General features: G+C 67.2%; 218 protein-coding genes, 2 tRNA genes and 1 pseudogene (2 of these 221 only partly in view). 108 read left to right on the top strand and 113 right to left on the bottom strand.

Going from position 1 to position 223,704, the window contains the following annotated elements; translation table 11 throughout:
- Positions 1–789, top strand: a pseudogene (locus ACE3QC_RS09460) (IS1595 family transposase); it begins 112 nt to the left of the window's first position.
- Positions 790–1,171: 382 nt separating this feature from the next.
- Here ACE3QC_RS09460 and ACE3QC_RS09455 read toward each other — a convergent pair.
- The 6 genes from ACE3QC_RS09455 to glnE all read right to left on the bottom strand — a co-directional run bounded on the left by ACE3QC_RS09455 (position 1,172) and on the right by glnE (position 9,103).
- The gene (locus tag ACE3QC_RS09455) at positions 1,172–2,011 is read right to left on the bottom strand and encodes a hypothetical protein (protein ID WP_374407579.1); all 840 of its coding nucleotides are present in this window, start codon (positions 2,009–2,011) and stop codon (positions 1,172–1,174) included.
- A gap of 573 nt (positions 2,012–2,584) precedes the next feature.
- A complete protein-coding gene (locus ACE3QC_RS09450) occupies positions 2,585–4,117 on the bottom strand; it encodes an acyl-CoA synthetase (protein WP_374407577.1) in 1,533 nt (510 codons plus the stop codon).
- A gap of 161 nt (positions 4,118–4,278) precedes the next feature.
- A complete protein-coding gene (locus ACE3QC_RS09445) occupies positions 4,279–4,989 on the bottom strand; it encodes a M23 family metallopeptidase (RefSeq protein WP_374407575.1) in 711 nt (236 codons plus the stop codon).
- A 108-nt stretch (positions 4,990–5,097) separates the two neighbouring features.
- Entirely contained in the window at positions 5,098–5,943 is an 846-nt protein-coding gene (locus ACE3QC_RS09440) for a ferritin-like domain-containing protein (protein WP_374407573.1), read from the bottom strand.
- The gene (locus ACE3QC_RS09435; protein ID WP_374407571.1) at positions 5,940–6,413 is read right to left on the bottom strand and encodes a peroxiredoxin; all 474 of its coding nucleotides are present in this window, start codon (positions 6,411–6,413) and stop codon (positions 5,940–5,942) included. Before ACE3QC_RS09435 ends, ACE3QC_RS09440 begins: the two co-directional genes overlap by 4 nt.
- Complete coding sequence (gene glnE / locus ACE3QC_RS09430) at positions 6,410–9,103, bottom strand: bifunctional [glutamate--ammonia ligase]-adenylyl-L-tyrosine phosphorylase/[glutamate--ammonia-ligase] adenylyltransferase (protein WP_374407569.1); 2,694 nt, start codon at positions 9,101–9,103, stop codon at positions 6,410–6,412. Before glnE ends, ACE3QC_RS09435 begins: the two co-directional genes overlap by 4 nt.
- A gap of 107 nt (positions 9,104–9,210) precedes the next feature.
- Here glnE and ACE3QC_RS09425 point away from each other — a divergent pair, with 107 nt between their 5' ends.
- Together ACE3QC_RS09425 and ACE3QC_RS09420 are read left to right on the top strand one after the other, a co-directional pair.
- On the top strand, positions 9,211–10,899 hold the full coding sequence (locus ACE3QC_RS09425) for a M28 family metallopeptidase (protein ID WP_374407567.1): 1,689 nt from the start codon (positions 9,211–9,213) through the stop codon (positions 10,897–10,899).
- A 23-nt stretch (positions 10,900–10,922) separates the two neighbouring features.
- Positions 10,923–11,888, top strand: coding sequence for an agmatine deiminase family protein (locus tag ACE3QC_RS09420; RefSeq protein WP_374407565.1), 966 nt, complete (start codon positions 10,923–10,925; stop codon positions 11,886–11,888).
- 158 nt (positions 11,889–12,046) lie between these two features.
- Here ACE3QC_RS09420 and ACE3QC_RS09415 read toward each other — a convergent pair whose 3' ends face one another.
- Genes ACE3QC_RS09415 through thrS form a run of 3 tightly spaced genes read right to left on the bottom strand, consistent with a single transcriptional unit; the run spans position 12,047 to position 15,242 of the window.
- Positions 12,047–12,796: a TSUP family transporter gene (locus tag ACE3QC_RS09415; protein WP_374407563.1), complete on the bottom strand. Its 750-nt coding sequence runs from the start codon at positions 12,794–12,796 to the stop codon at positions 12,047–12,049.
- Positions 12,787–13,236: an acetyltransferase gene (locus ACE3QC_RS09410; protein ID WP_374407561.1), complete on the bottom strand. Its 450-nt coding sequence runs from the start codon at positions 13,234–13,236 to the stop codon at positions 12,787–12,789. The genes ACE3QC_RS09415 and ACE3QC_RS09410 overlap by 10 nt, the downstream gene beginning before the upstream one ends.
- Entirely contained in the window at positions 13,233–15,242 is a 2,010-nt protein-coding gene (thrS, locus tag ACE3QC_RS09405) for a threonine--tRNA ligase (RefSeq protein ID WP_374407559.1), read from the bottom strand. The genes ACE3QC_RS09410 and thrS overlap by 4 nt, the downstream gene beginning before the upstream one ends.
- 333 nt (positions 15,243–15,575) lie before the next feature.
- On the opposite strand from thrS, the gene ACE3QC_RS09400 reads away from it, so the two are divergent.
- The 8 genes from ACE3QC_RS09400 to ACE3QC_RS09365 all read left to right on the top strand — a co-directional run bounded on the left by ACE3QC_RS09400 (position 15,576) and on the right by ACE3QC_RS09365 (position 25,381).
- Positions 15,576–15,740, top strand: a complete 165-nt coding sequence (locus tag ACE3QC_RS09400; protein WP_374407557.1) for a hypothetical protein — start codon at positions 15,576–15,578, stop codon at positions 15,738–15,740.
- A complete protein-coding gene (locus ACE3QC_RS09395) occupies positions 15,737–16,360 on the top strand; it encodes a hypothetical protein (protein ID WP_374407555.1) in 624 nt (207 codons plus the stop codon). The genes ACE3QC_RS09400 and ACE3QC_RS09395 overlap by 4 nt, the downstream gene beginning before the upstream one ends.
- The gene (locus ACE3QC_RS09390; protein WP_374407553.1) at positions 16,357–16,548 is read left to right on the top strand and encodes a helix-turn-helix transcriptional regulator; all 192 of its coding nucleotides are present in this window, start codon (positions 16,357–16,359) and stop codon (positions 16,546–16,548) included. The genes ACE3QC_RS09395 and ACE3QC_RS09390 overlap by 4 nt, the downstream gene beginning before the upstream one ends.
- A 155-nt stretch (positions 16,549–16,703) precedes the next feature.
- Positions 16,704–17,453, top strand: a complete 750-nt coding sequence (locus ACE3QC_RS09385) for an alpha/beta hydrolase (protein ID WP_374407551.1) — start codon at positions 16,704–16,706, stop codon at positions 17,451–17,453.
- Between the two features lie 10 nt (positions 17,454–17,463).
- On the top strand, positions 17,464–18,303 hold the full coding sequence (locus ACE3QC_RS09380; RefSeq protein ID WP_374407549.1) for a hypothetical protein: 840 nt from the start codon (positions 17,464–17,466) through the stop codon (positions 18,301–18,303).
- A complete protein-coding gene (locus ACE3QC_RS09375) occupies positions 18,300–19,280 on the top strand; it encodes an LLM class flavin-dependent oxidoreductase (protein ID WP_374407547.1) in 981 nt (326 codons plus the stop codon). Before ACE3QC_RS09380 ends, ACE3QC_RS09375 begins: the two co-directional genes overlap by 4 nt.
- Before the next feature lie 124 nt (positions 19,281–19,404).
- Positions 19,405–24,099: an NAD-glutamate dehydrogenase gene (locus ACE3QC_RS09370; RefSeq protein ID WP_374407545.1), complete on the top strand. Its 4,695-nt coding sequence runs from the start codon at positions 19,405–19,407 to the stop codon at positions 24,097–24,099.
- Between the two features lie 55 nt (positions 24,100–24,154).
- Positions 24,155–25,381, top strand: coding sequence for an NAD(P)/FAD-dependent oxidoreductase (locus ACE3QC_RS09365; RefSeq protein ID WP_374407543.1), 1,227 nt, complete (start codon positions 24,155–24,157; stop codon positions 25,379–25,381).
- Here ACE3QC_RS09365 and queG read toward each other — a convergent pair.
- Positions 25,365–26,426, bottom strand: coding sequence for a tRNA epoxyqueuosine(34) reductase QueG (queG, locus tag ACE3QC_RS09360; protein WP_374407541.1), 1,062 nt, complete (start codon positions 26,424–26,426; stop codon positions 25,365–25,367). The two genes, ACE3QC_RS09365 and queG, sit on opposite strands and share 17 nt — an antisense overlap.
- Positions 26,427–26,470: 44 nt before the next feature.
- On the opposite strand from queG, the gene ACE3QC_RS09355 reads away from it, so the two are divergent.
- From ACE3QC_RS09355 to msrB, 4 genes are all read left to right on the top strand, one after another.
- Positions 26,471–27,478, top strand: a complete 1,008-nt coding sequence (locus ACE3QC_RS09355) for an ABC transporter ATP-binding protein (protein ID WP_374407539.1) — start codon at positions 26,471–26,473, stop codon at positions 27,476–27,478.
- A complete protein-coding gene (locus tag ACE3QC_RS09350; RefSeq protein ID WP_374407537.1) occupies positions 27,475–28,695 on the top strand; it encodes an ABC transporter permease in 1,221 nt (406 codons plus the stop codon). The genes ACE3QC_RS09355 and ACE3QC_RS09350 overlap by 4 nt, the downstream gene beginning before the upstream one ends.
- A 110-nt stretch (positions 28,696–28,805) precedes the next feature.
- Positions 28,806–30,143, top strand: a complete 1,338-nt coding sequence (locus tag ACE3QC_RS09345; protein ID WP_374407535.1) for a cytochrome P450 — start codon at positions 28,806–28,808, stop codon at positions 30,141–30,143.
- 41 nt (positions 30,144–30,184) lie between these two features.
- Positions 30,185–30,676, top strand: a complete 492-nt coding sequence (gene msrB, locus ACE3QC_RS09340) for a peptide-methionine (R)-S-oxide reductase MsrB (RefSeq protein ID WP_374407533.1) — start codon at positions 30,185–30,187, stop codon at positions 30,674–30,676.
- A 1-nt stretch (position 30,677) separates the two neighbouring features.
- Here the strand turns inward: msrB and ACE3QC_RS09335 are convergent, their stop codons facing one another.
- From ACE3QC_RS09335 to ACE3QC_RS09320, 4 genes are all read right to left on the bottom strand, one after another.
- Positions 30,678–31,313 carry a PilZ domain-containing protein gene (locus ACE3QC_RS09335; RefSeq protein ID WP_374407531.1) on the bottom strand — a complete coding sequence of 212 codons (636 nt, stop codon included), beginning with the start codon at positions 31,311–31,313 and terminating at the stop codon, positions 30,678–30,680.
- A 121-nt stretch (positions 31,314–31,434) separates the two neighbouring features.
- Positions 31,435–31,519 (bottom strand) — tRNA-Leu (locus ACE3QC_RS09330).
- Positions 31,520–31,568: 49 nt separating this feature from the next.
- Positions 31,569–31,850 (bottom strand): integration host factor subunit beta, encoded by a 282-nt coding sequence (locus tag ACE3QC_RS09325; protein ID WP_374407529.1) that lies wholly within the window; start codon positions 31,848–31,850, stop codon positions 31,569–31,571.
- Between the two features lie 179 nt (positions 31,851–32,029).
- Positions 32,030–32,371, bottom strand: a complete 342-nt coding sequence (locus ACE3QC_RS09320) for a GntR family transcriptional regulator (protein WP_374407527.1) — start codon at positions 32,369–32,371, stop codon at positions 32,030–32,032.
- Between the two features lie 281 nt (positions 32,372–32,652).
- On the opposite strand from ACE3QC_RS09320, the gene ACE3QC_RS09315 reads away from it, so the two are divergent.
- From ACE3QC_RS09315 to ACE3QC_RS09295, 5 genes are read left to right on the top strand one after another with little or no spacing between them, the layout of a single operon-like run.
- On the top strand, positions 32,653–34,242 hold the full coding sequence (locus ACE3QC_RS09315) for a peptide MFS transporter (RefSeq protein WP_374408044.1): 1,590 nt from the start codon (positions 32,653–32,655) through the stop codon (positions 34,240–34,242).
- A 59-nt stretch (positions 34,243–34,301) separates the two neighbouring features.
- On the top strand, positions 34,302–35,678 hold the full coding sequence (locus ACE3QC_RS09310) for an amidohydrolase (protein ID WP_374407525.1): 1,377 nt from the start codon (positions 34,302–34,304) through the stop codon (positions 35,676–35,678).
- Entirely contained in the window at positions 35,675–37,060 is a 1,386-nt protein-coding gene (locus tag ACE3QC_RS09305) for an amidohydrolase family protein (protein WP_374407523.1), read from the top strand. Before ACE3QC_RS09310 ends, ACE3QC_RS09305 begins: the two co-directional genes overlap by 4 nt.
- Before the next feature lie 5 nt (positions 37,061–37,065).
- The gene (locus ACE3QC_RS09300) at positions 37,066–37,593 is read left to right on the top strand and encodes an FKBP-type peptidyl-prolyl cis-trans isomerase (RefSeq protein WP_374407521.1); all 528 of its coding nucleotides are present in this window, start codon (positions 37,066–37,068) and stop codon (positions 37,591–37,593) included.
- A 55-nt stretch (positions 37,594–37,648) separates the two neighbouring features.
- Positions 37,649–38,323, top strand: coding sequence for an NnrU family protein (locus tag ACE3QC_RS09295; protein ID WP_374407519.1), 675 nt, complete (start codon positions 37,649–37,651; stop codon positions 38,321–38,323).
- 12 nt (positions 38,324–38,335) lie between these two features.
- On the opposite strand, the gene ACE3QC_RS09290 is transcribed toward ACE3QC_RS09295, so the two are convergent.
- The 7 genes from ACE3QC_RS09290 to rpe all read right to left on the bottom strand — a co-directional run bounded on the left by ACE3QC_RS09290 (position 38,336) and on the right by rpe (position 46,770).
- On the bottom strand, positions 38,336–39,124 hold the full coding sequence (locus tag ACE3QC_RS09290; RefSeq protein WP_374407517.1) for an alpha/beta hydrolase: 789 nt from the start codon (positions 39,122–39,124) through the stop codon (positions 38,336–38,338).
- Between the two features lie 40 nt (positions 39,125–39,164).
- Positions 39,165–41,087: a 1-deoxy-D-xylulose-5-phosphate synthase gene (dxs, locus tag ACE3QC_RS09285; protein ID WP_374407515.1), complete on the bottom strand. Its 1,923-nt coding sequence runs from the start codon at positions 41,085–41,087 to the stop codon at positions 39,165–39,167.
- A gap of 78 nt (positions 41,088–41,165) precedes the next feature.
- Positions 41,166–41,636: a Fur family transcriptional regulator gene (locus tag ACE3QC_RS09280; protein WP_374407513.1), complete on the bottom strand. Its 471-nt coding sequence runs from the start codon at positions 41,634–41,636 to the stop codon at positions 41,166–41,168.
- 35 nt (positions 41,637–41,671) lie between these two features.
- A complete protein-coding gene (gene msrA / locus ACE3QC_RS09275; protein ID WP_374407511.1) occupies positions 41,672–42,343 on the bottom strand; it encodes a peptide-methionine (S)-S-oxide reductase MsrA in 672 nt (223 codons plus the stop codon).
- Between the two features lie 266 nt (positions 42,344–42,609).
- The gene (purH, locus tag ACE3QC_RS09270) at positions 42,610–44,199 is read right to left on the bottom strand and encodes a bifunctional phosphoribosylaminoimidazolecarboxamide formyltransferase/IMP cyclohydrolase (RefSeq protein ID WP_374407509.1); all 1,590 of its coding nucleotides are present in this window, start codon (positions 44,197–44,199) and stop codon (positions 42,610–42,612) included.
- Between the two features lie 7 nt (positions 44,200–44,206).
- Positions 44,207–46,108 (bottom strand): heparinase II/III family protein, encoded by a 1,902-nt coding sequence (locus tag ACE3QC_RS09265; RefSeq protein ID WP_374407507.1) that lies wholly within the window; start codon positions 46,106–46,108, stop codon positions 44,207–44,209.
- Positions 46,108–46,770 carry a ribulose-phosphate 3-epimerase gene (gene rpe, locus ACE3QC_RS09260; protein WP_374407505.1) on the bottom strand — a complete coding sequence of 221 codons (663 nt, stop codon included), beginning with the start codon at positions 46,768–46,770 and terminating at the stop codon, positions 46,108–46,110. The genes ACE3QC_RS09265 and rpe overlap by 1 nt, the downstream gene beginning before the upstream one ends.
- Positions 46,771–46,989: 219 nt before the next feature.
- Between rpe and ACE3QC_RS09255 the strand changes: the two genes are divergently transcribed.
- Positions 46,990–47,487, top strand: coding sequence for a DUF2141 domain-containing protein (locus tag ACE3QC_RS09255; protein ID WP_374407503.1), 498 nt, complete (start codon positions 46,990–46,992; stop codon positions 47,485–47,487).
- Between the two features lie 4 nt (positions 47,488–47,491).
- Here ACE3QC_RS09255 and ACE3QC_RS09250 read toward each other — a convergent pair whose 3' ends face one another.
- Positions 47,492–48,388: a hypothetical protein gene (locus tag ACE3QC_RS09250; RefSeq protein WP_374407501.1), complete on the bottom strand. Its 897-nt coding sequence runs from the start codon at positions 48,386–48,388 to the stop codon at positions 47,492–47,494.
- Entirely contained in the window at positions 48,385–49,377 is a 993-nt protein-coding gene (locus ACE3QC_RS09245) for a diacylglycerol kinase family protein (RefSeq protein WP_374407499.1), read from the bottom strand. Before ACE3QC_RS09245 ends, ACE3QC_RS09250 begins: the two co-directional genes overlap by 4 nt.
- Before the next feature lie 83 nt (positions 49,378–49,460).
- Between ACE3QC_RS09245 and ACE3QC_RS09240 the strand changes: the two genes are divergently transcribed.
- Positions 49,461–50,684, top strand: a complete 1,224-nt coding sequence (locus ACE3QC_RS09240) for a M20 family metallopeptidase (protein WP_374407497.1) — start codon at positions 49,461–49,463, stop codon at positions 50,682–50,684.
- On the opposite strand, the gene ACE3QC_RS09235 is transcribed toward ACE3QC_RS09240, so the two are convergent.
- The 9 genes from ACE3QC_RS09235 to ACE3QC_RS09195 all read right to left on the bottom strand — a co-directional run bounded on the left by ACE3QC_RS09235 (position 50,681) and on the right by ACE3QC_RS09195 (position 67,629).
- Positions 50,681–51,643 carry an ROK family protein gene (locus ACE3QC_RS09235; RefSeq protein ID WP_374407495.1) on the bottom strand — a complete coding sequence of 321 codons (963 nt, stop codon included), beginning with the start codon at positions 51,641–51,643 and terminating at the stop codon, positions 50,681–50,683. The two genes, ACE3QC_RS09240 and ACE3QC_RS09235, sit on opposite strands and share 4 nt — an antisense overlap.
- Before the next feature lie 135 nt (positions 51,644–51,778).
- Positions 51,779–54,115 (bottom strand): GH92 family glycosyl hydrolase, encoded by a 2,337-nt coding sequence (locus ACE3QC_RS09230; protein WP_374407493.1) that lies wholly within the window; start codon positions 54,113–54,115, stop codon positions 51,779–51,781.
- Positions 54,115–55,548: a glycoside hydrolase family 125 protein gene (locus ACE3QC_RS09225; protein WP_374407491.1), complete on the bottom strand. Its 1,434-nt coding sequence runs from the start codon at positions 55,546–55,548 to the stop codon at positions 54,115–54,117. The genes ACE3QC_RS09230 and ACE3QC_RS09225 overlap by 1 nt, the downstream gene beginning before the upstream one ends.
- Positions 55,549–55,562: 14 nt before the next feature.
- Positions 55,563–57,908 (bottom strand): GH92 family glycosyl hydrolase, encoded by a 2,346-nt coding sequence (locus tag ACE3QC_RS09220; RefSeq protein ID WP_374407489.1) that lies wholly within the window; start codon positions 57,906–57,908, stop codon positions 55,563–55,565.
- A 21-nt stretch (positions 57,909–57,929) separates the two neighbouring features.
- Entirely contained in the window at positions 57,930–58,979 is a 1,050-nt protein-coding gene (locus tag ACE3QC_RS09215; protein WP_374407487.1) for a glycoside hydrolase family 43 protein, read from the bottom strand.
- A gap of 112 nt (positions 58,980–59,091) precedes the next feature.
- Entirely contained in the window at positions 59,092–62,091 is a 3,000-nt protein-coding gene (locus tag ACE3QC_RS09210; RefSeq protein WP_374407485.1) for a TonB-dependent receptor, read from the bottom strand.
- Positions 62,092–62,336: 245 nt separating this feature from the next.
- Entirely contained in the window at positions 62,337–64,286 is a 1,950-nt protein-coding gene (locus ACE3QC_RS09205) for a glycoside hydrolase family 2 protein (RefSeq protein ID WP_374407483.1), read from the bottom strand.
- A 131-nt stretch (positions 64,287–64,417) separates the two neighbouring features.
- Positions 64,418–66,772: a GH92 family glycosyl hydrolase gene (locus ACE3QC_RS09200; RefSeq protein ID WP_374407481.1), complete on the bottom strand. Its 2,355-nt coding sequence runs from the start codon at positions 66,770–66,772 to the stop codon at positions 64,418–64,420.
- A 26-nt stretch (positions 66,773–66,798) separates the two neighbouring features.
- On the bottom strand, positions 66,799–67,629 hold the full coding sequence (locus ACE3QC_RS09195; protein ID WP_374407479.1) for a phosphoheptose isomerase: 831 nt from the start codon (positions 67,627–67,629) through the stop codon (positions 66,799–66,801).
- Positions 67,630–67,835: 206 nt separating this feature from the next.
- Here ACE3QC_RS09195 and ACE3QC_RS09190 point away from each other — a divergent pair, with 206 nt between their 5' ends.
- On the top strand, positions 67,836–69,185 hold the full coding sequence (locus tag ACE3QC_RS09190; RefSeq protein ID WP_374407477.1) for a sugar porter family MFS transporter: 1,350 nt from the start codon (positions 67,836–67,838) through the stop codon (positions 69,183–69,185).
- 10 nt (positions 69,186–69,195) lie between these two features.
- Here ACE3QC_RS09190 and ACE3QC_RS09185 read toward each other — a convergent pair whose 3' ends face one another.
- The 10 genes from ACE3QC_RS09185 to ACE3QC_RS09140 form a co-directional block, all read right to left on the bottom strand.
- Positions 69,196–70,434 carry an ROK family protein gene (locus tag ACE3QC_RS09185; RefSeq protein ID WP_374407475.1) on the bottom strand — a complete coding sequence of 413 codons (1,239 nt, stop codon included), beginning with the start codon at positions 70,432–70,434 and terminating at the stop codon, positions 69,196–69,198.
- A gap of 136 nt (positions 70,435–70,570) precedes the next feature.
- Positions 70,571–71,812, bottom strand: a complete 1,242-nt coding sequence (locus ACE3QC_RS09180) for an FG-GAP repeat domain-containing protein (protein WP_374407473.1) — start codon at positions 71,810–71,812, stop codon at positions 70,571–70,573.
- A 12-nt stretch (positions 71,813–71,824) separates the two neighbouring features.
- Positions 71,825–73,507 (bottom strand): GMC oxidoreductase, encoded by a 1,683-nt coding sequence (locus ACE3QC_RS09175; RefSeq protein ID WP_374407471.1) that lies wholly within the window; start codon positions 73,505–73,507, stop codon positions 71,825–71,827.
- A gap of 23 nt (positions 73,508–73,530) precedes the next feature.
- Positions 73,531–74,373 (bottom strand): sugar phosphate isomerase/epimerase family protein, encoded by an 843-nt coding sequence (locus ACE3QC_RS09170; protein ID WP_374407469.1) that lies wholly within the window; start codon positions 74,371–74,373, stop codon positions 73,531–73,533.
- Positions 74,370–74,927, bottom strand: coding sequence for a gluconate 2-dehydrogenase subunit 3 family protein (locus ACE3QC_RS09165; protein WP_374407467.1), 558 nt, complete (start codon positions 74,925–74,927; stop codon positions 74,370–74,372). The genes ACE3QC_RS09170 and ACE3QC_RS09165 overlap by 4 nt, the downstream gene beginning before the upstream one ends.
- Positions 74,924–75,751, bottom strand: a complete 828-nt coding sequence (locus ACE3QC_RS09160) for a DUF1080 domain-containing protein (RefSeq protein WP_374407465.1) — start codon at positions 75,749–75,751, stop codon at positions 74,924–74,926. The genes ACE3QC_RS09165 and ACE3QC_RS09160 overlap by 4 nt, the downstream gene beginning before the upstream one ends.
- 11 nt (positions 75,752–75,762) lie before the next feature.
- Positions 75,763–76,677, bottom strand: coding sequence for a hydroxypyruvate isomerase family protein (locus ACE3QC_RS09155; RefSeq protein ID WP_374407463.1), 915 nt, complete (start codon positions 76,675–76,677; stop codon positions 75,763–75,765).
- Positions 76,674–77,975, bottom strand: coding sequence for a sugar MFS transporter (locus ACE3QC_RS09150; protein WP_374407461.1), 1,302 nt, complete (start codon positions 77,973–77,975; stop codon positions 76,674–76,676). Before ACE3QC_RS09150 ends, ACE3QC_RS09155 begins: the two co-directional genes overlap by 4 nt.
- A 37-nt stretch (positions 77,976–78,012) precedes the next feature.
- On the bottom strand, positions 78,013–79,023 hold the full coding sequence (locus ACE3QC_RS09145; RefSeq protein WP_374408042.1) for a sugar phosphate isomerase/epimerase family protein: 1,011 nt from the start codon (positions 79,021–79,023) through the stop codon (positions 78,013–78,015).
- A 29-nt stretch (positions 79,024–79,052) separates the two neighbouring features.
- Positions 79,053–79,448, bottom strand: a complete 396-nt coding sequence (locus tag ACE3QC_RS09140; protein WP_374407459.1) for a cytochrome c family protein — start codon at positions 79,446–79,448, stop codon at positions 79,053–79,055.
- A 95-nt stretch (positions 79,449–79,543) separates the two neighbouring features.
- On the opposite strand from ACE3QC_RS09140, the gene ACE3QC_RS09135 reads away from it, so the two are divergent.
- The 8 genes from ACE3QC_RS09135 (at position 79,544) to ACE3QC_RS09100 (ending at position 87,108) form a co-directional block, all read left to right on the top strand.
- Positions 79,544–80,677, top strand: coding sequence for a Gfo/Idh/MocA family protein (locus ACE3QC_RS09135; protein WP_374407457.1), 1,134 nt, complete (start codon positions 79,544–79,546; stop codon positions 80,675–80,677).
- Between the two features lie 190 nt (positions 80,678–80,867).
- Complete coding sequence (locus tag ACE3QC_RS09130) at positions 80,868–82,007, top strand: tyrosine-type recombinase/integrase (RefSeq protein WP_374407455.1); 1,140 nt, start codon at positions 80,868–80,870, stop codon at positions 82,005–82,007.
- A complete protein-coding gene (locus ACE3QC_RS09125; RefSeq protein WP_374407453.1) occupies positions 82,004–83,272 on the top strand; it encodes a hypothetical protein in 1,269 nt (422 codons plus the stop codon). Before ACE3QC_RS09130 ends, ACE3QC_RS09125 begins: the two co-directional genes overlap by 4 nt.
- 271 nt (positions 83,273–83,543) lie before the next feature.
- Positions 83,544–83,927 (top strand): hypothetical protein, encoded by a 384-nt coding sequence (locus tag ACE3QC_RS09120; protein WP_374407451.1) that lies wholly within the window; start codon positions 83,544–83,546, stop codon positions 83,925–83,927.
- Positions 83,924–84,187 carry a hypothetical protein gene (locus ACE3QC_RS09115; RefSeq protein ID WP_374407449.1) on the top strand — a complete coding sequence of 88 codons (264 nt, stop codon included), beginning with the start codon at positions 83,924–83,926 and terminating at the stop codon, positions 84,185–84,187. The genes ACE3QC_RS09120 and ACE3QC_RS09115 overlap by 4 nt, the downstream gene beginning before the upstream one ends.
- Positions 84,184–85,125 (top strand): CHC2 zinc finger domain-containing protein, encoded by a 942-nt coding sequence (locus tag ACE3QC_RS09110; protein ID WP_374407447.1) that lies wholly within the window; start codon positions 84,184–84,186, stop codon positions 85,123–85,125. The genes ACE3QC_RS09115 and ACE3QC_RS09110 overlap by 4 nt, the downstream gene beginning before the upstream one ends.
- A complete protein-coding gene (locus ACE3QC_RS09105; RefSeq protein ID WP_374407445.1) occupies positions 85,122–86,639 on the top strand; it encodes a DUF3987 domain-containing protein in 1,518 nt (505 codons plus the stop codon). The genes ACE3QC_RS09110 and ACE3QC_RS09105 overlap by 4 nt, the downstream gene beginning before the upstream one ends.
- Positions 86,632–87,108, top strand: a complete 477-nt coding sequence (locus tag ACE3QC_RS09100; RefSeq protein WP_374407443.1) for a hypothetical protein — start codon at positions 86,632–86,634, stop codon at positions 87,106–87,108. The genes ACE3QC_RS09105 and ACE3QC_RS09100 overlap by 8 nt, the downstream gene beginning before the upstream one ends.
- A 75-nt stretch (positions 87,109–87,183) precedes the next feature.
- On the opposite strand, the gene ACE3QC_RS09095 is transcribed toward ACE3QC_RS09100, so the two are convergent.
- From ACE3QC_RS09095 to ACE3QC_RS09075, 5 genes are all read right to left on the bottom strand, one after another.
- Positions 87,184–87,672: a hypothetical protein gene (locus ACE3QC_RS09095; RefSeq protein ID WP_374407441.1), complete on the bottom strand. Its 489-nt coding sequence runs from the start codon at positions 87,670–87,672 to the stop codon at positions 87,184–87,186.
- Positions 87,673–87,757: 85 nt separating this feature from the next.
- Positions 87,758–88,321 (bottom strand): hypothetical protein, encoded by a 564-nt coding sequence (locus ACE3QC_RS09090; protein WP_374407439.1) that lies wholly within the window; start codon positions 88,319–88,321, stop codon positions 87,758–87,760.
- A gap of 9 nt (positions 88,322–88,330) precedes the next feature.
- Positions 88,331–89,251: a hypothetical protein gene (locus ACE3QC_RS09085; protein WP_374407437.1), complete on the bottom strand. Its 921-nt coding sequence runs from the start codon at positions 89,249–89,251 to the stop codon at positions 88,331–88,333.
- Between the two features lie 74 nt (positions 89,252–89,325).
- Positions 89,326–89,643, bottom strand: a complete 318-nt coding sequence (locus ACE3QC_RS09080) for a hypothetical protein (RefSeq protein ID WP_374407435.1) — start codon at positions 89,641–89,643, stop codon at positions 89,326–89,328.
- A gap of 26 nt (positions 89,644–89,669) precedes the next feature.
- Positions 89,670–90,158 (bottom strand): hypothetical protein, encoded by a 489-nt coding sequence (locus ACE3QC_RS09075; RefSeq protein ID WP_374407433.1) that lies wholly within the window; start codon positions 90,156–90,158, stop codon positions 89,670–89,672.
- 149 nt (positions 90,159–90,307) lie between these two features.
- Here ACE3QC_RS09075 and ACE3QC_RS09070 point away from each other — a divergent pair, with 149 nt between their 5' ends.
- Positions 90,308–90,541 (top strand): helix-turn-helix domain-containing protein, encoded by a 234-nt coding sequence (locus tag ACE3QC_RS09070; protein ID WP_374407431.1) that lies wholly within the window; start codon positions 90,308–90,310, stop codon positions 90,539–90,541.
- 350 nt (positions 90,542–90,891) lie between these two features.
- On the opposite strand, the gene ACE3QC_RS09065 is transcribed toward ACE3QC_RS09070, so the two are convergent.
- Complete coding sequence (locus ACE3QC_RS09065) at positions 90,892–92,025, bottom strand: hypothetical protein (protein WP_374407429.1); 1,134 nt, start codon at positions 92,023–92,025, stop codon at positions 90,892–90,894.
- Positions 92,026–92,557: 532 nt separating this feature from the next.
- On the opposite strand from ACE3QC_RS09065, the gene ACE3QC_RS09060 reads away from it, so the two are divergent.
- The 8 genes from ACE3QC_RS09060 to ACE3QC_RS09025 all read left to right on the top strand — a co-directional run bounded on the left by ACE3QC_RS09060 (position 92,558) and on the right by ACE3QC_RS09025 (position 101,540).
- Positions 92,558–93,025 (top strand): hypothetical protein, encoded by a 468-nt coding sequence (locus ACE3QC_RS09060; protein ID WP_374407427.1) that lies wholly within the window; start codon positions 92,558–92,560, stop codon positions 93,023–93,025.
- A complete protein-coding gene (locus tag ACE3QC_RS09055) occupies positions 93,022–93,753 on the top strand; it encodes a hypothetical protein (RefSeq protein WP_374407425.1) in 732 nt (243 codons plus the stop codon). The genes ACE3QC_RS09060 and ACE3QC_RS09055 overlap by 4 nt, the downstream gene beginning before the upstream one ends.
- A complete protein-coding gene (locus ACE3QC_RS09050) occupies positions 93,744–94,676 on the top strand; it encodes a hypothetical protein (protein ID WP_374407423.1) in 933 nt (310 codons plus the stop codon). Before ACE3QC_RS09055 ends, ACE3QC_RS09050 begins: the two co-directional genes overlap by 10 nt.
- Positions 94,676–95,752 (top strand): hypothetical protein, encoded by a 1,077-nt coding sequence (locus ACE3QC_RS09045; RefSeq protein WP_374407421.1) that lies wholly within the window; start codon positions 94,676–94,678, stop codon positions 95,750–95,752. The genes ACE3QC_RS09050 and ACE3QC_RS09045 overlap by 1 nt, the downstream gene beginning before the upstream one ends.
- A 116-nt stretch (positions 95,753–95,868) precedes the next feature.
- Complete coding sequence (locus ACE3QC_RS09040) at positions 95,869–100,485, top strand: thermonuclease family protein (protein ID WP_374407419.1); 4,617 nt, start codon at positions 95,869–95,871, stop codon at positions 100,483–100,485.
- 2 nt (positions 100,486–100,487) lie between these two features.
- Positions 100,488–100,919, top strand: a complete 432-nt coding sequence (locus ACE3QC_RS09035) for a hypothetical protein (protein ID WP_374407417.1) — start codon at positions 100,488–100,490, stop codon at positions 100,917–100,919.
- Complete coding sequence (locus ACE3QC_RS09030) at positions 100,919–101,131, top strand: hypothetical protein (protein WP_374407415.1); 213 nt, start codon at positions 100,919–100,921, stop codon at positions 101,129–101,131. Before ACE3QC_RS09035 ends, ACE3QC_RS09030 begins: the two co-directional genes overlap by 1 nt.
- A 208-nt stretch (positions 101,132–101,339) precedes the next feature.
- A complete protein-coding gene (locus tag ACE3QC_RS09025) occupies positions 101,340–101,540 on the top strand; it encodes a hypothetical protein (RefSeq protein ID WP_374407413.1) in 201 nt (66 codons plus the stop codon).
- 127 nt (positions 101,541–101,667) lie between these two features.
- Here the strand turns inward: ACE3QC_RS09025 and ACE3QC_RS09020 are convergent, their stop codons facing one another.
- Complete coding sequence (locus tag ACE3QC_RS09020) at positions 101,668–102,036, bottom strand: PH domain-containing protein (RefSeq protein WP_374407411.1); 369 nt, start codon at positions 102,034–102,036, stop codon at positions 101,668–101,670.
- A 149-nt stretch (positions 102,037–102,185) separates the two neighbouring features.
- On the opposite strand from ACE3QC_RS09020, the gene ACE3QC_RS09015 reads away from it, so the two are divergent.
- Complete coding sequence (locus tag ACE3QC_RS09015) at positions 102,186–102,695, top strand: hypothetical protein (protein ID WP_374407409.1); 510 nt, start codon at positions 102,186–102,188, stop codon at positions 102,693–102,695.
- Between the two features lie 21 nt (positions 102,696–102,716).
- On the opposite strand, the gene ACE3QC_RS09010 is transcribed toward ACE3QC_RS09015, so the two are convergent.
- Positions 102,717–103,832, bottom strand: coding sequence for a plasmid recombination protein (locus ACE3QC_RS09010; RefSeq protein ID WP_374407407.1), 1,116 nt, complete (start codon positions 103,830–103,832; stop codon positions 102,717–102,719).
- A gap of 210 nt (positions 103,833–104,042) precedes the next feature.
- On the opposite strand from ACE3QC_RS09010, the gene ACE3QC_RS09005 reads away from it, so the two are divergent.
- The 3 genes from ACE3QC_RS09005 to ACE3QC_RS08995 all read left to right on the top strand — a co-directional run bounded on the left by ACE3QC_RS09005 (position 104,043) and on the right by ACE3QC_RS08995 (position 105,789).
- Positions 104,043–104,417, top strand: coding sequence for a hypothetical protein (locus ACE3QC_RS09005; protein WP_374407405.1), 375 nt, complete (start codon positions 104,043–104,045; stop codon positions 104,415–104,417).
- A gap of 76 nt (positions 104,418–104,493) precedes the next feature.
- A complete protein-coding gene (locus ACE3QC_RS09000; RefSeq protein WP_374407403.1) occupies positions 104,494–105,042 on the top strand; it encodes a hypothetical protein in 549 nt (182 codons plus the stop codon).
- Positions 105,043–105,048: 6 nt separating this feature from the next.
- Positions 105,049–105,789, top strand: a complete 741-nt coding sequence (locus ACE3QC_RS08995; RefSeq protein WP_374407401.1) for a hypothetical protein — start codon at positions 105,049–105,051, stop codon at positions 105,787–105,789.
- On the opposite strand, the gene ACE3QC_RS08990 is transcribed toward ACE3QC_RS08995, so the two are convergent.
- On the bottom strand, positions 105,732–106,637 hold the full coding sequence (locus tag ACE3QC_RS08990) for a nucleotide kinase domain-containing protein (protein ID WP_374407399.1): 906 nt from the start codon (positions 106,635–106,637) through the stop codon (positions 105,732–105,734). The genes ACE3QC_RS08995 and ACE3QC_RS08990 overlap by 58 nt on opposite strands.
- 163 nt (positions 106,638–106,800) lie before the next feature.
- A tRNA-Arg gene (locus ACE3QC_RS08985) sits at positions 106,801–106,877 on the bottom strand.
- 118 nt (positions 106,878–106,995) lie between these two features.
- On the opposite strand from ACE3QC_RS08985, the gene ACE3QC_RS08980 reads away from it, so the two are divergent.
- From ACE3QC_RS08980 to ACE3QC_RS08935, 10 genes are all read left to right on the top strand, one after another.
- Positions 106,996–107,385 (top strand): hypothetical protein, encoded by a 390-nt coding sequence (locus tag ACE3QC_RS08980; protein ID WP_374407397.1) that lies wholly within the window; start codon positions 106,996–106,998, stop codon positions 107,383–107,385.
- A gap of 50 nt (positions 107,386–107,435) precedes the next feature.
- Positions 107,436–107,951, top strand: a complete 516-nt coding sequence (locus tag ACE3QC_RS08975; RefSeq protein ID WP_374407395.1) for an MmcB family DNA repair protein — start codon at positions 107,436–107,438, stop codon at positions 107,949–107,951.
- A 49-nt stretch (positions 107,952–108,000) separates the two neighbouring features.
- Positions 108,001–108,723 carry a sterol desaturase family protein gene (locus ACE3QC_RS08970; RefSeq protein ID WP_374407393.1) on the top strand — a complete coding sequence of 241 codons (723 nt, stop codon included), beginning with the start codon at positions 108,001–108,003 and terminating at the stop codon, positions 108,721–108,723.
- A complete protein-coding gene (locus ACE3QC_RS08965) occupies positions 108,681–109,163 on the top strand; it encodes a DUF2141 domain-containing protein (protein WP_374407391.1) in 483 nt (160 codons plus the stop codon). Before ACE3QC_RS08970 ends, ACE3QC_RS08965 begins: the two co-directional genes overlap by 43 nt.
- Before the next feature lie 106 nt (positions 109,164–109,269).
- Entirely contained in the window at positions 109,270–110,799 is a 1,530-nt protein-coding gene (locus tag ACE3QC_RS08960; RefSeq protein ID WP_374407389.1) for a hypothetical protein, read from the top strand.
- 60 nt (positions 110,800–110,859) lie between these two features.
- Positions 110,860–111,960, top strand: a complete 1,101-nt coding sequence (locus tag ACE3QC_RS08955) for an App1 family protein (protein WP_374407387.1) — start codon at positions 110,860–110,862, stop codon at positions 111,958–111,960.
- Between the two features lie 26 nt (positions 111,961–111,986).
- On the top strand, positions 111,987–112,970 hold the full coding sequence (locus tag ACE3QC_RS08950; RefSeq protein WP_374407385.1) for an alpha/beta hydrolase: 984 nt from the start codon (positions 111,987–111,989) through the stop codon (positions 112,968–112,970).
- Between the two features lie 11 nt (positions 112,971–112,981).
- Positions 112,982–114,337: a M48 family metalloprotease gene (locus ACE3QC_RS08945; RefSeq protein WP_374407383.1), complete on the top strand. Its 1,356-nt coding sequence runs from the start codon at positions 112,982–112,984 to the stop codon at positions 114,335–114,337.
- Positions 114,338–114,347: 10 nt separating this feature from the next.
- The gene (locus tag ACE3QC_RS08940; RefSeq protein WP_374407381.1) at positions 114,348–115,046 is read left to right on the top strand and encodes a DsbA family protein; all 699 of its coding nucleotides are present in this window, start codon (positions 114,348–114,350) and stop codon (positions 115,044–115,046) included.
- Positions 115,043–116,014 (top strand): hypothetical protein, encoded by a 972-nt coding sequence (locus ACE3QC_RS08935; protein ID WP_374407379.1) that lies wholly within the window; start codon positions 115,043–115,045, stop codon positions 116,012–116,014. The genes ACE3QC_RS08940 and ACE3QC_RS08935 overlap by 4 nt, the downstream gene beginning before the upstream one ends.
- Before the next feature lie 4 nt (positions 116,015–116,018).
- On the opposite strand, the gene ACE3QC_RS08930 is transcribed toward ACE3QC_RS08935, so the two are convergent.
- Positions 116,019–116,639, bottom strand: a complete 621-nt coding sequence (locus tag ACE3QC_RS08930) for an HD domain-containing protein (RefSeq protein ID WP_374407377.1) — start codon at positions 116,637–116,639, stop codon at positions 116,019–116,021.
- 137 nt (positions 116,640–116,776) lie between these two features.
- On the opposite strand from ACE3QC_RS08930, the gene ACE3QC_RS08925 reads away from it, so the two are divergent.
- The 5 genes from ACE3QC_RS08925 (at position 116,777) to ACE3QC_RS08905 (ending at position 121,166) form a co-directional block, all read left to right on the top strand.
- Positions 116,777–117,988 (top strand): sensor histidine kinase, encoded by a 1,212-nt coding sequence (locus ACE3QC_RS08925; RefSeq protein ID WP_374407375.1) that lies wholly within the window; start codon positions 116,777–116,779, stop codon positions 117,986–117,988.
- The gene (locus tag ACE3QC_RS08920) at positions 117,985–118,782 is read left to right on the top strand and encodes a LytR/AlgR family response regulator transcription factor (RefSeq protein ID WP_374407373.1); all 798 of its coding nucleotides are present in this window, start codon (positions 117,985–117,987) and stop codon (positions 118,780–118,782) included. The genes ACE3QC_RS08925 and ACE3QC_RS08920 overlap by 4 nt, the downstream gene beginning before the upstream one ends.
- A gap of 317 nt (positions 118,783–119,099) precedes the next feature.
- A complete protein-coding gene (gene nadC, locus ACE3QC_RS08915) occupies positions 119,100–119,975 on the top strand; it encodes a carboxylating nicotinate-nucleotide diphosphorylase (protein WP_374407371.1) in 876 nt (291 codons plus the stop codon).
- 41 nt (positions 119,976–120,016) lie between these two features.
- A complete protein-coding gene (locus tag ACE3QC_RS08910) occupies positions 120,017–120,457 on the top strand; it encodes a hypothetical protein (RefSeq protein WP_374407369.1) in 441 nt (146 codons plus the stop codon).
- A gap of 103 nt (positions 120,458–120,560) precedes the next feature.
- Entirely contained in the window at positions 120,561–121,166 is a 606-nt protein-coding gene (locus ACE3QC_RS08905) for a ribonuclease T (protein ID WP_374407368.1), read from the top strand.
- Here ACE3QC_RS08905 and ACE3QC_RS08900 read toward each other — a convergent pair whose 3' ends face one another.
- Positions 121,167–121,622 carry a nucleoside deaminase gene (locus ACE3QC_RS08900; protein WP_374407366.1) on the bottom strand — a complete coding sequence of 152 codons (456 nt, stop codon included), beginning with the start codon at positions 121,620–121,622 and terminating at the stop codon, positions 121,167–121,169.
- A 131-nt stretch (positions 121,623–121,753) separates the two neighbouring features.
- Here ACE3QC_RS08900 and rpmB point away from each other — a divergent pair, with 131 nt between their 5' ends.
- A complete protein-coding gene (gene rpmB / locus ACE3QC_RS08895; RefSeq protein WP_374407364.1) occupies positions 121,754–122,041 on the top strand; it encodes a 50S ribosomal protein L28 in 288 nt (95 codons plus the stop codon).
- A gap of 57 nt (positions 122,042–122,098) precedes the next feature.
- Here rpmB and ACE3QC_RS08890 read toward each other — a convergent pair whose 3' ends face one another.
- The 4 genes from ACE3QC_RS08890 to xseA are packed head-to-tail and all read right to left on the bottom strand — an operon-like array spanning position 122,099 to position 125,698.
- Positions 122,099–123,040: an esterase-like activity of phytase family protein gene (locus tag ACE3QC_RS08890; RefSeq protein ID WP_374407362.1), complete on the bottom strand. Its 942-nt coding sequence runs from the start codon at positions 123,038–123,040 to the stop codon at positions 122,099–122,101.
- 43 nt (positions 123,041–123,083) lie between these two features.
- Positions 123,084–123,998: a M23 family metallopeptidase gene (locus tag ACE3QC_RS08885; protein ID WP_374407360.1), complete on the bottom strand. Its 915-nt coding sequence runs from the start codon at positions 123,996–123,998 to the stop codon at positions 123,084–123,086.
- Complete coding sequence (locus tag ACE3QC_RS08880) at positions 123,995–124,201, bottom strand: DUF2093 domain-containing protein (RefSeq protein ID WP_374407358.1); 207 nt, start codon at positions 124,199–124,201, stop codon at positions 123,995–123,997. Before ACE3QC_RS08880 ends, ACE3QC_RS08885 begins: the two co-directional genes overlap by 4 nt.
- Positions 124,202–124,219: 18 nt before the next feature.
- Positions 124,220–125,698, bottom strand: coding sequence for an exodeoxyribonuclease VII large subunit (gene xseA, locus ACE3QC_RS08875; RefSeq protein WP_374407356.1), 1,479 nt, complete (start codon positions 125,696–125,698; stop codon positions 124,220–124,222).
- On the opposite strand from xseA, the gene purD reads away from it, so the two are divergent.
- Positions 125,697–126,989, top strand: a complete 1,293-nt coding sequence (gene purD / locus ACE3QC_RS08870; protein WP_374407354.1) for a phosphoribosylamine--glycine ligase — start codon at positions 125,697–125,699, stop codon at positions 126,987–126,989. The two genes, xseA and purD, sit on opposite strands and share 2 nt — an antisense overlap.
- A 143-nt stretch (positions 126,990–127,132) precedes the next feature.
- Positions 127,133–128,848: a M28 family metallopeptidase gene (locus ACE3QC_RS08865; RefSeq protein WP_374407352.1), complete on the top strand. Its 1,716-nt coding sequence runs from the start codon at positions 127,133–127,135 to the stop codon at positions 128,846–128,848.
- A 121-nt stretch (positions 128,849–128,969) separates the two neighbouring features.
- Here the strand turns inward: ACE3QC_RS08865 and ACE3QC_RS08860 are convergent, their stop codons facing one another.
- Positions 128,970–129,377 carry a GFA family protein gene (locus tag ACE3QC_RS08860; protein WP_374407350.1) on the bottom strand — a complete coding sequence of 136 codons (408 nt, stop codon included), beginning with the start codon at positions 129,375–129,377 and terminating at the stop codon, positions 128,970–128,972.
- A gap of 10 nt (positions 129,378–129,387) precedes the next feature.
- Positions 129,388–130,383 carry an adenosine kinase gene (locus ACE3QC_RS08855; protein WP_374407349.1) on the bottom strand — a complete coding sequence of 332 codons (996 nt, stop codon included), beginning with the start codon at positions 130,381–130,383 and terminating at the stop codon, positions 129,388–129,390.
- A gap of 90 nt (positions 130,384–130,473) precedes the next feature.
- Between ACE3QC_RS08855 and ACE3QC_RS08850 the strand changes: the two genes are divergently transcribed.
- From ACE3QC_RS08850 to ACE3QC_RS08840, 3 genes are all read left to right on the top strand, one after another.
- Positions 130,474–131,214, top strand: a complete 741-nt coding sequence (locus ACE3QC_RS08850) for an EI24 domain-containing protein (RefSeq protein ID WP_374407348.1) — start codon at positions 130,474–130,476, stop codon at positions 131,212–131,214.
- Positions 131,204–131,638 (top strand): hypothetical protein, encoded by a 435-nt coding sequence (locus tag ACE3QC_RS08845; protein ID WP_374407347.1) that lies wholly within the window; start codon positions 131,204–131,206, stop codon positions 131,636–131,638. Before ACE3QC_RS08850 ends, ACE3QC_RS08845 begins: the two co-directional genes overlap by 11 nt.
- 84 nt (positions 131,639–131,722) lie before the next feature.
- On the top strand, positions 131,723–132,418 hold the full coding sequence (locus ACE3QC_RS08840; protein ID WP_374407346.1) for a hypothetical protein: 696 nt from the start codon (positions 131,723–131,725) through the stop codon (positions 132,416–132,418).
- Between the two features lie 40 nt (positions 132,419–132,458).
- Here ACE3QC_RS08840 and ACE3QC_RS08835 read toward each other — a convergent pair whose 3' ends face one another.
- The 12 genes from ACE3QC_RS08835 to ACE3QC_RS08780 form a co-directional block, all read right to left on the bottom strand.
- Positions 132,459–132,818, bottom strand: coding sequence for a HesB/IscA family protein (locus ACE3QC_RS08835; RefSeq protein ID WP_374407345.1), 360 nt, complete (start codon positions 132,816–132,818; stop codon positions 132,459–132,461).
- Between the two features lie 153 nt (positions 132,819–132,971).
- Positions 132,972–133,472, bottom strand: coding sequence for an SUF system Fe-S cluster assembly protein (locus tag ACE3QC_RS08830; RefSeq protein ID WP_374407343.1), 501 nt, complete (start codon positions 133,470–133,472; stop codon positions 132,972–132,974).
- Positions 133,469–134,689: an aminotransferase class V-fold PLP-dependent enzyme gene (locus tag ACE3QC_RS08825; protein ID WP_374407341.1), complete on the bottom strand. Its 1,221-nt coding sequence runs from the start codon at positions 134,687–134,689 to the stop codon at positions 133,469–133,471. The genes ACE3QC_RS08830 and ACE3QC_RS08825 overlap by 4 nt, the downstream gene beginning before the upstream one ends.
- Before the next feature lie 110 nt (positions 134,690–134,799).
- Positions 134,800–135,546 carry a SufD family Fe-S cluster assembly protein gene (locus ACE3QC_RS08820; protein ID WP_374407339.1) on the bottom strand — a complete coding sequence of 249 codons (747 nt, stop codon included), beginning with the start codon at positions 135,544–135,546 and terminating at the stop codon, positions 134,800–134,802.
- Entirely contained in the window at positions 135,543–135,935 is a 393-nt protein-coding gene (locus ACE3QC_RS08815; RefSeq protein ID WP_374407337.1) for a hypothetical protein, read from the bottom strand. The genes ACE3QC_RS08820 and ACE3QC_RS08815 overlap by 4 nt, the downstream gene beginning before the upstream one ends.
- Positions 135,932–136,690, bottom strand: a complete 759-nt coding sequence (gene sufC / locus ACE3QC_RS08810; RefSeq protein ID WP_374407335.1) for a Fe-S cluster assembly ATPase SufC — start codon at positions 136,688–136,690, stop codon at positions 135,932–135,934. Before sufC ends, ACE3QC_RS08815 begins: the two co-directional genes overlap by 4 nt.
- Position 136,691: 1 nt before the next feature.
- Complete coding sequence (locus ACE3QC_RS08805; protein ID WP_374407333.1) at positions 136,692–137,057, bottom strand: hypothetical protein; 366 nt, start codon at positions 137,055–137,057, stop codon at positions 136,692–136,694.
- Positions 137,054–137,560 (bottom strand): endonuclease domain-containing protein, encoded by a 507-nt coding sequence (locus ACE3QC_RS08800; protein ID WP_374407331.1) that lies wholly within the window; start codon positions 137,558–137,560, stop codon positions 137,054–137,056. The genes ACE3QC_RS08805 and ACE3QC_RS08800 overlap by 4 nt, the downstream gene beginning before the upstream one ends.
- Complete coding sequence (locus ACE3QC_RS08795) at positions 137,553–137,951, bottom strand: hypothetical protein (RefSeq protein ID WP_374407329.1); 399 nt, start codon at positions 137,949–137,951, stop codon at positions 137,553–137,555. The genes ACE3QC_RS08800 and ACE3QC_RS08795 overlap by 8 nt, the downstream gene beginning before the upstream one ends.
- Complete coding sequence (gene sufB, locus ACE3QC_RS08790; protein WP_374407327.1) at positions 137,948–139,444, bottom strand: Fe-S cluster assembly protein SufB; 1,497 nt, start codon at positions 139,442–139,444, stop codon at positions 137,948–137,950. The genes ACE3QC_RS08795 and sufB overlap by 4 nt, the downstream gene beginning before the upstream one ends.
- On the bottom strand, positions 139,441–139,851 hold the full coding sequence (locus tag ACE3QC_RS08785) for an SUF system Fe-S cluster assembly regulator (RefSeq protein WP_374407325.1): 411 nt from the start codon (positions 139,849–139,851) through the stop codon (positions 139,441–139,443). The genes sufB and ACE3QC_RS08785 overlap by 4 nt, the downstream gene beginning before the upstream one ends.
- A gap of 91 nt (positions 139,852–139,942) precedes the next feature.
- On the bottom strand, positions 139,943–141,754 hold the full coding sequence (locus ACE3QC_RS08780; RefSeq protein WP_374407323.1) for a DUF885 family protein: 1,812 nt from the start codon (positions 141,752–141,754) through the stop codon (positions 139,943–139,945).
- Between the two features lie 291 nt (positions 141,755–142,045).
- Here ACE3QC_RS08780 and ACE3QC_RS08775 point away from each other — a divergent pair, with 291 nt between their 5' ends.
- The 3 genes from ACE3QC_RS08775 to ACE3QC_RS08765 all read left to right on the top strand — a co-directional run bounded on the left by ACE3QC_RS08775 (position 142,046) and on the right by ACE3QC_RS08765 (position 146,675).
- On the top strand, positions 142,046–143,074 hold the full coding sequence (locus tag ACE3QC_RS08775) for a quinone-dependent dihydroorotate dehydrogenase (RefSeq protein WP_374407321.1): 1,029 nt from the start codon (positions 142,046–142,048) through the stop codon (positions 143,072–143,074).
- A gap of 10 nt (positions 143,075–143,084) precedes the next feature.
- Complete coding sequence (ggt, locus tag ACE3QC_RS08770; RefSeq protein WP_374407319.1) at positions 143,085–144,785, top strand: gamma-glutamyltransferase; 1,701 nt, start codon at positions 143,085–143,087, stop codon at positions 144,783–144,785.
- 84 nt (positions 144,786–144,869) lie between these two features.
- Entirely contained in the window at positions 144,870–146,675 is a 1,806-nt protein-coding gene (locus ACE3QC_RS08765; protein ID WP_374407317.1) for a long-chain fatty acid--CoA ligase, read from the top strand.
- Between the two features lie 4 nt (positions 146,676–146,679).
- On the opposite strand, the gene ACE3QC_RS08760 is transcribed toward ACE3QC_RS08765, so the two are convergent.
- From ACE3QC_RS08760 to ACE3QC_RS08735, 6 genes are all read right to left on the bottom strand, one after another.
- Positions 146,680–146,985: a nucleotidyltransferase family protein gene (locus tag ACE3QC_RS08760; protein ID WP_374407315.1), complete on the bottom strand. Its 306-nt coding sequence runs from the start codon at positions 146,983–146,985 to the stop codon at positions 146,680–146,682.
- Entirely contained in the window at positions 146,982–147,389 is a 408-nt protein-coding gene (locus ACE3QC_RS08755) for an HI0074 family nucleotidyltransferase substrate-binding subunit (protein ID WP_374407313.1), read from the bottom strand. The genes ACE3QC_RS08760 and ACE3QC_RS08755 overlap by 4 nt, the downstream gene beginning before the upstream one ends.
- Before the next feature lie 51 nt (positions 147,390–147,440).
- On the bottom strand, positions 147,441–148,553 hold the full coding sequence (locus tag ACE3QC_RS08750; protein ID WP_374407311.1) for a calcium:proton antiporter: 1,113 nt from the start codon (positions 148,551–148,553) through the stop codon (positions 147,441–147,443).
- A gap of 71 nt (positions 148,554–148,624) precedes the next feature.
- Positions 148,625–149,152: a hypothetical protein gene (locus tag ACE3QC_RS08745; protein WP_374407309.1), complete on the bottom strand. Its 528-nt coding sequence runs from the start codon at positions 149,150–149,152 to the stop codon at positions 148,625–148,627.
- 67 nt (positions 149,153–149,219) lie between these two features.
- Positions 149,220–150,200, bottom strand: a complete 981-nt coding sequence (gene thiS / locus ACE3QC_RS08740; protein ID WP_374407308.1) for a sulfur carrier protein ThiS — start codon at positions 150,198–150,200, stop codon at positions 149,220–149,222.
- Between the two features lie 17 nt (positions 150,201–150,217).
- The gene (locus ACE3QC_RS08735; RefSeq protein ID WP_374407306.1) at positions 150,218–150,589 is read right to left on the bottom strand and encodes a MerC domain-containing protein; all 372 of its coding nucleotides are present in this window, start codon (positions 150,587–150,589) and stop codon (positions 150,218–150,220) included.
- A gap of 113 nt (positions 150,590–150,702) precedes the next feature.
- Here ACE3QC_RS08735 and ACE3QC_RS08730 point away from each other — a divergent pair, with 113 nt between their 5' ends.
- The 7 genes from ACE3QC_RS08730 (at position 150,703) to ACE3QC_RS08700 (ending at position 159,455) form a co-directional block, all read left to right on the top strand.
- Complete coding sequence (locus ACE3QC_RS08730) at positions 150,703–151,758, top strand: COX15/CtaA family protein (RefSeq protein WP_374407304.1); 1,056 nt, start codon at positions 150,703–150,705, stop codon at positions 151,756–151,758.
- Between the two features lie 13 nt (positions 151,759–151,771).
- Positions 151,772–152,497: a hypothetical protein gene (locus ACE3QC_RS08725; protein ID WP_374407302.1), complete on the top strand. Its 726-nt coding sequence runs from the start codon at positions 151,772–151,774 to the stop codon at positions 152,495–152,497.
- Between the two features lie 133 nt (positions 152,498–152,630).
- On the top strand, positions 152,631–153,110 hold the full coding sequence (gene rplM / locus ACE3QC_RS08720) for a 50S ribosomal protein L13 (RefSeq protein ID WP_374407300.1): 480 nt from the start codon (positions 152,631–152,633) through the stop codon (positions 153,108–153,110).
- A complete protein-coding gene (gene rpsI / locus ACE3QC_RS08715; protein ID WP_374407298.1) occupies positions 153,110–153,625 on the top strand; it encodes a 30S ribosomal protein S9 in 516 nt (171 codons plus the stop codon). Before rplM ends, rpsI begins: the two co-directional genes overlap by 1 nt.
- Before the next feature lie 152 nt (positions 153,626–153,777).
- Positions 153,778–155,466 (top strand): YbaL family putative K(+) efflux transporter, encoded by a 1,689-nt coding sequence (gene ybaL / locus ACE3QC_RS08710; protein WP_374407296.1) that lies wholly within the window; start codon positions 153,778–153,780, stop codon positions 155,464–155,466.
- A 129-nt stretch (positions 155,467–155,595) separates the two neighbouring features.
- Entirely contained in the window at positions 155,596–158,424 is a 2,829-nt protein-coding gene (locus ACE3QC_RS08705; protein WP_374407294.1) for a TonB-dependent receptor, read from the top strand.
- On the top strand, positions 158,424–159,455 hold the full coding sequence (locus ACE3QC_RS08700) for a phytase (protein ID WP_374407292.1): 1,032 nt from the start codon (positions 158,424–158,426) through the stop codon (positions 159,453–159,455). Before ACE3QC_RS08705 ends, ACE3QC_RS08700 begins: the two co-directional genes overlap by 1 nt.
- A 6-nt stretch (positions 159,456–159,461) precedes the next feature.
- Here ACE3QC_RS08700 and ACE3QC_RS08695 read toward each other — a convergent pair whose 3' ends face one another.
- Genes ACE3QC_RS08695 through ACE3QC_RS08685 form a run of 3 tightly spaced genes read right to left on the bottom strand, consistent with a single transcriptional unit; the run spans position 159,462 to position 161,471 of the window.
- Entirely contained in the window at positions 159,462–160,322 is an 861-nt protein-coding gene (locus ACE3QC_RS08695; protein WP_374407290.1) for a metallophosphoesterase, read from the bottom strand.
- On the bottom strand, positions 160,312–161,166 hold the full coding sequence (locus ACE3QC_RS08690) for a diacylglycerol kinase family protein (RefSeq protein ID WP_374407288.1): 855 nt from the start codon (positions 161,164–161,166) through the stop codon (positions 160,312–160,314). Before ACE3QC_RS08690 ends, ACE3QC_RS08695 begins: the two co-directional genes overlap by 11 nt.
- Before the next feature lie 38 nt (positions 161,167–161,204).
- Complete coding sequence (locus ACE3QC_RS08685) at positions 161,205–161,471, bottom strand: hypothetical protein (RefSeq protein ID WP_374407287.1); 267 nt, start codon at positions 161,469–161,471, stop codon at positions 161,205–161,207.
- 211 nt (positions 161,472–161,682) lie between these two features.
- On the opposite strand from ACE3QC_RS08685, the gene ACE3QC_RS08680 reads away from it, so the two are divergent.
- Positions 161,683–161,976 (top strand): UrcA family protein, encoded by a 294-nt coding sequence (locus tag ACE3QC_RS08680; RefSeq protein ID WP_374407285.1) that lies wholly within the window; start codon positions 161,683–161,685, stop codon positions 161,974–161,976.
- 82 nt (positions 161,977–162,058) lie between these two features.
- Here the strand turns inward: ACE3QC_RS08680 and ACE3QC_RS08675 are convergent, their stop codons facing one another.
- The 3 genes from ACE3QC_RS08675 to ACE3QC_RS08665 form a co-directional block, all read right to left on the bottom strand.
- Positions 162,059–162,799, bottom strand: a complete 741-nt coding sequence (locus ACE3QC_RS08675) for a LytR/AlgR family response regulator transcription factor (RefSeq protein ID WP_374407283.1) — start codon at positions 162,797–162,799, stop codon at positions 162,059–162,061.
- On the bottom strand, positions 162,792–164,036 hold the full coding sequence (locus tag ACE3QC_RS08670) for a sensor histidine kinase (RefSeq protein WP_374407281.1): 1,245 nt from the start codon (positions 164,034–164,036) through the stop codon (positions 162,792–162,794). The genes ACE3QC_RS08675 and ACE3QC_RS08670 overlap by 8 nt, the downstream gene beginning before the upstream one ends.
- Before the next feature lie 100 nt (positions 164,037–164,136).
- On the bottom strand, positions 164,137–165,672 hold the full coding sequence (locus tag ACE3QC_RS08665; protein ID WP_374407279.1) for a fumarate hydratase: 1,536 nt from the start codon (positions 165,670–165,672) through the stop codon (positions 164,137–164,139).
- 151 nt (positions 165,673–165,823) lie between these two features.
- Between ACE3QC_RS08665 and ACE3QC_RS08660 the strand changes: the two genes are divergently transcribed.
- Genes ACE3QC_RS08660 through ACE3QC_RS08640 form a run of 5 tightly spaced genes read left to right on the top strand, consistent with a single transcriptional unit; the run spans position 165,824 to position 171,031 of the window.
- Positions 165,824–166,441: a protein-L-isoaspartate O-methyltransferase gene (locus ACE3QC_RS08660; RefSeq protein WP_374407277.1), complete on the top strand. Its 618-nt coding sequence runs from the start codon at positions 165,824–165,826 to the stop codon at positions 166,439–166,441.
- 2 nt (positions 166,442–166,443) lie between these two features.
- Positions 166,444–167,979 carry a TolC family outer membrane protein gene (locus ACE3QC_RS08655; protein WP_374407276.1) on the top strand — a complete coding sequence of 512 codons (1,536 nt, stop codon included), beginning with the start codon at positions 166,444–166,446 and terminating at the stop codon, positions 167,977–167,979.
- Between the two features lie 29 nt (positions 167,980–168,008).
- Positions 168,009–168,485: a DUF2497 domain-containing protein gene (locus tag ACE3QC_RS08650; protein WP_374408040.1), complete on the top strand. Its 477-nt coding sequence runs from the start codon at positions 168,009–168,011 to the stop codon at positions 168,483–168,485.
- A 54-nt stretch (positions 168,486–168,539) separates the two neighbouring features.
- Positions 168,540–170,669: an LpqB family beta-propeller domain-containing protein gene (locus tag ACE3QC_RS08645; RefSeq protein WP_374407274.1), complete on the top strand. Its 2,130-nt coding sequence runs from the start codon at positions 168,540–168,542 to the stop codon at positions 170,667–170,669.
- A complete protein-coding gene (locus tag ACE3QC_RS08640) occupies positions 170,666–171,031 on the top strand; it encodes a ferredoxin (RefSeq protein ID WP_374407272.1) in 366 nt (121 codons plus the stop codon). The genes ACE3QC_RS08645 and ACE3QC_RS08640 overlap by 4 nt, the downstream gene beginning before the upstream one ends.
- A 1-nt stretch (position 171,032) precedes the next feature.
- Here ACE3QC_RS08640 and ACE3QC_RS08635 read toward each other — a convergent pair whose 3' ends face one another.
- On the bottom strand, positions 171,033–171,329 hold the full coding sequence (locus ACE3QC_RS08635) for a hypothetical protein (protein ID WP_374407270.1): 297 nt from the start codon (positions 171,327–171,329) through the stop codon (positions 171,033–171,035).
- Between the two features lie 83 nt (positions 171,330–171,412).
- Between ACE3QC_RS08635 and ACE3QC_RS08630 the strand changes: the two genes are divergently transcribed.
- From ACE3QC_RS08630 to xth, 3 genes are read left to right on the top strand one after another with little or no spacing between them, the layout of a single operon-like run.
- Positions 171,413–171,844, top strand: a complete 432-nt coding sequence (locus ACE3QC_RS08630; RefSeq protein WP_374407268.1) for a CBS domain-containing protein — start codon at positions 171,413–171,415, stop codon at positions 171,842–171,844.
- Positions 171,845–171,887: 43 nt separating this feature from the next.
- Positions 171,888–172,214 carry a HesB/IscA family protein gene (locus ACE3QC_RS08625; RefSeq protein ID WP_374407266.1) on the top strand — a complete coding sequence of 109 codons (327 nt, stop codon included), beginning with the start codon at positions 171,888–171,890 and terminating at the stop codon, positions 172,212–172,214.
- A 38-nt stretch (positions 172,215–172,252) separates the two neighbouring features.
- Complete coding sequence (gene xth, locus ACE3QC_RS08620; protein ID WP_374407264.1) at positions 172,253–173,026, top strand: exodeoxyribonuclease III; 774 nt, start codon at positions 172,253–172,255, stop codon at positions 173,024–173,026.
- A gap of 29 nt (positions 173,027–173,055) precedes the next feature.
- Here xth and ACE3QC_RS08615 read toward each other — a convergent pair whose 3' ends face one another.
- The 10 genes from ACE3QC_RS08615 to ACE3QC_RS08570 form a co-directional block, all read right to left on the bottom strand.
- Positions 173,056–173,688 carry a cell wall hydrolase gene (locus tag ACE3QC_RS08615; protein WP_374407262.1) on the bottom strand — a complete coding sequence of 211 codons (633 nt, stop codon included), beginning with the start codon at positions 173,686–173,688 and terminating at the stop codon, positions 173,056–173,058.
- Positions 173,689–173,888: 200 nt separating this feature from the next.
- Positions 173,889–174,227, bottom strand: coding sequence for a DUF1491 family protein (locus ACE3QC_RS08610; RefSeq protein ID WP_374407260.1), 339 nt, complete (start codon positions 174,225–174,227; stop codon positions 173,889–173,891).
- Between the two features lie 2 nt (positions 174,228–174,229).
- A complete protein-coding gene (locus ACE3QC_RS08605; RefSeq protein ID WP_374407258.1) occupies positions 174,230–174,715 on the bottom strand; it encodes a PaaI family thioesterase in 486 nt (161 codons plus the stop codon).
- Positions 174,702–175,163, bottom strand: a complete 462-nt coding sequence (locus tag ACE3QC_RS08600; protein WP_374407256.1) for a PTS sugar transporter subunit IIA — start codon at positions 175,161–175,163, stop codon at positions 174,702–174,704. Before ACE3QC_RS08600 ends, ACE3QC_RS08605 begins: the two co-directional genes overlap by 14 nt.
- Before the next feature lie 121 nt (positions 175,164–175,284).
- A complete protein-coding gene (gene hpf / locus ACE3QC_RS08595; protein ID WP_374407254.1) occupies positions 175,285–175,854 on the bottom strand; it encodes a ribosome hibernation-promoting factor, HPF/YfiA family in 570 nt (189 codons plus the stop codon).
- A gap of 43 nt (positions 175,855–175,897) precedes the next feature.
- Positions 175,898–176,584: a DNA polymerase III subunit epsilon gene (gene dnaQ / locus ACE3QC_RS08590; protein ID WP_374407252.1), complete on the bottom strand. Its 687-nt coding sequence runs from the start codon at positions 176,582–176,584 to the stop codon at positions 175,898–175,900.
- 74 nt (positions 176,585–176,658) lie between these two features.
- The gene (gene coaE / locus ACE3QC_RS08585; RefSeq protein ID WP_374407250.1) at positions 176,659–177,252 is read right to left on the bottom strand and encodes a dephospho-CoA kinase; all 594 of its coding nucleotides are present in this window, start codon (positions 177,250–177,252) and stop codon (positions 176,659–176,661) included.
- Positions 177,249–178,100: a shikimate dehydrogenase gene (locus ACE3QC_RS08580; RefSeq protein ID WP_374407248.1), complete on the bottom strand. Its 852-nt coding sequence runs from the start codon at positions 178,098–178,100 to the stop codon at positions 177,249–177,251. The genes coaE and ACE3QC_RS08580 overlap by 4 nt, the downstream gene beginning before the upstream one ends.
- The gene (locus ACE3QC_RS08575) at positions 178,097–178,675 is read right to left on the bottom strand and encodes a Maf family protein (protein ID WP_374407246.1); all 579 of its coding nucleotides are present in this window, start codon (positions 178,673–178,675) and stop codon (positions 178,097–178,099) included. Before ACE3QC_RS08575 ends, ACE3QC_RS08580 begins: the two co-directional genes overlap by 4 nt.
- Complete coding sequence (locus tag ACE3QC_RS08570) at positions 178,672–179,514, bottom strand: pyruvate, water dikinase regulatory protein (protein ID WP_374407244.1); 843 nt, start codon at positions 179,512–179,514, stop codon at positions 178,672–178,674. The genes ACE3QC_RS08575 and ACE3QC_RS08570 overlap by 4 nt, the downstream gene beginning before the upstream one ends.
- 319 nt (positions 179,515–179,833) lie before the next feature.
- Here ACE3QC_RS08570 and hemE point away from each other — a divergent pair, with 319 nt between their 5' ends.
- From hemE to ACE3QC_RS08550, 4 genes are all read left to right on the top strand, one after another.
- Positions 179,834–180,859 (top strand): uroporphyrinogen decarboxylase, encoded by a 1,026-nt coding sequence (hemE, locus tag ACE3QC_RS08565; protein ID WP_374407242.1) that lies wholly within the window; start codon positions 179,834–179,836, stop codon positions 180,857–180,859.
- Positions 180,860–180,890: 31 nt separating this feature from the next.
- A complete protein-coding gene (locus tag ACE3QC_RS08560) occupies positions 180,891–181,334 on the top strand; it encodes a CopD family protein (RefSeq protein ID WP_374407240.1) in 444 nt (147 codons plus the stop codon).
- A 203-nt stretch (positions 181,335–181,537) separates the two neighbouring features.
- A complete protein-coding gene (gene rho, locus ACE3QC_RS08555; protein WP_374407238.1) occupies positions 181,538–182,803 on the top strand; it encodes a transcription termination factor Rho in 1,266 nt (421 codons plus the stop codon).
- A gap of 10 nt (positions 182,804–182,813) precedes the next feature.
- Entirely contained in the window at positions 182,814–183,353 is a 540-nt protein-coding gene (locus tag ACE3QC_RS08550) for an AAA family ATPase (RefSeq protein ID WP_374407236.1), read from the top strand.
- Positions 183,354–183,363: 10 nt separating this feature from the next.
- On the opposite strand, the gene ACE3QC_RS08545 is transcribed toward ACE3QC_RS08550, so the two are convergent.
- Positions 183,364–184,917: an FMN-binding glutamate synthase family protein gene (locus ACE3QC_RS08545; RefSeq protein WP_374408038.1), complete on the bottom strand. Its 1,554-nt coding sequence runs from the start codon at positions 184,915–184,917 to the stop codon at positions 183,364–183,366.
- 73 nt (positions 184,918–184,990) lie between these two features.
- Positions 184,991–185,689 (bottom strand): dienelactone hydrolase family protein, encoded by a 699-nt coding sequence (locus ACE3QC_RS08540; RefSeq protein WP_374407234.1) that lies wholly within the window; start codon positions 185,687–185,689, stop codon positions 184,991–184,993.
- 97 nt (positions 185,690–185,786) lie between these two features.
- On the opposite strand from ACE3QC_RS08540, the gene ACE3QC_RS08535 reads away from it, so the two are divergent.
- The 6 genes from ACE3QC_RS08535 to ACE3QC_RS08510 all read left to right on the top strand — a co-directional run bounded on the left by ACE3QC_RS08535 (position 185,787) and on the right by ACE3QC_RS08510 (position 191,682).
- On the top strand, positions 185,787–186,059 hold the full coding sequence (locus ACE3QC_RS08535) for a DUF6489 family protein (RefSeq protein WP_374407232.1): 273 nt from the start codon (positions 185,787–185,789) through the stop codon (positions 186,057–186,059).
- A 7-nt stretch (positions 186,060–186,066) separates the two neighbouring features.
- Positions 186,067–187,353 carry a tRNA uridine-5-carboxymethylaminomethyl(34) synthesis GTPase MnmE gene (gene mnmE / locus ACE3QC_RS08530; protein WP_374407230.1) on the top strand — a complete coding sequence of 429 codons (1,287 nt, stop codon included), beginning with the start codon at positions 186,067–186,069 and terminating at the stop codon, positions 187,351–187,353.
- 96 nt (positions 187,354–187,449) lie between these two features.
- Positions 187,450–189,306 carry a tRNA uridine-5-carboxymethylaminomethyl(34) synthesis enzyme MnmG gene (gene mnmG / locus ACE3QC_RS08525; protein WP_374407228.1) on the top strand — a complete coding sequence of 619 codons (1,857 nt, stop codon included), beginning with the start codon at positions 187,450–187,452 and terminating at the stop codon, positions 189,304–189,306.
- Complete coding sequence (rsmG, locus tag ACE3QC_RS08520) at positions 189,303–189,932, top strand: 16S rRNA (guanine(527)-N(7))-methyltransferase RsmG (RefSeq protein ID WP_374407226.1); 630 nt, start codon at positions 189,303–189,305, stop codon at positions 189,930–189,932. Before mnmG ends, rsmG begins: the two co-directional genes overlap by 4 nt.
- Positions 189,929–190,705, top strand: coding sequence for a ParA family protein (locus ACE3QC_RS08515; protein ID WP_374407224.1), 777 nt, complete (start codon positions 189,929–189,931; stop codon positions 190,703–190,705). The genes rsmG and ACE3QC_RS08515 overlap by 4 nt, the downstream gene beginning before the upstream one ends.
- The gene (locus ACE3QC_RS08510) at positions 190,702–191,682 is read left to right on the top strand and encodes a ParB/RepB/Spo0J family partition protein (RefSeq protein ID WP_374407222.1); all 981 of its coding nucleotides are present in this window, start codon (positions 190,702–190,704) and stop codon (positions 191,680–191,682) included. Before ACE3QC_RS08515 ends, ACE3QC_RS08510 begins: the two co-directional genes overlap by 4 nt.
- A 67-nt stretch (positions 191,683–191,749) precedes the next feature.
- Here ACE3QC_RS08510 and ACE3QC_RS08505 read toward each other — a convergent pair whose 3' ends face one another.
- Complete coding sequence (locus ACE3QC_RS08505) at positions 191,750–192,760, bottom strand: glycine zipper 2TM domain-containing protein (RefSeq protein WP_374407221.1); 1,011 nt, start codon at positions 192,758–192,760, stop codon at positions 191,750–191,752.
- Between the two features lie 118 nt (positions 192,761–192,878).
- Positions 192,879–193,361 (bottom strand): GAF domain-containing protein, encoded by a 483-nt coding sequence (locus ACE3QC_RS08500; protein ID WP_374407219.1) that lies wholly within the window; start codon positions 193,359–193,361, stop codon positions 192,879–192,881.
- A 62-nt stretch (positions 193,362–193,423) separates the two neighbouring features.
- On the opposite strand from ACE3QC_RS08500, the gene ACE3QC_RS08495 reads away from it, so the two are divergent.
- The gene (locus ACE3QC_RS08495) at positions 193,424–194,881 is read left to right on the top strand and encodes a sorbosone dehydrogenase family protein (protein WP_374407217.1); all 1,458 of its coding nucleotides are present in this window, start codon (positions 193,424–193,426) and stop codon (positions 194,879–194,881) included.
- A gap of 3 nt (positions 194,882–194,884) precedes the next feature.
- Here the strand turns inward: ACE3QC_RS08495 and ACE3QC_RS08490 are convergent, their stop codons facing one another.
- The gene (locus tag ACE3QC_RS08490) at positions 194,885–195,712 is read right to left on the bottom strand and encodes a DUF815 domain-containing protein (RefSeq protein ID WP_374407215.1); all 828 of its coding nucleotides are present in this window, start codon (positions 195,710–195,712) and stop codon (positions 194,885–194,887) included.
- Entirely contained in the window at positions 195,712–197,451 is a 1,740-nt protein-coding gene (locus ACE3QC_RS08485; RefSeq protein ID WP_374407213.1) for an acyl-CoA dehydrogenase, read from the bottom strand. The genes ACE3QC_RS08490 and ACE3QC_RS08485 overlap by 1 nt, the downstream gene beginning before the upstream one ends.
- Before the next feature lie 51 nt (positions 197,452–197,502).
- On the opposite strand from ACE3QC_RS08485, the gene ACE3QC_RS08480 reads away from it, so the two are divergent.
- Entirely contained in the window at positions 197,503–198,456 is a 954-nt protein-coding gene (locus ACE3QC_RS08480) for an L-threonylcarbamoyladenylate synthase (protein WP_374407211.1), read from the top strand.
- A 4-nt stretch (positions 198,457–198,460) separates the two neighbouring features.
- Here the strand turns inward: ACE3QC_RS08480 and ACE3QC_RS08475 are convergent, their stop codons facing one another.
- From ACE3QC_RS08475 to ACE3QC_RS08450, 6 genes are all read right to left on the bottom strand, one after another.
- Positions 198,461–198,790: a hypothetical protein gene (locus ACE3QC_RS08475; protein WP_374407209.1), complete on the bottom strand. Its 330-nt coding sequence runs from the start codon at positions 198,788–198,790 to the stop codon at positions 198,461–198,463.
- Between the two features lie 65 nt (positions 198,791–198,855).
- On the bottom strand, positions 198,856–199,662 hold the full coding sequence (locus ACE3QC_RS08470; protein WP_374407207.1) for a head GIN domain-containing protein: 807 nt from the start codon (positions 199,660–199,662) through the stop codon (positions 198,856–198,858).
- Positions 199,663–199,799: 137 nt separating this feature from the next.
- The gene (locus ACE3QC_RS08465) at positions 199,800–200,333 is read right to left on the bottom strand and encodes a CarD family transcriptional regulator (RefSeq protein WP_374407205.1); all 534 of its coding nucleotides are present in this window, start codon (positions 200,331–200,333) and stop codon (positions 199,800–199,802) included.
- A gap of 247 nt (positions 200,334–200,580) precedes the next feature.
- The gene (gene fdxA / locus ACE3QC_RS08460) at positions 200,581–200,919 is read right to left on the bottom strand and encodes a ferredoxin FdxA (RefSeq protein WP_374407203.1); all 339 of its coding nucleotides are present in this window, start codon (positions 200,917–200,919) and stop codon (positions 200,581–200,583) included.
- The gene (locus ACE3QC_RS08455) at positions 200,916–201,251 is read right to left on the bottom strand and encodes an RNA-binding S4 domain-containing protein (protein WP_374407201.1); all 336 of its coding nucleotides are present in this window, start codon (positions 201,249–201,251) and stop codon (positions 200,916–200,918) included. Before ACE3QC_RS08455 ends, fdxA begins: the two co-directional genes overlap by 4 nt.
- On the bottom strand, positions 201,251–203,713 hold the full coding sequence (locus tag ACE3QC_RS08450; RefSeq protein WP_374408036.1) for a helicase-related protein: 2,463 nt from the start codon (positions 203,711–203,713) through the stop codon (positions 201,251–201,253). The genes ACE3QC_RS08455 and ACE3QC_RS08450 overlap by 1 nt, the downstream gene beginning before the upstream one ends.
- Positions 203,714–203,919: 206 nt before the next feature.
- Between ACE3QC_RS08450 and ACE3QC_RS08445 the strand changes: the two genes are divergently transcribed.
- From ACE3QC_RS08445 to ACE3QC_RS08420, 6 genes are read left to right on the top strand one after another with little or no spacing between them, the layout of a single operon-like run.
- Positions 203,920–205,614, top strand: a complete 1,695-nt coding sequence (locus ACE3QC_RS08445; RefSeq protein ID WP_374407200.1) for a M23 family metallopeptidase — start codon at positions 203,920–203,922, stop codon at positions 205,612–205,614.
- A gap of 35 nt (positions 205,615–205,649) precedes the next feature.
- Positions 205,650–206,645 (top strand): porphobilinogen synthase, encoded by a 996-nt coding sequence (gene hemB / locus ACE3QC_RS08440; protein ID WP_374407198.1) that lies wholly within the window; start codon positions 205,650–205,652, stop codon positions 206,643–206,645.
- Positions 206,638–207,198, top strand: coding sequence for a GNAT family N-acetyltransferase (locus ACE3QC_RS08435; protein WP_374407196.1), 561 nt, complete (start codon positions 206,638–206,640; stop codon positions 207,196–207,198). Before hemB ends, ACE3QC_RS08435 begins: the two co-directional genes overlap by 8 nt.
- Positions 207,191–207,751, top strand: coding sequence for a GNAT family N-acetyltransferase (locus tag ACE3QC_RS08430; RefSeq protein ID WP_374407194.1), 561 nt, complete (start codon positions 207,191–207,193; stop codon positions 207,749–207,751). Before ACE3QC_RS08435 ends, ACE3QC_RS08430 begins: the two co-directional genes overlap by 8 nt.
- Positions 207,748–209,961 carry a fused MFS/spermidine synthase gene (locus ACE3QC_RS08425; RefSeq protein WP_374407192.1) on the top strand — a complete coding sequence of 738 codons (2,214 nt, stop codon included), beginning with the start codon at positions 207,748–207,750 and terminating at the stop codon, positions 209,959–209,961. Before ACE3QC_RS08430 ends, ACE3QC_RS08425 begins: the two co-directional genes overlap by 4 nt.
- Positions 209,958–210,530: a gamma carbonic anhydrase family protein gene (locus tag ACE3QC_RS08420; protein WP_374407190.1), complete on the top strand. Its 573-nt coding sequence runs from the start codon at positions 209,958–209,960 to the stop codon at positions 210,528–210,530. Before ACE3QC_RS08425 ends, ACE3QC_RS08420 begins: the two co-directional genes overlap by 4 nt.
- Positions 210,531–210,558: 28 nt before the next feature.
- On the opposite strand, the gene ACE3QC_RS08415 is transcribed toward ACE3QC_RS08420, so the two are convergent.
- The 4 genes from ACE3QC_RS08415 to ACE3QC_RS08400 all read right to left on the bottom strand — a co-directional run bounded on the left by ACE3QC_RS08415 (position 210,559) and on the right by ACE3QC_RS08400 (position 216,040).
- Complete coding sequence (locus tag ACE3QC_RS08415; protein WP_374408034.1) at positions 210,559–212,151, bottom strand: cisplatin damage response ATP-dependent DNA ligase; 1,593 nt, start codon at positions 212,149–212,151, stop codon at positions 210,559–210,561.
- 2 nt (positions 212,152–212,153) lie between these two features.
- On the bottom strand, positions 212,154–213,158 hold the full coding sequence (locus ACE3QC_RS08410) for a ligase-associated DNA damage response exonuclease (protein WP_374407188.1): 1,005 nt from the start codon (positions 213,156–213,158) through the stop codon (positions 212,154–212,156).
- Between the two features lie 168 nt (positions 213,159–213,326).
- On the bottom strand, positions 213,327–215,687 hold the full coding sequence (gene clpA, locus ACE3QC_RS08405; protein WP_374407186.1) for an ATP-dependent Clp protease ATP-binding subunit ClpA: 2,361 nt from the start codon (positions 215,685–215,687) through the stop codon (positions 213,327–213,329).
- Between the two features lie 110 nt (positions 215,688–215,797).
- On the bottom strand, positions 215,798–216,040 hold the full coding sequence (locus ACE3QC_RS08400; protein ID WP_374407184.1) for a DUF1192 family protein: 243 nt from the start codon (positions 216,038–216,040) through the stop codon (positions 215,798–215,800).
- A 59-nt stretch (positions 216,041–216,099) separates the two neighbouring features.
- Between ACE3QC_RS08400 and ACE3QC_RS08395 the strand changes: the two genes are divergently transcribed.
- The 5 genes from ACE3QC_RS08395 to ACE3QC_RS08375 all read left to right on the top strand — a co-directional run bounded on the left by ACE3QC_RS08395 (position 216,100) and on the right by ACE3QC_RS08375 (position 221,772).
- The gene (locus ACE3QC_RS08395) at positions 216,100–217,110 is read left to right on the top strand and encodes an NAD(P)H-quinone oxidoreductase (RefSeq protein WP_374407182.1); all 1,011 of its coding nucleotides are present in this window, start codon (positions 216,100–216,102) and stop codon (positions 217,108–217,110) included.
- A gap of 108 nt (positions 217,111–217,218) precedes the next feature.
- Positions 217,219–218,118: a UDP-2,3-diacylglucosamine diphosphatase gene (locus ACE3QC_RS08390; RefSeq protein ID WP_374407180.1), complete on the top strand. Its 900-nt coding sequence runs from the start codon at positions 217,219–217,221 to the stop codon at positions 218,116–218,118.
- A complete protein-coding gene (locus ACE3QC_RS08385; RefSeq protein ID WP_374407178.1) occupies positions 218,115–219,191 on the top strand; it encodes a glycosyltransferase family 4 protein in 1,077 nt (358 codons plus the stop codon). Before ACE3QC_RS08390 ends, ACE3QC_RS08385 begins: the two co-directional genes overlap by 4 nt.
- A 91-nt stretch (positions 219,192–219,282) precedes the next feature.
- Positions 219,283–219,987 carry a cell cycle transcriptional regulator TrcR gene (locus ACE3QC_RS08380; RefSeq protein ID WP_374407176.1) on the top strand — a complete coding sequence of 235 codons (705 nt, stop codon included), beginning with the start codon at positions 219,283–219,285 and terminating at the stop codon, positions 219,985–219,987.
- Between the two features lie 114 nt (positions 219,988–220,101).
- The gene (locus ACE3QC_RS08375; protein WP_374407174.1) at positions 220,102–221,772 is read left to right on the top strand and encodes a long-chain fatty acid--CoA ligase; all 1,671 of its coding nucleotides are present in this window, start codon (positions 220,102–220,104) and stop codon (positions 221,770–221,772) included.
- A gap of 6 nt (positions 221,773–221,778) precedes the next feature.
- On the opposite strand, the gene ACE3QC_RS08370 is transcribed toward ACE3QC_RS08375, so the two are convergent.
- Together ACE3QC_RS08370 and ACE3QC_RS08365 are read right to left on the bottom strand one after the other, a co-directional pair.
- Positions 221,779–222,195 carry a polymer-forming cytoskeletal protein gene (locus ACE3QC_RS08370; protein ID WP_374407172.1) on the bottom strand — a complete coding sequence of 139 codons (417 nt, stop codon included), beginning with the start codon at positions 222,193–222,195 and terminating at the stop codon, positions 221,779–221,781.
- Entirely contained in the window at positions 222,188–223,318 is a 1,131-nt protein-coding gene (locus ACE3QC_RS08365; protein WP_374408032.1) for a peptidoglycan DD-metalloendopeptidase family protein, read from the bottom strand. Before ACE3QC_RS08365 ends, ACE3QC_RS08370 begins: the two co-directional genes overlap by 8 nt.
- Before the next feature lie 303 nt (positions 223,319–223,621).
- On the opposite strand from ACE3QC_RS08365, the gene ACE3QC_RS08360 reads away from it, so the two are divergent.
- A protein-coding gene (locus ACE3QC_RS08360; RefSeq protein WP_374408031.1) for a nicotinate-nucleotide adenylyltransferase crosses the window boundary here: on the top strand, positions 223,622–223,704 show its start. 580 nt of this gene lie beyond the right edge of the window; the window shows 83 of its 663 coding nt (coding positions 1–83); it begins with the start codon at positions 223,622–223,624; the stop codon falls past the right edge of the window.

Genomic DNA, 223,704 nt, shown 5'->3' with positions numbered 1-223,704 from the left:
GCACGCGCTTTGAATGTAACGTGTGCGGTAAGGACGCCACGCATCACAAGCTGGCAAAGCGCCGCACCTATGTTTGCGCCCATTGCGGCCATCATGTGAACCCGACCGCCGGGACCATCCTTGAGAACACGCGGACGCCGCTCGTTTCGTGGTTCTACGCGATCTATCTGTTCTGCACGACGCGCCACGGTGTGAGTGGCAAGGAACTCCAGCGTCAGCTTGGGGTGACCTACAAGACCGCCTATCGCATCGGGCAGCAAATCCGCGACTAACAAGGCGCAGGGCTTCGACGTGCTCCTGACTGGCCATATTGAACGCGACGAAGCCTATGTCGGCGGTCGCCGGTCGGGCGGGAAGCGTGGTCGCGGCGCGCCGGGCAAGACCATCATTATGGGCCTTGCCGAGCGCGATGGCCGGAGGAAGGCGGTTGTCATCCCCAACGTCAAGAAGGACACGCTGCGCGGGGTTGTGCTGGCGAACGTGGAGCCCGGCGCGACCGTCGCGACTGACGAACTCTACAGCTACGGCTTACTGACCGGCGACGGCTACAAGCATGGCCGCGTGAAGCACGGCGCGAAGGAATATGCGTTTTACGATTATCGCGAGGGTGAAACCTTCCACGTCAACACGGTCGAGGGCTTCTAGAAGCTGTTCAAGGCGTAGGTGCGGTCAACCCACGTCCAGATCAGCGCCAAGCACATGCAGCGCTATATCGACGAGTTCACTTTCCGCGCTTCGAACCGGCATCGGGTGAACGGGATGTTCGACCTTCTGGTTGGGGCGCCGTAAGCGTCCCGACTAAGGCCTCGAATTTAGGACGATCGGCGGGGCCGATGCCATCGGCCTCGGCTTGGTCGATAAAGTCTTGTAAACGCCCATTTTCCAGCGCTTCCGATAAGGTTAACATCCTGATTCCAGTGCAAGATTCTTGACTATGGCATCGTTATCACATAGCAAAACGCACCGACGACGCACCCCCGGTTGGACTGGAAGCGCGCCGTCGCTCTTACCCCTTGTGGAAGGGGGCAGGATGGGGATCGCCGGAAGGCGTCACCCTATAATGTCCGGGCTATGGACCACATGGCGCACCTCCTTTCCTCCAAGGGCAACCAGCGCGTTTCCGGCCAAGGATTTGGCGCGCTGGGCGTGGATTATTTCGAACGGCCGCATCTTAACCGGTGCGGCCGTTTTCGTGTTCACTGTCGGCGTCGGCCGGGCGCTTAACGTCGCCCGCCTTCTGATAGATCATCGCGAAAATGGATTCCGCCATGGTGAGCCACGCCTTTCGCTCTTCGAGCGACCACGGCTCACCGACCGCTGGCAAGGTTTCAAGCATGCCCTCGATCAGTGGATGATAGACCTTCCCGCCGCCGCCCCCCCCACCAGAGCCGCCAATGCGCCCGCCGCCGCCTTCAAGGCCTTCCGGAGGAACGACCTTCACTTGCTCGCCATGGTCCCCCGGAACACCATCGAAGTGCGGCTTGACCAACCGATCCTCGCCCTTAGCAAAGAACCCTGCTTGACGGGCTGAGCGCTCGAATGCTTGTCGTGCCTTGTCAGTCTGCTTGTTAGAGACGCCAAGCCGCTCCATCTCACGCTCAAGGGCTTTGGGCGGGGGAAGGCGCTGGCCTTTGTAGTTCTCGTAAATCGCTTCGTAGAGCGGCACTGACAGGAACGCTTCAGACCGCGCCTGATGCTCAGTGTCGGGCTCGATAATGCGGAGGCCAATGTCGCTGAGCCGGTTTGCATCCCGGCCCTCCTTTTCAGTGAGTCCGAAAATCCGCGCAGTGCCAGTCTTAAGTCGGAACGCTCCACTCAAGGTCTGATCCATGGTCGCGGCCAGCTCATGCGCCTCCATGGCACTATGCCCGCGCGTCTTATACATCGCGTGAGCCACCTCGATCGCGGTGTCCAGGTCCAGGTAGGGGAACGCAATCGTCGACATCTGGCGCTTCTCAGCCTCCTTGGGCTGAGCCGCTGCACTCTCGAACTGAACCGTTTCGCCTGACATGAGGGAACCTCCCGCCTGTGATGTAGGCGAGAGCGGTATAGCTGTTTGCGGAAAGAGTCAACTCAGCCGCATTATTCCGCAAACACTACCATGTGGAAGGTTTGGAACGTCTAGTGAACATGCCTCCTAAAGGCAAAAATGCGCATACATGCAACTCGGGGATAATCGAGGTTCGTAATGGGCGTCCTTCCACTCCTCGCTGAACGCCTTGGCGCGGCGCGCAATCTCGTCGAAACCCAAACGCATGCGGTGCAGTCCCCCTCTGATCCGCACCTATCGCCCGGCGCGCCCGGTGAACACAAACGATTTTCCTACATCCCCTTGCCCCTGCTAACGAGTGGCCGGCTCTTTCAAAGGTCGAGATCGGAGGGCGGGCGCAACGCCATCAGCGCGTTCCTCGCGCACAAAGCGACACGCGGAGCGCGCAAGGCGACGCTTTGGCGGGCCAAGGCGACGCTTCGCCCCCACAAAGCGACACCTTTCGCGCAAGGCGACATTCTTTGCCCTGGACTGTGTAACATGCGGTCCATGTCTCCCGCTCAGGCACGGCGAGCATGGCCGAATCGGACGGCGTCAGCCTTCGCTCCGCGCCGCGTATTCGTCGCGCAATTCGCGCTTGTAGAGCTTGCCGTTGGCCTCGCGCGGCAGGTCGGGGCGGAAATCGAAGCGGCGGGGCAGCTTGATCCGTGCGAGCTGCGGGGCCAGGTAGGCGCGCAGCTCGGCCTCCAGTGCCTCGCCCGCCTCAGCCATGTCGACCGGCTGGATCACCGCGACGACCCGTTCGCCAAGGTCCGCGTCGGGCGCGCCGATCACCGCGGCATCCATCACCGCCGGATGCGCGACGAGCAGGTTCTCGATCTCCTGCGGGTAGATGTTGACCCCGCCAGAGATGATCATGTGGCTCTGCCGGTCGGTCAGGTAGAGGAAGCCGTCGCCGTCGACATGGCCGATGTCGCCCAGCGTCATCCAGCCTTGCGGGTGCAGCGCCTCGGCGGTCTTGGCGGGATCGTTGTGATAGCTGGGGATCGCGTCGTTCTCGAAATAGATCAGCCCGTCCTCGCCCGCCGGCAGTTCCTCGCCGCCCGGCCCGCAGACGTGGACCTTGCCGTGAATCGCGGGGCCGACCGAGCCGGGGTGCGCGAGCCAGGCGTCGCTGCGGATCAGCGTCATCCCGATGCTCTCGGACCCGGCGTAGTATTCGATCAGGATCGGCCCCCACCAGTCGATCATCGCCGCCTTCACCGCCACCGGGCACGGCGCGGCGGCGTGGATCGCGCGCCGGTGGCTGGAGAGATCGTGGCGGCCGCGAACCGCGGGGTCGAGCTTGAGCATGCGCACGAAATGGGTCGGCACCCACTGACTGTCGGTGACGTGATAGCGCTCGATCGCGGCGAGCGCGGCCTCGGGATCGAACGCCTCCATCACCACCACCGTCCCGCCCAGCCGGTGGACGGTGCAGCACCAGCCGATCGGCGCGGCATGATAGAGCGGCGCGGGCGACAGGTAGACCATCTCGCCGTCCGCCGGCATCCCCGCCCCCATCGTGGCGAGCGCGACCAGCGCGTTGGGCGCGAGCACGTCGGCCGTCGCGGGCGGCGGCGGACGGATGCCCTTGGGCCGGCCGGTCGTCCCCGAGGAATAGAGCATCACGAGGCCGGGGTGCTGGTCGGCACGCGGCGTGGCGGGCTGCGCGGCCAGCGCGGCGGCGAGGTCGTCGCCGTCTTCCCCGCCCAGCACCAGCGTCGGCAGGTCCGGGCATTCGCGGCGGACACCCTCGATCACGTCGGCGAACTTGGCCGAGGTCACTAGCAGCTTCGCCCCGCTGTCCTGCAGGATATAGCCGATCTCGGGCGCGGTCAGCCGGGTGGAGACGGGCACCAGCATCGTGCCCGCGCGCTGCGATCCCCAGACGAGCTGGAGATAGAGCGCGTTGTTCTCCATCAGCAGCGCGAAGGCATCGCCATGCGCGAGGCCATGCGCCCGCAGCAGGTGCGCGAAGCGGTTGGCGGCGTGGTCGAGTTCGGCATAAGTCACCGTCTCGCCCGAACCCGCCATTACGATCGCGGGGCGGTCGGGGCGCGCGGCGGCGTGGGTAATCGGGTGCATCGGCCTCTCTCCACATACGGCGCCGTTCGGGCATCTCGTTGTGGTTCGAAACCTACCTGCGCGATTCGATGCGGCAAGAAAAAAGGCGGCGGGATCGTTCCCGCCGCCTCTTGTCAGGCATCCTCTCCAATGCCTGCCCCGCCGAAGCGAGGCGTGAAACCTTACTCTTCGCCGCCGCCCATGCCGCCTTCGCCGGTCGCCATCGCGAAAGCCTGCTGGGCATCGCTTTCGACCATGTAGGGGATCGGGTTGACCGCCTCGCCGTCGACGCGGACTTCGTAATGCAGGTGCGGCCCGGTCGAGCGGCCGGTCGAACCGACGTAACCGATCAGATCGCCCTTCTTGACCCGCTGGCCGTCGGCGACCGCAAGCTTCGACAGGTGCGCGAAGCGGGTCTGGAGATTGGCACCGTGTTCGATCGAAATGAACAGGCCGTAGCTGCTGAACCGGTCTGCGCGGCTGACGAGGCCGTCGGCCGTGGCGTAGACCGGGGTGCCGGTCGGCGCGGCGAGGTCGATGCCCGTGTGCGCGCGGCGCCCGCCGAGCACCGGATGCGTACGCATGCCGTAGTCGCTCGTCATCCGCGCGCCTTCGAGCGGCATGCGCGAGGGGATGGCGATGCCGGTGGCGACGGCGACCGGCTGTTCCGAACGCGCGCCGTCCAGCGTGCGCCAGCTGGCGAACAGCTCGCGGAACTGCGCGTCGCCGCCGATCGTCGAACCCGCCTGCGCTTCCTGCACCGGCGCCGTCATGTCGGCGGCCGCGGCGGCGCTGGAGTTCGCGATGGCGGGCGTTGCGGCGATGGCCAAAACCGCGGCGCCGGCGGCGGCAGCGGCTTTGGTGATCCGCACGGTGAATGAAGTTGCGACCAAGATCCCGTCCTCTCGTTCGCGGCCCCGAAGACCGCAGCGATCCCTGGCGCACCGGCGAAATCGGCCGGCGCGATGATTTAATGCGAGATTGCGGAACCCCCCGCCGTCTCAATGATTGTTGGGTAACGGGGCTTCCGTCCGGCTGGCAAGCGCGGCGTAGAACTCTCGCGATAAACCGGCTGCCGAACGCGCCGAGTCGTTGAATGGCGGCTTCAGCGCACCGCGAAAGTGCTTTTTCACGAGCATTTTCCAGCTTTTCTCCGCCGCATCTCCAGCAGCTTCGCACCGTTCCACGAAATGTTGCGTGCCAAACCGAACGTGCCTGATCTCATCTTCGAGGATGCGCTGGAGGATTCGCGCGCCGTGTTCGTCCCCTTGCGCGCGCACCCGGTCGCGCGTGGCCGGGGTGACATCAAGCCCGCGCGCTTCCAGCACCATCGGCACCACCGCCAGCCGGGCGCGCACGTCGTGCCGCGTTTCGTGCGCGGCCTCCCACAAGCCACCATGCGCCGGAAGCGCGCCGTAATAGCTCCCGAGGCTCGCCAGCTTGCGATCGAGCAGCGCGAAATGCATCGCCTCGTCGGCCGCGACCGAGAGAAAATCATCCACGAAATCGCGCGCCATCTCCGCGCCGAAGCGCCCGGCCATGTCGAGCGCCAGGTCGATCGCGACGAACTCGATATGCGCGAGCGCGTGCCACAGCGCGATGCGCCCGCGCTCCGATCCCGCCTTGCCGCGCTTGGGCATCTGGCCGGGCGCGAGCAGTTCGGGCCGCGCAGGCCATGCCGGGCGCTCGGGCATCGCCGCGTCGAACCGCCACGCCAGTTCGCCCATGCGCCAGCGCCGCGCCACGTCGCGCGCGGCGAAGACCTTGGCCTTCGGCTCCGCCGTCAGCAGCGCGGCGCGGATCGCCGCCGCGACCGATTCGCCGGGTTTGCTCGAAGAGCCGTTCAAAGCGCCTGGGCCGCCGCGAGAACCTCCTCGGCGTGGCCCTTGACCTTCACCTTGGGCCAGACCCGCGCGACCCGGCCCTCTCCGTCGATCAGGTAGGTGCTGCGGATCATGCCCATGAAGGTCTTGCCGTACATTGTCTTCTCGCCCCACACACCGAGCGCGTCGGACAGGCCGCCGCTTTCCGCATCGGTCGCGAGCGGCACCTTCAATTCGTGCTTGGCGATGAACTTGCGGTGCTTCTGCGGCGAATCCTTGCTCACGCCGAGCAATGCTACGCCCGCCTTTTCGAAATCGGCGACGAGCGCGGTGAAGTCCTTCGCCTCGGTGGTGCAGCCGGGCGTGTTGTCCTTCGGGTAGAAGAACACCACCAGCTTGCGGCCGCGAAAGTCGGACGGCTTCACCGTGCCGCCATCGGGGGTTTCCATCGCAACGTCGGGCATCGTGTCGCCGGTTTGCGGAAAATCGCTCATGCTTGGGTCTCCAGTTTTTCGTCAAATGTCGCCTGCCACGCCTCGGCCACGCAGTGCCGCGCGTCGCTCAAGGAGCGCAGCAAGGCCTCGATATCTTCGGACCCGCAGGCCCCGGCCAGTGCACGCCCGGCGGCGGCGGACGGCGGATCGAGATCTGGCGCTAGGAGGCGCCCGGCCACCAGCAGCCGCGTCATCATCGCTTCGGCTTCCGCCAGCTCCTCCGGAACCAGCCCACGCTCGGCAAGACAGGCGATCGCCTGGCCGAGATCGGGGAAGACGCAAGCCCGCTCGCGCAATTGCAGGTAGTGGAGCAGGAATTCCAGGTCCACCAGCCCGCCGCGCAGCAGCTTGGCGTCGAGTGGCCCGCGCGGCGGCTTGTTCGCCGCCATCTCGCCGCGCATCTTGAGCACGTCGGCGCGCAGCGTGGCGGGATCGCGCGGCTGGCGCAGCACGTCGGCGATGGCACTTTCCAGAGCGGCGCGCGCATCGGGCGAACCGTAGAGCGGCCGCGCGCGAGTCAGCGCCATGTGTTCCCACGTCCACGCATCCTCCCGCTGGTAGCGGGCGAAGCTGTCGAGGCTGACCGCGAGCGGCCCCTGCGCGCCTTGCGGCCGTAGCCGGGTATCGACCTCGTACAACGCGCCCTGCGCGGTCGGCACGCTCAGCGCGCCGCTCACCCGCTGGGCGAGCCGGTTGAAATAGAGCGTGGCGCCGAGCGGGCGCGCGCCATCCGATTCCGCCCCGTGATCGCCGGTGAACAGGTAGACGATATCGAGGTCGGAGGCATGGGTCAGCGCCCCGCCGCCGAGCCGCCCGAGGCCGAGCACGAGCAGTTCACCGCCGGGCACCATGCCGTGCTTGGCGGCGAAATCCTGCTCGGTCGTGCGCGCCGCGATGTCGAGCGCCGCCTCCGCGGTGCGCGACAGCGCGGCGGCGATCGCGAGCGGATCGTGCGCCCCTTCGATCAGTTGCACGCCGAGCGCGAAGCGCGTTTCGCCGGTGACCACACGAATGCGATCGAGCGCGTGTTCGTAATCGTCGCCCGCCTCGCCACGTGCCATTTTCGCGGCAAGTTCGGGCACCTCGCCGGGCAGATCGAGCGCACTGCGATCGATCAGCGCGTCGAGCAGTTCGGGCCGCCGCGCGAGTTCCTCGGCCAGCGGCGGGGCGAGCGTGAGCACGCCGACGAGCTGGTCGAGCAGGCCGGGCCGCGCATCGAGCAGGCGGAACAGGTTGATCGCGCTCGAAGCCTTGGCAATCAGCTCTTCCCACAGGATCAGCGCGCGGCGCGGATCGGGCGCTTCGGCAAAGGCTTCGAGCAGGCGCGGCAGCAATGCGTCGAACGATGCGCGCGCGGCCGCGCTGCGCAGTGCGCGGATATGGCCGTCGCTCCAGCTCGCGATCCGCTCGGCCAGCGCCTCGGGCTCGTCGAAGCCGAGCCGTTCGAGCCGGGCGGGCAGGCTGCCGCCTTCGTTCGCTTTCGCGCCCGGCTCGGCCTGTTCGCCCAGCAGACGGTCGAACCGCGCGGCGACCTCGGCGCACAGCGGGGTCAGCTCCGCCAGCAGCGCCGCGCCGCCGTCCAGCCCGTCGAGCCGCGCCGCGCGATCGAGCGCTTCGCCCGCGGGCAGGCTATGCGTCTGGTGGTCTTCGAGCATCTGCAACCGATGCTCGACGGTGCGCAGCCGATCGTAACTGCGGCCGAGCAGCGCGGCATCCTCCGCCGCGATATGCCCCGCGGCCGCCAGCGCATCGAGCGCCGCGCGCGTGCTGCGCACCCGCAAGGATCGGTCGCGCCCGCCGTGGATCAACTGGTGCGCCTGTGCGAAGAACTCGATCTCGCGGATGCCGCCGCGCCCCTGCTTGAGGTTGAAGCCGGGGCGCGGTTCGGTGGGCCCCGAATACTGCTCGCGAATGCGCGAGGTGAGCCGCCCGATCTCCTCGATCGCGCCGAAATCGAGGCTGCGGCGCCAGACGAACGGGCGGATCGCGGCGAGGAAATCCTCCCCCGGCGCCACGTCGCCCGCCGCCGCCCGCGCGCGGATGAACGCCGCGCGTTCCCACGCCAGCGCCGAGCTTTCGTAATGGCTGAGCGCCGCATCGGTCGAGATCGCCAATGGGCTGACTTCGGACGCGGGGCGCAGCCGCAGGTCGACCCGGAACACGTAGCCCTCGGCGGTCTGGGCCGAGAGCATCTGTACGATCTCGCGCGCATAGCGCTGCGCCGCCTCGCCCGGCTCGTCGCGCTCGCGGCGCGGCAGCGTCTCTGGATCGTAGAGCAGGATCGGGTCGATGTCGGAGCTATAGTTCAGCTCGCCCGCGCCGTGCTTGCCGAGCGCGAGCGCGATCATCCCCGCCGGTTCGGCCCCCTCCACCCGGCGCGCGATGGCCTCGCCGATCGCCCGGTCGAGCGCGCGGTCGGCGAAGACGGAGAGTTCGGCCATCACGCGCGCGACCGGGAACGCACCCGCGAGGTCGCCCACCGCGAGCGCGGCGGCCAGCGCCAGCCGCTCGCGCCGCAGCGCCACCTCGGCGCCCGCTCCGCTACCCGCCTGCCGCGCCCATGCCAGCGCCGCCTCGCCGTCGCCCTCGGCCAGCAGCGCCTCCAGTTCGGGCTGGCGGTCGAGCGCGCGGGCCAGGAAGGGCGCGTTGGCGCGCGCGCGCGCGATCGCTTCGGGCCAGTCGGGCGTCATGCGCGCATCCCTGCCGCCTTGCCGCCGCTTGCACAAGCCGCGGCTTGCAGCGCCGCCCGCGACCTGCCAAGCAGCGCGCCATTGCCGTCTTGCGAGAGAGATTTGCCATGATCCGCCACATCCTGACCGCCGGTGCGCTTGCCGCACTTGCCGCCTGCAACGTCGCCGTCGAGGACCAGCAGGGCGACGCCGCGCTCGACATTCCCGAAGTCCAAGTGCCCGAAATCTCGATCGAGACGATGAAGGAAGTCACGCGCACGCTGTCTTCCGACGAGTTCGAGGGGCGCCTGCCCGGCACCGCTGGCGAGGCGAAGACGGTCGCCTATCTGGTCGAGCAGTTCGCGAAGGCCGGGTTGCAGCCGGGCAACAACGGCAGCTGGTTCCAGGAAGTGCCGCTGGTCGAGATCACCGGGCGCGATTTCGCCCCGCTGACCGTGAAGGCCGATGGCGAGACGATGGACTTCGACTTCGGCGATGACTGGGTCGGCGTATCCTACCGCGAGACGCCGACGACCGATATCGAGAACAGCGAGCTGGTCTTCGTCGGCTACGGCATCAACGCGCCGGAGAAGGGCTGGAACGACTACGAAGGCGTCGACATGACCGGCAAGACCGCGGTCATCCTGATCAACGACCCCGACTACGAGGCCGAGACGCTGGATGGCGACTTCAACGGCAAGGCGATGACTTATTACGGCCGCTGGACCTACAAGTACGAGGAAGCCGCAAGGCAGGGTGCGACCGGGGCGATCATCGTCCACGATACCTACCCCGCCTCCTATGGCTGGACCACGGTGCAGAACAGCTGGTCCGGCCCGCAGGCCTATGCCCAGCGCGAGGGCGGCGGCGCGGACCAGACGGCGATGAACGGCTGGGTGCAGAAGGGCGTCGCCGAACGGATCCTGACCGCGAGCGGACACGACCTCGCCGAACTGTCGGCAGCGGCGAAGCGCAAGGGCTTCAAGCCGGTCGATCTGGGCGCGACGATCTCCACCTCGTTCAACAACGACAGCCGCACGTTCAGCTCCAAGAACGTGATCGGCATGCTGCCGGGGACCGCGCGGCCCGACGAATACGTGCTCCACACCGCGCACTGGGATCACCTGGGCCGCTGCGCGCCGGGCGAGGCGGACGAGATCTGCAACGGCGCGGTCGACAACGCCACCGGCACCGCCGCGCTCGTCGCGCTGGCCGAGGCGCATGCGAAGGCCGGCGCGGCCGACCGCAGCCTGGTGTTCCTCGCGGTCACCGCCGAGGAGCAGGGGCTGCTCGGTTCCGAATACTACGGCGCGAACCCGGTCTTCCCGCTCGAACAGACGGTCGGCGGGGTGAACATGGATGCGCTCTCGCTTGCAGGGCCAGCGAAGGACGTGACCGTGGTCGGGCCCGACAAGTCGCAGCTCGACGATTTCCTCACCGCCGCGCTGACCGCCGAGAAGCGCACCGGCACGCCCAACCCCTCGCCCGAGGCAGGGTATTACTACCGCTCCGACCACTTCAGCATGGCCAAGCGCGGATTGCCGATGCTGTACGTCGATGGCGGACAGGACCTCGTCGACGGCGGCACCGCTGCGGGCGAAGCCTACGAGACGCGTTACCGCGACGAGGCCTATCACGCGGTCGGCGACGAATACGACGAGAATTGGGACTGGTCGGGCGTCGAGCAGGACTTGCGCCTGTTCTACCGCCTCGGCCGGATGATGGCGATGTCCACCGCGTGGCCGAACTGGCGCGAGGGCGACGAATTCCGCCGCATCCGCGACGAGGCCTGCACCGCGGCGGAAGGCGGCTGCTGAGCCGCGCCGCGAAGGGAGCGCCGATGCCCTCGATGCCGCCCGAATGGGCGCCGCAGGACTGGCTGTGGATCGGCTTTCCGCACGATGCGGAGGAATGGCCCGGCTACCTCGCGCGCGCGCAGGAGCAGATCGCCGCCTTCGCCAATGCCGTCGCCGAAAGCGGCCAGCCGGTGCGCCTGCTGGTGCGCGACGCGGCAAACGAGGCGCGCGCAAAGGCGCTGGTTTCGGGCGGGGTCACGCTGGAACGGCGCGTCTATGGCGACATATGGCTGCGCGACACCGGGCCGTTGGTGCGCGCCGACGGCAGTGCGCTGCGCTGCGGGTTCAACGGCTGGGGCGGCAAGTACGAGATGGCGGGCGACCGCGAGATCGGCGCCGAACTGGCGCGCGATGCGGGGCTGCCGGTGGTCGTCTCCGACTGGATTCTCGAGGGCGGGGCGATCGACGGGGACGGCACCGGGCTCGTCGTCACCACCGAGCAGTGCCTGCTGAACCCCAACCGCAACCCCGCACTGGCGCGCGAGGATATCGAGGCGCGGCTGGCGCGCGACCTCGGGTTCGATCGCGTGCTGTGGCTGGGCGAAGGGCTGGTCAACGACCACACCGACGGGCACGTCGACAACCTCGCCCGCTTCGTCGGCCCCAATCGCCTCGCATTGCCGCGCGCTACGGGCGACGGCGACCCCAACGCGCACGTCTACGCCGAGGCGAAGCGCCGTGCGGAGGCGTTCGGGGTGGAGATCTGCGAAATCCCTTCGCCCGGTCTCGTCACGCGCGGCGATCTGGTCGAACCGGCGAGCTACGCCAACTTCGCGATCACCAGCAGCCTCGTAGTCGTGCCGACGTTCGGCTCGATCCACGACGACGAGGGCGTGGCTGCGATCGCCGCGCTGTTCCCCGATCATGCCACCGTGGGCCTGCCCGCCGACGCCGTGCTCGCGGGCGGCGGCGGCTTCCATTGCGCCAGCCAGCAGATGCCGCGCTTGTAAGGCGCGTTTAACGGTTCCTTAGGCGGCGCGGCGCCATCTTTGCCGCGATGATCCGCCCGCGCGCCATATCTCCCCGCTTTGCCGATCGTGCGCTGGACGCGGCCCGCTTCGCGATCGTGATCGCCTGCGCCACGGCGCTGATCGTCGCCGGTCCGGCGCTACCCCTGTAGCAACTTGGCCAGCGCGGCGAGCGCCGCCGCGCCCAGCACAAATGCCACGAACAGCCGCCAGGCCCGGTCGCCCACGCGGCCCGAGGCCTTGTGCCCGGCCCAGTTGCCGAGCAGCACGAGCGGATAGAGCAGCGCCCCGAGCGCGATCTGCCGCCAGTACAGCACCCCGATCGCCACGCCCGAGCCCAGCCCCGCGAGCGCGGCGACGGTGAAGATCAGGATCATCGAGGCCTTGGCCGTGGCACGCGGGATGTGCCGCCCGACGTAGTACGGCACCACCGGCGGGCCGGGCATTCCGGCGAAGCCGGTCAACAATCCGCTGGAGAGCCCGGTGAGCAAGGTCGTGGTGCGCCCCGGCACGTCGGCGGGGCGCGTCGGCAGCAAAATCGCGACGAAGGCCGAGAGCGCGACCAGCGCGATCGCCAGCCGCGCGACCGGCGCAGGCGTAGCGGCGAGCACGATCAGGCCCGGCGCGGTCGCCAGCAGCACCAGCCCGCAGATCGCCCAGGCGCTGCGCTCCGCATCGCGCACCAGCCGGCGTATCTCGCTCAGGCCCATCAGCAGCGCGACGGTGTTGGTCACGAGCACCGCCTCCACCGGGGTCAGCGCCAGCGCGAGCACCGGCACCAGCAGGATCGCGAGCCCGAAGCCCGCCAGCCCGCGCACGAAGGCCGCGGCGAACGCCGTCGCCAGCGCCACCGCGATCTGCAGCACGGTGAAGCCGGCGATCAGGTCCACGCGCTGCCCCGGTAGCGCAATCGGATGAGGGGATAGGGCCGGCCCTGCGGATCGGTTTCCGAGCGCCCGATGCGCTCGAACCCGCGCGCCTCGTAGAAGGGCAGCGCATTGCTTGCCTGCTCGCTCGCCTCGACCGTTGCCCGCGGCGACAAGGCGAGCGCATGATCGAGCAGCGCCGTGCCATAGCCCTGCCCATGCACCGCCGGATCGACGAACAGTGCGTCGATCTCCTCGCCCTGCATGACAAGGAAGCCGAGGACGTGGCCGTCACCGGTCTCGGCCAGCCACAGCTCGGCGTGCGGGAAGAACTCGTCCACTACCATGCGGTCGATTTCGCGGCGATCTTCGGGCGTCAGGAAGCCGTGCGTCGCATCGACCGCGGCCCGCCAGATCGAAAGCGCGCGCGGAACGTCCGCCGGCGATCCCTTGCGGATCCTCACCGCAGGTCGGGCGGGGTCGCGGCATCGCGCAGCATGGCGATCGCTTCGTCCACCGGCATCACCTTCTGATGCTGCTCGCCAAGGGTGCGCACGGCGACGGTGCCTTCCTCGGCCTCGCGCTTGCCGACGACCAGCAGGTAGGGAACCTTGGCCAGAGAGTGTTCGCGCACTTTGTAGTTGATCTTCTCGTTCCTGAGGTCGCTGTCCACGCGGATGCCTGCCGCCGCCAGCTTCGCGACCGTCTCGTCGGCATAGCCGTCGGCCTCGGAGACGATCGTCGCCACCACCGCCTGCACCGGAGCGAGCCACACGGGCAACCGCCCGGCGAAGTGTTCGATCAGGATGCCGATGAAGCGTTCGTAGCTGCCGAAGATCGCGCGGTGGAGCATCACCGGGCGGTGCTTCTCGCCGTCCTCGCCGACATAGCTCGCGTCGAGCCGTTCGGGCAGCACGCGGTCGCCCTGGATCGTGCCGACCTGCCACGTGCGCCCGATCGCGTCGGTCAGGTGCCATTCGAGCTTGGGGGCGTAGAACGCGCCTTCGCCGAGCAGTTCCTCCCAGCCGAACGCCTCGTTCATCATGCCCGCCTCTTCGACGGCGTCGCGCAGTTCCTGCTCGGCCTTGTCCCAGTCCGCATCGGAACCGAGCCGCTTTTCGGGGCGTAGCGCCAGCTTGATCGCGAAGTCGAAACCGAAGTCGCGGTAGACGCCCTCCGCCAGCTTGCAGAAGGCGCGCACCTCCTCGACCACCTGCCGCTCGGTGCAGAAAATGTGCGCGTCGTCCTGCGTGAACTGGCGCACGCGCATAAGGCCATGAAGCGCGCCGTGTGGTTCGTTGCGGTGGCAGCAGCCCATCTCGCCCAGCCGGATCGGCAGGTCGCGGTAGGAGGTGATGCCCTGCTTGAACACCAGTACATGCGCCGGGCAATTCATCGGCTTGATCGCCATCCAGTCGGCGTCCGGAGCCACTCTAGGCTCTGCGCCCGCGCCGCTTTCGTCGACCTCGGGCACCATGTCGGGCACCGCGAACATGTTCTCGGCATATTTGCCCCAGTGGCCTGACGCCTCCCACTGGCGCACGTCCATCAGCTGCGGCGTCTTGATCTCGCGATAGCCGCCGCCGTCCATCTTGCGGCGCATGTAGGCCTCCAGCTCGCGCCAGATGCGATAGCCCTTGGGATGCCAGAAGACGCTGCCGTGCGCTTCTTCCTGCAAGTGGAACAGGTCCATCTCGCGGCCCAGCTTGCGGTGGTCGCGCTTGGCGGCTTCCTCTAGCCGGTGGAGGTGTGCGTCCAATTGCTTCTTGTTGAGCCAACCGGTGCCGTAGATGCGCGTCAGCTGCGCGTTGTTCTGGTCGCCGCGCCAGTAGGCGCCCGCGACGCGCATCAGCTTGAACGCCTGTGGATCGAGCTTGCCGGTGCTGGCGAGGTGCGGACCGCGGCACATGTCGAGCCAGTCCTCGCCCGACCAGTAGACCGTCAGCTCCTCGTTCTCGGGCAGTTCCTTTGCCCATTCCGCCTTGAACGTCTCGCCTTCCGAACTCCACTTGTCGATCAGCGCCTCGCGGCTCCACACCTCGCGGCGGAGCGGCTTGTCGGCGCGGATGATCTCGCGCATCTTTTTCTCGATCGCGGGCAGGTCGTCCATCGAGAACGGATCGCGCGTGCCGGGCGCCTTGACGTCGTAGTAGAAGCCGTCATCGGTCGAGGGCCCGAAGGTGATCTGCGTGCCCGGCCACAGTGCCTGGATCGCCTCGGCGAGGACGTGCGCATAATCGTGCCGCGCCAGTTCGAGCGCATCGGCCTCGTCCCGCGCAGTGACCAGCGCGAGCTGTGCGTCGGCGTCGAACGGCCGCGTGATGTCGCGCAATTCGCCATCCACGCGCGCGGCGAGCGCGGCCTTGGCCAGCCCCGGGCCGATCGCCGCGGCCACGTCCGCCGGGGTCGTGCCGGGCTCGACCTCGCGCACCGATCCGTCTGGCAGGCTGATCTTGAGCAGTTCCGTCATCGTTCAATCCGTTCGTTTCGCGCGCCATGGCACAGAGGCGCGCGCGCTTGAAGAGCGGCGTTGGCAGGATCGTCGATTTCGGGAGGACGCCGCACCGCCCGAAACCGGGCGGCGGCGGATCGCGTCAGCGCGCGACCGACCGCCCCCGGGCAAGCCGGGTGGTGGTAGTCGTGCCGAGGCGATGCGCGTTCATGTGCCGAGAAATAGCGAGCGCTGATTAACCGATCAAGTCACCCATCGGTGACAAGCTTCTTGGCCATCTTGTCATGGATGCTTGACATATGTCACGACAGTGTCTAGCACCCTTTACATAGTTTAAAGGGAGCTTGACCCATGCCGAAGATCAAACCTCACGTCTGGGCTTTCGCGGTGATGGCGGTGGCAGTGCTCAACATTCTCGACGTGCTGCCCGATTGGACCACCATCGCCGCGATCCTGACGATCCCGCTGCTCGCCACATCGTGCGGCAACCGGCGCGATGCGGAGCGCGCACGATGACGACGGCCGCCGAACGTCGCACGGGCCGCGCGCGCTGGGTCTGGTCGGGCGTGATGCTGGCCGGGTTTGCGCTGGTTTCCGCGCTGCGGATCACCGACGCGATCGGCGAGACGACCGGCTTCATCCTGATGTTCGTCGCCATGCTGGCGATCATCCCGCTCACCCGTGCCGGGTTGGCGCACCAGCGCGCCACCGGGCAGCTGAGCCCCGCGATGAGCCGCTACACCCGCCGGTTCCTGGTCGGCACGTTCGGCTACGTTCTGGGCCTGGGGATCGCGATCTGGCTGCACGATCGCGGCGTGGTATCGGGTGGCGGCACGTTCGCCATCGCGTTGCTGCCGGTGCTGCCGATCTTCGGCATGATCTGGGCGATGGCGCGCTACATGATCGAGGAAGACGACGAATTCCTGCGCCACCGCGCGGCGATGGCTTCGCTGTTCGGGCTCGGCGTCGTGCTCGCGGTCGGCAGCTTCTGGGGCTTTCTCCAGACGTTCGGCGTCACCCCGCATGTCGACGCATGGTGGGTCTTTCCCGTTTGGGCGATCGGCATGGGCGCGGCGCAGTGCTGGATGGCCTGGCGCGACCGGCGGCTGGAAAGCCGGACGGGAGATGCGGCGTGAAAAATCGCCTCAAGGTCCTGCGCGCCGAGCGGGACTGGAGCCAGCAGGACCTCGCGCAGCGACTGGAGGTCAGCCGCCAGAGCGTCAATGCGATCGAGACGGGGCGCTACGATCCCTCGCTCCCGCTCGCGTTCCGCATCGCCGAGTTGTTCGGAATGCCGATCGAAGCTATATTCCTGCGCGAGTGAGGGAGCCATGAAGCATATCTCGACGATAATCCTCGCCTGCCTGCTGCTCGCCGGGTGCGGCGACCGCACCCAGGCGCCGGCGCCACGCTACGAGCCGCCGGCCCTCTACTGACGCGGAGCGCCATGCCGCCTCCGGGGCGGGCATGGCGTCGCGGATGAGCGACACTGCATTCCACGAAATGGCGGACGGCCGCCGGATCGCCTTCCGGTTGTTCCGGGGCACCAGCCCCGCGCTGGTGTTCCTGCCCGGCTACATGTCCGACATGGCCGGCAGCAAGGCGGGCGCGCTGCTGGAATGGGCGCGCGGCGCCGGGCGCGCTTGCGTGCTGCTCGATTATTCGGGCTGCGGCGAAAGCGCTGGCCAAGGCACCGGGGGCGATTTCGCCGACGGTACGCTGACGCGCTGGCGCGAGGAGGTGCTGGAGTTGATCGACGCGCAGGTGCGCGGCCCGGTCGTGCTGGTCGGCTCGTCGATGGGCGGCTGGCTGATGCTGCTCGTGGGCGAGGCGCTGGGCGAGCGACTTGCAGGCATGATCGGCGTTGCCGCCGCGCCCGATTTCTCCGACTGGGGCTTCGACGAGGCGCAGAAGGCCGAACTGCGCGCCGGACACACGGTGCTCGAGGATAATCCCTACGGCCCCGAGCCCACCCCGACGCATGCGAAGTTCTGGCAGGACGCCGAAACGCTGCGCCTGCTCGAGCGGCCGATCGCGATCGATTGCCCGGTGCGGCTGCTGCACGGCCAAGCCGATGCCGACGTGCCGTGGGAAGTGAGCCTGCGCACCGCCGCCGCGCTGCGTTCGGCGGACGTACAGGTCGTGCTGGTCAAGGACGGCGATCACCGCCTCTCGCGCGCGCAGGACATCGCCCTGCTGTTGCACGCCGTGGACACGCTTCCCACCTAGGACATCACGCATGATCAGCCCGTTTCTCGCCCTCCTCCTCCAGGTCGGCCCCGCGCCGACGGTCGAGCCGGTCTCGCCGCTCCCGCCCGAGATGCTCGAGCAGCGCGAGCGTGCGCGCCGCGGCGCCTATGTCGAGGTCGAGACCGAAACGAGCCGCCTCGCCCGCTGCCTCGCGCGGAGCCGCACCGATCCGGGGGGCTCGGTCGAGGAAGCCGAGGCGTGGCTCGCCGAGAGCACGATAGATGCCGCCGGGCGCGGCGATGCCGGGCAGTGCCTCGGCGTCGCGCAAACGCAGCTCGGCCAGCGCACCGACGCCGCCGAGACCTTCCTCGCCGCACGCGATGCGACCCCGGCGGATGACGCCCGCGCCCGGGCGCTGCGCGGCGCGCTTGCCGGGGGCGCGCTGCTGGCGGAGGGGGACACGCAAGGCGCGCTGGCGCTGCTCGATCAGGCGCAGGCCGATGCCGACACCGCCGCCGACGCCACGATCCAAGGCCAGATCGCCATCGACCGCGCGATCGCGCTGGCTGCACTCGGCCGTGCGCCCGAAGCGGCGACCGCGCTCGACACCGCGCGCGCGACGCTGCCAGATAATGCGCAAGCCTGGCTGCTCTCCGCCACGCTGGCGCGCCGCGACGGCGATCTGGCGCAGGCGCAGGAGCGTATCCAGCGCGCCGCCATGCTTGCGCCGCGCGACCCCGCGGTCGGGCTCGAGGCGGGCGTGATCGCCGTGCTCGCCGGACGCGACGCCGCGGCGCGGCAAAGCTGGCAATCGGTGATCCAAGCCGCGCCCGAGAGCGGCGAAGCGGCGACCGCGCAGCAATATCTCGACCAGTTGGGAAGCGAATGACCGAATTTTCCGTCCTCGACCTCGTGCCGATCCGCGAAGGCGGCACCCTGAGCGAAGCCTATACCGCCGCGGCCGGTCTCGCCCGCACTGCCGAGGAAACCGGTTGCAAGCGGTTCTGGATCGCCGAGCATCACGCGATGGAGGGCATCGGCGGAGCGGCGGCCTCGGTCGTGATCGGCCATATCGGCCACGCGACCTCGACCATCCGCATCGGCGCGGGCGGGATCATGCTGCCCAATCACAATCCGTTCGTGATCGCCGAGCAGTTCGGCACGCTCGCCGCGCTGTTTCCCGGCCGGGTCGATCTCGGCCTCGGCCGCGCGCCCGGCGCCGGGCCGGAACTCCAGCGCGCGCTGCGCAAGGATTTGCATCGTTCGGCGGAGCTGTTCCCGCACGACGTCGCCGAATTGCGCGCGATGCTCGCCGGCGATCCCGAGATGCAGGTGCGCGCGACCCCCGGCTTCGGCGCGGACGTCGAGATGTGGATGCTCGGATCGAGCCTGTTCGGCGCGCAGCTCGCCGCCCGCCTCGGCCTGCCCTATGCCTTCGCGAGCCATTTCGCGCCGACGCATCTTGACGCCGCGCTCGAACTCTACCGCCGCGATTTCCGGCCATCGGATACACTGGAAGCGCCGCACGTCATGGCGGCGATGACGGTGTTCGTGGCCGACAGCGAAGACGAGGCGCGGCTGATCGCCTCCTCGCAGGAACAGAGCTTCGTCCGCCTGCGCACCGGCACGCCGGGCAAGCTGCCCCCGCCGGTGCGCGGTTACCGCGACAGCCTACCGCCCCAGGCGCGCGCCACGCTCGACCATATCGGCGAGGTGTCGGCGGTCGGCACGCCCGCGCAGGTGCGCGAAAAGATCGACGCGTTCGTCGCCCGCACCGGGGCAGACGAGATCATGCTGTCGGGCGCGACTTACGACCCGGCCGCGCGCATCCGCTCGCTCGAACTGCTGCAGCAGGCGATGCGCTGACGTAACGGAAATTCGGGCCGAACCCGGCTTGCGGCGCGACCGACTTGAGCGTAGTCGCGCAACATTATTGCCGCGACATGCGGCGCAGAAGTCCGGGCGCACAAGGCCCGACGGAGCGATTTCGATGGGTTCCAAAACCGCCGCGTCTTCCGAAAAACTCGCCAAAGCGCTGACCGAGCGAATCTGCGATTCGCTGCTGCCCGGCGATACCCCGTTCGTGAAGGACAAGGTGCGCGAAGCGGCCGGCTTCATGCTCGAGGCGGCCGCGCAACGCGAACCCGGCGAGGCGGCGATCGCGCTCGCCTCGACCACCGACGATCGCCGCTTCATGCGCATCGCGCTGGTCAACGACGACATGCCCTTCCTGGTCGATTCGGTCGCCGCGACGATCGCGGCGCAGGGGCTTGCGATCGACCGGCTGGTCCATCCGGTCGTCCATGCCCGCCGCAGCGGCGACGGCACGCTGGAGGAGATCGCGGCGAAGCGCGGCGACGACACCCAGCGCGAATCGATGATCTACGTCGAAACCGTACGGATCGACGCGCGCCAGCGGCGCGAGCTGGAAAAGGCGCTGCGCACGACGCTGGCCGACGTCCACGCCGCGGTCGCCGACTGGCAGAAGATGCGCGAGGCGATGCGCGACGACGCAAGCCGGATCGAGGATGGCGAGAGCGCCGAGCTGCTCCGCTGGCTGGAAGGCGGCATGCTGACCCAGCTCGGCCACGTCACCCGCCGCCGCGACGGCAGCCATGCGGACTTGTTCGGCATCTGCCGCAAGAGCACCAAGCAGATTCTCGCCGATGCTTCCTACGACCGCGCGTTCGACTGGTTCGCCGCCGACGGCAAGGATCGCGAGCTGCTGATCATCAAGGCCAACCGCGTTTCCAACGTCCACCGCCGGGTGCCGCTCGACCTGTTCATCGTGCCGGTGCGCGAAGGCGGCAAGGTCGTTGCGCTGTCGATTCACGCGGGCGTGTGGACGAGCGCTGCGCTCGCCGCCGTGCCGACGCAGGTGCCGCGCCTGCGCGCGCAAGTCTCGGGCCTGATGGACAAGTTCGGCTTCGACGCCACCGGCCATGCGGGCAAGGCGCTGGTCCACGCGCTCACCGCATTGCCGCACGATCTGATCATCGGCTTTTCCGACACCGACATCGAGCGCGTCGCGACCGCGATGATGAGCCTGGTGGACCGGCCCCGTCCGCGCCTCGCGCTGGTCGAGGCGCCGCTTGCGCGCCACCTGTTCGCCTTCGTATGGATGCCGCGCGACATGCTCGCGACCCAGGTCCGCCACCGGATCGAGGCGTTGCTGGAAGACGGCGCGGGCGCGACCCTGCTCGACTGGAGCCTGCAGGTCGAAGGCGGCAATCTCGCGATGCTGCGCTTCGTGCTCGATTTGCGCGGCGGCCAGGTCGCCACGCCCGAGGCCGAACTCGAGGTGCGCTTGCAGAAGATGCTGCGCGGCTGGGCCGAAGCCGTCGAGGGCGAGCTGGGCGAACTGATGGAAAGCGGCCGCGCCGCCGCCGTCGCGACGCGCTTCGCCGAAGCCTTCCCGGCAGCGTATCGCTCCGAATACGGGCCGGCCGAGGCGGCGCGCGATATCGCGCGCATGCGCCACCTGTCGGTCGCCGAAGCGGAGGGCCAGGCCGGCGCGCAGCCGCAGCGCGACGCGCGGCTCTATGCGCTGGAGGACGACGCCGAGGCCGAACTGCGCCTGAAGATCTACGAGCACGAAGGGGCGCTGCCGCTGTCCGACGCGGTGCCCGCGCTGGAGAACTTCGGCTTCCGGGTGATGGCCGAAATCCCCACCGCGCTCGACGACGGCCGACTCGGGACGATCCACGATTTCACGCTGGCGCTGCCCGAAGGCGACACGCTCGCCTCGCTGCTCGACCGGGCCGACGCGATCGAACAGGCGATCGCCGCGGTGCTCAACGGGTGGGCGGAAGACGATCCGTTCAACCGGCTCGTGATCGGCACCGGCCTGAGCGCCAGCGAGGCCAACTGGCTGCGCGCCTTCTACCGTTACCTGCGCCAGGCAGGCGTCAGCTTCACGATCTATACCGTGGTCGACGCGCTCGATCGCGCGCCCGACGTTACCCGGGCGATCGTGCGCCTGTTCGCCGCGATGCACGATCCCGACTACTCGGGCGACCGCGAGGCGGCAGCGGCCGAGTGCGAGGAAGCGATTCGGCACGGCCTGTCGCGCGTCGCCGCGATCAACGACGACCGCCTGCTGCGCCTCTACCACCAGCTTGTCCGCGCGATCCTGCGCACCAACGCTTTTGCCCCCGCCGGACAGGAAGCGCTGACGTTCAAGATCGATTCTGCGCTCGTGCCCGGCCTGCCCCGCCCCGTGCCGTGGCGCGAGATCTTCGTCTATTCGCGCCGGGTGGAGGGCATCCACCTGCGTGCCGGCCCGGTCGCGCGCGGCGGCCTGCGCTGGTCCGATCGGCGCGACGACTTCCGCACCGAAATCCTCGGCCTGATGAAGGCGCAGCGCGTGAAGAACGCGGTGATCGTGCCCACCGGCGCGAAAGGCGGCTTCTATCCCAAGCTGTTGCCCGCGCCCGATCGCGACCGCGCGGGCTGGGCCGCCGAGGGGCAGGCGAGCTACGAAATCTTCATCCGCACGCTGCTGTCGGTCACCGACGACATCGACGGGGACGAAGTGATCCACCCGGAACAGGTCGTGATCCACGATGGCGACGATCCCTATTTCGTGGTCGCCGCCGACAAGGGCACCGCGCGCTTCTCCGACGTTGCCAACGCGATCGCGCAGGAGCGCGGCTTCTGGCTCGACGACGCTTTCGCCAGCGGCGGCTCGAACGGCTACGACCACAAGGCGATGGGCATCACCGCGCGCGGCGCGTGGGTTTCCGTCCAGCGGCATTTCCTCGAAATGGGCATCGACATCCAGAGCGAGCCGGTGCGCGTCGCCGGATGCGGCGACATGTCGGGCGACGTGTTCGGCAACGGCATGCTGCTGTCGAAGGCGCTGAAGCTGGTCGCCGCGTTCGATCACCGCCATATCTTCATCGATCCCGATCCCGACCCGGCGAAAAGCTGGGCCGAGCGCAAGCGCCTGTTCGACCTGCCCAGTTCGAGCTGGGAGGACTATGACGCGTCGCTGATCTCGAAGGGCGGCGGGGTGTTCGCGCGCACGATGAAGCGCATTCCGCTGTCGGCGCAGATGCGCAAGCTGCTCGACACCGACGCGAAGGAACTGGAACCCGAGGCGCTGATCTCCGCGATCCTGAAGGCGGAAATCGACCTGATCTGGTTCGGCGGCATCGGCACGTACGTGAAGGGCGCGCTGGAAAACAACGTCCAGGTCGGCGATCCGGCGAACGACGGGCTACGGGTCGATGCGGCGGATCTGCGCGCGAAAGTGATCGGCGAAGGCGCCAACCTCGGCACGACGCAGGCGGGCCGGATCGAGTTCGCGCTGCGCGGCGGCCGGATCAACACCGACTTCATCGACAACGCCGCGGGCGTCAATTGCTCGGACAACGAGGTGAACATCAAGATCGCGCTCGCCGCGGCGGTGCGCACGGGCAAGCTTTCGACCAAGAAGCGCAACGCGCTGCTCGAATCGATGACCGACGACGTCGCCCACCTCGTGCTGGAGAGCAACCGGCTCCAGGCGCTGGCCTTGTCGATCGCCGAAGCGGGGGGCGCGCCCGCCGTGGCCGCGCAACTGGAACTGATCGAGGGGCTCGAGAGCAGGGGCGCGCTCGACCGGCAGACCGAAGGCCTCGTGCCCAACGAAAGCCTTTCGCGGCGCGCCGCCGACGGGATCGGGCTGACGCGGCCCGAACTCGCGGTGCTGCTGTCGTCCACCAAGCTGGTCCTGCAGGATGCGATCGAGCGCACCTCGCTGCCCGACGACCCGAGCCTCGCCGACCTGCTGTTCGCCTATTTCCCCGCGGGCATGCGCAAGACCTACCGGCGGCAGATCGAGGAACACCAGCTCCGCCGCGAGATCATCGCGACCTCGCTCGCCAACCTGTTCGTCAACCGGATGGGGCTCGTCCATCCGTTCGAGCTGGCGGAAGAAGAAGGCGTCGGCCTGGCCGATGTCACCGCTTCGTTCGTCGCCGCCGCGAAGCTGTTCGATGCCGGCTCGCTGTGGGCCGAGCTCGAAACCGCTCCCATGCCCGAGGATGCGCGGCTCTACATGTTCCGCCACACGGCGGGCGCGCTGCGCAGCCAGATGGCGGACCTCATCCGCGTAGGCGCAAGCACGACGCCGCCGGGCGAGCTGATAGAGAGCCTGCAGAAGCGCGTCTCGCAGCTTTCCACCGGCACCGACGAATTGCTGACCGAAGGCTCGCGCCGGCAATCGGACCGGCTCAAGGCCGAGTTCGTCGAGATGGGTGCGCCCGAGAAGCTCGCCGCGCGCGTCACCCGGCTCTACGATCTCGACGGCGCGGTCGGCCTCGCTTCGCTGTCGCGGACAGCCGAGATCGACGCCCGCGCGCTGACCGCGGCGTTCACAGACCTGGGAGAACGGATCGGGCTCGACTGGGCGCAGAGCACTTCTGCGCTGATGAACCCGTCGGACGTGTGGGAGCGGCTGCTCGTGGCGGGTCTTTCGCGCGATTTCCAGCAGATGCGCCTCGATTTCCTCCGCCGGCTTTCGCGGCGCAAGGGAGCCAAGGACGATCCGCGCGCCGCCGTGGCGCATTGGGCGGACGAGCACGAAGCGGCGATCCGCCAGTTCCGCGCGATGATCGGGCGCGCGCAGGCCAAGGGCGATGTCGCGCCCGCGATGCTCGCGCAGATCGCCAGCCAGGCGCGCAACCTGCTCGGGCGTTAGCGGCGCAATCCTTACCGGGCTTGACCCGGCGGCGCATTTGCCCAAGTCGGGGGCGATGGACCATGCCGACATCGTGATCGTGGGCACCGGGCACGGCGGCGCACAGGCCGCCATCGCCCTTCGCCAGCACGGCTTCACCGGCTCGATCGCAATGATCGGGCGCGAAAGCGAACCGCCCTACGAGCGGCCGCCGTTGTCGAAGGAATACCTCGCGGGCGAAAAGCCGTTCGAGCGCATCTACCTGCGCCCGCCGCAGTTCTGGGCGGACAAGGACATCGCGCTGCGCCTGCGCACATCGGTGGTCGCGGTCGATCCGCAGATGCACGAGATCGTCCTCTCCGACGAGAGTCGCATGGGCTACGGCAAGCTGATCTGGGCGGCAGGCGGCGATCCGCGCCGCCTCTCGTGCCCCGGCGCCGACCTCGCGGGCGTGCATTCGGTCCGCAACAAGGCGGACGTCGACCGCATGATCGCCGAACTCGAGGCGGGTGCGAAGCGCGCCGTCGTCGTCGGCGGCGGCTATATCGGGCTGGAAGCGGCCGCCGTGCTACGCAAGCTCGGCTGCGAGGTCACCGTGGTCGAGGCGCTGCCGCGCGTGCTCGCGCGCGTCGCGGGCGAGGAACTGTCGCGCTTCTACGAGGACGAGCACCGCCAGCAAGGCGTCGAGGTGCTGCTCGACGCGACCGTCGACCGGATCGAGGGCGACGGCCGCAAGGTCACCGGCGTCGGGCTGGAAGGCGGCGCGGTCGTCCCGGCGGACCTGGTGGTGGTCGGGATCGGCATCGTGCCTTCGGTCGGCCCGCTGATCGGTGCGGGCGCTGCGGGCGCGAACGGGGTCGACGTGGACGAGTTCTGCCGCACCTCGATCGACGATATCTACGCGATCGGCGACTGCGCCGCGCATGCCAACGCCTGGGCCGGCGGCGCGGTGATCCGGCTCGAATCGGTCCAGAACGCCAACGACATGGCCAATACCGCCGCCAAGTCGATCTGCGGCGATCCGCAGCCCTACAAGGCGGTGCCGTGGTTCTGGTCCAACCAGTACGACTTGCGCCTGCAGACGGTCGGGCTCTCGCTCGACCACGACGAGACGGTGCTGCGCGGCGACCCGGGCGAGCGCAAGTTCTCGATCGTGTATCTCAAGGAAGGCCGCGTGATCGCCCTCGACTGCGTCAACGCGACCAAGGATTACGCGCAGGGGCGCAGGGTGGTCGAAGCGGGCATCAAGCCCGACCGAGAGGCACTGGCGGATACCGAGATCTCGCTCAAGGCGCTGCTGTAAGCTCGCCCAGCGCCCACTCCGCCGCTTCCGCCACGACCGGATCGGGATCGCTGGCAAGCGCTTCCACCCGATCCACCAGCGCCGCATCGCCGCTGTTGCCCGCCGCGATCAGGCAGTTCCTCACGAACCGGCCGCGCCCGATGCGCTTGATCGGCGAGCCGGAGAACAATCGCCGGAACCCCGCATCGTCGAGCGCAAGCAATTCTGCGAGTCGCGGCGCGACCAGTTCGGCGCGCGGGAGGAAGGCCTGGTTGCGCGCGGCGGCATCGGCGAACTTGTTCCACGGGCACACCGCCAGGCAATCGTCGCAACCGTAGATGCGGTTGCCGATCGCCTTGCGGAATTCGCGGGGAATCGGCCCCTTGTGCTCGATCGTGAGGTAGGAAATGCAGCGCCGCGCATCGAGCCGGTAGGGTTCGGGGAACGCGTCGGTCGGACAGGCGTCCTGACACGCGCGGCACGATCCGCAGGCGTCGGCGTGCGGCCGGGCGGGCGCGAGATCGAGCGTGGTGTAGATCGCCGCGAGGAACAGCCAGCTTCCGTGTGTCCGGCTGACGAGGTTGGTGTGCTTGCCCTGCCACCCCAGCCCGGCCATCTGGCCGAGCGGCTTTTCCATCACCGGCGCGGTATCGACGAAGACCTTCAGCTCGGCCTCCGGCGCGCGCGCCACCAGCCAGCGGGCGAGCGCCTTGGCCGCCTTCTTCACCGTGTCGTGATAGTCGCGGCCCTGCGCATAGACGGAGATGCGCGCCCGTTCGCCGTCGCCCTCCAGCGCGAGCGGATCGTGCGACGGGGCGTAGCTCATGCCCAGTGCGATCACGCTGCGCGCGGCGGGCCACATCGCGGTGGGCCCCTGCCGCACGTCCGCCCGGTCCTCCATCCAGCCCATCGTACCGTGGTGCCCGGCGGCGATCCATTCGCGCAGCCGCTCCGCCCGCGCAGGATCGTCGGCGGCAGGCGCGATTCCGGCCGCGACGAAGCCCAGCCGCGCCGCTTCGGCCAGCAGGTCCTCGCGCAATGCGGAATTTTCTCGGCTCTGGGCCACGCCGGGCTTGCTCCTTGCCGTACGCGGCGGCTACCGCGCAAGTGATGGACACGGCGCTAAGCGATCCTCCGGGTACGAGCAACGATACCGCGCCTTACCCGGCGACAGAGGCGCGCCCGCTCGCGATCGAGGCGCGCGGGCTGGTCAAGCGGTTCGAAGGGACGACTGCGGTCGACGGGGTCGACCTCGCGGTGCCCGAAGGCGCGATCTACGGCGTGCTCGGCCCCAACGGCGCGGGCAAGACGACCACCCTGCGCATGCTGCTCGGCATCATCGACCCCGACGAAGGCGTGCGCCGCGTGTTCGGGCACACGCAGCCGCACGATATCGCGCGCCTGATCGGATACCTTCCCGAAGAGCGCGGACTCTATCCGGCGATGAAAGCCTACGAGGCGATCGCGTTCATGGGTGCGCTGCGCGGCGTCCCGCTGGCGCTAGGCCGCGTGCGCGGGCGCGAACTGCTCGAGAACCACGGGCTCGGCCACGCCGCCGACAAGCAGATCCGCCAACTTTCCAAGGGCATGGCGCAGACCGTGCAGCTACTTGGCACGCTGGTGCACGAGCCCCGCCTCGTGATCCTCGACGAGCCGTTCTCGGGCCTCGATGCGATCAACCAGGGCAAGCTCGAGGTGCTGATCCGCGGCCTCGCCGAAAAGGGCACGACGGTGATCTTCTCGACCCACGTGATCGCCCATGCCGAGCGATTGTGCGACGACGTGGCGATCATCGCCGGGGGCAAGGTGCCCTATGCCGGGTCGGTCGATGCGGCGCGCGACCGCATCCCGGCGCAGGTCCGCCTCGAAACGCGCGCGCGCGAAGGCCGCTGGCGCGACGCGCTACCCGCCGACGCGCGGCGCGAGGGCAACTTCTGGTTCTTCTCGCTCCCCGAAACCGGCATCGAGCCGCTGCTGCGCGCGCTGATCGAAGGGGAGGCGGGCATCCTCTCGCTCTCGATCGAGCGCGCCGGGCTGCACGACGCCTTCGTCCATATCGCAGGCGAGGCGGCGGCGCGCGCGCTGGAAGCGGACAACGCGGGGGAGGCGACGCGATGAGCGATCTTGCCTGCGGCGCGAAGGCGCGCCTTTCGCTGTGGAGCGCCGCCTTCATAGTCGCGCGGCGCGACTTCACCGCGATCCTGTTCAGCAAGGCATTCCTGCTGTTTCTGATCGGCCCCCTGTTCTTCGTCGGCATCAGCGGCGCGGCGGGCGCCTTGACCAGCCAGGCGGTGAGCAAGGCCGACGACCCGCGGCTGGCGGTCGCGCTCGCGCCCGACCAGTCGGCGGCTTTCGCGCAGGCGCACGCACGGCTGGCGGACCTGGTGCGTCTGCCCGATATCGAGGTGGTCGCGCCGGACGAGGCGGACGACACTGCCGCGCTGCTCGCCGACGATACGCGCAACTTCGCCGCCGTGCTTGGCGGCACGCTCGCCGCGCCGCGCCTGACGGGCACCGCCGACCGGATCGAGCGGTGGGAAGGGCCCGTCGCGCTTGTCGCCGCCGAGGCGAGCGGCCCCGCCGCCGCCACTTACCCGGCCGTCGCGCTATCACCCACCGCCACCACTATCGCCAGCCAGCGCAGCGAGAACGCCGCCACGGCCACGGGCGCACTCACCCTGCTGTTCCTGCTCACCATGCTGCTCGCCGGCATGGTCATGTCCAACCTCGTCGAGGAAAAGGCGAACAAGATCATCGAGATCCTCGCTGCTGCAATCCCGATGGACGCGGTGTTCCTTGGCAAGCTGTTCGCCATGCTCGGCGTCAGCTTCGTGGGCATCGCCATCTGGGGCAGCGCGGCGGGCGCGATCGTGGCGGTCACCGGCGCGCTGGATCAGGTGGCGCCCCCTGCGGTCGGCTGGCCGCTGTTCGCCGCGCTGTTCCTGATCTATTTCGCGATGGCCTACCTGTTGATCGGGTCGATCTTCCTCGCGATCGGCGCTATGGCGCCAACCGTGCGCGATGTGCAGACGATGTCCATGCCGGCGACGATCCTGCAATTGCTGGTGTTCTTCCTCGCCAGCTTCGCGATGACCGACATCGGCTCGCCGGTCGAGCTGTTCGCGGTGATTTTCCCGCTTTCCTCGCCTTACGCGATGATCGCGCGCGCGGCGCAGGAACCGGCGCTGTGGCCGCATTTGATCGCACTCGCGTGGCAAGTGCTCGCAGTGGCGGTTTTCGTGCGCACCGGCGCGCGGCTGTTCCGTCGGCGGGTGATGAAGTCCGGGCCGGCGCCGGCGAAGGGCAAGCGCTTCTGGCAACGCGCGCGCGCCTGACCGGCGACGGAGACAGGTCGCAAATCGCAACCCACTATTGACATCGGGGTAAGCAAGGGCAGGATACGGCTCGACGCGCGCGCACGAACTCGCGGGCGAGGAGAGAGCCGATGGCAACCCAGTTCGCCGAATCGCCCGCCGCGTGGCGCACCAGCCCGAGCGCGGTCGACGCGCTGCGCGAGCACCTGGCGCAGCATCCCGAGGAAAAATGGGAGCACACCCACCCCTTCGACGTCAGCCGCAGCGATATCTACTACGAGGATCGCTGGCAGCCGATCTTCGCCGAGATGCGCGCGAAGGGTCCGATCCACTACGTCGACGAGAGCCCGCTCGGCCCCTACTGGAACGTCGTCCAGCACAAGGCCGTGCAGCACGTCGAATCGCTGCCCGAGCTGTTCTCGTCGAGCTGGGAGCATGGCGGGATCACGATCCTCAACCGGCTCGAGGACGCGCAACTGGCGGAACTGGGCCGCGAACGCTTCGAGCTGCCGATGTTCATCGCGATGGACCGGCCCAAGCACACCGGCCAGCGGCGCACGGTCGCCCCCGCGTTCACCCCGGCGGAGATGAAGCGGCTGGAGGACGACATCCGCCACCGCACCGCCGAACTGCTCGATTCGCTGCCGCGCGGCGAGGTGTTCGACTGGGTCGACACCGTATCGATCGAGTTGACCACCGGCATGCTCGCGCTGCTGTTCGACTTCCCGTGGAAGGATCGCCGCCTGCTGACCTTCTGGTCGGACTGGGCGGGCGATACCGAACTCGCGATGGTGCGCGACCTCGACGAGTTCCGTCAGGGAATTCTACGCGAGATGGCGGCCTACTTCCAGCAGCTGTGGGCGCAGCGCGCGAATGCCGAGCCGGGGCCGGACCTGATCTCGATGATGATCCACTCCCCCGCGATGAACCAGATGAGCCCGCAGGAATTCATGGGCAACCTGGTGCTGCTGATCGTGGGCGGCAACGACACCACGCGCAACACGATGAGCGGCATCGTCCACGCGTTCGACAAGTTCCCCGATCAGCGCAAGCTGTTCGAGCAACGACCTGACCTGATCCCCAACGCGGTGCAGGAGTGCATCCGCTACCAGACCCCACTTGCGCACATGCGCCGCACCGCTACCCAAGACACCGAGCTGTTCGGCGAGACGGTGAGGAAGGGCGACAAGCTGGTGCTGTGGTATCTCTCCGCCAACCGCGACGAGGAGGTTTTCGAGCATCCCGACAAGCTCGATATCGCGCGCGAGAACGCGCGACGGAACCTGTCGTTCGGCTACGGCATCCACCGCTGCGTGGGTGCGCGCCTGGCCGAGCTGCAACTGCGCGTGTTGCTGGAGGAGATGCACGCACGGCGCATGCGCGTGCACGTCGCGGGCGATGTCGAACGGGTGCGGGCGAACTTCGTCCACGGTTTCCGCAAGCTCGAGGTCGAGGTGACGACGTTCTGACGTTCCGCTTGCGTTCAGGGCGCGCGAGGCATGATGCGGCAATGATCCATCGTCCGACAAATCGCCGCGCCACGTTGCACCTGTTCGCTCTCGGCGGCGCCAGCCTCGCGCTCGCGGCGTGCGGCGGGCAGGCGCAGGCACGCGAGTGGAAGGTCCGCTACAGCGACGCGCAATGGCGCAAGCGGCTGACCGCGAGCGAGTATCGCATCCTGCGCGAAGCGGGGACCGAACGCCCCTATTCCTCGCCGCTGGACAAGGAAAAGCGCGCGGGCACGTTCGTCTGCGCCGGCTGCGGCAACGCACTCTATTCGTCGAAGACCAAGTACGACAGCGGCACCGGCTGGCCCAGCTTCTGGCAGCCGCTGGCGGGCGGAATCGCCACCGACACCGATTTCAAGATCGGCTATCCGCGCACCGAAGTGCTCTGCGCGGACTGCGGCGGGCACCTCGGCCACGTGTTCGACGACGGCCCCAAGCCGACCGGCAAGCGCTATTGCATGAACGGCGCGGCGATGGATTTCCGCCCGGCCTAGATCAGTAGCCTTGCGGCTGCCCGGCGAGAAGCTGCGGGCACTGGAGCCGTGCCACCATCAGCGCGAATGTGCGCAGGTCGAACGTCGTGTCGAACGCGAGGCCGAAGCGCCGCCCTTCGCGCCAGCGCACCCTTGCCGAGATGTCGGGCAGGTCGTCGGCGACCAGCCGCAGCGGCTGGCCGATCGCCAGCAGGTAGGGGCATTCGATGCCCGCGCCTTGCTGCGAGATGTTGGTGATGCATGCCTCGACCGTCTGGCCGCCCGCCTCGACGTAGACGGTCTTGTCGATATCGATCCGCACCTGTCGGCGCGGATAGTCGCCCCCTTCGGCGATGAGGCCGGCCACTTCGACCGGTTCGAGGAAGCGGTAACCCGAATCGAGATCGCGCTCCCACACCTTTTCGACCGCGTGCCGCTCGCCCGATTGGAGCTCGACGGTCAGCGCGTCACCGCCGGGCAGGCGGTGGAAACCGCGCAGGCTGACGCCGGTAGCGGAAACGTCGCGGATCACGCAGACGAACTGGCCCTGCGGCGCGACGAACTTCGCGGCGCGAATCAGCAGCGTGAAGCGCGGCGCGGCACGATCCTCGGCCGGCCGGGGGTCGCTCGCCTGAGCGTCGCTCCGATCTTGCTGCATAATCCGCCTTTCAAACGGCGGCGCGCCGGGGCCGCCGTTCCGCTATCCATTTGCCGACGAACCGTCTGCAAACATCTAGTACAGCCATAAGGGTAAATACGGTGCTAAAGCGGCGCGGCGATGGTGCGGGCGGCGGGACTCGAACCCGCACGAGCAAGGCTCAGGGGATTTTAAGTCCCCGGCGTCTACCATTCCGCCACGCCCGCACGGCGCCTGCCTGCGCGAAGGCCAGGCCGGCCCCCGCGCGATTGCCGCTCAGTCGGCGTTGAGACGCTCGCGCATTTCCTTGCCCGGCTTGAAATAGGGCACGCGCTTGGCGGGAACGTCGACCGCCTCGCCGGTGCGCGGGTTGCGCCCGGTGCGCGCCTGCCGATCGCGGGTGGAAAACGCGCCGAAACCGCGCAGTTCCACACGGCCGCCCTCGCTCAGGCGCGTGGTGATCTCGTCGAAGAAGATATCGACGACCTGCTCAACCTCTTCGGCCCGCAACTCGGGATTGTCCTTGGCGAGAGCCTGCAGCAGTTCGGATCGTATCATCGTCGTTCTCCCGCTTCCCGCGTCTCGCCCCATCGGTGCGAGCCGGCCGGAAACCTTGATCTTCGTGGCCCCTACAACGGCGGCCGGATGCGTAACCTCTGCCGCGAACCCTGCCAGATGCGCCCGGCGCGCGCAATCGTCGCGAGTCGCGGGCGGTGCGATTCGATGACAGGCGCGGCTCAGTGTCTCTCGAGCAGATCGGCCGGAGCGATCCCCAGGCGCTCCATGCGCGCCTTCAGTTCGGGCCATTCGCGGGTCAGGAACTGCTCGCGCTCGCTGCGGCGCAGCTTCTCGGCCGCACCGGGCACGACATACATCCCGACCCCGCGCTGCACCTCCACCAGTCCGTCGGCCTGGAACTGCTGGTAGGCCTTGGCGACAGTGAGCGGATTGGCACCCTGCTCGGCAGCGAAAGCGCGCACCGAAGGCAGCATCTCCCCTTCCGCATAGACGCCTTCGATGATCGCCGCGGCTATCTGGTCGCGCAGCCTGAGATACACCGGGCGGCTCTGCTGGGTCATTTCTTCGGTCCTTGCGCACACCGGCGCCGAGTGAGGTGCATCAGTGCCATAATACAGCGCGGCGCGCAAGGTTCCCGGCGCGGCCGTTCCCCTGCGGAAAATCGCCAGTTTCCCCTGAAACTAAAGCTTCACATGGCGAAATCTGACGTTAGGGTGCGCGGCTTGGTCGGGGCGGCTCGGGTCGCCAAGGAAAACAAAGGGGAGGCCGCGCGCCGATGACTTTCGAACTCATCCTGTTCTGGGGCGCGGTGATCGTGCTTTCGGCGTTCCTTCTGGGAGGCATGGCGATCACCACGATGACCAAGGGCGACGAGTTCGCCGGTCATCCCAAGGGTCTGTTCATGCTGTTCCTCGTCGAGATGTGGGAGCGCTTCTCCTACTACGGCATGCGCGCGCTGCTGATTTTCTACCTCGTGCAGCACTGGCTGTTTTCGGACAGCGAGGCGTCGGTCATCTACGGCGCCTACACCGCGCTCGTCTATATCACGCCGGTCGTCGGCGGATATCTCGCGGACAAGTATCTCGGGCAGCGCAAGGCGGTGCTGTTCGGCGCCGTCCTGCTGACCTTCGGCCATTTCTTCATGGCGTTCGAAGGCGACGGTACGTTGGGCCAGGACAACCCGATGATCAACGTGTTCTGGCTCGCGCTGGCGCTCATCATCGTCGGCTCCGGGTTCCTCAAGGCGAACATCTCGGTGATCGTCGGCCAGCTCTATCCGCGCACCGACGTGCGCCGCGACGCGGGCTACACGATCTTCTACATGGGCATCAACGCGGGCGCGGCGACGGCCTCGCTCATCTGCGGCTACCTCGGCCAGACCTACGGCTGGCAGTACGGCTTCGGGCTTGCCGGGTTCGGCATGCTGATCGGCCTCGTGTTCTTCGTGCTCGGCAAGCCGCTGCTCAAGGGCAAGGGCGAGGCGAAGGACCCGGTGAAACTGGCGAGCCCGGTGGCGGGCCTCAAGCTCGAATGGTGGATGTACCTCGCCGGGCTTGGCATGGTCGCGCTGTGCTGGGTGGCGGTCCAGTATCAGGACATGGTCGGCTACGTCCTCGGCGCGTTCGGCGGGGCCCTGGTGATCTACGTGCTGTATATCGCGGTGGCCAAGCTGCCGTCCGAAGAGCGCGACCGGATTTTCGCGGCGATGTTCCTGATCCTCACCTCGATCATCTTCTGGGCATTGTTCGAGCAGGCGGGCTCCAGCCTCAACCTGTTCACCGACCGGCACGTCGATCGCGCCGGGGTCGAGGCGTCGATGTTCCAGTCGATCAACGCGATCTACATCATCCTGCTGGCGCCGGTGTTCGCCGCGATCTGGCAGTTCCTCGGCCGGCGCAATGCCGAACCCTCGACGCCGTTCAAGTTCGGGCTCGGCGTGGTGCAGGTGGGCCTCGGCTTCCTCGTCCTCGTCTGGGGCGCCGAATCGGTCGGGGTGAACGTGCCGACGCCGGTGATCTTCATCTTCCTGATCTACCTGCTGCACACCACCGGCGAGCTGTGCCTGTCGCCCGTCGGCCTGAGCGCGATGAACCGCCTCGCCCCGGCGCATATGGCGAGCCTCATCATGGGCGTGTGGTTCTTCGCTTCGGCGACCGGCAACTTCGCCGCCGGCCTGATCGCTTCGGCGACCGGCGCCGAAGCGGTGGGCGAGGAATCGGGCAAGCAGGTCGTACTCGGGGTCTATTCGACCGTCGGCTGGACCGCGGTCGCGGTCGGGGTCGCGGTGCTGCTCGTCAGCCCGCTCATCAAGAAGCTGATGCATCTCGACACGTTGCGCGACGAGGATCCGGGCGACGACCTGCTCGGCGGCAGCGAGGTGGGCGAGCCGCAGGCGGCGGGTATCCATCCCGCCACGCGCCGACAGGACTGAGGGTTTCGATATCGGGGGCGCGGCGCGGGCCGCGCCCCTTCCTTTTTGGGGGCATCCGAATGAAAGCACTGATCCGCAGCCTGTTCGCCGCGAGCGCCATGGCGGCGCTGGCCGCCTGCGCCACCACCGACGATTCGACCGGCTCTACGCGCTCCGCCAGCAGCTACGGCGAGCCCGACGCGCCCTATCCTTCCACCTATCAACGCTACCCCGGCGCGCCCACCGCGCTGGTCGGCGCCACGGTGTACGACGGCGCTGGCGGCAGGATCGATAGCGGCACGGTGCTGTTCGCGGACGGCAAGGTGGTCGGCATCGGCGGCCCCGATCTCGCGATCCCGGCGGGCTACACGCGCATCGACGGGGCGGGCAAGTTCGTCACCCCCGGCGTGATCGACATCCACAGCCACCTGGGCGACTATCCCACCCCGGCGGTCGACGCCCATTCGGACGGCAACGAGGCGACCAACCCGACCACGCCCGAAGTCTGGGCCGAACACTCGGTCTGGCCGCAGGACCCGGGCTTCACCCGCGCGCTCGCCAATGGCGGCATCACCGCGCTGCAGATCCTGCCCGGCTCGGCCAATCTCACCGGCGGGCGCAGCGTCACCCTGAAGAACGTGCCCGCGCGTACCGTGCAGGGCATGAAGTTCCCCGGCGCGCCCTACGGCATGAAGATGGCCTGCGGCGAGAACCCCAAGCGCGTCTATGCCTCGCGCGGGCCCTCCACCCGCATGGGCAACTTCGCCAAGAACCGGCAGATGTGGTTCGACGCGCAGGAATATGCCGCGGGCGACCGCGACAAGCGCGATCTCGCCAAGGAAACGCTCGCCGGCGTGCTCGACGGCGATATTCTGGTCCACAACCACTGCTACCGCGCCGACGAGATGGCGCTGGTGATGGATATGGCGAAGGAGGCCGGGTACAAGGTCACCGCGTTCCACCACGCGGTCGAAAGCTACAAGATCGGCGACCTGCTGCGCGAGAACGGCGTGTGCAGCGCGATTTGGGCCGACTGGTACGGCTTCAAGATGGAAGCGTACGACGGCATTCCCGAAAACGGCGCGCTGCTGCAGCAGGCGGGCGCCTGCGTCATCATCCATTCGGACGACGCCAACGGCATCCAGCGGCTGAACCAGGAGGCCGCCAAGGCGCAGGCCGCCGGGGCGCGGATTGGGATCGACATTCCCGATGCCGAGGTGGTCGGGTGGTTCACGCTCAACGCCGCGAAGGCGATGGGCATCGGCGACGTCACCGGCAGCCTCGAGACGGGCAAGATGGCCGACGTGGTGCTGTGGAACGGCGATCCGCTGAGCGTCTATTCGCGGCCCGAGAAGGTGTGGATAGACGGCGCGCTGATGTTCGACGCGATGGACCCGCAGCGGCGGCCAGTGAGCGATTTCGAGCTCGGCCAGCCCGGTGAAGGAGACGTGAAATGATCGCGCGCACCCTGCTTGCGGCCACCCCTGCTCTTGCCGCGGTGATCGCTTTTGCGTCCACCGCGTCGGCACAGGATTTCGCCATCACCAACGCCACCGTCGCGACCGGCGACGGCAGCGACCCGATCGAGAACGCGACCGTCGTGGTGCGGGGCGGCAAGATCGTTGCCGCAGGCGCCAACGTGCAGGTGCCCGCGGGCATTCCGGTGTCCGACGGTTCGGGCGCGTGGGTGACGCCCGGCATCTTCGCCACCGTCACCGATCTCGGCTTGTGGGACGTGGGCGCGGTGCAGCAGAGCAACGACACCCGCGCGCGCAGCACGCCGTTCAGCGCGGCGCTCGATGCCGCGCCGGCGGTCAATCCGCAATCGCAGCACGTAAAGGTCAGCCGCGCCGGCGGCATCACCCGCGCGGCCATCGCGCCGGGCGCGGCGAGCTCGATCTTCGCCGGGCAGGGCGCGATGATCGATCTGGGCGACGATCCGCAGGCGGTGCGCCGCCCACGCGCGTTCCAGATGATCGAACTGGGCGAAAGCGGCGGACGCCTCGCGGGCGGCAGCCGCATCGCCGCGCACACCCTGCTGCGCAACGCCTTGCGCGAAGCGGGCAGCTACGGCGAGGATGCGGGCCTGTCGGGCAGCCCCAGCCGCCCGGCCGACGAAACCACCGGCGACGACCTGCCGATCGATCCGCGCCTGACCGGCGAGGAAGCCGAACGCGCGAGCGACGTGCTGCTGACCCGGTTCGACGCCGCCGCGCTGGTGCCCGTCGTGACCGGGCGCCAGCCGCTCTACGTCCATGTCGAGCGCGCCGCCGACATCCGCACCGTGCTCGCCCTGCCGCGCGAATTCCCCCGCCTGCAGCTGGTGATCGTCGGCGCGAGCGAGGGTTGGCTAGTCGCGGACGAGATCGCCGCCGCCGGGGTGCCGGTGATCGCCAACGCCCTCAACGACCTGCCCACGCAATTCGAGGAGCTGGCTGCCACGCAGAGCAACATCGGCCGCATGCAGGCCGCCGGCGTCAAGGTGGCGATCAACGCCGCCGCGATGGAGCAGCCGCGCTACCTACCCCAGTTCGCGGGCAATCTCGTCGCGCTGGGCAAGGTTCCGCGCGCTGCCGGGCTGACCTGGGGGCAGGCGCTGGCCAGCATCACCTCGATCCCCGCTGAGATCAGCGGCTACGGCGGCCGGCTCGGCGTGCTCGCGCCGGGTGCCGCAGGCGACGTGGTGGTGTGGGACGGCGACCCGCTCGAGGTCTCGTCGGTTCCCGTTCGCGTCTATATCGACGGGGTCGGGCAGCCGATGGACAGCCATCAGACGGGCCTGCGCGACCGGTACCGCGATCTCGACACCAGCGAACTCCCCAAGGCCTACGACTGGTAGGCGGCATGGCTGGCAGGCAACAGGGGGCGCCATCGGGTGCGGCCGCAACGCTCGGCGCGCTGGGCGCGGCGGCGATGGCGGTCGCCGCCTTCGCGCTCGTCCCCGCGCTCGCGCAAGGGTCGGGGGATGACCGGTCGCAGGACCCGGCGTGGCACAACGCGCAACAGGCCGCGCTCGCCAGCCTCCAGCCGGCGGACGGCTGGGGCACGCTGGAGGGCGGCCTGCGCATCCGCCGGGTGAAGGGCGACGGCACCGGCCGCCATCCTACCGTGGCGGACACGGTGACCGTGCATTACGCCGGGACGCTGACCGACGGCACGACCTTCGACAGCTCGTGGGATCGCGGCGAACCCGCCACTTTCCCGCTCGGCAAGCTGGTGAAGGCGTGGCAGCTCGCGATCCCGCAGATGGGCGTGGGCGACACGATCGAAATCGCCGTCCCGGCCGATCTCGGCTATGGCCCGAACGGTAAGGGTCCGATCCCCGGCAACGCGACGCTGTTGTTCACGATCGAGCTGCTGGCGATCGAATGATTGCAGATTAGGTTTTTATTTGATACCTATTGTGCATCTCGTGGGAGAGAAGCGCATGAACGAAGCCCTGATTTCGCTCGCCGCCGCGGCGGTCGCCTTCGTCGGCACGCATTTCGCACTGTCGCATCCGCTGCGCGCGCCGATCGTCGGTGCCGTCGGCACCGGGGCGTTCCTCGGCATCTATTCGCTGGTCGCGCTGGCGACGTTCGGCTGGATGGTGCTGGCGTTTCGCGCCGCGCCGCCCGCCGACCTGCCGGGCACGGGCGAGATCGGCTGGATATTCGCCACCGTGCTAACCCTGCCCGCGCTGCTGCTCTTCCTCGGCTCGCTGTGGAAGAATCCCGCGCTGCCCGATCCGCGCGCGACCGAGACGGCGCAACGCGAGCCGGCGGGCGTTTTCGCGGTCACGCGCCACCCGATGATGTGGGGCTTCGCGCTCTGGGCGATCGCGCATATCGCGTTGTGGTGGAGCGTGCGGACACTGATCGTCGCTGGCGCGGTGCTGTTCCTCGCACTCGTCGGCGCACATATGCAGGACCGCAAGAAGCGCGTGCTGATGGGCGAGGCCTGGGCCGGCTGGCAGGCGAAGACCCGCTACTGGCCGCGCTGGAGCGCCCTGCCGCGTGCAGGTGCGATCCTGTGGCTGGCGGCGACCGCACTGTGGCTGCTGCTGACATGGTCGCACATCGGCGCCGCCGGGATACCGGCGGGCCTGTGGCGCTGGCTGTAACCGACTCGCCGATTACGGGCCTTCGCCGAGCACGCGCTCCAGAAACGCCAGCGCGTGCCATTCGGCCTCGGGCAGCCAGGCGAGGTCGTGCCCTGCGCTAGGCACGATGACCAGTTCGGTTCCGGGCCGCGCCGCTGCCAGCTTGCGCGCATGGGCCGGGGGAATGAGATCGTCGGCATCGCCGTGCAGGATCAAAACCGGCGAGCGCACCTCGGGCAGCGCCGCGACGTTGTCGTAGCGGTCGCGCAGCAGCAGCCGGGTCGGTAGCCAGCGGACTTTCTCGGCGGCGAGTTCGGTGAGGCTGGAAAACGGCGAGATCAGGATTAGCGCGGCGGGCTGAACCTCGCGCGCCATGCGGGTCGCCACACCCGAGCCGATCGAGTTTCCGATCAACACCGTGCGCTGCGGCGAAACTCCGCGTTCGGCCAGCCACGCGAGCGCCGCTCGCCCGTCGCGGTACAGGCCCTCTTCGCTCGGGCTGCCGGGATTGCCGCGATAGCCGCGATATTCGGCCGCGAGCACGCCGTATCCTTCGGGCACCAGGCGATCGGTCGCGACGACGCTCGATTGCCAGTCCGCGCCGTTGCCGTGGAAATAGACGATCGTCGGCTGTCCGCCTCGCGCGGGGCGATAGCCGGCGGTGAGCGTCAGGCCATCCGAGGTTTCGTAGGTGATGCGCTCGAAACCGGATGGCTCCGCGCCCGGCCCTGTCGGCGCGGGGTAGAGGATGCGGCCCTGCGCCAGCGTCAGAACCGCAGCCAGCACCACATACAGCGCGAGGATCGTGAGCAGCGCGGCCACCATACGCCGCCCGATCTTCCCGCCGAAACCCGGCAGGCCGTCAGGCCCGCGCTTCTTCGATCCCGGCGCTGTTATGGCGCAGCGCCTTCAGCACCGTTTCGACGATATGCGGCGCGTCGAGCCCCGCTTCGGCGTATTGCTTCGCCGGATCGTCGTGATCCTGGAACGTGTCGGGCAGGCGCATCGTGCGGATCTTGAGGCCGCCATCCGTCAGTCCCTCGTCGCTCGCGAAAGTCAGCACGTGCGCGCCCAAGCCGCCGATCGCGGCTTCCTCGATCGTCACCACGACCTCGTGGCTGCGCATCAGCTTCTCGATCAGCGCGGTGTCGAGCGGCTTGGCGAAGCGCATGTCGGCGACCGTGGTCGAAAGGCCCTTCGCCTCGAGCTGGTCGGCGGCCTTGAGCGCTTCCTGCAGCCGCGTGCCGAGCGAGAGGATCGCGATCTTGCTGCCTTCGCGCACGACACGGCCCTTGCCGATCTCCAGCTTCTCGGGAACCTCGGGCAGCGCCACGCCGGTGCCGCCGCCGCGCGGATAGCGGAAGGCGATCGGCCCGTCGTCGTATTCGGCGGCGGTGTAGGTCATGTGGACCAGTTCCGCCTCGTCGGCGGCGGCCATGACCACGAAGTTGGGCAGCGTCGCGAGATAGGTCACGTCGAACGATCCGGCGTGCGTCGCGCCGTCGGCACCGACCAGCCCCGCGCGGTCGATCGCGAAGCGCACCGGCAGGTTCTGGATCGCCACGTCGTGCACCACCTGGTCGTAGGCGCGCTGGAGGAAGGTGGAATAGATCGCCGCGAACGGCCGCATTCCCTGCGCGGCGAGACCCGCGGCGAACGTGACACCGTGCTGTTCGGCGATGCCCACGTCGAACGCGCGCTCCGGGTGAGCCTGCGCGAACTTGTCGACGCCCGTGCCGCTCGGCATCGCTGCCGTGATCGCGCAGATGCGCGGGTCGCTCTCGGCGAGCTTCGCCAGCGTTTCGCCGAACACGTTCTGGTAACTTGGCGGGCCGCCGCTCGATTTCTTCTGCTCGCCGGTGATGACGTCGAACTTGGCGACGCCATGGTACTTGTCGGCGCTGCTTTCGGCCGGGGCGTAGCCCTTGCCCTTGGTCGTCACCACGTGGATCAGCACGGGCCCCTGCTCGCTGTCGCGCACGTTCTCCAGCACCGGGATCAGGTGGTCGAGATTGTGCCCGTCGATCGGGCCTACGTAGTAGAACCCGAGTTCCTCGAACAGCGTGCCCCCGGTCGCCATGCCGCGTGCGTATTCCTCCGCCTTCTCCAGGCTCGAATGCACCCGGCGCGAAAGCTTGCGCGCGACCTTGGAGGCGAGGCTGCGCAGCCCGAGATACTCGCTGCTTGACACCATGCGCGCGAGATAGGCCGACAGCCCGCCCACCGGCGGCGCGATCGACATGTCGTTGTCATTCAGAATCACGACCAGCCGGTTGCCCGCCTGTTCGGCGTTGTTCATCGCCTCGTAGGCCATGCCGGCGCTCATTGCGCCGTCGCCGATCACTGCGATCGCCTTGCCCGGCTGGCCGTTCAGCTTGTTGGCGACCGCAAAGCCGAGCCCGGCGGAGATCGAGGTAGAGCTGTGCGCCGCGCCAAACGGATCGTATTCGCTCTCGGTGCGCTTGGTGAAGCCCGACAGCCCGCCGCCCTGACGCAGCGTGCGGATGCGATCGCGCCGCCCGGTGAGGATCTTGTGCGGATAGGCCTGGTGGCCCACGTCCCAGATCAGCTTGTCGTTCGGCGTGTCGAACACGTAGTGGATCGCGGTGGTCAGCTCGACCACGCCGAGCCCCGAGCCGAGATGCCCGCCGGTGCTGCCGACTGCATCGATCATCTCCGCGCGCAATTCGTCGGAGAACTGGCGGAGTTGGCCCTTGTCCAGCTTGCGCAGATCGGTGGGGGTGTCGACCGTGTCGAGCAGCGGGGTATCGGGGCGTTGGCTCATCCCGCCAGCCTTACACCGATGAGAGTAGCCTGTCGATGAAGCGCGGGTGTGCGTGCGGTGAGGAATTCGTGAGCGTTTTCAGCCCGCGCAGCCCTCGCACAGCCCGCGCACCTCGATGATCGGACGGCGGGTGGCGAAGCCGCTGGCCTTGGCGACCTTGCGCACGCCGCCCGACACGGCATCGTCGTCCACATGGGTCGCCTCGCCGCATTCGTCGCAGACGAGGAAAATGCAGTCGTGCTCGCACCCCGGATGGGTGTTGGCGAGGAAGGCGTTTGCGCTTTCCACCCGCATGGCGAGGTTGTTCGCCACGAACAGGTCGAGGATGCGATAGACGCTGTTGGGCGCGACGCGCTTGCCGCGTTGGCGCGAGAGGTTTTCGGCGATGTCGTAAGCCGAGGCGGGGCGTTCGTGCCGCGCGAGTTCGGCGAACACCGATTCGCGCATGCCGGTCCACTGCTCACCCGCGCCGGTCAGCGCCTCGCGCGCGGCGGAGACGAGATCGGTGCCGCTGTGTTCGTGATGCGAATGCTTATGTTGGGTGGCCATGCGCCCGATATAGCGACGGCGCGCGCGCTATGCCACTAGTCGCGCTGAAAGCTCGCGCTGTAGACGCCGGGATAGAGCCGCTTCAACGCGGCCACCTTGGGTGCATCCCACCGTGTGATATATCCGTGGCGCGGATTCTTCGCCATGAAATCCTGATGATAGGCTTCGGCCGGATAGAAGCCCTGCGCGCGTTCGATCCCGGTCACGATCGGCTGGTTCCATTTGCCGGAAGCCTTCATCTGCGCGAGATAGGCCTTGGCGACCGCGAGTTGTTCGCCCGAGGTGGGCACCAGCGCGGAGCGGTATTGCGCGCCCACATCGGGGCCCTGGCGGTTCTTCAGCGTGGGATCGGCGACGACCGAGAAGAACACGCGCAGCAACTGGTCGTAACGGATCACTTTCGGATCGTAAGTCACCTTCACGGCTTCGGCATGGTCGGTTATGCCAGACGACACGATCTTGTAGTCCGCCTGCCGCTCGGTCCCGCCATGATAGCCGGCGACGGCGCTCTTCACGCCCTTCACGTGGCTGAAGACGCCCTCGACGCCCCAGAAGCAGCCACCGGCGAAGATCGCCGTCTTGAGGCCGCTGCCTTCCTTCGCAACTCGCTCGGCAGAAGGAGCGGCCACGACACTCTCCGCCGCCGCGGGCTGGCACGCGCCGAGCGCGAGCGATCCGGCGAGGATGAAGGCGAATGCCTGTTTCACGCTGTGTTTCAGGCTCCGTCGATCAGGCCATCGCGCCGACGAGGCTGTGCCCCGCCTGCAGCGCGACGACCACCGTCCCGGCGGCGAAGCCGATGGCGAAATTGCGGAAAAGGTCGGTCTTGAGCAGCTTCATCATGTCTGTTCTTCTTCGTATCTGTGTAGCGCACGATCTAGCAGGCCGCGCTTGCGTTACACTGAACGTGGTGTTCGGGTTCGGTTTACGAAAGGGCCGGCGGGGCCAAGCGTTTCTTTCCGGGGGCGAACCCTCAGTGTCGGAAGTGGCGCATTCCGGTGAAGACCATCGCCAGTCCGGCCTCGTTCGCCGCGGCGATCACTTCCTCGTCGCGGATCGACCCGCCGGGCTGGATAACCGCCGTCGCGCCCGCTTCGGCGGCGGCGAGAAGACCATCGGCGAAGGGGAAGAACGCATCGCTGGCGACCGCGCTGCCCTGCGTGCGGGGGGCGGCCCAGCCATGCTTCTCCGCCGCCTCGGCCGCTTTCATCGCCGCAATGCGGGACGAATCGCGGCGGTTCATCTGGCCCGCGCCGATGCCGGCGGTCGCGCCGTCCTTCGCATAGACGATCGCGTTCGATTTGACGTGGCGCGCCACCGTCCAGGCGAACAAGCAGTCGCGCAGTTCCTGCTTGCTCGGCGCACGCTCGGTCACGACCTTGAGGTCGCTTTCCGAGATCGCGGCATTGTCGCGGTCCTGCACCAATATGCCGCCCGCGATCACCGCGATCGACTGGCCGGGGCGGCGCGGATCGGGCAAGCCGTCGGTCAGCAGCAGGCGCAGGTTCTTCTTTTTTGCGAACACGGCACGCGCGGCCTCGTCCGCACCGGGGGCGACCACGACTTCGGTAAAGATCGCGCAGATCGCCTCCGCGGTCGGCTCGTCAAGCGGTACATTCGTCGCGACGATGCCGCCGAACGCCGAGACGTCGTCGCACGCCAGCGCGGCCTGCCACGCCGCCACCAGCGTGTCGGCCTGCGCCACGCCGCACGGGTTGGCGTGCTTGACGATCACCACCGCCGGGCGCCCGCCACGGAATTCGGCCGCCAGCTCGAGCGCGGCGGCGGCATCGTTGTAGTTGTTGTAGCTCAGTTCCTTGCCCTGCACCTGTTCTGCCTGCGGCAGGCCCTGCGCGTGCGGCCCGGCAGCCAGGTAGAGCGCGGCCTGCTGGTGCGGGTTCTCGCCGTAGCGCAGCGTTCCGACGAGCTTGCGTGTCATGCTGACGACCGGCGGGAACTTCTCTCCCTGATCGGCGAAGGCGAACCACTGGCTTATCGCAGAATCGTAGGCCGCCGTCGCCGCGAACGCCTTGGCCGCCATGCGCCCCCGAAAATCGAGCGTCGTACCGCCGTCGTGGTCCGCCATTTCAGCGAGCAGTTCGTCGTAGTCGGCCGGATCGGTCACAATAGTGACATATCGGTGATTTTTCGCCGCCGAACGAACCATACTGGGCCCGCCGATGTCGATGTTCTCGATCACCTCGTCGCGCTCCGCCCCGCGCGCGACGGTCTGCTCGAACGGGTAGAGATTGACGATAACCAGATCGATCGCGCCGATCTCGTGCGCGTCCATCGCCGCGGCGTGCTCGGGATCGTCGCGCACCGCGAGCAGCCCGCCGTGGACCATCGGATGGAGAGTCTTCACCCGCCCATCCATCATCTCGGGGAAGCCGGTGAGGTCGGAGACGTCTCGCACCGTCAGCCCCGCATCGCGCAGTGCGCGCGCGGTCCCGCCGGTGGACACCAGCTCGACCCCGCCCTTCGCCAGCCGGGCGCCCAGTTCCACCACACCGTCCTTGTCGGACACCGAAAGCAGTGCCCGCCTGATCGCCACGTCGCTCACTCGAATGCTATCCCATCTTCTTGAGCAGCCAGGAGAAACTTCCCCCGCTGCGCGATGTCATCCCCTGGATGACCAGTTGTTCGACCGGGTGGGCACGGCCGAGGCCGTCGACCCACAGGCTTTCCTCGATCGCCAGCTCGCCGATCCCATCGCCCGTTTCGGCACTCTTCGGCACGCGAAGCTGCCAGAAGCTGCCATCGGGCAGCGCCAGGCCCACGCCCTGCCCGTCGTCCGACAGGCGAGTCTCGACCCCGGGGCCGAGGTGGAAGCGAATCGCGAAGGCGATCTTGCCGCGCTTGCCAGTCTTGCCGGCGGGCAGCAACACGTCCTCGCCGCGCAGTTCGTGTCCGTTTTCGCGCAGGATCAGGATGCGGCGGTGGGTGAGCCCGTGGCGCGAGGCGTAACCATCGTGGCTCGCCTCCAGCCGGGTCGCCCCCCCACCGTTCAGGTCGAGCATCCGCCGGTCGATCTCGACCTCGTTGACACCCTTGCCGAGCTTGCCGTGGAGCAGCACCGCGGTCGAATTCGCCTCGTCCAGCGTCAGCGTCGAATGCGCGGCGCTGGCGCGCAGCCCCTGCTCGATCCGCACCGGCACCTGCCCGCCCGCGAACGCCGCGCCGCCGCAATTGACCACGATCCGCTGACCGTCCGCCGAAAACTCGAACCCCAGCGTCGAGGCGCAGCCGGAACGCGCGTGGCGCGGCAGCGGCGGTGGGGCGCAGTCGGCGATCAGCACCGCCTTGCCCGCCGCGACCCGCTGATAGCCCCACTGGCGCGCATCCTTGAGCGGGCGGGTGCGCACGCGGCTCGCCTCGACCAGCGCGGCGATACGCTCGGCGCGCACCGCGCCTGCGCCCTGCCAGCTTCCCAATCCGCCGTCGCCGTGGAGCAGCGAGAGCAGCGGTGGCACCAGCAGTTGCAGCATCGTGTCGAGGAACGGCGGCGGATTGCGCTTCACGGCGGCGTAGCAGGCGCGCAAGTCGGTCAACGCGGCGATCGCGTCCATCTGCGCGAGCGGGCTGCGCGAGAGCACGCCGCCGTCTTCTGCCACCAGTTCGCCCAGCGCGCGCGCAAGGCCCGCTTCGGCATGGAGGCGGCGCGGCCTGCCATCGGGGAGCAGCAGCCCGGCGGCGACCAGCGCGGTCCAGCCCATGACCGCGCCGAGCCCGTCCTCCGCCTTGCCCGCGCGGTGATCGAGCCAGCGCGCCGTCTCGGCGATCGCGGCGAGCGCCTTGCCGCGCAACTGCGTGCCTTCGCCCGAAAGGATCAGCGGCGCGAACACCAGCCAGTGGCGCAGCCGGTTGCCGACATGCTCGACATTCCACGCCGGACCCTTGCCGGGCGCGGAATTGGCCGCGAGCCATGCGCCCAGCACCCGCTCCGCTGTGGCCACGCACTGTTCGCGCGGCGCGCTGGCAGCGAGGTCGCGCAACCAGCCGAAGCCGTGGACCGTGCGCTCGAACGGCGGGGTCAGCCGCGTGCCCGAAGCGAACTCGACCTGCGCGATCGGCGCCTTGACCCCGTAGATCAGGAAGTGCCCGGCGCGCAGCGCGACGCCCGCCGCACGGTCGCCCGCGTAAGGGCTTTCGACCGTGCCGAGCAGGCGCGGCTTGGCAGGCTTGGCGAACGGCGCGGCGAGCGTCGAGCCCGAGACGCCCATGCGATAGGCGAAGCGGATCAGCGCATCGCCCGCGCCCAGCCGCGGCGGCGCGAGATCGGCGAGAACAAGCGAGCGGCCGGGCTCGAGAACCTCGCCGCGGGGGCCCTCTACGGCGCTCTCGGCGCGCACCAGCGTCTCGCTCGTACTCTTGCGCAGCGGCAGTGCGGGCGGATCGTCCGGCATTTCGTCGCGCACGTTGCCGGCGGCGGCGCGGCGGGCGCCCGCATCGGCCACCGGCGCCCCCGCCATCAGCCCTCGCCCCTCAGCGCGGCGATATTGGCCGCGTAACGATCCGGCCCGCCCTTGAAGGTGGCGGATCCGGCGACGAGCACGTCGGCCCCGGCATCGACGCAGCGGCGCGCGGTCTCCATGTTGACCCCGCCATCGACCTGCAAATGAATGTCGCGCCCGGTGGCCTCGATCATGCCGCGAATCGCCTCCACCTTGCGCAACTGGCTGTCGATGAAGCTCTGCCCACCGAAGCCGGGATTGACGCTCATCACCAGCACCAGATCGGCGAGGTCGAGCAGGTATTCGAGCGCCTCGGGCGGCGTGCCGGGGTTCAGCACGACGCCCGCCTGCTTGCCCAGCGCGCGGATCGCCTGCAGCGTGCGGTGCACGTGCGGCCCCGCTTCCGGATGGACGGTGATGATATCGGCCCCGGCCTCGGCGAACGCCTCGAGATAGGCGTCCACCGGCGAGATCATCAGGTGCACGTCGAACGGCTTTTCGGTGTGCGGGCGCAGCGCCTTCAGCACCGCCGGGCCGATGGTGATGTTGGGCACGTAATGCCCGTCCATCACGTCGATATGGATCCAGTCGGCCCCTGCAGCGTCGATCGCGCGCACTTCCTCGCCCAGCCGGGCGAAATCGGCGGAAAGGATCGAGGGAGAGATGAGCGGGGCGGCCATGGATCGATCGCGTATCTGCTGCAGGTGATCCCGCGTAGACAGCACGTCGAATCGCGACAAGCGCCCCGCAGGCGCTTTTCCACACCGCGCAGGCGAAAGGCGCGCAAGGCGGGTTCAGCGGCAATTAAGGGCGGTTCGCGCAGAAAGCCGGAAACCCTCCGGCCCACGCGTCCGCAATGCGGCCGGCCCTCCCCATCGCAACCACGGACTTTCCAGACCATGACCTTGCCGACCACGCTACGACTGGCCGCCGGGGCCGCGCTTGCCGCAGGGCTGTTCGCTTCGGCTCCCGCTTATGCCTATCAGCAGGAAATCTCCAACGACCTCTCGCGTTGCGACGCGGGCAGCGGTCCCGCCGTCAAGGTAACGGTGCGCGGCGTGAAATCCTCCAGCGGCACGATGCGCGTACAGACCTATCGCGGCACCAGCGCCGACTGGCTCAAGAGCGGCAAGTGGCTCCACCGCATCGAGATGCCGGCCAAGCGCGGCACGATGACGTTCTGCCTGCCCGTCTCCGCTGCCGGCACCTACGCCGTGGCCGTGCGCCACGACGTGAACGGCAACGGCAAGACGGACCTGCGCGAGGATGGCGGCGGGATGTCGAACGATCCCAGCATCAGCATCTTCAACCTCGGCAAGCCGAGCTACACCAAGACCCGCTTCGATGTCGGCAGCAGCGTTAAGGCGATCACGATCAATATGAAATACTGGGGCTGAGGCCTCAGCGCATTTTCCCGCGCGCGCGCCAGACCTGCCACAGCACGCCCGGCGCAGCGAGCACCGGGTGCCGCTCGCGCCACGGCGTCAGCGCCACCGGCACGCCGGTATGCCGCTCGATCTTCCACGCGGCATAGCGCGCCGCGCCGTCGAACGTGGTGCTCGCCTTGACCAGCCGCGCGAGGTTGAGCGGCTTGCCCATCCGTCGCCGCCGCGCCCACCAGCGCAGAATGCGCCGCCGTTCCGCGGGCGGCAGGGCGGGCGTCAGGCGGTCGCCCTCGCGCGCAAAGGCGATCCCCTGCGCGTCCCACGCCAGGGGCAGCAGCCCCTCGAAATGCGCGGCGTTGACCGACAGGATCGCATCCGCCCGGCTCGCGGTCTCGAAGCGGAATTCGGCACGATACGTCGCGCGAAACAGCGCGCGCCAGTAATCGGCGGCCGTCCCGCTCGCCGGGCCGAGCGCAGCGGCCAGCCGCGCGGCCGTCTGCGCCGCGCCGGCGACCGCGGACACTACGGGCGCGCGCCATTCCTCGTCCTCGAGCCAGACCAGCGCGCTCGGCTGCACGAACCGCGCCCAGATCGTGGTATCGCGGCTTTCTCCGCGTGCGGCCCGCGCGAACGTGCCCAGCGCCATCCGCGCGACCTTGGCACGCAGCGTGCGCCCCTCGTGCGCCCATTCGTGATAGCTGACGCGCGGCCAGATGCGCTCGGCCTGTTCGCCAGGCATCAGCAGGTAGAAATCGAGCACGCCATCGAGTTCGCCGGTGCGCAGGTTGGAGCCATAGAACAGCGCGGCTACCGCCCGTGCTTCCTCCGCCAGCCGCTGCGCAAAGGCCGCGACAGCCGGGTGGACATCGACTGCGAGCCCTTGCGCGATCCGCGTTTCCAGCGTGTCGCTCACGGCACCACGAAGCGCAGCGCGGGGCCGCTCGCCAGGCGATAGCGACCTGCGGGAAACGCCTCGCCGTCGAGGATGACTTCGTCGGCGATCGCGATTTCGATCGGATCGGCGGCGATCTGGTGGAAGCCCCAGTCCCACGCCTTGGCAGGAACGCGGCCGGCCACGATCGCGGGGATCGACAGCAGCAGCTCGCGCTTGGGATGATCCATCGCCACCAGCTTGAGGCCCGAGCGGATATCGCCGAACAGCTTCATGCCCGCCGGAAAACGCTCGAGCGTCGAGATGAGCATGAGATGCCGCCGCGCGGGATCGCCGAGCGGGCCATGCGGCAGAGGCGTTTTCTCGCACCCCAGCGAAATGGTGGTCTCGACGCCGCGCCGCCAAAGATTGCGGTCGCTCCCGAACAGCGCCTGGAGCACGCCCCAGGCGGTGGTGACGCCCACCGCGAGGCTGTCGAACGCGCCGAGCCGGTGCGCATCCTGCCCGGCGCGGATGCCGAGCGTGTAAGCCCCTGCGCCGAAAATGAAGCCGAGCATCGCGGGCCGTCCGCCATCGAGCGCTTCGACCCGTATCGGGTGGCGGACCACGCGCCGGCCGGTGGCATAGGCGGCGATCGCCGCGCCGATCGTCCACCCCGGCGGCGCGCCGAGATCGACGTTGAGCGCGTTGGTCTTGCCCTTGGGCAGCACCGCGATATCGGGCCAGGCGTCGCCGAACACGTCGTGCCCGGCGGTCAGCACGTCGCGCACCGTGCCATCGCCGCCGTTGACGATCAGATAGTCGATCCCCCGCGCGGCGAAGCCCTCCAGCGCCTCCTTCAACCGCGCCGCGCCCTCGGGCTGGGCGACGAATATGTTGGTCTGGACGTCGAGACCCAAATCGCGGCCCTGGTTGCGGTGGCTGCGCGGATTGTAGATCACGCCGACCGACGGCGCGGCAGGCGCGGCGCGCGGATCGGGCGCGGCTTGGCTGGCATCGGCGGATGTCATGGCACCGCCCTTAGCCGCACCGGCACGCGCGAACCTAGACATTTCCGCTTCGCCCGCGCGGCGCGCGCCTGTATCCTCGCGCGATGCTCCATCCCCATCTTCTCGAATCCGCGCGGTCGCTGGCCGATCGCATCGTCAGCCTCCGCCGCGCGATCCATGCCGAGCCCGAACTGGGCCTGCATACGCCGCTGACGATGGCCAAAGTGCGCGCCGCACTCGCGCACCTGCCGCTCGAATGGCGCGAGGGAAGCTCGACCACCGGGCAGGTCGCGGTGCTCAAGGGCGGGCAGCCCGGGCGCGAAGGGCATGGCCGGGTGCTGCTGCGCGGCGACATGGACGCGCTGCCGATGGCCGAACAGACCGGGCTCGAATTCGCCTCGACGATCGAGGGGCGGATGCATGCCTGCGGGCACGACACGCACACCGCGATGCTCGCCGGCGCGGCGGAACTGCTCGCCACGCGGCGCGAGGAGCTGGCGGGCGAAGTGCTGTTCATGTTCCAGCCGGGCGAGGAAGGCTTCCACGGCGCGCGCTTCATGCTGGACGACGGCCTGCTCGGCGGCGATCGATACGGGCCGCTGCCCGATGCCGCCTTCGCGCTCCACATCATGCCCAACGCGCCGCATGGCGTGCTCGCGGGCAAGCCCGGCCCGCTGATGGCGGCGGCGGACCAGTTCGACATCGTGGTGACGGGGCGGGGCGGGCACGCCTCGATGCCGCACGACACGCGCGATCCGGTGCCCGCGGCGTGCGCGATCGTCGGCGCGCTGCAGGCAATGGTCACGCGCCGCTTCGACGCCGCCGACGCGGTCGTGGTCACCGTCACTCAGCTCAAGGCGGGCACCGCGCACAACATCGTTCCCGACCACGCAACGCTGCGCGGCACGATCCGCACGCTCTCGCCCGGCCACCGCGCCGCGGTGCGCGAGGCGATGGGCGAAGTCGCGCGCGGCATCGCCGCCGCGCATGGGGTGGAGGCCGAGGTGACGGTGACCGAAGGCTTCCCGGTGACGATCTGCGACGAGCGCGCGGTGGCGCTCGGCCGCGCCGTGGCGGCCGACGCGTTCGGCGACGCGGCATGGCGCGAACTGCCCGCGCCGATCATGGGGGCGGAGGATTTCGCCTACGTGATCGAAAAGGTGCCGGGCGCGATGTTCTTTCTCGGCGTCGCGCGCGAAGGCGAGGACTGGCGCCAGTGCTGCGGCATCCATTCGCCGCGCATGATTGTCGACGAAAGCGCGCTGCCCCACGGCACCGCCATGCTCGCCGGCTGCGCCCTGCGCTTCCTCGAACGCGGCTTCGCCTAGCTTCGGGCTCCGACCGCCTGAAAAGCGGTCGGCTGTTTCTCGGCGACGGCTTCGACGGCATCCATCGCCAGCGCGATCGATCCCAGCGGACCGGCCATCGTGCCCAGTTCCGGCGCGGTGACGTAGTCGACCCCGTCGGGGAGCTTCATGTAGCCCGCCAGGCTCTCTTCCAGCCGCGCGCCTATCCGGGGCAGCAGATGCGGCTGCCCGGCAAGCACGCCGCCGCCCATCGCGATCCGCATCGGGCCGGCGGAGCACGCCAGCGCATGGAGCATGACCGCGAGACAATGGACCACCGGTTCCCACACCGGGTCGTCGGCGGCCACGTCCGACAGCGATCGCCCGTCCAGCCGGGCATGGAGCGCCGAGCCCGAGGCAAGGCCCTCGACGCAATCGGGATGGAAGGTGCACACGCTGGGCAGATCGTCGCCGTCGAGGCGGGGAACGCGGATATGCCCGATCTCGCTGTGGCCGAAGCCGCGCGTCGGGCGTCCATGCACGATCAGGCCCGCACCGACCCCGGTGCCGACGGTGACATAGGCGAAATCCTCGAGGCCCCGGCCGCTGCCCCAGCGGATTTCGGCCAGCGCCGCGCCGTTCACGTCGGTATCGAACCCGATCGGCACCGCGAAGGCGGACCGTAGCGGGCCGATCAAATCCGCCCCTTCCCAGCCGGGCTTGTTCGTTGCGCGCACCCGGCCATAGCCCTCGGCGTCGGGGTCGAGCTGCAGCGGGCCGAAAGCCGCGATGCCGAGCCCGCAGAATCCGGGCGCGCGCGCCCAGCCTTCCAGCACCGTCTTAATCGCCGGCAGCGTTTCACCCGGTACGGTGGTGGCGATCGTCCGCTGATCGCGGACCTCGCCAGGGCCGGATGCCAGGGTGCAGACGCACTTGGTGCCGCCCAGCTCGACGCCGGCGAACAGGCGCGGTTGGCCGCGATCGATCGTGGAATTGTCCATCAGCGTCCGCGCCTTGCTCGGTGCGATGCGAGAAGCAGCGGTGGTCGCGGGGCGGCGTATCGTCGAAAGTTCACCAATGGTCCGTTCTCATCGTTTCTGGTCACTGTCAAAAGGCCAAGCGCGCTCGATCCGCCTTCAGGTCGGCGCGGCGCCGAAGGAGGGCGGCCGATCCGCCAGCGCCGCGCCGAAGCACGAGGGCTCCGGCCCCATTTCGAAGACGAGCGTTCCGCCGCGCGCCAGTTCCGCATGGGCGATCCAGTTCCGCTTCCAGGGCTCGCCGTTCCAGAGCACCGACTGAACATAGGGATGTTCGGGCGCGTTGTTTTCGGCGCGCACGGTCAGCGTCTTGCCCGCACCAACCTTGACCTCGGCCACGTCGAACAGCGGCGAGCCGAACACATACACCGCGCTCACCGGATCGACTGGATAGAACCCCAGCGCCGAGAGGATGAACCACGCGCTCATCTGCCCGCAGTCGTCGTTGCCGATCACCCCGTCCGGGTCGTTCCTGTACATTTCGGTCAGCAGCCGCCGAACCATCGCCTGCGTTTTATGCGGCGCGCCGCAATAGGCATAGAGATAGGCGACGTGGTGGTTCGGCTCGTTGCCGTGGGCGTACTGGCCGACCAGCCCGGAGATGTCGGGCGGCGCGTTGTCCGGCAGGGTGGACGGCGCTTCGAACAGCGCGTCGAGCTGCTTCTCGAACGCCGCATCGCCGCCGAAATGCGCGATCAGACCGTAGACGTCGTGCTGGTTGAGGAAGGTCGCCTGCCAGCCGTTTGCCTCGGTGTAGTCGCGCCAGCGGTCGACATCATGCCCGATCTGGACCGGATCGTAATCCTGCCACCAGGTGCCGTCGGCGAACCGGGGCTTGGCGAAGCGGGCTTCGGCGTCGATCACCCCGCGCCAGTTGCGCGAGCGCTCGCGCAGCGCGGCGGCGTCCTCGCTTTCACCCAGCGCTTCGGCGAGATGCGCCATCGCCCAGTCGTCGTAGGCGTATTCCTGCGTCCGGCTGACCGATTCCCACACCTCGTCGGCCGGGATGTAGCCGAGATCGTAGTAGAACCCGCGGCCCAGCGTGCTGTCGATGTCCTTGAAATCGCGGTCGAAGGCGCGGCGGCGGATGTTCGGCCAGGCGGCGGCATAGTCCGCCGCGATCCCCTTGGCATGCGCCTCGGCGAGCACCGAGACGCCGTGCCAGCCGATCATGCACGCGGTCTCGACCCCCTGCAGCGGCCAGACGAGCGGGCCGGCAGGGCTCTGCGCGGTCTGGCGGCAGATGTCGCGGGTGAGCAGCGCGGCGCGCTCGGGATCGATCAGCGTCAGCAGCGGGTGCAGCGCGCGATAGGTGTCCCACAGCGAATAGGTGCTGTGTGCTTCCTCGCCTTCCGCTGCACGATGCACCGCGCGGTCGAGCCCGACGTAGCGCCCGTCGCGGTCGGTGAAGAGGGTGGGCGCGAGTTGCGCGTGGTAGAGCGCACTCGCCATGATCGTGCGCTGGTCCTCGGTCCCGCCCGATACGCGAATGCCGCCGAGCGCTTGCGACCATGTATTTCGCGCTGCGTTGGCGGTGCGGTCGAAGTCCCAGCCGGGCATCTCCTGCGCCAGCGCGTCGCGCGCGCCCTGCACGTCGACCGCCGAGAGGCCGGTCCGGATCAGGATCGGCTCGCCGCCTGCATCGTCGAAGAACAGCGCCGCGCGCAGGCGATTGCCTTCGATCGACGTGGAACCGTCGGTGGCAGGCGTGCCGTCGTCGCCGAAGAACTGCACCCGGTCGGGCTGGCGCGACAGCTGCATCGCGAAGTGGATGCGGCGCCCCTTGGCCCAGCGATTGACCTGGCGCCCGCCGGTGAGCGTGCCGTCTTCGTCGAGCGCGAGCGAGGCGTCCTCGACCACGATGCCCTTGTCCCAGTCGTCCTCGATCGCATGCGCGAAGTCGATCAGGATATGCGCCGGGCCGTCGCCGAAGCGATAGCGGTGGAGGCCGCAACGCTCCGTTACCGTAAGTTCGGCGAGCACGCCCGATTCGAGCGCGACGCGGTAGTATCCCGGCTCGGCATGCTCGTCCGAATAGCGCTGGCGATAGCCCGCGTCGGGATCCTCGACCGTGCCCGGCTCGAGCGTGAGCTGCTGGCGCGTCGGCACCACCAGCACGTCGAGCATGTCGCCGATCCCAGTGCCCGAGAGGTGCGTATGGCTGAACCCCAGGATCGAGCCATCCTTCTGGTGGTAGCCCGAGCAGGCATCCCACCCGTGGGTGTTCGTATCCGGGCTTAGCTGCGCCATGCCGAAAGGCAGGGAAGCGCCGGGATAGGTGTGGCCGTGGCCGCCGGTGCCGATGAACAGGTTGGGCTTGCCCGCCGCGAGCCCCTCGCCCGCGGCCGCCGCGAACTTCGTGCAGCCGGCGGGCAGCAGGCCGCCGAACGCGACGAGACCGGTCCCGGCGAGCAGTTGGCGTCGGTTGGCGAGCATCACAGCACCCGCGCCAGCAGCGCCGGGCGCTTGTCGGCGACCTCGACCACGAGCTGGCCGAACAGCGCGTTGGCCCACGCGAACCAGCTGCGCGTAAAGTCGGTCGGATCGTCCTTGTGGAAGCTCTCGTGCATGAAGCCGGTGCCGCCGTGGGTGCCTTTCAGCCAGCGCAAGCACTGGAGTATCGTCGCGTCGTCGTCGGCATTCATCGCGCGTGTGATGATCGACATCGGCCAGATCATGTCGAGCCCGATGTGCGGCCCGCCGATCCCTTCCGCCGCGGTGCCCTTGAAGAAGTAGGGATTGCGCTCGCTCCACGCGAGGTCGGCGGTGCGGCGGAACAGCGGGTCGTTGCGATCGACCACGTCGATGAGCGCGAGGCCCGAGAGGCTCGGCACGTTGGCGTCGTCCATGAAGACATAGTTCCCGAAGCCGTCGATTTCGTAGGCCCAGACCTGCCCGCCCTTGCCGTCGGGGATCAGCGCGTGCGCCTTCAGCACGCCCTCGACTTCGCTCGCCAGCGCTTCGGCGTCGCGCGCGGCGGCATCGTCGCCGCGTGCTTCGCGGTGCACCTGCGCGACCTTGCGCAGCACCGACACCGCGAACAGGTTCGACGGGATCAGGAACGGATAGAGGCACGCATCGTCCGACGGGCGGAACATCGAGTGGATCAACCCGATCTTCTTCGTCGGCCGCCCGTAGCCGCCCAGCATCAGGCTGTCGGACGGCTGCAGCGCGGGGCGCTGGAATTTGTACGGGCCGGGACCGTCCACGCGCTGCTGTTCGCGGAACGTCTGCACCGCCAGCTTCATCGCGCGCGACCAGGTCTCGTCGAACGGCGCCTTGTCCTTCGTCCGCCGCCAGTATTCGTGGCTGAGCCGCATCGGATAGCAGAGCGAATCGATCTCCCACTTCCGCTCGGCGACGCCGGGCTTCATTTCGGTCGCGTCGGTCTCCGACCATTCGAGCTTGGAAGGCGCGGTCGGGTCCTTGTCGAACGCGTTGGCGTAGGGATCGATCAGGATGCAGCGCGCCTGGCGCTGGATCAGGCCCTGGAACAATCGCTGGAGTTTGGGATCCTGCGCGACGAGGTGGATGTAGGGCTGGACCTGCGCCGAGCTGTCGCGCAGCCACATCGCCTCGATATCGCCGGTGATGACGAACGTATCGGGCTGGCCCTCCAGAGTGCCCGTCTGCACCGTTGTGTCGAGCGTGTTCGGGTAGCAGTTCTCGAACATCCACGCGAGTTCGGGATCGGCGATCCTGGCCTTCACCCGCGCGATCTCGGCCTCGATCGCGGGGCTCGTGAAATTGCGCTGCGCAGGCGCCGGGCGCTTGCTGACAAACTGCGCCGCGCGCGCGATGCCGGGCACCGTGGCGGCGAAGGCGAGCACGCCCGCGCCGGCCATGAGTTCGCGTCTCGTGGGGGTCATCGTGGCTCTCCGGATCATTTGCGGGGGGTCATCGAGAACGGCGCGTCGGCCTTGTCGCTGCCCCAGTCCTCGTTCGGCTCGGGTCCCATAACGAAGGTCAGCGTACCGCCGGCTTGCAGCGCCTCGCGGGTCAGGAATGTCTTGTCGTGCGGCTGGCCGTTGAAGGTGGCCGACTGGATGTAGACGTTCGTATCGCTGTTGTTCCGCGCCTCGATCGTCAGCGTCTTGCCGTTCGGCATCGTCAGGTCGACGCGGTCGAACAGCGGGCTGCCGATCGCGTATTCGCCGACCGCTGGCGTGACCGGGTAGAAGCCCAGCGCGGAGAACACGTACCAGGCCGAGGTCTGGCCGTTGTCCTCGTCGCCCGGATAGCCATCGGGGTCGGGCGAGTAGAGCTTCTGCATCACGTCGCGCACGTGATACTGCGTCTTCCACGGCTGGCCGGCCCAGTCGTAGAGATAGGTCATGTGCTGGATCGGCTGATTGCCGTGCGCATACTGGCCCATGTCGACGATCTGCATCTCGCGGATCTCGTGGATCACCTGCCCGTAATAGCTCTCGTCGTAGAGCGGCGGGGTGCTGAAGATCGAATCGAGCCGCTCGACGAACTTCTCGTCGCCGCCCATCAGGTCGATCAGCCCCTGCACGTCCTGCATCACCGACCAGCTGTAGTGCAGCGAATTGCCTTCGGTGAACGCATCGCCCCACTTGAGCGGATTGAACGGCGTCGCCCAGCTGCCATCCTGGTTGCGGCCGCGCATCCAGCCGCTCTCCTCGTCGTAGAGCTTGCGGTAGTTCTGCGCCTGCGCGGCGTATTTCTTCGCGTCCTCGTCCTTGCCGAGCGCGGCGGCGAGGCGCGACAGCGCGAAATCGGCGGTCGCGTATTCGAGCGTGCGCGCGGCATTCTCGTTGATGTCGACGTCGTAGGGCACGTAGCCGAGGCGATTGTAGTATTCGACGCCCTCGCGCCCGACCGCGGTCAGCACCCGCCCGCGATCGTCGCGCGGGCGCCCTTCGGAGGTGGTCGCGTTCTTGACCATCGCCTCGTAGAGCTTTTCGATGTCGTAACCGCGCACGCCGTTGAGGTAGGTGTCGGCGATGATGATCGCCGAGTTCGAGCCGATCATCACGCTGCGGTGGCCGGGGCTCGCCCATTCGGGCAGCCAGCCCGATTCCTCATAGGTGTTGACGAGGCCCTGCATCACCTTGGCGTCGAATTCGGGATACATCAGCGCGAAAAAGGGGAAGACCGCGCGCCACGTGTCCCAGAACCCGTTGTCGGTGTAGAGATAGCCGGCTTCGACCTTGCCGTTGTACGGGCTGTAGTGGACGATATCGCCGCCCTTGGTCACTTCGTGCAGCGGCCGCGGGAACAGCAGCATGCGGTAGAGCGCGGAATAGAACGTGCGCTTGTCGCGCTCGTCGCTGTCGCTCACCCGGATGCGCGACAGTTCCTTTTCCCATTCGGCACGCGCCTTGGCTTCGGTTTGGTCGAAGCTGTCGCGCCCGACCTCGCGCTCGAGGTTGAGCAGCGCCTGCTCCGGGCTGATGAACGAGGAGGCGACCTTGACGCCGACCTGCTCGCCCTTCTCCGTCTCGAAGCTGACCACCGCGCCGACGTGCGCGCCTTCGCTCTTGCGGTCGGCGCTCAGCTGCCAGTTCTCGTCCCAGGTCCGCGTGACGGTGAAGTCGCGGTCGAACTGGAGCACGAAGTAGTTGTGGAAGTTCTCGGGCACGCCGCCCGAATTGTTGCGCGCATAGCCGGTGATGCGGCGGCGCTCGGGGTCCACCGTGACCATCGAGCCTTCGTTGTAGGCGTCGAGCAGGATGTGCGCGTCGTCGCTCTCGCCGAAAGTGAAGCGGAACTGCGCCGCGCGGCTGGTGGGCACGACTTCGGCGGTGACGTCGTGATCGGCGAGGTAGACCTGATACTTGTAGGGCTTGCTGATCTCGGCCTTGTGGCTGAACCACGAAGCGCGCTCGTCCTGCTTGAGCCGCACCGGGCCGGTCATCGCCATCAGCTCGAACGCGGCGTAGTCGTTCATCCACGGGCTGGGCTGGTGGGTCTGCTTGATCCCGCTGATCTTGTACGCGTCGTAGGTATAGCCCCAGCCGCTGCCCATCTCGCCCGTCACCGGGGTCCAGAAGTTCATCCCCCACGGCACCGCGACCGCCGGGTAGGTGTTGCCGTAGGACAGCGCGAATTCGGAATCGGTCCCCATCAGCGGATTGACCAGATCGACCAGTGCCGGCTCCTGCGCGGGCGCGCTCTGGGCGAGCGCCGCTGCAGGAAGGGCTCCGCTGGTCAGCACGAGCGCGCTGGCCGCGGCTCCGAGCGCGATGCGCCTGATCGTATTCAAATCGTCTCTCCCTCTAGGCCGTCATTGCGGCAGCGGGCGCGGTTCCACACCCTCGTTGGTCATTTCCACCGGCGCGATCGTGCCGTCTTCGTTGAACTGCATGCGGTCGATCGCCAGCTGGCGATGCTCGCCCTTGTCGTCGCCCAGCGGACGGCGATGGTAGGCGATGTACCATTCGTCGGTGCCCGGCACGTTGACCACCGAATGATGACCCGCCCCGCGCGCGATGCTGAAATCCTGCTCGAGGATCGTGCCCTTGGGCTCGAACGGGCCGACGGGGGTCGGCCCCATGGCGTAGGCGACGCGATAGTCGGGCCCGGTCCAGCCGCCTTCGGACCACATCAGGTAATAGACGCCCTCGCGCTCGACCATGAACGATCCCTCGACGTAGCCCGGCGGAGTAATCTCCTTGAACATCGTGCCATCCTCGAACGGCACGATCGAGGTGAGGTCCTCGCCCAGCCGCGCGACGTTGCAGTGCTTCCAGCCGCCGTAATAGAGGTAGTGCTGGCCATCCTTGTCGCGGAACACGAACTGGTCGATCGGCTGCGCGCCGTTGTGGAACTTGCCGATCAGCGGCTTGCCGAGTGCGTCCTTGAAGGGTCCGGCCGGATCGTCGCTGACCGCGACGCCGATGCCGCCCAGTTCGTCGTCCGACTGGATGTCGTTGGCGCCGAAGAACAGATAGTATTTCCCGTCCTTCTCGATCGCCGAGGGCGCCCACACCGCATAGGCCGCCCATGCGACGTTCTCCACATCGAGCACGTGATCGTGCCTGGTCCAGTTCACCAGGTCGGGAGAGGAGAAGGCGTTGAAAAAGGTCTGGATGTAGTACGACGGGCGCAACGCCTGCTGCTTGCGCAGTTCGCGCTGCTTCTCGCTGAACCGCTCCGACACGTCGGGCGTTTCGGCATGGTCCGAATACGTCGGATAGATCCAGTACCGATCGCCGAACACCCGGATTTCCGGATCGGCATACCAGCCCGGCACGATCGGATTCTCGGCCTTCGTCGCGCCGCCGGCCAGCAGCGCCGCAGCGATCGTCAGCAATGTCAGCCAGCCCCGTATCATCGCTCCCTTTCCCCTGTCGTCGCTTCGTATGCCAGATACCTCCCCCGGGAAAAATGCGGGTGGCCCCTTTCAGGGCCACCCCGAGGGGGAGATCGAAGGGCCGACGCCCGCATCAGAAGTTGTACGAAATACCCACATAGGCCCGGCGGCCGAAGTAGTTGCTGCGCACGAACCGGTCGTCGGTGTCGTTACCGAGATGCTGGCGCTCCTCGGACTTGGTCAGGTTGATGATCGACGCCGTCAGCATCAGCCCGTCCATCAGCTCGTAGGAAGCGTTGATGTCGACCTGTTCGTACGGATCGGTGTAGACGTTGAGGCCGGAGGCCAGCCCGCCCACCTGCTCGCCGCGCCGATTGTACGACGCGCGCGCCAGGAACCGGTCGTTTTCGTAGAACACCGAAGCGTTGATCTGCGTCTTCGAGCTGCCGACCAGCGGCGATCGGCCGACCGTCTCGCCATCCAGCGTCACATCGGCGACCGAGGTGTCGTTGTAGGTGAAGTTGACCTGCGCGCCGAGCCCGAACGGGAGCGTGTGCTGCGCGTAGAGTTCGACACCCTGCGAGGTCGCGTTGGACCCGTTGGCGACGGTCGAATAAGGCTGGATCAGCACTTCCTCGCCCGCGACGGTCTGCGTTACGTCGAGCACCAGCGGCACGACGAAGTCCGACACTTCCTTGCGGAAGAAGGTCGCACCGACCACCGATCCGGGCTGGAAATACCACTCAATGCCCACATCGTACTGCCAGGCGGAGAAAGGCTTGAGATCGGCGTTGCCGCCACTGCCCGACCAGCCTTCGAACTCGCCGAACTGGTCGCGATCGAAGGCATATTCGGGCGAACGGTAGGTCAGCGAACGCTGCGAACCGAGATCCGCGAACGAGGGCCGGGCGATCACCTTGGCCACGGCGGCGCGGAGCAGCAGCGTGTCGGTCAGCTCGTACACCGCGTTCGCGCTGGGCAGGAAGTCCGTATAGGTCTTGCCCTGGTTGACGCGGGTATTGACGATCGTCTCGCGCTGATCGAGCGGAAGAACCTGGCAGTTGCCGTCGGGGCCGAGCGGCACGTCCTCGTCGAAGGGGCCACCCGGGCCGTCGACGCAGTAGTCGTTGAGATACTGCAACCGGTCCGACGTCTCGCCCGATTGCTTGGTGTTCGCGACACGCAGGCCGATATTGCCGCGGAACCGGTCGGTCATGAAATTGGCCTGGGCGTAGCCCGCCCATACCCGCTCGCCCAGATCGTAGACGTTGTTCGGCTCCGGCACGCGGACCGAAGGGCCGTAAGTGGAATTGATGTAGTCGAGATAGCTCTTGAAATCGATCCCGGGCACCACGTTGGCCCCGAACCCGCCGGCAATGTTGCCGATCGGGTTTTCATAGAAGTATTCCGGACGGGCCACCGCCCCCTCGGGCGTGTCCTGATAGCGCAGCTCGGTGGCGGGATCGGCGTACCATTCGTTGCGGCCGGTTTCGCGGTGAATGCTCAGATCGCGCCATTTGACGCCCGCCTGGATCGAATCCAGGAAGCTGTCGAAGCGATAGGTCAGGTCGAGCTGGGCGTAACGCTGCGACAGTTTGCTGTTGGTGAAGCCCGACCCGGTCGAACCGATGTCGATCTGCGCAATCCCGTTGCGGATGTTCTGCTGGATCTCCGGCGAAAACTCCATGTTGAGATCGCCGCCGGTGAAATCCCAGCCGCTGAAGAAGTTGCCGTTCTGCTCCTGCCCGGGAACGGTCAGGCGCGGCTTGGCGGCGACGCCGAAGCGCATCGACGGACCGCCGTTCGCGCTGGTCTTGCCGAACTTCGCGACCGCATCGAACCGGTCGGTTTCCCACGCGACCTCGGTTTCGAACGTGTTCGAAACCTGATCCTCGCGGCTGTAGGTGCCGGCGATCTGCGGCGTTTCCATCGTGCAGGGCGGCGAATTCGCGAGACACTCGGTACCAGCCGCGGGAACCGCGAAGTCGGCCGACTGGAAGATCGTTCCGCTCTCGTCGAACGTCGCGCCGGTGAAGAAATTGCCGTAGCCCCATTCGGGGATCTTGAGCACGTTCGACACGAAGTCGCTGCTGTACTCGAACCGGAAATAGTTGGAGGTGACGGTGACGTTGTCGAACGGGCGCACCTGCAAGGTGGCCTGGATGCCGTAGCGCTCGCGATCCTGGTCGAACACCTCGGCGTTGACCGATTGCGGCGCCCAGTAGCCCGAATAGTGCTGGCCGTCGCGCGTCGTCACGCCTTCGCCCGGCCAGTAGGAAATGGCGTCGTCGTTCTCGAACGGATTGCCGTTCACGTCGGTCGCCGGGGTGATGACGTTACCGTCGGCGTCGCGATCGCTCCACCAGCGCCACGTTTCGGTCGTGCCGCGCAGCTCGCGGTTGGAGCGCTTCTGGTAGACGCCGCCGACTAGGAAGCCGATCGTCTCGGCGTCGTTCTTCCACGAAACCTGCCCGGCGAGTTGCGGCTCGAACTTCTCCGTGGTGTCTGAATAGGTTCCTTCGATCGAGGCGAAGCCCGACCACGCCGGCAGATCGAGCGGGCGGCGCGTGTTGAGGATGATCGTACCGCCGACGCCGCCTTCCTCGAGCCGCGCTTCGGGCGACTTGTAGACCTCGGTCGAGGCGATGAAGTTCGACGGCAGCAACACGTAGTTGAACGAACGCTGCGGATCGCCACTGTCCGCGCCTGCGAGGAAGTTGCCGTTGAGCAGCGTCAGCGTCAGGCCCGACTGGAGGCCGCGGATGCTCACCCGGCTGCCCTCGCCGCCGTCGCGGCTGATGACGACGCCCGGAACGCGCTGCAGCGCGTCGGCGACGTTCTTGTCGGGGAACTTGCCGATGTCCTCGGCGGTGATCACGTCGACGAAAGCTTCGGCTTCGCGCTTCTGCTGCAACGCTTCCTCGATCGAGGCGCGATAGCCCGAGACGACGATGACGCCGCCGTCGGCTTGCGGCGCTTCCTCGGCCTGCGTTTCTTCTTCGGCTTCCGGCTGGGTCTGCGCCTGGGCGGGCACCGCGCAGAGGCCGGCGACGGCCCCGGCGGTCAGCATCAGGTCGCGCACGAGCCGTTCGGGGCCACGCGCCTTCGAAGAATGGAATTCTCCTGTCCGCATTTTCAATCCTCTCCCTATCCGGGGTGCTTGATGCCCCCGCTTGTCCTCTGGCGCTTCGGATCGATCGCCGACTCCGGCGACCCATCCGGTCGGGCCCATTCAGAATATAAAAAATAAATTGTCAAATAAATCCTGCGGACAGGTTTTGGCGAGCGGCAAACCGTGTCGAAAGTGTCACAAATCGGCTTGCCATGGAGTTGGCACTGCGGCGCAGGATGCGCTGCCCCGCGCGGAAAGCGGGCGAATCAGTCGTCGGTACTGGACGACCACAGCGGATCCGCGATCTCCGCCAGCTCTTCGGGTGGGGCCTTGGGCCCCGCGCGATCGTAGGTCAGCAAGCCGTTGATCTCGTCTTCGACATCGCTCGTCTGGGTATAGACCGCCGCGCTGAGCCCGGCCTCCTGCGCCTGGCGGATCACGCCCTCCATCTTGCGGCGGAACCGGACCAGATATTCGTCCTCGTCGCGTGCAACCTGATAGCTCCAGTTGGCCTCGCCCGGCCGCCAGATGTGCCCTTCGACCGGGAAGCCGACCCCGCCGTATTCACCGAGCACGATCGCCCGGCGCGTCTGGTGGCGCGGCGTGTTCGGCACGTCCTCGTAAGTATGGATGTCGAGCACGTCGGATACCTCCGGCGCGGCGTCGACCCAGCCCGAGGTAGCGTTGACCAGGCGCGACGGATCGAGCCCCTTCACGAATTGCGCCAGCGTGCCCGCGTCGTACTGGCCCCAGCCTTCGTTGTTGACGACCCACATCACGATCGACGGGAAGGCACGCAACTCGCCGACCATTTCGGACAGCTGCTTCTGCTGCTCGGCCATCGTTTCCGAGGGAAACACCGCCTGATACTTGCTGGTGCCTGCGAGATACTGGTCCTCGCCGCCGCCCGAGGGCATGTCCTGCCAGATCAGCATGCCGAGCCGGTCGGCGTCGTAATAATACCGCGCCGGCTCGACCTTGATGTGCTTGCGCAGCATGTTGAAGCCGGCCTTCTTGAGGAAGACGATATCGCTCGCCATCGCCTCTTCCGAAGGCGGGGTGTAGAGCCCGTCGGGCCACCAGCCCTGGTCGAGCACCCCGCTCTGGAACAGCGGCTCGTTGTTGAGCAGGATCGCGGGCTGGCCTTCGACCTTGCCCGGCCCGACCGAGATCTTGCGCATCGCGAAGTAGGCATCGACGCTGTCGCGCGGCGCGCCGGCGACCTGCGCATCGGCATAGACCTGGCTTTCATGCGCGGTGAAGCGCGAATCGTAGGCCTTGCGGTCGCGTTCCTCCTCCCCGGCGTAGGGATCGCGCACCGTCACCAGCTCGGCCTTGAGATCGTAGAGATGGGGATCGTCGGGCGACCACAGGTGCGCGTCGGGAATCGCCAGCGTCGCGCGGCGGTTGGCGCGGATGATGGTCGAGGCGATCGTCTTGCCCTTCGCGCTCGCGGTCAGCCGCACGGCGTCGGTGTCCCCGGCCCAGCCGCTCAACGCCACCGCCACTTCGATCACGCCGCGGTCGATGTCGGGGGTCGCGCGCACGTCGGCGATATGGAGTTCGGGCACCGGCTCGATCCACACGGTCTGCCAGATGCCGCTGACCGCGGTGTACCAGATGCCCGCGGGGTCCAGGATCTGCTTGCCGCGCGGCTGGGTGCCCGCGCTGGTCGGGTCGGTGACCTCGACAACGAGCTCGTTATTGCCCTCGCGCAGATAGGGGGTGATGTCGAAGCCGAAGGCGTCGAAGCCGCCCTCGTGCGAACCGACCACCGATCCGTTGACCCGCACCGTCGCCTCGTAGTCGACCGCGCCGAAGTTGAGCATGACATGCTCGCCTTGCCAATCGGCGGGCACGGTGAAGCTGCGGCGATACCAGACGCGGTCGTCGGGCGTGACCTTGCGGGTGACCCCCGACAGCTTCGATTCGACCGCGAAGGGCACGAGGATCCGTCCGTCCATCCGCTCGGGTTGCGGCGCCGCCTTCGGCGCGATCGCATAGTCCCACAAGCCGTTGAGGTTCTGCCACCGCTCGCGTTCGAGCTGCGGGCGCGGATAGCTGCGCCAGGCGTTCTCCGGGGTCACTTCGCGGCCCCAGCGCGTCATCAGGTCGGTCCGATATATCTCGGTTCCGGCCTGCGGAGCGGGGTCCTGCGCGTGCGCCGCGATGGGTGCAAGGGCGAGGCAGGCGGCGATGGCGATCAGACTGCGCACGTGGCTTTCCTTCGGATACGCGCGGCTCGCGCCGCGAAGAAAGAATGGAGCCCAGGACCCGTTTGGGGGGAGGTGATACGGGGCCTGGGCTCCTGCGCCCGCGCAAAGGGCGGGGCGATGGCGACCGCCGGTCAGCGTGCCGGCGACATCGATGGGGGTGCAGCTTCGGGCGCCGCGCCCCATTGCTCGTTCGGTTCGGGACCCATCGTGAAGACGAAGGTGGCGCCGTCCTTCACGTCGTCATGGCTAAACCACGGCTTGTTCCACGGCTTGCCGTCGAGCGTAGCGGACTGGATGTAGGGACTATCGGGTCCGTTGTTCTCGGCGACGATCCGCAGTGTCTTGCCGTTGCCCATGTCGAGCCGGGCATCGTCGAACACCGGGCTGCCGATCACGTAGACCTGGCTCGAGGGGTCGACCGGATAGAACCCCAGCGCGCTCAAGGCATACCACGACGAGGTCGCGCCCTGGTCGTCCATCCCCGGATAGCCGTAGCCGGCGGCATCGGTGCCGTAGGTCCGGTCGAGGATTTTGCGGACCAGCGCCTGCGTCTTCCACGGCTGGCCGCTCCAGGCATAGTAATAGGGGGCCTGCTGGTCGGGCTGGTTGCCGTGGACGTACTGCCCGATCAGGCCGGTGCAGTCGCGGCAGATGCCTTCGGGATCGTAAGGCTTGGTGAAGAACTCGTCGAGCTTGGCGTTGAACGCCTCGCGCCCGCCGAGCAGGTCGATCAGCCCCTGCACGTCGTGCGGGGCGAGCCACAGCGTCGACCAGCCCGAGGCCTCCTTCATCATGAAGTTGTAATAGGGCTCCTCGGGATCGAACGGCGCGATCCACTCGCCCTCCGCGGTCCGCCCGCGCACGAAGCCGATCGAGCGATCGAACACGTTGGCGTAATTGCTCGCACGTTCGAGAAACATCTCGTAGTCGGCGGTCTTGCCGAGCTTCCTCGCGTATTGCGCGAGCGCGTAATCGTCCCAGGCGTATTCCATCGTCTTGGCGACGCCCGCCTTGCCGCCGGCGTAGGGCGGGCTGGGGTTGCCGTCGGGCACCACGTCCGAAATCCAGCCCTGCTTCATGTATTCGGCGAGATAGCCGCGCGGCCCTTCCGGGTCGGTCGCGTTCTTGCGCAGATATTCGTAGGCCGCCTCGTAATCGAACTCGATCCCGCGCTCCCACGCACCGAGATAGAGAAACACCGCGTTGTCGCCATGGAACGAGGTGTTCATGTAACCCTTCTCGCGCGCCATCGCGAGTTCGGAGGCCATGATGTCCTGCACCGCCTCGGGCTCCATCAGCTCGAGCAGGACGATCTGATTGCGCCCGGTATCCCAGAACGGCACCGGGCCGTAGCGGTCGTGCGCCGCGACCTGGACCTTGCCGTTGGTATCGGCGAACTCTTCGCCCTTTTCCGCGATCAGACGGGGCGAGGCGAACGACTGGAACAGCGTCGAATAGAACAGCTTGCGCTGCTTGTCCGTCCCGCCCGTCACGCGCACCCGGTTCAGCAGCTGCGCCCATTCGTCGCGCGCGGCGGCGTGAACGGCGTCGAAATCCCACCCGGGAATTTCCTCGCGCAGCCGCTGCTCGGCCTGCTGATAGCTGGTGCCGTGCGCCATCTTGACCAGCACCTGCTCGCCCTCGCCGGTCTCGAAGGTCACGTAGCTGCCGGCGTAGCTGCCCTCCATCGTGCGCGCGCCGGGATCGACGTGGCTGGTGCCGATGCCCCAGCCCACGTTGTCGCCCGGCGACTTGCGGAAAGTGCCGAGCGCGGTGAACGGCTTGGAGAAATGCGCCACGAAATAGGCGCCGTCCGCGCTGCCCTCGTCCTCCGACACGCCGCGCACCGTGCGGTCGCCGACCACCTCGATCGCGCCGCCGTGGCGCGGAAAGTTGATGATGACGTTGGCGCGCTCGCTCGGAGGAAAGGTGAAGCGCATCACGCTCGCCCAGCGGGTCGCGGTCAGTTCGGCCTGCGTTTGGAACGTATCGAGATAGACCGAATAGTACCCTGGCGAGGCCTTTTCGCGCGTCTTGTCATAATACGACTGGCTGTAGGCGGGCGGCGGCGACCAGTCGCCCACCACCGGCATCACGATCGGTTCGGCATTGCCGCCGTAGGTCGACCCGCCGCCGCCGGTGAAGCCGATCATCGTGGGATTGGTGTAGTAGTAGGGGACGGGAACGCCGTTGGGATAGAGCAGCTCGATGTTGTTATTCACCGGCGAAGCCGCGACCGAGCCGTGCGGCAGCCGCGCGCCGGGCGAGGTCTGCCCCGAATAGACGGGCTCTCCCGGCGGCGGCGCATTGCCGATCACGTCGGGATCGTCGAGCGGCGCGGTGCCGACCAAGGGATCGGCCAAGTCGACCGGCGACGGCGCGCCGGACTGAGCCGCCGCTGCCGACGACAGGAGGAGCAGCGGCGCGATCGCCGTTCTCAGCCCCGGCCCGAACCCGCCCCGCACTTTCACCGCCTTGCCCTGCATCGTCTCTCCTCACGGTCGGTTCATGTTCAGTCGCGCAGCCGCCGGTCGCCCGGATAGGCGAGCAGGATATCGGCCCCGCCCCCGGCGGCGATGTGCGCCTCGCCCGAAAGCGCCAGACACTCGCCCGCGCGAAATTCGACGCCGTCGACCGAGCCGGCCCCGCTCACCGGCACCAGCCACGCCGTCATGCCCTTGGGCAGCGCCAGCGCCCGATCGCCCTCGCCGAACCGTTCGAGCACGAACTTCGGGCCTTCGACGAGGATCGTTCGGCCGTCCGCGACGAGCCCCGGCGAGGGATGGGGCGAATAGGGCCGCGCATCGGCCACCGCGACGCCATCATCGAGATGAAGTTTGCGCGGGCGGCCGTAGTCGTAGAGCCGATAGGTGGTCTCGGAATTCTGCTGGACCTCGATCAGCGTCAGCCCCGCACCGATCGCGTGGATCGTGTGCGAAGCCGAATAAAAGAAGTCGCCCGGCGCGACCGGCTTCCAGTCCAGCAACTCCTCGATGCTGCCGTTGCGCGCGGCTTCGCGAAGCGCCGCTTCGCCCACCGGCGCCTTGGTGCCTAGCGCGATCGTCGAATCGGGTGCAGCATCGAGGATCAGCCAGCACTCGTCCTTGCCGCGCGGCAACCCACGCGCCTGCGCCTGTTCGTCGTCGGGATGCACCTGGACCGACAGCTTCTCGCTCGTGAACAGGTATTTGATGAGCAGGTCCGGTTCGCTGTCGCCCGGCGACTGGAACCAGATCTCGCCGACCGGCCCCTCTTCAGGCGCCGGATCGGCGAACGCGCCCCACAGGTCGCGCCGCCCCCAGGGCTTTTCCACGCGATGGGGCGCAAGCAACCTTGCGGGCACGATCATCCTCCCTTTCCCGGCCCGGCATCCTGTGCCGGGCGCGCGCCGCCGTTGGACCGGCGGACATCCGATTTCGCGCACCGTGCCTCGCCCTTCCCGCTCTCGTCAAGATAATAACGGAAATTGATTTATTTTTTCGGCGCGACTTTTGTGACATGCTGCGATCGAGCGGCGCAAAGCCGGCGAAATACGCGAGGGAGGGATGCATGGCGAACGATGTCGTGGCGGGCGGCGGCGAGCCGGAATACGGGATGGCGACCGGCCCTCTCGTGGCGACGATCGGCACGGCGGCGCTGGCCGGCCTGCTGTTCGGTTTCGACACGGCGGTGATCGCCGGGGTCACGGCGGATCTCACCACGCTGTTCGCGCTTACGCCCGAAACTCTGGGACTCACCGTCTCGGCTGCGCTCTGGGGCACGCTCGCGGGGGCGATCTTCGCGGGGAAGCCGGGCGACGCGATCGGCAGCCGCAACAGCCTGCGCGTGCTCGCCGCTTTCTATCTGATCGCCGGCCTCGGCTGCGCGTTCGCCACGAACTGGCCGATGTTCCTGTTCTTCCGCTTCCTGTGCGGGCTCGCGATCGGCGGCTCGTCGGTTCTCGCACCGGTCTATATCGCCGAGATAGCATCGCCGCGGCGGCGCGGAATGCTGGTCGGGCTGTTCCAGCTGATGATCGTGCTCGGTATCCTGATCGCCTATCTCAGCAACGCAACCATCGCCGGCCTGACGAGCGGCGACGCCGAATGGCGGTGGAAGCTGGGCGTCAGCGCCATTCCCGCGGCAGTGTTCACGATGCTGCTGTTCACGATACCCAACAGTCCGCGCTGGCTGGTTTCGAAGGGGCGCCATGCCGAGGCGGGCGACGCCCTGGCCCGCATGGGCGCGCCGTCGTCGGACCTCGCGCGGCTCGAACGGGCGATGGTGGACGACGCCCCGGGCGAGCGCCTGTCATGGCACCGCCATCGCCGCCCGATCGTGCTCGCCATCCTCGTCGCGGTGTTCAACCAGCTCGCCGGGATCAACGCGGTCCTCTACTACCTCAACGACATCGTGTCGCGCGCCGGATCGGTCTCGCCCGATAGGCAGGCGATCCTGATCGGCATCGCCAACCTCATCTTCACGCTCGTCGGCATGGCGCTGATCGACCGGGTCGGGCGCAAAACGCTGCTGCTGATCGGCGCGGCGGGGACGGCGCTTTGCCTCGCGGCCGCCGCGGCGGTGATGTTCGGCGCCGCCCCTGTCGGGGTCATGCTGCCCGCGCTGGCGGGTTTCATCGCGTTCTTCGCGATCAGCCAAGGCGCGGTCATCTGGGTCTATATCTCGGAGATTTTCCCGACGCCGGTGCGCGCGAGGGGCAGCGCACTGGGCGCGGGAACGCACTGGCTGATGAACGCGGTGATCGCCGGCGTCTTCCCGATGCTCGTCGCCGTGTCGCCCGGGGTTCCGTTCGCGATCTTCGCCGTCGCCATGGTCGTGCAGCTCATCGTCGTGGCGGTGATCTTCCCCGAAACGCGAGGGGTCGATCTCGACGAAATGCACCGGCGGATCGACGGCTGAACGTCGCCCGCTAGCGGCCCGCCTGCATCAGTATCGATTCAGAGGGCAGGACATGGTCGAGGAAAGGGATGATCGCCGCGCCGATGGCCGAGGCGTCGTCCGCCGCTTCGGCCTTGCGTACCGGGGCGACGGTCGGGAGGTTACGGCCCGACAGCCGCGCATTGAGCCGTTCCACCAGCGCATCGATCAGACTGCCCGGCAACCGGCCACCGATCAGGATCGCCGCCGGATTTATCAGGCAATTCACTGCGATCAGCGGCTCGACCAGCACGTCCGCCGCATCGTCGAGCCACGCGAGCACGATGGCTTCGCGACCCGCCGCGCTTTCGAGAAGCGCCGACGGCCGATCGACCTCGTGCCCCGCCGCTTCCAGCCTGGCGTAAAGCGCCGATAGCGAAACGGTATCCTGCACGTTCGCGCCATCGCGCGCCGGATCGGGCATGGCCCAGATTTCGCCCGAGCGCGCATCCGCGCCGCGCACGTAGCTGCGGTCGATGACCAGCCCGCCGCCGAGCCCCGCGCTGATCATGAGGTAGAAGAAGCTCGAGCTCGCGATGTCGTTGCCGAGATGGACCTCGCCGAGCGCCGCCGACGCCGCGTCGTTGTCCGCATGAAGCGGCCAGGGCAGCGCTTCGCCCAGCAGTTCGCCGACGTCTATGCCATCCCAGGCATCGTATTCGCGAGGCCGATGCGGCAGGCAGATCCGCCCGAGATCGTCGGGCAGCGCCACGCCCACGCCAAGGATGCGGTCGCGATCCACGCCGCCCTGGTCGAGAAGCGCGGGCAAAGTCTCGCGCACGTGTTCGGCCACCGTTTCCGGCAATGCGAAAGCGACTTCCCACGTGTTGCGGCTGCGCACCGTGCCGGCGAGGTCGATCGTCACCAGCGTAATGTGATCGCGGTCGATGTTGAGGCCGATCGAAAACGCGCCGTCGGGGTTGATGACGATCCGCATCGCCGGCTGGCCCCGCTTGCCGTGCAGCCGCCCGGCGGGCCTGACCAGATCCATGTCGATCAGACGCTTGGTGATGTTGACGATCGTCGGGGGCGTCAGCCCCGTCACCCGCGCCAGTTCGCTCCGCGTCGTCTCCCCGGCGAGCCTGATCGCCTGGAGCACGATCCGCTGGTTGTAGTCGCCGGCGCGCTCGAGATTGGTGCCCGACAGGCTGAGCGTCAGCCGCGCGCCGCGCGCCTCCGCGCCGTTCTTCACCACGTTTCGCCGCGCGCGATCTGGCTGCCGGGTGGTCATCCGTCGATTCTCCGCACCGTCCGAATGCGAGACGACCGCAGGACGCCGAACGAACAGCAATTCATAGACACAAACGCTTTAATTATTCCATTTTGGGTAGGCCGGGACCCGCCCGCCTGTCAATGACGGCGCGGTGCTATTCGCCGTTCGCAGGCGCGCTTCCGAACAGCAGGCGCGCCTGCGTGCCCCAGCCGCCGACGAACAGATCGTCCACCCCGTCACCGTTCACGTCCGCCGTCGCCATGCTCCAGCTCCGGCCGATCGTGCTTCGGGGAACGGTGGTGGCGGTAACGTCGCTGAAACGACCTGCGCCATCGTTGGCATAGGCGCGAACCTGCAGGGGCTCGAACCCGGGGACCGCGATGGCGCCGACGATCAGATCGGGATGGCCGTCGCCGGTGAAATCCATCACCGCGCCGCCCCAGCTCGAGAAGCGGTTGGCGGGAAGGCGGCCCTGCGTCTCGTCGATGAACCGGCCGGTCTCGTCCTGCACCAGCAGCCGTGCCTGGGGGTCCTTGTCCCACTCCCCGGCATTGCTGGTCAGGTTGAGCAGCAGGATGTCGGGCCGTGCGTCGCCGTTGGCGTCGAAGACGTGCGCCTCGCGCGTTTCCAGCGGCGTGACCTGATCGAGCCGGTCAGAGGCTTCGGCGAACCTGCCTTCGCCGTCGTTGATCAGCAGCCGCGTCGGCGGCGCTTCGGTCGCCACGACCATGTCGAGATCGCCGTCGCCGTCGAGATCGGCGAGCGCCACGTCCTGAGCCCTGTTGCCGATCGCGGGAAGGTGGGTCGCGGTGGCATCGGCGAACCGGCCCGGGCTGTCGGCGCGGTTGAGCCAGAGGAAGTTCCGTCCGTCTTCGCCGTCGCCCGAATTGCCGACGACGATATCGGGCAAGCCGTCGCCGTTCACGTCGCCCACCGCCAGGCCGTTGCCTTCGCTCATCGCCGGGAGGCGGTCGCTGGCGTCGGTGAAGCTACCGTCGCCGCGGCCGAGGAAAAGCTGGTGCGTCCGGTCATCCTCCGCGACGAACACCACATCCACGTGTCCGTCGCCGTCGAAGTCGGCCGCGCGCACGTGCTCGGTGTCGTGGGGGACTTTCCCGAACGCCCCTTCGCGCCACGCGAAGCGTCCCTCGCCATCGTTGACGTAGAGCCGGTTGACGTCGCCCTCCACCGCCAGCGCGGCATCGAGATCGCCGTCGCCGTCGAAATCGGCGAGCGCGATATCGAGCGCGTGCAGTTCCGCCGCCTGCGGCAGATGGGTCGCGGTCATATCGCGCAACGCGGTCGGCGGGCGCTCTTCTGCCGGCTGCGCATGGCACGCCCCCGCCGCGATCAGCGGGATCGACCAGACAAGGCGGCGAATGACACGCATATCCATCAGGCGCGCGCCCTAGATCACGCCGGCTTCGAGCTGTTTGACGGCATGATCGGTCGCGCGCGCGGTCAGCGCCATGAAGGTGATCGACGGGTTGACGCACGAGACCGAGGCCATCTGCGAACCGTCGGTGACGAACAGGTTGGCCGCGTCGTGCGCCTGGCTCCACTTGTTGAGCACCGACTGGCGCGGGTCGGCGCCCATGCGCGCGCCGCCCATCTCGTGGATCGCATCGCCCGGCACGTGTTCGCCGCGGGAACTGCTCACGTTCGACAGCCCCGCGCGGCGCAGCATCGCCTCGCCTTCGCTGCGCGCATCGTCCATCATGCGGATCTCGTTGTCGCGGAAGGTGACGTCGAACCGCAGCAGCGGAATGCCGAAGCGGTCGACTTCGGTCTCGCTCAGCGAAACGCGATTGTCCTCGTAGGGCAGGCATTCGCCGAACGCCATCATGCCGAACCGCCACGGCGCGTACTTGCGCATGCCGTGCTTCATCGCGGCGCCGAAGCCCTCGGGGCTGGCGGGGGACCGATAGGCGCTGCCCTGATAGCCGTAGCCGCGCTTGAAGCCGATGCCTTCCTCGCCCCCGACGTTTCGGAAGCGCGGGATATAGACCCCGCCGGGGCGGCGGCCGTATTCGATGTAGTCGGTCATCCCCGCGATATCGCCCGAGATGCTGACGCGGAAGATATGGTCCATGACGTAGCGGCCGAGCGTACCGCTGGCGTCGAAATGGCTCCTACCCGTGCCCGCGATGCGCGAGTTCATCAGGATCTGCGTCGAAGCCATCGCCGAAGCGCAGAGGAACACCAGCCGCGCGGGTATCACTTCGGCCTGGTTGGTCTGCGTGTCGATAATGCGCACGCCGGTCACCCGCTTGGTCTGCGGATCGTATTCGAGATTGCTCACCACCGCGTCGGAGCGCAGCGTCAGCCGCCCGGTCGCACGCGCCGCGGGCAACGTGACCGACTGGGTCGAGAAATACGACCCGAACGAGCAGCCACGCCCGCATTGCGAGCGGAACTGGCACTTCGAACGGCCCTGCTCGGGCTTGTCCTCGGTGATGTTCGACATGCGGCTGTTGATCAGCTTGCGGCCCGGCGAAGTCGCCTCGAGCCGTTCCTTCAGCCATTCCTCGGCCACGTTCATCGGGATCGGCGGCATGAATTCGCTGTCGGGCAGTTGCGGCAGGTTCTCGCGCCCGCCCGACACGCCGATGTAGTTCTCGACGTAGCTGTACCACGGTGCGATGTCGTCGTAGCCGATCGGCCACGCCCCGCCGACGTTCTCGCGCGCGTTCGCCGCGAAGTCCTCGGGGCTCCAGCGGAACGACCAGCGCCCCCAGATCAGCGACTTGCCGCCGACCGCGCCGGGGCGGATCCAGTAGAACTTCTCGCCTTCGTCGTAGGCGTAGGGGTTCAGCCGGTCGTTGTTGTAATACTTCTGGCTGCTCGGCGAGACGTAGCCGTGGGTGGCGATGAAGTAGTCGCTTTCGACCAGCGGTTTGGGCATCCGGTCGCGCGCGGGGATTTCGTGCGGCGGCGCACCGTCGTAGGTATAATCGGCGCCATGCTCGACCATCGTGCCGCGATCGAGCATCAGCACGCGCAGCCCCTTCTCGGTCAGTTCCTTCGCCGCCCAGCCGCCGCTGACGCCCGAGCCGATGACGATCGCGTCGAATTGGTCCGTCGCTGCCATGGTTTCGCTTCCTCGTTGTCGGTTCAGGCGCTCAGGCGGCTGAGGGCCGCGAAGCTGGTGGTGATGTCGGGCAGGTAGGGCGGCGGCGACTGATCGTTCTCGACGTAGAGATGCCGCACCTCGGCGGTGTCGTTGAGGGTGAAGATGTCGGCGAAGTCGATCGTGCCTTCGCCCACGCTGGTCATGTCGCCATCGGCAGTCATGTCCTTGACGTGATAGGCGTAGATCTGCCCCGGCAGGCGGCGGATCAGCGCCTTGGGATCCTCCCCCGCCTTGACCGCCCAGAACAGGTCGAGCTCGATCCCCACCAACGCCGGATCGCGCTCGGCGATCAGCATGTCGAACAGGCTTTGCTCGCCGTCCTTCACGGTGAATTCGAAGTCGTGGTTGTGATAGGCGAAGCCGAGCCCGGCGTTCTTCAGCTTCTCGGCCAGCCGGTTGAAATCGGCCACCGCCGCGCGCCAGGCGGCGGGTTCGCGGTATTCCTCCGCCATCCACGGCACTACGATCGTATCGGCGCCGAGCGTGCGCGCCATCGCCACCGTGGCGTCGAACTCGTCCGTGAGCGCTTCGTAACCCGCATGGATCGAGGGCGCGGTCAGGCCGAGCCGGTCCATCGTCTTGCGCAGCGCGGCATGGTCCATCGCATCGTAACCGCCCCCGCCGTATTCGACCTCGCGGTAGCCGATCGCCGCGACCTGCTCGAGCGTGCCGTGGGGGTCGGGCGCGAACAGCTCGCGCAGCGTGTAGAGCTGGATGCCGATCTTGCGCCCGGTGCCCGCAACCGTGGCGGCGAGCGGCCCGGCGGCGAGCGCCGCCGCCAACGCCGCGGTCCCGGCGAGCATGGTCCGTCGGTCGAGCATCATGACGAGAACACCTTCTGGTCTGCGGTATAGGGATAATGGCCGTCGTAATGGCCGGGGACGGGCAGGTATTCACGCTCCTGCATGATGCCGATCTCCGACGTGTAGTAGCCGGTGATGACGAGCTGGCGGAACCTGTCGAAGAAGTCCGCCCCGCCGGGCAGTGCATCGTCCATCGCCAGCGTCAGCAGCGCGTCCTGCCGTTCGGGCGTGACCTCGGCGGCGGTGACTCCGTAGTCCCTGCGGCTGCGCGCCTCGATCGCGTCGAGCCCGGCGAGGATCGGCGCCTTGTCTTCTGGCATGGCCCAGTCGGCGAGCAGTTTTTCGATGAACTGCGGGACTTCCGCCGCGATCGCGCCGGGGGTGTCGGTGGTCGGGATCACCCGCTCGCTGAGCGCGGAGACCAGCGCCCGCTGGGCATCGGTGAACACCGCGGCGCTCGGCGGCCCGGTGTCGATCGCCGGAATCTTGACCGACGCGGCGCGCGCGATCGGCGCGAACAGCGCGGCACCGAACATGGCCACGATGCCACCCAGGGCGTCTCTACGGTCGATCACCGGGCGTCTCCCCGCGCGTCGTGGCTGCGTGCCGCTTCCGGCAGGCGGCGCACCCAGATGTTGCGGAACGAGACCGGCGAATCGTGATCCTGCAGCTGGATCGGTGCGGCATCTTCGTGCGGTTCGTATTGCGCGAGCTGCCGCCAGACGGTCGCGCCGGTATAGGGCTGGCGGTTCTGCACCAGCACGCCGTTGAGCAGCACGGTGACGTAGGCGGGCCGTTCGACCGATCCGTCAGCCGCGAAGTGTGGGCGCTCGAATACGATATCGTAGCTCTGCCATTCGCCCGGCGCGCGCGAGGCGTTCACCAGCGGCGGAGTCGAGCCGTAGATCGCCCCGGCCGTGCCGTCGGCATAGGTCGGGTTGTCGTGGCCGTCGAGGATCTGGACCTCGTAGCGTTCCATGAACCACACGCCGCTGTTGCCGCGATCCTGCGAGCTTTTCTCGGGCGGGTTGGGCGAGCGGAATTCGAGGTGGAGCTGGACGTCGCCGAAGCTCTCCTTGCTTACCAGCGTGCTCGCGTCCTCGCCTTCCGCGCGCGCCGGAACCGTCATGGCTCCGCCTGCCAGCGTCCACGGCTGGCCGGTCGGGGTCCAGGCGTCCATCGAGCTGCCGTCGAACAGCACCACCGCGTCGGACGGCGGCGCGCCCGGTGTCGCGCCGGGGGTGACGGCTTCGGGATGCGGCCGATCGGCGTCGTGGACCTTCCACTGGCTGCCGGGCAGAGTCGGGGTATCGCGAAATCCGGGCTTGTCCTGCGCCATCGCGCCGCTCCCCGACAGGGCCGCGAGGGCGATCGCGGCGGTCGTTCCGATTGCTTTCACGTGTTGTCTCCTCATGCCGCGTCGATCGCGCGATAGGCGGCGACCAGCCGCTCCTCGCCCGTGCGACCGTCCACCGAATTGCCGTGTTCCATGCCGATCACCCCGGCGAAGTTCCGCGCCCGCAGCCAGCGGACGACGTTGCGATAGTTGATCTCGCCCGTGCCGGGTTCGTCGCGCCCTGGATTGTCGCCGAACTGGAGATAGGCGATCTCGTCCCAGCACGTGTCCATCGTGGCGATCAGGTTCCCGGCCTGGATCTGCTCGTGGTAGAGATCGGCCAGCACCTTCACCGCCGGGCTGTCGACGCCCTTCGCCACGGCGAAACCCTGCGGCACGGTCCGCAGGAACACCCCGGGGTGGTTCACCAGCGTGTTGAGCGGCTCCATGACCATGACGAGGCCGTGCGGCTCGACGATCTCCGCCGCGCGGCGCATCGTGTCGACGATCCGGCCGGTCTGGATTTCGAGCGGCAGCCGGCGGTCGAGGAAACCGGGGACGACCGTCATCCATTTCGCGTTCAGCCGCTTCGCGACCTCGATCGAGGCGCGGATATCGGCAAGGAACGCCGCGCGATCCGCGTCGTCGTCGCCGCCGAGCTGCGGGCGGAAATCGCCCCAGCGCGGCATGCTGGCGACGAACACGCCCATCGTCATCCCGCGCTGCCGGAGCGCGCGCGCCATCGCGGTCTGCTCGGCGATGCTGCGCCCCGCCGCCTCGTTGTCTTCCCACGCAATGAAGCCCTGGTCGGCAGCGTAGGCGATCTGCTCGAGCCGGTCGCCGCGGCTCGCGAAGGAGCCTTCGTGCGGCGCATAGCCGAGCGAGAACCGCGCCGCGTTGCCACCCGCCGCGCGCGCCGCCACGGGCGCAGCAGCGGCCGCCGCGGCGGCCGCGCCGCTTGCCAGCAGGGAGCGGCGCGAAAGGTTCATCCCGCCCTGCCCGCGAGTTGCGCGCGGGTCTTCCCCCGTTCGCGCAGCCAGACGAGACCGAACACGACCAGCAGGATCACCGGGAGGATCGCCAGCCGCTCGAACGAGAGCGAGGCCGCGAGATCCTCGACTGCGAGCCGCGCGTCGCCGGTCAGCGCGGCGAACGCCTCGGGACCGCCCGCGAAGTCGATCTTGGCCTGGTCGTACATCGCGCCGAGCTGGGGCAGGACGAAGAAGCTGGCGAGCGCGCCCGCCGATCCGACCAGACCCATCGCCCAGGCGCCGCCGCGCGGATAGCGCTCGCCGACCGAAGCGAGCATCGTCGGCCACATCACACAGACGCCGAGGCCCCAGACGGTCGAAGCGAGGATCGCGGCGACGGGCGACTGCGCCTGGCCGAGCATGAACAGCCCGATCGCGGCGAGCAGGCTGGAGATCCACAGCAGCGCGGGATTGGAAATCCAGTTCGCCAGCCGCCCCGCGAAATGGCGGAACACGAACATCAGCGCGTTGACGTAGACCAGCAGCAGGATGCCGCGCATCCCGACGCGGTTCGACAGCGCCACGTCGATCCACTGGCCCGGCGCGAGTTCGGACGCCGCGGTCAGGAACATCGCACCGAACCAGATGAAGAAGCTCGGGCGACGGAACACCTCGGCGATCATCTCGCCGAAGGTCACCCCGCTCTCCTTGCGCAGCGGCGGGGGGAAGGCGGTGGTCGCGCCGAGCAGCACGGTCGCCACGGCGGGGATCATCACCAGCGCCATGATGCCCTGCCACGGCAGCGTTTCGGAGAGGAAGAAGCCCGCCAGGCCGCCGACGATGATGCCGCCGGGGAACCAGGCGTGGAGCACGTTGAGCCGGTGGGTGGTGTCTTCAGGATAGAGCTGCGCGGTCAGCGGGTTGATCGCGGCTTCGGTCAGGCCCCAGCCGATCCCGCTCAGCAGCATGCCGGCCCAGACGATCGTGTAGATGCCCATGCCCTCGGCCACGCTGCCCGCGGTGACGATCAGCAGCGGCCCCGCGGCGAAGCACAGCCCCGCGCCGACGAGGCAGCGCTTCATCCCGATCTGGTCGAGCAGCGCGCTGGCGACGAATAGGGTGATCGCAAAGCTCAGGAACGCCGCGCCGAGCGCCGCGGCGATCAGTTCGCCCGCCTGCAGCGGTGCGATCGGATCGATCCATTCGGCCTTGAGCCCGCCGGCGATCGCGCCGCGTATCGCGAGGCCCGACGCGGCGGTGAACAGGGCAAGCACGCCGAGCCAGAACAACCGGCCCTTGTTGAAAGTCGTCGTCATCACCCGTCCAGTCCCCTCGGAATTATCGTTTTCGCCGTCAGGTCAGCCCCAGCAGCTTTCGGTTGAGCGCCGGATCGCTGCCGCCCGCGAAATCGTCGAACGCCTTGTCCGCCTTGCGGATCATGTACGCCGCGATGAACGGCGCGCCTTCGCGCGCGCCGTCCTCCGGGTGCTTGAGGCAGCATTCCCATTCGAGCACCGCCCAGCCGGCGTATCCGTATTGCGTCAGCTTCGAGAATATCCCGCCGAAGTCGACCTGCCCGTCGCCCAGCGAGCGGAACCGTCCCGGCCGGTCGACCCAGTCCTGGTAGCCGCCGTAGACGCCCGAGCGGCCGTTCGGATTAAGCTCCGCGTCCTTCACGTGGAACATGCAAATCCGCTCATGATAGAGGTCGATGAACTGGAGGTAGTCGAGCGCCTGCAGCACGAAATGGCTCGGGTCGTAGAGGATGTTCGCGCGCGAATGATCGCCCACTTCGGCGAGGAAGCGCTCGAAAGTCGCACCGTCGTGCAGGTCCTCGCCCGGATGGATTTCGTAGGCGAGATCGACCCCCGCCTCGTCGAAGGCGTCGAGGATCGGCCGCCAGCGCTTGCCGAGTTCGGCGAAGGCTTCCTCGACCAGCCCGGCGGGGCGTTGCGGCCACGGATAGAGATAGGGCCAGGCCAGCGCGCCGGAAAAGGTCGCGTGGGCATCGAGCCCCAGCCGGCGGCTCGCCTTCGCCGCGAGGTGGAGCTGCTCGACCGCCCAGGCCTGGCGCTCGGCGGGCTTGCCGCGCAGCGCCTCGGGCGCGAAGCCGTCGAACGCGACGTCGTAGGCCGGATGCACGGCAACGAGCTGGCCCTGCAAGTGGGTGGAAAGCTCGGTGATCTCGACCCCCGCCTCGCGGCAGATGCCGGCCAGTTCGTCGCAATAGTCCTGACTTTCGGCGGCGCGCTGCAGGTCGATGCAGCGGCTGTCCCACGTGGGCACCTGAACCCCGACATAGCCCGCCTCGGCCATCCAGCGTGCGGCGGACGGCAGCGTGTCGAACGGCGCGGCGTCGCCCATGAACTGGGCGAGGAAGACGGCCGGGCCCCTCACTTGGCGGTTTCCGCCTTGAGATAGGCGATGAGCTGCTTGCGCTTCACCGGATCGGCGACGCGCACCACCATGCGCGTGCCCGGGACCATCTTGGTCGGGTTCGCCAGATATTCGTCGAGCGTCTTTTCATCCCAGCGGATGCCCGACGCCTTCAGCGCGGGGGTATAGTTCCTGAACGCCGCGACACTGCCGGCCTTGCGGCCGAACATACCGTGGAGATTGGGGCCCATCGCGCTCCTGCCGCCAGAATCCAGCGTATGGCAGGCGCGGCAGGTGGCGAAGACTTGCGCCCCGGGGTCCTTGGCGGGATTGGCCTGCACCACGGGCGACGCGCCAAGCGCCAGCCCAATCAATCCTGCCGCGGCGGGTAGCGCGGCGACCAGAAATTTCATTATCCTCTCCCGTCTGGAAACAGCCGGTCGGACCATGTAACCGTTCCGCGGTGAATTATGCAAACAATTTTCATAAATAGGGAGTAGCCGAGGCGATGGGTGCGATTTCGAAGGTCCGCTACGGCATGGTCGGCGGCGGCGAGGGCGCCTTCATCGGCGAGGTCCATCGCATGGCCGCGGCGCTCGATGGCGAATTCGCGCTGGTGTGCGGGGCGTTCAGCAGTGATGCGGAGCGCAACCGGCGCAGCGCCGCGGCGATCGGCGTCGACCGCGCCTACCCGACACTCGAGGCCTTGCTGCAATCCGAAGCCGCGCTGCCCGCGGACGAGCGGATGGAAGCGCTCGCGATCGTCACGCCCAACCACCTCCACGGGCCGATGGCGATCGCCGCGCTCGAGGCGGGCTTCCACGTGTTCTGCGAAAAGCCGATGGCGCTCGATCTCGCCGAAGCGAAGGCGGTCGACGCGGCGGCGACGCGCAGCGGCAAGCGCTACGGGCTGGCGTTCACCTACAGCGGCTATCCGCTGGTCGAGGAAGCGCGGCTGCGCGTGGCGCGGGGCGATTTCGGCCGCATAAGGCTGGTGCAGGTCGAGTATTCGCAGGGCTGGCTGAGCCGCCCGATCGACAGCGAGGGCAACAAGCAGGCCGAATGGCGCACCGACCCCGCGCGCGCGGGGCTGGGCGGGTGCCTCGGCGACATCGGTACGCACGCGTTTCACCTGGCAGAACACGTCTCCGGGCTGGTGGTCGAATCGCTCTGTGGCGATCTCGCCACGCACGTTCCCGGCCGCCGCCTCGACGACGATGCCGCCGCGCTGCTGCGCTTCGCGGGCGGCGCGCGCGGCACGCTCACCGCCACGCAGGTCGCCGCGGGCGAGGAGAACGGGCTGCGGCTGCGCATTCACGGCGAGCACGGCGGGCTCGACTGGTCGCAGATGGAGCCGAACACGCTGACGCTGCGCTGGCTCGACCGCCCGGCCGAGATCGTCCGCGCCGGCGGCCCCGGCCTCGACCCCGCGACGACCGCGAAACTGCGCACGCCCGCTGGGCACCCCGAAGGCTATATCGAAGCCTTCGCCAACCTCTATCGCAGCTTCGGCCGTGCCGTGCGCGACGGCGCCGGCCCCGCATTCCCCACCGCCGCCGAAGGCCTGCGCACGATGGCCTTCATCGAAGCGATGATCGAAAACAGCGCCGGCTCGGCAAAATGGACCACGCTGCGCACCTGAACGACGCGATCTGCGGCAATCGGCAGGAAAATGGCGCACCCGACAGGACTATAACTAGTCATTCGCCACTTTTCGCTGGCCTCCGAATTGCCAAGGATTGGCGGAACAGACGTCCTATGTATGTTTCGCATTCGTTCGTTGGCTTTCGCCAGCAACCGCGCTATCGTGTGGGAACGAATGAGGGAGCAACGTGGCGAAACTGTCAGCGAAGTCGGTTCAGCATGCGAAGCCTGGTCGCCATGGCGATGGGGCCGGGCTCTATCTGCTCGTCAAACCATCTGGCGCCAAGTCTTGGCTGCTTCGCGTCCAGAAGGATGGAAAGCGCCGAGATATAGGGCTCGGATCGATCGCGGCGCTCTCGCTAGCGGAGGCGCGGGAGAAGGCAGCGGAGCTTCGAAAGCACGCCCTCAATGGTCGTGATCCGGTGGTTGAGCGGGATCGCGACCGTCGGCCCACACCGACATTCAAGGAAGCCACCGCGGAAACGCATGAAGCGCTAAAGTCCGGCTGGGTCGAGAAGAACGCGGCTGCCTTTCTCAAGTCGCTCGAGACATATGCCTATCCCAAAATCGGAGGATTGCGGGTCGACACGGTCGAGGCGTCGGACATCCTCTCGGTGTTGACGCCCATCTGGACCAGCAAGCCCGAGCTGGCCCGAAAAGTCCGCATGCGGATAGGCCAGGTCTTGAACTTCTCCCAGTCCAAAGGCTGGCGGTCAACCGAAGCGCCGAGCCGCGCAGTGACTGTCGGGCTTCCTCGCCAGCCGGCAGGAGGAAACTTCGCTGCGATGCCGTATTCGGAAGTTCCGGCATTCGTCAGCAAGCTGGAGGCCGGTGCGCCCACAAATGGGCGTCGAGCACTTCTTCTCCTGATATTCACTGCCGCTCGCCCCGGGGAAGTTCGTTTTGCCCGATGGGGACAGCTGGACCTTGCCAAACGCAACTGGAACCGGCCGCCTGAAATCATGAAGGAGCGGAGAGCTCATACGGTCACGCTAAACGCTCCAGCGGTCAGTCTGATCGAGCAGATCAAAGAGGCATCGGACGTGAAGCCTGAGGCGCTTGTATTTCCCAGCCGCCGTGGCGCTCCGCTCTCGAACATGACCATGAATAAGGTGCTTCGCGACGCTGGCCTGCCATGGGACGTGCACGGGTTTCGAAGTTCATTTTGTGACTGGGCCGCCGAGAGAATGCCAGAGATACCCGAACCCGTGGTGGAAGCAGCGCTGGCGCACGCCGTGCCGGACAAGGTCATCCGCGCCTATAAGCGGACGAAATTTGTAGAAATGCGCCGAAAGCTTCTCGATGCATGGGGGCGCCACCTAGTATGACACCTCGTTTTATCCCGGCCTCTTTGGAATCCATCAGCCCTTCGATCGGCCTCGAGGATGCGATTAATCAGCTTGCGCAAGGATTGAGGGGGAACCTCAGTCGACGCACAAACGAAAACGATGCGTTCGCAAACCCGAACGGTGAAGGTCGACAACTACGCGTCGGTGAACGTCTCTTATCGGCATCTGACACGGCAGCGATCAAGAGGAAGCTGGCTCCATACGGGCTCGCCGATCAGGCGATCCTGAACGGTCTGCGATTAGGCTCGCTCGAAGCTTACGTTCAACGGGCAGATAATCATACAATTTGGCGGATACCGCGCCCGTATTTCTTTCACGAAAAGCAGGATCGCCTCTCCAACCTATCGCTCCAGAAATGGGACCCTCAATCGGGAGAGCATCCTTCGATGTACGACCAACCCATTCTACTTTCTCAGCGACAATTTCACGAGTGGACTGATACGCACATCGAGACTGAGCGCATCAAGAGCGAGAAAAGGTCATCCGCTGACGCCCGCGAAGCGCAAGCGATTGTCGGAGATCAGGTGCGCCTTAAAGAATGGCTAGATAAGCCTTTCTGGCCCTGGTCACTCGCATTGGCCTACAGCCAGCCTCACGAGGCGCGGGCGCGTGCTGTGACAGCTGCAGTGATGGTCTTAGACGGCTACCCTCGAATCGGGGGGAGCATCGCAGAGCACATCGCTATCGCAGCAGTCAGTAGCGTTTACAGCGCGATCTTCGGTGAGTCCAGGAAGTTCGATTTCCAAAAACTCTCAGGCTTAGAGGAGCCCTTGCTGCGCGCAATCAACAATCGCGCCGTCTCGGCGTTAGGGCGTCGTAGCCTCGACACTCCTCCTGAAGTGATCGAATTGTCTGCTTGGTACGGCGCGGAGATTGATAGCGGGCGCACCAGCGATCTTACAAAAGCCGGCTATCGTGAGCAGTTCTGGGACTTTCTCGATGACACGAAACGGGTGACTTTTTTCTACGACGTATGCTTCCCGCGGGACGAAATGATTGTCGCGTTCGGCGAGACGGGCCTATCTGGTCCCGTGGATCCGGCACCGACCCCAGAGCGTTGGAGCCCGGAGAAGATGAAGGCTGAAATCGCCGCCTGCCCAATTGCAAATCGGGAAGAAGCTTGGCGCAAAGTGTTCAAGCCGCAGTTTGCTGAACATGGTTGGGGCAACCAAGCCTTTCGCGACTTCTGGTCTGAATGTCGCAATACCAAAGGCATGACCGGGAGGCCGGCGAAACGCGCGTAGAAATGCGCGTGTTGTGCGCGCAGCGCGTGTTTCCCTGCGCGTTTCGGTCCTGACAATTTCGCTGTCGCCCGCTGGCTTTCCAGCGAAATTGGAGGCGACAATGGAACCTATCACTACGACGATCGAAGGCGCCAAGAGGGCGACCGGACTAGGTACTACCACCATCTACGCGCTGATCAGCGACGGTAAGCTCGAAACTGTAAAGGTTGGCCGTCGAACGCTGGTTAAGACCAAGAGCATCCGCGCCATGCTTGGCGAGGTCGCGTGACCGGTGAAGCACATCAAGGATGGTGTTTCGGCCAACCGTAAAGGCCGAAGCCGCCCGATCCTGACCTTGGGGAAGGGATCGAACGGCTCCAATGTGAGTGCTCAGCTTGGCGGCGTAGAGCGCGATCAACTTAGCGAGAACGGTTCGGAACTGCAACGCTTCGAGGATGCCTTGTGGTCGGCGCGCAATCGATGGGACATCGGGCGCAGATGCCTTCCGACCGATGCAAGCGACTGGCTTAACGGTGGCGGCTTTGCTGGTCGCGGAAAGCTATCTCGCACTGACGCCGACGCAATGTGGACGCAGGCAATGGCTGCCTTCGCACGCAACGATAGCGAACGGAAACCCAACGCATTGGCCAAGGTCGGCCGGGACGGTGCGAAATGACCGCACACGATCCCGATCTCGCCCGTGCGCTTCAACCTTGGGACGGTAGCTGGTTCTATCCGGTGCCAGACACCGGAATGCGGTTTGTCTCCTTGGACCAACATACGGCCTTGCAAATCCTCCGAGGTCGCGAGGGTTTGAGCAATGCCGACGCGCGGCTTTTGCAGGCCATCGCGGTCCACGAGGGTGAATTGTCGCCAGGGCAGCGTTTCTGGCTCGACCGCCTCGCCCGCGCGCATGACCGGAGGCTGGGGCAATGAGCGCCGTTCATCGTGCCAGCCGGGCAAAGCGCACTCTCGATCTCGACCAAATCCGCGTCGATCATCCGCTCTCTGCAGTGGCGGCTGGTGTTGGCGTCAAATTAATCCGCGCCGGAAAGGAATGGAAGGCATGTTGCCCATTCCATAGCGATCGCACGCCGAGCTTTACGGTCTTCGACGACGGCAAACGCTACCAATGCTTCGGCTGCGGCGCGCATGGCGATGTTCTGGATTTCGTCGGGGCGATGCATGGCGTCGGGCTTGTCGAGGCAGCCGCCATGTTGACCGGTGGGAATGTCCCGAAAGTCGATGTGCCCCGCTTGCCACCTGCCAACGACGTAAGCGATCGGGTGGATGAAGCCCGAACGATCTGGCGCGCTGCTGATCCCGTCGATGGCACACCTGCGGAGGCCTATCTGCGGTGGCGAGGAATTCGGATCGATGCGCCGCTCAACCTGCGGTTTGCTCGCCTGCCGTATGGTCGCCGAGGTCGGGAATACCCCTGTCTCGTGGCCTGCGTATCTTCGCCAGGTGGACCGCTCCAAGGCATCCAGCGCACCTACCTTGCCGATGATGGGCGAGGAAAGGCCGATGTTCCGAAGCCCAAGCTGTCGCTCGGCCGTGTGTCGAGCGGTGCGATCCGCCTTGGCCCAGCCGCCGCCAAGATGGTGGTATGCGAGGGTCTCGAGGACGGGCTGACTCTGCAACAGGAACTCGGCGTTTCGGTGTGGGCCGCGGCCGGTGCCTCCATGCTGCCTTCGATGCGGTTCCCCGATCAAGTCCGAGTGGTCGCGGTCGGGGGAGATGGAGATCATGCGGGGCGGTTGGCGGCAGCAAAGGCGGCACAGGCATTTGCCGAGCGCGGGTTAGCGACCCGGACATTTTTTCCGGTCGCGCCGCACAAGGATTTCAACGACGAATTGAGGGGGCGCGCATGACTGCAGCGACCATGAAAGAGGCATTCGCAAGTGCCGAGCCAGTGAGCATCTGGCCGGCGCCCGATATGTCCGTTCTGACAGCGGGTAGGCGTCGCGCCGTCGCCATGCCTGGCGATATGTTCGGCGACCTGTGGCTGATGATTGAGGGGTTTGCCGAGGGCGCAGGTTCGGCGCCTGACTATCCTGCACTTAGCTTGCTGGCGTCGGCTGCCTCTTTGATCGGGGGAAAGCGCAAGGTCCAGCCTTATGCAAACATTCCGCAGTGGCGTGAGCCAGCGATCCTCTGGGTAGCTGGCGTTGGCGATCCCTCGTCCAACAAGTCGTCGGGGCTCGAGTGCGTGATGGAGGGACCATTCAAGCGCCTCGAGGAAGAGTATCGCGGGTTGCACGTGGACGCGCTGCAAGACTGGTCGGGCGATGTCGAGCGCGCCAAGGCGGAGCGCAGCCAGTGGCAAGAGGCAGTCAAGGCAGCGACCAAGGAGGGTATCGGCACTCCCCGCATGCCTGATGACGCTGTCGACCCCGACAAGCCCCAGCGGCGGCGCATGGTGGTGAAGGACGTGACGCCGGAAGCGATGGCTTCGATCCTCGCCGGCAACCCAGCCGGCACGCTTCACTATCGTGATGAACTCTCCGGCTGGCTGGCAAGCTTCGATCGCTACGCCCCTGGAGGGCGGCAGTTCTGGATCGAGGCGTTCGGCGGCCGACCGTTTGTCATCGACAGGAAAGGCCAGGACAATCCGATATCGATCGCGTTTTCCGGCGTGTCGGTATCTGGAGGCATTCAGCCCGACAAGATGGCTGATCTGATTGCGGGTGCTGACGACGGGCTGTTGTCCCGATTCCTGTTGGCATGGCCCGAACCGCGGCCGTTCCGCCGTCCCTCGCGATGCGGCGATGAGCGCAGGCTGGAGGCGATGTATCGTCGGCTGGATGGTCTCGCTTGGGCGCAAGGGGAGGATGGTAACAACACTGCTCGTGTTCTCACACTCGCTTCTGATGCCGCTGATGCGTTCGATGAGTGGGCACGCGACAACGATGCTGATCTCGATGACAGCGGATCCCTGTTCAAGAACTTCTGCGGAAAGATGAAGGGCGTGGTGCTTCGCCTTTCGTTGATCATCGAGCTCCTGCAATGGGCCGATCGAGGCGAGGGAGCCGAGCCCGCGACGATCAGTGCCCGAACGGTCATGCTCGCCGCCGATTTCGTCGAGGAATATGCCAAGCCGATGGCGCTGCGCACGTATGGCGATGCGGCTTTGCCGCAGGCCGAGCGCGATGCAGCCGTGCTGGCCAAGCATATTCTTCGCATGGGACAGAGGCAGTTCAACGCCCGAACCATGCGCCGCGCCGCCGGCTATCCCGGTCCGAAAAAGGCCGACGATCTGGAGGCAGCACTTTCGCAGCTGGTCGAAGCGGATTGGATCAGGCCCTCACCGGACCGTGAAGGAAATACGCCAGGCAGGAAGGCGGCAAACTTTACCGTCAACCCTGGGGTGTATTCCGATGGGTAAATGGGCTGAGCGCGCTCGCGAGATCGCGAACGAGGATGAGCGTGCCAATAGTGCCATTAGCGCCAAAAGCCCCTCTAACGGCACTATTGGCACAAACGGTACGGGCGCGCTCGTTCCCATGCCGCGAAATCCAGCCGTGGTCTTGCGGGAGTGGCACGCTCGACTGTCGGCCATCGACCAGTTCGCGCCGCCGCCGGGCTGGTCTCTCAACGACTGGCTCACGATCACGGACGATGCGTGTTGGCTCTACGAGAACCATGCCGGCTATGCGGTGCGGAACGGCTGGTCTGATGAAGGCCTGTTCGGGGTGCGCATCGGGATGGCCCACGCCGGCGGATTGGCGCAATTCCTCCGATCATCGCGTCAGTTGCTGTTCGACGGCGGTGTTGCCCATGTCGTGCAGTTCGGTGTTACATCGCGGCGGAACAGAACTTGCGGGAGGGGTCTACCCGTGTTGTGGGAGCTGTAGGTTCGCCACCGGGTCTGCATCTTCGGACGGGCCGCCTCAAATGCATGATACTCGCATTCGGAGAGCTAAGTCGGCCTACTCGCTGGCATTCTCGTGTATCAGCGCCTTCGCCTTCCTAACCGTGGGAGAGAAGGTCATACGCTTGAAAAAATCGCATGACGGATACCGCCGCATGGCGTTGGAGATTGACGCGATCGACTCATCATTGGCTCTCTTCTCACGAGTGACCCTCTCGTGATACTCATTCTCGCTGATCAAACCATTATCATACAGATCTTGATCACGGGCGAATCTGCGCTCCAGCAGCCCTACCAACGAGTCCATATTCTTCACCTTGATCCGAAAAAGGCCTGCTAGGATTTGAGCCTTCATTGCAGCGCCTTCTCGCCCCCTTTCCGTCTCCAGTGAGGCTTTATCCGCTGGCAGGGACACTTCGATCATGCACCGTGCGGGAACTCCGTCGGCGGCCCATGACTGACCAGCTTCGTAGCCCTTGACTAACCCGTCATCGGCTGCGGAACTCGACGCACCGGCGAGCAGAATGGCTGCAATGCCCAGTTTCATCTCCGGCTATCCTCCCAAGAAGAGGGCTGGCAGAAAAACCTTTGATAATTGTGAATACCATCGCGAGTGATCGGCTGGCTCAGGTTCAAAGAACCATCGCCGCAGCGACCGCATCCATCAGCGTTTGGATCGGCACAGGCACATTGTTCGAACGATAGCCGACGTTCTGGGCTCGCCTCTCACCAAACTGCTCGATCCAGTGCCGCCCGTTCATCCGCCATGCTCGTTGCAGGGGCGCAACCGGGAGCAGATAACAGCGGCGGCTGGGCGCGAACGCATAGGCAATGAAGTCGCAAGCGAGAGGCTTCTGGATCCAGCCGGGCTTAGCTCGCTGCTCGTCGCTCCATCGCTCGAGCAGAATATCTGGCCAGTCGTTTGTGCGCACCTTTTCGTCGACGGTGAAAACCCGTCCACACGCAAGCGTGATCACGCGATCGATGCCGCCACGTTGCGCCCAGCCGTCCTGACGGACGCTTACTGCACTGACCATGGTCGGGAAGGCCCTGCGGTAGAGCTCCTGCCACCATGGCGCGTCCGTAAAGCTTTCTGACAGCGCCAGGCTTTGCGCAAAGGAATGGACCCTGCCACCGCCGGAAGAGGACAGCGATGACAGGGCGCTTTCGAAAGGCAGGATTCCTTGCCCTTTCATCAATTACGCTCAGGCAGGTTCGAGCGCTTGACTACGATAAACGAGGTCCCGATGGTTCGCTTCCACCTCGTCTGCGATTGCGATGCAGCGTTCTTTCGAAATCATCTTCAAGCCATTAGCGGTGAGGCGCTGAAGAGCGTCCAGCATGCCGGTCCCACCGGGGTCGCCAAAGGAAAGCTGACGCCCCGTATCTGTAAGCATCAAACTGACTTGCTTGCCATGAAGGCGGGCTGCAGCAACCCAGCGACCGGCATCGAAATCCGTCGTTCCGAGCGCAGTCATGCAGCAACCGAGATCGCTGGCGATGATATCCCGAAGTTTCATGCGATCGGCGTCCCGGCCGATGTTCGTTTCCGCGACTGCGAAAGCGAGACCGCTAGGTCCGTGGCCCTGCGCACCATATTCGCTCATCAACTCGACATACGCCTTAGCGATGAAGTCGCCCGGGGTGGTGCAAGGCACGGCATGGAGGGTCTGTGCCGCGGCATCCTCGGTTTCGCAAAGCGACGAGGAAGCATCATCAGACCAATCGCTGCGCGACCAGTAAACCTCGTGAGCCCGCGACCAAGCATCGAATGCGTCGGCAACCGCCTTCGAAACATTCGGGCGGACCATATTGATCAGATCCCGTTCGATAAGATCGAGGTAAGCGGTGATGTCCTTTTCGTTCCAGCAAAGGTTCTCGAGATGAAGCGGTCCGCGCTTGCGCATCGTCGTCAACTTGTCCTGCATCTCGGCTGGCGTAGTAGAAGGGTGGGTCAGATACTCATGAAAGAGTTGAGACTCAGCTTCGTTGGCTCGGTCGGCGATGGCCGTGCCGCCAAAATCGGTGCCGTCATCACCGGCTTCGGCGAAGGCATCGTGCGCGGCATAAGCCTCTTCCCACTTCCGGCGCTTGTCGCTGTGGGCCATTGTCGTGTTGTATTGCATGGGTGAATTCCTTTTTTCGGCTTCGGCAATGATGCCATTCGAGGGCCGGACATGACCCGGCCCTACAGGCGGCATCACTCTGCCTTTGCGTGGGCTTCTCGGTTCAGGTGGTCGACGATAGCGTCGTGCATCTGCAGTGCGTGATCGAGGCGTTCGTCGATGGCTTCCGCTAAGGCGCTGAGCGCCTCTGCGCGCACGACGAAAACATCATCGCTGAGCGATTGCGGGTTGTGCTTATGCTTGCGCGCGATCTCGTCGAGGCGCTCGATGCCGCCCTGTAACTCGCCAACCAACTTTTGGGTGATCCATAGTCGGCCACGCTCATCCTCAATCGCGCCATGAGGGTCCTTGATGATCGGGGCCGGCAGGTTGAAGTGTCCAAATTCCTTCATCGTCGTTCTCCCATTGAGATTAGTCGTCACCTCCGCGCCAGCTTCAGGCTGGGCGGGAAGAGATGGTCGTCGAGAAGGCAACCTTCGCGCATGGCTGCAAAGCTAGCCCCGATGGTTCCCGGTTTGATGCCCTCGCTATCGCGATCAGCATTCAGCCACATCTTGGGAATTGCGCTGCGCTTCACCCGCGCTTGGCTTCGGGTCTTGGCCGGCAACACGGCGAGGTATGCAAGCAGCGCGATGTATTTGGTCCATTGGGCGTTGTTTTTGTTGATGCGGCTCTGGATATCCTCGGGGCCTTCCCACCAGTGCTCGGTGATCTTCTCGCGCGTTCGCTCAAAGCGGATGCGTGCTGACTCGGCGTCGTGCTCAGCCCGGACCATTTCGGCGTATGCAGCGAGGGTCGCTATGTCGTCGCACCACTCGGGCTTGTCCCGGTCAGCTTTAGATCGGCGCCGTCCGGCGAAGCGCTGTCGCGCTTCTGCGAAATTGATGATTGTGCTACCTGCGCTCATAGTTGCGCCCTCTCAGACAGGGTTGCGATAGGGCCGGGTCGGAAGGTTCCAGCTTCCGCTCGGCCCGCTTGAAACTACTTCAAGCGATAACGTTGTTATCATTGGGCGCTGGCTTGCGTCAACCCCGATATGATACTATCGTTATCTCTATGACCCCGACGCAATCCCGCATGGCTCGAGCCGCGCTGAAATGGTCCCTGACCGATCTGGCAACTGCGGCAAAGGTCGGGAGGGCTACTGTCGCTCGATTTGAACTCGGCGAAACCGTTGGCGCAGCATCTGTTGAGGCGATGGCGAAAGCGCTTTCGGATGCCGGAGCAAAATTTGCGCAGCGCGCAGATCGAGTGAGTGTATCGGTCCCAGCCCGAGAGAATGAGGGCTAGGCTGCTGCCCTGGCCAGGCTACCGATCTGGCGGACAAGCCAAGGCTGACCGAGCGCCCAAGGCCCCACAATCGCAAACGTAACTACTCCGGCAATCACGGCCGCCGTTTCGCCTGCCAGCCACTCAACTGCGACGCCTACAATCGCCGCGGCGACGGCGCCCGGAAGCATTCCGATAACTATGAGCAAGGCGACGGTCGCACCACGCTTCCAGCGATCGAGTGCGCCACCTGACCGACTTGGGGATTCGAGACGTTCGAGCACTGGCATCGCTTGAAGTATGTCGCTTTCCGAAAGCGCTGCCAATCCCCATCCTCAGACGGCGCGCGGGCTCAGAGGTTCGGCGTCCTGCTACCCTGCGAACGGATCTCTGCCGTCCCACTGAGCGCTATAATGCTGCTGGCATTCAATCAGGGAATCCAGTGCCGGACGAGACTGATCCAAAGTCAACGTTGCCACGTTGCGCGAGCCTGTTGCTATATCGAGCCATTCGGACATCGCGAATTCCACCCAGAACGCGCTATCCGAAAAAGACACCATCAAGGCAACGTAGCCATTGAGATCAACTACCTCGGCCTGCGCCTCCCAAGGCGATTCAGCGTCGAATTGAAATGTCATCCCGTGCTGGTCGCCCACATTGAGCGATCCCCAAGCCTCGTTGCCCAGCATAAGATAATTTTGGCCACCGTTTTTCCGATCGAACCCGATCCGAAAGTTCGTATTGTCCTCAAATTGCGTGATCAAAAAGCAGGAATCACCAAGCGTCTTATCGACCATCACCCGCCAGTGCCCGATACTTGCCCATTCCGATGTATCAGTCGCTCTTGATTGTGTTGGATAAGTGCGGATTGGAGGTGGCAGTTGGGGCGCCGTAGCGGTTTCATCGCCAGAGCCGCCGTCGAAATCTTCGATGAGTTGAGTGTCTATACCCGCCTCGAGATAGTTTGACCGATCGAGCCAGTTCAACTGATTGGGCGAGGCCATCGTTGCGAAAACAATCGCCTTCATGGGGAGATTCAGCACGGTGAGATATCGCCCGACCAAGGCGTTTCCGACACCCGACTCCAACTTCCTGCCTTGCTCGTCGATGTAGGTCGCGTGAAACCCAACTTGCGCAGACTGCGATAGGAGCCGGGGCGTTCCCGCTAGCCAAATCAGACCGCAGGCCGACGCGCATACGGCATCATTTATAACGAGAGTGGAGAAGCCCCGCAGCCGTATCGCTTCTCCGATTTCGAGCGCGTCAAGCGTCGACCCACCCTCGCTGTCGAGCAGAACCACCGCCGCTTCGTGTTTGGCAGCCTCGCGTCGAAATGTCGCGCCATCGCCACTGGCAATTTCGCCTTCAATTGCGATGGCTACCAGCTCTGAATCGAGCTCCACCGCAGAGATTTCTGCTGCCATTGCCGGACTTGAGCCCATGAGGCCGAACAGCGCGAGAACAGCAAAGATGCTCGACGAATTGAACATGCCCACCCCGATCATGGTCAGGTGTCTGCCGATAGCACGAAAAGCTAACGGGAGTCTTAGCGGAACTTAGAACCCTTGCCATCTTCACGAACAGCCGCGGCTCAATCGGCGACCAACTGGTAGCCGATGGGCTCGCACGGACATGGAGCGGGCGTCGGGAGGGATGGTGCGACTAGGCTAGTGCCAAGAAGCCCCGCCGGGGTTGCATGATCGGCGGGGCTTCAGGTCCTGATAGGACAGCGCAGGCTTACTAGATACCTCGACAATGACCAACCGCCCGCGGGCGGATGTCTCACATAGCTCGCCAGCTCATCGGCGTTGTCCGTCCAATCTGGCCCAGCCTAGGGGTGGACCTTGCAAAATTTCTGTGCTACCGACGAAGCACACATCGTCGTGATGACAGAGGTGTTTGAGTGTTGCAGGATGTCCACATGAGTTCTCGGGCCGATTCCGCTTTCAGAGCGGAGTTGGCCCGACGCGCGTCTGACGCCGGTTTGATCGGATACATAGATCCAGGGTTGCTGGTTCACCCGAGAGGCGGCGACAAATGAGCGGCGGTCTTACGCTCGGCAGCATCCTCTCTGATGCTCTACGGAAAGCAGATCAGAGCAATCCCCATGCCTCGCCAATCGTAGCTGCGGCATTCGGTGACAGAGATTCACTCCGGGTTCTGGCAAACGCGGCCTACGTGGATGCAGAGGCAAGCTCAGGTGTCACACGCCTCATTTCGCTTGTTGAAGCTCTAACGTTCATTCGACTTGCTGCGGCGCAAGGGCAAACCCCCGATCGCCGCCAAGCTGTCTATCTTTACGACGCAATAGCGGCCGATCTCACCCGGAACGGCCTGGCAGATGCAGGTGTGCCATTCGCCGCGCGGGCGCTTGCGTTGTCAGAGCTGATGGCGATCGATGGCGACGAACAAATGGCTGCGATTGTTGCCTCCCATGCCGAGGAACTTCCTGCTGAGGTTCACGCGCAAGCCAGAGAGCTTGTGGAGTGGAGCCGGACCCAATGACTATTCGTCGGACCTTCGACGCATCCTCGCTGAACGAAGTTGCGAATGATCCTGCCGTCCGACCAACATTGGGCGGTGAAGGCGATTTGGACCTGAGCGATTTGGTAAGTGATCCCACCAACTTTGCCTTGGTCGGTGAACACGGTGGATTCGTTCTTACGCCTTTGTCGCCGGGCAATCTCGAAGTGCATTCAATGTTCAAGCCCGGTCGCGGCAGCGCTACGATCGCAGCAATGCGATCCGCTATGGAGTGGGTATTCACCCGCACCGACTGCGTAGCGATCTGGTCGAAGGTTCCCAAATCGAACAAGGCCGCGAAGGGCTTTGCGCGGGCCGGATCGCTGCGGGCATTGTTCGAGCGCAATCACGAATTGCTCGGAGCTACCGAGTTCTGCGAAGTCCCGATCATGCGATGGGCAATGAACAACCCGTCGCTGGAGACGCACGGCGAGCGGTTCCACTCGCTACTAGAAACGGCGAAGCGCGAGGCGGGATCGAACCTGCCGGAGCATCCGCACGACGCAGCGCACGAGCGCGCCGTGGGTGCCTCACTGCTGATGTTCGAACGCGGCCAACCCGGCAAGGGCGCTGCCTTCTACAGCTTGTGGGCGCGCTTCGCCGGATACCAACCGATCACACTGCTTTCGGTCGCCCCGGTCGCCGTTGATGTGGGCGATGCAATCTTGGGGCTGGGTCAGGAAGGAATGGAGGTTTTGCAATGCCGATAGGAGCAGCAATCGGCGTCGGAGTTGTCGGCGCGGGCGCGTCGGCCATCGGCGCGAGCAAGAACAGCAAGGCGATCAATCGCAGCACGGACGCGCAGACCGCTGCGAACGATAAGGCGATCGCTGCCCAGCAGCAGGCGCGGGGCGAGAACCTTGCACTACAGCAGCCGATCTATAACGCGGGTCTTCCGGCGATGAACGCGAGAAATGCGCTGCTCGGGCTCGCCGGGGCAGAAAACAACAATCAGCCGGTCAACGCGCTTGCGATGTATCAGGGCGCAAACCCCGACACGTCCGGCTACCGCGCGCGGTCCGGTGGCCAGTGGGATGCCTACCTTACCGCCAACCCCGATGTGGCGCGGGAGTATTTCGACGATAACGACGAGCGTTCCACGTTCGCCACACCGCAGGCCTATGCGCAGTGGCACTACCAGAATTACGGGCAGAAGGAGGGCCGCGCTCTGCCGTCCGCCGCTGCGCCTGCCGCTGGCTCCAACCCCCAGCAATCCGCTCAGCAGACGGCGCAAAATGCGTTCGACGTGTTCCGTAATTCGACCGGTTACCAATTCCGTCTCGGCGAGGGGATGAACGCCCTCAACAGCGGCTATGCCGGTGCAGGCACGCTCCAGAGCGGAGCCGCGATGAAGGCGGCTCAGGAATACGGCCAGAACTTCGCCAGCAACGAGTTCGGCAACTATTGGAACATGCTCGGCGAGCAGCAAAACCTCACCAGCGGGGCGGCGAATGCGATGTCGGGCGTCAATACGACCTACGCGAACAACGCGGGCAATCTCGCGGTGGCGAATGGCAATGCGCTGGCAAATGCTGCGGTGGCGCGGGCGAATAACAGCAATGCCCTGATTGGTGGAATAACCGGCGCGCTCGGACAGGGTGTCGGCATACTAGCAGGCATGGGGAGAATCTGATGCAAAACGCGCTCGCTTCACTCCACGATCCGGCAGCGGTCGGGCAAAGTGCGCTGGCTGGATTTGCAGCCGGTCAGCGGTTTGGCGAGGATCAGCGTCTCCGAAAGGCGATGTCGGCAATCTCGATCAATCCCGACGATCCCGAAGCAAACAGGACCGTGATGGAACTGGACCCGCAAACGGGTGCCAGGCTGCAAGAGATGCAGCGCCAGCGTCAGTTCGGGCAGGCTACGGTGGATTATTTCCAAGCCGGCCGCCCGCAGGGAAATGCGCTGGCAGGCTTGCCGGGCGTCCCCCAGCCTGTCGCTCCAGTGGCCCAGAATGCGCTTATGCCGCCTGCCGCGTCGGGTTCGACCTTCGGCGAGGCTTTCGCGCCCCTGTCGGCTCCTGCGCCCGCGCAGCCGCAGGTTTCGCAGGCGATGCCGGGTTCTGACCCTCGCGATTTGGACGGGGATGGGGAAATCGACTTTTCGCCGCTCGGACAGGCCACCTCCGCACAGGACGAGGCTTTCATTCGGATGCTGCGGGCGGACCCCAAGCGGGCATTCGAAATCGACAGCGAGATGCGCGATCGCGCGACGGACCGGCTCAAGCTCCAGCGCGACGCCTTCGGCTACGCCGCGAGCCGCTTGGGCGGTGTGTCTGATGAAGCGGGCTACCGTGATGCCGTCGCCGACATTCAGCGTCGAATCGATCCGCTCGGTGCTTCGGTATCGCAGTTCCTCCCGACAAAATTTCCCGGTGTCGCATCGATGCGCGAAATTCGCCTCGGGGCGATAGACGCCGAGGATCAGGTGCGCCTGTTCATGCAGGAAGCGAATATCGAGGCGGACAACGCTCGTGCGGACCGCAACACCGACAGCATGATAGAGACACGCGAGACGCGGGCTGCCGAGTATGCCCGCAACAATCGTGAGCGATCGGCAAACCAGCGCCGCGGTCAGGACATAACCGACAGTCGCGTTCGTAGCGGCCGCAAGCCGAAGGTCGTCTCGGTCAAGACCGTTGCCCAGGCTCAGGCGCTGAAACCAGGCACGCTTTATCGAGGACCCGATGGTCAGGTGCGTGAACGATGAGCGGGTGGCCAGGCCGTATAGTCAGCGATCCCGAACCCGCAAATTGGCCGGGTCGCGCTGTTGATTCTGATCAACGACCGCCAAGTCGCGAGCCGAAGCGAAGGCCCTCAACGACGGTGGAAACAGGTCGGCTCGAGGATCCAACTGCGGTCGACGGCGATACGATAAGATCGGGCGACGGCCGCGTGCGGCTTTGGGGCGTCGATGCGCCAGAATTGAGGCAGTCTGGCTACGACCGCCAGGGCAACGCAGTGGCTATCGGGGAGCAATCGCGCGATTGGCTGCAAGGCGAGATCGTCAACGCGCCAGCCGTGACGCTCGATGACGTGGCCGGCACTTCGTGGGGCCGAACGGTGGGCCCGGTGTCGCTGGATGGAAGAGACGCCGGGCAAGCTGTGATCCGTTCGGGGAATGCGCTCGCCGCTCCGGAATATCTGGAAGGCGATGACAAACGGCGGTTCGACTACATGGAGGCCGAACGCCTTGCTCGGCTCAACCAACTCGGTCCGATGAATGATACGGCAGCGCAACGACCGGCGGACTTCCGCAAGGGTTCTGCTCCACGTGAAACCGTTGCGCAGTTCTGGGATACGCCGACGCCGCTTCAAGGCATGCGACCCGAAGCCGAGCAGGAATACCTGCGACTGCTCGATGGTGCGCCAGCCGAGGAGATTTCGGCTTTCGCGGAATCACAGGGGTTCAGGCTCGAGCCGGGATATCTAGCGTCGTGGGTCGAGGATCGCGATGAGCGCAAGGCCAAGGGCCTGCCCTACACCGTGGCGGCTAGCTACGGCGAAACTCCGTTGGCGATGCAGGAGCTTGGCGACGGCGCGACGGGCGCGGGTGTTCGCGGCTTCGGCGAAGGCTTTGTGGCAAGTGGGCTTGGAGAACTGGGCGCGGTCGCCGATGCCTTAGGCGGCACGCCCGGTCGCGAGAATGTCTGGAACAGCGATCGACGATTGGCCGATATCTGGGCGAACAACGAGTATCAGAACGAAGCCATCCTGCGCGGCGATGAGCACGCACACCCGACCGCATCGACCGTCGGTGAAATCGGCGGGGCCATCACCTCGGGCTTCGTAATCCCGTATGGGGCTGGCGCCCGCACTGTTCCGCAGCTTGCCCGGGTCGGTGCCGTCTATGGTGGTGCCGAGGGATTTCTTGGCACCGATGGCAGCGTGCCTGAGCGGCTTAAAGGGGCAGCAATAGGTGCTCCCACCGGCGCAATCGTCAACGCAGTTGGTGGCAAAGCACTAGAAGCGGTTGCACCGCTCGCTGGAAGGGCCGGCAGGGCTATTCAGGACCGCTTCGGCCGGGCAACTCCTCGGTCTGAGGTTGTTGGTGACGGTGCACAGCCTGCTAGCGATTGGCCGGGCCGCATCGTCAACGAACAGACGATCGCCATGGAGGCCGCGCCCGCCCCCACTTTGTCGGTGCCGGTGCGCCAACGCGATTATCTCGATGTGCAAGCAGTGCGCCCGACCCGGTTCTCCGATCCTCTCGACGATGCACAGCGGCAGGCCGCAGCTGCCAACGTCCAGCCACGCGACGTGCTGCCCTTGCCGGCAAATACTATCGACGGAGTTGAAGAGGCGATCGCCAAGGACGCAGACCGGTTCATCGAGGCGCATGCGCCCAACGAACGGTTCGAACTCTCCCGCACCACGATCAAGAACTTCATGGGCGCACCGGTCCCCAAGGTTGGCCCGATGGATATGGTCGGCTGGCTTCGCACGCGAGGCGGGCTCGTCGACCAGGGCGGCGAAGTCTCGGCAATGGGCATCACTTCGAATGCCGCGCGGAAGGGAATCGATTTCGTCGGGCAGGAAATGCGCTTCGGGCCAATGCTCAACGACGAAGGGCTGACGCTCGACGATGCCGCCTTTGAGGCCTGGGAGGCAGGTTTCTTCCCCGAGCTGACCGATCGGCCCAGCGTGAACCAGTTTTTGGATGCTTTGCGCGAGACGTACGATGGTGGACGTGGCCGCAGGTTCCTGCCGGACGATATTCCGGAACTCGAGCGCTTCTACGCGATGCAGGCCAACCGATACGATCTCGAACAGCGACAGGAGGAAGTCGGCGGGCCTGTTTACGACGACACCGCCGCGTCTGCCGATCAAGGCCAGCCGTTCCCTCCGGTCGTCGCCTACGAAGAGTGGCCGAGCGAAGCTATCCAGCGCGTCGGCAATATCGACGTGACCAAGCTCGACTCTCCACAAGATATTCGCAGGGCGCTGAAAACCTCTCACAATGCGATGGGAGGATTTGACGCGGCTACTCGCGGGAGGATTACTCAAGCCGAAACCGAGCGCCTTGCGGATGAGCTCGGTATGACGGCTGATCAATTGCTTTCGCGGAGGGAGGGGCAGGCATTCAACGCCGAGGAAGCGCTGGCCGCGCGACAGATCCTCGCTAAATCCTACAATGAACTGCACAATATAGCGAAGCGTGTCTCCCAGTTGGAGGAGCCGGGGGACGAGCTGATGGCCGAGTTTCGCCGGGCGCTTGTTCGGGCATCGGCAATTCAGGAACAGGTGTCCGGTGCGACTGCCGAGGCTGGCCGAGCGCTACAACAGTTTCGGATGCCGGCGGATAGTCGCAGGGTTCGTGGTGAGATGCTGAATGCACTGGTGCGCGGCGGTGGAGGTCGAGAGAACCTGCAGGACGCAGCCGACCTGCTGCTGGAAGCTGCTGAAGTCGGCACCGGCAAATTCAGCACTCAACTAGGCAAGCTGACCAAGCCCAAGTGGCGGCGCCGCATCGGCGAACTCTACATCAATTTCCTGCTGTCGAACCCGGCAACGCACGTGGTCAACATGACGTCGAACACGCTTACTTCGATGGCGCAGATACCTGAGCATGCAGCGGCATCTGTCATTGGCAAGGCGCGGCAGATTGCAAGTCGCGATCCGGTGGACAGGGTGGTCGCCAGCGAGGTCGGCGCACGTGCTTTCGGTTTGATCCAGGGCGCGAAAGAGGGTGCGAAGCTAATGGCCCGCGCGATCCGCACGGGCGAGGCGTCCGACTACGTCTCGAAGGTCGAGGGCGATGAATACAAAGCCATCCCCGGTGTCGTTGGTGAAGTCATCCGCGTGCCCACTCGGCTGCTCACGGCCGAGGATGAACTATTCAAGGGCATGGCGCGGAGGATGGCCATCAACAGCATGGCGGTTCGTAAGGCGCATGGAGAGGGATTGAAAGGTGAATCCGCAAAGGCGCGCATCGCCGAGCTTTCGCAAAATCCTACCGACGAAATGCTGGACGAGGCATCGGATTATGGCCGGTATCTCACCTTCCAGAACAAGCTGGATCCGTTCACCCAGAGCATCTCGAATGCGTCTCAACAGAACATCGTCGCGAAGCTGTTCCTGCCATTCGTGAGGACGCCCACAAATATCCTTAAGTTTGCGGCCGAGCGCTCCCCCGTTGCTCCGCTAGTCAAACGCTGGCGGGACGACTTCAAGGCTGGCGGCGCCCGGCGAGATGTCGCGATTGCGAAGGCGATGCTCGGGACAGGCTTCGGCATGGCCGTCTACGAGGCTGCGTTGGAAGGCCACATTACAGGCGCATTGCCATCGGATGCGAAAAAGGCACGATTGCTGCGTGCTGAGGGCTGGCAGGAGTATTCGGTCAAGATCGGCGACACCTACTACAGCTACAAACGGCTCGATCCGTTTGCGATGACGCTCGGCGTTGCAGCCGACATGGCGACACTGCCAGACGGGATGAGCGAGCGCGAGAAGAGCGAGAAGCACACGCTTCTTGTCGCGTCGATCATCGGCAACCTGTCGAGCAAGACGTGGCTATCGGGGATTTCCGATCTCGTCGCTGCGCTGGATGAACCGGGTCGTTACACCGATAACATGCTCGAGCGCCTCGTCGGGTCACTGACGGTTCCAGCCGGTGTCGCCGGTGTTGCCAGATCGATGGATCCGACATCACGGCAAGTCGAAGGGTGGGGGCAAGCCGTCGCCAACCGCATTCCCGGCTTGCGCGACGACTTGACGCCGCGAAGGGACATCTGGGGCGAGGTGGTCACTTATGACGCCGGTTTCCTGTCGCCGGCCTACCGCTCCCGCGCACGCCATGATCCGGTGAACCTCGAATTGCTTCAGGTCGGATATGCGCCAGGCTATCCCTCGAGGACGGTTGGTGGCGAGGAACTCTCGACCGAAGAGTATGATCGTTATTCAGAGATGGCGGGTAAAGGCGCCCACGATGCAATTCGCGAGCTGATCGCCTCCGAAGAGTGGGCGGGACTGGATCGCGAAGCCAAGGCGAAAGAAGCGCAAAAGGCGGTGTCCGCGGCTCGTCGAGACGCGCGGGAGCGTCTTTTCGGCGATGGCGATAGTGCTGACAGCGCCGAGGAGGATGAACGGCCAGGTTCGTCAGTTGGCGGGGAGCAATGGCCGGGCACCCCTGTTGCCTCCCGCGATGTGAAGGCGGAGCTCGAGGCCCGAATTCCCGGCATCAGGTTCACTTCGGGCTATCGCTCGCCGGAATACAACGAGAGCCTGCGTGCTCGCGGCTATAACCCAGCGAAGAACAGCGAGCATCTGGAAGGCGCAGCGCTCGACATGCTGCCGCCGCCCGGCAAGTCCCTCGCCTGGTTGAAAGCGCGCGTGCGCCGTTACGATCCAAAGGCGCGGTTGCTGGTTCATGATGGTCACCTGCACGCCGGGTTCGATGACTACTACGATGCGCCGGCGATCGGCGGGATGGCGAGGAGCTGATCGTGGGCAAGACACCGAAAAGTGACGGCAGAAAATCGGATGGGACCTTTGCGCCGGGCAATAGCCTGGGCGGTTCTCGAAAGGGTTCGCGGCACAAAACCACATTGGCGGTGGAGGCGCTGCTCGAAGGCGAGCACGAGGGGCTGACACGCAAGGCAATCGAGATGGCTCTCGGCGGTGATGGGCCCGCTCTCCGGCTCTGCCTCGACCGAATTGCCCCGCCGCGTAGAGACGCACCGATCTCATTCGCATTGCCGTCAATCAAGACGGCCGAAGACGCGCTGGCCGCATCTGCCGCATTGTTGGGATCTGTCGCGGCCGGGGAGGTCACGCCCGATGAGGCGGGGCGTGTGATGTCATTGCTCACCGCGCACAAGGCGCTGGTGGAGGCCTGCGATCTCGAAAGCCGGATTGCTGCACTGGAGGCAAAGTGATGAAGAAACTGGAAGGGCGCATCATCGCTCTGGAGAGTCGTCGAGGTGACCAGCTGCTGGCGCACCTATCCGACACCGAGCTGACAACACAGCTTATCGGTGTGTGCGAAGAGATCGAACTGCTCGATCGGTCGTTCGACCCGGAGTGGCGCAACCACATTGCCGCAGGAGCATTTCGGCGCATCATTGCGAGCATTCCATGCGCAGCCTGAGGAATCGCCTTCACGCACTCGAGGCCGGCTGGACTGCTTCTAACTGGGCGCCTGTCCTCAATCGTCTGAGCAACCCGGAATTGGACCAGCTCGAAGCGATAGTAATTCGATTGGAGGACGGCTCGCCATCGGATCGCCCCGTCGAAAGCGACTTGGCGCTGATCGCCAAGCTTCAGGATCTAAAGATGAAAAAAGGAGGGGCGAGACCATGCGCCTGATCAATCGCATAGCGGCATTGGAGGCCAAGTCTGCCGTCAACGACAAGCCATGGAAGCAGGTGATTGTCGAAGAAGGTCATTCTCCTGACGACGTCATCTCCGATTATCTCGAAAGGAACGATTTGAGTGAGGACGATGTGAACATCATCGCATACGTGATCGTGTCGCCGCCGGTGACGATCGCAGCTTGAAGCAATTAGCGATAGCGTGGGGGCGATCGGGTTGATTTGGCACTAATGACACTAATGGCATGGCGACGCCCATTACCTACAACCGGGTAGGATGCGGCGGTGGAGCAGACCCGTTGCCGTCCATGGCTCAGAGCACATACCCTGCAATGAGCCGCGCGATCTCGACTACGTTGGTCTGGCCCGTGAACTCGAATTTCACCCGCCCCAAGCCAGAAAAGTACATCTCTAATTCGGAGTCGAGATCGAACGACCCTGCGGTTTCGACCGAGAACACCACGATCTTGCTGTAGGGCAGCGATGTGAAATCCTTCTTCCTACCCGTGATCCCCTGCACATTGACCGCGATGATCCGCTTGTCGGTAAAAACGATCCCGTCTCGCAGGGCCTTAAAGGCGCCGACGATCTTCTCGCCCGGCAGCAGCAGGTCACCCACGCGGGCGGCGTACTCGTCGTTCTGCTTGAGTTTGAAAACCGAACCGTTCTGAAAATCGATCATGCGTTCCCCCTTCGCTCCTAGACTGGAAGAGGCAATCGTGAGACGTCAAGTGAATCACTGAGGCGTACCCAGCAACGAACGGATGATTGTCATGGGGTTGCGTGATCGAGTGGTGTTGCGCAGTTCTGCTATTTCAAAGGGAGATGGAAATGTTTCTGGCCGCATCTGATGTATCAATCGGTTCGGTCGCAACGGCGCCCAGTTGGTCGCTGGTCTTTCTCCGTCGAGAGCCTGAGAACCCATTGCTCATATTCGGTACTGGCGATGCAAGGCAGGCAATTTTTCTGAATGGTGAGCATGGCTGGGATATTATTCAGGCATCCAAGTTGGAGCGATGGATCGGGGCAATCGTGAAAGATGTTCGGCTCGAGATCGAGCTTCCATTTACGAGGGATCCGGAAGCCTATCAGGCAGGAATGGTGCGTATGGGCGGTGGTGGTTTGGAATTCTGCGGGACGATTGGCGACCAGATGGGCTTCAGAGACCGTGAGTGGGTATCCTTGTTCGCCGATGACCCTCTCGCTGAGCGCGATCCACAGCCGTTTGAGAACTATGTGCACTTCGATACCTGGCGGATCGTCAGCGACAGTTCTGAGCGTCCGAAGGTTTGGTGTCTTTGCAAGGAAGGGACGGTGTATTGCTTCCCCACGCCCGTCTAAGTCGACCTCCGCCACCGGTAATCAGCGGCTTGTGAATTGAAGCTTCCCGACGCGATGTGCTAGCGCTGTCGTCAGCCAAGCATCATCCTCGGCCGCCACTCTGCTGGCCTCCTCGAGCTGCACAGACATCTCGTGCGCCTTTTCCAGCTGAGGCATCTTCCGGTGCGCCGGTAGCGCAAGAACATAGTCCCGAAGGCGCTCACCAGCCTCGAGCAGATCGCGCAAAACCTCCGTTCGCCGGATCGCGCGTCGCTTGAGCTCTTCGGCCTCCGTTTTTTGCAAGGCCGTAGCCGCACGCTCGCCTTCCAGCCGCTCACCTTCCTCTTTCAGCCGCACCCGCTCAGTTGCAATCGCAAGTCGTTCCTGAGCGATCCGCTTCTTATCTGCGGCCAGCGCATCCCGCTCAGTCCGAAGCCGATCCTCAGTCGCGGAGACCCTCTCGCGCTCTATCTGCAACTGCGATTGTTCGGCCAAAGCCCCCTGTCGGGCGGTTTCCAATCTGGCCTCGTGCTCACGATTGCTGACGTGCCGAGCGCCTGATCGATGCTTGCCGCGCTCGAGACCCAGCCGCTCGAAATGCGATGCAAACCGGGTCTGCTCCCGGGCCATATCGCCGCGCCCACCGATGATACGCTTGGCAGACAGCCGGTAGACCGGCCGCTTGTCAGTCCTGCGGTTGTCGGGCTCATGGACAAGCGGAACCACGACAACGTGCAGGTGCGGTGTCCGCTCGTCTTCGTGCAGCGCCATGGAGACGGTCTGACCGCTGATCTTGAACCGCTCGCCGAAAGCGAAGGCAGCGCAGACGATGAACTGCCACAGCTTTCGGTCGTACTCGGCCTTATCGAGCCCCTCGAACACCTCACGCGACGCCGAGATGACAAACTCCAGCGCCAACACCTGGCCGGTTTTGGGCTTCACCTGATAGCGATCGAGGACCTTTAGGATATTGCCGGCGACGTCAGCGCTGCCTGCGATCAGCCGCGGCGGCGGAGCGCCCTCCTCCAGATGCCGGCATTCCATCTCGCGCGTGTTGTGGCGGCGGACGTGGTAGACGTGCCCCCAGGTCTTGATGCGCTTGAACCGCATCACCACGAATTTTCTACTCCCCGCGTCCGACCCATTCGACATCGCCATCTCCTATCGATGGCCAATAGTGTGACGATCCGGCAATCGGCGGCGCAAGGGGTAGGTCAGAGATTTTTCCGGCGATTGGGTGTCGGTCTCACATACTAGACCGATGCAGGCCGAGCCGATCCTTTGAGCCCGACAAGCGCCCTCAGATTGCTGGACGAATCAGCATAAGTTTGCGACTATCGTGGCGTAACGCGGCGGGGGCTGTGATAGATGGTTCAGATTGGCGGTAATCTCCGTTCCGAGGAGTTTGCTCAATTTCAGGACTATGTTTCCAGCCTCCTGATTACCGAAAGCAGCTTGGCTAATCTGCTGGTCCAGCGGGAGCTGCGGCTCAAGCGACTGGGTGATCTCGCAAAGTGCTATCAAGGCGCAGTGACGACAGCCGAACGTGGCGGTCGCGTTACCGGACACCAGTCCACTGGCGAACTTAGGCAGGCCTTTGAGGAGCGTGCGGTGGAGGCAGGCCTGGCTCTTGGCCACGCGGCCACGATCCTTTTTCGCGCGGAACTTGAGGATCGCTGGCTGGAAGGATGTCTTGGGGATTCAGCTCGGAATCATATTGATTCCGAGACGGGCACGAGTTAATTTTTTGCGCGTTGCGCACATACAGGGCATGCCAGTTGGGTCATTTGCCCCGCCTTGGTGGCCTGGGAGCACAGTGATGACTATCCATACGACCATCGAGCGAGAAGGCGACATCGCCGGCTTGGATGTCGCAGCCTTGGACCGTTTGCAGTGGCAGCAGTTCGAGCATGATGAAAAGTATCATCGCGAGATTGCCCGCCTGACTGTGCAGGATCGCCTGAAGCATATGGCACTGCATTTCGCCAAATACGCCGGCAACCTTGCTGAGGAGCCGGAGGATGAGGCTGTCAAGCGGCTGGTTACCGACATTGTCGTGATCGCCATCTCGTCAGCGAATATCCTGAATCTCCGGATATCTGATCACCACAACATGCTCGGATTTAACGCCACGCGTGTCGACTTGTCCAAGACTATCACGATCGCGGCCGGTCGTATGGCCGCCGCCTGCGAAAAGATGGATCACCTGGAGGCCTTCCCGTTCCGGGAGCGCATTTCGGAGTCGGTGCTGGAACTTCTCTCGCAAGCAATTTCGTACGCAGTCTCGAAAGGGTGGAGCGTGGAGGATCTGATTGCCGCACGGCTACAGCCGGTGAAAGAGAAATCCATCTTTTATGGGCGGCTATAGCCTCCTGTGGCATTCTGGGGCGGCTCAAAACTTGCCAGTGAGATTCCCGATTCTGGGATTGTAGAGCCGTTCAATCTCGAGCAGATTGATTGCAATGCATACACTCTCACCATGGGTGAGGAGTACTACGTCACGCCTGAGTTTGGGTCCGTGCTGCGCCGCAATACAAAGAAGTCTCTCCGTCGAAGGGCGCTAATCGAGCAACCCCTGCAGGCAGTTCGAGGGAGGGGGGAATCATTCGTCATTCCGTCCGGACAGTTCGCTTTTCTTTTAACAGAGGAAAAGGTCCGGATACCGGCGCGGGTTATGGGATTTATCTCGCTCAAGTCGGGAATCAAATTCAAGGGTTTAATCAACGTATCGGGCTTTCACGTCGATCCCGGTTTTGAGGGCCACTTGATATATTCGGTGTTTAACGCGGGTCCGTCCCCGATCCACATCGCGCGCGGAGATCCCCTCTTCTTGCTATGGATCGCCGACATCGACGGTGACAATGACCCGAAGTACTTCAAGACGAACACCTTTCCGCAAACCGAAATCTCCACCAAGCTGGTCTCAGACGTAGCGAGAGAGGTGCAATCGATACAGCGCATCTCTGAGCGGCTGGAAGCGACGGAACGCCGAGCCAACATCATTTGGTACGGCTTCATCATTTTGGCGACGTTCGTCGCAATTGTATTCGCGTTTGTTCAGATACTTCCTGACGGCTCAGTCACCCGCATCGCGGAGGGGCTCGGGGGTACATAACGGGATTTCGGACGCCCCTCACCCAGCCGAACCCTTTCATATTTGTCGTACTCACAAAGCTGGAACTGAATGTCGTGCAGTTCCAATTCGGGCATGAAGGATGGTAGCGCGGACTCAGAGGCTTCCAGAAGTGCGATCATCTCCGATAGGAGCTTCGCTTCGCCCAACGCGCGTCCCACAGGTCGGCCATGAACCCGGTTGAGTCCTCGTCGTGCACCTGGGCCAGCGGGGCACCAAGTGTTACGGTCGCGGGCGTTTGCTAGCACGCGAGTATGCATTACGTCCTGAAGCACCTCCTTCGCCATGAAGCCCGTGCCACCGAAACCTGGCAGTCGCCTCATTTCGACAGCAACTGGTTCCCAACGCCTCGTCTCTAGCGCGACTCTAGCGATCACTTCGCGGCGCTCCCATAGAGGTGAGAGGATTAGGTTGCAGACAGCTTCCGCCTTGGGCCCGCGGTGGCCGAGCGTCGGTACGATATAGGCGCCGGTAAAGACGCGCTCTTTCCGGGTCGCGCGCTCGCTGGCGATGGCGATGCAACGATCGGGCTTCCATTCCCTCTGCCATCCTACTGCTGCAGCAAATTCTGACGTGCCGAAATATCGGAACAACGCGCAGTTGAAGATAATTTCACCCTCGGGGCGATCTTCGTTTGGACGAGTCCAATACCGCCGCATCCACTGGGTAGTGCGGTCATTCTCTCTCTTCACGTTCGTGAACTTGTACGTATTGAGAATATTATCCTCAGACCAGGGCCACGGCTCCCCAGATTCCTTCCGGATCCGGAGCTGCTCGCGAGCTGCCATGAACGCGAAGAAGCCCGCTACTGACGAACGATTACCTTGCATGTGCGAATTCCTCCCAGTCGCGGATGGCGGGATCGCGATTAAAACGCCAGCCACGATCAATTCGATGATCGCAAGGGCGAACTACTGAGGGTGCAAATGTGGGAACCGGCTTCCGATGGTCCTAAGGAAATCAAGACCTATCAATGCCTTACTTCGTCAGAAATGGCGCACCCGACAGGATTCGAACCTGTGACCTCTGCCTTCGGAGGGCAGCGCTCTATCCAGCTGAGCTACGGGTGCTTCGGAGCGCGCGGCGCTTAGCAAAGGGGCGGCGGGGGCGCCAGCCGAATTTGCCTGCGGCGTCGCCCGTATCGGGCATTAGCGATTTGGCAAGCGGCGCCGCGCTAGGCAGGCGGCCGTGAACGAGCCGATTCTTCCCGACCATAGCCCCCGGCCCGCGCGCAGCGATGTGTCGCTGAGCGCGCAGTGGTCGGCGATGCGTGACGCGGGCGCGGCGGTCGCGCTGCTCGCCGGAGTCGAAGCCGACCGGCCGGGCCCGGCCGAGCGCAACTTCGCCGCCGCGATCGCCGATGCGGGCGGATGGCGGCTCGCGCTGGCGCGCGAAGGCCTCACGGACCTCGGCGCGATGCTCCAGCCCGGGCTCGCCGCGCTGCTCGCGGTCAAGGCGCGCGGACACGACGCCGCCGCGCCGGCGCGCGCGCTGTGGGGCGAATACCGCGTGGCATGCGACGCGCTGCTCGCGCTGGCGCCCGAAGTGGGGGCGATGGGGCCGCGGCGCAGCGCCTGACAACGCTCCGGCGGCTTGACCAAGTTCCCGATCTGTTCCATTCGGATGCGATGACTGCCCCGAATCTCGCCGAGCGCCCTGACGAGTCGCTCACCGCTCCGTTTGCCTCCCCCCTTGCCGCCGACGTCGCGCGCGGGATCTGCCGGCTGCTGGCGCGCAACGACATCTGGTGCCTGCCCGAAATGCCGCTGCGCAACGGGCGCCGGGCGGACCTGATGGGGATCGATCCCAAGGGCCGGATCGTGATCGTCGAGATCAAGGTCAGCCGCGCCGACCTGCTCGGCGACGGCAAGTGGCCCGACTATCTCGATTTCTGCGATCGCTTCTACTGGGGCCTGCCGCTCTCGCTCGACCGCGCGCCGCTCGAACTGGCCGACTTCCGGCCCGACTGCTGCGGGGTGATCGTGGCCGACGGCTACGATGCCGAGATCGTCCGCCCCGCGCCGTCGCATCCGCTCGCTCCGGCGCGGCGCAAGGTGGAGGTCGAACGGCTGGCGCGCGCCGCGCTGCGCCGCTCGCTCGTGGGCGTCGATCCGGCCTGCGCGCCGTGGGGCCGGCCCGAGTAGCGACAAGGCCCTGTCGCGCGCCCGTGCGCTGCGGCATAAGGCACGGGCGATGACCACCGCGATCATCCTTTCCGCGCTGGCGATGACCGCGATCGTCGCGCTGCGCTATCTCGCCACCAGTGGCGCGTTCGCCTGGGCGACCGAGCGCGTGCGGCCCGGGCGCTACGCCGGGCTCGGCCCGCAGATCAAGCGCGAGATCGGCTGGTCGCTCGCTTCGGCCGCGATCTACGGCGTTCCGGCGGGCGTGGTCGCCTGGGGCTGGCAGGAGCGCGGCTGGACCCGTATCTACACCGACGCCGGCGACTGGCCGCTCTGGTACCTGCCGCTCTCGCTGCTGCTCTACCTCTTCGCGCACGACACTTGGTTCTACTGGACGCACCGCTGGATGCACCGCCCGCGCCCGTTCCGCGCGGCGCACGCGGTGCACCATGCGAGCCGCCCGCCGACCGCCTGGGCGGCGATGAGCTTCCACCCGCTCGAGGCGCTGACCGGCGCGGTGGTGATCCCCGCGCTGGTGTTCCTGATCCCGGTCCACGTCGCGGTGCTCGGGCTCGTGCTGCTGATCATGACGGTGATGGGGGTGACGAATCACATGGGGTGGGAGATGTTCCCGCGCGCAATCGTTCATTCCCGATTGGGGGGCTGGCTGATAACGGCCAGCCACCACCAGCGCCATCACGAGCAATACGCATGCAACTACGGGCTCTATTTCCGCTTCTGGGATCGCCTGTGCGGCACCGACCGCGGCCTGAGCGACGCCTTTTCGCACTGACGCTCGCGGCCGCCGCGCCTCTCGCGCTCGGCGCAGGCGCGCCGCAGGCCGCACCGGAAGGCGCCGAGGTCACGGTCGAGATCAGCGGCCTGCGCTCGGACGAGGGCGTGGTGCGCGCGTGCATGACGACCGACGCCGATCGCTTTCCGCGCTGTCGCGGGGTGGCCGGCGCGCACAGCGCCACCGTGACCGCGCGCGAGGACGGGCCGCTGAGGCTCACCTTCCATGGCGTCGCCCCCGGCCGTTACGCGATCGCCCTGCTTCACGACGAGAACGCCAACGGCAAGGCGGACCGCGCGCTCGGCATGATGCCGAAGGAGGGTTTCGGCTTCTCGCGCGACGCCAAGGTGCGCCTCGGCCCGCCCCGTTTCGACGACGCCGCGTTCGAAGTGGGCGGGCGCGCCACCACCCAGACGATCCACATGCGCTACATGCTCTGACGTCACGGCGTCGCCCTACCGATCCGATCGGCGCGACTTAACGGTAAGTTTACCACGTCGCGCCAAAACGGCCTGTGAAACACCGCTTCGGGGGCTCGAGACAGCAATGGACACACTGCGCGGCAACTTCGATTCGTCGGCGTACGGCAGCGACGATCGCGACGACGACTATGCCGACGACGACGTCTCGCGCGAACCGCCGCCCACCGCGATCGGCACCGACGAGCGGCGCATGCAGGTGCGCGCCTACAACCATTGGGCAAGCTTGCTCGACGAACGCAATTTCCCCTCGATCGAAGACCTCGACCCTTCCGCGCTGCCCGACTTCGGGCCCTACAGCGTGCTGCTCGACTTCACCTCGGGCATCGAGAATCCGGCGGTTCCCTTCCTCGGCGCGGAACTGGCGGTCGAATGCGGCGCGGACGCCGAGATCGAATCGCTCGCCGACGTGCCCGCACGATCGCTGCTGAGCCGCATCACCGACCATTACCTGCAGATTCTCGCCAACCAGGCGCCGATCGGGTTCGAGGCCGAATTCGTCAACCAGCGCGGCACGACGATCCTCTATCGCGGGATCCTGCTGCCGTTTTCGAGCGACGACGACACGATCGACTTCATCTACGGCGTGATCAACTGGAAGCAGCTCGCCGACCAGCACACCACCGACGAGCTGATGCTCGAAATCGATCAGGCGCTCGACCGCGACGAGGCCGAGGACGAGACTGTCCAGGAAGCCGCGCGCGCGCCCGACCCGGTGACCGACTGGGCCGACGGTCCGACCGGCGACGGCGGCACGGTCGTCCCGCTGCCCGCTGCCGGCGAGGCTGCCGATGCACCCGGCTACCCCGCGCCCTCGTTCGGCGAAGCGGCGTCCGATGACGACGAAGAGGACGATGAACCCGACGCGCCGCGCGGCGGCTGGGGCATGGCTGAAATGATCGCGCGCCAGTCGACCCCGAAGAAGCCTTACGCGATCCCGCTCAAACCCGACGCGGAATATACAGCGCCGCTCGCGCCCGCCGTGGACGATGGCGCGCCGCTGGGGCTGCACGACAGCCTCGCCGCCGCGCGCGAATGCGCCCATGCCGCGCGCAATTGCGAGGATCGCAGCCGCACCGCGCTCTACGACGCGGTCGGCCGCGCCTACGACTTCAGCTGCGCGGCGCAGGAATCGCCCCGCGCCTTCGCCGAACTGGTCGCCGAAAGCGGCCTCACCGTGCAGGATCGCGCGCCGATGACTCCGGTGGTCAAGCTCGTGTTCGGGGCCGATTACGACAAGACGCGGCTTACCGAATACGCGGCCGTGCTCGGCCACGCGCATCGCCTCGGCATCCAGCGCGGCGGGCTCGCCGATTTCCTCCTGCACGCCGAGGGCGGGCTCAAGGGCGTGGTCAAGGCCGAGCGCCAGCTTCGCCGCGAAGATGCCGGCAAGGCCGAGGCCGAAACCCCGCGCGAAGTGCTCGCCCGCAAGCTGCGCGCGATCGCGCCGCTCGGGTTCGAGGACATCGAGCGCGAAGGCGAGGAATTCGGCGTGGTGGTCATCCGCCGGATGGAATCGGGCGAAGTAGTCGTGCTCGGCGAGGTGTCCGACGACGCCGCGCTGGTCGAGCGCGCCGCGCGCCGCCTCGTCGCCTGAGGCTCGCCGCGGCACGATCGGGGCTATCCCGCGCGGCAAGAGCGCGCTAGCCTGCCGCGGATGGTGCTCCTTTCCGGTCAGCCCGTCCGCCTCCAGCCCTATTTCGGGTATCGCAGCACCGGCCGGCTGGTGATCGCCGCCCGTGCGCTGCGATCGGGCAAGCCCGGCTTCGAGCGCGGCGGCAGAATCCAGGCGATGCGCACGATGCTCGCGCAGTTCGCTTCGCGCGAAGTACCCGGGCTCGATGTCGTGCTGGAATTGAAGTCGCTCGATGGCCGCCGCAGCGAACATCGCGGAACCACCGACCGCGAAGGCTTCGTCCGCTTCGATATCGACCTCGAGCTCGACTGGCCGCTGCCCGCCGACCCCGCGTGGGAGATCGTCTGTCTTCACTGGCTCAACCGCGAAGGGCCGCAATCCGTCGAGGGGCACGTGCTCGTTCCCGGCGCGGACACCGTGCTGGCGGTCATATCCGACATCGACGACACGATCGTGGAAACCGGCATCACCGGCGGCTTCCGCCAGATCGCGCGCAACTGGCGCCGCGTGCTCGCCCAACTGCCCGACGAACGGATCGCGGTGCCGGGGGTCGACGCGTTCTACAGTGCGCTCGGCGGCGGCGCGGTGCTGGCGGGGCAAGGCCATGCGGGCGACGCGGTTCGGGCCACCCACCGCCCGTTCTTCTACGTTTCGTCGAGCCCGTGGAATCTGTTTTCCTACCTCGTCGCCTTCCTGCGCAGCCGCAAGCTCCCGCTCGGCCCGCTGCTGCTGCGCGATTGGGGGTTCGACCGCGCAACACTCGGTGCCTCGGGGCATGGCGAGCACAAGCGCGTGGCGATCGAGGCGCTGCTGGCGATGTATCCCGACATACGCTTCGCGCTGATCGGCGACGATACGCAGGGCGACCTGCCCGCTTACGCCGACGCCGTGACGCACAACCTCGGCCGGGTGGCGGCGGTGTTCATCCGCACCGCCGCGGGCGCGCCGCTGTCGCCCGAGGAGCTGGCGAGCAAGGCGACGATCGAGGCGGCGGGCGTTCCCCTGTGGCTCGGTGAGAGCTACGATACGGGGCGGGAGTTCCTGCGCGTCGCGGGCCTGAAGGCGGACCGCGACGCGGCAAGGATCGTCGAGACGGTCGAAACCGCGCACGAGAGCGCCTGAGCGGCCGGGAGGGGGAGAAAGAACGCATGGCACGCACCAAACGGAGGCCGGGGATCATGGGCTGGGCGCTGATCGTCGTCGCACTGATCGCCGCCGCGCTCGTCGGCACGTGGTTCTGGGCGACGAGCCGCGACGCGGTGGGGCTGCTCGACGGGATCGACAGCCTGTTCACCCGCGGCGACGCCGAGCTCGCCGCCGGACCGGTGGCCTATGGCGACCATCCGCAGCAGCACCTGTTCGCCTGGCGCCCCGCCGGGCGCGACGACGGCACGCCGTTGCCGGTGCTCGTGTTCTTCCACGGCGGCGGCTGGCATTCGGGGCGACCGGAGGACTACGCCTTCGTCGCGCGCAACTTCGCGCCCGAAGGCTTCGTGGTGGTCGTCGCCGGCTACCGGCTGAACGAAGCAGGCCGCTATCCCGCGATGCTGGAAGACAGCGCCGCAGCGGTGCGCTGGACGCGCGACCACGCCGCCGAACTGGGCGGCGATCCGGCGCGCATCTACCTGATGGGGCATTCGGCGGGAGCCTACAATGCGGTCATGCTCGCGCTCGACCCGCAATGGCTGGAACGCGTGGGGCTGGAACGCGCGGGGCTGCCGGACGGCGCGATCGCCGGAGCGATCGGGCTTGCCGGGCCGTACGACTTCTATCCGTTCGACAAGGATTCGAGCCGCAACGCCTTCGGCCACGTCGCCACGCCCGCGCAGACCCAGCCGGTGACGTTCGCGCGAGCCGGCGCGCCGCCGCTGCTGCTGCTCACCGGCGACGAGGATACGATCGTGCGCCCGCGCAACACCCGCGCGCTGGTGCAGGCGCAGGCCGCGGCGGGCGATCCGGCGCAGTCGGACGTCTTCGCGGGCATGGATCACAAGGACATCGTGATGGCGCTCGCCCGTCCGTTCGACCGCGACGCGCGGGTCAAGCGCGCGGTGCTCGGCTTCCTGCGCGCGCAGGAGGAAGCCTACGCAGCACGGCGATCTTCATTGGCGGTTCAGCCCGCGAACCGTTAGCGTAGCCCGGCATGCAATTCCTCGCCCGCTTCCTCGCGCTGATCGCGGCCATCTGCCTGGCCGTGCAACCCGTCGCGGCGCAGTCGATCCTGCGCGACGCGGAGACCGAGGCGCTGCTGAACGACATGGCCGCGCCGTTGGTCGAGGCCGCCGGGCTCCAGCCGGGCAACGTCGATATCGTGCTGATAAACGACAGTTCGATCAACGCCTTCGTGGCGGGCGGGCAGGCGGTCTATATCCACTCCGGCCTGATCGACGCCGCCGACACCGCCAACGAAGTGCAAGGCGTCATCGCCCACGAGCTGGGCCACATCACCGGCGGACACATCATCCGCCACTCCGAAGGCGCGGGCGCGGCGACCAATATCTCGATCCTCTCGCTGCTGCTCGGTGTCGGCGCGGCGCTTGCGGGCGCGGGCGAGGCGGCGATGGGCGTGATGATGGCCGGGCAGCAGGCGGCGATGGGCAAGTATCTCGCGTTCAGCCGGGTGCAGGAATCCTCGGCCGACGCGGCAGGGGCGGAATACCTGTCGAACGCCGGAATCTCGGGCCGCGGCTCGCTGGCGTTCTTCGGCAAGCTGCAGAACCAGGAATTCCGTTACGGCTACAGCCAGGACGACGAGGTGGCGTTTGGCCGCACCCACCCGCTGTCGGGCGATCGCATCGCACGTCTGCGCGAAGTCTACACGCGCGATCCTGCATGGGACGCGCCCGACGACGCGGCGCTGCAGGCCCGGTTCGAGCGGGTGAAGGCCAAGCTGTTCGGTTATCAGCAGACCCCGCAGCGCACCTTGCAGGCCTTTCCCGAGACGATGACCGGAATTCCGGCCCGCTACGCCCGCGCCTATGCCTGGCACAAGGACGCGCAGATGGAGCGCGCGCTGACCGAGGCCGACGCACTGCTGGCCATGCAGCCGGACGACCCCTATTTCCTCGAGCTCAAGGGCCAGGTCCTGCTTGAATCGGGGCAGCCCGAAGAGGCGCTCGCGCCGCTGCGCGAGGCGACCGGGCTGACGCGCAACGAGCCGCTGATCGCCGCGATGTTCGGCCACGCGCTGATCGCGACCGAAGATGCGGCGCATTACGAGGAGGCGGAGCGCGTGCTGCGCGCCGCCGTGGCGCGCGACCGGTACAATCCCTTCGCCTGGTATCAGCTCGGCGTGGTCTATGCGGCGCGAGGCGACATGCCGCGCGCACGCCTCGCCAGCGCGGAACAGCAGGTGATGAGCCGGCAATACGCGATGGCGATCCGCAGCGCGCAGGCGGCCGAGATCGGCCTGCCGCAAGGCACCCCGGATTGGCTGCGCGCGCAGGATATCGAGATGGAGGCCCGCGCCGCGCTTGAACGCGAGCAGAACCGGCGTTAGCGCCGCCGCGATGACCGGCCGCAACTATTTCCTCGCCGCGCTGCTCGCGCTGCTGTTCGGCTTCGCGGGCGCGGCGCTGTGGTCGCTCAGCGGCCTCGGCGACCGGCAGGTGCGGGGCTACCTGCTCGACCATCCCGAAGTGCTCGCCGAAATGGCCGACGCCTATCAGGCGAAGCAGGCCAGCGAACGGCTGTCGGCGGTCGCAGGCGAAGTCGCGGAGCCTTTCCCCGGCGCGGTGCTCGGCAATCCCGAAGGCTCGGTCACGCTGGTCGAATTCACAGACTACGGCTGCACGTATTGCCGGATGAGCAAGCCCGAGGTCGACCGGCTGGTCGCGGACAATCCCGACCTGCGCGTGGTGATCCGCGAATGGCCGATCTTCCGCGGCAGCGAGGAAGCCGCGCGCATGGCGCTCGCCGCCGCGCAGCAGGGCAAGTTCGCCGCGTTCCACGATGCGATGTTCGCGCTGGGCCCGCCCGACGCCGCGAGCATCGAGAAGGCCGCGCGCGCCGCCGGGCTCGATCTTGCTGCCGCGCGCGAATTCGCCTCGTCCGAGACCGCCACACGCGAAATCGCCAAGACGATGCGGCTGGCCGAGACGCTCGGCTTCACCGGCACGCCGAGCTGGGTGGTGGGCGGCAAGGTGATCGAAGGCGCGGTCGGCTACGACGGGCTCGACGCGGCGATCGGCGACGCGCGCGGATCGTGATTCGCCCCCTCGCCGCAGCGTTCGCTCTCGCGCTCGCGCTGCCGCTCGGCTCGCCCACCGCCGCATTCGCCGCTTCCCCCGCCGACAGCGCGCTCGCCGCGCTCCAGAGAGACGACGCACGGCTGCTCGCGGCGGGCTGGCGGCTGGCGACCGGCAACGCCCGCTTCTGCACCGGTGCCCGCCCCGCGGTCGGCCTGCTGCTGCAGGACATGGCCGGATATGCCGATCCGGCGGCGATCCGCGCGGCGGCGGGGATCGAAGGCGAGGTGGCGGTACAGGCGGTCGCTCCCAGCTCGCCCGCCGCTGCGGCGGGGCTACGGCCCAACCGCGAGGTGGCCGCGGTCGACGGCGCCACGCTCGCCGGCCTCGCGGCAGAGGAACGCTCCGACTGGCGCCGCCTCGCCGCGATCCACGCGATGATCGAGCGCTCGCTGGCCGAAGACGGCGCGGTCGCGCTTGCCTTCCCCGATGGCGGCGAGCTGACGCTGCGCGGCGTCCCCGCCTGCCCGAGCCGGTTCGAGATGATGGCGGGGGAGCGCGCGGTGGCGGACGGCGCGAGGGTCGCGATCGGGCGCGAATTCGCCGGGCTCGCCTATCCGGAGGGCGAGTTCGCCGCCGCCGTCGCGCACGAGCTGGCGCACAACCTGCTCGGCCATCCCGCCTGGCTCGATTCGCGCGGGCGCAAGCGGCGCGACGTGCGCCTGACCGAGCGCGAGGCGGACCGGCTGATGCCGTGGCTGCTCGCCAACGCCGGCTACGATCCGGCCGAGGCGCTGCATTTCATGCGCCGCTGGGGCCCCGAACACGGCGGCGGCCTGTTCCGCAAGCGCACGCACGACGGGTGGGACGAACGGGCCGAAGCGATCGCGGCGGAGTTGCCCCGCGTGGCCGCGGCGCGGGGCGCGGACGGCAGCGCCGACTGGGCGCGGCTGTTCGTGCGCGAAATCCCGCCCGATACCCCGCGCTGAGCCCTTATTCGGCGGCTTCGGCCTGCTCTTCCAGCTTGTACAGGCTCGCGAGCGGACGCTCCATCACCCGGCGCACCATCGGCTCGAAGAATGCGAGCGGCTCGCTCTCGTAGTCGGGATCGAACGCCGCCTGATCGTATTTCTCGCAGAACTCGCGGCACGTCTCGAAATGCTCGTGCCCGCGGAACGCCTCGCGCGCGTCCTTGTCCATGCCGAGGAAGTGGAAATAGTAATAGCCCTGGAAATGCCCGTGGTGCTGGCAGGTCCAGTGCAATTCCTCGCGCACGAACGGCTTGATGATCGAGGCGGCGACGTCGGGGTGGTTGTAGCTGCCGAGCGTATCGCCGATGTCGTGCAGCAGCGCCATGACAACATATTGCTCGTCGCGCCCGTCGCGGTGCGCGCGGGTGGCGGTCTGCAGCGAGTGTTCGAGCCGGCAGACCGGAAAACCGCCGAAATCGCCGTCGAGCAGCTTCAGATGGTCGAGCACGCGGTCGGGCAGCCCTTTGGCGAACGCGCGGTATTCGCCGCCGATGATCGCCCAGTCCTCCGCCGTGCCCTGCTTCATCTCGCGGAACTTCGCGCGTTCCTCGGCACCGTGGAGCGTCTGTTCGGTCACGTCCATTTGCATCTCTCCTTGCAACCGATCCTAACCCGAAACGCGGCACGAACCAAATAATCCGGCACCAAACAATCTGACGCCAAATAATCTGGCGCCAAATAATCTGACTGGGCCCCCATCTTCGGCTAGAGCGTTGAGCCATGGCCATGCTGCCCTTCCGCCCTACGCCGTTCTTCGCCAACAAGAACCGCGCCTTCTGGAACCTGCAGTTCGCCGGGTGGGGCGGGGCGATGCTGCTGCGCGCGATTTCCTCGCTCGCGAACGGCCAGCCGCTCGATTTCGTCGTGCCGATCCTGATCGAGATGGTCGCCGGCTTCTCGATCAGCCTGATCCTCTCGGTCATCTACCGCAAGCTGATCCATCGCCGCCCGCTGGTGACCTGGGGCACCACCGCCGCCGTGCTCGCGATCGCGGTGGGGATCTACGCCTTCGTCGACGCCTGGGTCTTCACGCTCTACTGGCCCGCGAGCGAGGGCGGCATCGTCACCCTGCTGCTCGGCATCTTCATCTTCCCGCTCACGCTGCTGGGCGCATGGTCGGCGCTCTATTACGCGATCAACTACTTCCTCCAGGTCGAGGAGCAGGCCGACCGGCTCGAGCGGCTGGAAGCGCAGGCGACCAGCGCGCAGCTCGCCATGCTGCGTTACCAGCTCAACCCGCATTTTCTGTTCAACACCCTGAATTCGATCAGCACGCTGGTGCTGCTGAAACAGACCGAGCCGGCGAACGCGATGCTCACGCGCCTCTCCTCGTTCCTGCGCCACACCCTCATCAGCCAGCCGGGCGGCAAGGTGACGCTGGCCGAGGAGATCGAGACGCTGCAGCTCTATCTCGGGATCGAGCGCATGCGGTTCGAGGAGCGGCTGCGCACCGATTTCGCGATCGAGCCTTCCGCAGCGCTGGCCAGCCTGCCCTCGATGCTGCTCCAGCCGCTGGTCGAGAACGCGATCAAGTACGCCGTCTCCGCGCAGGAGGAAGGCGCGCGGATCAGCCTCGCGGCTCGGCTCGTCGGAAACCGTCTGCGCGTCACCGTTTCCGACACCGGGCCAGGCTTGCAACGCGGCCCGATTCGCCCCAGCCTCCCGGCCGCAATCACCGGCGACGGGCAGACGGTTTCGACCGGGGTCGGCCTCGCCAATATCAGGAACCGGCTTGCCCAGGCCTATGGCGACGACCATCTGTTCGAAATCCGCACCCCGCCCGAAGGCGGGTTCACCGTGATCATCGAAATCCCGCACGAACAGGCCGAAGCCGAGGAACCGGCACCGCCCCCCCAGCGTATTTCGCACGATCCTGCAAATCCCCCTCCCGCCGCCGTGCCCGAGAGGCGGCCAATCGGAACCCAGACATGACCATCCGCACCATCATCGTCGACGACGAAAAGCTCGCCATCCAGGGGCTCCAGGTCCGCCTCGAGCCGTTCGAGGACATCGAGGTGATCGACACGTGCGCCAACGGGCGCGAGGCGATCCGCAAGATCAAGACCGAGAAGCCCGATCTCGTCTTCCTCGACATCCAGATGCCGGGCTTCGACGGGTTCTCGGTGGTCAAGGGGGTGATGGAGATCGAACCGCCGCTGTTCGTGTTCGTCACCGCCTTCCAGGAACACGCGATCCGCGCGTTCGAAGCCAATGCGGTGAACTACCTGATGAAGCCGGTCGATCCGGTGAAGCTCGCCGACACGGTCGAGCGGGTGCGCCAGCGCATCGCCGAAAAGCGCTCGGCCGACGAAGCGGAGAAGCTGCTCAACGTGCTGAGCGAAGTCGCGCCCGACGCCGCCGAGGAATTCACCGACAGCGAAAGCGAATCGAGCGACCGGTTCGAGAAGCTCATCAACATCAAGGACCGCGGACAGATCTTCCGCGTCGAGGTCGGCTCGATCGAGCATATCGAAGCGGCGGGCGACTACATGTGCATCTACACCGGCGACAATTCGCTGATCCTGCGCGAGACGATGAAGGATCTCGAACGCCGGCTCGATCCGCGCAAGTTCCAGCGCGTCCACCGTTCGACCATCGTCAACCTCGACCAGGTCCGCCAGGTCCGTCCGCACACGAACGGCGAATGCTTCCTGGTGCTGGACAGCGGCGCTGAGGTGAAGGTGAGCCGGAGTTACCGCGACGTGGTGGCGCGGTTCGTGCATTGATTCGTTGCGAACGCGCATCCGCGCGTTCGTCCTCGGCGCTGTTCCCTCCGCTACGCTACGGGGCGCCTGCGGGCGGGCGGTCGCCCTTGCGGTTCGCTGGTCGCGAACCGGGTCACCGCGTGACGGCTACGGCTTGGAAAGGCTCGGTCGGCGCCAGCCGACCGCAAGCGCGAACGCGCGCCCGCAGGGCCGTCAGGCCCGAGGATAGCCAAGGCCGCGGATGCGGCCACCGGCGCTTGAGGCGCAAACAAAAGACTCCGCGCGGAAAACATGCGCCGGCGCTTGAGGCACGACCGAAAAAGCCTCACAGCTACCCCATGACACCCTTCACCCTCCCCGGCTTCGATCTCGACCGTTTCGTGCGCGATACGCTGGCCGAGGATCTCGGCGAGGGGCTGCCCGGGGGCGGGCGCGACGTTACCTCGGAGAGCGTGATCCCGGCGGAGGCGAGGTTCGAAGGGGTGATGGACACGCGCGATGCGATCGTGGTGGCGGGGCTGCCGGTGGCGGCGGCGTTCTTCCGCGCGCTCGATCCGGCGATCGCAATCGAAATCCTCGCCGAAGAAGGCGCGCGGGTGCCCGCCGGGACCGATGTGATGCGCCTGTCGGGCAGCGCCCGGGCGATGCTGACGGCGGAGCGCAGCGCGCTCAACACCGTGCAGCACCTGTCGGGCATCGCCACGCTGACCCGTGCTTACGTCGATGCGATGCGAACAGATGGGGCGAACCCCGACTGCACTCTGCTCGACACGCGCAAGACGCTGCCCGGCCTGCGGGCCCTCGAGAAATACGCCACGCGGCAAGGCGGCGCGGCGAATCACCGCATGGGGCTGTGGGACGCGGCGATGATCAAGGACAACCACGTCGCCGTCGCGGGCGGCGTGGGCGAGGCGGTGCGCCGCGCGGCCGCCGCGGGAGTGGCCGAGATCGTCTGCGAGGTCGACCGGATCGACCAGATCGAACCCGCGCTCGTCGCCGGGGCCACGCGGCTGCTGCTCGACAACATGGACCCGCCGACGCTGCGCGAGGCGGTGGCGCTGGTGGCCGGGCGCGTGCCGACCGAGGCGAGCGGCGGGATCACGCTTGAAACCATCGCCGCGAAGGCCGCCACCGGCGTCGACTACGTCTCGGTCGGCCGCCTGACCCAGAGCGCGCCCGCCGCCGATATCGGTCTCGACTTTACCCCGCTCTAGCTTTGCGGCATCGTGCCCCGGCAACGATCAGGGGGATGACCATGCGGCCCGATTCCATTCGCAAGTTCGACATGTTCTGGCTCGGCGCGCTCGCGCTGGGCGTAGTGAATTTCCTGCTGACCTACGGTTCGCTCAAGGCGCAGATCGATGCGCAGTTCGCCCAGTCGGGGCTGGACGCCGATATGGGCGGCGCCGGGCTGATCGGCGGTTTCGTATTCGGCATCGTCATCAATCTGGCGCTGTGGTTCCTCGTCTCACGGCTGCGGCTCGAATTCGTCAAATGGATCCTGATCCTGCTGATCCTGCTCGGCCTCACCGGCCTGCCCGATCTTTTCGCCACCGGAGTGGCGGTCTCGATCGTGCTCTCGCTCGTCGCGATCGTGATGCAGGCCGCGGCGATCTGGTTCCTGTTCCGCCCCGACGCCAAGGCCTGGTTCGCCAGCAAGGGAAAGGACCCCGGGGCGCCGACCGATCCGCAATAGTCTGCGCGCAGCCTCAGTTGCCGGATCAGCCCTCGCGCTGATCGGCGCGGCGGCTCCCGCTCTCGCGCAATCCTACCAGTGCCGCGTGCCACGCACCGTCACTGTGCCGAATATTCCGCGCGAGGGGCCGGTGCGGCAAGTGCCCGTCACCGGCTATACGCTCGCGCTGTCGTGGTCGCCCGAGTTCTGCAAGGCGCGCGAGGGGCAGGTTAGCCAGAACATGCAGTGTTCGGGCGATCGCGGGCGCTTCGGGTTCGTCGTCCATGGCCTGTGGCCCGAGGGGCGCGGCACTTGGCCGCAATGGTGCCCCACCGCGCGGCGCGTTTCTCCCGCACAGGCGCGGGGCAACCTGTGCCTCTCGCCCTCGACCGCATTGCAGGCGCGGCAATGGGCCAAGCACGGCGCGTGCATGGTGCGAAAGCCCGAAACGTACCTGCGCGTCACCCGCATCCTGTGGGATTCGCTTACCTTTCCCGACATGGACCGCCTCTCCCGGCAGGACGAATTGACCGCGGGCATAATCCGCGAGCGCTTCCTCATGGCCAACCGCGACTGGCGCGCCGACGCGATCGGTATTCACCTGAACCGGCGCGGCTGGCTGGAGGAATTGCGGCTCTGCTACGGCAAGGATTTCCGCCCCGCGGAATGCGACGCCCGTCGCTTCGGCGCGAGAGATTCCGCTTCGGTGAAGGTCTGGCGCGGCCTCTAGCTAGCGCCTCTCGCGGAAGAAGCCGCGTAGCAGATCCGCCGCCTCGCCCTCGCCCAGCCCGGCGTAGACTTCGGGCCGGTGGAGGCATTGCGGGTGGTCGAACACCCGCGCGCCGTGGGCGACCGCGCCGCCCTTCGGATCGGGCGCGGCGTAATAGAGGCGGGCGATCCGCGCATGGACGATCGCCCCGGCGCACATCGCGCATGGCTCCAGCGTGACGTGGAGGTCGCAGCCGGTCAGCCGCTCGTCGCCGAGCGTGGCGGCGGCAGCGCGAATCGCGGCGATCTCGGCATGGGCGGTCGGATCGTGAGCCGCACGCGGCGCGTTGCGCCCTTCGCCGATCACCTTGCCGTACCGCGTGACGACCGCGCCGATAGGCACCTCGCCATCCTCGGCGGCCTCGCGCGCCAGTTCCAGCGCGCGGCGCATCGGGTCGGGGATCGGCCAGCGGGTCATCGCTCACGCGCTACCGCTTCGGTCCGCGCGCCGCAACGCGCTTGACGATTCGCACATGCCCGGCTAAGCGCGCCGCTTTCCGGGACGGGCATGCCCCTGTTCCCCCGACAGCCAAGAACGAGAGATTTCCCATGTCGCGCATTTGCGAACTGACCGGCAAGGGCCGCCAGGTCGGCCACAACGTGAGCCACGCCAACAACAAGACCAAGCGCGTGTTCCTGCCGAACCTGCAGCACGTCACGCTGATGAGCGAGAAGCTGGACCGCAGCTTCAAGTTCCGCGTCTCGACCCACGGGCTGCGCTCGGTGGAGCACAACGGCGGGCTCGACAACTGGCTGATGAAGACCAGCGACGAGAAGCTCAGCATGGGCGCGCGCAAGGTGAAGCGCGAGCTCAAGAAGGCGCTCGCCGCCGCCTGAGCCTCGCCGAGACGACACACGAACAGGCGTGCGGAGCGATCCGCGCGCCTTTTGTCTTTATGACCCAGGCAGATCGAGCCTCAGCTCGTAAAGCAACGTGCGCTGGAATGCCGAGTTGTTGTCGTCGCTGATGAGCCATACGGTCAGCCCGCCATCCGCCCCGGGCGCGACCGCTATCCCTTCGAAATTGTCGCGCGGCAGCTGCTCTGCGATCGTGCCGATCACCTCTCCATGCCATTCGCCGCCTGCGCGGATCGTGCGCGGATCGGCCAGTGCGATCGCGCTTGTGAACGGGGAGGGCAAGTCGAGCGCCACCTTGCGGTGCAGAATCAGCACGCGCCCGTCGGGCAGCGGCGCGGCGTCGACCGGGCGGAAGCCTTCGGGCGGCAAATAGCGGAATTGGGCCGGCTCCGCGCCCGCAACCGGGTCGCCGGGAAACAGCAGTGCGCGGTGATCGGGCCGCGAACCGGGGCGGCCTTCCTCGAGCACGAGGAACCGTCCGTCCGCCATCCGGGCGAGCGATTCGGGGCCGCTGTTGCTCGACCAGCCGCGCATCGCACTTGGAGCCACCGTTTCGCCCTCGGTCAGCGCCGGGCCGTAGCGCGCAATCGTGTTGCTGCCTTCATAGGCCAGCCAGATCCGCTCGCGCGCCGGATCGCCCGTCATCGCCTCGACGTCGACGAGGTATTTCGTCAGCTCGACTCCGCCGCCGATCGCGCCGAACTCGGGTGGTCGCGGCGCGGCGCCCGGCGGAGCGAAGCGCAAGTAGCGGCCGCGGTCGCTCGCCGCCAGCAGCCGCCCGTCGGGCAGCGCGAGCAGCGCCGAATAGCCGCCGAAATGCGCGTTGCCGCTCGCCAGTTCCCACACCCCCTCAAGCGTGAAATCGCCCGTGCGCCGCTGCTCCACCGCGACCGGCGTGATGGCCAGGATCGGGCGGAAATCGTCGCTCACCGGCGTGCGCAGCCAAGTGCCCGGCGCGGCGAGCAGCGCGACGATCACGATGGCGATGCGGCGGAGGCTGATCGCGCTCAGGACATCGCGCTCAGGGCATCGGGCCGAGGAACAGCAGCGGATCGAGCCGCGCGTCGTGCCACTTGAGGCTCCAGTGCAGGTGCGGCCCGGTCGCGCGTCCGGTCGCGCCGATATTGCCGAGCTGCTGGCCCCGGCGCACTGTCTCGCCTTCGCGCACCGCGATGCGCGAGAGGTGCAGGAAGGCGCTGTTGAGCCCCTGCCCGTGATCGATGATCAGCAGGTTGCCTTCGAGGCTGAACGGCGCATCGGTCGCGAGCACGACCACACCGTCGGTCGGAGATACGAAGGGCGTGCCGCTCTCGCCGGTCGCGATGTCGAGTCCCGAGTGGTAGCTACCCGGCTCGCCGCGATAGATGCGCTGCGATCCGAAGCGGCCCGAGATGCGCCCGGTGGCGGGCCAGAGGAAATCCTGCGACCAACCCGCGCTGTCCGATTCGACCGCGCGCGCCGCGACGATCCGCGCGAGTTCGGGGCGGCGAATGCGCATGAACGCCTCGCTCGGCCCGCCGGTGCCGCGCGCGACGTTCACGCGTTCGATGTTCCAGTCGCGCGGAGATACCGCGATCGGGCTTTCGATCGTGCGGCCATCGCGCAGCCGGGCGCTCAGCGTGGCGCGCGGGCCGGCATCGCGGTCGAACGCGGCGAAAAAGCGGCCTTCGCCGTCGAGCGTCAGTTCCTGCTCGCCGAGCTTCGCGGACACCGTTCCCGCCGGGGCCTGCCCGCGAATCCACCCGCCTTGCGTAGTTTCGCCCGCAAAGGTGAAGGTGGTGGGGCCGGGTGGAGGGGTCGGGCTAGGGGCGGGCATCGGGGCCGGAGAAGGCGTCGGCGCAGGGATCGGCTGGACGACCTCGGCCTGCTCGGTGGACGGCGGGATACAGCCCGCGAGCGCCAGCAGCGGCGCGGCGATCGAGAGGCTGCGGATCATGCGCCGGAGGCGAGACGGCGGGTGGCGATCTCGGCGCTGGCGTAAGGCTCCTGCAGATCGACGCTCCAGTAACGCAGTTCCTCCAGCGGGACAGCCTCGCCGCTCACCGCGCAGAACACGTACTGGCCCGCGCGCAGGACGCGAAAGCCGTTGGGGCCATAGGCGAGCTTCGCCTCGCCGCCGCTACCGGAATTCATCAACATGATCGTCGCCCTAGCAAGTCAATCGGTGCCGAACAAATCGTCCTGTCGCGCATGCTGCGCGGCGGGACGTTTCGCTGCCTTGCGGGGCGGCGCTTTGACCGGCGCTGAACCGGTGGGAGCGACGGGCAGTGCGCCGTCGGCGAACTCGATCTCCAGCGCGGGCAAGGCGGCGGCGGCGGCGCGGGTGCGCACCAGCGCGCCGTCCCCATCCTTCACCAGCACGAACCCGCGCGCGAGCGGAGCCTTGGGGTTCAACGATGCGAGCAGCCGCTCCAGCCCCGCGAACCGCTCGCGCTCGCGCCCGAGCCGCGCGGTGGCGAGCAGCGGGGTCATCCGCACCGCGCCGAGCCGGTCACGCGCGCGGTCGATCCGGTGGCGCAGCGTCGCGGGCGACAGTCGCGCGACGTCCGCCTGCAGCCGCTCGCGCGCATGGGCCGCGCGGTCCTTCAACCCGCGCCGCAACCGTTCCGCCAGTTCGTCGAGCTTCTGCGCCTGCGGCTGGAGCAACGCCTCGGGCCTCGGCAGCCGCTGCGCCCGCGCCTCCAGCCGCTCGCGCCCAAGCTGCACCGGGCGCAGGATCGCGCGGCGCTTCCTCGCGCCGAAATCGCCGAGCGTCGCGGCAAGCTCGCCGCGCACCGGCACCGCGATCTCGGCGGCGGCGGTGGGTGTCGGCGCGCGCATGTCGGCGGCATGGTCGGCGAGCGTGGTGTCGGTCTCGTGCCCCACCGCGCTGATCGTGGGGATCGGCGATTCGGCGAGCGCGCGGACGACGATCTCCTCGTTGAAGCTCCACAAGTCCTCGATCGAACCGCCCCCCCGCGCGACGATCAGCAGGTCGGGCCGTGGCACCGGCCCCGCCGGATCGAGCGCCCCGAAACCGCGCACCGCCGCGGCGACCTGTTCCGCCGCGCCCTGCCCCTGCACCAGCACTGGCCAGACGACGACGTGGCTGGGGAAGCGGTCGGCCAGCCGGTGGAGGATGTCGCGGATCACCGCGCCGGTCGGGCTGGTCACCACGCCGATCGTGCGCGGCAGGAACGGCAGCGCGCGCTTGCGCTCGGGCGCGAACAGCCCCTCCGCCGCGAGCCGCGCGCACGTTTTCTCCAGCAGCGCGAGCAGCGCGCCCTCGCCCGCGATCTCGAGGCTGTCGATCACGATCTGGTATTTCGAGCGGCCCGGATAGGTCGTCAGCTTGCCGCTCGCGATCACCTCGATCCCGTCCTCGGGCACGAAGTTCAGCTGCTGCGCGGTGCCGCGCCACATCACCCCGTCGATCACCGCGCGCTCGTCCTTCAGCGCGCAGTAGAGATGGCCCGACGCGGCGCGCTTGACCCCCGACAGCTCGCCGCGCAGCCGCACGAAGCCGAAGCGGTCCTCCACCGTGCGCTTCAGGAGGTTGGAAACCTCGGTGATCGACAGCGGCTCGGCGTTGTCCCCCCGGCGCTGGCGCGCTACCAGCCCGCCATTCCCGGAATCGTCGAAATCTGGAGCGGCCATGAACATCCTTCTGCTGGGCTCGGGCGGGCGCGAACATGCGCTGGCGTGGAAGCTGGCGCAATCCCGCCTGCTGTCGCGAACCGAGGATAGGTTCTACGCCGCGCCGGGCAACCCCGGCATCGCCGAACATGCCGAGTGTGTGACACTCGATGCCGCCGACCACGCCGCGGTGATCGCCTTCTGCGAGGAGCATCGCATCGGCCTCGTCGTGGTGGGGCCGGAAGCGCCGCTGGTCGACGGGCTCGCCGATTCGCTACGGGCGGAGGGCATCGCGGTGTTCGGCCCCTCGAAGGCCGCCGCGCAGCTGGAGGGCAGCAAGGGCTTCACCAAGGACCTGTGCGAGCGCGCGGGCATTCCCACCGCCGGATATGTACGCACTCGCTCGCTCGACGAGGCTAAGGCCGCGCTCGATCGCTTCGCCGCGCCTTACGTGCTCAAGGCCGACGGGCTCGCGGCGGGCAAGGGCGTGGTGATCGCCCCGACCCGCGCTGAGGCCGAGGAAGCCCTCGCCGACATGTTCGATGGCCGCTTCGGCGCGGCGGGCGCCGAAGTGGTGATCGAGGAATTCATGGAGGGCGAGGAAGCGAGCTTCTTCGCGCTCACCGACGGGGCGACGATCCTCTCCTTCGGCACCGCGCAGGATCACAAGCGCGTGGGCGACGGCGACACCGGCCCCAACACCGGCGGCATGGGCGCCTACAGCCCGGCGAAAGTGCTCACCCCCACGCTCCACGGCGAGGTACTGGAAAGGATCATCGCCCCCACCGTGCGCACGCTGGCGGACGAGGGCACGCCCTATTCGGGCGTGCTGTTCGCCGGGCTGATGCTGACCGAGACGGGGCCGAAGCTGATCGAATACAACGCCCGCTTCGGCGATCCCGAATGTCAGGTGCTGATGATGCGGCTGGAAAGCGACCTCGGCGACCTGATGCTCGCCTGCGCCAAAAACCGCCTCGGCACCTGCGACCCGGTCAGGCGCTCGCCGCAGACCGCGCTGACCGTGGTAATGGCCGCGAACGGCTATCCCGGCACGCCCGAGAAAGGCGGCGCAATCGCGCTGGGGGATGCGGAGGCGAACGGAGCGAAGGTCTTCCACGCCGGCACGAAACTGGACGGCGCAACGCTGGTGGCCAACGGCGGACGCGTGCTCAACGTCACCGCTTGTGGTGCGAACGTGACCGAAGCACAGGCGGCGGCCTACAAGGCGGTCGAGGCGATCGACTTCCCGAGCGGCTTCTGCCGCCGCGATATCGGCTGGCGCGAGGTGGAGCGGGAACGCAAGGGCGACTGAGCCCAACTTCCGCCGCCGCCGATCGTCCCGCCGTCGTCAGATGAACCAACCGGCAGCTAACGCCCCGTATTGCGGACATTGCTGCATTGACACTTCCTTTGCACGATGGACATTATTCGACGAAGTCTGGGAAAGGTCGCTTCGTGGGATTTTGGAACCACATCGGCAGTTTAGGTAAAATCGTTGGGCTGCTGGCAGGAGCTTTTGCCAGCCTTGGAACGGTTGCAGCCGCTCAATCTCAGACCGCACAATCTAAAGACAGCACCCTGATCAAGGCTGATGCTGAAACGATCGAGGCAGACGTACGCTTTTTGGCCGACGACCTGCTCGAAGGCCGCGAAGCAGGGACGCGGGCGGACAGGCTGGCACAGCACTACCTCGTCGCGCGCTATAGAATGATCGGTCTCCAGCCGGCGGGCGATGACGGAACCTACCTGCAGAAGTTCGGCATGCGAATGACGCAACTTGAGCCCGGTTCCGCTTCGATCCGATTTAGCGGCCAGAGGAAAGATCGCTTCGAGAACGGTGACGATGTTGCGCTATTCGGCCATCCTGTCGAAGCCGATCAGCAGGTCGACGCGGAGATGGTTTTCGCTGGGTACGGCATAGTATCCGATCGCCAAGGACTGAACGACTACGAGGGGCTGGATGTCGATGGGCGCATCGTCGTCCTGCTCGGAGGGCCGCCAGCGTTTCTGCCCGCTACGGATGCCGCCCATCTCGCCTCGGCGCGCGAACAACAGTCTCAGGCAGCCCGGCGAGGTGCGACCGGCGTAATGTATCTTTGGACGCCTGCGCTGGAACAACGGTATCCATTTGCATTGATGAACGACCAGATCGGTCGGCGGGACATGGTCTGGCTTGATGAGGAAGGCCGGCCGGCCACTGTCAATCCGTTGATCCGCGTAACCGGGTTCCTGCACGGAGCAGCCGTCGAAGCCGCACTGGCCGGGACTTCGTCGCATTTTGGCGACTTGGTGGAACAAGCACAGGTCCGTTCGCCCGATGGCTTTCCGCTAAAAGCACGAATATCGGTCTCCCGGCGCTCCACTCATGACGATACGCTGACATCCGCAAATGTCGCCGGTTTCCTGGAGGGCAGCGATCCTGAGTTGCGCGAGGAGATAATTGTCCTCACCGCGCATTTCGACCATGTCGGTATCGGGCGCGCTTACGACGGTGACGCAATCTACAACGGCGCCCTCGACAATGCGGTCGGTACGGCAATGCTGCTCGATGTTGCAACGCTTCTAGCCTCGTCTGAAAGTCGCCCCAGACGCTCCATTCTTTTTCTGGCTGTTGGAGCCGAGGAGAAGGGCATTCTCGGTTCTGACTATTTTGCTGCACATATGGCCGAAGCAGGCGGAAAGATCGTCGCCAACGTCAATCTGGACGGCGCCTTTCCCTTCTACGATTTCAGAGATGTGATCGCCTTTGGTGCGGAGCAATCCGATATAATCGATCATCTTACCGCCGCCACCGCGGAACTCAGCCTGACCGTGGCTCCCGATCCATTTCCCGAGGAAAGCATCTTCACACGATCGGATCAGTACTCGTTCATGCCCCGGGGTATCCCCGGAGTATTTCTCTACAATGGCTTCACGGACATGGCGGGTGACAATGTCGGGCGAGCGGTTTGGGACGACCTGATGGCCAGGGTCGTGCATCTCCCGACTGACGATTTGATGCAACCGATCGACTGGGATGTCTTGGCCAAGTTTTCTGATGTTTTCCGTCGCCTCGCGCTTCGCCTTGGCAACGCCGATACCAGGCCGCAATGGCGACAGGAGAGCATGTTCGCCAATGACCCCAGGGCGCCACTCTCCGAAGGCAGCACCGGCGAGAGTGCCGCAGATTAGCGAGGCAAGTGTTTCGTTGCTGACCTGATTCCGCTGGCTGTCCGACAAAAACCAATGGCAGGCGTTCCACGTCCCATTTCATTCCGCCATTGATCCAGTTGAACTGGAGCTTCTTCCAATATCACTCAAAAACTCGCGCCTCCCGCACGAACCCAAACTCCCCCTCGCCCGACCACGCGCGGCCATCGGGGTAGCGTAATTCGACGCCCGCGAGGTCGGCTTCGTCGGCCAGCCGGGTGTTCACGCCCATCATCGTGTTGCCGAAGCGCGCGACGGTGCTTTCGGTCAGCACGAAATGGGTCGTCACGCCGCAGGCCGGGCAGAAGCGGATTTCGGCACCCGGATCGGGCCGGTCGGTGCGGCGATAGCCGTGCGTTTCGCCCGCCACCGAAACTTCGCCGGGGTCGGGATAGGCCCAGCGCGCACCGGTCTTGCTGCACAGCGAGCAATTGCACTCGTGGACGAAATCGGGCCGACGCGCGAGCTCGAGGCGGACCGCGCCACAGTGGCAGGAAAGCTTCAGCGCCACACTCCAGCCCTCACCCCAGCTTCGCGTCCATCACCTTGCGCAAGTCCGCCTCGGGCCGCGCGCCGTAGTGCGAGATGATCTCGCACGCAGCGATCGCGCCGCGGCGCAGGCAGGTCTCGAGCGGTTCGTCGCGGACGTAGCCGTAGAGGAAGCCCGCGGCGAACAGGTCGCCCGCGCCGGTGGTGTCGACGACCTTGTCGATCGGCTCGGCGGGCACCTCGGCGCGCTCGCCTCCGTGCACCGCCACCGCGCCCTCCGCGCTGCGGGTGACGACGAGCGTGGGCACCTTGCCGTCCAGCGCCGCGATCCCGGCCTCGAAATCGTTCGTGCCGGTCAGCGCCTCCAGCTCGTGGTGGTTGGCGAACAGGATGTCGATCAGCCCGTCCTCGATCAGCGCCCGGAAATCGTCGCCGTGGCGGTCGATCACGAACACCTCGCTGAGTGTGAAGGCGACCTTGCGGCCCGCCGCGCGCGCCGCCTCGATCGCCCGGCGCATCGCCGCGCGCGGCTCTTCCGGGTCCCACAGATAGCCTTCGAGGTAAAGGATCTTCGCCGCCGCGACCGCTTCGGCGTCGAGCGTTTCGGGCGGCAGGAACTGGCTCGCGCCAAGGAAGGTGTTCATCGTGCGCTGCGCATCGGGGGTGACGAAGATCAGGCAGCGCGCGGTGGGCGGATCATCGGCGCGGACGGGCGTTTCGAAATCGATCCCGACCGCGCGGATGTCGTGCGCGAACACTTCGCCGAGCTGGTCGTCCGCAACCTGCCCGATGAAGGCGCACTTCGCGCCCAGCGCCGAAAGCCCCGCCAGCGTGTTCGCCGCCGATCCACCCGAAATCTCCCGCGCCGAGCCCATCGCGGCATAGAGTTCCTCGGCCCGCGCGGTATCGACCAGCGTCATCCCGCCCTTGGCGAGCCCCAGTTCCGCGATCCGCGCATCCTCGCACGGGGCCATCACATCGACGATGGCGTTGCCGATGGCGATTACGTCGTAACGGGGTTCGGGCACTCGAAAATCCTCGCGAAGCAAAACGGTTGGCGCGCGCCTAGCCGCTCGCACACCACCCGCCAAGGCCTTGCGCCGAGGGATTGTGTTGACTTGCGCCATCGTGCCGCCCCATTCGGGCAGGCGATGCTCTCGCTCCCCGCCGCCCTCGGCCGTGCCGCCGGCCAGTTGACCGATCCGGCAGTGTTGCGCGTGCTGGCCAAGTCGATCGTGCTGACGCTGGCGGTGTTCATCGCGGTCGGCGTCGCGGCGGGCTTCGGCGTCGACGCGCTGTTCGACCGGTGGGAGCTTGCCGGCGGCGGCAGCGCTGGCGCGCTCGCGGGCCTGTTGCTGACGGTGGTCGGCGGCTGGCTGCTGTTCCGCATCGTGGCGCTGGCGGTGCTGCAGCTCTTCGCCGACGAGGTGGTCCGCGCGGTCGAGGCGAAGCACTATCCGCAAGCGCTCGCCACCGCCCGCGACGTGCCGTGGCGCGAGGAGCTGGCGACCGGCGCCCGCTCGACCGTGCGCGCGCTGCTCGTCAACGCGGTGGCGCTGATCCTCGCCATACCGCTGCTGTTCACCGCGATCGGCCCGGCGGTGCTGCTGTGGGCGGTCAACGCCTGGCTGCTCGGGCGCGAGTTGCAGGAGCTTGCCTGGGCGCGCCACCGGCACGCGGCGGGCGACGATCCGTCGATCTCCGGGCCGCCACTATCGGGGCCGACGCGGTTCCTGCTCGGCGGCACCATCGCCGGGCTGCTCGCGGTGCCCTTCGTCAACCTGCTCGCCCCCGTGCTCGGCGCGGCGGCGGCGGTCCATCTCGTCCATCGCCGCAAGGAAGCATCCGTTGCAGAATAGACTTCTCGCCTTCGCCCTCATCCCCCTGCTCGGCGCCTGCGCCTCCACCATTCCGCAATCGCGCCCGCCCGCGAGCGGAACGCAGGCTCCCGGCACCATCACCGCGCCGCCGCCGACGCGCCCCGCACCGCCGCCCACGACCGGGGCTTTTCGGGCACCGCAGGTGATGAACATGCCGGGGCTCGAAGGAGTCATCGGGTCCGATCTGGAGGATCTGGAGCGCACGTTCGGCACCGCGCGGCTCAACGTGTGGGAGGGCGACGCGCGCAAGCTGCAGTTCTCCGGCGAGGCCTGCGTGCTCGACGTCTATCTCTACCCGCTGCGGCAGGGGGCGGAGCCGACCGCGACCTATGTCGACGCGCGGCGCGCCTCCGACGGGATCGACGTCGACCGCGCGGCCTGCGTTGCGGCATTGCGGCGCTGACGGGCGGCAGGCCGAGCGCGGGCGTAACCCCCTCTTAACCATTCGCGGCGGAAAATCAGCCCACCTTGCGAAAGGGCCAATCCGATGAGCATTCAGTTCGCCGATCTCGCGCGCTCCGCCGCCGCCGCGGGTGACGTTTCGCCGCCCACCTTGCTGGCCATGCAGCAACTCGGCTGGCGCGACGGCACGATCGACCGCCACGAGGCCGAGACGCTGTTCGCGCTCAACCGCGCGCTGGTGCAGCCGAGCGGCGAATGGACCGATTTCTTCGTCGATGCGCTGTGCGAATTCGTGCTCAATCACGGCGAGCCTGTCGACGCCTGCGACGAGAGCGAGGCGCGCTGGCTGATCGGCGCGATCGACAGCGGCGGGCAGCCGGTGACGATGGCCGAACTCGAACTGCTCGTGCGCGTGATCGAACGCGGCCGCGCGGTGCCGGGCAGCTTGCGGCTCTACGCGCTGCAGCAGATCGAGGCCGCGGTGTTGCGGGATACGGGCCCGACCCGGGTGGGCAGCGACGACGCGGCCCGCCACGTCACCGGCGCAGAATGCCGCCTGATGCGCCGCATCCTGTTCGCGAGTGGCGGGCGCATGCCGGTCGCGATCATCCCGTCGGAAGCCGAGACGCTGATCGCCATCGAACGCGCGACCCGCGCCGGCGACAATTCGGATGAATGGGGCCAGCTGATGTCCGACGCGGCCGAGAGCCTGCTCGGGCGAAAGCTGGCGAGTGGTGAAAGCCCGGAAAGCGCGCTGCGCGAAGCTCTCGCGGCAGACTGATCAGTCGAATTCGAGCGGCAACGGTGTCGCCGAGACGCACTTACACCATAAAGCTTTCGCCGCAGCCGCATGCGCCCTTGGCGTTGGGGTTGGTGAATACGAAACCGGCAGTGAAATCGTCCTCCACCCAGTCCATCGTGCTGCCCACGAGGTAGAGCACGCTGGCGCCGTCGATGTAGAACGTGCCGCCCGGGGTCGCGATCTTCTCGTCGAATCCCTGTTCCTCGCTGACGTAGTCGACCGAGTAGGCGAGGCCCGAGCATCCCCGGCGCGGGGTGGAAAGCTTCACCCCGATCGCGCCGTCGGGCGCGTTCGCCATCAGGTCGGCGACGCGCTGCTCGGCGGTGGCCGTGAGCGTGACGGCGGCCTTGGGGGCGGGACGGGTTATCGTTTCGGTCATGGACGTTTCCTAGGCGATGCCGAGATTGGTCATATCGTGGAGCGAGAATGGTGCCGCACGAGAACCGGAGCGCAGCGGACTTCCGGTCCGTGAGCACCGGAAGCGCAGGGCGGTGCCGTTCGCAGCCCGCGAGATGGCCGATCTCGGCATCGCCTACAGCATTCCCAGTTCGAGGCGTGCTTCATCGGTCATCTTCTCGGGCCCCCACGGCGGGTCCCACACGAGGTTGACCTCGGCATCGCGCACACCGGGCACGCTGGCGGCGCGCAGTTCGACCTCGCCCGGCATCGTCTCGGCGACGGGGCAGTGCGGAGTGGTGAGCGTCATGGTTACGACCACGCCGCCTTCGCCATCGACTTCGACCCCGTAGATCAGCCCGAGATCGTAGATATTCACCGGAATTTCGGGATCGTAGATTTCCTTCAGCGCGGCGACGACCGCCTCGTAGATCTCGCCGCCCGGCTCGCCTGCGGGCACGTTCTCGGGCTTCTTCTGCAGGAAGCCTTCGAGATAGTCGCGCTTGCGCGCCATCGTCTCGCGCGGAGCCTCTTCCACCGCATCGTCCACTCTGGCGCGCGGCGGCTTCTCGACCGCCTCGTAGGGCGTCGGCGCGGCGACGTAGTCGCGTTTCTTCGTTTCGCTCGCTTCGGTCATCCGAAGATCCTCCTGGTGCGGTCGATCCCGCGTAGCAGCGCCGCGACGTCGCTTTCGCCTGAATAGAGGCCGAAGCTCGCCCGCGCGGTGGCGGGAACGCCGAGGTGTGCCATCAGCGGCTGCGCGCAGTGATGCCCGGCGCGGATGGCGACGTGTTCCTCGTCCAATATGGTGCCAAGATCGTGCGGGTGAACCCCGTCGATCGCGAAACTGACGATTCCCGCGCTGTCGGCCGGGCCGAACAGCGTGACGTCGTTCATGCCGTGCAACGCCTCGCGCAGATGGCCGACGAGCGCGCATTCGTGCGCGTGGATCGCCGCCAGCCCGAACCGCTCGACATATTCGCACGCGGCGGCGAAGCCGATCGCCTCGACGATCGCCGGGGTGCCCGCCTCGAACCGCTGCGGCGGCGGGGCGTAGGTAGTGTTCTCGAACGTCACCTTCTCGATCATCGAGCCGCCGCCCTGCCACGGCGGCATCGCATCGAGCAGTTCGGCCCGGCCCCACAGCGCGCCGATCCCGGTCGGGCCGTAGAGCTTGTGCGCGCTGAAGGCGTAGAAATCGCAGCCGATCTTGTTCACGTCGACCGGCAGGCGCGGCACCGCCTGGCACCCGTCGAGCAGAAGCTTCGCGCCGACCGAATGCGCCAGTTCGGCGGCGCGGTGTGCATCCAGCACCGAACCGAGCACGTTCGAAACGTGCGCGAAGGCGACCATCGTGTGTTCGCGCGTCAGCATCGCCTCGGCCGCGTCGAGGTCGATCCTGCCGTCATGGGTCAGCGGGCAGACGTCGACCTGCCATCCGGCCAGTTGCCATGGCACGATGTTCGAATGATGCTCCAGCGTGGAGAGCAGCACGCGGCCCTTTTTCGGGTAGCCGTAGGCGACGAGGTTGATCGCCTCGGTCGCGCCGCGGGTGAAGACCAGCTCCTCCTCGCGCCCGCCAACAAACGCCGCAACCCGGCGGCGTGCCGCCTCGTAGCCGAGCGTCATCTCGGCGGAGCGGGTGTACACCCCGCGATGCACGGTGGCGTAGTCGGCCCCGATCGCGCGCGACACGGCGTCGATCACCGCCTGCGGCTTCTGCGCGGTGGCGGCGGTGTCGAGGTAATGCCATGGTTCGCCATCGGCCGTGACGAGGCCGGGGAAGTCGCTCCTCGCATCCTCCCCGGCACGGGGAGGGGGACCGCTCGACGCAGTCGAGGGGTGGAGGGGCACCTCGCCCGGCTCCGAACGATCGAGGTCGTGAACAGCTGCACCTGCCCCTCCACCACCACCTTCGGCGGCGGTCCCCCTCCCCGTTCCGGGGAGGATCTGGTCATCAACGCTCACAGGTGCTTGTCCAGCTTGGCTAGCGCCACGCCCATCAGCTGCTCGCGCGTCGCCTCGTCGCCCAATGCCACGAAGGCATCGCCGATGAAGGCCTGGACGAGCAGCCGCCGCGAGGCTTCGGGCGAGAGGCCGCGCGCGGCCATGTAGAAGCGCGCCGCCTCGTCCATCTGGCCCACGCTGGCGCCGTGCGCGCACTTCACGTCGTCGGCGTAGATCTCGAGCTGGGGCACGGCGTTCACGCTCGCGCCCTTTTCCAGCAACAGGCCCTTGAAGCTCTGCGCCGCGTCGGTCTTCTGCGCGTCCTTCACCACGTCGATATTGCCGAGGAAGTTGCCGGTGCCCTGCCCCCAGTGGACCGAGCGGACGACCTGGTTGCTCGTCGCTTCCGGCTCGGCATGGACCACGCGGGTGACGAATTCGCGCACCGTGTCGCGCCCGCCCAGCGTGACGCCGCCGAATTCGAAGTGGCTCCCGCGCGCGGAGGTGACCTCGACTTCGATCCGCCCGAGCAGCCCGGCGGCGATCACCGCGAACAGCTCGCACCGCGCACCTTCGCCCAGCGTCACGCGCAGGCGGTGGAGGTGGGTCGTGTCGCCATCCTCGATCGTCAGGCATTCGCGGAACGTCTCGCCGGCGGGCACCGCGATCTCGCGCCAGGCGTCGAGGTCCGCGCCGTCGAGCCGCTCGACCGCCGAATAGCGCCAGGCCTCGTCCTTGCGGGTGGGAAGCGTCGCGGTGCTCACGACGCCCCCCTTTCCGCCGTCAGCCGGGCGACGGCGTCGGCCTGGTACTTGTCCATGCACGGCTTGGCCGGAGCCATCAGGCGGTCGAACGCGCGCGCCCGTTCGCCAGAAGCCATCGCCGAGGCGAGCAGCGCGTCGAGCTCGTCCTGCGAATCGCGCGCGCAGGTGAGCATCGCGCCGCAGCGGATCGCGTCGAGCCGGCGGTCGCCGGTGCTCGTGCGCGTGCGGCAGACGAGGCGGCCGTCGGCGCGCGCGACGCTGCCCTTCCACGTCTTGAGCTTGGCGGCGATGGCCGCGCCGTCCTGCGGCGCGGGAGCAACGGGCGCGGGCACGGTCTGCGCCTGCGCCGCGCCTGCCGCGAATGCGAGAAGGAGCGCGAGCCGCTTCATGCCGCGACCTCCTCGTACCCCTCGGCCTCGAGCCGCTGGGCGAGTTCGGGGCCGCCGGTGGTGACGATCCGCCCGCGCGCAAGGATGTGCACCTTGTCCGGCTTCACGTAGTCGAGCAGGCGCTGGTAGTGGGTGATGAGCAGCACGCCCTTGCCGGGGGCACGCATGATCGCTTCGATCCCCTCGCCGACCACGCGCAGCGCATCGATGTCGAGCCCGGAATCGGTTTCGTCGAGCACCGCGAAGGCGGGGTCGAGGATGCCCATCTGAACCATCTCGGCGCGCTTCTTCTCGCCGCCCGAGAAGCCGACGTTCACGTTGCGCTTGAGCATGTCCATGTCGAGCTTGAGCAGGCCCGCCTTGTCCTTCGCCAGCTTGAGGAACTCGCCGCCCGAGAGCGGCTCCTCCCCGCGCGCCTTGCGCTGCGCGTTCAGGGCTTCGCGCAGGAACTGGACGTTCGAGACGCCGGGAATTTCGACCGGGTACTGGAAACCGAGGAACAGCCCGGCGGCGGCGCGCTCGTGGGGTTCGAGCGACAACAAGTTGAGTTTTTGTCCCTTTGGCCCAATGAACTCCACCGAGCCCGCGGTCACCTCGTAGCCCGGCCGTCCGCCGAGCACGTAGGCGAGCGTGGACTTGCCCGCGCCGTTGGGGCCCATGATCGCGTGCACCTCGCCCGCGTTCACTTCGAGCGTGAGCCCGTCGAGGATTTTCTTGCCGTCGATTTCGGCGTGGAGATTGTCGATTTTCAACATGTTACTGGGTCAGTCCGGTATAGTTTGCGATCGCGAAGGCGACCTCGTCGTCGAGGCGGCGTTCGGCGGCTTCGTGCGCGGCGTGGCGTTCGACCTCCTGCGCTTCGGTGAGTCTGGCCTCGGGCAGGCCGTAGCGCGCGTCGATCTCCGCCAGCCGCAAGTCGCGCACGCGGTGGATCTGCGGCGCACAGAGCGAACGCAGTGCAACGATCGCGGCGCGCAGGCCCGTGCGCGGCGCGCCGGGGGCGCCGGTCGAAAGACACCCCTCCATGCGCTTCATCGCCTGTTCGTGGGTGAGCGCCTCGGGTGCGGCGGATAGCGGCGTGGCGAGCGCGAGGGTCGAAAGAATGACGAGCGTGCGGGTCATGGCCGCTCCCTGCCGCCGCGCGGCGCGCTGCTGCGCTGGTGTTCGCGCCGCGCGGCCTGCTTGTCGCCGATGCGCAGGCGCATGCCGGCGGTGATGCGCGCGAGCACATCGTCCATGTTCTCGAGGATATCGGCGGCCTTGATCCGCATCACGCGGATGCCGACCGATTCGAGGCTCTTGTCGCGGCGTTTCGCCAGCGCGTCGTCCTGCCCTTCTTCGTCGATGGAAATCGCCATGCCGAGGTTGTGGCAGTTGAAATCGACGATCGCACTGCCGACCACCGCGTGGCGGGTGAACTTGTAGCGCCCGAGATCGGCCTTGGCGAAACGCGCCGCGAGCGCCTTGTGCGCCTCCGACGAATGCCGCCGCATGTCGCGCGCCCGCTCGTGCAGCGCATCGAGCCGCTTGTCCGAAATCTTCCACCCGCGCCCCTTCTTCTGGAGAGCAGGGGCTTCGGTGGTGTCCGACGGATCGCGGAGTTGGAGGGTTTTGCGGTCAGTCATCCGGATTTCCCTGATGAGTTGCACCGTCGATCGCAATCTGAAGTTCGGCGTTTGATCTTCTAGATAGTATTTCGAACTCCGCTCTTCGACCTTCAAAGTGTGTTTGCGCCTCGATCAACTTCGCGTTCAGCCGTTTAGCCTCCCCCTTGGCTTCGTAGTCGTCAAGGTCGTCCCAGTCTCCTAGGTCACGGTTGCCAAGCGACGCAGTCGAAATCCAAAAGTCGTAAGAGGTTTTGACATATTTTTTCAGGCTTGGGAGCGAGTGGCAGTCAATGCCGTTGTCGGTTGCCTCGCTCCAAATCTTGACTGCGTCATCGTTGATCGCGAGGTATTGCTTGGCAAGCGCTCGAAATCCGGCAGCGGTCGCTTCCACGTCTTTCTTAAGAGTCATCCCACGCTCCCCTCGAGCGAAATCGCCAGCAGCTTCTGCGCCTCGACCGCGAATTCCATCGGCAGTTCCTTCAGCACCTCGCGCGCGAAACCGTTGACGATCAGGGCTACGGCCTGCTCCTCGTCCAGCCCGCGCTGCATGGCGTAGAACAGCTGGTCGTCCGAAATCTTGCTGGTGGTCGCCTCGTGCTCGATCTGGGCCGAGGGGTTCTTCACCTCGATATAGGGCACGGTGTGCGCGCCGCACTTGTCACCGAGCAGCAGCGAATCGCACTGGGTGAAGTTGCGCACGTTGTCGGCATTGGGCCCGACGCGAACGAGGCCGCGGTAGGTGTTGCTGCTCTTGCCCGCCGAAATGCCCTTCGAGATGATCGTCGAGCGGCTGCCCCGCCCGTTGTGGATCATCTTGGTGCCGGTGTCGGCCTGCTGGTAATTGTTGGTCACCGCGACCGAGTAGAACTCGCCCACGCTGTCCTCGCCGTTCAAGACGCAGCTTGGATACTTCCAGGTGACGGCGCTGCCGGTCTCGACCTGGGTCCATGAAATCTTGCTGCGCGCGCCCTGGCACAGCCCGCGCTTGGTGACGAAGTTGTAGATCCCGCCCTTGCCCTCGGCGTTGCCGGGGTACCAGTTCTGCACGGTCGAATACTTGATCTCGGCATCTTCCAGCGCGACCAGTTCCACCACCGCGGCGTGGAGCTGGTTCTCGTCGCGCATCGGCGCGGTGCAGCCTTCGAGGTAGCTGACGTAAGCGCCCTTTTCCGCGACGATCAGGGTGCGTTCGAACTGGCCGGTGTTCTCGGCGTTGATGCGGAAATAGGTGCTGAGTTCCATCGGGCAGCGCACGCCTTCGGGCACGTAGACGAACGTGCCGTCAGAGAAGACCGCGCTGTTCAATGTGGCGAAGTAGTTGTCGCGCTGCGGCACAACCTTGCCGAGCCATGTCTTCACCAGCTCGGGATATTCGCGGATCGCCTCCGAAATCGAGAGAAAGATCACGCCCGCCTTCTTCAGTTCCTCGCGGAAGGTGGTGGCGACCGAAACGCTGTCGAACACCGCGTCGACCGCGACCTTGCGCGCGCCTTCGACCCCGGCAAGCACTTCCTGCTCGCCGATCGGAATGCCGAGCTTGTCGTAGACCGCCTTGATCTCGGGATCGAGCTCGTCGAGCGATTCGAGCTTCGGCTTGGCCTTGGGCTCGGCGTAGTAATAGGCGTCCTGATAGTCGATCGGCGGATAGCCGACCTTGGCCCAGTCGGGCTCGGCCATGTCCTGCCACAACCGGAAGGCCTTGAGCCGCCATTCGAGCATCCATTCGGGCTCGCGCTTCTTGGCGGAGATGAAGCGAACGGTATCCTCGTTCAGCCCCTTGGGCGCGAACTCGGTGTCGATGTCCGAATGCCAGCCGAACTCGTACTCGGCCGCCTTCGCGGCGGCCTCGCGCGCTTCGGCGTCGATCACGTGCTTGGCCTGAATGTCGACCTGTTCGTTCATGCAACTTCCTTCGCACCCGCGAGCTGCGTCAGCGGAATTCCCGCCAGCGCGCCGCGCAGCGCCTGATTCACCATCGGCCAATGCGGCTTGACCGAACAACCGGCCTCGTAACAACAATCCTGCGTTTCGACGCACTGGGTCAGCGCGATCGGGCCTTCGACCGCCTCCACGATATCGGCCAGCGTGATCGCCGCCGCCGGACGCGCGAGTTGCAAGCCGCCGCCCGCGCCGCGCACCGAGCGCAGAAGGCCTGCTGCGGCGAGCTTGCTGACGAGTTTCTGCACCGTCGGCACCGGCAGGCCGGTTTCCGCCGCCAGCTCCGCCGCGCTGGTGCGCACACCGCCGCAATGGCGCGCGGCGGCGCTCATAGTGACGACGGCATAGTCGGCGAGGTTGGACAGGCGCATAGCTTAATCGGACCGTTTCGTTCCGATTTGCACCTATGCACCGAAACGGCGGTTTTCAACGGAAAACCGCCAGTTGCGAGTCGTTAGCAGGCTATCCCTTTTCGCTCGCGATCCAGGCGTCGACGTTCTCCTCCATGATCGACAGCGGCACCGGCCCCGTCGACAGGATCGCGTCGTGGAAGCCCCGGATATCGAAGCGATCGCCCAGTTCGGCGCGCGCCTTCTCGCGCAGTTCCATGATCTTGAGCTTGCCGATCATGTAGGCGGTCGCCTGCCCCGGATAGACCGCGTAGCGCTCGATCGCCTTGCGGATGTCGCCTTCGGGGTTGGGGGTGTTGTCGGTCAGGTACTGGATCGCCTGCTCGCGGCTCCAGCGCTTGTGGTGCAGGCCGGTGTCCACCACCAGTCGACAGGCTCTCCACAGCTCCATCCCCAGCCGGCCGAAGTCCGAATAGGGATCGGTGTAGAAGCCCATGTCCTTGCCCAGTTCTTCGGCATAGAGGCCCCAGCCCTCGGTATAGGCGGTCACCCCGCCGAAGCGGCGGAACGGCGGTACGTCGCCGAGCTGTGTCTGGATCGAGAGCTGGAGGTGATGCCCGGGGATGCCCTCGTGGTAGAACAGCGCCTCGAGCTCGTTCTTGCTCATGTCCTTCAGGTTGTAGAGGTTGACATAGTAGGTGCCCGGCCGCGACCCGTCGGGCGCGGGGCGCGAATAGAACGCCTTGCCCGCGCTCTTCTCGCGGAACGCCTCGACCGGCTTCACCTGCAGCGGATCGGTCGGCAGGGCGGAGAAGAACCTGGGCAGCGCCGCCTCCATTTCCACGCGGTGCTTCTCGACGTCGGCGAGATAGGCCTCGCGCGTGTCGTAGAAGAAGCGCGGCTCGGTGCGCGCATATTCGAAGAATTCCTGCAGCGTGTCGTCGAAGCCGACCTGCCGCATGATCGCGCGCATCTCGCCATGGATGCGTTCGACGTTGTCGAGCCCGATCTGGTGAATCTGGTCGGCGGTGAGATCGGTGGTCGTGTAGTTCTTGAGCAGCGCGGCGTAGTATTGCGCGCCTTGGGGTAAGCGCCAGATGCCGTCGTCGGTCGGCGCATTGGGCTGCTGGCGCTTCATTTCGGCGAGCAGGCGCTGATAGGCGGGCCGGGCCGAGCCGTTCCACGCGGCCGTCGCTTGCGTAACGAGGTCGGCGCTGTCGGCGGCGGACAAGCCGAGCGCGCCGACCTTGCCCGCGAAATCCTCCAGCACCGCGTTTTCGTCGCCCGCGTTCAGCAGGTTCTCGATATCCGAAATCACGTAGGGATAGACCCAGTCGGGCGGCATTACGCCCGCCGCCGCGCGCTCGCGCGATTCGGCGATCAGCGTGTCGAGCACCGGGCCGAGGCCCTGGATCCGGCTGACATAGGCGCGCGCCTGATCCTCGTCCGCGACCGAATGGATGTTGATCAGGAACGCCGGCAACCCGCTCTGCGCGCCGTTCATCTGGTCGAACACGTAGCCGTAGTCGCGATAGGGGAAGAGCGCCGCGCTGCGCTGCGCCATCGCGTCGAACAGACGGTAGCTCAGCGCATCCTGCGCCGGCAGCGCTGCCGGATCGTAACGCTCGCGCATGGTTTGCGCGGTGTTCTGCAGCAGCTCCTGCTCGCGCACTTCCGCCGCATCGGTGAAGTCGCCCCAGTCGTCGTAATCCTCGTCGCGAATCCCGCGATAGGCCTTGCTCAGCGGCGACAGCGCGAGCTGCGCCTCGTCGTAAGTCTCGAACAGCGCCCCGATCTCTCCCACCGAGTCGGTCGCCGATGCGGGCGCGGCGGTGCGTGGAGCGTCCTGCGCTGTGGCACAGGCTCCCAGCGCCAGTGCGAGAGCCAGCGCCGAAGCGCCTCGAATACCTGTCTTCCCTGTCATCGGGCCATCCTCCTGTTCGCGTCGCGGGGCTTGTGGCGCGAATCGGGTGTCGTGGCCAGAGACGGGCAAAAAAGGGGCGGCATCCCGGATGGGACGCCGCCCCTGAAAGGCAAGAACCCATCGCATCGCTGCTCTGAGCCCTTCGGGTCGCACGCCCGCCCTAGGCGCAATCTGCGACGAACGATTGTATGGATGCGACAAGTTGAGGCGACATTTTATGCCACGTGACGCCATTTTCGCGCAGTCTGCGCGCTAGTCGACAGGCCGCCGCGCGCTTGCCATAGGCGGCACATGCTGTTCCGCCTCGCCCGCCCCGCGCTGTTCGCGTTCGACCCCGAAACCGCGCATCGCACCACGATCGCCGCGCTCGGCTTCGCGCCGCGCAAGGCGCCGCCCGCACCCGGACCGCTGGCGAGCGAGGTGGCCGGGCTGCGCTTTCCCAACCCGCTCGGCATGGCCGCGGGGTTCGACAAGGACGGCGAGGTGCCCGACGCGGTGCTCGGCCTCGGGTTCGGGTTCGTCGAGATCGGATCGATCACCCCGCTACCGCAGGCGGGCAATCCCAGGCCGCGGTTGTTCCGGCTGGCGCAGGACCGCGCGGTCATCAACCGGATGGGCTTCAACAACGGCGGCGGCGACGCGGCCGAGGCGCGGTTGCGCAAGCGCGCCAGCCGCCCGGGTATCGTCGGCGTCAATATCGGCGCGAACAAGGATTCGGCCGACCGCGTCGCCGACTACGCGCTGCTGACGCGCCGGTTCGCCCCGCTCGCCAGCTATCTCACGGTCAATATCTCGAGCCCCAACACCCCGGGCCTGCGCGCCTTGCAGGACGAAGCGGCGCTGGTCGCGCTGCTCGACGCGGTGCTCGATGCGCGCCCGGCAGTCGGGCCGCCGGTGTTCCTCAAGGTCGCCCCCGATCTGGAATCTGCGGATATCGATGCGATCGCGCGTATCGCCCTCAACAGAGGGCTGGGCGCGCTGATCGTGTCGAACACCACCATCTCGCGCCCGCCCCTCGCCTCGCGCGATGCGGGCGAGACGGGCGGGCTGTCGGGCGCGCCCTTGCGCGATCTGGCGCAGCGGCGCTTGCGCGATTTTCGCAAGGCGACCGGCGGCGGGATCCCGCTGATCGGCGTGGGCGGAATCGGCTCTGCGGAAGACGCCTGGGCGCGTATTCGCGCGGGCGCGAGCCTCGTCCAGCTCTACAGCGCGATGGTCTACGACGGGCCCGGCCTTGCCCGGCGGATCGTGCGCGATCTGGAGAAGCTGATGCGGCGCGACGGCTTTACCACGCTTGCCGAGGCGGTCGGGAGCGAATAGCTCGCGGGATATGTTCCGCACTTTCGCCACGCCCCTCGCCGCAGCGCTCGCCCTCGCCGGCTGCGCCACCGTTCCCGCACCTGCGCCGGAGGCCGGGATCGGCACCGTCAGCGCCGCCGATCCGCGCGCCGAGGAAGCGGGCATGGCGATGCTGCGGCAGGGAGGCAGCGCGACCGATGCGGCGATCGCGACGATGCTGGCGCTGACGGTGGTCGAGCCGCAGAGCAGCGGCATCGGCGGCGGCGGCTTCATGGTGCGCGGCGCGGCGGACGGCACCGTGGAAACCTTCGACGGACGCGAGAAAGCCCCGGCGGGCGCGACGCCCGACTGGTTTCTCGACGAGAACGGCGAGGTGCCGCCCTTCACGCAATCGGTGAAAAGCGGTCTCAGCGTGGGCGTGCCGGGCAACGTCGCGCTCGCCGCGATGGCGCATGCGCAGCACGGCAAGCTGCCGTGGGCCGCATTGTTCGAACCGGCGATCCGGCTCGCGCGCGAAGGCTTCATCGTCAACCCGCGCCTCAACGGCTCGCTGACCGCGACCGCCGACCGCGCCGGCTGGACCGAAACCGGGCGTACGCTGTTCTTCGACGCTTCGGGCAAGCCCTACCCGGCGGGCCACCGGGTGGTGAACGAGGAACTGGCGCGCACGTTCGAGGCGCTCGCCGCTGCCGGGCCCGAGGCGTTCTATCGCGGCCCGCTCGCCGAGGCGCTGGCGCAAACCGTCGCCGCCGAGACGCCGCGCGCGGGAGCGATGACCGCCGCCGATATCGCCGCCTACGAGGCGAAGGAGCGCGATGCGGTGTGCGGCACCTATCGCGATTACCGCATCTGCGGGATGGGCCCGCCGACCTCGGGCGGGATCGCGGTGTTGCAGATCCTCGGGCAACTTGAACGCTTCGATCTCGCCGCGCTGGGGGCGGAGAACCCGGTGACCTGGCACCTGTTCGTCGAATCGCAGCGCCTCGCCTATGCGGACCGCGAGCTCTACCTCGCCGACAGCGATTTCGTGTCGGTCCCGGTCGCGGGGCTGGTCGACGACAGCTATCTCGCGCGGCGCAGCGCGCTGATCGATCCCAATGCGACGATTGCTACGGTCGCGGCAGGCGTCCCCGCAGGCGCGCGGACCGCGCTCGCCGACGGCGACGAGCCGGAAGAACACGGCACGTCGCATTTCGCGGTGGTCGATGCCGACGACACGATGGTCAGCTACACCTCGACCGTCGAAAGCGCGTTCGGATCGGGGCTGATGAGCGGCGGCTTCTTCCTCAACAACGAGCTGACCGATTTCAGCCGCTCGCCGCAAGTGGACGGGCGCATGGTCGCCAACCGCGTGGAAGGCGGCAAGCGCCCGCGCAGCTCGATGTCGCCGATGGTGGTGTGGGACCGGCAGGGGCGCCCGGTGCTGGCGATCGGCGCGGCGGGCGGCAGCACGATCCCGGTGCAGACCGCGCGCAGCATCGTGGGCGTGATCGACTTCGGGCTGGATGCCGAGGCGGCGCTGGGCATGCCGTTCATCATGGGCTTCGGCGACCGGGTGACGGTGGAACGGGGCACGTGGATGGAGCGCGCGATCCCCGCGTTCCAGGCGCTCGGCCATGCCCGGGTGTCGGCCGACGAGGCGGGCGCCAAGGCCAACGCCGTGCTGCGCCGGAGCGATCGCTGGACCGGCGCGCGCGATCCGCGCATCGCGAAGCAGCTCGTCCTGCCGTGAGGCGGCTTGCCGCTGCGCCGAGGGCAGCGTAATCCGGGCCCGCCGGCCACGTGAAGCCGGACGCGGGAGCAGGAGCCCAAGGACTTGCAGCTGACCGATATCGATTCGGCGAACAATCTCGTCGAGCTTTTCCTCAAGCGCGCCGATGCGAAAGGCGACGCCGTCTTCCTCGGCGCGAAGCGCGGGGGCGCATGGCAGACGATTTCGTGGCGCGAGGCGTCCAAAAAGGTCTGCGTGCTGGCGGAAAAACTGCGTGCGCTGGGGCTCGAGCCGGGCGACCGGGTCATGCTGGTCAGCGAGAACCGCCCTGAATGGTGCATCGCCGATCTCGGGATCATGGCCGCGGGCTGCGTCACCGTGCCCGCCTACGTCACCAACACCGAGCGCGATCACGTTCATATCCTCGACAATTCGGGTGCGCGCGCGGTGATCGTCTCGACCGAGAAGCTGTCGCAGCCGCTGCTGCCGGCGATCATGCGCACCGGCATCGCGGAGCATGTCATCCCGATCGACGGCATCCGCAAGTACCAGTCGGGCGGGCTCGCCTGTCATGGCTGGTCGGGCATGACGACGGGCGACGCGGCTGCCGCGCGCCAGGCCGTGGACGCGCGGATCGCGGAGATCGGGCGCGCCGACACCGCCTGCATCATCTACACCAGCGGCACCGGCGGCGCGCCGCGCGGGGTGCTGCAGCACCACGGCGCGATCCTGTGCAACGCGGCCGGCGCAGCGGAAATCCTGCAAACCGATTTCGGCCTGGCGGAAGACGAACGCTTCCTTTCCTTCCTGCCGCTCAGCCACGCCTACGAGCACACCGGCGGACAATACCTGCCGATCGCGGTGGGCGCCGAGATCTTCTATGCCGAGGGGCTGGAGAAGCTGGCCGGCAATATCGAGGAAACGCGCCCGACGATCATGGTCGTCGTCCCGCGCCTGTTTGAGGTGCTGCGCCAGCGGATCATGAAGCAGGTCGACAAGCAAGGCGGCGCGGCCAAGGCGCTGATGGACCGCGCGCTCGCGCTCGGCCAGCGCAAGGCGGAGGGGCGCTATCGCTTCGGCGACAAGACGTTGAACTTCGTTCTCGAACGGCTGCTGCGCCCCAAGATCCGTCAGCGCTTCGGCGGGCGGATCAAGGCGATGGTCTCCGGCGGCGCGCCGCTCAACCCCGAAGTCGGCGTGTTCTTCGAGGCGATGGGGCTGACGATGCTGCAAGGCTACGGCCAGACCGAGGCCGGGCCGGTCATCGCCTGCAACCGCCCGCGCGCCGGGATCGCGATGCACACCGTCGGCCCGCCGATGCGCGGGGTGGATATCCGCATCGCCGAGGACGGCGAGATCCTGTGCCGCGGCGAATTGGTGATGCACGGATACTGGCGCAACAAGGCCGAGACCGATCGCACGCTGATAGACGGCTGGCTGCATACCGGCGATATCGGCCATCTCGACGAGAAGGGCCGGATCGTCATCACCGACCGCAAGAAGGACATGATCGTCAACGACAAGGGCGACAACGTCGCGCCGCAGAAGCTGGAAGGCATGCTGACGCTGCGGCCCGAAATCGCGCAGGCGATGGTGAGCGGCGACAAGCGCCCCTATGTCGTCGGCCTGATCGTGCCCGATGCCGAATGGGCGCTCGAATGGGCCAGCGCGAACGACATCCGCTTCGACATGCAGGAATTGCAGGCGCTTCCGGCTTTCCGCGGCGCGGTGCGGACCGCGATCGACGAAGTGAACCGCGAGCTGTCGGTGATCGAGAAGGTCCGCCAGTTCGCCTTCGCCGACGAGCCGTTCGCGATCGAGAACGAGGAAATGACCCCGAGCATGAAGATCCGCCGCCACAAGATCCGCGAACGCTACGGCGCGCGGCTGGACGCGCTCTATCGCGGCTGAAGCCTCAGATGAGCGCGATTTTTCCGCGGTCGATGATCGCGCCGAATTCTGCGCTCACCGCGCTGCGGTCCACCAGGTCGACTTTCCACGGGAGCGGCGCTTCGTCGAACGCATCAGCCAGCGCGGCGAGTGTCGCCAGCGAAAGCGGCTCTTCGCCTTCCAGCGAAAGATCGAGGTCCGACCACGGCTTCACCTCGCCGCCGGCCCTGCTGCCGAATACGAAAACCCGGCATCCGGACGGCAACGAACGCGCGAGAATTCCCGTCACCGTTGCCCGCTCGTCGGCTGTCAGCACCAGCTGACCAGTCACCGCACGCCGCCATCCGAGAGGCGCCCGACGAGGTTTTGCGCGACTTCGAGAAATTCCGGAATCATCGCCACCACCGCATTCGCCTGCGCTTCGTCGTAGGTATGCGAGGTGATGTTTCGCATCTTGCGATAAGCCTCCCACTCCGGCCAGCCACGTTCGAGCAAGCCTTGCTCGTATCCCGTGCGGATCAAAGTGGGAAAACTCATCCGATCGATCTCAGCCGGGGCGGCCGCCGCAGCCTCCAGCGCGCGCCGCAACATCTTGTGCGAGAGGTCGTAGGTAAATTCGAACCGCTGGATCAGGCCGTCCCGAAGCTGGCTGTCGGCCGGCTCGGCCCGATGCCGTGCCAGCCCCTCCTCGAGCCGGGCGACGGCTCTCTCGAGCGGCGTGATGTTGATCGTCATGGGCGGGCTATCCCCGATCGCATCCACCGATGCAAGCAGACCCGCCGATCGCTACGGCACGATCGTCGTGAACAGGTAGGTCGCGAAGATCGTCAGGTGGATCACGCCCTGGACGACGGTGGTGCGGCCCCGGCCCAGCGTCAGCGTCGCGACCAGCAGGGTGAGCGCCAGCAGCACCGTGGTGCGCATCGACAGACCGAGTTCGAGCTCGAGCCCGAGCACCAGCGCGACGATCGCCACCGCCGGGATCGTCAGCCCGATCGTCGCCAGCGCGGAGCCGATCGCGAGATTCAGGCTGGTCTGCACCCGGTTCGCCTTGGCCGCACGCAGCGCGGCGAAGCCTTCGGGCGCGAGCACCAGCGCGGCGATGATGATGCCGACCAGCGCGGCCGGCGCGCCGATCCCCGCCACGCCCGCCTCGATCATCGGCGAGAGATTCTTCGCCAGCAGCACGACCGCGACCAGCGCGACGATCAGCACCGCGGCCGAGGCGAGCGCCTTGATCCGCGGCACGGGCGCTTCGTGCGCGTGATCGTCGGCCTCGGGAATGTGATGGAGGAAGTGGTCGCGATGGCGAATCGTCTGGGCGACGACGAAGGTGCCGTAGATCAGCAGCGAGACGATCGCGACGAACACCAGCTGCTGCGAACTGTAGAATGCCCCGCTCGCGCTGGTCGTGTAGTTTGGCAGGACCAGCGTGAGCACTGAGAGCGTCGCGAGCATCGCCAGCCCGGCGCTGACACCCGACTGGGTATAGCGTTGCTCGTGATGCCGCCGGCCGCCTGCGAGCAGGCAAATCCCCACGATCCCGTTGATCGTGATCATGATCGCGGCGATCAGCGTATCGCGCGCGAGCGCCTGCGCCTGCCCGCCTTCGCTGAGCATGATCGAGACGATCAGCGAACATTCGATGATGGTGACCGCGAGCGCGAGCACCAGCGTGCCGAACGGCTCCCCCAGATAGTGTGCGAGAACTTCGGCGTGATAGACCGCAGCGAGGATCGCGCCGCCGAGCAGAACCCCGATCACCAGCGCGCTCGCCAGGCCCTCCGGCTTCCCGAGGGCAACCGCCACGACCGCGAGTATCGGGGCCGCGACCGACCAGAGCGAAAGGCCGAAGAAGGGCGGGCGCGCGGACTCTGCCGGAGAAGCGGAAGCGTTCATGGCGCCCCTGCTAGCGGTTTATCGCCGCCGGGCAAATCGGCGATATCGGGGCCGACGCGGGCGGCCGCGCTTCAGGCGGCTTCGCGCGCGATGTATTCGGGATAGAAGCTCGGCGCGCGATCCGACCAGCCGGGGGCGGTCGCCGCGGCTTCGCTCAACGACTGGAGCAGCACCTTGCGGCGGCTCGGCTTGATCTGCGGCAGCGCGCTGGCGGCACAGAACGCGCTCGGCAGCCACGGCCGCGCGTCGGCACCGAGCAGGCGTTCGTAGAGAAACCGGAACGCGGAGAAGCACTCGATCCGTTCCTGCGCGAGATCGAACGCGGCGACGCGGGTCAGCTTGCCGATGAAACTCTCGATCCCATCGAACCCCGAATCCGTCGGGATGGCGGCGCGCAGGATCTTGAGCTCCTGATAGGCGACGTACTGGCTGCGGATCGCGGCATTCTCCGCCGCATCGCGCGCCCAGAGCTTGAAAGCGTCCTGACGGCCGAGCCCGATATCGAGGCTGCGGCGGATGTAGCGCTGCTCGGCGGGCGAAAAGCTCGCGAACTCGCGCATCTCGGCGATCGTGAGCGAAGCGATGGCGGCCTTCGGCATATCGGCGTTTCCCTGTTGCAGGGCCGATGATCGCGCAACTTGGTTAATTCGCGGTAACTATGCGCGGCTAAATCAGTCCCGCCAGCGGGCTCGACGGATCGGCATATTTGCGCGTCGCCATCCGCCCGGAGAGGTAGGCATCGCGCCCCGCCTCGACCGCGAGCTTCATCGCGCGGGCCATGCGGATCGGGTCCTTCGCCTCGGCGATCGCGGTGTTCATCAGCACGCCCTCGCAGCCCAGCTCCATCGCCACCGCCGCATCGCTGGCGGTGCCGACGCCCGCGTCGACCAGCACGGGCACGCCCGCGCCCTCCACGATCAGGCGGATCGTGACCCGGTTCTGGATGCCGAGGCCCGAACCGATCGGCGCGCCCAGCGGCATAACCGCGACCGCCCCGGCTTCTTCCAGCTGCTTCGCGGCGATCGGATCGTCGACGCAATAGACCATCGGCAGGAAACCCTCGTTCGCGAGCACCTCGGTCGCCTTCAACGTCTCGCGCATGTCGGGATAGAGCGTACGCGCCTCGCCCAGCACCTCGAGCTTGACCAGGTCCCAGCCGCCCGCCTCGCGCGCCAGCCGCAGCGTGCGGATCGCCTCGTCGGCGGTGAAGCACCCGGCGGTGTTGGGCAGGTAGGTCACTTTCTTCGGATCGATGAAGTCGGTCAGCATCGGCGCTTTGGGATCGCTGACGTTCACCCGGCGCACCGCGACGGTGACGATTTCCGCCCCCGACGCTTCGAGCGCGGCGGCGTTCTGCGCGAAGTCCCGGTACTTGCCCGTGCCGACGATCAGGCGCGAGTGGAAGGTGCGGCCCGCCACACTCCACGTGTCGTCGTCCTGCCCACCGCCCACGAAGTGCACGATTTCCAGCGCATCGCCGTCCGCCAGCGCGGCTTCGGCCAGCGTCGAGCGCGGGACGATCTCGCCGTTGCGTTCGACCGCGACCTTTTCGGGCGCGAGGTCGAGCTCGCGCACCAAAGCGGCGATCGTGGTGGCGGTGGTGCGGCGGGTTTCGCCGTTGACGGTCAGGGTGAGGGGGGCTGCCATGCCCCGCCAGATAGCGCTCAGTGCGCGTGGCGCAAGTTGAGGATATGGCCGAGCGAGACCAGCGCCACCCCGATGATGGTCAACACGACCTCGCCGATGCCGTGCGGCATGGCGAGCGCGCCGCCCATGAACGTCAGCCCCATCATCGCGGTGACGAAGGGCGCGGCGCGGCGGTGCCTAAGCGCGCCCCAGCCGATCGCGACCGCCGCGATGACCAGCGCGACCGCGAGGCCGATGCGGTGGATGATCGGCGCGAACAGGAACTCGCCGCCGATGCCCAATGCCGAGACGATCAGGATCGAAACGAGGCAATGCACCACGCACAGCCCCGAGAGAAGGATGCCCGCACGGTCGAGCCGCTGGCGAATCGAAGGAATGATCTTGCCCATGAGCGGCCCCCATGTATGAGATAATGTAACATATAACAAGCCCCCATCGTGCGGACCGTGAATTTTCTCGGCCGAGACTTGCGATTCGCGGTCCTTCGCCGCATCAGCGCGCGATGGCCGCGACCGCAACTATCGAAACCTCGCCTGTATCGGCCGGTGCAGGTCGTCCCGAAGCGCTGGTGCGCTGGCTGTGGGTGGTGGCCTGGATCATCGTCGCCATGGTCGTGGTCGGCGGGATCACCCGGCTGACCGAATCTGGCCTGTCGATCACCGAATGGAAGCCGGTGACCGGCGCGATCCCGCCGCTCAACGAAGCGCAGTGGCAGGCCGAGTTCGAAGGCTACAAGCAGATCGGCGAATACCAGCAGATCACCGGTCCGGCCGGAATGACGCTGGCCGACTACAAGTTCATCTATTTCTGGGAATGGGCGCATCGCCTGCTCGGGCGCGTGCTCGGGCTCGCCTTCGCGATTCCGCTGGCGTGGTTCTGGGTCCGCAAGGCGATCCCCGCCGGATACAAGCCGCGCCTCGTCGCCTTGCTTGCGCTGGGCGGCATGCAGGGCGCGTTCGGGTGGTTCATGGTCCGCTCGGGCCTGTCCGGCGAGATGACCGACGTCAGCCATTTCTGGCTTTCGATCCACCTGCTGACCGCCTTGTTCACGCTCGGCGGGATCGTGTGGACCGCGCTCGACCTGAAGCGGCTCGCGCAGATTCCCGGCGCTCGCCCGGCGCGCATGGGCCGCTTTTCGCTGCTGATCGCGCTGGTGGTGTTCGTCCAGCTGCTGCTCGGCGCGTGGGTTGCGGGCCTCAACGCAGGGCTCGCATCGGACACCTGGCCGCTGATGCAGGGGCGCTTCGTACCGCAGTATCACGCGGGCAATGGATTGTGGTGGGCGGTGACGCACGACCCGTTCCTGATCCATTTCCTCCATCGCTGGTGGGCCTGGGCGGCGGTCGCCGCGTTGATCGTGCTCGCGCGCAAGGTGCGCCCGTTCGAACGGCGCGCCTCGGTCGCGATCCATGCCGCGTTCGGGGTGCAGATCGTGCTCGGCATCGCGACCGTGCTGACCGGCGTCGAGCTGTGGCTCGCGACCGCGCACCAGTTCGTCGGGGCGCTGCTGGTCATGACGACCGCCTGGGGCCTGCACGTCATCGGGCGGCGGCGATGACGGGAATGCCATCGTGAGCGCGCTGGCGGACAGACGCCGCGTGCTCGCATACGGCACGCTGTTCGCCGCACTGGCCTGCGCCGCGCCGGGCATCGCGCGCGATGCGTCCACGCGGCGGTTCGTCGCCCCCGCCGGCGCGATGAAGCTGACCCGGGTGCTCGAACGCGATCTGGGCGACGGCAACGCGGTGGTGGTTTCCCGCAGCTGGCGGGTACGTTTCGTTGCGCAACCCCTCGGATATACCGTCGAAGGCGAACAGATAGCGGTCGAGGTCGCGGTGCCGCCGAGGCTGGAGAAGCTCGCCGAGGTCGAGCGCAACAACCCGCAGGCCGGGCTGTTTCCGATCCGCCTCGACCGGGCGGGCTTCATCGTTGCCGATCCGCCTGCCGAACTGCCGCCGATTCCGGGCCTGACCGAAGCGGCGCGCGAGCACGTCGCCGACCGCTCCGCGGCAAAGCGCGCCGAAGCCATGCGGTATGTCCTCGCAGTCCAGCAGGCCGGCGCGGCGATGGTGAGCCGCTGGCCGCACGACCTGTTCTTTCCGGCCGCGCCGCCGCGCAGCGAGGAGCGCAGCCTCCCCATATCCGGCACCGCCGACGGCAGCCTGACGGTGAGCTTCGACGGCGCGCTCGACCCGTCCGGCGAGCGCCTCGCCAGCGCCCGCCGCCGGATCGTCACCCGCGTCGGCGATACCGTGCGAACCTCGCTCGAAACATGGCGGCTCGAGCGGCTTGAATAGCTGCACGGTATTATTTTACCTCCTCCGCAACCCCCGGATTTGCTTGACTTCGGGGCTCCATAGCGACAAATGCGCCCCTCTCGCGGTCCGCCTCGCGGATTCGCGGCATGTTATTTCTAAAGGAACCACAGCCATGAAGGCGCTCCACAAGAGCACCCGGTCGATCAAGCCGGCCGAGGTCGAGAAGAAGTGGCACCTGATCGACGCGGAAGGGCTGGTCGTCGGCCGCCTCGCTTCGATCGTCGCCAACATCCTGCGCGGCAAGCACAAGCCGAGCTTCACTCCGCACGTCGACTGCGGCGATCACGTGATCGTCATCAACGCCGACAAGGTGCGGTTCACCGGCCGCAAGCTGAACAACAAGGTCTATTACAAGCACACCGGCTATGCCGGCGGCATCAAGGAAACGACCCCGGCCAAGGTGCTGGAAGGCCGTTTCCCCGAGCGCGTGCTGGAAAAGGCGGTTGAGCGGATGATCCCGCGCGGGCCGCTGGGCCGCGACCAGATGCGTGCGCTGCACCTCTATGCCGGCACCGAGCATCCGCACGACGGCCAGAAGCCCGAAGTGCTCGACGTCGCCTCGATGAACCGCAAGAACAAGGTCTCCGCATAATGGCTGACGACAAGAACACCGTGTCCGACCTGTCGGACCTCAAGGACATCGCCGGCGACGCGCCCGAGGGCGACGCGGCGACGATCGCCACCAGCACCGCGCCGCTGCGCGAGCAGGAGCTCGACCAGCAGGGCCGCGCCTACGCCACCGGCCGCCGCAAGGATGCCGTGGCCCGCGTGTGGTTGAAGCCGGGCAAGGGCACCGTCACGATCAACGGCAAGGATCAGGAAGTGTACTTCGCGCGCCCGACGCTGCGCCTGATCATCAACCAGCCGTTCGCGATCACCGACCGCGAGGGCCAGTTCGACATCGTCGCGACCGTCAAGGGCGGCGGGCTTTCGGGCCAGGCCGGCGCGGTCAAGCACGGCATCAGCCAGGCGCTCGCCAAGTACGAGCCGGCACTGCGCGCCACCGTCAAGGCCGCCGGCTTCCTCACCCGCGACAGCCGCGTGGTGGAGCGCAAGAAGTACGGCCGCGCCAAGGCCCGCCGGAGCTTCCAGTTCTCGAAGCGCTGATCGCCTTCGATCCGATACCGGACCAGGAAAGGGCGGCCTCGCGGGGCCGCCCTTTTTCTTTGCCGTTTTTGTTGCCTCGCGGCGCGCGGCGGCATTGACCGCGCGGCCCGCGTGCCCGACTGTCGGGCGACATTCGAACAACAGGGAAACGCATGCCGCACCACACGCCGCTCATGGGAACGATCGTCGCCGGATTCGTGGTGGCCTTCATCATGGGTGCGCTGGCGCACAAGCTGCGCATCTCGCCGGTCGCCGGCTACCTGTTCGCCGGCGTGCTGGTGGGGCCGTTCACGCCCGGCTTCGTGGCCGACATCGCGCTGGCCAACGAGCTGGCGGAGATCGGCGTGATCCTGCTGATGTTCGGCGTGGGCCTGCACTTCTCGCTGCGCGACCTGCTGTCGGTGAAGAATATCGCCTTGCCCGGCGCAGTGCTCCAGATCGGCGTCGCGACTGCGCTCGGACTGGGGTTGGCGACGTATCTCGGCTGGTCGATCGCCGCCGGGCTCGTCTTCGGACTAGCGCTGTCGGTCGCGAGCACCGTGGTGCTGCTGCGCGCGCTTCAGGCACGCAACCTGGTGGAGACCCAGCGCGGGCGGATCGCGGTCGGCTGGCTGATCGTGGAGGATCTCGCGATGATCCTCGCGCTCGTGCTGCTGCCCGCGCTCGCCGGGCTGATGGAGGGCGGCGAAGGCGGTGAGGCAGGCGGCAATCTCGCCTCGGTCCTCGGCATCACCGTGCTCAAGGTCGGCGGCTTCATCGCCTTCATGCTGATCGTGGCTCGCCGCGTCATCCCGTTCATGCTGCACTGGACGGCGCACACCGGATCGCGCGAACTGTTCCGCCTCGCGGTGCTGGCGATCGCGATGGGCGTGGCGCTGGGCGCGGCCTACGTGTTCGACGTGTCGTTCGCGCTCGGCGCGTTCTTCGCCGGGATGATCCTGGGCGAAACGCAACTGAGCCGGCGCGCGGCGGAAGAAACGCTGCCGCTGCGCGACGCCTTCGCGGTGCTGTTCTTCGTATCGGTCGGAATGCTGTTCAACCCCGCGGTGGTGGTCGAACAGCCCGGCCCGGTGATCGCGACGGTATTCATCATCGTGATCGGCAAGTCGCTCGCCGCATGGGGCATCGTGCGCGCGTTCAGGCATGACAACGGTATCGCGCTGACCGTCGCCGCCAGCCTCGCCCAGATCGGCGAATTCTCGTTCATCCTCGCGGGGCTCGGCCTGTCGCTCGGCATCCTGCCGCCCGAGGGGCGCGACCTGATCCTGGCAGGCGCGATCTTCTCGATCCTGCTCAATCCGCTGATCTTCTCGGTGATCTTCAAGCGGCTGAACGACGGCAAGAAATCTGTCGAGGAAGAAGACGAGGCCACGGCGGAAGAAGAGCGCGCCGAAGTCGAGCGAACCCGCCAGCGCGAGCGGCGCCAACATGTCGTGCTAGTCGGCCACGGGCGCGTCGGCCGCCTGATCGCCGAAGGCGCGGCGCATCGCGGGCGCGCGCTGGTCGTGGTCGAGGAGCAGGCGGATCTGGCCAAGGCCGCGCGCGAGGCCGGGCGCGAAGTCGTTCTCGGCAACGCCACCAATCCGCTGACGCTGACCGACGCGGGGATCGAGCACGCGAGCAAGATCATCATCGCCATCCCCGAGGGGTTCGAGGGCGGCGTGATCGCGGAACTGGCGCGCAAGAAGAACCCCGACATCGTGATCTTCGCGCGCGCGCATTCGGACGAGGAGGTCGCCTATCTCGAGCGGCTCGGCGCCGATCACGTCATCATGGGCGAACGCGAGATCGCCCGCGCCATCCTCGGCCTCGCTGCGACGAGCCGCCCCGCCGCCACCTGAGCGCGCCTTCCGCGCTGTTGCACAAATATCAGCCCGGCGCGCTTCATCGTTCCGTCACATGGGCGCCATGTTCCGGTAACACGACGAACCTAGCGGCCCTTCCAGATCGGACCTGGAGGGCACCCGCGAATGTTTACCCGCAAGCGTTATCTCGTTTCCACCGCCGCCGCCGCGCTGATGGCGGCGACCGCCGTCCCGGCGATGGCCGGCGAGATCGCCGGCACCGTCAGCGACGCCAGCGAAACCATCGCGTTGCAGGCCGCGCAGGTCCGCATCGTCGAGCTCGATCGGGCCGTGACCACCGAGCGCGACGGCAGCTTCCTGCTCACCGGCATTCCGGCAGGCGACTACACGCTGGAAGTCGACTACATCGGCGCGCCCACCGTGCGCCAGGCGATCAGCGTGCCCGCCACCGGGCAAGTCCAGGCGGACGTGCTGGTCGGCGGCGCGGACGCGCGCGAGATCCTCGTCATCGGGCAAAGCGCCAACCTCGCCAGCGCGCTGTCGCGCAAGCGCGGCGCCGACGGCGTGAGCGACGTGCTGACGCGCGACGCGATCGGCCAGTTTCCCGATCAGAACGTAGCCGAATCGCTGCGCCGCCTGCCGGGCGTCAACGTGCTCAACGATCAGGGCGAAGGGCGCTTCGTCTCGGTTCGCGGGCTCGACCCCGAGCTCAATTCCACCTCGTTGAACGGCGTGCGCCTGCCCGCACCCGAATCGGACGTGCGCTCGGTCGCGCTCGACGTGATCTCGAGCGACATCATCGAATCGATCGAGATCAAGAAGTCGCTCACCCCCGATATGGACGCGGACACGATCGGCGCCTCGGTCGAGATCGAGACGACCAGCGCCTTCGACCGCAAGAATGACCTGCTGACCGCCAAGATCGAAGGCAGCTACAACGATTACGCCGACCACGTCTCGCCCAAGGGCAGCGTGGATTTCGCGACCCGGATCACCGACGGCTTCGGCATTTCCGGCGGCGCATCGTACTACAAGCGCAAGTTCGAGACCGACAACATCGAGGCCGACGGCTGGAACGACGACGACGGCCTGATCTACGCCGAGGAACTGAACTACCGCGACTACGACGTGGAGCGCGAGCGGATCAGCGCGAACCTCAATTTCGATCTGCGCGCCAGCGACACCACCGAACTCTACCTGCGCGGCCTCTACAGCCAGTTCGACGATCAGGAATACCGCCGCGAGGTGGCCTTCACCTTCAACGAGGCTCCCTCGGAAGGCGACGGCACGACCGTCGTGTTCGACGACGCCGATGGCGAGATCGAGCTGCAGCGTTCGATCAAGGACCGTTTCGAGCGGCAGGCGATCCGCTCGGTCGTGCTGGGCGGCGAGACCGACACCGGTGACTGGAAGGCCAGCTATTCGGCAAGCTGGGCCAAATCGACCGAGCGCGAGGAAGGATCGATCGATCCGGCTAATTTCGAAGCCGGGTTCGAAGAGACGGGCCTGCTGGTCGGGGTCGACTATTCCGATCCGCGCGTGCCGCTCTATTCGGTGAGCGGACCGGGCGCGTCGGCATTCTTCGATCCGGCCGAATACGCGCTCGACGACGTGACGGTCACGGCGCTGTCCGATTCGCAGGACGAGGAGTTTGCCGCGAAGTTCGATCTCGGCCGCGAATTCGTGGCCGATGGCGGCACCTTCACGGTCCAGGCGGGCGCCAAGGGCCGCTGGCGCGAAAAGGCCTACAACCTCGAAGCGCGCTATTACGAGAACGACGCGCTCTCGCTCGCCGACGTGCTGGGCGAGCAGACCTACCGCTTGACCGACCTTTCGCCGGTGCCCAACTACGGCGGCGTGCGCGATCTGCTGGAAAGCAATTTCGGCGATTTCGAACTGGTCGGGCCCGACAGCGACTTCGATTCCAACGTCGAGGATTACTCCGTCACCGAGGATATCGCGGCCGGATACCTGCTCGGCCGGTGGGACAGCGCGACGCTGCGGGTGATCGGCGGCGTGCGCTACGAGCACACGAAGAACGACATCGACGGCAATATCGTGACCCTGATCGAGGAAGGCGGCCAGCTTCCCGGCGGCGGCGAGGCGGGCGAGGATACGGTGTTCGTCACCCCCGTCGCCTATGATCGGGACTACGGCCACTGGCTGCCCAGCCTCACCGTGCGCTACGAACCGCAGGCGGACCTGGTGCTGCGCGCGGCCGGATACCGCAGCCTGGTGCGCCCGAAGCTGTCGAAGCTGGCGCCGCGCTTCGTGGTCGAGGAGAACGACGACGGCGAGCGCGAGGGCGAGTTCGGCAACCCCAACCTCCAGCCCTACGAGGCATGGAACCTCGATGCTTCGGCCGAATGGTATTTCTCGGGCAACGGCGCGCTGACGGCGGCGGTGTTCTACAAGGACATCGAGAACTTCATCGCCGATACCGTGCGCGAGGACGGCACGTTCCAGGGCATCGACTTCGACGAAGCGGTGATCCCGATCAACGGCGAGAGCGCCGAGGTCTACGGCGTCGAGCTGTCGCTGTCGCACAAGTTCGACATGCTGCCCGCCCCGTTCGACGGGCTGATCGCGCAGGCGAACTACACCTACACCGACGCGACCGGGCTGGTCCCGATCGAGGGCGACCCGCTGGACCTGCGCGAGATCTCGCTGCCCGCGACCTCGAAGCACACCGCGAACCTCACCATCGGGTACGAGAAGGGGCCGATCAGCCTGCGCGCCGCCGGCACCTATCGCGACAAGTACCTCGACGAACTGGCCGACGTGGCGGAGGAAGACCGGCTGGTGGACGACCATTTCCAGCTCGATCTCAGCGCGAAGTACCGCGTGAACGACAAGCTCCAGCTGTTCTACGAATGGGTGAACGTCAACAACGCCAAGTACTTCGCCTACAACACCTACGGCGGGCGCAAGAACCTCTACCAGTACGAGGAATACAGCTGGACCATGAAATTCGGGGCAAGGGTGACATTCTGATGCGATATATTGCGAAAGTCCTTCCGTTTGCGGCGCTGCTCGCCGCAGGCTGCGCGACCACGCCGATCATGGGCGATCCGGCGGTCGAGGTAACCGCGACGGGCGAGACGAAGCCGGTCGGCACCGCGAACGCCGATGCGGCCGACGACCCGGCGATCTGGCGCAACCCCGCCGATCCCGCCGCCAGCCTGATCGTCGCCACCGACAAGAAGGCCGGGCTCTACGTCTATGGGCTCGACGGCGAGATCCGGAGCTTCCTCGAAGGCGGGCTGCTCAACAACGTCGACCTGATGACGCTGGCGGACGGCACGGTGCTGGTCGCCGCGAGCGAGCGGACCGACCCGGCGAACGCCAAGGTCGCGCTGTTCACGCTCGACACCGCGCGCGGCGCGCTCACCCGTGTCGGCACGCTCGATGTCGGGCCGGGCGAGGGCTACGGCATCTGCATGGGGCCGGGCCGCGATGGTGCCGACGCGATGATCTATTCGCCGGTCAAGGACGGCTCGCTGCACGGGCAGGCGCTGCGCTGGAACGGTGGCCGGCCGAGCGCGGAGACGGTGTTCCGCCACAAGCTGGCGACCCAGCCCGAAGGCTGCGTGGTCGATCCGCGCGACGGCACGCTCTACGTCGGCGAGGAAATGGCCGGCGTGTGGCGCTTCGCGCGCGGCGCGCAGGATGCCGCCGAGCTGGTGGCGAGCGTCGACAACGCAATGCTCGTCGCCGATGTCGAAGGCATCGCCATCGCGCCCGAAGGGGCGGACGGCGGGCTGCTCGTCGTCTCCAGCCAAGGCGACAACGCCTATGCCGTGTTCCGCCTGCCGGGCATGGAACCGGTCGGCCGCTTCCGCATCGCTGCGGGCACGGTCGGCAGCGCCGAGGAAACCGACGGGATAGAACTGAAGCTCGGCGATTTCGGGCCGGACTATCCGGCGGGCCTGTTCATCGCGCAGGACGGGATGAACGAGCCGGCAGCGCAGAACTTCAAGCTGGTGCGGTGGGACGCGGTGCTGGAAGCGCTGAGCGAGCGTTAAGCCCGGTCAGTGCACGGGCGGGTCGGTGCGCGGGATCTGGCCCACCGGCGCGACCGGCTCGCCGGGCTGGCGCGGGGGCATCGCATCCTCGGGGACGTCGTCGATCTGCATGTCGCGCGTGCGCACCTGTTCGAGGTTGCGCACCCGCACCTTCAGGGTCGCGCCGTCCCACGTCAGTTCGTTGAAGCTCGGCGGCGTCGATCGGGTGCGCTTCGACAGAGTGCCCGCGCCGATCATCCGCACCGGGCCGTTCTTCGTATCTTCGACGATATCGAACGCGTCGTGGACGTGGCCGGAGAGCACCGCCAGCACCGGCCGCTTCGCCAGTTCGGCCAGCGCCTTGCTCCCGTGGCGCGTCAGCGCGGTGCCCGCGGTGCCGACCTCGCGCAGCGGGTGGTGACAGGTGACCAGCGCCTGCGTGCCTTCGGGCAGCGCGTCGATCGCGGCGAGGCATTTGCGCAGCGCGCGCGGGCTGACCCAGCCTTTCGACCAGTTGAAGCGCGGCTGCATCCGCACCGCCGTCTTCAGCGGGACGATGGCGATGCCGGGCAGGTCGATCTCGCGCTCCACCTTGTCCGCGATACCGCGAATGCGGCGGTAGGGATGCAGGAATCGCTCGGCGAGGTTGAAATAGGGCAGGTCGTGATTGCCGACCTCGACCGTGACGGGCACGTCGAGCGACTGGATCCAATGGCATGCCGCGTCGAATTCGCGCGTGCGGGCGCGCATCGTCAGGTCGCCGGTGATCGCCACCGCCGCCGGGCGCTGCTCGGCGATCTCCTGCTTCACCCAGTCGAGCGCGGCGTTGTCCTCGAGCCCGAAGTGGATATCGCTGAGGTGGAAGAGAAGCGTGGGATCAGCAGCCATTCTGCGTCGCTAGCAGATCGACCTCGCACGCGGCCACGGTGAATTCCTCGCGCGCGCCGCCCTGGGCCGGTTCGCCGTCGATCAACAGGCCGACCGGCTGGCCATCGCGGTCGGCGACTTCGATCCGGTCGAGCAGCCCCAGCCGATCGTGCGGGCCGTCGCGGAACTGGCGGCGCAGCAGCGCCCAGCCCTGCTGCAGGAATTCGCCCGCGTTCTCGGCATAGTAGGCGTCGAGCTGCATGCCCCAGGCACCCGGCGTGATCTCGAGCAGCGGATAGCCCTCGTCGCGCCCGACCCGCGGATCGGCGCAGCACAGCATCGATCCGCCGGTGGTTTCGGCGAACGCTTCTCCCGCGCTGTCGGCCATCGCCGCGATGTCGGCATCGCGCATCGCCTCGCGCACCGCGTACCAACTCGTGCCCGGCCCGGCGAGCAGCCCGGCGAGCGCGTCGCCGTAGGCCGTGCGCGCAACCTGCGGCCGCACCTTGCGCGCCGCGCCCGCGCCGACCCGCTCCACGATCTCGTCGGTCGGCGCATCGCCGTGCAGCCGTTTGGCGAGCAGGTTCATCGTACCGCCCGGCAGCACCATGATCGCGCCGCCCCAGCCGTAGAGCCCGGTCACCGTGGCGTTGATCGTACCGTCGCCGGCGTAGACCGCGAGCGTTTCGACACCCGCCGCCTCGAGCGCGCCGGCATCGGGCAGCGGCTCGTCGGGAAAGGCCACGCGGCGTTCGAGCGCGAAGCCGTGATCGCCGCAGCAGCTCTCGAGCGCTTCGATCGCGGCGGGCGTGTTGCTGCCGCTCGCCGGGTTGGCCACCAGCCACAGGGCGCGCTTGTCGGTCATGGAAATCGAAAGCCCGGCGCGCCGCAAGCGTTCCCGCGTCAGACCCGGCCGGTGAGAATCAGCCAGGCCGAAGCGAGGTTGAGCCCCGTATAGAGCAGGTAAGCCCAGGCAACCGCCGGCCAGCCGTTGGCGACCAGCAACATCGCGGCCAGCAAAACGAGAAACTCGGTCACCAGCGTAACGCGCCCGCCGAGCATATGGACGAACCACGGCATGCGCCCGAGCAGCGGGTGCCCGCTTTCGAGCACCGCCTTGTGCAGCGCGAAGTTCCCGATCCCGAGGAGGAAGATGAGGATCACCGCCATCGGCGCATCATGCACTCGCGCCGGTCGTTTGCCAAATGCGGTTCGTCGGCCGGTTCGATGCATCCGTCCGCCTCCGATTACGTTTGTCGACGGTTGGCGAGCCATGGTCGACGCGCGAATGAACGCCGCTGCGGCCCCTGCTATTTCCTGCTTCGCGGGCTGCTTCCGCCCCAACCCCCTCGAGAGGCGCCCGCAAATGGAGGAATTGACGATGCAACGCCCCCTTATCGTCCTCGCGGCTGCGGTCGCTCTCGGCACGACCGTGCCGGCCCATGCCGAATCGCTCGCGATCACCTACCGCGATCTCGACCTCTCGACCGAGCAGGGCCAGAAAACGCTCGACCAGCGGATCGACGGCGCGGTGCGCAAGTACTGCGGAATGAACAAACGGACCACCGGCACGCGGATGGCGTCCGAAGACTCGCGCCGCTGCTACGCGGAAACCATGAAACAGGCGAAAGCCCAGTTCGCTGCCGTCGTCGACGAGCAGCGGGTCGGCGGCTGAATCATACCTCGGCTGCCGCCTCGGCTCGGACCGGATCAGTCCCCCGGTCCGGGCCGACTTCTTTGTCCGGTCGGCTCCGGCTTCAACGCCCAGCCATCGCCTTGACCTTGGGCAGATAGGTGCGGCCGATGCGCAGCGCCTCGCCGTCCTCGAGTTCCGCCGACCACACGCCCAGCCCATCGTGGCGCAGCCCGCGAATGCGATCCTTCCTGAGGATCGTCGAGCGGTGGATGCGGATGAATTCGGCCGGATCGAGCCGCTCCTCCAGCCCCGCGATCGTCTGCAGCAGCAGATAGCTCCGATCGCCCAGGTGCAGCCGCACGTAGTCGCGCTCGGCATCGATCCGGTCGATCCGGGCGACCTCGACCCGCAGCAGTTCGGAGCGGTGCGGCACCCACAGTTCCTCCAGCCACCGACTGTCGCTGCGCGCCGGCCGCGTGCGGCGCGAGAGCGCGCGCTCGATCGCGCGCGCCAGCCGATCGTGCGCCACGGGCTTGAGCACGTAGTCCACCGCATCGAGATCGAACGCCTCGACCGCGAAATGATCGTGCGCGGTGACGAAGATCACCGCCGGGCGGCGCTCGCGTCCGGCCAGCTTGCGCGCCACCGCCAGGCCGTCCGCCTCTGGCATCGTCATGTCGAGCAGGATCAGGTCTGGCTCCAGCGCCTCGACCAGCCGCAACGCGGCCGCACCGTCGCTCGCGGTGCCGACCACGGCGAGTTCGGGCAATTTCGCGCAAATCACCTGCATGCGTTCGACCGCGAGCGGTTCGTCGTCGACGATCAGGGTGCGCATCGGCTTGCTGTCGGTCTGTTCAGTCATGGGTCACCAGCGGGATGCGGATTTCCGTCAGATAGCCGCCGTCGACCGGGCCGGACGTTATGACCGCGTCCTTGCCGAAGCGCGCCTGGAGCCGGTCGCGGACGTTGGCGAGCCCGATGCCGAAACCCGCACCGCCCGGCTTGCAGGTACCCGGCCCGTCGTCTTCCACGGTGATCGCCAGCCGCCCGTAGTCCTCGCGCGCGGCGACACGGATGGTCACCGGCTGCTTGTGCGGGGCGACAGCGTAGCGCACCGAATTTTCCACCAGCGGCTGGAGGATCATGCCCGGAACCTGCGCCCCGGCGAGCGCTTCGGGCAGGTCGAACACTGCCGTCAGCCGCTGCGGAAAACGCACCGCCTCGATCGCGAGATACTGACGCTGGAGCTCGAACTCGTCGGCCAGCGGCATGTCGCCGGTGGGATCGTCGGCCAGGCTGTGGCGATAGAACCCGGCGATCGACTGGATCATCGTTTCCGCCCGGTCAGCCTTGCCCGTCATCACCAGCGAGGACAGCGAGTTGAGCGTGTTGAACAGGAAGTGCGGATTGACCTGATAGCGCAAGCTGCGCAGCTCCGCCGCCTTGGCCGCGCTGCGGAAGCGCTCCTCGCGCCGCTCCGCCGCGCGCGCCTGCGCGCCCGCGAGCATCGCGAAATAGAGCGAAGCCCAAGCGAGCAGGAGGAAGTAGCGGCCGAGCGCGATATCGACGATCTGCCGCCACTGGTCGAGCGGGGTCGGCGCAGGGGCGATCATCACGCTCGAACCCGGAACGTCGTGCGTCGCGGTGCCGCGGCTGACATCGAGACCAGTGAGATCGCGGAACCGTTCGGGCGGAATGTCGATCAGCAGGTTGCCCGCCTCGTCGCGGCGCACGTTGATGCCCCATTCCTTGCCGTAGTTTTCATCGACCTTTCGCTGCAGGTCGGCGAAGATCCACTGGTTGAACTGCGCGATCGGGATCGAGAGCGGCAGCGCGATCAGCAGCGCTGCGAGGATCTTGGCCCACAGCGCGCGGTTGTCGAACAGGCGGAGCACGGCCCACAGCGCCACGGTCAGCCCGACCCCGACCACCGTCACCAGCCCGCGGCGCCACAGCATCTCGATCTGCGTGTCGAACCCGGCGATGTACGATCGCGCGGTGGTGAGCAGGAAATAGCACAGCCACAACGCGACCATCGACGCCAGCACAGTGGCGGCCGGGACGCGTGCGCGCTCTTCCGGGGGGACGGGTTCTACCATGTTCAGCCTGCTGCTCTAGCCGCGAACCCGCCCGTCTGACCATCGCGGTCGTCGGAAGCGCTCGGCGCTTCGTCGAAGCGCGCAGCGTGTTTCGGGCGGTTCAGGCGAGCAGCTTCTCGCGCGTGATGCGCTCCTTCCACTGTGCAGGCGCGAGCGTGTGCACGTTGTTGCCCGCCGCATCGACGGCGACGGTCACCGGCATGTCCTCCACGGTGAATTCGTAGATCGCCTCCATGCCCAGATCCTCGAACCCGACCACTTTGGCCGCCTTGATCGCGCGCGCCACCAGATAGGCGGCGCCGCCGGTGGCCATCAGGTAGGCGACCTTGAACCGGCTGATGACCTCGACTGCGTCGGCCCCGCGCTCCGCCTTGCCGATCATCGCCAGCAGGCCGAGGTCGAGCATCGTCTCGGTGAACTTGTCCATCCGCGTGGCCGTGGTCGGGCCCGCCGGGCCGACGACCTCGCCCATCACCGGATCGACCGGGCCGACGTAGTAGATCGCGCGGCCCCGGAAATCGACCGGCAGCTCCTCGCCCCGTTCGAGCATGTCCTTGATCCGCTTGTGCGCCGCATCGCGCCCGGTGAGCATCTTCCCCGACAGCAGCAGACGGTCGCCGTGCTGCCAGCCTTCGACCTCCTCCTTCGTCAGCGTATCGAGGTTCACCCGCTTCGCCGCGGAATCGGGCTGCCAGTGCACGTCGGGCCATTCGTCGAGCTTGGGCGGCTCGAGGTAGGCGGGGCCCGAGCCGTCGAGCGTGAAGTGCGCGTGGCGCGTGGCCGCGCAGTTGGGAATCATGGCCACCGGCTTGCCCGCCGCGTGGCACGGCGCGTCGAGGATCTTGACGTCGAGCACGGTGGCAAGCCCGCCCAGCCCCTGCGCGCCGACGCCCTGCGCGTTGACCGCGTCGAAGATGTCGATCCGCAGCCTCTCGATATCGCTTTGCGGCCCGCGCAGCTTGAGCTGGGCCATGTCGATCGGTTCCATCAGCGACTGCTTGGCGAGCTTCACGCAGTGTTCCGCGGTGCCACCGATGCCAATGCCCAGCATGCCCGGCGGGCACCAACCCGCGCCCATCGACGGTATCTGTTCGATCACCCACGAGACGATGTCGTCGCTCGGGTTCATCATCTTGAACTTCGACTTGTTCTCGCTGCCGCCGCCCTTGGCCGCGACATCGATGCTGACGGTATCGCCTGGCACCATCTCGACCGAGAGCACGCACGGGGTGTTGTCGCGCGTGTTGCGGCGGGTGAAGGCGGGGTCGGCGAGGATCGAGGCGCGCAGCGTGTTGTCGGGATCGTTGTAGGCACGGCGCACGCCGTCATCGACCACGTCCTGCAGGCTGCGCGCCGAATCGAGGCGGCAATCCTGCCCCCATTTGACGAACACGTTGACGATACCGGTGTCCTGGCAGATCGGCCGGTGGCCTTCGGCGCACATGCGGCTGTTGGTCAGGATCTGGGCGATCGCGTCCTTCGCGGCCGGGCCCTGCTCCGCCTCGTAGGCGGCGCCCAGCGCGCGGATGTAGTCCATCGGGTGATAATACGAGATGTATTGCAGCGCGTCGGCCACGCTGTCGATCAGGTCCGCCTCGCGGATCGCCACCAGTGGCCGGTTGTCGAAGTCGCTCATCGAAGCCAGGTTCCTTCCCATCGAACGGCGCATCCCATAGGCGCGCGGGGTGCCTAGCGTCAAAGCGCTTGGCCCGACCGGTCGATACGCCTAAAGCCAGGCAGGATTGACCAACTGTGTTAAGCGTGTAATACAGCGCGCCGAGGCCCTCATGACTCTTGCCGAAACCCCCACCGCCCCAGACGGCACGCCTGCGATCGAACATGCCGCCGCCCGGCGCGCGATGATCGACAGCCAGCTGCGCACCAGCGGTGTCAGCGATACCTTCGTGCTCGAGCGGATGCGCACCGTTCCGCGCGAGGATCACGTGCCGCCCTCCGCGCGCGGCGTCGCCTACATGGACCGTGCGATCGCGCTCGACGGTGGCGGCTATATCGCAGCGCCGGTATTCTACGGCGCGCTGCTGCGCGAGGCGCGTCCGGGCCCGGACGACAGCGTGCTGATGGTGGACGGGGGCAGCGGGTATCTGCCCGCACTGCTCGCCCCGCTCGCCGGATCGGTCAAGGTCGTCACGCCCGAGGAGGCGACCGGCTCGCTGCGCGGCAAGTTCTCGCTGATCCTGGTCGATGGCGCGGTCGAGGTGTTTCCCGACACGCTGGCGAAGCGCCTCGCCGATAACGCGCGGGTAGTGACCGGGCTGATCGAGAACGGCGTCACCCGGCTCGCGATCGGCCGGCCGGCCGGCGACGGGATCGGCTGGTGGCGTCTCGCCGAAATGGGCATTCCGCGTCTGCCGGGGTTCGATGCACCCAAGCGGTGGAGTTTCTGAGCATGGCGCGATGGGGCGTGAAGCTGGGGGGCGTGAAGCTGGGGGGCGTGAACCTGGGGGCCGTTAAACTGGCCCTGCTGGCCGGCGCGGCGATCGCTGCCGTTCCCGCGCAGGCCGACACGCTGCGCGAGGCGCTGGCCGGGGCCTACCGCGCCAATCCGACGCTGCAGGCCGCGCGCGCCGACCAGCGCGCCAACGACGAGAACGTACCGATCGAGAAATCGGCCGGGCGACCCGACATCGCGGCGACCGGGCAGTATGTCGAGTTCCTCAAGCAAAGTTCGACGAGCTTCACTACGCCCGAGCGCGCGATCAACGCCAATGTCGATCTCAGCGTGCCGATCTATTCGGGCGGCGCGGTGAAGAACGCCGTGCGGGCCGCGGAAGAGCGGGTGCAGGCTGGCCAGGCCGATCTGCGCGCGACCGAGTCGGCCATCTTCAGCCAGGTCGTCGCCGCTTACATGGATGTGATCGGCAACCAGGCGCTGGTCGGCTTGGCAGCGAACCAGGTCGACGTGCTTTCCACCAATCTCCAGGCTACCAGCGACCGGTTCGAGATCGGCGATCTGACACGCACCGATGTCGCACAGTCCGAATCGCGCCTCGCGCTCGCGCAGAGCGACCTGCGTTCGGCACAGGCGAATCTGATCGCCGCGCGTGAAAACTACGTCTCACTGGTGGGGCAGGCGCCGGACGATCTCCAGCCGCCGCCGCCGCTGCCCGGCCTGCCCGACAGTCCGAATATCGCGGTCGATATCGCGCTCGAGGACAATCCCGATCTGATCGCCGCACGCGAACTCGCGGATGCGGCCGGTTATGACATCGATGTGGCCGGCTCGAGCCGCCTGCCGCGGGTCTCGCTGTTCACAGGTTACGGATATAACAACTTCCTCGGAACCCTGGGCGGTGCAGTCACCGACCCGACGCTTCCGGACACCAATCCCTCGCAGACATCGAGCGAAGCGCAAGCCGGCGTGTCGATCTCGATCCCGATCTTCCAAGGTGGCCGCCCCGCCGCCTTGCGCAGGCAGGCGCAGGCGCGCGCCTCCTCGGCACTCGAGACGGTGATCGCCGCCGAGCGCGACGTGATCGCGCAGGTCCGCGCCGCCTATTCGAGCTGGCAGGCCTCGCTCGCGATCATCGAAAGCTCGCAAGGCGCGGTGTCCGCTGCCGAGCTCAGCCTGGAAGGCGTGCGCGCGGAGAACTCGATCGGCAACCGCACGATCCTCGACGTGCTTAACGCCGAGCAGGAATTGCTCAACGCGCGCGTCGAGCTCGTCACCGCCCGGCGCAACGCCTACGTCGCGGGGTTCAGCCTGCTCGCCGCGATGGGCCGCGCCGAAGCGCGCGACCTCGGGCTCGACGGCGACGGGCTGCTCTACGATCCGCAGCTCAATTTCGAGCGCGTCGAAGGCAAGTGGTGGGACTGGGAGAACGATCCCGCGCCGGTCGTCCAGTCGACGAGAACCGTTGACATCCCGGCGCAGGACGCGGAGATTCCGCCGCAGAAATCGCAGCCTGCCGCGCCGGCTTACTGACGCGCGGGCGCTATCGGGGGCCTGGAATGATGCGCCAGCAGGGCGAAGCTTCGGTCGAGGAAATCCTCGAATCCATCAAGAAGGTGATCGCGCGCGACAACCGCGCGATCGCGCTGGAAACGCGCCGCCGCCGCGAGGAAGAAGGCGTCGCCGCCCCCGACCCCGCGAGTGCGGAGGAAGCCGAGGAAGTGCTCGATCTCGGCACCGCCGATTTCGTCGAGGAAGCGCCGGCCGATTCGCATGGCGATTCGGATGACGACGAAAATTCGCCGCTGACCACCGATGCCGTGCGTGTGTCGCTGCGCGAGAACCTCGCCGCGCTCGCCATGCTGGCCGAACCGGGCGCGCCGCCGCAGATCGTCCGCTCGGGCGAAACCTCGCTCGAAGGCCTGGTGCGCGAGATGCTGCGCCCGATGCTCGCCGAATGGCTCGATACGAACCTGCCGGGAATGGTCGAGAAGATGGTCAAGGCCGAGATCGCGCGCATCGCCGGCAAGCGCGGCTGAACCCGCGCGCCAAACGCCTTTCGCGACGCTGCGCGACGCGCTAGGCCCGCAGGCATGAGAAAGACCACGGGCCCCGCCGCCTCCCTCGCCGCAGCCATCGCCGCGCTGGCGTTCGCCGCCCCTTCGCTCGCCCAGGAAACCGCACCGCGAGCGACCGCTCCGATGACGGCGCAGGATCTGGTGACGATGCCCCGCCTCGGATCGCCGGCGACCTCGCCCGACGGCCGGCTGGTGGCCTACACCGTCACCGAAACCGACCCGGCAAGCTACACGCGCAGCAGCACGCTCTACGTCCGCGATCTGGGGGCGCCCGATGCGCGGGCGGTGGCGCTCGATCTCGGCGGCAGCGCGAGCGGCGCGGTATTCGGGCCCGACGGGTGGCTCTATTTCCTGTCCGATCGGGGCGAGGGCGGTTCCACCCAGGTCTGGCGCGCGCGCGTCGGAGCCAGCGGCGTGACCGGTACGCCCGCGCAAGTGACGCAGACGCGCGCTTCGGTCAGCGGCTTCGCGCTCTCGCGTGATGGCGGCAGGATCGCACTCTACGGCGACATCGCGCGCGAATGCCCGACGTTCGGCTGCGAGGGGGACGGCGAGAGCCATCCGCCCGGCCCGGGCGATGGCCGGCTCTACGATGCGGCGGACGGCTTCGTGCGCCACTGGGATACGTGGGAAACGCCCGGGACCTTCGGCCGCGTCTTCGCCTTCGATCTCGCTAACGGCAAGGCCAGCGGCGCGGGCATCCCGCTCGACGGACCGGCAGGCGAGGGCGCGCTGGTTGGCGACACGCCGACCAAGCCGTTCGGCGGCGGCGAGGAGATCGCCTGGGCACCCGACGGCTCGGGCGTCTATTTCGCCGCGCGCGTGTCCGACCGGGCCGAGCCGACCTCGACCAATGTCGATATCTGGTGGAACGGCCTCGAAGGCGGCGAGCCGATAAACCTTACCTACGGCAACGAAGCGACCGACACGCTGCCCGCGCCGTCGCCCGACGGCAAGTGGCTTGCCTATGCCGCAATGGAGCGGCCGCGGTACGAGGCCGACCGTCTGGTCATCCACCTGCGCAACCTCGCGACCGGCGAAACACGCGCGCTGACCGAGGGCTTCGACCGCTCGTTCGGCTCGATCGCCTGGACGCCCGATTCGCGCTGGATCGTCGCCACCGCACAGGACGTGCTCGACACCCCGGCCTTCCGCATCGACCCTGCGACCGGCGAAGTCACCGAGCTCGATCTGATGGCGGGTAACGAAGCGCACATCGGCAGCGTCACGCCATTGCCCGGCGACCGGCTGCTGTTCGCGCGCGATTCGATCGGCGCGCCGCCCGAACTGTTCGTGTCGCAGGGCTGGGAGCAGGCCATGCCGCTGACCGAGATCGCGGGCTCGCGCCTCGGCCGGCTCGCGCCGATCGTCACCCGCCGGTTCAGCTTCGCGGGCGCGAACGGCGACACCGTGTGGGGGCAGATCACCAAGCTTGACGGGGTGGAGGGCGAGATGCCCGCGATCCTCTACGTCCACGGCGGGCCACAGGGCAGCTTCAACGATGCCTGGTCCACCCGCTGGAACCCGCGCGTGGTCGCCAGCCAGGGCTACGCGGTGATCTCGGTCGATTTCCACGGCTCCACCGGATACGGGCAGGCCTTCACCGATGCGATCAACCGCGACTGGGGCGGCAAGCCGCTCGAAGACCTGCAGAAAGGCCTCGCCGCCGCGCTCGCGCTCGATCCGCAGATCGACGGGAAGCGCGCCTGCGCGATGGGGGCGAGCTACGGCGGCTACATGATGAACTGGATCGCCGGGAAATGGCCCGACCGGTTCGATTGCCTGGTGCAGCACGACGGCCTGTTCGACATGCGCAGCTTCTATTACGCGACCGAGGAACTGTGGTTTCCGCGCTGGGATTTCGGCGGATCGTACACCCAGAATCCCAAGCTTTACGAGAAATGGAACCCGGTCAATCACGTGGGCCAATGGAAGACGCCGATGCTGGTGGTGACCGGTCAGAAGGACTTCCGCGTGCCCTATACCCAGGCGCTCGGCGCGTTCACCGCGCTGCAGGAACGCAATGTGCCCGCGCAGCTGCTGGTGTTCCCGGACGAGAACCACTGGGTGCTGGGCGCGAAGAACTCGCTCCAGTGGCATGAAACGGTGTTCGCCTGGCTCGACCGCTGGCTGGGCGAGGAATGAGCCGGGCGGGCGATCTCGCGAAAGCCGAACGGGCGCTCGACAAGATCGGCGGCGAGCGGGTCGAGCGGCACATCTTCCTGTGCGCGGTGTCGGAAAAGCAGAAATGCTGCCGCCGCGAGGAAGGCGAGCGCGCGTGGAAATACCTGAAGAAGCGCCTCAAGCAGCTCGGCCTCGCAGGATCGACGGTGCAGCGGACCAAGGCCGATTGCCTGCAAGTGTGCGAAGCGGGGCCGGTCGCGGTCGTCTGGCCCGACCGGGTCTGGTATCATTCGTGCAGCGAAGCGGTGCTCGAACGGATCATCCAGCAGCACCTCATCGGCGGCGAGCCGGTCGAGGAATTTCGCCTGCGCGCGGCGCGCTAGCTCAGCTCTCCCACTCGTCGCCGCCGGTCAGGTCGGTCACGCTCTCGTCGTGGCCCGTGCCGCTGGAGAGAAACACCAGCCCCATCAGCGCCGCCGTCAGCATCATCGCCGCGCCCACGCCGAGCCCGGTGGCGATGTAGAAATGGATCGAGAGCGCGCTGCCGCTGACGTAGAGATAGCCGAGCACCAGCGCGACCACCGCCAGCGTCACCCCGACCATGAACCGCATCAGCCGCTTGTAGCGCGCCCAGGCGAAAGCGGCCTTGTCGGGATCGTCGAGCGGGGAGGGCGGCACCATGCGCGTTCACGTGGGCTTTTCGCGCGCGATTGGCAATGGCGGGCGTTTCGTGGCATCCTGCGCGCGCAAAGGAGGTCGAAGCCATGGATATAGCCAGGCTGATCGTCGGCCGCGCGAGCGCCGACATCGTGAGCTGCGAAGGGCGAACGAAAGTGCGCGACGCGGTGGCCCTGCTGGCCGATCGCCGAATCGGGGCCTTGCCGGTGGTCGAAGGCGGGCGGGTCGCGGGCATCTTCTCCGAACGCGACGTGCTCTACTGTACGGCGAAGGAAGGCGGCGCCGCGCTCGACCGCACGGTGGGCGAGGTGATGACTGCGCCCGCGATCACCATCGCTCCCTCGACCAAGGTGGACGAGGCGCTGGCACTGATGACCCGGCGGCGCGTGCGCCACCTGCCGGTGGTCGACGGCCAGACGATGTGCGGCTTCATCTCGATCGGCGATCTGGTCAAATCGCGGATCGACGAGGTCGAGCGCGACGCCGCGGCCATGCGCGATTACATCGCGACGGCCTGATCCGGAGCTTGAGCGGGCGGCGAACACACCCCATATCGTGACGATGGCCGAAACGCTCACCCTCACCCCCGCCGCTGCGAAACGCATCGCGTGGATCGCGCAACGGCAGGAAAAGCCCGCGATCCTGCGCCTATCGGTGGAAGGCGGCGGCTGTTCGGGCTTCCAGTACAAGTTCGATCTCGGCGCGCCAGCGGCCGACGACGCGGTGAGCGAGACCGACGGCGTGCGGCTGGTGGTCGATCCGGTCAGCCTCGATCTCGTGACGGGCAGCACGGTCGATTTCGTCGAATCGCTGGGCGGCGCGGCGTTCCGGGTCGAGAATCCCAACGCCGCCGCCGGATGCGGCTGCGGATCGAGCTTCGGGATTTGAGTTAGACCCGCAGGCGCGCTTGGGGCAAAGGTGCGCCCATGAAAATCGCCAGCTTCAACATCAACGGGGTCAAGGCGCGGCTACCGCGCCTGATCGAATGGCTCGAGGAAACGCGCCCCACGGTCGCCTGCCTGCAGGAGGTCAAAAGCCAGGACGAAGGCTTCCCCGCCGCCGAGTTCGAACAGATCGGCTACAAGGCGATCTGGCACGGGCAGAAGGGTTTCAACGGAGTCGCGATCCTCGCCGATGGCGTCGAACCGGTCGAAGCGCAGCGCACCTTGCCCGGCGATCCCGACGACGAGCACGCGCGTTATCTGGAGGCCGACGTCAACGGCGTGCGGATCGTGTGCCTCTACCTGCCCAACGGCAACCCGCAACCCGGCCCCAAGTTCGCTTACAAGCTGGCGTGGATGGAACGGCTGCACGCGCGCATGGCCGACCTATGGGCACTGGAAATCCCCTGCGCGGTCGTCGGCGATTTCAACGTCATTCCCGAGGACAAGGACGTGTGGTCGCCGCCCGCGATGGCGAACGACGCGCTGATGCAGCCCGAATCGCGTGCGGCCTACCGCCGCCTGCTCGCAGACGGGTGGACCGACGCGATCGACACGCTCAACCCGCGTGGCGGGGTGTGGACGTTCTGGGACTATCAGGCCGGCGCATGGCAGCGCGACCACGGCTTCCGCATCGACCATCTGCTGCTGAGCCCCGAGCTCGCCGACCGGATGACCGCGGCGGGCGTCGACAAGGAATACCGCGGGCGCGAGAAGGCGAGCGACCACGCGCCCGTGTGGGTCGAAGTGCGCGACTGACTACCGCCTTCGATGGGCGGCAGATCCAATCAGCGGTAGAAGATGTGGCTGTCGATCGTGGCGCGCGCCTGCTTGCTGTGCCGCCAGCGCGGGCTGACGCGCTTGGCGTGGAAATAGAGCGCATCGCCCGCCTTGCTCGCCCACAGGCCTTCATGCGCGATTTGCGCGACGGCCTTGGCGCGCTTCCACGCCGCCGATCCGCGCCGGATATGCGGCATCGATCCGCCCTTCACGAACGAGAACTGCGCGCGCTGATAGACCACGCCGCAGTAATCGGACGGAAACAGGCCCGAATCGGCGCGATTGATGACGACCTGCGCCACCGCCAACTGGCCGGTGAGCGGCTCTCCGCGCGATTCGAAATAGACCGCGCCGGCGAGGCATTCCATCTCGTCCGAGAGCGTGTCGCGCTCGGGCATCGCGGCGACCAGTTCGGTCAGCGACGCGGCATCGGGGATGGTCTGTTCGGATTCTTCGGGAAGCGGCTGAACCACTTCCTCTTCGACGAACACCGGCACGACCTCTTCGGTCAGCGCAGGCTCGGAAATCTGGGGGTTCTCGCCCGTCTGGGCGTTGGCGCCGGAACCTTCGGCACTGACGATCGTAATACTCGTGATCGCGGCGAGCGCCGCGAACGCGGCAAAGCGGGTCTTGCGACTCATCGATTATCGTTCTTTGAGCGGTGAACGTGCTCAGTCGCAGGCTGGGACCCGATCGCGTTGGCTTGCGTTGGTAGTGGTCCAGTTGTCAGGCCTGCCGGCCGTTCCCCGTCTGCGTGCTAACGACACGGCCGAATGCCGCGTGCGCCGCCTGCGCATCGGTAGTTGCCGCGCCAGATAGATTGCGGCGGTTTCATGTCAACTTATCGCGGCAAGGATGCGACGAACCGTTCCGCATCCGCGACATCCACCTCCAAAATCCAGATATCGCCATCCTGCCGCTTGCGCCGCTCGAGGTATTCCGAAAATTCCATTTGATTTTCAGTATCTTGCGATTTTGCGAGCACGAAGGCGCGGGTTCCGTCGCTCTGTGGCATCCTTTCGAAAAGCACAGCGTTCTCGCCACGAAACATCGTTACGACGAGGATCGTGCCGGCGTCGCGTTCACCCTTTTCGATAACCGTAGCGAATCCCCCCTGCGATTCGGCAAGCCGCAGGATCGCCGCGACTTCGAGGTGCGCAGGAAGGCGTCCATCGCTCACGGTCAGCCCCCGTGAGAGCGATAGCCGGGCAGGCTCGACAGCGCGATCCGCGAGCGCATGAACGTGCCGGTGCCGCGCCCGATCTCGTCGCCTTCGCCGTCGATCAGCCGCGCCTCGGCCACCAGCACGCGCCGCCGGCCGCTGACCCAGCGCCCTTCGGCCACGACTTTCCCCGCGCGCACCGGCTTGGTGAAGTGCAGGTTGAACGAGGTGGTCAGCAGGAAGCGGTCGGTGACCAGCGTGTTAGCGGCGTAGAACGCGGCGTCGTCGAGCATCTTGAAATAGATCGTGCCGTGCGCCGCGCCGGCCGCGTGATAGGCCGCTTCGGTGACGACGAACTCGATCCGCGAGCGTCCTTCGTCCACGATTTCGAGCCGCGAATCGAACAGCGCGTTGACCGGTGCCGAACCGTAAAGCGATTCGAGCGCGCGATGGTGCGGGCCGGCGGCCGGCGATGCGACGCCGGATCGGTCGTCAGGCGGCGTCAAGATCGTTCGCGTTGGTGAACGAGGCGACGAGCGCTTCGACATCGGCCGCCTCGACCAGCATGCGATGGGTCGCCTCGTCGCGCATCAGGCGCGAAATCGCGGCCAAGGCATGGAGATGTGCCGCACCGGCGTTTTCCGGCGAGATCAGCCCGAAGACCAGCTCGACCGGCATCCCGTCTGCCGCATCGAACTCGACCGGCGAGGCGAGCTTGAGCAACGCCGCCACCGGCCGCTTCGTATCGGCAAGCCGCGCGTGCGGAATCGCCACCCCGCGCCCGAAGCCGGTGCTGCCCAGCTTCTCGCGCTCGTCCAGCGCCTCGCGCACGTCGGCAGCGGCGAACCCGTAAGCCCGCTCGAACTGCTGCGCGAGCTGGGCGAGTACGGCTTCCTTGTCGCTTGCGTCGCTCAGCGCGATCGCTTCGGGAATCAGTCTGAAATGTGCGTCCATCGTCCAGTCTTGGGTCTGTCGGGCGTGCCGCCAATCGGCGCGCAGGCGCGCCTTCGCGGCGCAGCCGATCGGAGCAAGCCCCTGCCAATGCGGCGGATTTCGGCGCGCGGGCGCCGCAGCGTCAACGAGGCTCAACCCAGCCGATCGAGCCATCGCGGCGGCGATAGACCATATTATGCCGCCCGGTGCCAGCGTTTTTGAAGAACATCGCGTTGGTGTCGCGCAAGTCGAGCATCATCACCGCATCGGCGACGCTGGTCTCGGGCACATCGGCGGTGGTTTCGGCCACGATCATCGGCGTGTCGTCGCCCTCGATCTCCTCGGCGTTCTCGTCGGCGGCGGCGAAGATCGTGTAGGCGGCCTCCTCCTCGTGCTGAGCATGGGCGGACTGGCTGTGCCGATCCTGCAGGCGGCGCTTGTAGCGGCGGAGCTGCTTGTCGACCTTTTCCGCCGCACGGTCGAACGCCTGATGCGCGTCCTGCGCCTCGGCATGGCCCTTCACGATCATGCCTTGCATCACATGCGTCACGATGTCGCAGGCGAACGCGCCTGCCGCAGCCTTGCCGAACGTCACCTGCGAGGTGAGCGCCCGGTTGAAATATTTCTCGACGATTCCGTTCAGTCGCTCGGACGCATGATCCTGCAGCGCAGCGCCGGTTTCAACCTGGTGGCCAGAGACGCGAATATCCATCGTGGGTCATTCTCCATTGTTGATGCGAGACCCCCCGATCCCGTCAGCCGCCCCAGAGCGGCGTAGTCATCCTGCCGATAAACGCGCGGTGGCGCGCAAGTTCCTCCTCGCTCGCCAGATGCGGACGCGGCGCGCGGGGAATGCGGTCGGCCGGAGCGCGACGCGGCGCAGCGGCAATGTCCACGCTCGCCGTCTCCGCCGCCAGCTCCAGCCCAATCTGCCGCCCGCCGGTCAGCTCGACATAGACTTGCGCGAGCAGCTCGGCGTCGAGCAACGCGCCGTGTTTCACGCGGTGACTGCGATCGACGCCGTAGCGGCTGCACAGCGCGTCGAGCGAGAGCTTGGCTCCGGGGTGCCGCTTGCGCGCGATGGCGACGGTGTCGACCATGCGCGTCAGGCACACCGCCTCGCGCTCGCAGATGGCGAGTTCGGCGTTGAGGAAGCCGAAATCGAACGCGGCGTTATGCGCCACGAGCGGCGAATCGCCGATGAAATCGAGCAATGCCGCAACCGTGTCGCGGAACAGCGGCTTGTCGGACAGGAACGCGGCGGAAAGCCCGTGCACGGCCTCCGCGCCGGCAGGCATGTCGCGTTCGGGATTGAAATAGGCGTGGAAGCTTTCGCCGGTCGCCACGCGGTTGACCATCTCGATGCAGCCGATCTCGACCATGCGATCCCCGGTGGACGGGTCGAGTCCGGTCGTCTCGGTATCGAATACGATCTCGCGCATTGCTATATGTATCGGACTCCGCTGGGCGGGTGACAAGAGGCGCGGCGTGGTTTTTTGGCGCGCTCGGGCGCTTTTCAGCCCATTGCCAGCCGCGCCGCGAGATCGCGCACGGCGGCCTCGGTTTCGGCAAGCGCCGCGCCGGTATCGATGACATGATCGGCGCGTTCGCGCTTTTCCGCATCGGGGGTTTGCAGCGCGAGGATGCGGGCGAACTTGTCCGCCGTCATACCCGGTCGCGCCAGCACCCGCGCGCGCTGCACTTCCGGGGGGGCGGAGACGACCACGACCGCGTCGACCGCAGCGTTGCCGCCCTTCTCGAACAGCAGCGGGATATCGAACACGACCAACGGCGCATTGGCATTGCCGCGCAGGAAGTCCTGCCGCCGCGCCGCCACCGCCGGGTGGACGATCGCCTCCAGCCGCGCCAGTGCCGCCGCATCGCCGAACACGCGCTGGCCCAATTCGTCGCGCAGCACGCCCTCAGGGCCGGTCGCGCCGGGAAACGCCGCCTCGATCGCAGGCACCAGCGAACCGCCCGGCCCCTGCATCGCGCGCACTTCGGCGTCGGCATCGAAGACGGGCACACCGGCTCGGTCGAACATCGCGGCGACGGTGGACTTGCCCATGCCGATCGAGCCGGTGAGGCCGACGATGCGTGGTCGGCTCATCGCGTGAGCCTGTCGCGCAGTTCGGCATCGTGTTCGCGTGGGGCGGGCGCGCCGAAGAACTGCTCGAATGCGGCGGCGGCTTGCCCGATCAGCATCGACAGACCGTCTATCGTCGCGAAGCCCGCCGCATGCGCATCGGCGAGGAAGCGCGTTTGGAGAGGATCGGTCACGATATCGTAGGCGACAGAGCCCGGCGGCGCATGACTCCAGTCAAACGCCAGCGGCGGCTGGCCGCGCATGCCGAGCGGGCTGGCGTTGACCACGAGATCGCAGCAGCCCTGCCGGTCGTCGAACGCGAACTCGGTCGGTTCGGCGAAATGCACGAGAGCGACCGCGTGGTGCTCGCCGTCGGGGTCGAGCTCCTCCAGCAACGCGCGCGCCTTGGCCGGATCGCGCCCCGCAAGCACGATGGTGAAGCCTTCCCGCACCAGCCCGGCCACGATCCCCCGCGCCGCGCCGCCCGTGCCGAGCACGCGCGCCATGCGGAACAGGTGCCGTTCGCCAAGAGTGCCGCCCAAGGGCTCGAGAAAGCCCGCAACATCGGTATTGCGGCCGACCAGCGCTTCGTCCTCGCGCACCACCGTGTTGACCGCGCCGACCTGCCGCGCGAGTGGCTCGAACCGATCGAGCAGCGGCATGATCGCCTGCTTGTGCGGCATGGTGACATTGCATCCGCGCCAGTCCAGGTCTGTCCGGCGCGCCTCGAGATAGTCGGCGAGTCCGCCCTCGGGCACGCGATGTGCGCGGTAATCGGCGTCGAGACCGAGCTTCTCGATCCAGAAGCGATGGATCGCGGGCGATTTCGACTGCGCGATCGGATCACCGATCACCTCGGCATAGGCTGTCATGCCGGGAGCTCGCCCAGATCGCGCAGCGCGCCGAGTACGGGCAACAGCGGCATGCCGAGCACGGTGAACTGGTCGCCCTCGATCCGTTCGAACAGCTGGACGCCCAGCGCCTCGATGCGGAACACGCCGACGCAATGGCCGACTTCCGGCCATTCGGCGTCGAGATAGCTTTCGATGAATGCGTCCGACAGCACCCGCACCTGCAGCGTAGCTAGCGCCGCGTGGCCCCAGGCGATCTCGCCACCGCGCGCGAGCGCCGCCGCCGAATGGAGTTGCATCGTTCGCCCGGAAAACGCACGCAGGTGTTCGGCCGCTTGCTCGCGGCTGGCGGGCTTGTCGAACCGCCGGTCACCCATCACGACCAGCGAATCGCTGCCGAGCACCGGGCTGTCGGCATCGGGCACCGCCAGTGCCTTGGCCTCGGCAAGTGCCAGCGCAACCTGATCGGGCCGCGCGCCCTGCATATCCGCTTCGAGCGCGCGCTCGTCGATCGCCGCGGGCCGCGCTTCGAACGCGACCCCCGCCGCCGCCAGCATCGCCGCGCGCGAGGCGCTTTTGGAAGCAAGGACGATCATATCGGCTTCGATCCCAGCAAGGTCTCGCTCGCACCGTCGCGTTCGCTCAGCAGGCGGATGATGGCGGCGGCGGTTTCCTCGATCGAGCGGCGGGTGACGTCGATCACCGGCCAGCCGTTGTCGGCGAACATGCGCCGCGCGAACTGCACTTCCTCGCGCACGCGCTCGTTGTCGACATAGGAGGTTTCTGTGCCCTCGTTCAGGCTCAGCAGGCGGTTGCGGCGGATCTGCACCAGCCGCTCGGGCGCGGTCGTCAGCCCCACCACCAGCGGGCGGCGCAGCGCAAACAGTGCCGGGGGCGGCGGGCTCTCCACCACCAGCGGGATGTTGGCGACCCGGTAGCCGCGATTGGCGAGGTAGATGCTGGTCGGCGTCTTCGAACTGCGCGAGACGCCCGCGAGCACGATATCGGCTTCCTCCCACCGTTCCCATCCCACGCCGTCGTCGTGCGCGATGGTGAACTGGATCGCCTCGACCCGGCGGAAATAGGCTTCGTCCATCGCGTGCTGACGGCCGGGGCGCCCGTGCGCTTCCTGGCCGAGCTGGTTTTCCAGCGCCTCCGTCACCGCGTCGAGCGCAGGCACCGCGGGCAGGCCGAGCCGGCGGCAATGATCCTCCAGCGTGGCGCGCGTTTCCGGGTTAACCAGCGTGAACAGGACGAGGCCCGGATTGTCGGCGAGATCGGGCAGGATGCGCGAAAGATGCTGGCGCGACCGCACCATCGGCCAGAAATGGCGGACGATCTCGGCATCGTCGAACTGCGCGAGCGCCGCCTTGGCCACCATTTCCAGCGTTTCGCCGGTGGAATCGGATACGAGATGGAGGTGAAGTCGGCTCATCCGGGCGGAAGCGATCGGCTGTGGAGAATGCCCGGCATAAACCACGGGAGAAACCTGCCGACAAGTTCGGGCACGGGATTCATCCTCGCTACCGGCCGATTCCCGCCGCGCTTGTGGACAGGCGCGAGGCGTTCTCGACAGGCTGGGGACAGTGGGGAAAACGATCTGTTGACGCGGCGATGCGGCGAGTCCCGCATCCGCCGACCCTGTTCATCGCGGGAGAAATCGGGCAGGGCGCCGCTGTCCCCGATATCCACAGGGCCAACAGACTCCAGCATCCTTCTTAAATATCTTTATTATTTGGATTGGACCTACCCGAATGCCCGGCATTCTTCTCGATACCCTGCACGGCAAGCGCGGCGCGCGCGTGCCGCTCTGGCTCATGCGCCAAGCGGGCCGCTACCTGCCTGAATACCGCGAACTGCGAGCCGAGAAGGGCGGGTTTCTCGAACTGGTCTACGATACCGAAGCCGCCGCCGAGGTCACGCTCCAGCCGATCGCGCGGTTCGGGTTCGACGGAGCGATCCTGTTTTCCGACATCCTGATCGTGCCTTACGCCATGGGGCAGGATCTCGCGTTTCTGGCGGGCGAAGGGCCGAAGCTGTCGCCGCCGCTGGTCGATACCGCGCTGGCAAGCCTCGCCGCAGTGCCGGAACGTCTGAACCCGATCTACGAGACGGTGCGCCGTGTTCGCGCCCGGCTTGGCGAGGAGACGACGCTGCTCGGCTTCGCGGGCAGCCCGTGGACCGTTGCGACCTACATGGTCGCGGGCGAGGGCAGTCGCGACCAGCACGACGCGCGCGCGCTTGCCTATCGCGATCCGGCGGGCTTCCAGGCGATCGTCGATGCCATTGCCGACGTGACGATCGAATACCTCGCCGGACAGGTCGAGGCGGGCGCGGAAGCCGTGCAACTGTTCGATTCCTGGTCGGGCAGCCTCGCGCCCGATGAATTTGAACGCTGGGTGATCGCACCCAATGCCCGGATCGCGGCCGCGATGGTCGAGCGCTTTCCCGGCTTGCCGGTGATCGGCTTTCCTAAGGGCGCGGGCGAGAAACTGCCCGCCTATGCACGCGAGACCGGCGTTGCGGCGGTCGGGGTGGACGAGACGCTCGATCCGCGCTGGGTCGCGGCGAACCTGCCCGAAAACATGCCGGTGCAGGGCAATCTCGATCCGCTGCTGCTGCTCGCGGGCGGGGAGCGGCTGATCAGCCGCACCAGGGCCATTCTCGAGGCCTTCGCGGGCCGTCCGCACGTGTTCAATCTCGGCCACGGGATCGGCCAGCACACGCCGATCGCGCACGTCGAGACGCTGATCGAAACGGTCCGCAAATGGAGGGGGTGACGAACGCCGTGCGGCGCACTACATCGCGCCCATGCAGGACGTCCTCGGCATGACCTACTACTGGCTGAAGGCGGGGCATCTGATCTTCGTCATCTTCTGGATGGCCGGGCTGTTCATGCTGCCGCGCTTCTTCGTCTACCATCAGGAATCGGCCGTCGGATCGGCTGAGGATGCCGCGTGGATCGAGCGCGAACAGCGGCTGTTGAAGATCATCCTGCTGCCTTCGATCGTCGTCGTCTGGGCGTTCGGCCTGTTGCTCGCCTGGTACACCGCCGCGTGGACGCAAGGCTGGTTCCACGCCAAGCTGCTGCTGGTGCTCGCGCTGTCGGGCTATCACGGCTGGGCGTCGGCCTACGCGAAGAAGCTCGCGCGCGGCGAGCGTCCGCTCGAGGGGCGCAAGCTGCGGCTGCTCAACGAAGTGCCGGGTATCGCCGCGGCGCTGATCGTCGTGCTGGTGATCGTCCGCCCGTTCTGAATCGCGGGCGGAACGCTCCGCCGGCGCGCAATCCGAATTGACGCCTGCCGCGCGCGGGCGTATTTCATCACTCTCTTTTCCGGTCGAGGCGGCGCCGAACTCGCGTCCGCCGGGTCCGCTTTCCCCAAGCCTGCCTGTCGTTTCATGCGATGGGAGACCTGCCGGCCATTCCCGATACCAATTCCATTACGGAAACACGCGAAATGCATCTGAAAGAACTGAAATCGAAAGCCCCGGCCGACCTCGTGTCGATGGCCGAGGAACTGGGCGTCGAGGGCGCCTCCACCATGCGCCGGCAGGACCTGATGTTCTGCATCCTGCGCGAACTCGCCGAAGACGAGGAATACGACGAGAAGATCATGGGCGTGGGCACCATCGAGGTGCTGCAGGACGGCTTCGGCTTCCTGCGCAGCCCCGAGGCGAACTACCTCGCCGGCCCCGACGACATCTACGTCTCGCCCAACCAGATCCGCAAATGGGGCCTGCGCACCGGCGATACGGTGGAAGGCGAGATCCGTGCGCCGAAGGACGGCGAACGCTATTTCGCGCTCACCAGCCTCTCCAAGGTCAATTTCGACGACCCCGACGCCGTCCGCCACCGGACCAATTTCGACAACCTGACGCCGCTCTACCCCGAAGCGAAGCTCAACCTCGACACGCTCGACCCGACGGTGAAGGACAAGAGCGCGCGGGTGATCGACATTATCTCGCCGCAGGGCAAGGGCCAGCGCGCGCTGATCGTCGCCCCGCCGCGCACCGGCAAGACGGTGCTGCTGCAGAACATCGCCAAGGCGATCACCGACAACCACCCCGAGGTGTTCCTGCTGGTCCTGCTGGTCGACGAACGGCCCGAGGAAGTCACCGACATGCAGCGTTCGGTCAACGGCGAGGTCATTTCCTCGACGTTCGACGAGCCCGCCACGCGCCACGTGCAGGTCGCCGAGATGGTGATCGAAAAGGCCAAGCGGCTGGTCGAGCACAAGAAGGACGTGGTGATCCTGCTCGATTCGATCACCCGGCTCGGCCGCGCCTACAACACCGTGGTCCCGTCATCGGGCAAGGTGCTGACCGGCGGTGTCGACGCCAACGCGCTCCAGCGGCCCAAGCGCTTCTTCGGCGCGGCACGCAATATCGAGGAAGGCGGCTCGCTCTCGATCATCGCAACCGCGCTGATCGACACCGGTAGCCGCATGGACGAGGTGATCTTCGAAGAGTTCAAGGGCACCGGCAACTCGGAAATCGTGCTCGACCGCAAGGTGGCCGACAAGCGCATCTTCCCCGCGCTCGACGTGGGCAAGTCCGGCACCCGCAAGGAAGAGCTACTGGTGGACAAGGACAAGCTCTCCAAGATGTGGGTCCTGCGCCGTATTCTCATGCAGATGGGCACGATCGACGCGATGGAATTCCTCCTCGACAAGATGAAGGATTCCAAGACCAACGAGGACTTCTTCGCCACGATGAACCAGTAGGATCGCGGGCGTGCCCGGCCGGGTTCACGCGCCGGTTCGCTCGGTCGTCACCGGCGGGCCCGGCACGGGCAAGTCCACCCTGCTGGAGGAACTGGCGCGGCGCGGGATCGCGACCGAGACGGAGGTGGCGCGGGCGATCCTGCAGGCGCCGGGCGGAATGGCCTTGCGGGCCAGGGATCCCGCCGGTTTCGCGCGCGCGATGTTCGAGGCGGAGCTTGCCGCATGGCACGGTGCCCAACGGCGTGACGGTCCGACGGTGTTCGACCGGGGCTTTCCCGACATCGCCGGCTTTCTGGCACTCGAGGGGCTGCCGGTTCCGCCCGAGATCGCCGATGCCTGCCGCGACCTGCGCTACGACGGGCCCGTGTTCCGCGCACCGCCGTGGCAGGCGATCTATCGGCCCGACGCCCAGCGTATTCAGGACTGGGACGCCGCCTTGGCCAGCGATGCCGCGGTCACCGCCGCATGGCGCACGTATCGCTACGAACCGATCGACCTGCCGCTGGCGGACGTGTCGGACCGGGCCGACTTCGTTCTGGCCCGCTTGTAGCCGAGCGAACCTATGCCTGCGCGAAGCTCTCGGCGCGGGCCTGTTTCCAGGCGCGGGTATATTGGGTGCTTTCGGGATCGGATAGCAGCTGCCCCGTTTCGACGAAGTTGTAGATCGTATCCATGCTGTCGGATCGGGCATTGTTCCAGCGTTCGGAGATGTTGCACGGGTCGATCTGCCACGGGTTCTCGAGCCCCATCGCGACGACCATCTCGCGCAGGGCATGGAGCGTGTGGCGCTGGAACCGGGTCACGCGCTCGGCTTTGTCCATCACCACCAGCCCGCGCTGGCGGGTCGCGTCCTGCGTTGCGATGCCGGTCGGGCAGGTATCCTCGTGGCAGCGCATCGACTGGACGCAGCCCAGCGCGAACATGAAGGCGCGCGCGGCGTTGCACCAGTCGGCGCCGAGGCCGAAGTTCATCGCCATGCCCGCACCCGAATGGACCTTGCCCGCCGCCGCCAGCCGCACTTCGCCCTTCAGATCGCATCCGACCAGCGCGTTGCGCACCAGGATCAACCCTTCGCGCAGCGGCATCCCGACGCGGTTCGACAGCTCCACCGGCGCCGCCCCGGTCCCACCCTCGGCCCCGTCGACCACGATATAGTCGAGCCGGATGCCGGTCTCGCGCATCGCCTTCATCAGTGCGAAGACTTCGTGCGGCTTGCCGACGCACAGCTTCGCGCCGACCGGCTTTCCGCCCGACAGGTCGCGCAATTGCGCAGCCCATTCGAGCAGTTCGATCGGGGTCGAAAACGCGGAGTGCGCCGCGGGCGAAATGCAGTCCTTGCCAACCGGAACCCCGCGAGTCTCGGCGATTTCCTCGCTGACCTTGGCGCCCGGCAACATGCCGCCGTGGCCCGGCTTCGCGCCCTGGCTGAGCTTGATCTCGACCATCTTCACCTGGTCGATCTGCGCGGTGTCGGCGAAGCGGGCGGGATCGAACCGGCCGTCGTCCGTGCGGCAGCCGAAGTAGCCGCTGCCCAGTTCCCACACCAGATCGCCGCCGTGCTCGCGGTGATAGCGCGAGAGGCCGCCTTCGCCGGTGTCGTGGTAGAAATTGCCCGCCGCAGCGCCCTTGTTGAGCGCGCGGATCGCGTTGGCCGAGAGCGAGCCGAAACTCATCGCCGAGATATTGAGTAGCGCTGCGGAATAGGGCCGCGCGCATTGCGAACTGCCGACATCGACGCGCCATTCGGTTGGCGCGGCCTCGTTGGGGACGATCGAATGCGCGAGCCATTCGTATTCGCTCGAATAGACATCGAGTTCGGTGCCGAAGGGGTGCGAATCGAGCTCGCCCTTGGCGCGGGCGTAGACCAGCGCGCGCTCGTCGTGGTTGAACGGGCGGCCTTCGAGGTCGCCTTCGACCACGTAGGCCCGGGCGTAGGGGCGCAGGTCCTCCATCAGCCAGCGCACACGTGCGAGCAGCGGATAGTTGCGCCGCAAGGTGTGCTTGTTCTGCACGAAGTCCCACGCGGCCAGGAGAAGCATCGGAAGCGTGACCACGAGGCCCCAGCGCAGCGGATGCCACAGCACGAACAGCACGCTGAGTGCCGCGAGCGCCATCGGCAGAGCGAAGCGCGTTACGATGTTTCCCGACAGGTGCCAGTTCGCACGATTGATCACGGTGGCGGGTCTCTCAGCCGAGATGCTTGGCGAAGAATTCCGCGGTTCGCCGGTCCGCGAGGATTGCGCCTTCGTCGTCGCGGCGCTTGCCGAATTCGGTGGCGAAGCCGTGATCGAGGCCGGGATAATCGTGCAGCGTGACCTTGGGATGGTCGTCGAGCCCTTCATGCATCGCGGTCTGGGTTTCCTTATCCACGAAGCCGTCGTCGCCTGCGATGTGTAGCATGAGCGGATTGGCGATCGCGTGCTTCTCGCGCAGCAGACCGTCGATGCCGACCGCGTAGTAACCGACCGCTGCATCCACGTCGGTGCGCGCGGCGGTCATGTAGGCGAGCCGTCCGCCGAGGCAGTATCCGACCGCGCCCACTTGCGCGACTCCCTCGCTTCGGCGGATCCAGTGGATCGTCGCCTCGATGTCGCGAATGCCCCGATCCTGGTCGAACTGCCCCATCAGGTCGAGCGCGCGCTGCATCTCAGGTTCCACGTCGGGATCGAGTTCGATGCCCGGCTCGAGCCGCCAGAACAGGTCGGGCGCGACCGCCAGATAGCCATCCTCGGCGAGCCGGTCGCATTTGCGGCGGATCCCCGCGTTCACCCCGAAGATTTCCTGGATCACCACGATCGCGGCCCGCGGCGTGCCCGCCGGCCGCGCGACATAGGCCGAAAAGCTTTCATCGCCCGAGAGGGTCTCGATGGTCGCGGTCTCGCTCATGCGGTTCTTCCCTTTCCCTGATGTTCGCCAGTGCGTAACGCTTGCACGGCGGATATGCCAAACTCGGCTGTCTCCCCAACCCAACGGAGGAAACGCGATGAAGGTCCATGTCGAGATCGATTGCACGCCCGAAGAGGCCCGGACCTTTATGGGTCTGCCCGACGTGGGCAAGGCGAACGACGTCTACGTCGATATGATGAGCAAGGCGATGAAAGGCGTCAGCAATCCCGACCAGCTGCAGGATTACGCGCGCCAGCTCGCGCCGATGGGGCAGATGGGGCTCAAGATGTTCCAGAGCTTCGTCGAAGGCGCGGCGCGGGCAAACGCCAGCAAGCCGTCCGGAACGAAGGCGGACGACGACAAGGCCTGACCGCCGCTTGGCTCACGATACGATTTTCGCGCTTTCGAGCGGCGCGCCGCCGGCCGGGATCGCGGTGGTGCGCGTGAGCGGCCCGGCGGCTGGCGACGCGCTGTGCGCCTTGGCGGGCGGCTTGCCCGAATCGAGAAGGGCCGTCGCGCGAACGTTGCGCGACGAAAGCGGTGAGGAACTCGATCGGGCACTGATGCTGTGGCTGCCGGGGCCGGGAACTGCGACCGGAGAGGATATCGCCGAGTTGCACCTCCACGGAGGGCGCGCGGTCGTCGCGTCGGTCGAGCGAGCGCTGGATGCGCTGCCCGGCCTGCGGGCAGCGGCACCGGGCGAGTTCACCCGCCGCGCCTTTGCCAATGGGCGGATCGATCTGGCGGAAGCGGAAGGGCTGGCCGAACTGCTGGAGGCCGAAACCGAATTCCAGCGCCGCTCGGCACTGGCCCTGGCGGGCGGCGCATTGTCGAAGCAGGCCGCGGCTTGGCGGGACGCCGTGCTGGGCCTGTCCGCCGAAGTCGAAGCCATGCTCGACTTTTCCGACGAGGAGGATGCGGCCGAGCTGCCGTCGGCGTTTTCCGTGAGAGTAGCCACGCTGGCCGACGACCTCCGCGCATGGTTGGATCGTCCTCGCGCAATGATGCTGCGTGAAGGATACCGGATCGTGCTGGCGGGGCCGCCGAATGCTGGTAAATCGACGCTTTTCAATGCCTTGCTGGAAAGCGAGGCGGCGATAACCTCGCCGATCGCCGGGACGACGCGCGACGTGCTCGAACGGTCGGTCGCGATGGCGGGCATTCCGTTCACGTTCGTCGATACCGCCGGATTGCGCGACTCGGCCATCGAAGACGATGCAATCGAAGCGATCGGTATCGCCCGCGCTCGGGAGCAACTCGACCGCGCCGATTGCGTGCTGTGGCTCGGCGAAGAAGGGCAGGGCCCGGCGGGGGCATGGGAGATCGACGCCAAAGCCGACGATGCCGCCCGGCAGGCGAAAGGTAAGGATGCGATCAGGCTTTCGGCGCGCACCGGTCTCGGAATGGACGTGCTGCGTGCTCGGCTGGTTTCGCACGCGCGCGATGCGATGCCCGCACCGGGAGAGGTGGCACTGAACGATCGGCAGTCGAGCCTGCTGGCCGAGGCCGCGACGGCGCTCGCCGGTACGTCAGGGGAGAGCGATCCGCTGATCCTCGCCGAGCGGCTGCGGCTGGCTCGCAGTGCGTTCGATCGTCTTCTCGGTCGAGCATCGACCGAGGATATGCTCGACGCTCTGTTCGGCCGGTTCTGCATCGGAAAATGACGTTTCACGTGAAACATCGGGAATTTCGGGCTTAGCGCCGTTCCACGTGAAACAGGCGCTTTGACCGCGTCCGCGCCATCGCCTATCTGGCGGCACATGCACTCGTTCGATATACTGGTGGTCGGCGGCGGTCACGCCGGCGTCGAGGCGGCGGCGGTCGCAGCACGCATGGGTGCGCGGGTCGGGCTGGTCACCTTCGATCCCGATGCGATCGGGGCGATGAGCTGCAATCCGGCGATCGGGGGCTTGGGCAAGGGACATCTCGTGCGCGAGGTTGACGCGCTCGACGGGGTGATCGGCCGCGCCGCCGATGCCGCGGCGATTCATTATCGCATGCTCAACCTGTCGAAGGGGAGCGCGGTCTGGGGCCCCCGGGTGCAGGCCGATCGCAAGTTGTTCAGGGCGGCCGTCCAGCAGACGGTTCGCGAGCAGCCGCGTCTCGACGTGATCGCCGGCGAAGCGGCGGCGCTCGTTCTCGAAGGCGGGCGTGTCGCGGGCCTCGAACTGGCCGACGGCACGCGGTTGCGCGCTGCCGTAGTCATCCTGTGCACCGGAACGTTCCTCGGCGGGCGGCTGTTTCGCGGCGAGGAGCGGTTCGAGGGCGGACGGATCGGCGAGAACGCCGCGCACCGGCTCGCAGCGCAGTTGCGCGAGGCTGCTTTGCCGATGGCTCGCCTCAAGACCGGCACCCCGCCGAGACTCGACGGACGCACGATCGACTGGGCGCGCCTGGACGAGCAGCCTTCGGACGATGGCGCCTGGACCATGTCGCCGCTGACGCCCAGGCGTGCGTGCCCGCAGGTGTTCTGCGCGATCACGCGCACCAATGCGCGCAGCCACGATATCATCCGGGGAGGGCTGGGCCGCTCGCCGCTGTTCAGCGGAGCGATCGGCGCGCAGGGCCCGCGCTACTGCCCGTCGATCGAGGACAAGATCCACCGGTTCGGCGACCGTGAAGGGCACCAGGTATTCCTCGAACCCGAAGGTCTCGACACCCATCTGGTCTATCCCAACGGCATCAGCACGTCGCTGCCCGTCGACGTCCAACTGGCGATGCTGCGGAGCATGGAGGGGCTGGAACAGGTCGAGATGGTCGTGCCGGGATATGCGGTCGAATACGATCATCTCGATCCACGTGCGCTGAAGCCTTCGCTTGAGCTGCGCGCAATCGGCGGGCTCTATTGCGCGGGCCAGATCAACGGCACGACCGGCTACGAGGAGGCGGCGGCGCAGGGCTTGGTCGCCGGAATGCACGCGGCTACCGCTGCCCTCGGGCGCGAACCTGCGAAGCTCGACCGCGCCAACTCCTATATTGCGGTGATGGTCGACGACCTCACTCTGCAGGGCGTAAGCGAGCCCTATCGGATGCTCACCGCACGCGCGGAATATCGCTTGCGCCTGCGCGCGAACAACGCCTCTACGCGCCTTACCCCGTTGGCTATCGCTGCCGACTGCGTGGGCGTCGAGCGCCGTCGCTGGTTCGAAGCACGCGAGAATCGGCGCGACGCGTGGGCGGGGGCGTTCGCACGCGATGTTGCGGCGACCGAGCTCGCAGCGGCCGATCTGCCGGTTCGACGCGATGCCGGGCGGCACACGATCGCGGAATGGCTGCGCTACAACGGGGTGGATCTGGCCACCCTGTCGCCATGGCTGGGGGACGAATTCGATCCGCAGGAGGACATCGCATCTGAGATGGCGGAAGATGCGCTCTATGCCCCATACCTCGAGCGGCAGGAGGCCGAGTTGAGAGACCTGCGCGCGAGCGAGGCGGTGCGTCTCGGCGCGGAATTTCCCTACGATTGCGTGCCGGGGCTGTCGAACGAGATGGTCGAGCGGCTGACGGCGGCGCGACCCGAGACGCTCGCAGCGGCGGGACGGGTGCCGGGGATCACGCCCGCGGCTCTGTCGGCGCTGCTCGTCCATGCGCGCCGCAACGCCCGGCAAGTCGCGTGATTGCGGGCGAGGAAGACGCTCGGGCTTTCGTCGCTGCGCGCTGCGACAGTGCGGCGCTCGACCGCCTCGATCGCTTCGCTGCCGCCCTGCGTGACGAAAACGAGCGGCAGAACCTCGTCGCGAAGCCCACGCTCGATTCACTATGGCAACGCCATATCGCCGATTCGGCGCAACTGCTCGATCATGTTTCACGTGAAACGCCGCTGTGGCTCGATCTCGGCAGCGGCGCCGGAATGCCGGGCCTCATCGTGGCCGCGATGCGTCCCGACTGGTCGGTCGTGCTCGTCGAATCGCGACGAAAGCGGATCGATTGGCTCGAACGTATGATTGGCGAGTTGTCGCTTGAGCGTTGCCGCGTGGAGGGAGCGCGGCTCGAGCTGGTCGAAACTGTCCCGGCCGGGGTCATTTCGGCGCGCGCGTTCGCTCCGCTCGACCGACTCTTCGAGCTGTCCGTACGATTTTCCACAGACGACACGCTTTGGCTGTTGCCCAAGGGCCGCTCGGCATCGCAAGAACTGGACAAGCTATCCAAGCGGCAAAAAGCGTTGTTTCACGTGGAACAGTCGCAAACCGATGCCGAAGCGGGCATCATCGTCGGCCATCTGGCCGGGAAAGCGAGATCATGATCGTCATCGCCATCGCGAACCAGAAGGGCGGGGTGGGCAAGACCACCACCGCGATCAACATCGCGACCGCAATGGCGGCGACGGGCTGGAAAACGCTGCTGATCGATCTCGATCCGCAAGGCAACGCGTCCACCGGAATGGGGCTGGCGAGCGCCGATCGGGAAGGCTCGAGCTACGACATCGTGGTCGACGAGGTCCCGCTGGCGGACTGCGTCCATCCGACCAATATCCCCGGTCTCGACCTCGTTCCGGCTACCGTCGACCTCAGCGGTGCGGAGGTCGAACTAGTGTCGGTGGAGGACCGAACCTATCGCCTGCGGCAAGCGCTCGCCGGGCATCGCGGCCACGATATCTGCTTCATCGATTGCCCGCCTTCGCTCGGCCTGTTGACGCTAAACGCGCTCGGCGCGGCCGACACGCTGCTGGTACCTCTCCAATGCGAGTTCTTCGCTCTAGAAGGGCTGAGCCAGCTCCTCCAGACCGTCGAGCGGGTCCAGCAGCGCTTCAATCCTGATCTCGGCATCATCGGCGTCGTGCTGACGATGTTCGATCGCCGCAACCGCCTGACCGATCAGGTCGCCGACGACGTGCGCGATTGCTTGGGCAAGCTGGTGTTCGAAGCGGTCATTCCGCGCAACGTGCGCCTGTCCGAAGCGCCGAGCCATGGGCTTCCGGCGTTGGTCTACGACCATTCGTGCGCGGGCAGCCGCGCCTATATCGCGCTGGCACGTGAATTGATCGGCCGTCTGCCCGAAAAGAGGAAAGCCGCATGAGCGATCCCAACGACCCTATCCTGCGTTTTTCGGTCCCGTCGCGCATTGCGGCCGACCGCAAGAGGAAGCTCGGCAAGGGCCTCGGCGCGCTGCTTGGCGAAACCCAGCGCGAGGAGCCGCTGGCCCGGCGAGACGGCGAAGGTTCGGCCGAAGACGACGCGAATTCGACCGCCGCACCGCGCTCGGGGCTCGCGTCGATCGCGACCTCCGCGATCGAACCGCTGCCCGGACAACCGCGCCGCCGGTTCGACGAATCCGCGCTCGAGGAACTCGCCGCCTCGATCGCCCAGCGTGGCGTGATCCAGCCGGTTATCGTCCGCCCGCTTGCGGGTGGGCGCTACCAGCTCGTCGCGGGCGAACGCCGCTGGCGCGCGGCGCAGAAGGCGCGGCTGCATGAGATACCCGCGCTCGTGCGCGAGCTCGATGAAGCCGAGGTCATGGCGCTCGCGCTGATCGAGAACATCCAGCGCGAGGATCTGAACCCGGTCGAGGAAGCGCGCGCCTATCAGGCGCTCGCCGACAAGCAGGGCATGACCCAGGCCGAGATCGCCCAGCTGGTCGACAAGTCGCGCAGCCATGTCGCCAACCTCCAGCGCCTGTTGGGCTTGCCCGAAGAAGTGCTCGACATGGTCGAGGAGGGCGGGCTGTCGATGGGCCATGCGCGCGCGCTGATCGGCAACGACGCGGCGGTCGAGCTGGCCAAGCGCGCGGTAACGCAGAAGCTCTCGGTGCGGCAGGTCGAGAAGCTCGCGGCCAAGCCGGGCGCTGGCGAGACCCGGCGCCAGGCACGCAGCTCGCGCGACCCGGCCAAGGACGCCGATATCGCCGCGGTGCAGAGCCATCTGGAAGAATTCCTCGGGCTCAACGTGCGCATCAAGACCGACGCCGATCCGCGTTCGGGCGCGGTGACGATCCGCTATCGAACGCTCGATCAGCTCGACCTCATCTGTCAGCGCCTCACCGGCGGCGATATCTAACCCGTAAGATACTGATATATAGCAAGAATATCGGGGTCGCAGGCGCGACGAGCACCTGCGGCCGTGCCTACTTGCCCTTGGAATACTTGATCCGCTTGTCCGGCTTCGGCGCGGGGCGATGGATCGCGCGGCGCTTGGGCGCGGGCGCATGATCGACCTCGACCCATTCCTCGCGTACCGTTTCGCGCACCACCGCGCGCTGCGGTATCGCGACGAGTACCGGCATATAGGTGAAGGCCGGGCCGCAGCCGCAGTCCGCGCCATAATAGCCCGCCGGATAGCCGTATGGCGCGGGATAAGCGGGGGCGGGGTAGGGATAGGCCGGATACCCGGGCGCATAGGGTTGCATCGGCGCGTAGTCGCCCGAACCGCGAGCGAGCAGCGATTCGCAGTAATCGTCGGCGCGTTCGCGATCGTTCGCGCCCCCGATCGCATCGCCTGCCGCGAGCCCGGCGAGGCCGCCGACCCCGGCGCCGATCAACGTTCCGGCCAGCCGGTCGCCATCGGCGATGCGATTGCCGATGACTCCGCCCGCGGCCGCGCCGATGAGTCCGCCGGCGACCCGGCCATCGCGACGCCCGTCGCCGGCGCTGAAGCGTGCGCGGCAGTCATCGAGCCATGCCCGCCGATCGAACTCCGCATAGCGCGACGGCGGCGGACTATCGTAGTCGAACGGCGGTTGCATCGGTGCGTCGTCGTAGCTCGGATCATAGGACGGGGCTTCGTCGTATGCGTACTCGTAACTACGCTCGTGCTCGTACGACTGCACAGGAGAGGGCGGCTCGGCATAGCTTTCCGCCTGGCGCGGCGCCGAGGGCGAGGATGCCGGGGGGAGAGGAGCAGGCGCGGAGAGCACCTCCGATCCGGGCAGCGGCTGCACCACCGGCTGTTCGCGGAAGATCACCGTGTCATCGGCGGCCTCGTACGGCTGCTCGATCACCTGCTCAGGGGCTTCTTCCGGCACGGGATAGGCATATTCGTAGGGCATCTGGGGCTCGGCCGTTTGCGCGGCGGCCGGGACGGCGGCAAGCGCGCCGGCAGCGGCTCCGATAAGCAAGGTCGCGTGGCGGGCGGTCATGGTCGATTCCCCTGGACGTTAGGCCGAGTCGATTCCCGGCGTTAACGGAAAATCTACCATCGTGATCCGCCGCCGCCCATGCGGCGCGGGCCAGTGTCCCGTTTCGGGGCGGGAAAAGTCAGATACGGTTAGCCAGAACCCGCGCCAGTTGCTCGACGCCCGCGGCATCCTCGGCGCCGAAGCGAGCGCGTTGCGGACTGTCGAGATCGATCACCGCGATCACCGCGCCGTCGCGAACGACCGGCACGACCAGTTCCGCGCGGCTCGCCGCGTCGCAGGCGATGTGGCCGGGGAAGGCGTGGACGTCCTCGACGACTTGCGTTTCGCCCGTCTGCGCCGCCCTGCCGCACACGCCGCGGCCCAGCGGAATGCGAATGCACGCCGGCCGCCCGGCGAAGGGGCCGAGCACGAGCTCGCCGTCCACCATGCGATAGAACCCGGCCCAGTTGAGCGCGGGCAGGAACTCCCACATCAGCGCCGCGACGTTAGCCATGTTGGCCACGCCGTCGGCCTCGCCCGCGGTCAGGGCGTCGGCGGCGTCGGCCAGTTGCCGGTAGCGTTCGGTAGGGGAGAGGTCGGAATCGGGTGCGAAATCGTACATCCGACGTGATCTAGGGCGCTGCGCCATTGCCGCAAGGGCCGCCAGCGCGTAATCCCGCAAGCATGAGCACCAAGCGCAAGATCCTCATCTGGGTCCTCGTCCTCGCCCTCCTGCTGATTTTCGCCGTCGCCTGGGCATTGCAGGGGAATACGGCGGACCTCTCGGTCGAGGAGGTGGCAGGCATCGATCCGACGCTGGCCGAGCCCGATTCCGAGCTTTTCCCCACGGTGCGGATCGCAAAGCCGGTCGGCTGGGCCGGGGGCGAAGCGCCGCAGGCGGCCGAGGGGCTGGCGGTCACCCGCTTCGCCGAAGGGCTCGACCATCCACGCGTGATCCACACGCTGCCCAACGGCGACGTTCTGGTGACGCTGACCCGCGCGCCCAAGGTCGAGGGCGAAGGTGGCGGCTTCACCGACTGGGTCGCGGGCCTTCTGATGTCCCGCGCGGGTGCGACCGGCGAATCGCCCGACCAGCTCGTGCTGCTGCGCGACAGCGACGGCGACGGCGCGGCGGATCAGCGCACCGTGCTGACCGACGATCTCGCCTCGCCATCGGGCATCGACTGGGCAGACGGCACGCTCTACATCGCCAACCACGACGCTCTGCTCGCCGTCCCCTACGAACTGGGCGCGACCGCGATCACCGCCGAGCCGCGCAAGCTGATGGACCTGCCCGGCGGCGGCAACCACTGGATGCGCAACCTCACGCTCGATCCGGACGGGACCAGCGTCTATGTCGCGGTCGGTTCCGCCTCGAACATCGCTGAGAAGGGCATCGAGGCGGAGGAAGGCCGCGCGGCGATCTGGGAATACGATCTGGAGGCCGGGCGCCAGCGCCTGTTCGCCACTGGCCTGCGCAATCCCAACGGTCTCGACTGGAGTCCGTGGAGCGGCGAGCTGTGGACCACCGTAAACGAGCGCGACATGCTCGGTTCCGACCTCGTGCCCGACTATCTCACCAACGTTCCGATCGGCGCGCAATACGGCTGGCCGTGGCTCTACTGGAAGGACAATTTCGACCGCCGGGTGGAGGCGCCGATGCCCAATTTCCTCGTCGAATACGCGCGCCGCCCCGAATATGCGCTGGGGCCGCACGTCGCCGCGCTCGGCCTCGTGTTCAGCGCGGAAGGCGCGCGGATGGGGCCGCGCTTCGACCAGGGTGCGTTCATCGCGCGGCACGGCTCGTGGAACCGCAAGCCGCCGTCGGGCTACGACGTGATCTACGTGCCGTTCGACGCGCGCGGCAATCCGACCGGCAAGCCCGTTTCCGTGCTCAGCGGCTTCCTGACCGGCGATGGAACGACGCGCGGGCGGCCCACGTGGGTCGAATGGGCCGGCGACGGCGCGCTGCTGGTGAGCGACGACACGGCAGGCATCATCTGGCGGGTCGCCGCGCCCGGGGCCGAGCCGCAGAGCGCGATCGAGCGCCTGTCGGGCCCCTCGCTACCCCCGCAGCGCGAGCTCTCGGGCGATCCGAGCGCGAGCTTCGCGGAAGAATATCAGCGCGAGAGCGGCCAGTAGCGCTCAGAGCGCGCGCCCGGCACGCCCGGCGAGTTCGACCACGTACTGCCACGCGGTGCGCCCCGATCGCGCGCCGCGCCGCCGCGCCCATTCGAGCGCGTCGGCTTCGTCCCGATCGAGGCCGTACTCGTCGCAATAGGCTGCGACGATGGCGAGATAATCGTCCTGCGAGCAGTTGTGGAAGCCGAGCGAGAGCCCGAAGCGGTCGGCCAGCGCCAGCTTGTCGTCGACCGCGTCGCGTGGATTTATGGGATCATCTTGCTCGCTCGCCTGGCGGGGCACGATGGCGCGGCGGTTCGCGGTGACCGCGAGCCGCACGTTCGTAGGGCGCGCCTCGACCCCGCCTTCCAGCCACGAGCGCAAGTGGCGCGGGCCGACGGAATCTTCTTCCGAGAATCCGAGATCGTCGATGAAGACGAGGAAGCTGCGCTGAACTGGCCCGAGCGCCGCGAACAGGCGCGGCAGCGTTTCGAGCGCGTCGGTGCCCGCCTGCACCAGCGCGAGCGCGGCCGAGGCGCTTTCCTGCGCCGAGACCACCGAAGCGCGCACCAGCGCCGACTTGCCCATGCCGCGCGCGCCCCACAGCAGCATGTCGTGCGCCGCATGGCCGCGCGCCAGCCGGGCGACGTTGGCCGCTACGGCATCGCGCTGCGCGTCGATCCCCTTCAGCAGTTCGAGCCGGGGCGCATCGAGCGCGGCGACCGCACGGCCGCCCGCTGCGTCCCAGACATAAGCCGGTGCGGCGCGCCAGTCGGGCGAAGCCGCGCGGCCGCCCGCGATCCGTTCGAGCGCGTCGGCGATCCGTGCGAGAGGGTCTCCCTGATCGGCCATCATCCGGCGAGCTGCGCGGCATCGAGCGCGTAGAGCGATTCCGCCCCGGCGATGGCCGAGGCCTTCAATCCGCCTGCCTCGGGCACCACGCGGTCGAGGAAGAAGCGCACGCTCGCGCGCTTCGTATCGGCAAGGCCCGGCGCATCGCCCGCCTCCACCGCGCGCAACTGGCGCAGAAGCTGCCACCCGGCGACCGCAACCGCGCTCATCGTACAGAAGGGCACGCTGCCCGCCAGCCGATCGTCGAGGCTCGCGGTATCGCGCATCCATTCGGCGATCGCGGCGCAGTCCTGAGCGAGGGCGGCCAGGGTGGACTCGTCGCCCGCATCGCGCGCGATATCGTGCATCAGCGCGGCATAGACGCCACCGTCTTTCAGCCCCAGCTTGCGGGTGACGAGATCGGCGGCCTGGATGCCGTTGGTGCCTTCGTAGATCGGCGCGATTCGCGCGTCGCGCCAGATCTGCGCCGCGCCGGTTTCCTCGATGAAACCCATCCCGCCGTGGACCTGAATGCCGAGACTGGCGACTTCGACTCCGATATCGGTGCCCCAGGCCTTGATCAGCGGCACCAGCACCTCGCCGCGCCGGGCCGCATCCTCGTCGCCCAGCGTGCCGCGATCGACCTGCCCGGCGGTGTAGTATAGCAGCGCGCGCGCACCTTCGGTCAGCGCCTTCATCCGCAGCAGCATCCGGCGCACGTCGGGGTGCTCGACGATCGCCACCGGCGCCTTGTCCGCCGATCCTGCGCGCGCCGACTGCACCCGCTCGCAGGCATAGGAAAGCGCGGCCTGCGTCGCGCGTTCGCCCACCTGTACGCCCTGGTTGCCGACGTTGATGCGTGCGTTGTTCATCATCGTGAACATCGCCATCAGCCCGCGATTTTCCGCGCCGACCAGTTCGCCGATGCAATCTCCGTTGTCGCCATAGCTCATTACGCAAGTCGGCGAGGCGTGGATGCCGAGCTTGTGCTCGAGGCTCACGCAGCGCAGGTCGTTGCGCGCGCCCGGCGAGCCATCGGCGTTCACCAGATACTTGGGCACGATGAACAGCGAAATGCCCCGACTGCCGGCAGGCGCATCGGGCAAGCGCGCGAGGACGAGGTGGACGATGTTCTCCGCCAGGTCGTGCTCGCCCCAAGTGATGAAGATCTTCTGTCCGGCGATGCGATACTTGCCCGCGTGCTCGCCTTCCGTGATCGGGGTGGCGGTCGTGCGCAGCGCGCCCAGATCGCTGCCCGCCTGCGGCTCGGTGAGGTTCATCGTGCCCGACCATTCGCCGCTGACCATCTTGGGCAGATACATCGCCTTCTGCGCCTCGCTGCCGTGATGCTCGATCGCCTCGGTCGCGCCGACCGAGAGCATCGGCAGCAGGCTGAAGGCCATGTTCGCGGTGCCGAGGTTTTCCAGCACGTTGCACGCGAGGGTGAAGGGCAGGCCCTGGCCGCCGTGTTCGGCCGGTCCGGCGATCGCGTTCCAGCCCTGCTCGACATAGTGGCGATAACCATCCGCGAAACCATCGGGTGTGCGCACCACGCCGTTTTCAAGCTTCGTGCCGGTGAGATCGCCCGCGCGGTCGAGCGGCTGCCATTCGCCCGCCGCGAACTGGCCGATGCCCTCGACGATCGCCTCGACCATGTCGGGCTCGGCGGCGGCGAAGCGTTCGGACGCGGCGAGCTCGGCGATTCCGGCGTTCACGCGGATGGCGAGCAACTGGTCCTGCGTGGCGGGCGAATAGGTCACTGGAACGATCTTCCTCTTGGCTTTGACCTTGGGCGAATATAGCGCGCGGGTATGGGCGGCAAGAACGCTACGGAAACGCTACCGGCGGACGACGCGGGAATCGCCCGTGCGGCGGCGGTGCTGCGCGATGGCGGCCTCGTCGCGGTGCCGACCGAGACGGTGTACGGCCTCGCCGCGCGGGCCGACAGCGCGGAGGCGGTCGCGCGGATCTACGCGGCCAAGGGGCGTCCCGATTTCAATCCGCTGATCGTGCATGTGCGCGATGCCGCGCAGGCCGGGCGGTATGCCGAACTGGCGGGGGACGCCGCGCTGGTGGCCGAGCGGGTATGGCCCGGGCCGTTGACGCTCGTGCTGCCGCGCCGCGCCGATGCGGGCCTGGCCGAAGCGGTCACCGCGGGCCTGCCGACCGTCGCCTTGCGCGCGCCCGCCCATCCGGCGATGCGCGCGCTGCTGGCGGCCTGCGAGTTCCCGCTCGCCGCGCCATCGGCCAATCGCAGCGGGTTCATCTCGCCCACGACCGCCGCGCACGTGCTCGCCTCGCTCGACGGGCGGATCGACCTCGTGCTCGATGCCGGGCCGTGCGAGGCCGGGTTGGAATCGACCATCCTCGCGATTCGTGGCGACGGCGAATGGGACGAATTGCGCCCCGGCCCGATCGATCTCGCCGCCCTGCGCGAGCGGCTTTTCGCGCAGCCGTTCACGGCAGGGGCGGGCGCATCGGGGATCGAGGCGCCGGGCCAGCTCGCCAGCCATTACGCCCCCGGCAAGCCGCTGCGCCTCGAGGCGCAAGATGCCGAAGCGGACGAATTTCTGATCGGGTTCGGCCCGGTTGGGGGCGATTGCTCATTGTCGCCCGCCGGCGATCGCGCCGAAGCCGCCGCGCGGCTCTACGCCTGCCTGCACGAAGCGGCACGATCGGCGAAACCGCGCATCGCGGTCGCGCCGGTGCCACACGAGGGGCTGGGCAAGGCGATCAACGACCGCCTGCGCCGCGCGGCGGCGTGAGCGCTCAGCGCGGCTCGGCAGGTATGCTCGGCATCAGCACCTGCATTTCGGCGTAGGTCTTGCGAGCCTTGTCGCACGCGCGGCGGTCGCCGTCCGAGCAGTCGCGCATTTCCGAACCGTAACGGCGTTCGAGCTTGCCGAGTTTCTCTTCGCGCTGGCGGATTTGCCGACCGCGCTTCTCGTCCGCCTCAGACTGGCTGGTGGTCGCCAGATCGACCCCCTTGCTAGCCGCTCTGACGGGCAGCGTCGCCACGTCGAGCGCGGTTTTCGCAAGGCATCCGCTGAGCACGAACGCGAGGGGGAGGACGGCCGAGGCCAGGGTTATGCCGCGCATGGAAGGTCTCCTTCCCGCGCGGGATAGCCGAAAGTTGGCGTCGCGGCGATGAACGCCGGAGGTTTTTATTCCGCGGGCGCTTGCGGTGCCTCGGGGGCGGCAGGAGCGGTGGGCGGCGGAGGCGGCGCTTCGCCGTTCGCCGTGCTGGTGCCCGCGCGGCAGTTGAGCGAGCCCGAGCCCATTGCGCTGATCGTGCACTGCGCCGAGCCGGTCACCGTGACGTCGCCCGAGCCCATGATCGAGGCTTCGACCCGGCCGTCCGAAGCGAAGGCCGCATTGCCCGATCCGGCGATCGTGACTTCGGCATCGCCGGCCTGGAGCCCGTCCATCTGGGCATTGCCCGAACCGGCGATGCTCAGCTCGAGCCGCTCGGTACGGCCCGCCGCGCGATAGGTGCCCGAACCGGCGATGGTCACTTCGAGCGAGCGCGCATCGACATTGGCGGTTTCGGCCGTGCCGCTGCCGGCGATGGTCACTTCCGCCTCGCCATCGAGAACGTCGACCTCGGCGCGGCCCGATCCGGCGAGGACCAGCTTCTCGACGCGCGGCAGGGTGACGCGCACGGTGGCCTTGCCGTCGATATTCTTCCAGTCGTTGTCGCGCATCACGCCGAGCGTCTCGTCGTCGAGCGTGAAGCGCAGCGCGTCGACCGCCTCGGGATCGCCGCTGACGTCGATATCGAGCGCCGCGCCGCGCGTCACAATCACGTTGTCGGGGCCGGCGGCGACCACTTCGGTCGGGGTCTTGCCCGTCATGTCGAGCTCGCCGAGCGGAACGCCGTCGGAACCGTTGATGTTGATATTGCCGTTGCACCCGCTCGCCAGCATCAGTGCGACCACGGGCGCGACGCCCTTTAGGATCTTGTGCAGCATGTCTCTCGTCCTCGTGTTCTCGTCTTCCAGTCCGTATTACCGAGATAATACAGCAACACCGGCGCTGCAAGCATCATACGAAAAGGGCCGCCCTCTCGGGCGGCCCTTCGTCGGTTTGCGATAGCGCTTGATCGAAATCACGCCTCTTCGGCGTTCTCGTAATACTGCGGCGCGTGTTCGCGCAGCACGTCTAGGATTTTTTCCAGCGCGGTCGGCTCGTCGGTCTTTTCCATCGCCGCCAGTTCGCGCGCGAGGCGGCTGGAGGCGGCTTCGAAGATCTGCCGTTCGGAATAGGACTGTTCGGGCTGGTCGTCGGGGCGGAACAGGTCGCGCGTCACTTCGGCGATCAGGACGATTTCGCCCGAGTTGATCTTCGCTTCGTATTCCTGCGCGCGGCGGCTCCACATCGTACGCTTGACCTTGGGCTTGCCCTTGAGCGTTTCCATCGCCTCTTTCAAAGTCTTGTCGCTCGACAGCTTGCGCATGCCGATCGCCTCGACCTTGTTGGTGGGAACGCGCAGCGTCATGCGCTCCTTCTCGAAGCGGAGCACGTAGAGCTCCAGCTGCATCCCGGCGATTTCCTCGTTCTGCAGCTCGATCACACGGCCCACGCCGTGCTTGGGATAGACGACATAATCGCCGACGTCGAAGGCGGGCGCCGTGGTGGCCATGCACAAGTCCTTTCTTCGGTCGGGAACGCCCCGCAGGCAGTCGGATCGCCGTGCCGCGCCGCCGCATGGGGCGCGGTCGATCGCCGATTATCCTGTCGCGGGTGGGGGCCGACCTTTCTTCTGTCATGCCTGCGACCGGCGCGCGGCCGGAGCAGTTGTTGCATTATATAGCACAACAGCAAGAAAATTGCGAGTCCGCAGTGCGGTTCCCGAATCGGGACGCTAAATGCGCGTCAGGCGCCGAAAATCAGTCGCCTTCGCCGGGTTCCGGCGTGAAATACTTGTCGAACTTGTCCTCTTCGCCCTTGTGCTCGTCGGCGTCGGCGGGCGGTTCCTTCTGGCTCGTGATGTTGGGCCATTCGGCAGAGAACTTGGTGTTGAGCTCGAGCCATTTTTCCAGCCCGTCCTCGGTATCGGGGAGGATCGCCTCGGCCGGGCACTCGGGCTCGCACACGCCGCAGTCGATGCATTCGCTGGGGTTGATGACGAGCATGTTCTCGCCTTCGTAGAAGCAGTCGACCGGACAGACCTCGACGCAGTCGGTGTACTTGCACTTGATGCAGGCATCGGTGACGACGTAGGTCATTGGGGATCGCTTTCCTTGGTAGCGGTATCAGTGGCGGTATCCGCCGCTTGCGGCTCGCTCCCCGCTATGGCGCTTTGCCCGCCCGGGTCAAGCACGCGATAGCAAGCGCGCGCTTCCGCCGCCGGGCCGCGCCGCTCGGGAAGCGCGAGAAGCTCGATCACCCGCACGCCCTTGCCGAGGGGAAAGGTCAGCACGTCGCCCGGGCCGACCGGCTGGCTCGCGCGCACGACCCGCTGGCCGCCCTTTCGCACGTGCCCCGCCTCGACCAGCGCCTGCGCCCGGCTGCGCGTCTTGAAGAAGCGCAACTGGCACAGCAGCCGGTCGATCCGCATCACCGCACGAGATCCGCGAGCCCGGCGAACGCGCCGCCGCCCGGCGGCGTCTTGTTCTCGCGGGCGGGGCGCTTGCCGCCGCGCTGGTCCTGGCCGCGCCTGCCGCGATCGGGCTTGCCCGCGCCGCGCCGGCCGGGATGCCATTCCCAACGATCGGGCGCGGGCGGGCCGTACGCACCTTCGGCCAGCTTGCGTGCCGGCTGGCGGCGGAAGCCCGCGGCACCGAGCAGCCGGTGCCAGCTTTCGGGCGCGAGCCCGGTAGAGACCGCCAGCGCCGGATCGAGCACGAAGCGCCGCGTCTTCGCTTCGGCGCGTGCCTGGTGCGCGGCGCGCAGCACTTTCTCGGCCACGTCGACCCGCACGCCCTGCTGGCCCGCGGGGCGGTATCCGGCGGGCAGGCGCTGCGCTTCGCCGATCACCGACTGCATGTTTTCCTGCAGCGGTCGCCGGTCGCGCCCCAGCGCGTGGAGCAGCGCGCGCGGCGCGGGTTTGAGCAGCGCGGGCGCGAACACGTCGAGCGCGCCGAAGGTGACGCCAAGCCGCCGAAGGTAGGGGCGCATCTCCTTGGGCAGATGCTCGATCCCCGCTTTCTCGCGCGCGATCGTGCCGTGTCCGGCGATGACGGTCAGGAGCAGCGCGCGCGCCTGCGATCCGGCCTCGGGGCTTTTCGCCGCCGCCTCCAGCTTCGCCAGCGATTCGAGCGGGGCGAGCGCGCGTTCGAGCCATTCGGACAGTGCCGCCAACAAAGTAGCGCGCGCGGCATCGGGCAACGCGGCCAGTTCGCGCGCGGGGGCGAGGCGCGGGCGGAGCGGGTCGTCCCCCTCGATCCGCGCCAGCTCGTGCCCCTGCCACAGCAGCGCGCCGCGCTCGATCGCTACGCCTTCCAGCCCCGCAGCGACAAGCGCTTCGGCGCGCTCGGTCAGGATGCGCGGCAGCGCCTTCTCGCCCGCGGCGAGCAGCATCTTGCGGTCGCCATGGCTGGCGGCGGGATCGACCGCGAAGCGGAAGCCTTCCAGCCGGCCGATGGCTTCGCCTTCGACCAGCACCGCGCCATCGCTGTCCAGCGTGACGGGCAGCAGCGCGGGATCGGTGCCCATGGTCTTCATCAGGATCGCGGTCCTCCGGTTGACGAAACGTTCGGTCAGCCGCCCGTGTAGCGCATCGGACAGCCTCGCTTCCACCGCTCTTGCACGCGCGGCCATTTCATCGCGCGCGAGCACCCAGTCCGGGCGCTGGCAGATATAGGCCCAGCTACGGATAGCGGCGATGCGGCCCTGCAGCGTGTCGATGTCGCCCTGCACGCGGTCGAGTTCGGCAATCCGCGTGGCGACGTAATCCGCGCCGAGGTGCCCGCCGCGCAGATCCCGCCACAACCGGGCGACGAAGCGCGCGTGGACCTCCACGCCCAACTGGCGGAAATCGGGCAGCGAGCAGGCTTCCCAGAACCGGCGCACCATGCCCGGCCCCTTGACGCCATCGGCCACGGGTTCATCCGCCAGCCGCTTGAGCACCGCGAGGTCGATCGCTTCGGGCGCGGGGGCGAGTTCGGGCGCCAGCGGCGGCGCCTCGAGATCGGCGATCAGCGTCGCGAGCGTATCGAAGCGCGGCTCCGCCTCGCGCCAGAACAGCCTGGTCAGCGGGGCGAAGCGGTGTTCCTCGATCGCGTAGATTTCCTCCTCGTCGAACTCGGGCGCGGGCCCTTGTCCCCCTGCGAGTGTGCCGAACGTGCCATCGCGCTGGTGGCGGCCCGCGCGGCCTGCGATCTGCGCCATTTCGGCCGGAACCAGCCGCCGCTGGCGCACCCCGTCGAACTTGGTCAGCGAAGCGAAGGCGACGTGATTGACGTCGAGGTTCAGCCCCATGCCGATCGCGTCGGTGGCGACGATATAGTCGACCTCGCCCGCTTGGAACATCGCGACCTGCCGGTTGCGCGTTTCCGGGCTCAGCGCGCCCATCACCACCGCCGCACCGCCGCGAAAGCGGCGCAGCATCTCGGCCACGGTGTAAACCTGCTCGGTGGAGAAGGCGACGATAGCACTGCGCGGCGGCAGGCGCGAGAGCTTGCGCGCGCCGATATGCGTGAGGGTGGAGAAGCGCGGGCGGGTGACGATTTCCGCGCGCGGCACCAGCGTGCGCACCAGCGGCTCCAGCGTCGCGGCGCCGAGCAGCATCGTCTCCTCGCGCCCGCGCGCATTCAGCAGCCGGTCGGTGAAGACGTGGCCCCGCTCGCGGTCGGCGGAAAGCTGCGCTTCGTCGAGCGCGACGAAGGCGTGACCCCCGCCGTCGCGCGGCATCGCTTCGGCGGTACACAGGAAATAGCGCGCGCCGGGCGGCTCGATCCGCTCTTCCCCGGTGATCAGCGCGACCTGCGCCTCGCCCTTGATCGCCACCACCCGGTCGTAGACCTCGCGTGCCAACAGCCGCAGCGGGAAGCCGATCGCGCCGCTCGAATGCGCGCACATCCGCTCGATGGCGAGGTGGGTCTTGCCGGTGTTGGTCGGTCCGAGGACCGCCTTGACGATGCTGCCGTGCTGGTCGCGGGTCACGCGAAGGAATGTGGCATCGCGCCGCCCGCCGGGCAAGGCGCGAGCGTCGACGATGCACTTCGTCGCGCAGCCGACTCGGCCCGCCGCAGCTTAATGCGGTCTTTACTTTAATCGGGCAGGGAATGCGGCATAGTCGCGGGCGAGGCCCGGGAAGCGACGGAAACGCCGCAACCGGGGCGGAGGGACGCACTTTGTTTCAGGAACGGCAGGCGCAGGAGCAGATCGACGCCGATTCGGGCGGCGAGGACTGGCGCCCCGCGTCGCTGTCGCACGCGCAGATCGTTCCGGAACCCGCGTCGCACACGATTTCCCGCGCGCAGACCGCGAGCGAGCGCTTCGACACTTGGCGCGCTGGCATCTCCGAACGGATCGAGCGCGTGGATCTCGCCCCCGATCTGGCCGAGGCCATCGGCAGCCGCCGCTGGTTTCGCGGGCTCGGCACGCTGATCGGGCTGTCGGCGGCCGCGCTGACGATGTGGCCCGATTTCGCGCCGGTCGAAGCCGCGCCCGCCATGCGGCTGGACGATGCCGCGCGCGACGAATTTCGCAGCCAGATGATCATGCCGCTGGCGCTCGGCGCCGACAGCGGGCGGCATATGGGCGCGACCGCACGCGTCGCGCCGCTCGCCACCGCGCCCGAACGGCCCAGCGTCGAACTGCTCGCCACGCTGACGCAGGGCGACAGCTTCGAGCGGATGTTGCAGCGCGCCGGAGTCGGATCGGGCGATGCGGGCCGGGTGGCCGAGCTCGTCTCGCGCTCGATCACGCTCGGCGATATCGAGCCGGGCACGCAAGTCGACATCACGCTCGGCCGCCGGCCGCAGCCCGGCGCGGCACGCCCGCTCGATGCGCTCGCCTTCCGCGCGCGATTCGATCTCGAACTGGCGATCGCGCGCGACGATGCCGGCATGCTCGCGCTCACCCGCAAGCCGATCCGTGTCGACGACACCCCGCTGCGCATCCGTGGCACGGTCGGCTCCAGCCTCTATCGCTCGATGCGTGCGGCGGGCGCTCCGGCAAGCGCGGTGCAGCAATATCTCAAGACGCTGGGCGACCAAGTCGACATGGACCGTGCGGTGCGCGCCACCGATACGTTCGACCTGATCGTGCAGTATCGCCGCGCCGCCACCGGCGAGAGGCAGGCGGGGCAGTTGCTCTACGCCGGGATCGAGCGCGGCGGCGAAGCGACCACCCAGCTCATGCGCTGGGGCAGCGAGGGCCGTTTCTACGAAGCGTCGGGCGTCGGCGAGCAGCGCAGCGGGCTGGTCGCGCCGGTATCGGGGCGGATGAGTTCGAGCTACGGCATGCGCCGCCATCCGATCCTCGGCTACAAGCGGATGCACGCGGGCGTCGATTTCCGCGCCAGCAGCGGCACTCCGATCGTCGCGGTGGCCGATGCGCGCGTCGCCAGCGCGGGCCGCTCCGGTGGCTGCGGCAACGCGGTCAAGCTCGATCACGGCGGCGGCCTCGCCACCCGCTATTGCCACATGAGCCGCATGGCGGTGCGCAGCGGGCAGAGCGTGAAGCGCGGGCAGGTGATCGGCTACGTCGGTTCGACCGGGCTCTCGACCGGGCCGCACCTGCATTACGAGATGTACCGCAACGGCCGCCACGTGAACCCGGCCTCGGTCAGCTTCGTCACCCGCGCGCAGCTTTCGGGCGGGGAACTAACGCGGTTCCGCGCCACGCTGGCCGATCTCAAGACGGTCGATGCCGGCGCCGCGCTGGAGGATCTCGCCCCCACCGCATCCGAAGCCGCCGCCGAGGTCCCAGCGCGAGAGATCGACCGGCTGGAAGCGCCGAAGCAAGCGGGCTGATTGCGCGCCGCCGGCAAATCCGGCAACAGGCGCGCATGACCGCCGCCTATCCCAACCTCCGGCTGCGCCGCACCCGCGCCAGCGCCTGGAGCCGCGCGCTGCACCGCGAAACCGTGCTCACCCCCGCCGACCTCATCTGGCCGCTGTTCGTGACCGAGGGCCAGGGCGTGGAGGAGCCGGTCGCCAGCCTGCCCGGCGTCTCGCGCTGGTCGGTCGAAGGAATCGCGAAGCGCGCGAAGGAGGCGGTGGAGCTCGGCATCCCGTGCGTCGCGCTGTTCCCCAACACCCCCGCGAGCCGCCGCAGCGACGACGGGGCCGAGGCGCTCGATCCCGATAATCTGATGTGCCGCGCGATCCGCGCGATTCGCGACGCCTGCGGCAACGATATCGGCGTGCTGACCGACGTCGCGCTCGATCCCTACACCAGCCACGGGCAGGATGGCTTGCTCGACGATGCGGGCTACGTGGTCAACGACGATACGGTGGCGGTGCTGGTCGATCAGGCGATGAACCAGGCGCAGGCGGGCGCGGACGTGATCGCCCCGTCCGACATGATGGATGGCCGGGTGAAGGCGATCCGCATGGCGCTGGAGATGGGCGGGCATCCCAACGTCCAGATCATGGCCTATGCCGCAAAGTACGCGAGCGCGTTCTACGGCCCGTTCCGCGACGCGGTCGGTTCGGGCGGGCTGCTGAAGGGCGACAAGCGCAGCTACCAGATGGACCCGGCCAACGGCGAGGAAGCGTTGCGCGAAGTCGCGCTCGATCTCGCTGAAGGGGCCGACAGCGTGATGGTCAAGCCCGGCCTCGCCTACCTCGACGTGGTCGTGCGGGTGAAGCAGCGGTTCGAAGTGCCGGTGTTCGCCTATCAGGTCAGCGGCGAATACGCGCTGATCGAAGCGGGTGTCGCCGCCGGCGTCGGCGAGCGCGAGGCGCTGGTGATGGAAAAGCTGACCGCCTTCAAGCGTGCGGGCTGCACCGGCGTCCTCACCTACCACGCCCCGCTCGCCGCGCGGCTGCTGAATGGCTGAATTCCGCCACGAGACCGAGCGGCTGGTGCTGCGTGACTGGCGGGCGGAGGACTGGCCCGAGTTCTTCCGCGTCACCAATACGCCCGCGGTCATGCGCTGGCTCGGCGGCGTGCTCGACGAAGCGGGGATGGCCGCGCAGCGCGAGCGGGTCGAAGGCAGCGTGGCGCGCAACGCATTCTGCTTCTGGGTGGTCGAGCGCAAGGCCGATGGCGCCTTGCTCGGCTTCTGCGGCTTGAAGCGCGCCGATGCGCCGGGTTCGACCGTTGCCGGCGCGGTCGAGATCGGCTGGCGCCTGCGCGAGGATGCCTGGGGGCGAGGCTACGCGAAGGAGGCGGCCAGCGCCGCGTTCGACGCCGCGTTCGCGGTCTTCGGAGCGGACGAGGTCGTCGCGCTCACCGTGGACGGCAACGCGGGAAGCTGGGGCCTGATGCGCCGGCTGGGCATGCGGCGGCGCGAGGAGCTCGACTATCCCGATCCGCGCTACGATCCGCCGTGGCGCGACACGATCGTCTATTCGATCGACCGCGCGGCCTGGCAGGGCGCGAATGCCTGATATCGTCGCCGAGACCGAGCGGCTGATCCTGCGCACGATCGAGGAGGGCGACGCGGCCGAGCAATTCCGGTTGCTCAACACGCCCGCCGTCATGGCGCGGCTCGGCGGGCCGAAGGAACTGCACGCGATCGAGGCGAAGCATGCGAAGGGCATGGCGCTCTACGCGCAGGAAGGTTTCAGCTTTCTCTTCATGATCGAGAAGGCGACCGGCGAGATGGTCGGCCATTGCGGGATCAAGCGGGTCGACAACCCGCTGGCGAAGAACCCGGGCGATCACGAGATCGGCTGGCTGGTGCGCGAGGATCGCTGGCGGCGCGGATATGCGGACGAAGCGATGCGCGCGGTGCTGGACTGGGCCTTCGGCCGCGTCGGCGCGCCGCATGTCGTGGCGCTGACGAGCGAGGCCAATATCGGCAGCTGGAAGCTGATGGAAAAGCTCGGCATGGTTCGCCGCCCCGATCTCGATTTCGAGGACCCGGACTGGCCGCCCGAGGATCGCAAGACGATACTCTACAGCCTCACGCCCGAGCAATGGGGCGGGAACGCCGGATGATCGCTGCGCATCGCTGGCTTTTCGTCGCGACGATCCTCGGCGGCAGTTTCCTGCTGTTCCTGGTCCAGCCGCTCGTCGCGCGCATGGCGTTGCCGCATCTCGGTGGTGCGCCCGCGGTGTGGAACAGCGCGATGCTGGTCTATCAGGCGCTCCTCCTCGCCGGATACACTTACGCCCATCTGCTCGCGCGGCTCCCGGTCGCGCGGCAGGCGGCGATCCACCTGACGCTGCTGGTGCTGGCGGGTCTGACGCTGCCGATCGCGCTCGTCCCGCTGGCGCTGCCTGCCGCGGGCTACGAAGCGTTGTGGGTGCCGCTGCTGTTCGCGCTCTCGATCGGGCCGGTGTTCTTCGTGGTGTCGGCGCAGGCTCCGTTGATGCAGCGCTGGTACGCCGCCGACCCCGAGGCGGGCGATCCCTACTGGCTCTATGCCGCGTCGAACCTCGGCAGTTTTGCCGGCCTGCTCGCCTATCCGCTGGTGTTCGAGCCGTCGCTCTCGCTGTCGGGGCAGAGCCTGGCGTGGAGCGTGGGTTACGGGCTGCTGGTGGTGCTCGTGGCGTTGGCGGCGCTTACCTCGCGCCGGGCGGCGAAGACGGCGGGGGCGCCCGCCGACCGCGCGTTGGCGACGGAAGCCGAGCCGATCGGCTGGCGGCGCATCGCGCTGTGGCTCGCGCTGGCGGCGGTCCCCTCCGGACTGATGCTCTCGACCACCGCACATCTGACGACCGACATCGTCGCGATGCCGCTGCTGTGGGTCATCCCGCTTGGGCTCTACCTCCTCAGCTTCGTGTTCGCGTTCAACGAGCGCAGCGCGCTGGGCTTCGCGCTTGCCCGTTCGGGCCCGGCCATCCTCCTGCTCGCGGGCGGCATGGCGATGGTCGGCCACGGCGCCGCGAGCCTGACCACCGCGCTGGCGACAGTGGTGATGCTGTTCGTGGTGGCGGTTGCGCTGCACCGCCGGCTCTACCGCGACCGCCCCAGCCCGGCGCAACTGACGCTGTTCTATCTCGCAATGAGCGCGGGCGGCGCGCTGGGCGGGCTGTTCACCGCGCTGGTCGCGCCGATGCTGTTCGACTGGACGTGGGAGCACCCGCTGCTGGTGCTCGCCGCCGCCGCGCTGTTGCCCAACCGGCCGCTGTTCCCGTGGATGGAACGTCTCGGGCTCGATCGGCGGCGGCGGCGCGTGGCGGTATTGCTGGTGCTGATCGCCGCGGCCGCGCTGTCGGCGCTGCTGCACCATTCGGTGAGCCAGGGCCGCGACACGCTGGTCGTCGCCGCGATGGTGGCGATCGCGGGCTGCGGGCTGCTGGTGCTGGGCAGGCGGGCCGCGTTCGTGTTCGTGCTGCTCCTGCTGATGCTCGGGCGGGGCGGATACGACACGCTGCAATCCTCGTTCGACGGTGCGCGCGAGCGCAGCTTCTTCGGCGTCTACAACGTGCGCGAGACGGCCGAGACGCGCGAGTTGACGCACGGCACCACGCTGCACGGGCTGCAGTTCACCGATCCGCTGCGTCGCCGCCAGCCGACGACGTACTACGGCCCCGATTCGGGCGTCGGTGTCGCGCTGCGCCATGCGCCCGAGGTGCTCGGCGAGAATGCGCGCGTGGGCGTGGTCGGCCTCGGGGTGGGCACGCTCGCCTGCTACGCGCAGCCCGGGCAGACGTGGGAATTCATCGAGATCGATCCGGCGATCCTGCGCTATTCGCGTGACGGCACGTTCACGTTCGTGCGCGACTGCACGCCCGATGCGCAGGTCCATATCGGCGATGCGCGCCTGGTGCTGGACGCGATGCCCGCCGACCGGTTCGACGCGCTCGTGCTCGATGCGTTCAGTTCCGATGCGATCCCGCTCCACCTCGTCACGCGCGAGGCGTTTGCGATCTACGATCGGGTGGTGGCAGCGGACGGCTTGCTGCTGCTACACATTTCGAACAGGTTCGTGGATCTCCAGCCGATGATCCACGCGCTGGCTGCCGAGCAGGGCATGTATGCGGTCATGCGCGCCAGCGAAACCGATGCCGCCGCGCGCACCTCTGGCTCGCTGTGGGTCGCGATGTCGCGCGATCCGGCGACGCTCGCGAGGCTGCTGTCGGCGGAGAAGGAATCGCCGTGGAACCGGCTCCCGCCCGCCGCGCAGCGCGTGTGGACCGACGATTTCGCCTCGATCCTGCCTTTCATCGTCTGGCCAAACGTGCTGGGAGGAACGCCATGACCATTGCCCGCCCCGGTGTCACCATCGTCCCGATCCACGGCAAGGCGCCGAAGATCCACGACAGCGCCTTCGTCGCGCCCGGCTGCGTGCTGGTGGGCGATATCGAGATCGGGCCGGAGGCGTCGGTGTGGTACAACTGCGTGCTGCGCGCCGATGTCAGCCGGATCGTCATCGGCGCGCGCTCCAACGTGCAGGACGGCAGCGTGCTTCACTGCGACCCGCCACGACCCGGCGATCCGGAAGGTTCTCCGCTGCTGATCGGCGAAGACGTGCTGATCGGGCACCTGGCGATGGTCCACGGCTGCCGGATCGAGGATCGCGGCTTCGTCGGCCTCGGCGCGATCGCGATGAACAAGGCGGTGATCGGCTCCGACGCGATGCTGGCGGCGGGCGCGATGCTGACCGAAGGCAAGGTGATGGGCGCGCGCGAACTGTGGGGCGGACGCCCGGCGCGCAAGATGCGCGACCTCGACGATGCCGCGATCGCCGGGATGCGGATGGGTGTCACGCACTATGTCGAGAACGGCAAGGCGCATGCCGCCGCCGTGGCCGAAGCCGATATCGGCTAAGTCGCGCCGCGCGACTTCGGTTGGGGTCTCAGTCGCGGATCAGCGAACGAAGGCTTTCGATCCGGTCCGCCTCGTCCACCGGCTTGTCCCAGCGCACGCGGTGGATGCGGGGGAAGCGCATCGCGAGGCCGGACTTGTGGCGCTTGCTCGCGTGGACCGAATCGAACGCTACCTCGAACACCAGCGATCTGTCGGTCTCGCGCACCGGGCCGAAGCGGTTGACGGTGTGCGTGCGCACGTGGCGGTCGAGCTTCTTCAGTTCCTCGTCGGTGAAGCCCGAATAGGCTTTCCCCACCGGCAGCAGGTCGGCGCCTGTATCGGGATCGCCGTCCCAGCAGCCGAAAGTGTAGTCCGAATAGAAGCTGCTACGCTTGCCGCTGCCGCGCTGGGCGTACATCAGCACGCAGTCGACGAGCAGCGGATCGCGCTTCCACTTGTACCACAGCCCCGTCTTCCGGCCCGCGACGTAAGGCGAATCGCGGCGCTTGAGCATCAGCCCCTCGATCGCATCGTCGCGCGCCCCTTCGCGGATACGGCCGAGATGGTCGAAATCGTCGGCATCGACCACCTGGCTCAGGTCGAAATGCTTTTCGGGCAGGCGCGGTATCAGCCCCTCGAGCCGCTCGCGCCGCACACACCACGGCCGCTCGCGCAAGTCCTCGCCTTCGACGATCAATGCATCGTAGAGCCGCACGAACGCGGGGCTTTCCTCCAGCATCTTCTTCGAGACCGTCTTGCGCCCGAGCCGCTGCTGGAGCGCGTTGAAACTTGCCGCGCCGCCTTTCTCGCCGCCCTGATGCGCCCCGCGCACCAGCAGCTCGCCGTCGAGCACAGCATCGAACGGCAGCGCGTCGAGCAATTCGGGGAACGTGCCCGAGATATCGTCCCCGCCGCGCGAATAGAGCCGCGTCTCGCCGCCGATCCGCACCAGTTGCACGCGGATACCGTCCCACTTCCACTCGGCGACGTAATCCGCGAGGTCGACGACCGTGTCCTCCAGCGGATGCGCGAGCATGAACGGGCGGAAGGTGGGCAGGTTCGCGGTGTCGGGCGGTGCTTCGCCGTGGGCGGCCCAGGCGAACAGTTCGGGATAGGGCGGGGCGAGGCCGTGCCAGTGTTCCTCCACCTCCTCCACCGCGACTTCGAACGCCTGCGCGAAGGCGACCTTGGCGAGACGGCTCGACACCCCGATCCGCATCGCGCCGGTCGCGAGCTTGAGCAGCGCGTAGCGGCCCGAGGCGTCGAGCCGGTCGAGCAGCTTCGCCAGTTCGGCAGGCGCGGTCTTGCGGTTCATCGCTTCCAAGGCGGCGACCGCCTCGGACACCGTGGGCGGTGCGGGTGGCGCGTCGGGGGTCGGCCACAGCAGGCTCGCCGTTTCGGCCGTGTCGCCCACGAAATCGCGGCTCAGCGTCCACAGCACCGGATCGATCCGCTCCTGCAGCAGCTTACGGATGGTGGAGGACTTGACCGCCGGAAAATCGAGCCCGCCGGTCAGCGCCGCCAGTGCCCAGCCGCGATCGGGATCGGGCGTCTGCTGGAGGTATTCCGCGATCAGCCGCAGCTTCTCGTTGCGGCTGCGGGTATAGACCAGCGCGTCGATCAGGGCGGCGAACTGTTCCAGGGTCAGTCGTCCTCGTCCTCGTAGCCGACGAGCGCGAGCGCGCGGGCGCGGCGCTGGTGGAGCTGGTGCCAGCGCAGCAGCGCTTCCTCGCGGCCATGGGTGATCCAGGTTTCGTGCGGGTCCACTTCCTCCACCGTGCGGGTCAGCTCGCCCCAGTCGGCATGGTCGGAGATGACCAGCGGCAGCTCAACGTTGCGTTGGCGCGCGCGCTGGCGCACGCGCATCCAGCCTGACGCCATGGCGGTGATCGGATCGGGCAGGCGGCGGCTCCAGCGGTCGTTCAAGGCGGAGGGCGGGCAGACGACGACGTGGCCGCGCATATCGTCCTTCGCGGCATCGGCGACGAGGCGCAGTTCGCCCAGATCGACGCCGAAATCCTCGTAGAGTCGGCACATCTTCTCCATCGCGCCATGGAGGTAGATAGGCTGCGTGTGGCCGGCGGCGCGTAGCTCGGCGATCACCCGTTGCGCCTTGCCCAGCGCGTAGGCGCCGACGAGCACGCAGCGCTCGGGATGCGCGGCGAGGCGGTCGAGCAATTTGCCGATCTCCTCGCCGATCGGCGGATGGGTGAACAGCGGCAGGCCGAAGGTCGCCTCGGTGATGAACACGTTGCACGGGGTGACTTCGAACGGCGGGCACGTGGGGTCGGGGCGGCGCTTGTAATCGCCGGTCACGATGACGCGTTCGCCCGCGTGTTCAAGCAGGATCTGCGCGCTGCCGAGTACATGCCCGGCGGGGATGTAGGTCGCATCGACCTCACCCCGCAGGCGGACGGTTTCGCCGTAGGCGACCGGCACCGCCCCATCCGAAGTCGCGTAGCGCAACTTCATGATCGCCAGCGTTTCGGGCGTCGCCACCGTTCGCCCGTGCCCGCCGCGCGCATGGTCGGCGTGGCCGTGGGTCACCAACGCGTGATCGACGGGCTTCGAGGGATCGATCCAGCAATCGGCGGGGACGACATGGATGCCATGCGGCTCGGGCCGGATCCATGCGAAGTCGCGTGCCATGCTGGAAAAATGGCGGGCCGGGCGCGGGGTTCCGGTAGTGAGGCGACCTCACGCGTTGTCATTCCCGCGAACGCGGGAATCCATGGTGCGATGTCAGTCCCTGGATCCCCGCTTGCGCGGGGATGACAACAGTAGGGCAGGGGACTGTAACGACAGCCCCTCCTCGACCTACTTCTCGCCTTCTGCGTCCTCGTTCGCATCGGCGTCGGGCCGCGTCTTCTTCGCCGCAGCCTTCTTGACCTTCCGCTTCGGCCGCGCCTTCGGCGGAGCCGGAGTAAGCTCGAAAGCGGGCTTGCCGTCCTTCACGCTCACATGGACCTCGCCGCCATCGGAAAGCTTGCCGAACAGCAGTTCCTCGGCCAGCGGCTGCTTGATCTTCTCCTGGATCAGCCGCGCCATCGGCCGCGCGCCGTAAAGCCGGTCGTAGCCCTTGTCGCCCAGCCATTCGCGTGCATCCTTGTCGAACTGGATGTGCACGTTCTGCTCGGCGAGCTGGAGCTCGAGCTGGAGGATGAACTTGTCGACCACACGGGCGACCGTGCTCTTGCCGAGATAGCCGAACGGCACCACCGCATCGAGGCGGTTGCGGAATTCGGGGGTGAACATCTTCTTCACCGCTTCCTCGCCCGCATCCTCCTTGCTCACGTCGCCGAAACCGATGCCCTGGCGCGCCATGTCGGCCGCGCCGGCATTGGTGGTCATGATGAGGACGACGTTGCGGAAATCGACCGTCTTGCCGTGGTGGTCGGTCAGCCGCCCGTTATCCATGACTTGCAGCAGGATGTTGAACAGATCGGGGTGCGCCTTCTCGATCTCGTCGAGCAGCAGCACGCTGTGCGGGTTCTGGTCGACCGCGTCGGTCAGCAATCCGCCCTGATCGTAGCCGACATAGCCCGGAGGCGCGCCGATCAACCGGCTGACCGAGTGCCGCTCCATATACTCGGACATGTCGAAGCGCTTCAGCTCGATGCCCATCACGCTGGCGAGCTGGCGCGCGACCTCGGTTTTGCCGACGCCGGTCGGGCCGGTGAACAGGAAGCTGCCGATCGGCTTGTCGGGATCGCGCAGGCCCGCGCGGCTGAGCTTCATCGCGGTCGAGAGGCGATGGATCGCATCGTCCTGCCCGAACACCACGTGCTTCAGATCGCGCTCGAGGTTTTCGAGCGCCTTCTTGTCGTCGCTCGAGACGGTCTTGGGCGGAATGCGCGCCATCGTCGCGATCACGGCCTCGATCTCGCGCGCGGTGATCTTCTTCTTGCGGCGGCTGGGGGCAACCAGCATCTGCATCGCGCCGACCTCGTCGATCACGTCGATCGCCTTGTCGGGCAGCTTGCGGTCGTTGATGTAGCGCGCCGACAGCTCGACCGCGGTCTTCAGCGCGTCGGGCGTGTACTTGACCTTGTGGTGGTCCTCGAAGGCGCTTCTCAGTCCCTTCAGGATCTTCACAGTATCCTCGACCGTCGGTTCGTTGACGTCGATCTTCTGGAACCGGCGCAGCAGCGCGCGGTCCTTCTCGAAGTGGTTGCGGAATTCCTTGTAGGTGGTCGATCCGATGCAGCGGATCGCGCCGCTCGACAGGGCGGGCTTGAGCAGGTTCGAGGCGTCCATCGCCCCGCCGCTGGTCGCGCCCGCGCCGATCACGGTGTGGATTTCGTCGATGAATAGCACCGCCTCGGGCATGCCTTCGAGTTCGGAAACCACCTGCTTCAGCCGTTCCTCGAAATCGCCGCGATAGCGCGTGCCGGCGAGCAGCGCGCCCATGTCGAGCGAATAGATCACCGCGTCCAGCAGCACTTCGGGCACCTGGCCTTCGACGATCTTGCGCGCCAGCCCTTCGGCGATGGCGGTCTTGCCGACGCCCGGATCGCCGACATAGAGCGGGTTGTTCTTCGACCGGCGGCAGAGGATCTGGATCGTCCGGTCGACCTCGGGCCCGCGGCCGATCAGCGGATCGATCTTGCCCGCCTCGGCCCGCGCATTGAGGTTGACCGTGAACTGGTCGAGCGCGGTTTCCTTCTTGTTGTCGGGCTTGTCCTCGGCCTTGGCGGCGCCTTCGACGCCCTCGGCGCTGCGCGCTTCGAGTTGCTTGCCGCCCTTGCCGATGCCGTGGCTGATGTAGCTGACCGCATCGAGCCGGCTCATGTCCTGCTGCTGGAGGAAATAGACCGCGTAGCTGTCGCGTTCGGAAAACAGCGCGACCAGCACGTTGGCGCCGGTCACGGTGTCCTTGCCGCTCGATTGGACGTGCAGGATGGCGCGCTGGATCACCCGCTGGAAACCTGCGGTCGGCTGCGGATCGCCGTCGTCCTCGGTGCGGAGGGACTGGTACTCCTGGTCGAGATACTGGCGCACCGCCTCACCCAGTTCGTCGATGTCGACCCCGCACGCGGCCATCACCTGCGCCGCGTCCTCGTCGTCGACCAGCGCGAGCAGCAAGTGCTCGAGCGTGGCGTATTCGTGCCGCCGTTCGCTCGCGCTGGCGAGCGCGGCGTGGAGGGTCTTTTCGAGGTTCTGGGCGAAACTGGGCATCTAGCGGTCTTCCGTGGTGAAAAGCGGCATTTCCCGATCGTGGAAATTCGACGCCGCGTGGCTGACGAACCCTATATGGTGGGCGCCGTCCGGAATGCGAACGGCCCCGATCATGCCGTGGGCTTTCGGAACAGGGCGTCGGCTGCGTCGCGGTGCGCGGCGGCGGTCAGGCGGTGCTTCTCGGCCCGCGCGATCTCGCGTTCGAGCAATGCGATGCGCTCCGCCAGCTCGTCCTGCGAATAGGGCGAAAGATCCTCCGCGGCGAGCTTGCTCGCGGCATCGCCCCGGGGGCGCGGACGGTCGTCCTCATCCATCGTGCGCACAGTGTCGCAAGCCGCCGTGCTTGCTGTCAATGGGCGAGCGCGTTAGGTCCGCGGGCGTGACGGGACGGCCACAGGGGGCAGGGGGGTAAATGCACGCGCAAATTCCACGCGAGATGACCGCGATCGGCTTCGACGCGCCGGGCGGGCCGGAGGTGCTGCGGCCGGAAACGGTGCCGGTGCCCGAACCGGGCGAGGGCCAGGTGCTGCTGCGCGTCGCCTATGCCGGGGTGAACCGGCCCGACGTCGCCCAGCGGCAGGGCGCCTATCCGCCACCGCCGGGCGCCTCGCCGCTGCCGGGGCTCGAGGTTTCGGGCACGATCGTCGCGGTGGGCGAGGGGCTGCCGCGCGAATATATCGGCGAGCGCTACTGCGCGCTGGTCGCGGGCGGCGGCTATGCCGAATATTGCCTCGCGCATATCGGCCATTGCCTGCCGGTCCCCGACGACATGCCGCTGGCCGAGGCTGCGGCGATCCCCGAAACGCTGTTCACCGTGTGGCACAACGTGTTCGAGCGCGGCTGGGCGAGCGACGGCGAGACGCTGCTGGTCCACGGCGGCACCAGCGGAATCGGCACGATGGCGACGATGCTGGGCAAGGCCTTCGGCCTTACCGTCATCACGACTTGCGGCGACGCGGCCAAGTGCGACGCCTCGCGCGAACTCGGGGCCGACCTGTCGATCAATTACCGCGAGCAGGATTTCGTCGAGGAAGTGAAGGCCTTCACCGGGGGCAAGGGCGTCGAGGTCGTGCTCGACATGGTCTCGGGCGATTACGTTGCGCGCAATATGAAATGCCTCGCCGAAGACGGCCGGCATGTCTCGATCGCGGTGCTCGGTGGGATGAAGGCGGACGTGAACATGGCGGTGGTCATGAGCCGCCGGCTCACCCTCACCGGCTCGACTCTGCGCCCGCGTTCCGACGCGTTCAAGACGCTGCTCGCGGGCGAGATCGAGAAGAACGCCTGGCCGCTGTTCGAAGACGGCACGCTGCGTCCGGTGATGGACCGCAGTTTCCCCCTCGCCGAGGCCGCCGCCGCCCACGCGCACATGGAGGCGGGCGACCACATCGGCAAGATCGTGCTCGAGGTCGCCGGCGGCTGACCGCGAACCGTCACGCTTGTCCCCGAAGCGTAACGCCATTGTGAATCGCCTGTAACAATCGGCTGTCATTGGCCTTTCGCGAGTGCAACTGCGCGCGAGGGTCCGGTGATGAGCACGAAGCGCGGCGGCGGCCTGCCCGAAGAACTGGCCGATCTGGCGAACGTGGCGAGTTTCCCGCCCGTCCGCAGCGCTATCCCCGAGCCCGAGGGCGGCGAGCGGCGGCGCTATCGCACGATCTGGATCAGCGACGTCCATCTCGGCACCAAGGGCTGCAACGCGCAGCTCCTGATCGACTTCCTCGACCATACCGACAGCGAGACGATGTATCTGGTCGGCGACATCATCGACGGCTGGCGGCTGAAGAAGAAGCACTATTGGCCCGCCGAGCACAACGACATCGTCTGGCGTATCCTCAAGCGCGCCAAGCGCGGCACGCGGATCGTCTATATCCCCGGCAACCACGACGAGATGCTGCGCCCGTTTTCGGGCATGGATTTCGGCGGGGTCGAGATTCGCCGCGCGGCCTTTCACGAGACTGCCGACGGCCGCCGCCTGATGGTGCTGCACGGCGACGAGTTCGATGCCGTGATGCTCGCGCACCGCTGGCTCGCGGTGGTGGGCGACGCGCTCTACCACTTGCTGATGGGAATGAATCGCTGGGTCAACGCCGCGCGCACCGCGATGGGCCTGCCGTATTGGTCGCTGTCGAAGACCGCCAAGCACAAGGTCAAGAACGCGGTCGAATTCATTTCCAAGTACGAGGAAGTCGTCGCCCGCGCGGCCGCCGAGCGCGGGGTCGACGGCGTCGTATGCGGCCATATCCACACCGCCGAAATCCGCGCGTTTGACGGGATCGAGTACTACAACGACGGCGACTGGGTCGAAGGGTGCAATGCTTTGGTCGAGCACTTCGACGGGCGCATGGAACTGCTCCACTGGCCCGAGGAAATGGCGAAGCGCGCACGTTTCGAAGCTGCCGCGGCGGTCGCCGGGAAAGTGGCGGCATGAACCGGATGACGGGGTTCGCCAGCGACACGGGCGGGTTTCGCCCGTTCCCCCAGCGTATCGCGATCGTCACCGATGCCTGGCTGCCGCAGATAAACGGCGTGGTCCGTACCTTGACGACGACCTGCGCCATCCTGCGCGCACGCGGACACGAGGTGGAGGTGATCTCGCCCGACTTGTTCCGCTCGATCCCGTGCCCGACCTATCCCGACATCCGGCTCGCCATCATGGCGCCGGGCGCGGTCGGCCGGCGGCTGAGCGAAATCGCGCCCGATGCGATCCATATCGCGACCGAGGGCCCGCTCGGTCTCGCCGCGCGCGGCCATTGCGTCACCCACGCGATCCCGTTCACCAGCGCCTACCACACGCAGTTCCCCGACTATGTCGCGCATCGCACCGGCCTGCCGCCGAGCCTGTTCTGGCGCTACATCCGCTGGTTCCATGCCCCCGCGCGCAAGGTGCTGGTCGCGACCGAGAGCATCCGTGAGGAACTGCGCGGCCACGGCCTGACGCGCTTGCATCACTGGAGCCGCGGGGTCGATCTGGCGTGCTTCCATCCGGCGGCGCCCGAACCGCCCGAGTTCGCCGGCCTGCCGCGCCCGATCCAGCTCTACGTCGGCCGGGTCGCGGTGGAGAAGAACCTCGAGCCGTTTCTCGGCGGCACCTATCCGGGCAGCCGGGTAGTGGTCGGCGACGGCCCGGCGCTCGCCAGCCTCGCCGCGCGGTTTCCCGACGCGCATTTCCTCGGCCGCCGCAGCGGCGCGGCGCTGGCGGGCTGCTATGCCAATGCCGACGTGTTCGTCTTTCCCAGCCGGACCGACACGTTCGGGCTGGTGATGATCGAGGCGCTCGCCTGCGGCACCCCGGTCGCCGGCTTTCCCGTGCCGGGGCCGCGCGACATCGTGACCGACCGCGTCGGCGCGCTGTCCGACGATCTCGACCGCGCGATCGCCGCGGCGCTGTTCAGCGACCGGGCGGATTGCGCCGCGCTCGGCGCGGCCTATTCGTGGGACGCGGCGACCGATCAGTTCCTGGCCGGTCTCGCCGCGCTCGAAGTCGAGCCGCTCGCCGCCTGAAAGCTTGCGCTCGCCCGGCGCATCGCCTAGATCGGTCGCTGCAACGGCCGCTCCGCAAGGGGCGGCCCTTTACGTTTTCAGGACATTTTCCATGGCCCAACCGACCCCGCTGATGCCGCATGCGACCGCCACCTGGCTGATCGACAACACCTCGCTCGGTTTCACCCAGATCGCCGAATTCTGCGGCCTCCACATCCTCGAGGTCCAGGCGATGGCCGACGATCTCGCGGGCAGCAAGTACACCGGGCGCGATCCGGTGCATTCTGGCGAACTGACGCAGGAGGAGATCGAGCGCGGCCAGGCCGATCCGGCCTATGCGCTCAAGATGCAGAAGGCCCCGGTCGAGGTAACCCGCACCAAGGGCCCGCGTTACACCCCCGTGTCGAAGCGGCAGGACAAGCCCGATGGGATCGCCTGGATCCTGCGCAGCCACCCGGAGATTTCCGACGCGCAGATCTCCAAGCTGATCGGCACCACGCGCAACACGATCACCGCGATCCGCGAGCGCAGCCACTGGAACATTCAGAACATCCAGCCCAAGGACCCGGTTACGCTGGGCCTGTGCTCGCAGCGCGAGCTCGATGCGGTCGTCGCCAAGGCGGCGAAGAAGGCCGGGACCGAAGGCGAGGCACCGGTCGTCGTCGATTCGGGCTCCGATCGCGAGAAGCTGATCGCCGAACTGCGCGCCGAGCGCGACGCGAGCGAGAAGGCCGCCGCCGAGGCCGCGCAGGAAGCGGAAGCCGCCGCCTGGCTCGAAGCCAAGCGCGCCGCCGAAGGCGAAGAGCAGCAGTCCTGATGTCGCCCGGCGCCAAGCGCATCGCTGCTTGGCGTTACGGTCTTGCGTGAACACGCGCGGGCAGGGGCAAAAACCCCTTGCCCTCGCGAGCGCCATGCCGCATCCATGTTTTACATGGATGTAAGTAAGGCACCGTACCAGCACGCCCAGCCATGGGACACGCCGTTCGAACCGGTGACGCTGCCCGAGATGTTCGCGCGCACCGCCGAGCGCGCGCCGCAAGCGCCGCTGGCCGATTTCCTCGGCCGGACCTATTTCTATCGCGAGCTTTACGCCGAGGCGCGGCGTTTCGCCGCGGGCCTGCAGGCGATGGGCATCGCCCGCGGCGACCGGGTGGGCCTGTTTCTGCCCAACGTGCCGATCTACGTCTCGGCCTATTACGGGGCGATGATGGCCGGGGCGGTGGTGGTCAATTTCTCGCCGCTCTACACGGTCGAGGAATTGAGCCAGCAGGTCGAGGATTCGGGCGCGCGCCTGCTCGTCACGATCGATGCGGCGAGCCTGCTGCCGACCGCGCTGAAAGTGCTCGACGGCTCGCGGCTCGAGACGCTGGTCGTGGGGCGGCTGGGCGCGATGCTCTCGTGGCCCAAGCGCGCCGCGCTCAAGCTGCTCGGACGCAAGAGCATCAGTGCAATCCCCCACCGTGCAGATGTGCGCGAGTGGGCCGATGCGCTCGCAGGTTCCGCGCCCGCCTCGGTCGCGATCTCGCCCGCCGATCTCGCGCTCCTCCAGTACACCGGCGGCACCACCGGGCGGCCCAAGGGTGCGATGCTGACCCACGCCAACCTGTCGATGAACGCGATGCAGGTCGATGCGATCGACCCGTTCGACCGCAGCGAGCCGGACGTGATCATGGGCGCGCTGCCGCTGTTCCATGTCTTCGCCAATACCTGCGTGCTCAACCGCACGGTGGCCAAGGGCGGGTGCATCGCGATGGTCCCGCGGTTCGAGCCCAAGCAGGTGCTCAAGACGCTGGCGCGTGCCAAGGTGACGGGATTCCCCGGCGTGCCGACGATGTTCCAGGCGCTGCTCGATCATCCCGATATCGCGAAGACCGATTTCTCCGCGCTCAGGATTTGCATTTCCGGCGGCGCGCCGCTGCCCGCCCCGGTGCGCGAGAAGTTCGAGGCGGCGACGGGTGCGCGGCTGGTCGAAGGCTACGGCCTGACCGAGAGCGCAGGCGTCGTTTCGACCAATCCGTACGAAGGGCTGCGCCAGCCGGGCACGATCGGGCAGGTGATCCCCCAGACGCAGGTCATGCTGCTCGACAAGGAAGACCCGACCCGGCCCGCACCCGAAGGCGAGCCGGGCGAACTGGTGATCGCCGGGCCGCAAGTGATGCAGGGCTACTGGAACCGGCCCGATGCGGCGGCGCAGGCGTTCGCCGAGATCGCCGGGACGCGATGGCTGCGCACCGGCGACGTGGCCGAGATCGACGACGACGGGTTCATCACCATCGTCGACCGGATCAAGGACATGATCGCGGTCGGCGGCTTCAAGGTCTTCCCCAGCCAGGTCGAGAACGTCCTGCTCGAGCATCCGGCGGTTAAGGAAGCGCTCGTGATCGGCGTGCCCGACGCCTACCTCGGCGAAACGCCGCGCGCCTACGTCACCTTGCAGGAGGATGCGGAGGCCGAGGCGGACGAATTGCGCGCCTGGCTCAATACGCGAGTCGGCAAGCACGAGCGCGTCTCGGGCGTGGTCGTCCGCGCGGAACTGCCGAAGACGATGATCGGCAAGCTCGACCGCAAGGCCCTGCGGCTGGAAGTGCTCGCGGCGGCCTGAGCGGCGTTACGTGGCGAGCGTCAGGCGGGGCTCGCCGTCGTCGCTCGCGGGCGGAGTGGCGGCGGGTCGATCGCTCGCGCGCTGATGCGGCACCCGGTGCGCGAAACGCCCTTCGACCTGCGCGCCCTGTTCGATCGTCAGCGCGTCGTAATGCACGTCGCCCTCGATCCGCGCCGACTTGAGCACGACGAGCTGGCGCGCCGTGATCGAACCGCTGATCTTGCCCGAGAGCCGCGCGGTCTCGGCGCTCACCGCGCCCTCGATCACGCTCGCTTCGCCCTGGACCAGCGAATCGCAGGCGATGTCGCCCTCGATGCGGCCGTCGACGTGGAGTTCCGTGGAAGCGGAGACGTCGCCCTTGATGGTCACGTCGGCGCCGATGACCGAGAAGGTCGAACCGGACGGAGCGGAAGGCCTAGCCATCGGAATCGCGCCCTCCGGCTCGTGCTCGGGCTTCTTTGAGAACATCGGGGGCATTCTCCAGAAAGGGCCGCGGATTGCGCTGGCGGCCGTTGACGAGGACTTCGAAGTGAAGGTGCGGACCGGTCGAGCGGCCGGTGCTGCCGATCGCGCCGATCACATGCCCGGCGTCGACCTGCTGGCCGACCTTGGCGGCGAATTTCGACATATGGGCGTAGCGGGTGACGAGGCCGTTGCCGTGGCTGATCTCGACCACGTTGCCGTAGCCCGACTTGCGCCCGACAAAGCTCACGCGGCCCTCGGCGGCGGAATAGATCGGGGCGCCGAGCGGACCTGCGAAATCCAGCCCTTTGTGCATCGCGCCGCGGCCGTTGAACGGGTCGCGGCGGACGCCGAAGCCGGACGAGATGTATTTGAGGCTCGCGGGCTGGAACTGGGGAATGCCGTCGAGCCCGTCTTCCAGCGCGGCCATTCGCGCGAGGCTGAGGCCGAGGCGCTCGAAGCGCGGGTCGGCCGCGCCGTCGGGGCCGGTAGCGAGCAGCTCGAGCGGACCACCCATCGCGCGGTCGTTCGCCGAGCGCAGCAGCGCCGAGGGATCGAGCCCGAGCTTGCGCATCGCCGCCGCCGCGTTCTCCGCGCGATGGTCGGCGAAACGGGTCATCTTCTCGACCAGTGCGAGCTGGCGGGCTTCGATCTCGGCCAGCGGGCGTGCCTGCGGGAACACCGCGCTGACCTTGGAGACCGTTTCCGCCGCCGCACCGCTCGAATCGCTGACCGGGTCCGACCCGCTGACGTCTTCGGGCAGCATCTCGGCCATTTCCTCGAGCACCGTCTGCCGTTGCGCCAGTTCGCGCGCCACCGCGTCGAGATCGTCGCCGTAGGCATCGAAGCGTTCCTGAGAGGTCGCGACCTTTGCCTCGCGCTCGAGCAGGGAAAGCCGATCGGCTTCCGCGCGATACTGGGTCCAGCCCATGATCGCCATGCTCAGCAGCCAGGCCACCAGCGCGGCGCCGGCGATGCCGGCCGCGGTCATCTGAACGCGCGAGGAAACCTTGATGAAGCGAACCTGCCCCTGCGACCGCATGAAGAACTCGCGATCGGGAAACATGGTCCGCAGGCGACCCATCCATTCGCCAACGGTAGTATTGATCACTAGAAACGACCCCGCTTTTGCCGTCTTTTTTGTGTGGCCGGGCGGCTAACACGCGAATCGCAGGGGGTCGAATCGAGGCCTCTGCAAAGAGGGCGAATCGACGGACTCGCGGGTTGAATCGTTTTTCCTTCGTGAAACTAGTGCGACCCACATGGAACGAATCGGTCTTGGAAGTGTTTGGCCGTCCGATCATGCAGCGCGATTTCCCGCACTGACAGACGTGCCGCTCCCTGCTAACCGGACCGTGATGGTGACCACGATCGCACGAGCTCCGCACTGACATTCGCGCGCCGCATCGGGCTGCTCGGCGGCAGCTTCAATCCCGCGCACGGCGGGCATCGGCGGATTTCCCTCTTCGC

The organism is Pelagerythrobacter sp., from assembly GCF_041912895.1.
Taxonomy (GTDB): domain Bacteria; phylum Pseudomonadota; class Alphaproteobacteria; order Sphingomonadales; family Sphingomonadaceae; genus Pelagerythrobacter.
Note: the sequence above shows the minus strand (reverse complement) of the source record. Positions and strands in the feature narration are given on the sequence as shown.

Excerpts from the sequence above, each read along its gene's own strand:
- ACE3QC_RS09455 (WP_374407579.1), bottom strand. The coding sequence starts at position 2,011 with ATGTCAGGCGAAACGGTTCAGTTCGAGAGTGCAGCGGCTCAGCCCAAG.
- ACE3QC_RS09450 (WP_374407577.1), bottom strand. The coding sequence starts at position 4,117 with ATGCACCCGATTACCCACGCCGCCGCGCGCCCCGACCGCCCCGCGATC.
- ACE3QC_RS09435 (WP_374407571.1), bottom strand. The coding sequence starts at position 6,413 with ATGAGCGATTTTCCGCAAACCGGCGACACGATGCCCGACGTTGCGATG.
- glnE (WP_374407569.1), bottom strand. The coding sequence starts at position 9,103 with ATGACGCCCGACTGGCCCGAAGCGATCGCGCGCGCGCGCGCCAACGCG.
- ACE3QC_RS09425 (WP_374407567.1), top strand. The coding sequence starts at position 9,211 with ATGATCCGCCACATCCTGACCGCCGGTGCGCTTGCCGCACTTGCCGCC.
- ACE3QC_RS09420 (WP_374407565.1), top strand. The coding sequence starts at position 10,923 with ATGCCCTCGATGCCGCCCGAATGGGCGCCGCAGGACTGGCTGTGGATC.
- thrS (WP_374407559.1), bottom strand. The coding sequence starts at position 15,242 with ATGACGGAACTGCTCAAGATCAGCCTGCCAGACGGATCGGTGCGCGAG.
- ACE3QC_RS09400 (WP_374407557.1), top strand. The coding sequence starts at position 15,576 with ATGCCGAAGATCAAACCTCACGTCTGGGCTTTCGCGGTGATGGCGGTG.
- ACE3QC_RS09395 (WP_374407555.1), top strand. The coding sequence starts at position 15,737 with ATGACGACGGCCGCCGAACGTCGCACGGGCCGCGCGCGCTGGGTCTGG.
- ACE3QC_RS09385 (WP_374407551.1), top strand. The coding sequence starts at position 16,704 with ATGAGCGACACTGCATTCCACGAAATGGCGGACGGCCGCCGGATCGCC.
- ACE3QC_RS09380 (WP_374407549.1), top strand. The coding sequence starts at position 17,464 with ATGATCAGCCCGTTTCTCGCCCTCCTCCTCCAGGTCGGCCCCGCGCCG.
- ACE3QC_RS09375 (WP_374407547.1), top strand. The coding sequence starts at position 18,300 with ATGACCGAATTTTCCGTCCTCGACCTCGTGCCGATCCGCGAAGGCGGC.
- ACE3QC_RS09370 (WP_374407545.1), top strand. The coding sequence starts at position 19,405 with ATGGGTTCCAAAACCGCCGCGTCTTCCGAAAAACTCGCCAAAGCGCTG.
- ACE3QC_RS09365 (WP_374407543.1), top strand. The coding sequence starts at position 24,155 with ATGGACCATGCCGACATCGTGATCGTGGGCACCGGGCACGGCGGCGCA.
- ACE3QC_RS09355 (WP_374407539.1), top strand. The coding sequence starts at position 26,471 with ATGGACACGGCGCTAAGCGATCCTCCGGGTACGAGCAACGATACCGCG.
- ACE3QC_RS09350 (WP_374407537.1), top strand. The coding sequence starts at position 27,475 with ATGAGCGATCTTGCCTGCGGCGCGAAGGCGCGCCTTTCGCTGTGGAGC.
- ACE3QC_RS09345 (WP_374407535.1), top strand. The coding sequence starts at position 28,806 with ATGGCAACCCAGTTCGCCGAATCGCCCGCCGCGTGGCGCACCAGCCCG.
- msrB (WP_374407533.1), top strand. The coding sequence starts at position 30,185 with ATGATCCATCGTCCGACAAATCGCCGCGCCACGTTGCACCTGTTCGCT.
- ACE3QC_RS09335 (WP_374407531.1), bottom strand. The coding sequence starts at position 31,313 with ATGCAGCAAGATCGGAGCGACGCTCAGGCGAGCGACCCCCGGCCGGCC.
- ACE3QC_RS09325 (WP_374407529.1), bottom strand. The coding sequence starts at position 31,850 with ATGATACGATCCGAACTGCTGCAGGCTCTCGCCAAGGACAATCCCGAG.
- ACE3QC_RS09320 (WP_374407527.1), bottom strand. The coding sequence starts at position 32,371 with ATGACCCAGCAGAGCCGCCCGGTGTATCTCAGGCTGCGCGACCAGATA.
- ACE3QC_RS09315 (WP_374408044.1), top strand. The coding sequence starts at position 32,653 with ATGGCGATCACCACGATGACCAAGGGCGACGAGTTCGCCGGTCATCCC.
- ACE3QC_RS09310 (WP_374407525.1), top strand. The coding sequence starts at position 34,302 with ATGAAAGCACTGATCCGCAGCCTGTTCGCCGCGAGCGCCATGGCGGCG.
- ACE3QC_RS09305 (WP_374407523.1), top strand. The coding sequence starts at position 35,675 with ATGATCGCGCGCACCCTGCTTGCGGCCACCCCTGCTCTTGCCGCGGTG.
- ACE3QC_RS09300 (WP_374407521.1), top strand. The coding sequence starts at position 37,066 with ATGGCTGGCAGGCAACAGGGGGCGCCATCGGGTGCGGCCGCAACGCTC.
- ACE3QC_RS09295 (WP_374407519.1), top strand. The coding sequence starts at position 37,649 with ATGAACGAAGCCCTGATTTCGCTCGCCGCCGCGGCGGTCGCCTTCGTC.
- dxs (WP_374407515.1), bottom strand. The coding sequence starts at position 41,087 with ATGAGCCAACGCCCCGATACCCCGCTGCTCGACACGGTCGACACCCCC.
- ACE3QC_RS09280 (WP_374407513.1), bottom strand. The coding sequence starts at position 41,636 with ATGGCCACCCAACATAAGCATTCGCATCACGAACACAGCGGCACCGAT.
- ACE3QC_RS09265 (WP_374407507.1), bottom strand. The coding sequence starts at position 46,108 with ATGGCGGGGGCGCCGGTGGCCGATGCGGGCGCCCGCCGCGCCGCCGCC.
- rpe (WP_374407505.1), bottom strand. The coding sequence starts at position 46,770 with ATGGCCGCCCCGCTCATCTCTCCCTCGATCCTTTCCGCCGATTTCGCC.
- ACE3QC_RS09255 (WP_374407503.1), top strand. The coding sequence starts at position 46,990 with ATGACCTTGCCGACCACGCTACGACTGGCCGCCGGGGCCGCGCTTGCC.
- ACE3QC_RS09245 (WP_374407499.1), bottom strand. The coding sequence starts at position 49,377 with ATGACATCCGCCGATGCCAGCCAAGCCGCGCCCGATCCGCGCGCCGCG.
- ACE3QC_RS09240 (WP_374407497.1), top strand. The coding sequence starts at position 49,461 with ATGCTCCATCCCCATCTTCTCGAATCCGCGCGGTCGCTGGCCGATCGC.
- ACE3QC_RS09235 (WP_374407495.1), bottom strand. The coding sequence starts at position 51,643 with ATGGACAATTCCACGATCGATCGCGGCCAACCGCGCCTGTTCGCCGGC.
- ACE3QC_RS09230 (WP_374407493.1), bottom strand. The coding sequence starts at position 54,115 with ATGCTCGCCAACCGACGCCAACTGCTCGCCGGGACCGGTCTCGTCGCG.
- ACE3QC_RS09225 (WP_374407491.1), bottom strand. The coding sequence starts at position 55,548 with ATGACCCCCACGAGACGCGAACTCATGGCCGGCGCGGGCGTGCTCGCC.
- ACE3QC_RS09215 (WP_374407487.1), bottom strand. The coding sequence starts at position 58,979 with ATGATACGGGGCTGGCTGACATTGCTGACGATCGCTGCGGCGCTGCTG.
- ACE3QC_RS09210 (WP_374407485.1), bottom strand. The coding sequence starts at position 62,091 with ATGCGGACAGGAGAATTCCATTCTTCGAAGGCGCGTGGCCCCGAACGG.
- ACE3QC_RS09200 (WP_374407481.1), bottom strand. The coding sequence starts at position 66,772 with ATGCAGGGCAAGGCGGTGAAAGTGCGGGGCGGGTTCGGGCCGGGGCTG.
- ACE3QC_RS09190 (WP_374407477.1), top strand. The coding sequence starts at position 67,836 with ATGGCGAACGATGTCGTGGCGGGCGGCGGCGAGCCGGAATACGGGATG.
- ACE3QC_RS09185 (WP_374407475.1), bottom strand. The coding sequence starts at position 70,434 with ATGACCACCCGGCAGCCAGATCGCGCGCGGCGAAACGTGGTGAAGAAC.
- ACE3QC_RS09180 (WP_374407473.1), bottom strand. The coding sequence starts at position 71,812 with ATGGATATGCGTGTCATTCGCCGCCTTGTCTGGTCGATCCCGCTGATC.
- ACE3QC_RS09175 (WP_374407471.1), bottom strand. The coding sequence starts at position 73,507 with ATGGCAGCGACGGACCAATTCGACGCGATCGTCATCGGCTCGGGCGTC.
- ACE3QC_RS09170 (WP_374407469.1), bottom strand. The coding sequence starts at position 74,373 with ATGATGCTCGACCGACGGACCATGCTCGCCGGGACCGCGGCGTTGGCG.
- ACE3QC_RS09155 (WP_374407463.1), bottom strand. The coding sequence starts at position 76,677 with ATGAACCTTTCGCGCCGCTCCCTGCTGGCAAGCGGCGCGGCCGCCGCG.
- ACE3QC_RS09150 (WP_374407461.1), bottom strand. The coding sequence starts at position 77,975 with ATGACGACGACTTTCAACAAGGGCCGGTTGTTCTGGCTCGGCGTGCTT.
- ACE3QC_RS09145 (WP_374408042.1), bottom strand. The coding sequence starts at position 79,023 with ATGGGCGACGCCGCGCCGTTCGACACGCTGCCGTCCGCCGCACGCTGG.
- ACE3QC_RS09140 (WP_374407459.1), bottom strand. The coding sequence starts at position 79,448 with ATGAAATTTCTGGTCGCCGCGCTACCCGCCGCGGCAGGATTGATTGGG.
- ACE3QC_RS09135 (WP_374407457.1), top strand. The coding sequence starts at position 79,544 with ATGGGTGCGATTTCGAAGGTCCGCTACGGCATGGTCGGCGGCGGCGAG.
- ACE3QC_RS09125 (WP_374407453.1), top strand. The coding sequence starts at position 82,004 with ATGACACCTCGTTTTATCCCGGCCTCTTTGGAATCCATCAGCCCTTCG.
- ACE3QC_RS09115 (WP_374407449.1), top strand. The coding sequence starts at position 83,924 with ATGACCGCACACGATCCCGATCTCGCCCGTGCGCTTCAACCTTGGGAC.
- ACE3QC_RS09110 (WP_374407447.1), top strand. The coding sequence starts at position 84,184 with ATGAGCGCCGTTCATCGTGCCAGCCGGGCAAAGCGCACTCTCGATCTC.
- ACE3QC_RS09105 (WP_374407445.1), top strand. The coding sequence starts at position 85,122 with ATGACTGCAGCGACCATGAAAGAGGCATTCGCAAGTGCCGAGCCAGTG.
- ACE3QC_RS09100 (WP_374407443.1), top strand. The coding sequence starts at position 86,632 with ATGGGTAAATGGGCTGAGCGCGCTCGCGAGATCGCGAACGAGGATGAG.
- ACE3QC_RS09095 (WP_374407441.1), bottom strand. The coding sequence starts at position 87,672 with ATGAAACTGGGCATTGCAGCCATTCTGCTCGCCGGTGCGTCGAGTTCC.
- ACE3QC_RS09090 (WP_374407439.1), bottom strand. The coding sequence starts at position 88,321 with ATGAAAGGGCAAGGAATCCTGCCTTTCGAAAGCGCCCTGTCATCGCTG.
- ACE3QC_RS09085 (WP_374407437.1), bottom strand. The coding sequence starts at position 89,251 with ATGCAATACAACACGACAATGGCCCACAGCGACAAGCGCCGGAAGTGG.
- ACE3QC_RS09080 (WP_374407435.1), bottom strand. The coding sequence starts at position 89,643 with ATGAAGGAATTTGGACACTTCAACCTGCCGGCCCCGATCATCAAGGAC.
- ACE3QC_RS09075 (WP_374407433.1), bottom strand. The coding sequence starts at position 90,158 with ATGAGCGCAGGTAGCACAATCATCAATTTCGCAGAAGCGCGACAGCGC.
- ACE3QC_RS09070 (WP_374407431.1), top strand. The coding sequence starts at position 90,308 with ATGACCCCGACGCAATCCCGCATGGCTCGAGCCGCGCTGAAATGGTCC.
- ACE3QC_RS09065 (WP_374407429.1), bottom strand. The coding sequence starts at position 92,025 with ATGATCGGGGTGGGCATGTTCAATTCGTCGAGCATCTTTGCTGTTCTC.
- ACE3QC_RS09060 (WP_374407427.1), top strand. The coding sequence starts at position 92,558 with ATGAGCGGCGGTCTTACGCTCGGCAGCATCCTCTCTGATGCTCTACGG.
- ACE3QC_RS09055 (WP_374407425.1), top strand. The coding sequence starts at position 93,022 with ATGACTATTCGTCGGACCTTCGACGCATCCTCGCTGAACGAAGTTGCG.
- ACE3QC_RS09050 (WP_374407423.1), top strand. The coding sequence starts at position 93,744 with ATGCCGATAGGAGCAGCAATCGGCGTCGGAGTTGTCGGCGCGGGCGCG.
- ACE3QC_RS09045 (WP_374407421.1), top strand. The coding sequence starts at position 94,676 with ATGCAAAACGCGCTCGCTTCACTCCACGATCCGGCAGCGGTCGGGCAA.
- ACE3QC_RS09030 (WP_374407415.1), top strand. The coding sequence starts at position 100,919 with ATGAAGAAACTGGAAGGGCGCATCATCGCTCTGGAGAGTCGTCGAGGT.
- ACE3QC_RS09025 (WP_374407413.1), top strand. The coding sequence starts at position 101,340 with ATGCGCCTGATCAATCGCATAGCGGCATTGGAGGCCAAGTCTGCCGTC.
- ACE3QC_RS09020 (WP_374407411.1), bottom strand. The coding sequence starts at position 102,036 with ATGATCGATTTTCAGAACGGTTCGGTTTTCAAACTCAAGCAGAACGAC.
- ACE3QC_RS09015 (WP_374407409.1), top strand. The coding sequence starts at position 102,186 with ATGTTTCTGGCCGCATCTGATGTATCAATCGGTTCGGTCGCAACGGCG.
- ACE3QC_RS09010 (WP_374407407.1), bottom strand. The coding sequence starts at position 103,832 with ATGGCGATGTCGAATGGGTCGGACGCGGGGAGTAGAAAATTCGTGGTG.
- ACE3QC_RS09005 (WP_374407405.1), top strand. The coding sequence starts at position 104,043 with ATGGTTCAGATTGGCGGTAATCTCCGTTCCGAGGAGTTTGCTCAATTT.
- ACE3QC_RS09000 (WP_374407403.1), top strand. The coding sequence starts at position 104,494 with ATGACTATCCATACGACCATCGAGCGAGAAGGCGACATCGCCGGCTTG.
- ACE3QC_RS08990 (WP_374407399.1), bottom strand. The coding sequence starts at position 106,637 with ATGCAAGGTAATCGTTCGTCAGTAGCGGGCTTCTTCGCGTTCATGGCA.
- ACE3QC_RS08975 (WP_374407395.1), top strand. The coding sequence starts at position 107,436 with ATGACTGCCCCGAATCTCGCCGAGCGCCCTGACGAGTCGCTCACCGCT.
- ACE3QC_RS08970 (WP_374407393.1), top strand. The coding sequence starts at position 108,001 with ATGACCACCGCGATCATCCTTTCCGCGCTGGCGATGACCGCGATCGTC.
- ACE3QC_RS08960 (WP_374407389.1), top strand. The coding sequence starts at position 109,270 with ATGGACACACTGCGCGGCAACTTCGATTCGTCGGCGTACGGCAGCGAC.
- ACE3QC_RS08955 (WP_374407387.1), top strand. The coding sequence starts at position 110,860 with ATGGTGCTCCTTTCCGGTCAGCCCGTCCGCCTCCAGCCCTATTTCGGG.
- ACE3QC_RS08950 (WP_374407385.1), top strand. The coding sequence starts at position 111,987 with ATGGCACGCACCAAACGGAGGCCGGGGATCATGGGCTGGGCGCTGATC.
- ACE3QC_RS08945 (WP_374407383.1), top strand. The coding sequence starts at position 112,982 with ATGCAATTCCTCGCCCGCTTCCTCGCGCTGATCGCGGCCATCTGCCTG.
- ACE3QC_RS08940 (WP_374407381.1), top strand. The coding sequence starts at position 114,348 with ATGACCGGCCGCAACTATTTCCTCGCCGCGCTGCTCGCGCTGCTGTTC.
- ACE3QC_RS08930 (WP_374407377.1), bottom strand. The coding sequence starts at position 116,639 with ATGGACGTGACCGAACAGACGCTCCACGGTGCCGAGGAACGCGCGAAG.
- ACE3QC_RS08925 (WP_374407375.1), top strand. The coding sequence starts at position 116,777 with ATGGCCATGCTGCCCTTCCGCCCTACGCCGTTCTTCGCCAACAAGAAC.
- ACE3QC_RS08920 (WP_374407373.1), top strand. The coding sequence starts at position 117,985 with ATGACCATCCGCACCATCATCGTCGACGACGAAAAGCTCGCCATCCAG.
- nadC (WP_374407371.1), top strand. The coding sequence starts at position 119,100 with ATGACACCCTTCACCCTCCCCGGCTTCGATCTCGACCGTTTCGTGCGC.
- ACE3QC_RS08910 (WP_374407369.1), top strand. The coding sequence starts at position 120,017 with ATGCGGCCCGATTCCATTCGCAAGTTCGACATGTTCTGGCTCGGCGCG.
- ACE3QC_RS08900 (WP_374407366.1), bottom strand. The coding sequence starts at position 121,622 with ATGACCCGCTGGCCGATCCCCGACCCGATGCGCCGCGCGCTGGAACTG.
- rpmB (WP_374407364.1), top strand. The coding sequence starts at position 121,754 with ATGTCGCGCATTTGCGAACTGACCGGCAAGGGCCGCCAGGTCGGCCAC.
- ACE3QC_RS08885 (WP_374407360.1), bottom strand. The coding sequence starts at position 123,998 with ATGATCCGCAGCCTCTCGATCGCCGCGCCGCTGCTGGCGCTCGCGGGC.
- ACE3QC_RS08880 (WP_374407358.1), bottom strand. The coding sequence starts at position 124,201 with ATGTTGATGAATTCCGGTAGCGGCGGCGAGGCGAAGCTCGCCTATGGC.
- purD (WP_374407354.1), top strand. The coding sequence starts at position 125,697 with ATGAACATCCTTCTGCTGGGCTCGGGCGGGCGCGAACATGCGCTGGCG.
- xseA (WP_374407356.1), bottom strand. The coding sequence starts at position 125,698 with ATGGCCGCTCCAGATTTCGACGATTCCGGGAATGGCGGGCTGGTAGCG.
- ACE3QC_RS08840 (WP_374407346.1), top strand. The coding sequence starts at position 131,723 with ATGAGCATTCAGTTCGCCGATCTCGCGCGCTCCGCCGCCGCCGCGGGT.
- ACE3QC_RS08835 (WP_374407345.1), bottom strand. The coding sequence starts at position 132,818 with ATGACCGAAACGATAACCCGTCCCGCCCCCAAGGCCGCCGTCACGCTC.
- ACE3QC_RS08830 (WP_374407343.1), bottom strand. The coding sequence starts at position 133,472 with ATGACCGAAGCGAGCGAAACGAAGAAACGCGACTACGTCGCCGCGCCG.
- ACE3QC_RS08815 (WP_374407337.1), bottom strand. The coding sequence starts at position 135,935 with ATGAAGCGGCTCGCGCTCCTTCTCGCATTCGCGGCAGGCGCGGCGCAG.
- sufC (WP_374407335.1), bottom strand. The coding sequence starts at position 136,690 with ATGTTGAAAATCGACAATCTCCACGCCGAAATCGACGGCAAGAAAATC.
- ACE3QC_RS08805 (WP_374407333.1), bottom strand. The coding sequence starts at position 137,057 with ATGACCCGCACGCTCGTCATTCTTTCGACCCTCGCGCTCGCCACGCCG.
- ACE3QC_RS08800 (WP_374407331.1), bottom strand. The coding sequence starts at position 137,560 with ATGACTGACCGCAAAACCCTCCAACTCCGCGATCCGTCGGACACCACC.
- ACE3QC_RS08795 (WP_374407329.1), bottom strand. The coding sequence starts at position 137,951 with ATGACTCTTAAGAAAGACGTGGAAGCGACCGCTGCCGGATTTCGAGCG.
- sufB (WP_374407327.1), bottom strand. The coding sequence starts at position 139,444 with ATGAACGAACAGGTCGACATTCAGGCCAAGCACGTGATCGACGCCGAA.
- ACE3QC_RS08785 (WP_374407325.1), bottom strand. The coding sequence starts at position 139,851 with ATGCGCCTGTCCAACCTCGCCGACTATGCCGTCGTCACTATGAGCGCC.
- ACE3QC_RS08780 (WP_374407323.1), bottom strand. The coding sequence starts at position 141,754 with ATGACAGGGAAGACAGGTATTCGAGGCGCTTCGGCGCTGGCTCTCGCA.
- ACE3QC_RS08775 (WP_374407321.1), top strand. The coding sequence starts at position 142,046 with ATGCTGTTCCGCCTCGCCCGCCCCGCGCTGTTCGCGTTCGACCCCGAA.
- ggt (WP_374407319.1), top strand. The coding sequence starts at position 143,085 with ATGTTCCGCACTTTCGCCACGCCCCTCGCCGCAGCGCTCGCCCTCGCC.
- ACE3QC_RS08755 (WP_374407313.1), bottom strand. The coding sequence starts at position 147,389 with ATGACGATCAACATCACGCCGCTCGAGAGAGCCGTCGCCCGGCTCGAG.
- ACE3QC_RS08750 (WP_374407311.1), bottom strand. The coding sequence starts at position 148,553 with ATGAACGCTTCCGCTTCTCCGGCAGAGTCCGCGCGCCCGCCCTTCTTC.
- ACE3QC_RS08745 (WP_374407309.1), bottom strand. The coding sequence starts at position 149,152 with ATGCCGAAGGCCGCCATCGCTTCGCTCACGATCGCCGAGATGCGCGAG.
- thiS (WP_374407308.1), bottom strand. The coding sequence starts at position 150,200 with ATGGCAGCCCCCCTCACCCTGACCGTCAACGGCGAAACCCGCCGCACC.
- ACE3QC_RS08735 (WP_374407306.1), bottom strand. The coding sequence starts at position 150,589 with ATGGGCAAGATCATTCCTTCGATTCGCCAGCGGCTCGACCGTGCGGGC.
- ACE3QC_RS08730 (WP_374407304.1), top strand. The coding sequence starts at position 150,703 with ATGGCCGCGACCGCAACTATCGAAACCTCGCCTGTATCGGCCGGTGCA.
- rplM (WP_374407300.1), top strand. The coding sequence starts at position 152,631 with ATGAAGGCGCTCCACAAGAGCACCCGGTCGATCAAGCCGGCCGAGGTC.
- rpsI (WP_374407298.1), top strand. The coding sequence starts at position 153,110 with ATGGCTGACGACAAGAACACCGTGTCCGACCTGTCGGACCTCAAGGAC.
- ybaL (WP_374407296.1), top strand. The coding sequence starts at position 153,778 with ATGCCGCACCACACGCCGCTCATGGGAACGATCGTCGCCGGATTCGTG.
- ACE3QC_RS08705 (WP_374407294.1), top strand. The coding sequence starts at position 155,596 with ATGTTTACCCGCAAGCGTTATCTCGTTTCCACCGCCGCCGCCGCGCTG.
- ACE3QC_RS08700 (WP_374407292.1), top strand. The coding sequence starts at position 158,424 with ATGCGATATATTGCGAAAGTCCTTCCGTTTGCGGCGCTGCTCGCCGCA.
- ACE3QC_RS08695 (WP_374407290.1), bottom strand. The coding sequence starts at position 160,322 with ATGGCTGCTGATCCCACGCTTCTCTTCCACCTCAGCGATATCCACTTC.
- ACE3QC_RS08690 (WP_374407288.1), bottom strand. The coding sequence starts at position 161,166 with ATGACCGACAAGCGCGCCCTGTGGCTGGTGGCCAACCCGGCGAGCGGC.
- ACE3QC_RS08685 (WP_374407287.1), bottom strand. The coding sequence starts at position 161,471 with ATGGCGGTGATCCTCATCTTCCTCCTCGGGATCGGGAACTTCGCGCTG.
- ACE3QC_RS08680 (WP_374407285.1), top strand. The coding sequence starts at position 161,683 with ATGCAACGCCCCCTTATCGTCCTCGCGGCTGCGGTCGCTCTCGGCACG.
- ACE3QC_RS08675 (WP_374407283.1), bottom strand. The coding sequence starts at position 162,799 with ATGACTGAACAGACCGACAGCAAGCCGATGCGCACCCTGATCGTCGAC.
- ACE3QC_RS08670 (WP_374407281.1), bottom strand. The coding sequence starts at position 164,036 with ATGGTAGAACCCGTCCCCCCGGAAGAGCGCGCACGCGTCCCGGCCGCC.
- ACE3QC_RS08665 (WP_374407279.1), bottom strand. The coding sequence starts at position 165,672 with ATGAGCGACTTCGACAACCGGCCACTGGTGGCGATCCGCGAGGCGGAC.
- ACE3QC_RS08660 (WP_374407277.1), top strand. The coding sequence starts at position 165,824 with ATGACTCTTGCCGAAACCCCCACCGCCCCAGACGGCACGCCTGCGATC.
- ACE3QC_RS08655 (WP_374407276.1), top strand. The coding sequence starts at position 166,444 with ATGGCGCGATGGGGCGTGAAGCTGGGGGGCGTGAAGCTGGGGGGCGTG.
- ACE3QC_RS08650 (WP_374408040.1), top strand. The coding sequence starts at position 168,009 with ATGCGCCAGCAGGGCGAAGCTTCGGTCGAGGAAATCCTCGAATCCATC.
- ACE3QC_RS08645 (WP_374407274.1), top strand. The coding sequence starts at position 168,540 with ATGAGAAAGACCACGGGCCCCGCCGCCTCCCTCGCCGCAGCCATCGCC.
- ACE3QC_RS08640 (WP_374407272.1), top strand. The coding sequence starts at position 170,666 with ATGAGCCGGGCGGGCGATCTCGCGAAAGCCGAACGGGCGCTCGACAAG.
- ACE3QC_RS08635 (WP_374407270.1), bottom strand. The coding sequence starts at position 171,329 with ATGGTGCCGCCCTCCCCGCTCGACGATCCCGACAAGGCCGCTTTCGCC.
- ACE3QC_RS08630 (WP_374407268.1), top strand. The coding sequence starts at position 171,413 with ATGGATATAGCCAGGCTGATCGTCGGCCGCGCGAGCGCCGACATCGTG.
- ACE3QC_RS08625 (WP_374407266.1), top strand. The coding sequence starts at position 171,888 with ATGGCCGAAACGCTCACCCTCACCCCCGCCGCTGCGAAACGCATCGCG.
- xth (WP_374407264.1), top strand. The coding sequence starts at position 172,253 with ATGAAAATCGCCAGCTTCAACATCAACGGGGTCAAGGCGCGGCTACCG.
- ACE3QC_RS08615 (WP_374407262.1), bottom strand. The coding sequence starts at position 173,688 with ATGAGTCGCAAGACCCGCTTTGCCGCGTTCGCGGCGCTCGCCGCGATC.
- ACE3QC_RS08600 (WP_374407256.1), bottom strand. The coding sequence starts at position 175,163 with ATGGACGCACATTTCAGACTGATTCCCGAAGCGATCGCGCTGAGCGAC.
- hpf (WP_374407254.1), bottom strand. The coding sequence starts at position 175,854 with ATGGATATTCGCGTCTCTGGCCACCAGGTTGAAACCGGCGCTGCGCTG.
- dnaQ (WP_374407252.1), bottom strand. The coding sequence starts at position 176,584 with ATGCGCGAGATCGTATTCGATACCGAGACGACCGGACTCGACCCGTCC.
- coaE (WP_374407250.1), bottom strand. The coding sequence starts at position 177,252 with ATGAGCCGACCACGCATCGTCGGCCTCACCGGCTCGATCGGCATGGGC.
- ACE3QC_RS08580 (WP_374407248.1), bottom strand. The coding sequence starts at position 178,100 with ATGACAGCCTATGCCGAGGTGATCGGTGATCCGATCGCGCAGTCGAAA.
- ACE3QC_RS08575 (WP_374407246.1), bottom strand. The coding sequence starts at position 178,675 with ATGATCGTCCTTGCTTCCAAAAGCGCCTCGCGCGCGGCGATGCTGGCG.
- ACE3QC_RS08570 (WP_374407244.1), bottom strand. The coding sequence starts at position 179,514 with ATGAGCCGACTTCACCTCCATCTCGTATCCGATTCCACCGGCGAAACG.
- hemE (WP_374407242.1), top strand. The coding sequence starts at position 179,834 with ATGCCCGGCATTCTTCTCGATACCCTGCACGGCAAGCGCGGCGCGCGC.
- ACE3QC_RS08560 (WP_374407240.1), top strand. The coding sequence starts at position 180,891 with ATGCAGGACGTCCTCGGCATGACCTACTACTGGCTGAAGGCGGGGCAT.
- rho (WP_374407238.1), top strand. The coding sequence starts at position 181,538 with ATGCATCTGAAAGAACTGAAATCGAAAGCCCCGGCCGACCTCGTGTCG.
- ACE3QC_RS08545 (WP_374408038.1), bottom strand. The coding sequence starts at position 184,917 with ATGGCGCTCGCGGCACTCAGCGTGCTGTTCGTGCTGTGGCATCCGCTG.
- ACE3QC_RS08540 (WP_374407234.1), bottom strand. The coding sequence starts at position 185,689 with ATGAGCGAGACCGCGACCATCGAGACCCTCTCGGGCGATGAAAGCTTT.
- ACE3QC_RS08535 (WP_374407232.1), top strand. The coding sequence starts at position 185,787 with ATGAAGGTCCATGTCGAGATCGATTGCACGCCCGAAGAGGCCCGGACC.
- mnmG (WP_374407228.1), top strand. The coding sequence starts at position 187,450 with ATGCACTCGTTCGATATACTGGTGGTCGGCGGCGGTCACGCCGGCGTC.
- ACE3QC_RS08515 (WP_374407224.1), top strand. The coding sequence starts at position 189,929 with ATGATCGTCATCGCCATCGCGAACCAGAAGGGCGGGGTGGGCAAGACC.
- ACE3QC_RS08510 (WP_374407222.1), top strand. The coding sequence starts at position 190,702 with ATGAGCGATCCCAACGACCCTATCCTGCGTTTTTCGGTCCCGTCGCGC.
- ACE3QC_RS08505 (WP_374407221.1), bottom strand. The coding sequence starts at position 192,760 with ATGACCGCCCGCCACGCGACCTTGCTTATCGGAGCCGCTGCCGGCGCG.
- ACE3QC_RS08500 (WP_374407219.1), bottom strand. The coding sequence starts at position 193,361 with ATGTACGATTTCGCACCCGATTCCGACCTCTCCCCTACCGAACGCTAC.
- ACE3QC_RS08495 (WP_374407217.1), top strand. The coding sequence starts at position 193,424 with ATGAGCACCAAGCGCAAGATCCTCATCTGGGTCCTCGTCCTCGCCCTC.
- ACE3QC_RS08490 (WP_374407215.1), bottom strand. The coding sequence starts at position 195,712 with ATGGCCGATCAGGGAGACCCTCTCGCACGGATCGCCGACGCGCTCGAA.
- ACE3QC_RS08480 (WP_374407211.1), top strand. The coding sequence starts at position 197,503 with ATGGGCGGCAAGAACGCTACGGAAACGCTACCGGCGGACGACGCGGGA.
- ACE3QC_RS08475 (WP_374407209.1), bottom strand. The coding sequence starts at position 198,790 with ATGCGCGGCATAACCCTGGCCTCGGCCGTCCTCCCCCTCGCGTTCGTG.
- ACE3QC_RS08470 (WP_374407207.1), bottom strand. The coding sequence starts at position 199,662 with ATGCTGCACAAGATCCTAAAGGGCGTCGCGCCCGTGGTCGCACTGATG.
- ACE3QC_RS08465 (WP_374407205.1), bottom strand. The coding sequence starts at position 200,333 with ATGGCCACCACGGCGCCCGCCTTCGACGTCGGCGATTATGTCGTCTAT.
- fdxA (WP_374407203.1), bottom strand. The coding sequence starts at position 200,919 with ATGACCTACGTCGTCACCGATGCCTGCATCAAGTGCAAGTACACCGAC.
- ACE3QC_RS08455 (WP_374407201.1), bottom strand. The coding sequence starts at position 201,251 with ATGCGGATCGACCGGCTGCTGTGCCAGTTGCGCTTCTTCAAGACGCGC.
- ACE3QC_RS08450 (WP_374408036.1), bottom strand. The coding sequence starts at position 203,713 with ATGTGCGCGCATTCGAGCGGCGCGATCGGCTTCCCGCTGCGGCTGTTG.
- ACE3QC_RS08445 (WP_374407200.1), top strand. The coding sequence starts at position 203,920 with ATGCGGCATAGTCGCGGGCGAGGCCCGGGAAGCGACGGAAACGCCGCA.
- hemB (WP_374407198.1), top strand. The coding sequence starts at position 205,650 with ATGACCGCCGCCTATCCCAACCTCCGGCTGCGCCGCACCCGCGCCAGC.
- ACE3QC_RS08435 (WP_374407196.1), top strand. The coding sequence starts at position 206,638 with ATGGCTGAATTCCGCCACGAGACCGAGCGGCTGGTGCTGCGTGACTGG.
- ACE3QC_RS08430 (WP_374407194.1), top strand. The coding sequence starts at position 207,191 with ATGCCTGATATCGTCGCCGAGACCGAGCGGCTGATCCTGCGCACGATC.
- ACE3QC_RS08425 (WP_374407192.1), top strand. The coding sequence starts at position 207,748 with ATGATCGCTGCGCATCGCTGGCTTTTCGTCGCGACGATCCTCGGCGGC.
- ACE3QC_RS08420 (WP_374407190.1), top strand. The coding sequence starts at position 209,958 with ATGACCATTGCCCGCCCCGGTGTCACCATCGTCCCGATCCACGGCAAG.
- ACE3QC_RS08410 (WP_374407188.1), bottom strand. The coding sequence starts at position 213,158 with ATGGCACGCGACTTCGCATGGATCCGGCCCGAGCCGCATGGCATCCAT.
- clpA (WP_374407186.1), bottom strand. The coding sequence starts at position 215,687 with ATGCCCAGTTTCGCCCAGAACCTCGAAAAGACCCTCCACGCCGCGCTC.
- ACE3QC_RS08395 (WP_374407182.1), top strand. The coding sequence starts at position 216,100 with ATGCACGCGCAAATTCCACGCGAGATGACCGCGATCGGCTTCGACGCG.
- ACE3QC_RS08390 (WP_374407180.1), top strand. The coding sequence starts at position 217,219 with ATGAGCACGAAGCGCGGCGGCGGCCTGCCCGAAGAACTGGCCGATCTG.
- ACE3QC_RS08385 (WP_374407178.1), top strand. The coding sequence starts at position 218,115 with ATGAACCGGATGACGGGGTTCGCCAGCGACACGGGCGGGTTTCGCCCG.
- ACE3QC_RS08380 (WP_374407176.1), top strand. The coding sequence starts at position 219,283 with ATGGCCCAACCGACCCCGCTGATGCCGCATGCGACCGCCACCTGGCTG.
- ACE3QC_RS08375 (WP_374407174.1), top strand. The coding sequence starts at position 220,102 with ATGGATGTAAGTAAGGCACCGTACCAGCACGCCCAGCCATGGGACACG.
- ACE3QC_RS08370 (WP_374407172.1), bottom strand. The coding sequence starts at position 222,195 with ATGGCTAGGCCTTCCGCTCCGTCCGGTTCGACCTTCTCGGTCATCGGC.
- ACE3QC_RS08365 (WP_374408032.1), bottom strand. The coding sequence starts at position 223,318 with ATGGGTCGCCTGCGGACCATGTTTCCCGATCGCGAGTTCTTCATGCGG.